206 protein-coding genes, 1 tRNA gene and 2 pseudogenes (2 of these 209 running past the window's edge) are annotated in these 230,686 nt (G+C 61.9%); 120 read left to right on the top strand and 89 right to left on the bottom strand.

The features are described from left to right. Together LDN82_RS22530 and LDN82_RS22525 are read left to right on the top strand one after the other, a co-directional pair. A protein-coding gene (locus tag LDN82_RS22530; protein ID WP_224165927.1) for a ParA family protein crosses the window boundary here: on the top strand, positions 1–1,010 show its 3' portion. Its footprint begins 46 nt before the window's first position; the window shows 1,010 of its 1,056 coding nt (coding positions 47–1,056); its start codon lies beyond the left edge, outside the window; the stop codon is at positions 1,008–1,010. Between the two features lie 67 nt (positions 1,011–1,077). Beyond that, positions 1,078–2,319 carry a ParB/RepB/Spo0J family partition protein gene (locus LDN82_RS22525; RefSeq protein ID WP_224165926.1) on the top strand — a complete coding sequence of 414 codons (1,242 nt, stop codon included), beginning with the start codon at positions 1,078–1,080 and terminating at the stop codon, positions 2,317–2,319. Between the two features lie 5,985 nt (positions 2,320–8,304). Here the strand turns inward: LDN82_RS22525 and trxA are convergent. The 5 genes from trxA to LDN82_RS22500 all read right to left on the bottom strand — a co-directional run bounded on the left by trxA (position 8,305) and on the right by LDN82_RS22500 (position 14,393). Then, positions 8,305–8,631, bottom strand: coding sequence for a thioredoxin (gene trxA / locus LDN82_RS22520; RefSeq protein ID WP_216924410.1), 327 nt, complete (start codon positions 8,629–8,631; stop codon positions 8,305–8,307). A 37-nt stretch (positions 8,632–8,668) separates the two neighbouring features. Further along, complete coding sequence (gene trxB, locus LDN82_RS22515; RefSeq protein WP_224165925.1) at positions 8,669–9,625, bottom strand: thioredoxin-disulfide reductase; 957 nt, start codon at positions 9,623–9,625, stop codon at positions 8,669–8,671. 288 nt (positions 9,626–9,913) lie between these two features. Further along, positions 9,914–11,659, bottom strand: a complete 1,746-nt coding sequence (locus tag LDN82_RS22510) for a discoidin domain-containing protein (RefSeq protein ID WP_224165924.1) — start codon at positions 11,657–11,659, stop codon at positions 9,914–9,916. A 140-nt stretch (positions 11,660–11,799) separates the two neighbouring features. Beyond that, the gene (gene murJ, locus LDN82_RS22505) at positions 11,800–13,863 is read right to left on the bottom strand and encodes a murein biosynthesis integral membrane protein MurJ (RefSeq protein ID WP_224165923.1); all 2,064 of its coding nucleotides are present in this window, start codon (positions 13,861–13,863) and stop codon (positions 11,800–11,802) included. Positions 13,864–13,889: 26 nt separating this feature from the next. Further along, complete coding sequence (locus tag LDN82_RS22500; protein WP_216924651.1) at positions 13,890–14,393, bottom strand: NUDIX hydrolase; 504 nt, start codon at positions 14,391–14,393, stop codon at positions 13,890–13,892. 196 nt (positions 14,394–14,589) lie between these two features. Between LDN82_RS22500 and LDN82_RS22495 the strand changes: the two genes are divergently transcribed. From LDN82_RS22495 to LDN82_RS22475, 5 genes are all read left to right on the top strand, one after another. Beyond that, positions 14,590–16,071 (top strand): CCA tRNA nucleotidyltransferase, encoded by a 1,482-nt coding sequence (locus LDN82_RS22495; protein WP_224165922.1) that lies wholly within the window; start codon positions 14,590–14,592, stop codon positions 16,069–16,071. Continuing rightward, positions 16,068–16,649 (top strand): histidine phosphatase family protein, encoded by a 582-nt coding sequence (locus LDN82_RS22490; RefSeq protein WP_216924419.1) that lies wholly within the window; start codon positions 16,068–16,070, stop codon positions 16,647–16,649. Before LDN82_RS22495 ends, LDN82_RS22490 begins: the two co-directional genes overlap by 4 nt. A gap of 611 nt (positions 16,650–17,260) precedes the next feature. Continuing rightward, positions 17,261–17,401, top strand: coding sequence for a hypothetical protein (locus tag LDN82_RS22485; protein ID WP_223935169.1), 141 nt, complete (start codon positions 17,261–17,263; stop codon positions 17,399–17,401). A 154-nt stretch (positions 17,402–17,555) separates the two neighbouring features. Next, positions 17,556–19,067: a glycosyltransferase 87 family protein gene (locus tag LDN82_RS22480; RefSeq protein ID WP_224165921.1), complete on the top strand. Its 1,512-nt coding sequence runs from the start codon at positions 17,556–17,558 to the stop codon at positions 19,065–19,067. Then, complete coding sequence (locus tag LDN82_RS22475; RefSeq protein ID WP_224165920.1) at positions 19,060–20,508, top strand: NAD(P)/FAD-dependent oxidoreductase; 1,449 nt, start codon at positions 19,060–19,062, stop codon at positions 20,506–20,508. The genes LDN82_RS22480 and LDN82_RS22475 overlap by 8 nt, the downstream gene beginning before the upstream one ends. 21 nt (positions 20,509–20,529) lie before the next feature. On the opposite strand, the gene LDN82_RS22470 is transcribed toward LDN82_RS22475, so the two are convergent. Further along, entirely contained in the window at positions 20,530–21,135 is a 606-nt protein-coding gene (locus tag LDN82_RS22470; RefSeq protein ID WP_224165919.1) for an NAD(P)H-binding protein, read from the bottom strand. An 83-nt stretch (positions 21,136–21,218) separates the two neighbouring features. On the opposite strand from LDN82_RS22470, the gene LDN82_RS22465 reads away from it, so the two are divergent. Next, positions 21,219–21,617: a helix-turn-helix domain-containing protein gene (locus LDN82_RS22465; RefSeq protein ID WP_224165918.1), complete on the top strand. Its 399-nt coding sequence runs from the start codon at positions 21,219–21,221 to the stop codon at positions 21,615–21,617. Between the two features lie 48 nt (positions 21,618–21,665). Here the strand turns inward: LDN82_RS22465 and LDN82_RS22460 are convergent, their stop codons facing one another. Then, entirely contained in the window at positions 21,666–22,367 is a 702-nt protein-coding gene (locus LDN82_RS22460) for an ABC transporter ATP-binding protein (RefSeq protein WP_224165917.1), read from the bottom strand. Between the two features lie 30 nt (positions 22,368–22,397). Beyond that, positions 22,398–23,477, bottom strand: coding sequence for an ABC transporter permease (locus LDN82_RS22455; RefSeq protein ID WP_224165916.1), 1,080 nt, complete (start codon positions 23,475–23,477; stop codon positions 22,398–22,400). A 196-nt stretch (positions 23,478–23,673) separates the two neighbouring features. Here LDN82_RS22455 and LDN82_RS22450 point away from each other — a divergent pair, with 196 nt between their 5' ends. The 8 genes from LDN82_RS22450 (at position 23,674) to LDN82_RS22415 (ending at position 36,928) form a co-directional block, all read left to right on the top strand. Then, entirely contained in the window at positions 23,674–24,951 is a 1,278-nt protein-coding gene (locus LDN82_RS22450) for a sensor histidine kinase (RefSeq protein WP_224165915.1), read from the top strand. Continuing rightward, positions 24,948–25,604: a response regulator transcription factor gene (locus tag LDN82_RS22445; RefSeq protein WP_224165914.1), complete on the top strand. Its 657-nt coding sequence runs from the start codon at positions 24,948–24,950 to the stop codon at positions 25,602–25,604. The genes LDN82_RS22450 and LDN82_RS22445 overlap by 4 nt, the downstream gene beginning before the upstream one ends. Positions 25,605–25,795: 191 nt before the next feature. Continuing rightward, positions 25,796–29,644 carry an NPCBM/NEW2 domain-containing protein gene (locus LDN82_RS22440; protein WP_224165913.1) on the top strand — a complete coding sequence of 1,283 codons (3,849 nt, stop codon included), beginning with the start codon at positions 25,796–25,798 and terminating at the stop codon, positions 29,642–29,644. Positions 29,645–29,747: 103 nt separating this feature from the next. Beyond that, positions 29,748–31,724, top strand: coding sequence for a penicillin-binding transpeptidase domain-containing protein (locus LDN82_RS22435; protein ID WP_224165912.1), 1,977 nt, complete (start codon positions 29,748–29,750; stop codon positions 31,722–31,724). Between the two features lie 13 nt (positions 31,725–31,737). After that, positions 31,738–33,000: an FAD-dependent oxidoreductase gene (locus LDN82_RS22430; protein WP_224165911.1), complete on the top strand. Its 1,263-nt coding sequence runs from the start codon at positions 31,738–31,740 to the stop codon at positions 32,998–33,000. 68 nt (positions 33,001–33,068) lie between these two features. Then, the gene (locus LDN82_RS22425; protein ID WP_224165910.1) at positions 33,069–34,751 is read left to right on the top strand and encodes an ATP-binding cassette domain-containing protein; all 1,683 of its coding nucleotides are present in this window, start codon (positions 33,069–33,071) and stop codon (positions 34,749–34,751) included. Positions 34,752–34,970: 219 nt separating this feature from the next. After that, complete coding sequence (locus LDN82_RS22420; RefSeq protein ID WP_224165909.1) at positions 34,971–35,738, top strand: DeoR/GlpR family DNA-binding transcription regulator; 768 nt, start codon at positions 34,971–34,973, stop codon at positions 35,736–35,738. Then, entirely contained in the window at positions 35,735–36,928 is a 1,194-nt protein-coding gene (locus LDN82_RS22415; RefSeq protein WP_224165908.1) for an MFS transporter, read from the top strand. The genes LDN82_RS22420 and LDN82_RS22415 overlap by 4 nt, the downstream gene beginning before the upstream one ends. Here LDN82_RS22415 and LDN82_RS22410 read toward each other — a convergent pair. Then, a complete protein-coding gene (locus LDN82_RS22410) occupies positions 36,873–37,577 on the bottom strand; it encodes a phosphatase PAP2 family protein (protein WP_224165907.1) in 705 nt (234 codons plus the stop codon). The two genes, LDN82_RS22415 and LDN82_RS22410, sit on opposite strands and share 56 nt — an antisense overlap. 91 nt (positions 37,578–37,668) lie before the next feature. On the opposite strand from LDN82_RS22410, the gene LDN82_RS22405 reads away from it, so the two are divergent. The 7 genes from LDN82_RS22405 to LDN82_RS22375 all read left to right on the top strand — a co-directional run bounded on the left by LDN82_RS22405 (position 37,669) and on the right by LDN82_RS22375 (position 45,705). Further along, complete coding sequence (locus LDN82_RS22405; RefSeq protein ID WP_224167598.1) at positions 37,669–39,180, top strand: bifunctional phosphatase PAP2/diacylglycerol kinase family protein; 1,512 nt, start codon at positions 37,669–37,671, stop codon at positions 39,178–39,180. Between the two features lie 157 nt (positions 39,181–39,337). Further along, a complete protein-coding gene (locus LDN82_RS22400; protein WP_224165906.1) occupies positions 39,338–40,282 on the top strand; it encodes an ATP-binding cassette domain-containing protein in 945 nt (314 codons plus the stop codon). Positions 40,283–40,284: 2 nt separating this feature from the next. Next, positions 40,285–41,136 carry an ABC transporter permease gene (locus tag LDN82_RS22395; protein ID WP_224165905.1) on the top strand — a complete coding sequence of 284 codons (852 nt, stop codon included), beginning with the start codon at positions 40,285–40,287 and terminating at the stop codon, positions 41,134–41,136. A gap of 18 nt (positions 41,137–41,154) precedes the next feature. After that, positions 41,155–42,438, top strand: a complete 1,284-nt coding sequence (locus LDN82_RS22390; protein ID WP_224165904.1) for a histidine kinase — start codon at positions 41,155–41,157, stop codon at positions 42,436–42,438. A 56-nt stretch (positions 42,439–42,494) separates the two neighbouring features. Beyond that, positions 42,495–43,133 carry a response regulator transcription factor gene (locus LDN82_RS22385; protein WP_263422317.1) on the top strand — a complete coding sequence of 213 codons (639 nt, stop codon included), beginning with the start codon at positions 42,495–42,497 and terminating at the stop codon, positions 43,131–43,133. A 164-nt stretch (positions 43,134–43,297) separates the two neighbouring features. After that, positions 43,298–44,800, top strand: coding sequence for an amino acid permease (locus tag LDN82_RS22380; RefSeq protein WP_224165902.1), 1,503 nt, complete (start codon positions 43,298–43,300; stop codon positions 44,798–44,800). Positions 44,801–44,946: 146 nt separating this feature from the next. Continuing rightward, positions 44,947–45,705, top strand: coding sequence for an IclR family transcriptional regulator C-terminal domain-containing protein (locus tag LDN82_RS22375; protein WP_224165901.1), 759 nt, complete (start codon positions 44,947–44,949; stop codon positions 45,703–45,705). Positions 45,706–45,716: 11 nt separating this feature from the next. On the opposite strand, the gene LDN82_RS22370 is transcribed toward LDN82_RS22375, so the two are convergent. From LDN82_RS22370 to LDN82_RS22360, 3 genes are all read right to left on the bottom strand, one after another. Next, positions 45,717–46,481 carry an IclR family transcriptional regulator gene (locus tag LDN82_RS22370; RefSeq protein WP_224165900.1) on the bottom strand — a complete coding sequence of 255 codons (765 nt, stop codon included), beginning with the start codon at positions 46,479–46,481 and terminating at the stop codon, positions 45,717–45,719. A 97-nt stretch (positions 46,482–46,578) separates the two neighbouring features. After that, positions 46,579–47,319, bottom strand: a complete 741-nt coding sequence (locus LDN82_RS22365) for a cyclase family protein (protein WP_224165899.1) — start codon at positions 47,317–47,319, stop codon at positions 46,579–46,581. Then, a complete protein-coding gene (locus tag LDN82_RS22360) occupies positions 47,319–47,765 on the bottom strand; it encodes a hypothetical protein (protein ID WP_224165898.1) in 447 nt (148 codons plus the stop codon). The genes LDN82_RS22365 and LDN82_RS22360 overlap by 1 nt, the downstream gene beginning before the upstream one ends. Positions 47,766–47,950: 185 nt before the next feature. Here LDN82_RS22360 and LDN82_RS22355 point away from each other — a divergent pair, with 185 nt between their 5' ends. From LDN82_RS22355 to LDN82_RS22345, 3 genes are all read left to right on the top strand, one after another. Beyond that, on the top strand, positions 47,951–48,838 hold the full coding sequence (locus LDN82_RS22355; RefSeq protein WP_224165897.1) for an intradiol ring-cleavage dioxygenase: 888 nt from the start codon (positions 47,951–47,953) through the stop codon (positions 48,836–48,838). 37 nt (positions 48,839–48,875) lie between these two features. After that, positions 48,876–50,183, top strand: a complete 1,308-nt coding sequence (locus tag LDN82_RS22350; protein WP_224165896.1) for a M18 family aminopeptidase — start codon at positions 48,876–48,878, stop codon at positions 50,181–50,183. A 242-nt stretch (positions 50,184–50,425) separates the two neighbouring features. Beyond that, positions 50,426–51,841, top strand: a complete 1,416-nt coding sequence (locus tag LDN82_RS22345; RefSeq protein ID WP_224165895.1) for an amino acid permease — start codon at positions 50,426–50,428, stop codon at positions 51,839–51,841. Positions 51,842–51,901: 60 nt separating this feature from the next. Here the strand turns inward: LDN82_RS22345 and LDN82_RS22340 are convergent, their stop codons facing one another. Both LDN82_RS22340 and LDN82_RS22335 read right to left on the bottom strand, forming a co-directional pair. Then, on the bottom strand, positions 51,902–52,324 hold the full coding sequence (locus tag LDN82_RS22340) for a hypothetical protein (RefSeq protein WP_224165894.1): 423 nt from the start codon (positions 52,322–52,324) through the stop codon (positions 51,902–51,904). Between the two features lie 66 nt (positions 52,325–52,390). Next, positions 52,391–53,050, bottom strand: coding sequence for a DUF1345 domain-containing protein (locus LDN82_RS22335; protein WP_224165893.1), 660 nt, complete (start codon positions 53,048–53,050; stop codon positions 52,391–52,393). Between the two features lie 135 nt (positions 53,051–53,185). Here LDN82_RS22335 and LDN82_RS22330 point away from each other — a divergent pair. Continuing rightward, positions 53,186–53,268, top strand: a tRNA-Leu gene (locus LDN82_RS22330). A 71-nt stretch (positions 53,269–53,339) separates the two neighbouring features. Here the strand turns inward: LDN82_RS22330 and LDN82_RS22325 are convergent. Next, complete coding sequence (locus LDN82_RS22325; RefSeq protein WP_224165892.1) at positions 53,340–53,678, bottom strand: YnfA family protein; 339 nt, start codon at positions 53,676–53,678, stop codon at positions 53,340–53,342. A gap of 231 nt (positions 53,679–53,909) precedes the next feature. On the opposite strand from LDN82_RS22325, the gene rpsF reads away from it, so the two are divergent. The 4 genes from rpsF to rplI all read left to right on the top strand — a co-directional run bounded on the left by rpsF (position 53,910) and on the right by rplI (position 55,694). Next, positions 53,910–54,215 carry a 30S ribosomal protein S6 gene (rpsF, locus tag LDN82_RS22320; RefSeq protein WP_021473324.1) on the top strand — a complete coding sequence of 102 codons (306 nt, stop codon included), beginning with the start codon at positions 53,910–53,912 and terminating at the stop codon, positions 54,213–54,215. A gap of 50 nt (positions 54,216–54,265) precedes the next feature. Beyond that, positions 54,266–54,856 carry a single-stranded DNA-binding protein gene (locus LDN82_RS22315; RefSeq protein WP_216924481.1) on the top strand — a complete coding sequence of 197 codons (591 nt, stop codon included), beginning with the start codon at positions 54,266–54,268 and terminating at the stop codon, positions 54,854–54,856. 127 nt (positions 54,857–54,983) lie between these two features. Further along, positions 54,984–55,223, top strand: coding sequence for a 30S ribosomal protein S18 (gene rpsR, locus LDN82_RS22310; RefSeq protein ID WP_003800144.1), 240 nt, complete (start codon positions 54,984–54,986; stop codon positions 55,221–55,223). 18 nt (positions 55,224–55,241) lie between these two features. Further along, the gene (gene rplI / locus LDN82_RS22305) at positions 55,242–55,694 is read left to right on the top strand and encodes a 50S ribosomal protein L9 (protein ID WP_223935139.1); all 453 of its coding nucleotides are present in this window, start codon (positions 55,242–55,244) and stop codon (positions 55,692–55,694) included. A 58-nt stretch (positions 55,695–55,752) separates the two neighbouring features. On the opposite strand, the gene LDN82_RS22300 is transcribed toward rplI, so the two are convergent. After that, complete coding sequence (locus tag LDN82_RS22300; RefSeq protein WP_224165891.1) at positions 55,753–56,181, bottom strand: DUF1801 domain-containing protein; 429 nt, start codon at positions 56,179–56,181, stop codon at positions 55,753–55,755. 55 nt (positions 56,182–56,236) lie between these two features. Between LDN82_RS22300 and LDN82_RS22295 the strand changes: the two genes are divergently transcribed. The 4 genes from LDN82_RS22295 to LDN82_RS22280 all read left to right on the top strand — a co-directional run bounded on the left by LDN82_RS22295 (position 56,237) and on the right by LDN82_RS22280 (position 60,368). Further along, on the top strand, positions 56,237–57,088 hold the full coding sequence (locus tag LDN82_RS22295) for a PhzF family phenazine biosynthesis protein (RefSeq protein WP_224092534.1): 852 nt from the start codon (positions 56,237–56,239) through the stop codon (positions 57,086–57,088). Between the two features lie 113 nt (positions 57,089–57,201). Beyond that, positions 57,202–57,993, top strand: coding sequence for an IclR family transcriptional regulator (locus LDN82_RS22290; protein ID WP_224092536.1), 792 nt, complete (start codon positions 57,202–57,204; stop codon positions 57,991–57,993). 57 nt (positions 57,994–58,050) lie between these two features. After that, the gene (locus LDN82_RS22285) at positions 58,051–58,950 is read left to right on the top strand and encodes a diacylglycerol kinase family protein (RefSeq protein ID WP_224165890.1); all 900 of its coding nucleotides are present in this window, start codon (positions 58,051–58,053) and stop codon (positions 58,948–58,950) included. A gap of 959 nt (positions 58,951–59,909) precedes the next feature. Then, positions 59,910–60,368 carry a hypothetical protein gene (locus LDN82_RS22280; protein ID WP_224165889.1) on the top strand — a complete coding sequence of 153 codons (459 nt, stop codon included), beginning with the start codon at positions 59,910–59,912 and terminating at the stop codon, positions 60,366–60,368. Positions 60,369–60,455: 87 nt separating this feature from the next. Here the strand turns inward: LDN82_RS22280 and LDN82_RS22275 are convergent, their stop codons facing one another. Further along, a complete protein-coding gene (locus tag LDN82_RS22275) occupies positions 60,456–61,340 on the bottom strand; it encodes a hypothetical protein (protein WP_224092537.1) in 885 nt (294 codons plus the stop codon). 92 nt (positions 61,341–61,432) lie between these two features. On the opposite strand from LDN82_RS22275, the gene LDN82_RS22270 reads away from it, so the two are divergent. Next, positions 61,433–61,882 carry an SRPBCC family protein gene (locus LDN82_RS22270; protein ID WP_224165888.1) on the top strand — a complete coding sequence of 150 codons (450 nt, stop codon included), beginning with the start codon at positions 61,433–61,435 and terminating at the stop codon, positions 61,880–61,882. Here the strand turns inward: LDN82_RS22270 and LDN82_RS22265 are convergent. The 5 genes from LDN82_RS22265 to LDN82_RS22245 are packed head-to-tail and all read right to left on the bottom strand — an operon-like array spanning position 61,879 to position 67,531. Beyond that, positions 61,879–62,850: a glycerate kinase gene (locus LDN82_RS22265; protein ID WP_224165887.1), complete on the bottom strand. Its 972-nt coding sequence runs from the start codon at positions 62,848–62,850 to the stop codon at positions 61,879–61,881. The genes LDN82_RS22270 and LDN82_RS22265 overlap by 4 nt on opposite strands. Further along, positions 62,847–63,836 carry a D-glycerate dehydrogenase gene (locus LDN82_RS22260; RefSeq protein ID WP_224165886.1) on the bottom strand — a complete coding sequence of 330 codons (990 nt, stop codon included), beginning with the start codon at positions 63,834–63,836 and terminating at the stop codon, positions 62,847–62,849. The genes LDN82_RS22265 and LDN82_RS22260 overlap by 4 nt, the downstream gene beginning before the upstream one ends. Positions 63,837–63,838: 2 nt before the next feature. Then, a complete protein-coding gene (locus LDN82_RS22255; RefSeq protein WP_224165885.1) occupies positions 63,839–64,804 on the bottom strand; it encodes a hydroxymethylglutaryl-CoA lyase in 966 nt (321 codons plus the stop codon). Continuing rightward, on the bottom strand, positions 64,801–66,051 hold the full coding sequence (locus LDN82_RS22250; RefSeq protein ID WP_224165884.1) for a CaiB/BaiF CoA-transferase family protein: 1,251 nt from the start codon (positions 66,049–66,051) through the stop codon (positions 64,801–64,803). The genes LDN82_RS22255 and LDN82_RS22250 overlap by 4 nt, the downstream gene beginning before the upstream one ends. A 46-nt stretch (positions 66,052–66,097) precedes the next feature. Further along, entirely contained in the window at positions 66,098–67,531 is a 1,434-nt protein-coding gene (locus LDN82_RS22245; RefSeq protein ID WP_224165883.1) for an SLC13 family permease, read from the bottom strand. A 214-nt stretch (positions 67,532–67,745) separates the two neighbouring features. Here LDN82_RS22245 and LDN82_RS22240 point away from each other — a divergent pair, with 214 nt between their 5' ends. Further along, complete coding sequence (locus LDN82_RS22240) at positions 67,746–68,861, top strand: alpha/beta hydrolase (protein WP_224165882.1); 1,116 nt, start codon at positions 67,746–67,748, stop codon at positions 68,859–68,861. 1 nt (position 68,862) lies between these two features. Here LDN82_RS22240 and LDN82_RS22235 read toward each other — a convergent pair whose 3' ends face one another. Further along, positions 68,863–69,039 carry a hypothetical protein gene (locus LDN82_RS22235; protein WP_224165881.1) on the bottom strand — a complete coding sequence of 59 codons (177 nt, stop codon included), beginning with the start codon at positions 69,037–69,039 and terminating at the stop codon, positions 68,863–68,865. A 178-nt stretch (positions 69,040–69,217) separates the two neighbouring features. Between LDN82_RS22235 and LDN82_RS22230 the strand changes: the two genes are divergently transcribed. After that, complete coding sequence (locus LDN82_RS22230) at positions 69,218–69,841, top strand: FMN reductase (protein ID WP_224167597.1); 624 nt, start codon at positions 69,218–69,220, stop codon at positions 69,839–69,841. 49 nt (positions 69,842–69,890) lie between these two features. Then, positions 69,891–70,235, top strand: coding sequence for a zf-TFIIB domain-containing protein (locus LDN82_RS22225; protein WP_263422276.1), 345 nt, complete (start codon positions 69,891–69,893; stop codon positions 70,233–70,235). A 6-nt stretch (positions 70,236–70,241) separates the two neighbouring features. On the opposite strand, the gene LDN82_RS22220 is transcribed toward LDN82_RS22225, so the two are convergent. Both LDN82_RS22220 and LDN82_RS22215 read right to left on the bottom strand, forming a co-directional pair. Then, positions 70,242–70,817: a hypothetical protein gene (locus LDN82_RS22220; RefSeq protein WP_224092578.1), complete on the bottom strand. Its 576-nt coding sequence runs from the start codon at positions 70,815–70,817 to the stop codon at positions 70,242–70,244. 7 nt (positions 70,818–70,824) lie between these two features. After that, positions 70,825–71,295 carry a hypothetical protein gene (locus LDN82_RS22215; RefSeq protein WP_224093934.1) on the bottom strand — a complete coding sequence of 157 codons (471 nt, stop codon included), beginning with the start codon at positions 71,293–71,295 and terminating at the stop codon, positions 70,825–70,827. Between the two features lie 630 nt (positions 71,296–71,925). Between LDN82_RS22215 and dnaB the strand changes: the two genes are divergently transcribed. Then, positions 71,926–73,311, top strand: coding sequence for a replicative DNA helicase (gene dnaB, locus LDN82_RS22210; RefSeq protein WP_224092586.1), 1,386 nt, complete (start codon positions 71,926–71,928; stop codon positions 73,309–73,311). 28 nt (positions 73,312–73,339) lie between these two features. On the opposite strand, the gene LDN82_RS22205 is transcribed toward dnaB, so the two are convergent. The 5 genes from LDN82_RS22205 to LDN82_RS22185 are packed head-to-tail and all read right to left on the bottom strand — an operon-like array spanning position 73,340 to position 78,137. Then, on the bottom strand, positions 73,340–74,197 hold the full coding sequence (locus tag LDN82_RS22205; RefSeq protein ID WP_224165879.1) for a hypothetical protein: 858 nt from the start codon (positions 74,195–74,197) through the stop codon (positions 73,340–73,342). A gap of 37 nt (positions 74,198–74,234) precedes the next feature. Next, the gene (locus LDN82_RS22200; RefSeq protein ID WP_224165878.1) at positions 74,235–74,693 is read right to left on the bottom strand and encodes a ribose-5-phosphate isomerase; all 459 of its coding nucleotides are present in this window, start codon (positions 74,691–74,693) and stop codon (positions 74,235–74,237) included. A 9-nt stretch (positions 74,694–74,702) separates the two neighbouring features. After that, complete coding sequence (locus LDN82_RS22195) at positions 74,703–76,454, bottom strand: dihydroxyacetone kinase family protein (RefSeq protein WP_224165877.1); 1,752 nt, start codon at positions 76,452–76,454, stop codon at positions 74,703–74,705. 33 nt (positions 76,455–76,487) lie between these two features. After that, a complete protein-coding gene (locus tag LDN82_RS22190; protein ID WP_224165876.1) occupies positions 76,488–77,261 on the bottom strand; it encodes an SDR family NAD(P)-dependent oxidoreductase in 774 nt (257 codons plus the stop codon). Between the two features lie 33 nt (positions 77,262–77,294). Beyond that, positions 77,295–78,137 carry a sugar phosphate isomerase/epimerase gene (locus LDN82_RS22185; protein ID WP_224165875.1) on the bottom strand — a complete coding sequence of 281 codons (843 nt, stop codon included), beginning with the start codon at positions 78,135–78,137 and terminating at the stop codon, positions 77,295–77,297. A 204-nt stretch (positions 78,138–78,341) separates the two neighbouring features. Here LDN82_RS22185 and LDN82_RS22180 point away from each other — a divergent pair, with 204 nt between their 5' ends. From LDN82_RS22180 to LDN82_RS22160, 5 genes are all read left to right on the top strand, one after another. Beyond that, positions 78,342–79,679 (top strand): MFS transporter, encoded by a 1,338-nt coding sequence (locus LDN82_RS22180; protein ID WP_224165874.1) that lies wholly within the window; start codon positions 78,342–78,344, stop codon positions 79,677–79,679. Positions 79,680–79,741: 62 nt separating this feature from the next. Next, entirely contained in the window at positions 79,742–80,632 is an 891-nt protein-coding gene (locus LDN82_RS22175) for a transketolase (protein ID WP_224165873.1), read from the top strand. A 101-nt stretch (positions 80,633–80,733) separates the two neighbouring features. Further along, positions 80,734–81,687 (top strand): transketolase C-terminal domain-containing protein, encoded by a 954-nt coding sequence (locus LDN82_RS22170; RefSeq protein WP_224167596.1) that lies wholly within the window; start codon positions 80,734–80,736, stop codon positions 81,685–81,687. 120 nt (positions 81,688–81,807) lie between these two features. Continuing rightward, positions 81,808–82,464, top strand: coding sequence for a GntR family transcriptional regulator (locus LDN82_RS22165; protein ID WP_224165872.1), 657 nt, complete (start codon positions 81,808–81,810; stop codon positions 82,462–82,464). Between the two features lie 543 nt (positions 82,465–83,007). Continuing rightward, positions 83,008–85,179, top strand: a complete 2,172-nt coding sequence (locus LDN82_RS22160; protein WP_224092613.1) for a glycogen debranching N-terminal domain-containing protein — start codon at positions 83,008–83,010, stop codon at positions 85,177–85,179. Between the two features lie 42 nt (positions 85,180–85,221). Here LDN82_RS22160 and pmfR read toward each other — a convergent pair whose 3' ends face one another. Continuing rightward, positions 85,222–86,658 (bottom strand): transcciptional activator PmfR, encoded by a 1,437-nt coding sequence (gene pmfR / locus LDN82_RS22155; RefSeq protein ID WP_224092615.1) that lies wholly within the window; start codon positions 86,656–86,658, stop codon positions 85,222–85,224. 226 nt (positions 86,659–86,884) lie between these two features. Between pmfR and LDN82_RS22150 the strand changes: the two genes are divergently transcribed. The 5 genes from LDN82_RS22150 to LDN82_RS22130 all read left to right on the top strand — a co-directional run bounded on the left by LDN82_RS22150 (position 86,885) and on the right by LDN82_RS22130 (position 91,963). After that, on the top strand, positions 86,885–88,156 hold the full coding sequence (locus tag LDN82_RS22150; RefSeq protein WP_275964888.1) for an NAD(P)/FAD-dependent oxidoreductase: 1,272 nt from the start codon (positions 86,885–86,887) through the stop codon (positions 88,154–88,156). Continuing rightward, a complete protein-coding gene (locus LDN82_RS22145; protein ID WP_224092618.1) occupies positions 88,153–88,503 on the top strand; it encodes a cupin domain-containing protein in 351 nt (116 codons plus the stop codon). Before LDN82_RS22150 ends, LDN82_RS22145 begins: the two co-directional genes overlap by 4 nt. Positions 88,504–88,565: 62 nt before the next feature. Then, positions 88,566–90,134 (top strand): aldehyde dehydrogenase family protein, encoded by a 1,569-nt coding sequence (locus tag LDN82_RS22140; protein WP_224092620.1) that lies wholly within the window; start codon positions 88,566–88,568, stop codon positions 90,132–90,134. Between the two features lie 225 nt (positions 90,135–90,359). Continuing rightward, positions 90,360–91,760 (top strand): NAD-dependent succinate-semialdehyde dehydrogenase, encoded by a 1,401-nt coding sequence (locus tag LDN82_RS22135; RefSeq protein WP_224092622.1) that lies wholly within the window; start codon positions 90,360–90,362, stop codon positions 91,758–91,760. After that, complete coding sequence (locus LDN82_RS22130; RefSeq protein ID WP_224092623.1) at positions 91,748–91,963, top strand: hypothetical protein; 216 nt, start codon at positions 91,748–91,750, stop codon at positions 91,961–91,963. The genes LDN82_RS22135 and LDN82_RS22130 overlap by 13 nt, the downstream gene beginning before the upstream one ends. Before the next feature lie 238 nt (positions 91,964–92,201). Here LDN82_RS22130 and LDN82_RS22125 read toward each other — a convergent pair whose 3' ends face one another. The 3 genes from LDN82_RS22125 to purU all read right to left on the bottom strand — a co-directional run bounded on the left by LDN82_RS22125 (position 92,202) and on the right by purU (position 96,629). After that, complete coding sequence (locus LDN82_RS22125) at positions 92,202–93,122, bottom strand: bifunctional methylenetetrahydrofolate dehydrogenase/methenyltetrahydrofolate cyclohydrolase (RefSeq protein ID WP_224093935.1); 921 nt, start codon at positions 93,120–93,122, stop codon at positions 92,202–92,204. A gap of 113 nt (positions 93,123–93,235) precedes the next feature. After that, on the bottom strand, positions 93,236–95,710 hold the full coding sequence (locus LDN82_RS22120; protein WP_224092633.1) for an FAD-dependent oxidoreductase: 2,475 nt from the start codon (positions 95,708–95,710) through the stop codon (positions 93,236–93,238). A gap of 55 nt (positions 95,711–95,765) precedes the next feature. Next, positions 95,766–96,629 (bottom strand): formyltetrahydrofolate deformylase, encoded by an 864-nt coding sequence (gene purU / locus LDN82_RS22115; RefSeq protein ID WP_224092635.1) that lies wholly within the window; start codon positions 96,627–96,629, stop codon positions 95,766–95,768. Between the two features lie 644 nt (positions 96,630–97,273). On the opposite strand from purU, the gene LDN82_RS22110 reads away from it, so the two are divergent. Then, positions 97,274–98,743: an APC family permease gene (locus LDN82_RS22110; protein ID WP_224165871.1), complete on the top strand. Its 1,470-nt coding sequence runs from the start codon at positions 97,274–97,276 to the stop codon at positions 98,741–98,743. 762 nt (positions 98,744–99,505) lie between these two features. Then, the gene (locus LDN82_RS22105) at positions 99,506–100,852 is read left to right on the top strand and encodes an NAD(P)/FAD-dependent oxidoreductase (RefSeq protein WP_224165870.1); all 1,347 of its coding nucleotides are present in this window, start codon (positions 99,506–99,508) and stop codon (positions 100,850–100,852) included. 494 nt (positions 100,853–101,346) lie between these two features. On the opposite strand, the gene LDN82_RS22100 is transcribed toward LDN82_RS22105, so the two are convergent. The 5 genes from LDN82_RS22100 to LDN82_RS22080 form a co-directional block, all read right to left on the bottom strand. Beyond that, positions 101,347–101,508: a hypothetical protein gene (locus LDN82_RS22100; RefSeq protein ID WP_224092664.1), complete on the bottom strand. Its 162-nt coding sequence runs from the start codon at positions 101,506–101,508 to the stop codon at positions 101,347–101,349. 737 nt (positions 101,509–102,245) lie between these two features. Then, entirely contained in the window at positions 102,246–103,439 is a 1,194-nt protein-coding gene (locus tag LDN82_RS22095; RefSeq protein WP_224165869.1) for an endo-1,4-beta-xylanase, read from the bottom strand. A 437-nt stretch (positions 103,440–103,876) separates the two neighbouring features. Further along, on the bottom strand, positions 103,877–104,113 hold the full coding sequence (locus LDN82_RS22090) for a hypothetical protein (RefSeq protein ID WP_223948826.1): 237 nt from the start codon (positions 104,111–104,113) through the stop codon (positions 103,877–103,879). 171 nt (positions 104,114–104,284) lie between these two features. Beyond that, complete coding sequence (locus tag LDN82_RS22085) at positions 104,285–106,129, bottom strand: glycoside hydrolase family 3 N-terminal domain-containing protein (protein ID WP_224165868.1); 1,845 nt, start codon at positions 106,127–106,129, stop codon at positions 104,285–104,287. A 404-nt stretch (positions 106,130–106,533) separates the two neighbouring features. Further along, positions 106,534–107,190: a TetR/AcrR family transcriptional regulator gene (locus LDN82_RS22080; protein WP_224092673.1), complete on the bottom strand. Its 657-nt coding sequence runs from the start codon at positions 107,188–107,190 to the stop codon at positions 106,534–106,536. Between the two features lie 159 nt (positions 107,191–107,349). Between LDN82_RS22080 and LDN82_RS22075 the strand changes: the two genes are divergently transcribed. From LDN82_RS22075 to LDN82_RS22025, 11 genes and pseudogenes are all read left to right on the top strand, one after another. Continuing rightward, entirely contained in the window at positions 107,350–108,687 is a 1,338-nt protein-coding gene (locus LDN82_RS22075) for a sugar ABC transporter substrate-binding protein (RefSeq protein WP_224165867.1), read from the top strand. Positions 108,688–108,692: 5 nt separating this feature from the next. Beyond that, positions 108,693–109,628: a sugar ABC transporter permease gene (locus tag LDN82_RS22070; protein WP_224092693.1), complete on the top strand. Its 936-nt coding sequence runs from the start codon at positions 108,693–108,695 to the stop codon at positions 109,626–109,628. Continuing rightward, positions 109,625–110,527, top strand: a complete 903-nt coding sequence (locus LDN82_RS22065) for a carbohydrate ABC transporter permease (protein ID WP_224092695.1) — start codon at positions 109,625–109,627, stop codon at positions 110,525–110,527. Before LDN82_RS22070 ends, LDN82_RS22065 begins: the two co-directional genes overlap by 4 nt. Before the next feature lie 173 nt (positions 110,528–110,700). Beyond that, on the top strand, positions 110,701–113,115 hold the full coding sequence (locus LDN82_RS22060) for a glycoside hydrolase family 3 N-terminal domain-containing protein (RefSeq protein ID WP_224165866.1): 2,415 nt from the start codon (positions 110,701–110,703) through the stop codon (positions 113,113–113,115). Positions 113,116–113,171: 56 nt separating this feature from the next. After that, the gene (locus LDN82_RS22055; RefSeq protein WP_224092697.1) at positions 113,172–114,686 is read left to right on the top strand and encodes a GH1 family beta-glucosidase; all 1,515 of its coding nucleotides are present in this window, start codon (positions 113,172–113,174) and stop codon (positions 114,684–114,686) included. 516 nt (positions 114,687–115,202) lie between these two features. Continuing rightward, positions 115,203–115,973 (top strand): sugar phosphate isomerase/epimerase, encoded by a 771-nt coding sequence (locus LDN82_RS22050; protein ID WP_224092699.1) that lies wholly within the window; start codon positions 115,203–115,205, stop codon positions 115,971–115,973. Positions 115,974–115,975: 2 nt separating this feature from the next. Then, a complete protein-coding gene (locus LDN82_RS22045; protein ID WP_224093936.1) occupies positions 115,976–117,112 on the top strand; it encodes a Gfo/Idh/MocA family oxidoreductase in 1,137 nt (378 codons plus the stop codon). Between the two features lie 21 nt (positions 117,113–117,133). Beyond that, the gene (locus LDN82_RS22040) at positions 117,134–118,345 is read left to right on the top strand and encodes a Gfo/Idh/MocA family oxidoreductase (RefSeq protein ID WP_224092701.1); all 1,212 of its coding nucleotides are present in this window, start codon (positions 117,134–117,136) and stop codon (positions 118,343–118,345) included. A gap of 1 nt (position 118,346) precedes the next feature. Then, positions 118,347–119,348 (top strand): annotated as a pseudogene (locus LDN82_RS22035) (sugar phosphate isomerase/epimerase family protein); the annotation flags it as partial. Between the two features lie 103 nt (positions 119,349–119,451). Then, a pseudogene (locus tag LDN82_RS22030) lies at positions 119,452–120,210 on the top strand (ROK family protein). A gap of 278 nt (positions 120,211–120,488) precedes the next feature. Then, complete coding sequence (locus LDN82_RS22025; RefSeq protein ID WP_224092703.1) at positions 120,489–120,767, top strand: hypothetical protein; 279 nt, start codon at positions 120,489–120,491, stop codon at positions 120,765–120,767. A gap of 36 nt (positions 120,768–120,803) precedes the next feature. On the opposite strand, the gene LDN82_RS22020 is transcribed toward LDN82_RS22025, so the two are convergent. The 3 genes from LDN82_RS22020 to LDN82_RS22010 form a co-directional block, all read right to left on the bottom strand. Next, positions 120,804–121,940: a Fis family transcriptional regulator gene (locus tag LDN82_RS22020; protein ID WP_224164432.1), complete on the bottom strand. Its 1,137-nt coding sequence runs from the start codon at positions 121,938–121,940 to the stop codon at positions 120,804–120,806. Positions 121,941–122,277: 337 nt separating this feature from the next. Further along, complete coding sequence (locus LDN82_RS22015; RefSeq protein ID WP_224092706.1) at positions 122,278–122,631, bottom strand: helix-turn-helix transcriptional regulator; 354 nt, start codon at positions 122,629–122,631, stop codon at positions 122,278–122,280. Then, the gene (locus LDN82_RS22010) at positions 122,624–123,748 is read right to left on the bottom strand and encodes a tyrosine-type recombinase/integrase (protein ID WP_224164433.1); all 1,125 of its coding nucleotides are present in this window, start codon (positions 123,746–123,748) and stop codon (positions 122,624–122,626) included. The genes LDN82_RS22015 and LDN82_RS22010 overlap by 8 nt, the downstream gene beginning before the upstream one ends. Positions 123,749–124,329: 581 nt before the next feature. Here LDN82_RS22010 and LDN82_RS22005 point away from each other — a divergent pair. Then, a complete protein-coding gene (locus LDN82_RS22005; protein ID WP_224093937.1) occupies positions 124,330–124,896 on the top strand; it encodes a recombinase family protein in 567 nt (188 codons plus the stop codon). A 435-nt stretch (positions 124,897–125,331) separates the two neighbouring features. Here the strand turns inward: LDN82_RS22005 and LDN82_RS22000 are convergent, their stop codons facing one another. After that, positions 125,332–125,802, bottom strand: a complete 471-nt coding sequence (locus LDN82_RS22000) for a nucleoside deaminase (RefSeq protein ID WP_224165865.1) — start codon at positions 125,800–125,802, stop codon at positions 125,332–125,334. Positions 125,803–125,953: 151 nt separating this feature from the next. Between LDN82_RS22000 and LDN82_RS21995 the strand changes: the two genes are divergently transcribed. Next, complete coding sequence (locus LDN82_RS21995) at positions 125,954–126,871, top strand: LysR family transcriptional regulator (protein WP_346347105.1); 918 nt, start codon at positions 125,954–125,956, stop codon at positions 126,869–126,871. Positions 126,872–126,877: 6 nt separating this feature from the next. On the opposite strand, the gene LDN82_RS21990 is transcribed toward LDN82_RS21995, so the two are convergent. Further along, positions 126,878–128,089 carry a LacI family DNA-binding transcriptional regulator gene (locus LDN82_RS21990; protein ID WP_346347104.1) on the bottom strand — a complete coding sequence of 404 codons (1,212 nt, stop codon included), beginning with the start codon at positions 128,087–128,089 and terminating at the stop codon, positions 126,878–126,880. A gap of 262 nt (positions 128,090–128,351) precedes the next feature. Here LDN82_RS21990 and LDN82_RS21985 point away from each other — a divergent pair, with 262 nt between their 5' ends. The 8 genes from LDN82_RS21985 (at position 128,352) to LDN82_RS21950 (ending at position 138,049) form a co-directional block, all read left to right on the top strand. Next, the gene (locus tag LDN82_RS21985; RefSeq protein WP_224165864.1) at positions 128,352–129,443 is read left to right on the top strand and encodes a substrate-binding domain-containing protein; all 1,092 of its coding nucleotides are present in this window, start codon (positions 128,352–128,354) and stop codon (positions 129,441–129,443) included. A 73-nt stretch (positions 129,444–129,516) separates the two neighbouring features. Then, positions 129,517–131,094 (top strand): sugar ABC transporter ATP-binding protein, encoded by a 1,578-nt coding sequence (locus LDN82_RS21980; RefSeq protein WP_224165863.1) that lies wholly within the window; start codon positions 129,517–129,519, stop codon positions 131,092–131,094. A gap of 39 nt (positions 131,095–131,133) precedes the next feature. Continuing rightward, entirely contained in the window at positions 131,134–132,192 is a 1,059-nt protein-coding gene (locus tag LDN82_RS21975; protein WP_224165862.1) for an ABC transporter permease, read from the top strand. A 42-nt stretch (positions 132,193–132,234) separates the two neighbouring features. Continuing rightward, positions 132,235–133,185, top strand: a complete 951-nt coding sequence (locus LDN82_RS21970; protein ID WP_224165861.1) for an aldo/keto reductase — start codon at positions 132,235–132,237, stop codon at positions 133,183–133,185. 44 nt (positions 133,186–133,229) lie between these two features. Next, positions 133,230–134,882 (top strand): GMC family oxidoreductase, encoded by a 1,653-nt coding sequence (locus LDN82_RS21965; protein ID WP_224165860.1) that lies wholly within the window; start codon positions 133,230–133,232, stop codon positions 134,880–134,882. A gap of 38 nt (positions 134,883–134,920) precedes the next feature. Continuing rightward, the gene (locus tag LDN82_RS21960; protein WP_224165859.1) at positions 134,921–135,634 is read left to right on the top strand and encodes a gluconate 2-dehydrogenase subunit 3 family protein; all 714 of its coding nucleotides are present in this window, start codon (positions 134,921–134,923) and stop codon (positions 135,632–135,634) included. Positions 135,635–135,783: 149 nt separating this feature from the next. Further along, positions 135,784–136,776, top strand: coding sequence for a substrate-binding domain-containing protein (locus LDN82_RS21955; protein WP_224093942.1), 993 nt, complete (start codon positions 135,784–135,786; stop codon positions 136,774–136,776). A 181-nt stretch (positions 136,777–136,957) separates the two neighbouring features. Further along, positions 136,958–138,049, top strand: a complete 1,092-nt coding sequence (locus tag LDN82_RS21950) for a nitrilase-related carbon-nitrogen hydrolase (protein WP_224165858.1) — start codon at positions 136,958–136,960, stop codon at positions 138,047–138,049. Between the two features lie 76 nt (positions 138,050–138,125). On the opposite strand, the gene LDN82_RS21945 is transcribed toward LDN82_RS21950, so the two are convergent. Next, entirely contained in the window at positions 138,126–139,109 is a 984-nt protein-coding gene (locus LDN82_RS21945) for an acyl-CoA thioesterase (RefSeq protein ID WP_224165857.1), read from the bottom strand. Between the two features lie 146 nt (positions 139,110–139,255). Here LDN82_RS21945 and aztD point away from each other — a divergent pair, with 146 nt between their 5' ends. Further along, the gene (gene aztD, locus LDN82_RS21940) at positions 139,256–140,569 is read left to right on the top strand and encodes a zinc metallochaperone AztD (RefSeq protein WP_224165856.1); all 1,314 of its coding nucleotides are present in this window, start codon (positions 139,256–139,258) and stop codon (positions 140,567–140,569) included. A 150-nt stretch (positions 140,570–140,719) separates the two neighbouring features. Here aztD and LDN82_RS21935 read toward each other — a convergent pair whose 3' ends face one another. Both LDN82_RS21935 and LDN82_RS21930 read right to left on the bottom strand, forming a co-directional pair. Next, positions 140,720–141,154, bottom strand: a complete 435-nt coding sequence (locus tag LDN82_RS21935; protein ID WP_224165855.1) for a DoxX family protein — start codon at positions 141,152–141,154, stop codon at positions 140,720–140,722. Between the two features lie 40 nt (positions 141,155–141,194). Further along, positions 141,195–141,779, bottom strand: coding sequence for an antibiotic biosynthesis monooxygenase (locus LDN82_RS21930; protein WP_224165854.1), 585 nt, complete (start codon positions 141,777–141,779; stop codon positions 141,195–141,197). A gap of 42 nt (positions 141,780–141,821) precedes the next feature. Here LDN82_RS21930 and LDN82_RS21925 point away from each other — a divergent pair, with 42 nt between their 5' ends. The 3 genes from LDN82_RS21925 (at position 141,822) to LDN82_RS21915 (ending at position 144,173) form a co-directional block, all read left to right on the top strand. Next, entirely contained in the window at positions 141,822–143,162 is a 1,341-nt protein-coding gene (locus LDN82_RS21925) for an MATE family efflux transporter (RefSeq protein ID WP_224165853.1), read from the top strand. Positions 143,163–143,171: 9 nt separating this feature from the next. Next, positions 143,172–143,744: a DUF308 domain-containing protein gene (locus LDN82_RS21920; RefSeq protein ID WP_224092746.1), complete on the top strand. Its 573-nt coding sequence runs from the start codon at positions 143,172–143,174 to the stop codon at positions 143,742–143,744. 75 nt (positions 143,745–143,819) lie between these two features. Then, positions 143,820–144,173: a hypothetical protein gene (locus LDN82_RS21915; RefSeq protein WP_224165852.1), complete on the top strand. Its 354-nt coding sequence runs from the start codon at positions 143,820–143,822 to the stop codon at positions 144,171–144,173. Between the two features lie 90 nt (positions 144,174–144,263). Here LDN82_RS21915 and LDN82_RS21910 read toward each other — a convergent pair whose 3' ends face one another. Further along, entirely contained in the window at positions 144,264–144,812 is a 549-nt protein-coding gene (locus LDN82_RS21910) for a CGNR zinc finger domain-containing protein (protein WP_224092762.1), read from the bottom strand. 71 nt (positions 144,813–144,883) lie between these two features. On the opposite strand from LDN82_RS21910, the gene LDN82_RS21905 reads away from it, so the two are divergent. Further along, positions 144,884–145,930, top strand: coding sequence for an EamA family transporter (locus tag LDN82_RS21905; protein ID WP_224165851.1), 1,047 nt, complete (start codon positions 144,884–144,886; stop codon positions 145,928–145,930). Positions 145,931–146,002: 72 nt separating this feature from the next. Here LDN82_RS21905 and LDN82_RS21900 read toward each other — a convergent pair whose 3' ends face one another. Beyond that, positions 146,003–146,266, bottom strand: coding sequence for a WXG100 family type VII secretion target (locus tag LDN82_RS21900; RefSeq protein ID WP_011776688.1), 264 nt, complete (start codon positions 146,264–146,266; stop codon positions 146,003–146,005). A 158-nt stretch (positions 146,267–146,424) separates the two neighbouring features. On the opposite strand from LDN82_RS21900, the gene LDN82_RS21895 reads away from it, so the two are divergent. Further along, positions 146,425–146,697 (top strand): DUF2277 domain-containing protein, encoded by a 273-nt coding sequence (locus LDN82_RS21895; RefSeq protein WP_011776687.1) that lies wholly within the window; start codon positions 146,425–146,427, stop codon positions 146,695–146,697. Between the two features lie 81 nt (positions 146,698–146,778). Here LDN82_RS21895 and LDN82_RS21890 read toward each other — a convergent pair whose 3' ends face one another. The 3 genes from LDN82_RS21890 to LDN82_RS21880 are packed head-to-tail and all read right to left on the bottom strand — an operon-like array spanning position 146,779 to position 150,024. Beyond that, on the bottom strand, positions 146,779–149,361 hold the full coding sequence (locus LDN82_RS21890; protein ID WP_224165850.1) for a heavy metal translocating P-type ATPase: 2,583 nt from the start codon (positions 149,359–149,361) through the stop codon (positions 146,779–146,781). A gap of 8 nt (positions 149,362–149,369) precedes the next feature. Continuing rightward, positions 149,370–149,603 (bottom strand): heavy-metal-associated domain-containing protein, encoded by a 234-nt coding sequence (locus LDN82_RS21885; RefSeq protein ID WP_224092768.1) that lies wholly within the window; start codon positions 149,601–149,603, stop codon positions 149,370–149,372. Between the two features lie 49 nt (positions 149,604–149,652). Continuing rightward, positions 149,653–150,024: a metal-sensitive transcriptional regulator gene (locus LDN82_RS21880; RefSeq protein WP_224165849.1), complete on the bottom strand. Its 372-nt coding sequence runs from the start codon at positions 150,022–150,024 to the stop codon at positions 149,653–149,655. A gap of 159 nt (positions 150,025–150,183) precedes the next feature. Here LDN82_RS21880 and LDN82_RS21875 point away from each other — a divergent pair, with 159 nt between their 5' ends. Further along, the gene (locus tag LDN82_RS21875; protein WP_346347103.1) at positions 150,184–150,609 is read left to right on the top strand and encodes a rhodanese-like domain-containing protein; all 426 of its coding nucleotides are present in this window, start codon (positions 150,184–150,186) and stop codon (positions 150,607–150,609) included. A gap of 13 nt (positions 150,610–150,622) precedes the next feature. Next, entirely contained in the window at positions 150,623–151,276 is a 654-nt protein-coding gene (locus tag LDN82_RS21870; RefSeq protein WP_224165848.1) for an alpha/beta hydrolase, read from the top strand. A gap of 9 nt (positions 151,277–151,285) precedes the next feature. Here LDN82_RS21870 and LDN82_RS21865 read toward each other — a convergent pair whose 3' ends face one another. Both LDN82_RS21865 and treS read right to left on the bottom strand, forming a co-directional pair. Next, complete coding sequence (locus LDN82_RS21865) at positions 151,286–151,726, bottom strand: VOC family protein (RefSeq protein WP_224165847.1); 441 nt, start codon at positions 151,724–151,726, stop codon at positions 151,286–151,288. Between the two features lie 101 nt (positions 151,727–151,827). After that, entirely contained in the window at positions 151,828–154,104 is a 2,277-nt protein-coding gene (gene treS / locus LDN82_RS21860; RefSeq protein WP_224165846.1) for a maltose alpha-D-glucosyltransferase, read from the bottom strand. 272 nt (positions 154,105–154,376) lie between these two features. Between treS and LDN82_RS21855 the strand changes: the two genes are divergently transcribed. After that, a complete protein-coding gene (locus LDN82_RS21855) occupies positions 154,377–155,354 on the top strand; it encodes an NAD(P)-dependent oxidoreductase (protein WP_224165845.1) in 978 nt (325 codons plus the stop codon). A 56-nt stretch (positions 155,355–155,410) separates the two neighbouring features. Here LDN82_RS21855 and LDN82_RS21850 read toward each other — a convergent pair whose 3' ends face one another. Genes LDN82_RS21850 through LDN82_RS21840 form a run of 3 tightly spaced genes read right to left on the bottom strand, consistent with a single transcriptional unit; the run spans position 155,411 to position 159,194 of the window. Then, complete coding sequence (locus LDN82_RS21850) at positions 155,411–156,769, bottom strand: MFS transporter (protein ID WP_224165844.1); 1,359 nt, start codon at positions 156,767–156,769, stop codon at positions 155,411–155,413. Positions 156,770–156,828: 59 nt separating this feature from the next. Next, complete coding sequence (locus LDN82_RS21845; RefSeq protein ID WP_224165843.1) at positions 156,829–158,595, bottom strand: sulfatase-like hydrolase/transferase; 1,767 nt, start codon at positions 158,593–158,595, stop codon at positions 156,829–156,831. After that, a complete protein-coding gene (locus tag LDN82_RS21840) occupies positions 158,592–159,194 on the bottom strand; it encodes a PadR family transcriptional regulator (RefSeq protein WP_224165842.1) in 603 nt (200 codons plus the stop codon). Before LDN82_RS21840 ends, LDN82_RS21845 begins: the two co-directional genes overlap by 4 nt. Before the next feature lie 221 nt (positions 159,195–159,415). Here LDN82_RS21840 and LDN82_RS21835 point away from each other — a divergent pair, with 221 nt between their 5' ends. Continuing rightward, on the top strand, positions 159,416–160,717 hold the full coding sequence (locus LDN82_RS21835; protein ID WP_224165841.1) for an LssY C-terminal domain-containing protein: 1,302 nt from the start codon (positions 159,416–159,418) through the stop codon (positions 160,715–160,717). Positions 160,718–160,815: 98 nt separating this feature from the next. Here the strand turns inward: LDN82_RS21835 and LDN82_RS21830 are convergent, their stop codons facing one another. Continuing rightward, complete coding sequence (locus LDN82_RS21830; RefSeq protein ID WP_224165840.1) at positions 160,816–161,472, bottom strand: hypothetical protein; 657 nt, start codon at positions 161,470–161,472, stop codon at positions 160,816–160,818. Positions 161,473–161,703: 231 nt separating this feature from the next. On the opposite strand from LDN82_RS21830, the gene LDN82_RS21825 reads away from it, so the two are divergent. Further along, positions 161,704–161,925, top strand: coding sequence for a hypothetical protein (locus tag LDN82_RS21825; protein ID WP_224165839.1), 222 nt, complete (start codon positions 161,704–161,706; stop codon positions 161,923–161,925). Positions 161,926–162,051: 126 nt separating this feature from the next. Here the strand turns inward: LDN82_RS21825 and LDN82_RS21820 are convergent, their stop codons facing one another. Genes LDN82_RS21820 through LDN82_RS21810 form a run of 3 tightly spaced genes read right to left on the bottom strand, consistent with a single transcriptional unit; the run spans position 162,052 to position 164,226 of the window. Further along, a complete protein-coding gene (locus LDN82_RS21820; protein WP_224165838.1) occupies positions 162,052–162,456 on the bottom strand; it encodes a Rid family hydrolase in 405 nt (134 codons plus the stop codon). Beyond that, positions 162,453–163,259 (bottom strand): IclR family transcriptional regulator, encoded by an 807-nt coding sequence (locus LDN82_RS21815; RefSeq protein ID WP_224092790.1) that lies wholly within the window; start codon positions 163,257–163,259, stop codon positions 162,453–162,455. Before LDN82_RS21815 ends, LDN82_RS21820 begins: the two co-directional genes overlap by 4 nt. After that, complete coding sequence (locus tag LDN82_RS21810) at positions 163,219–164,226, bottom strand: sugar kinase (protein ID WP_224165836.1); 1,008 nt, start codon at positions 164,224–164,226, stop codon at positions 163,219–163,221. The genes LDN82_RS21815 and LDN82_RS21810 overlap by 41 nt, the downstream gene beginning before the upstream one ends. A 180-nt stretch (positions 164,227–164,406) precedes the next feature. On the opposite strand from LDN82_RS21810, the gene LDN82_RS21805 reads away from it, so the two are divergent. From LDN82_RS21805 to LDN82_RS21790, 4 genes are read left to right on the top strand one after another with little or no spacing between them, the layout of a single operon-like run. Next, positions 164,407–165,714, top strand: coding sequence for an alanine racemase (locus tag LDN82_RS21805; protein WP_224165835.1), 1,308 nt, complete (start codon positions 164,407–164,409; stop codon positions 165,712–165,714). Positions 165,715–165,724: 10 nt separating this feature from the next. Next, positions 165,725–167,392 (top strand): D-aminoacylase, encoded by a 1,668-nt coding sequence (locus tag LDN82_RS21800; protein WP_224165834.1) that lies wholly within the window; start codon positions 165,725–165,727, stop codon positions 167,390–167,392. Continuing rightward, positions 167,389–168,024: a bifunctional 4-hydroxy-2-oxoglutarate aldolase/2-dehydro-3-deoxy-phosphogluconate aldolase gene (locus LDN82_RS21795; protein WP_224165833.1), complete on the top strand. Its 636-nt coding sequence runs from the start codon at positions 167,389–167,391 to the stop codon at positions 168,022–168,024. The genes LDN82_RS21800 and LDN82_RS21795 overlap by 4 nt, the downstream gene beginning before the upstream one ends. A gap of 23 nt (positions 168,025–168,047) precedes the next feature. Further along, positions 168,048–169,439 carry a gluconate:H+ symporter gene (locus LDN82_RS21790; protein WP_224092802.1) on the top strand — a complete coding sequence of 464 codons (1,392 nt, stop codon included), beginning with the start codon at positions 168,048–168,050 and terminating at the stop codon, positions 169,437–169,439. 192 nt (positions 169,440–169,631) lie between these two features. Here LDN82_RS21790 and LDN82_RS21785 read toward each other — a convergent pair whose 3' ends face one another. From LDN82_RS21785 to LDN82_RS21775, 3 genes are read right to left on the bottom strand one after another with little or no spacing between them, the layout of a single operon-like run. After that, on the bottom strand, positions 169,632–170,138 hold the full coding sequence (locus LDN82_RS21785) for a universal stress protein (RefSeq protein WP_224092804.1): 507 nt from the start codon (positions 170,136–170,138) through the stop codon (positions 169,632–169,634). A 52-nt stretch (positions 170,139–170,190) separates the two neighbouring features. Continuing rightward, positions 170,191–170,535: a CU044_2847 family protein gene (locus tag LDN82_RS21780; RefSeq protein ID WP_224092806.1), complete on the bottom strand. Its 345-nt coding sequence runs from the start codon at positions 170,533–170,535 to the stop codon at positions 170,191–170,193. Then, on the bottom strand, positions 170,532–173,111 hold the full coding sequence (locus LDN82_RS21775) for a CHAT domain-containing protein (RefSeq protein WP_224165832.1): 2,580 nt from the start codon (positions 173,109–173,111) through the stop codon (positions 170,532–170,534). Before LDN82_RS21775 ends, LDN82_RS21780 begins: the two co-directional genes overlap by 4 nt. Positions 173,112–173,311: 200 nt before the next feature. On the opposite strand from LDN82_RS21775, the gene LDN82_RS21770 reads away from it, so the two are divergent. Next, complete coding sequence (locus LDN82_RS21770) at positions 173,312–173,512, top strand: hypothetical protein (RefSeq protein ID WP_224092810.1); 201 nt, start codon at positions 173,312–173,314, stop codon at positions 173,510–173,512. Positions 173,513–173,555: 43 nt separating this feature from the next. Here the strand turns inward: LDN82_RS21770 and LDN82_RS21765 are convergent, their stop codons facing one another. The 9 genes from LDN82_RS21765 to LDN82_RS21730 form a co-directional block, all read right to left on the bottom strand. Then, the gene (locus tag LDN82_RS21765) at positions 173,556–174,218 is read right to left on the bottom strand and encodes a GntR family transcriptional regulator (protein ID WP_224092819.1); all 663 of its coding nucleotides are present in this window, start codon (positions 174,216–174,218) and stop codon (positions 173,556–173,558) included. A 36-nt stretch (positions 174,219–174,254) separates the two neighbouring features. Beyond that, complete coding sequence (locus tag LDN82_RS21760) at positions 174,255–175,388, bottom strand: FAD-dependent oxidoreductase (RefSeq protein WP_224165831.1); 1,134 nt, start codon at positions 175,386–175,388, stop codon at positions 174,255–174,257. A 3-nt stretch (positions 175,389–175,391) separates the two neighbouring features. Next, entirely contained in the window at positions 175,392–175,526 is a 135-nt protein-coding gene (locus LDN82_RS22615) for a hypothetical protein (protein ID WP_263422274.1), read from the bottom strand. Positions 175,527–175,542: 16 nt separating this feature from the next. Continuing rightward, positions 175,543–176,454, bottom strand: a complete 912-nt coding sequence (locus LDN82_RS21755) for an ABC transporter substrate-binding protein (protein ID WP_224165830.1) — start codon at positions 176,452–176,454, stop codon at positions 175,543–175,545. Positions 176,455–176,477: 23 nt separating this feature from the next. Continuing rightward, complete coding sequence (locus tag LDN82_RS21750; protein WP_224165829.1) at positions 176,478–177,884, bottom strand: FAD-dependent oxidoreductase; 1,407 nt, start codon at positions 177,882–177,884, stop codon at positions 176,478–176,480. A 51-nt stretch (positions 177,885–177,935) separates the two neighbouring features. Continuing rightward, positions 177,936–178,670, bottom strand: a complete 735-nt coding sequence (locus LDN82_RS21745; RefSeq protein ID WP_224165828.1) for an SDR family NAD(P)-dependent oxidoreductase — start codon at positions 178,668–178,670, stop codon at positions 177,936–177,938. Positions 178,671–178,736: 66 nt separating this feature from the next. Continuing rightward, a complete protein-coding gene (locus LDN82_RS21740) occupies positions 178,737–179,843 on the bottom strand; it encodes an alanine racemase (protein WP_224165827.1) in 1,107 nt (368 codons plus the stop codon). A 39-nt stretch (positions 179,844–179,882) separates the two neighbouring features. Then, a complete protein-coding gene (locus LDN82_RS21735; protein ID WP_224092830.1) occupies positions 179,883–180,353 on the bottom strand; it encodes a RidA family protein in 471 nt (156 codons plus the stop codon). Positions 180,354–180,370: 17 nt separating this feature from the next. Beyond that, on the bottom strand, positions 180,371–181,060 hold the full coding sequence (locus tag LDN82_RS21730; protein WP_224165826.1) for a haloacid dehalogenase type II: 690 nt from the start codon (positions 181,058–181,060) through the stop codon (positions 180,371–180,373). Positions 181,061–181,213: 153 nt separating this feature from the next. Between LDN82_RS21730 and LDN82_RS21725 the strand changes: the two genes are divergently transcribed. Then, positions 181,214–181,981 carry a glycoside hydrolase family 16 protein gene (locus LDN82_RS21725; protein WP_224165825.1) on the top strand — a complete coding sequence of 256 codons (768 nt, stop codon included), beginning with the start codon at positions 181,214–181,216 and terminating at the stop codon, positions 181,979–181,981. On the opposite strand, the gene LDN82_RS21720 is transcribed toward LDN82_RS21725, so the two are convergent. From LDN82_RS21720 to LDN82_RS21700, 5 genes are all read right to left on the bottom strand, one after another. Further along, on the bottom strand, positions 181,962–183,053 hold the full coding sequence (locus LDN82_RS21720) for an ROK family transcriptional regulator (protein ID WP_224165824.1): 1,092 nt from the start codon (positions 183,051–183,053) through the stop codon (positions 181,962–181,964). The two genes, LDN82_RS21725 and LDN82_RS21720, sit on opposite strands and share 20 nt — an antisense overlap. A gap of 53 nt (positions 183,054–183,106) precedes the next feature. Continuing rightward, positions 183,107–184,033, bottom strand: coding sequence for an ABC transporter substrate-binding protein (locus LDN82_RS21715; protein WP_224165823.1), 927 nt, complete (start codon positions 184,031–184,033; stop codon positions 183,107–183,109). Between the two features lie 131 nt (positions 184,034–184,164). Then, positions 184,165–185,520 carry an aspartate aminotransferase family protein gene (locus LDN82_RS21710; protein ID WP_224092855.1) on the bottom strand — a complete coding sequence of 452 codons (1,356 nt, stop codon included), beginning with the start codon at positions 185,518–185,520 and terminating at the stop codon, positions 184,165–184,167. Between the two features lie 15 nt (positions 185,521–185,535). Beyond that, complete coding sequence (locus tag LDN82_RS21705; protein WP_224165822.1) at positions 185,536–186,597, bottom strand: phosphotransferase; 1,062 nt, start codon at positions 186,595–186,597, stop codon at positions 185,536–185,538. Between the two features lie 35 nt (positions 186,598–186,632). Next, positions 186,633–187,307, bottom strand: coding sequence for a haloacid dehalogenase type II (locus LDN82_RS21700; RefSeq protein ID WP_224092889.1), 675 nt, complete (start codon positions 187,305–187,307; stop codon positions 186,633–186,635). A gap of 236 nt (positions 187,308–187,543) precedes the next feature. On the opposite strand from LDN82_RS21700, the gene LDN82_RS21695 reads away from it, so the two are divergent. Together LDN82_RS21695 and LDN82_RS21690 are read left to right on the top strand one after the other, a co-directional pair. Continuing rightward, complete coding sequence (locus LDN82_RS21695) at positions 187,544–188,098, top strand: hypothetical protein (RefSeq protein WP_224092891.1); 555 nt, start codon at positions 187,544–187,546, stop codon at positions 188,096–188,098. Further along, positions 188,095–191,073 (top strand): ATP-binding cassette domain-containing protein, encoded by a 2,979-nt coding sequence (locus LDN82_RS21690; protein ID WP_224165821.1) that lies wholly within the window; start codon positions 188,095–188,097, stop codon positions 191,071–191,073. Before LDN82_RS21695 ends, LDN82_RS21690 begins: the two co-directional genes overlap by 4 nt. Here the strand turns inward: LDN82_RS21690 and metH are convergent. The 3 genes from metH to LDN82_RS21675 all read right to left on the bottom strand — a co-directional run bounded on the left by metH (position 191,063) and on the right by LDN82_RS21675 (position 195,679). After that, positions 191,063–194,728: a methionine synthase gene (metH, locus tag LDN82_RS21685; RefSeq protein ID WP_224165820.1), complete on the bottom strand. Its 3,666-nt coding sequence runs from the start codon at positions 194,726–194,728 to the stop codon at positions 191,063–191,065. The genes LDN82_RS21690 and metH overlap by 11 nt on opposite strands. Positions 194,729–194,951: 223 nt before the next feature. Beyond that, positions 194,952–195,371: a hypothetical protein gene (locus tag LDN82_RS21680; RefSeq protein ID WP_224092893.1), complete on the bottom strand. Its 420-nt coding sequence runs from the start codon at positions 195,369–195,371 to the stop codon at positions 194,952–194,954. Positions 195,372–195,373: 2 nt separating this feature from the next. Continuing rightward, positions 195,374–195,679, bottom strand: a complete 306-nt coding sequence (locus LDN82_RS21675; RefSeq protein WP_224092895.1) for a hypothetical protein — start codon at positions 195,677–195,679, stop codon at positions 195,374–195,376. Positions 195,680–196,210: 531 nt separating this feature from the next. Here LDN82_RS21675 and LDN82_RS21670 point away from each other — a divergent pair. Continuing rightward, the gene (locus LDN82_RS21670; RefSeq protein ID WP_224093953.1) at positions 196,211–197,377 is read left to right on the top strand and encodes a sialidase family protein; all 1,167 of its coding nucleotides are present in this window, start codon (positions 196,211–196,213) and stop codon (positions 197,375–197,377) included. A 7-nt stretch (positions 197,378–197,384) separates the two neighbouring features. Then, complete coding sequence (locus LDN82_RS21665) at positions 197,385–197,672, top strand: MoaD/ThiS family protein (protein WP_216924633.1); 288 nt, start codon at positions 197,385–197,387, stop codon at positions 197,670–197,672. Between the two features lie 26 nt (positions 197,673–197,698). Here LDN82_RS21665 and LDN82_RS21660 read toward each other — a convergent pair whose 3' ends face one another. After that, positions 197,699–197,935 carry a hypothetical protein gene (locus LDN82_RS21660; RefSeq protein WP_224092898.1) on the bottom strand — a complete coding sequence of 79 codons (237 nt, stop codon included), beginning with the start codon at positions 197,933–197,935 and terminating at the stop codon, positions 197,699–197,701. 272 nt (positions 197,936–198,207) lie between these two features. Between LDN82_RS21660 and LDN82_RS21655 the strand changes: the two genes are divergently transcribed. Next, positions 198,208–200,949, top strand: coding sequence for a VCBS repeat-containing protein (locus LDN82_RS21655; RefSeq protein WP_224165819.1), 2,742 nt, complete (start codon positions 198,208–198,210; stop codon positions 200,947–200,949). A 120-nt stretch (positions 200,950–201,069) separates the two neighbouring features. On the opposite strand, the gene LDN82_RS21650 is transcribed toward LDN82_RS21655, so the two are convergent. Next, positions 201,070–202,392 (bottom strand): MFS transporter, encoded by a 1,323-nt coding sequence (locus tag LDN82_RS21650; protein ID WP_224165818.1) that lies wholly within the window; start codon positions 202,390–202,392, stop codon positions 201,070–201,072. Between the two features lie 201 nt (positions 202,393–202,593). Between LDN82_RS21650 and LDN82_RS21645 the strand changes: the two genes are divergently transcribed. The 12 genes from LDN82_RS21645 (at position 202,594) to LDN82_RS21590 (ending at position 214,141) form a co-directional block, all read left to right on the top strand. Further along, positions 202,594–203,364 (top strand): IclR family transcriptional regulator, encoded by a 771-nt coding sequence (locus tag LDN82_RS21645; protein ID WP_224165817.1) that lies wholly within the window; start codon positions 202,594–202,596, stop codon positions 203,362–203,364. Between the two features lie 203 nt (positions 203,365–203,567). Beyond that, the gene (locus LDN82_RS21640) at positions 203,568–204,485 is read left to right on the top strand and encodes a shikimate dehydrogenase (protein WP_224165816.1); all 918 of its coding nucleotides are present in this window, start codon (positions 203,568–203,570) and stop codon (positions 204,483–204,485) included. After that, a complete protein-coding gene (locus tag LDN82_RS21635; RefSeq protein WP_224165815.1) occupies positions 204,485–206,356 on the top strand; it encodes a sugar phosphate isomerase/epimerase and 4-hydroxyphenylpyruvate domain-containing protein in 1,872 nt (623 codons plus the stop codon). Before LDN82_RS21640 ends, LDN82_RS21635 begins: the two co-directional genes overlap by 1 nt. Before the next feature lie 40 nt (positions 206,357–206,396). Beyond that, positions 206,397–207,281: a protocatechuate 3,4-dioxygenase subunit beta gene (pcaH, locus tag LDN82_RS21630; RefSeq protein ID WP_224165814.1), complete on the top strand. Its 885-nt coding sequence runs from the start codon at positions 206,397–206,399 to the stop codon at positions 207,279–207,281. Between the two features lie 4 nt (positions 207,282–207,285). Further along, complete coding sequence (gene pcaG, locus LDN82_RS21625) at positions 207,286–207,885, top strand: protocatechuate 3,4-dioxygenase subunit alpha (protein WP_224165813.1); 600 nt, start codon at positions 207,286–207,288, stop codon at positions 207,883–207,885. Next, entirely contained in the window at positions 207,882–209,294 is a 1,413-nt protein-coding gene (locus tag LDN82_RS21620; RefSeq protein WP_224165812.1) for a lyase family protein, read from the top strand. The genes pcaG and LDN82_RS21620 overlap by 4 nt, the downstream gene beginning before the upstream one ends. After that, positions 209,287–210,090, top strand: a complete 804-nt coding sequence (locus LDN82_RS21615) for an alpha/beta fold hydrolase (protein WP_224165811.1) — start codon at positions 209,287–209,289, stop codon at positions 210,088–210,090. The genes LDN82_RS21620 and LDN82_RS21615 overlap by 8 nt, the downstream gene beginning before the upstream one ends. Continuing rightward, entirely contained in the window at positions 210,087–210,536 is a 450-nt protein-coding gene (pcaC, locus tag LDN82_RS21610; protein WP_224092914.1) for a 4-carboxymuconolactone decarboxylase, read from the top strand. Before LDN82_RS21615 ends, pcaC begins: the two co-directional genes overlap by 4 nt. A 76-nt stretch (positions 210,537–210,612) precedes the next feature. Further along, on the top strand, positions 210,613–211,827 hold the full coding sequence (locus LDN82_RS21605; protein ID WP_224165810.1) for a thiolase family protein: 1,215 nt from the start codon (positions 210,613–210,615) through the stop codon (positions 211,825–211,827). A gap of 7 nt (positions 211,828–211,834) precedes the next feature. Continuing rightward, positions 211,835–212,521, top strand: a complete 687-nt coding sequence (locus LDN82_RS21600) for a 3-oxoacid CoA-transferase subunit A (RefSeq protein WP_224092916.1) — start codon at positions 211,835–211,837, stop codon at positions 212,519–212,521. A gap of 2 nt (positions 212,522–212,523) precedes the next feature. Continuing rightward, positions 212,524–213,192, top strand: coding sequence for a 3-oxoacid CoA-transferase subunit B (locus LDN82_RS21595; RefSeq protein WP_224092918.1), 669 nt, complete (start codon positions 212,524–212,526; stop codon positions 213,190–213,192). A 145-nt stretch (positions 213,193–213,337) separates the two neighbouring features. After that, positions 213,338–214,141 carry an IclR family transcriptional regulator C-terminal domain-containing protein gene (locus LDN82_RS21590; RefSeq protein WP_224165809.1) on the top strand — a complete coding sequence of 268 codons (804 nt, stop codon included), beginning with the start codon at positions 213,338–213,340 and terminating at the stop codon, positions 214,139–214,141. A 22-nt stretch (positions 214,142–214,163) separates the two neighbouring features. Here the strand turns inward: LDN82_RS21590 and LDN82_RS21585 are convergent, their stop codons facing one another. After that, on the bottom strand, positions 214,164–214,508 hold the full coding sequence (locus LDN82_RS21585) for a DUF1801 domain-containing protein (protein ID WP_224165808.1): 345 nt from the start codon (positions 214,506–214,508) through the stop codon (positions 214,164–214,166). A gap of 40 nt (positions 214,509–214,548) precedes the next feature. Next, the gene (locus LDN82_RS21580; protein WP_224165807.1) at positions 214,549–214,947 is read right to left on the bottom strand and encodes a RidA family protein; all 399 of its coding nucleotides are present in this window, start codon (positions 214,945–214,947) and stop codon (positions 214,549–214,551) included. Between the two features lie 134 nt (positions 214,948–215,081). Between LDN82_RS21580 and LDN82_RS21575 the strand changes: the two genes are divergently transcribed. The 8 genes from LDN82_RS21575 (at position 215,082) to LDN82_RS21540 (ending at position 224,380) form a co-directional block, all read left to right on the top strand. Further along, positions 215,082–215,939, top strand: a complete 858-nt coding sequence (locus tag LDN82_RS21575) for a fumarylacetoacetate hydrolase family protein (protein WP_224165806.1) — start codon at positions 215,082–215,084, stop codon at positions 215,937–215,939. Between the two features lie 45 nt (positions 215,940–215,984). Beyond that, positions 215,985–216,467 carry a cupin domain-containing protein gene (locus tag LDN82_RS21570; RefSeq protein WP_224165805.1) on the top strand — a complete coding sequence of 161 codons (483 nt, stop codon included), beginning with the start codon at positions 215,985–215,987 and terminating at the stop codon, positions 216,465–216,467. Positions 216,468–216,472: 5 nt separating this feature from the next. Continuing rightward, entirely contained in the window at positions 216,473–217,339 is an 867-nt protein-coding gene (locus LDN82_RS21565) for an acyl-CoA thioesterase domain-containing protein (protein WP_224165804.1), read from the top strand. Positions 217,340–217,398: 59 nt separating this feature from the next. Beyond that, positions 217,399–219,078, top strand: coding sequence for an AMP-binding protein (locus LDN82_RS21560; RefSeq protein WP_224165803.1), 1,680 nt, complete (start codon positions 217,399–217,401; stop codon positions 219,076–219,078). 14 nt (positions 219,079–219,092) lie between these two features. Continuing rightward, positions 219,093–221,483, top strand: a complete 2,391-nt coding sequence (locus LDN82_RS21555) for a bifunctional salicylyl-CoA 5-hydroxylase/oxidoreductase (protein ID WP_224165802.1) — start codon at positions 219,093–219,095, stop codon at positions 221,481–221,483. Positions 221,484–221,485: 2 nt separating this feature from the next. Beyond that, a complete protein-coding gene (locus LDN82_RS21550; protein WP_224092937.1) occupies positions 221,486–222,865 on the top strand; it encodes an MFS transporter in 1,380 nt (459 codons plus the stop codon). Between the two features lie 7 nt (positions 222,866–222,872). Next, the gene (locus LDN82_RS21545; protein WP_224092939.1) at positions 222,873–223,364 is read left to right on the top strand and encodes an acyl-CoA thioesterase; all 492 of its coding nucleotides are present in this window, start codon (positions 222,873–222,875) and stop codon (positions 223,362–223,364) included. Positions 223,365–223,444: 80 nt separating this feature from the next. Further along, positions 223,445–224,380, top strand: coding sequence for a PaaX family transcriptional regulator C-terminal domain-containing protein (locus tag LDN82_RS21540; RefSeq protein ID WP_224165801.1), 936 nt, complete (start codon positions 223,445–223,447; stop codon positions 224,378–224,380). A 32-nt stretch (positions 224,381–224,412) separates the two neighbouring features. On the opposite strand, the gene LDN82_RS21535 is transcribed toward LDN82_RS21540, so the two are convergent. Beyond that, positions 224,413–225,195 (bottom strand): VOC family protein, encoded by a 783-nt coding sequence (locus LDN82_RS21535; RefSeq protein ID WP_224165800.1) that lies wholly within the window; start codon positions 225,193–225,195, stop codon positions 224,413–224,415. Positions 225,196–225,454: 259 nt separating this feature from the next. After that, entirely contained in the window at positions 225,455–226,096 is a 642-nt protein-coding gene (locus tag LDN82_RS21530; RefSeq protein ID WP_224165799.1) for an NAD(P)-binding domain-containing protein, read from the bottom strand. A 104-nt stretch (positions 226,097–226,200) separates the two neighbouring features. On the opposite strand from LDN82_RS21530, the gene LDN82_RS21525 reads away from it, so the two are divergent. Together LDN82_RS21525 and LDN82_RS21520 are read left to right on the top strand one after the other, a co-directional pair. Then, positions 226,201–226,908, top strand: coding sequence for an HAD family hydrolase (locus tag LDN82_RS21525; protein ID WP_224165798.1), 708 nt, complete (start codon positions 226,201–226,203; stop codon positions 226,906–226,908). 71 nt (positions 226,909–226,979) lie between these two features. Further along, positions 226,980–227,192 (top strand): DUF4177 domain-containing protein, encoded by a 213-nt coding sequence (locus LDN82_RS21520; protein ID WP_224165797.1) that lies wholly within the window; start codon positions 226,980–226,982, stop codon positions 227,190–227,192. A gap of 173 nt (positions 227,193–227,365) precedes the next feature. On the opposite strand, the gene LDN82_RS21515 is transcribed toward LDN82_RS21520, so the two are convergent. Beyond that, positions 227,366–227,758: a hypothetical protein gene (locus LDN82_RS21515; RefSeq protein WP_224165796.1), complete on the bottom strand. Its 393-nt coding sequence runs from the start codon at positions 227,756–227,758 to the stop codon at positions 227,366–227,368. Positions 227,759–227,826: 68 nt separating this feature from the next. Beyond that, positions 227,827–228,438: an NADPH-dependent FMN reductase gene (locus LDN82_RS21510; RefSeq protein ID WP_216927281.1), complete on the bottom strand. Its 612-nt coding sequence runs from the start codon at positions 228,436–228,438 to the stop codon at positions 227,827–227,829. A 184-nt stretch (positions 228,439–228,622) separates the two neighbouring features. Between LDN82_RS21510 and LDN82_RS21505 the strand changes: the two genes are divergently transcribed. The 3 genes in view from LDN82_RS21505 to LDN82_RS21495 are tightly spaced (each overlapping or abutting the next) and all read left to right on the top strand, a layout consistent with a single transcriptional unit that may run on beyond the window. Beyond that, entirely contained in the window at positions 228,623–229,831 is a 1,209-nt protein-coding gene (locus LDN82_RS21505; RefSeq protein ID WP_224165795.1) for a Re/Si-specific NAD(P)(+) transhydrogenase subunit alpha, read from the top strand. Then, on the top strand, positions 229,831–230,166 hold the full coding sequence (locus LDN82_RS21500) for an NAD(P) transhydrogenase subunit alpha (RefSeq protein ID WP_224092964.1): 336 nt from the start codon (positions 229,831–229,833) through the stop codon (positions 230,164–230,166). The genes LDN82_RS21505 and LDN82_RS21500 overlap by 1 nt, the downstream gene beginning before the upstream one ends. Then, positions 230,163–230,686, top strand: the beginning of a protein-coding gene (locus LDN82_RS21495; RefSeq protein WP_224165794.1) for an NAD(P)(+) transhydrogenase (Re/Si-specific) subunit beta. It continues 850 nt past the right edge of the window; 524 of the gene's 1,374 nt are visible here — the first part of the coding sequence; the start codon lies at positions 230,163–230,165; the stop codon falls past the right edge of the window. Before LDN82_RS21500 ends, LDN82_RS21495 begins: the two co-directional genes overlap by 4 nt.

Below are 230,686 nucleotides of genomic sequence, written 5' to 3'. Positions count from 1 at the left end.
CCTTGGGGTCCGCGCGGGCCATGGCCACACCTTCGGCATCACTTCAATCCGCCATTGTGCGACCGAATTCAGTTGATAATGCTGCAGTTTCACGTGAAACGCTGACGGATGAGGTTCACAACGTGATGGACTCCATCGATGATTCGAGCCCTATCGCTCGCCAACTGGCCAACGAGACGCGCCGGCGCGAGCGGCTGATTGGACGCGAACTCCCCAAACCTGATCGGACCCGGATTTTCACGGTCTCCAATCAGAAGGGTGGCGTTGGCAAGACGACCACCACCGTCAACATTGCCGCTGCACTGGCGTCTGCAGGACTCAACGTTCTGGTCATTGACATTGATCCCCAGGGAAATGCATCTACAGCCCTGGGCATTGAGCATCACGCAGATGTCGACAGCATCTACGACGTCCTGATCAACGACCTCCCGCTGAAAGATGTAGTGGCTCCGTGCCCTGACATTCCCAACCTCATCTGCGCCCCGGCGACGATCCACCTGGCAGGCGCGGAAATCGAGTTGGTTTCATTGGTGGCCCGCGAACAGAGGCTTCGCCGCGCCATAGATGTCTACTCCAAAGAGCGCGAGAAAAACGGTGAGGGACGTTTGGACTTCATCTTTATCGACTGCCCTCCGAGCCTGGGTCTGTTGACTGTCAATGCGTTCTGCGCCGCCAGCGAAGTCCTGATTCCCATCCAGTGCGAGTACTACGCCTTGGAGGGCTTGAGCCAGCTCCTGAAGAACATCGAGATGATCCAGAAGCACCTCAATGCTGACCTGGTGGTTTCGACGATTCTCCTGACCATGTACGACGGCCGAACCAACCTCGCGGCACAGGTTGCGTCCGAGGTCCGCCAACACTTCCCTCAACAGGTCCTGAGCGCTGTGGTTCCCCGCTCGGTACGCATCTCTGAAGCGCCGAGCTACCAGCAGACTGTCATGACCTATGATCCTTCATCGAGCGGCGCGCTGTCCTACATGGAAGCCGCTGCCGAAATCGCTGAACGCTAGAATTCTTGAAACACTGCAACAGCCTGGGCGGGTCCGCACCCGGCTATTCCATCGGAGGGATGAATCAATGAGCGAAAAGCGAAGGGGCCTCGGCAGGGGTCTTGGGGCTCTCATTCCTAGCTCACCTGCGGGTGCCCAGGGAAACGGCGCTGCGCCTTCACGCCCAGTGGACCTCTTCTTTCCGGAAGCCCGTAAGACAGCGGAGCCTCTGGAACCGCTCGAAGGTACAGCTCCTGCACCTGCTCCGGCGGCCGAATCCGCGACGCTGAGTGGAGCAGATGGTTCACGTGCCGGCGCTGTGAAGGAAGCATCGAAGTCTGCGGCCGAGGCACCTGCTGCAAGCAAGTCCAGCGAAGCCAAGGCCCCGGCTTCCAAGCCATCGGCTAAGCGCCCTTCATCTACCTCGGTGAAGACCTCAGGCGCAGGGACGAGTTCGACGCCGTCTTCGACCCCTGCTGCAGCTGCTCCGCCTGAGGTGGAGTTGGTTGAGGTTCCGGGAGCGAGATTCGCTGAGATACCGGTGACGGACATTCATCCGAACCGCAAGCAGCCTCGATCTGTCTTCGATGAAGACGACATGGCCGAACTGGTGCACTCCGTCAAGGAAATCGGAGTCCTCCAGCCAATTGTTGTACGTACTTCAACCGAAAAGGGTGGGGAACCGTACGAGTTGGTCATGGGTGAGCGCCGCTGGCGTGCCGTCCAAGCCGCCGGCCTGGAAACAATCCCCGCCATCGTACGTGACACCACTGACGATGATCTCCTTAGGGACGCGTTGCTGGAGAACCTGCACCGCAGCCAGCTGAACCCCTTGGAAGAGGCAGCCGCATACCAGCAGCTCTTGGAAGACTTCGGAACTACACATGAGCAGTTGGCCGATCGTATTGGTCGGTCCCGTCCCCAGGTATCCAATACACTGCGTCTTTTGAAGCTTCCGCCGTTGGTGCAGCGTCGTGTGGCAGCGAGCGTCTTGTCAGCAGGCCACGCCCGTGCACTCTTGGCGTTGCCGGATGCGGCCGCCATGGAGCGCCTTGCACAGAAGATTGTTGCTGAAGGTATGTCCGTCCGTGCCACTGAAGAAGCCGTAGCTTTGTATCAGGACCCAGCCGCGCCGGCCAAGAGTGCTATTCCCAAGCCCAATGCCCGGCATGAGCGACTGGACTACCTGGCTTCCTCGTTATCCGACCGCCTAGATACGAACGTGAAGATTACCTTGGGTGCTCGCAAGGGCCGCGTCAGCATTGAATTTGCCAGCGTGGAGGATCTCAACCGAATTATGGATGTTTTGGGACCAGGATCTGACGACTAGTTCTCCCGACCAACTAAATGGGGTTTGCCCTGCGGGCAGACCCCATTTTGTGTTCTAATGCGTGGCTTTTGTTTTCGAGGACAGGGCGTGGGCTTTCTGGGGTGGTGCCACCTGCTTCTTGTGGAGTTTCACGTGAAACATTGGGCTGGTGGTTCCAAGACGGCCAGGGATGTGCCTGCTTCGGGTGAAACCAGCGTCTACGTTGCGGCCAGCGGGTCTCTCTTCTCTATACTTCGGGCTACGCGTTTGGATACTTGGACGGTCGTTCGCTCGTAGCAGCTCCAGAGGAGTTCGCTATTGGCCCTTCTTCAGGCTATGTCGCTCTAGGGCTGCCTGAAGCTGCGACTTCGGGCACGGACTCGTGTTATTGGGGGCTCGATCCTGGAGCGCGCTCTGATGCCACTGTGCGGCCGTTCTGGGGCCCTGCGTAGCGCTCTTGAAGAAGACCACTCGCGGCTGGGAGCCATGGACGGGGCACTATTTGGATTCTATGTTTCACGTGAAACGCGCCGGTCGGGAAGCATTCGAATGCGCAGGCTCTATTGCCCTCCGTTCTACTCACGCTCTTGGCCTGTAAGGCGCAGATTTCTCATTCTGAACTCCGGTAAGTCGCGCTGGAATCAAAGAGATGTAAACGAAACGGAAGGCCCACCATCTACGATGTCCCGGGGCACCCTAGCTTGTTTCCTTGTTTCCGTGTCCCGTGTCCCGTGCCCCTGTGTCCCTGTGTCCCTGCGTCGCGTGGTTCGGTTGCCCGGTGGTGTATGCGTTGGCGCTGCCTCACTATTGCTGCTTCCCCTTCGCTGCCGTTACACAACGGCCTACATTAGAGTTCCCTTAGGTGTCGTGCGGCCCTGCCGCGCCGAATGGCAAACACTTCTCTGGAGTGCTCCCGTCAAATACCGCTTTGGCCGAGTCGACCGCCCCGGACAAATCAAGTCCTTCGATCATGCGATTTCCGCGGCGCTTTTGTTTCGTTGAGGCGCGCGCGTTGGAAGCATCATGTACCGCTGGCCTTGTTTCACGTGAAACCGTGCCGCGCCCCTGGGCTGGTTGGATGGACGATCCTCGTCGATGTAGTGAATACGCTATTCTCCTTTAGCAGAAACCGACAATGCGGAGACGAATCGAAAGGCTTGGCATCTGATCGTCGAGGAGATGAAGACTGCTACGTGTTTCACGTGAAACACCTATTTCCCTGGGGGTCTGGCGGCGTTAATTACAGCGGCCAAACGAAAGCGTTGCCACCGAGCGATTGGATCGAATTACACACATGTTATTCGGAAACACCTCCGGTCCTATCAGCGATCGGATGGAGGCTTCATCTACGACTTCCAACGTCTGGGCGCACCGTTATCAGCGAGCTCCTGGCACAGAAGATGTGCTTGCCCTATGTGGAGGATTCATCTGCGAGATAACTACCCCTTTTGGTGATCTATAGTTCAATGGGCAGACGGGCCATCCAATAGGTCCATGCCCCCACGGTTCCCGTGCGTTCTTGTAGCGGAAACGGAGCAATGGTTTCAGACAAAACGGCCTAGCGGCGGCGTAGCGATCGGATCCTGCCTTGACCTTCTGTCTATGCCAACGACGGGTGAAGTATCACAGCACAAATTCTCAAGGGAACGCACTGGCTGGCCAGGAGTTGGGGACTTCGGTTTTCGCGTGAGTTTAGGATCTTCTCCTGCCGTTGGACTTGCCGCCCAAATCTGAACTCATCTTTCGCCCACTGGGGGCCGTATCCCGGAGGCGCTGCCCGCTCTATATGGGCTGTGTACTGACTATACGGATGGATCGGCGAGACCCCGACATAGAACAGCGGAACGTACCTTGTTCCATATGGCTGGGACGACAATTGAGGCCCGGAGAGGTTCAGCGCCCTGCCACGAAGAGGTGTTCCAAGTTCGGTGGCCCTCTGGTCGACATCGATCTTCCTTGATTGGTGAGCGAGATGGCGCGGCGCCTCTCACGGCCGAACCAGCGGTCCCGGGGCGCCCATGTCCATCCTCGACAGCAGGAATGCCTATGCGGACGTTGGGGTGTGTCGAATGGTGCGCTTCCCTCCCGTGCCGGCTTCGGCTGTCGAACGTCTAAACATTCCCCGCGCGGCCCGAGACGCGCTGGGTTTTTTGGTGCCGGTTGGAGTGTCCCCCGGCATCGGCACTGGGCCGCCTGGGTGCGTGTTGGCGCATGGCGGAACCTAGCGTTGGAGTCTTTGATTGTCGTCGCGGGTTGATAGATCTGATGTTGTACGTTTGACCGAATGGGCGCCGTGCTGTTTGTCGCCTCAGCCACATTTCGAGGTGTGTGGGTCCGGTGCCACTACGTCTCTGACGCCAGCTTCAACGAACAAGGGCGGACCGTCATTTAGGCGCACCGGCAAGATTCTCTTGTTTCACGTGAAACGTATTCCAAGGTGTCTCATGATCATTCGAAGGCTGAAAGAGGCAGGAAGGGGCATGTGTATCGGCGGATTTAGGCAGTGGATAAGCCTGTGGATAACTTTGGGGATAACCCTGTCGCTGGTTCGGGTTTCCCTGGCTCCAATCACCAGCAACTTGCTTCCGAGCACCCGCCGCCGTGACGCGACTCTTTCCGCACCAAGTGCAGAATGTTCCACGTGAAACGATCCCCTACGGGACCGCGTGTATTTCATGTCACATGATCACAAAACCCTTTGATTTGCGGGAATTTGATGCACCGTGGTGCAGTCAAATGGAGCGGCAACATCAAAGCTTTCAAACTCGCAGGAGGGGGAAGGAAGTGACGGACCGCGGGGAGCTGTACCGGGAGCTCGGCAAATGACATTTGGATCGCCTGGTGGCCAGTGGAAAACCCTGTGGATAACTTTGTGAACAACTTGGTCGTTTGTCCTCTGCGACCTCGCTAGTGTCGTGACCTGACATGGTGCTCTTGGGAACCTCCTGTTGATTGGAAGGCATCCTGAGTCGATCTACGAAACGCTCCCACGCGGGCCTGTGGAGGCCGATGGAGTGCCAAACGAATCGCGTCACTCTTCAGACGGGATAGTCGGCACCATTCGAGGGTCGCAGCCTACGGGGCGTGATGCTGTAGAGCGTTCAGATCCAGGCATCGTCTCGAAGCAGGGGCACCTTTGATCCGACGTCTGCCTACAGGGGCTCCACGAAAGAATTGGCGTAGAGCGGTGGATTGGCAGGCATGCTGATCTGCCGAGGCCGGGCCAGGGAACTCCAGGTAGGGGTATGCCGGCTGCTACCCAGCCGCGCTAGTGGTTGAGACAAGAAGGGCTCGAGCGACGATCTTGTGAGTTGGCGACACTGGACGGAAGATCAGGAGCACGGATGGAAGGTAGGAAGGGAAGGTCTGCTTGCTGCTGTCCTCCGGATTAGGAATGCTGGCGTCCCAGGCGGCATTCTGCATCTGCAGCTTCTTAGGCGGTCGACTTATGAGTCTTAGTTCCGGCCATTATGCAGCAATACAGTCAGGTTCCTGACTAACTTCATTCGGATCCGTTCATGTTTCACGTGAAACAGCCCCTGCTCCACGTGGTTGTTGGTTGCCCCTAGATCAAATGGAATGCTCGGTTCCGGAGAATGAATCTTCAGTGCCGCCGAGCACCGTTTTGGCGCCAGTGAAGTTGCTCCCTGATTTGGATAGTGGATAAGGTCATCCGCCAGCAGCAAGACTCCATTAGAAGGGATCGTCTCGTGCCCATTCCCAGGTTATGTGGATGTGGAGTGGAAGCCGATGGCTGGATCGACCATCGGTAGTTGGCCTCCCCTAGGCTTCGAAAAGGAAGGGGGCGCTATAAGAAGCCCGTCAATCGCTAGGGTTGGAAACGGCCGGGGCTCCTGCTTGGCTGGGTGAGACGGTGTGGGCAGCGGTATTCGTGGACGTATATTCGTCTCGTGAAGGCGTCTTTCGCCGCTGTGTGCGTCTATTTGAGTTGCGGCGGTCCGCTCATCCGGGACACGTCCGTTCATATGTAGGGCCATATCTTGGGGCTCGCTAGCGGTGAGAAGTCGCCTAGGCTACAAAGGCGAGAGCGATGTGTGTTGGATGCAAATACCTAAAGTGACGTGATAGATGTCGGTGTTTCACGTGAAACAAATCTCCGGGGTCGGGAGAGTTTCTGGATCAATCAAAGTTAGACGGACCAGCCCATCCGCAGGTCGAAAGCGGCGTCGGCGGTGCAGTGCAGCGGGACTATATGTGGAATGACGGGAGTCCCGGGCATAGTTGGCAGCACGGGATCGAATGCCCATCGCGAACGCGGCCTCGACGAGAGTATTCACAGAGTGGACGCGGGACTTGAGATATTTCGTGCCTGAGACCACAATTTGCCCTCAAATTCATCGCCCAGTCCCCCGGGAGGGCAGGTATTGGAGGGCCCTCCGAGCACAGGCAGGGCGTAGCGAGCCTCGGGGAGTCATTGTCCTCAGGAGTGGTTCACATGTGGCTGGCCGAAGAGACTGGGCCATTTGTCCGCGAAGGCCGCTTCTGGGACCGGCGGCCCGTTCGCAGACGCATGCCCGGTCTATGGGGGTTTTCCGCGCGGGACGAGGGCAGCCTACTTGTCACTTGAGGATTGAGTAGACACACGAAGAACAGCACATACGATGTAAGCCTGAGGCTGGTGTCATATCCAACAAGCTTTTTCCGTTGATCCTGGACAACACAACCGCTCGCACACGAACTTTTGCACTGAGGTAATGCATCAGATTGGAGAGCAATTCTCTTACGCGGCACAAGGGTCGGACGCTCATCAGGTAGCGTAGATCGGAACCTCAGAGATGCGGCCATTCCGTCGGACTATTTGTGCTGCGGTGAAGAGACAGGCGTCAATTTACTACTGTGACAGATCCCCCTTTGGGCGATCTTTGCCGGTTCTGGATCCTCCGGAACTATCAACTTTCCTGACGTTACATGCCCATGTTTCACGTGAAACAAGACGGGGCAACCTTCACGATGATGATCCCAATGGTGGCGCGCTCGGAGCCCCAGTCGCTATGAGAAACGCAAGTGAGGGAGAAGGAATGCCGTTTCACGTGAAACATGTCCCGAGGAGCGGCCCACAAAGGAAGAGGGCAGCGATGAAAAGGTCGCCAGTTCGGGTCGAAGATGCTTCCAAGAGCGTCTGCGGGCATGAAAATCGTTGCCCTGAAATCCCAACTTCACCGTCGCGGAAACACAACTCCATCCGGACGGAGTGAATGATGCAATGAGTCATGGCGGAAGAAGTTGATAGAGCCCCAGGCGTCTGAGACTCGTGGGTGTTGCGTGACATGAGCGCAGGGTCCTCGAAGGCGTTGCGTTCAGAGTCGAGGCTGGGTGCTAGCGAATCCAGGACCGCTACGAAGAGTTGAAATTCAAATGATGCCGGTGATTCGCAAGGCTTTGCACGCGTGTCATCGGCATGCGGCCAACGGAAAAGTGCCCGGACTAGTTCGAAAATGTCCGAAATTCCCAGAAGTTCCGGCACCCCATGAAGCAGCCCAAGCACGACTGATTGGTTGCATGAGCGGAATCCTTCCCGTCGGACTATGAATAATCCGAAGCTTTCCGCCTGGAGTGGGAGTTGGCTTTGCCTCTTTGTTTACCCCGCGAGAAGTGTCCCGGGGGTCATCAGCGGACACGGACTACCCGATCCATGACTCAGTAGGTCGGGAAGCGAGAGAGGGATGCGCGGGGTGGGGTCGGGATGTGAGAGAGGGATGCGTCGGGTGGGGTGGGGATGTGAGAGAGGGATGCGCGGGGTGGAGTGGGGATGTGAGAGAGGGATGCGCGCGGTGGGGTGGGGATGTGAGAGAGGGGCCGTGTTTGCCTACCCGAGGTAAGGGGAACCCAAATCGTTGGCTTCAGCGGACGTTCAAGGGCTCTGGAGCAATCAAACGTCGAATAACAAACGCTATGGGATGCATTTGGCTTAAATACAAAAAACCGGCGACTCCCACTCCTTCAGGAGGGACAGCCGCCGGCTTTTCACTGACTAACTAAGGGAAGCTAGGACAAGACGTCCGCGAATTCCTTTTCGAAGAACTGCTTTGGCTTGGCGCCGATGACCGTGCTCTTCACTTCTCCCCCACTGAACAGGTAGACGGCGGGTATGGACGTGATGCCGTACTCGGCGGCGATGGCAGGGTTGTCGTCGACGTTGAGTTTCACGACGTCAACCTTCTCGCCGTATTCAACGGAGATCTCGTCGAGGATCGGGCCGAGCTTGCGGCAGGGTCCGCACCACTCTGCCCAGAAGTCCACGATGACCGGTTTCTCGGAAGCCAGGACGTCCGTGCTGAAGCTTGCGTCAGTTACGTCTTTAGCGTTGCTCATAACTTTTCCCTTCGTATGGTTGCTGGTCTGGTAAAGCTCAGGAATGCAGGTCTGCGAGGTAGTGCTCGACATCGAGGGCAGCCACACAACCGGAGCCCGAGGCCGTGATGGCCTGGCGGTAGGTGGGATCGATGACGTCGCCTGCGGCGAACACACCCTTGATGTTGGTACGGGAAGTCCGGCCCTCTACAGCAATGGTTCCTTCGGGGGTCAGATCAACTTTGCCCTTCACGAGTTCCGTGCGGGGATCGTTGCCGATGGCCACGAAGACGCCGGTAACGTCGAGTTCGGATTCGGTACCGTCCACCAGGTTCTTGAGCTTGAGGCCTGTGACCTTGTCACCGCCGAGGACATCCTCTACAGCCGTGTTCCAAATGAAGTTGATCTTCTCGTGTGCCTGGGCACGGTCGCCCATAATCTTGGAAGCCTTGAGGGTGTCGCGTCGGTGGACCACTGTAACGGACTTGGCGAACTTGGTAAGGAAGAGCGCTTCTTCCATGGCCGAGTCGCCGCCACCGATGACCGCAATGTCCTGATCCTTGAAGAAGAAACCGTCGCAGGTTGCACACCAGCTAACGCCGTGCCCGGACAAGCGCTTTTCGTTCTCAAGTCCAAGCTCACGGTAGGCCGAACCGGTGGACAGGATAATGGCCTTCGCCTGGAAGGTCTCCCCCGTGCCAATGGTGACCGACTTGATGTCGCCGTCGAGATCCAATTCGGTGACATCCTCGAAGAGAATCTCGGTACCGAAGCGGGCCGCCTGCTTTTCGAAGTTTTCCATGAGATCGGGACCCATGATGCCTTCGGGGAAGCCTGGGTAGTTTTCAACGTCCGTAGTGTTCATCAATTCGCCACCTGCAGTGACGGAACCGGCAATGAGCAGAGGCTTCATGTTGGCGCGGGCGGTGTAAACGGCGGCTGTGTAACCGGCGGGGCCTGAACCTACGATGATGACGTCACGCACCTGCGATGCGCTGTTTTCTGCAATGCTCACGTGGCGTGAACCTCTTCCTTAGTCGATGCTGCGGCTTTCGGGGCAGCCACCTGACTCAACCCCTGCAACGGTCCAAATATTCCGTTGGATTTGGAGGGCCTAAAACCCACCATCATTCAGGGTACCGTCTGGAGGCTCGGCCAATCGAAGCGGGGACGCCGGATGACTGGTGGCCACATCCAGTCACAATGCACCGCGCATGCGAAAGGAAGTAGCAGCTGATGCCCTTTTGAGCCCTCAAAAGGGCATCAGCTGCTACCTAGTTGGGTAAGCGGAGCGAAAACGGAACTACTGGACCGTGACCTCGGCCAAACGCAGACCAAATCCGAACTGGGTCTTGGGAGCAGCCAGTTTAGGCAGAGTCTTGATTACCACTATGACGTACTGGGTCTGCGTGGGCGCAGCCAGCGGCATTGTCAGTTCCGGGGACGTGAAGCTGTTGGTGCCCACGAGCTTGGCGCCATCCATGGCCGGGCGGTCATTGGTGTAGACGCTGATGCTTCCACCCGATCCGCCCAACTGGTTCAGCACCACTGACTTGACCTCTGTGGGCTCCTTGAGCTTCACGACCAAGGGCATCTCACCCGAGAGTCCACCCCAGTTGGCGGAAGCGAACTCCATGTCGGACCAGTAACTGGCCGGGTTCCCATCAAATGCTTTGGGAAGGTCTTTGTCGAACGATGCAGCGAACGGGAAATCGCCGAGGCGCGTAATGCCATCGATGGCCGGAGGCGTCGCGGGAGCAGCGGTCTCGCTGGGCGTCGGCTTTTCGGATTCGGTGCCTGCTGATGGCGATGACGCTGTTGTTTTATCCGAGGCCGCCGGAGCTCCGCTCGGCAGGAGGCTTCCCAGGTTGGTGACCGCCAGGACAAGGCCCACGATCAATACGGCAGCAAGCAGTCCGCCGACCAGCCAACGCATGGACCGCGGCTCGCGTTCCGGAGTTTCGTCCTCGTAGACTTCTTCATCTTCGTAATCTTCAGTGGCAGCGGCCGACGCCGGGAAGCTGGTAGGAGCGCGATCGTAACCAGGGCCGGAGCTTCCTCCAGCGGCTTGAGCTGCGCCACCGGCAGCGAGGCCGTAGTCCTCTTCAGACCAGAGGGAAACCTTTGGTTCCCCGGCAGGTTCGCGAGTCGGTGCGGGCTGCGGTTTCACAGGTTGTGAAGCCACGGGCTGCGAAGTGACGGCTTGCGTAGGCGGCTGAACCGGGGCAACGGGCGTGGTAGCAGGCGAAGCTCCGGACGACGGCGACTGTACAGCCTGCGTCCGAGGCTGGGTTCCCGTAGTAGAACCGACACCCGAAGCACCGGCAGCTCCGGCACCGGAAGCCCCGGCACCAGAAGCCCCCGCACCGGCAGCGCCATTAGCGGCAGCCCCGGCGTCGTGGTTCTTGGACCCGGCGTTCTTCAGCGCGGCAGCGGCAGCAACGCCCGCTGCACTGGCGCCAGCCGCAGCAGCAGCGAGCTTTCCGGCGAGACCACCCTTGGCCGATGACGGGCTGGAGGAAGGCATAGGCGGCAGGTTGCTGGCCTGCGTGGCTGGCGCCTCGTGGGCAGCATCCGATTCGGATTGGATCGGGTAGCCGTTTTCGTCGTACTGGATGTACTCGGCTTCGTGCTCATCGTCTTCGTAGAGGCCGTCATAGGTTTCGGGCTCATAGGTACGCGGTTGGCCGAAGATCTCGCTGCCGAGGGTTTCCGTGAAAAACGGTTCCACGTACGGCGGGTGGGTTGCGACTACCAAGTCCAGGAGGTCCGGCGCAGTGCTGTGGTTAGTAATCAGATACGTAGTGTTGTCGCTGACTCCGAGGTCCAGGATCTGGACATGGCCAGGGCGCTCCCCCGTGGCGACTTCGCGGGCGCTCTGTGCTACCTGCTCGGCATTTCCGGGACCGGCAACGAGGATGCTGACGGGGCGATTGAGGACCTGGTCCACGCCGTCGAGCACCAGATCTTGGTCATGCGAGGTCAATACGGTGGCCGTGACCTTATAGCGGCCGCCAAGCACTGATCCGACGTCGATCGGGTGGGACACGTGTTCCTCCTAGGCTGTCCGGGAGCTGCGGGTCCTGCACGCGGGCCGCCCGGCAAGCCGGTTGTACCGCTTTTGCAACTACCTGTATTCATTTCTAGCCTAGCCGATTGGCGCCCGCCGCCCACGTTGGCGGCACCGGTTCACTTCTTCCGCTTCTGCCTGGTGTGCTGTCCGGCGTCACCGTTGGCGGGAAAGTAGGGATTGTGGCCGGGGTCGCCCTGGTAGGTTCGCCTGCCTGGCAACGGGACCTGCGGGTGGAACCGTCCTCCCTTGGCCGTGCTCGGTACGTCCTCATCCGGCAGGTAGTTCGTGTGCGGTCCTTCAGAGCTGGAGGTGTCGGAAAAGTCTGAAGTTTTGGTTGGAGCCTCGGCGGCGGGCTCCGGTTCGAGTGCCGGGCCGGCCCTGAAGGACGCAGCATCGAACTCGCCCGAGATACGCGGAATCAATCCGGTATCATCCGAGACCGTGGCGCGTGCCGCCGTCGTGGGTTCAGCAGCCGCCCCCGCAACCGCAGGTACGCCGCGGCCAAAGCGGCCCATCAGCGGACGCATCAGATCACGCAACTCGGTGACATGGAAGAGGCGAAGCAGGAGTAGATAGGCCACCAGCATCACGGGCCCGACGACGACCACGGTCACCAAGGCTGCCGGCCGGCTGCTCCAGGCGAAACCGTCGGCACGGTAGCTGCCCAGAAGCCAGAGCGCCAGAGCACCGGCAATCGCCGAGCCGAGGCCGGCGTAGCCCATGCGGATGTACGAGTTGGCGATGCGCGGGCCGTCCAGATGTCCCAGCATCCTGCGGAGGAACCACACGCTGATGACCACGGAAAGTATGTTGCCCAAGGTATACAGGACGGCGATCGCGTAGATGATCTGGCCTACGGGAAGGAACTGGATGAAGAAGGCGCCCACCACATAAACGACGGCGAGCAAAAGCTGCACATAAAGGGGTGTGCGGGCGTCCTCGTTGGCGTAAAAGACACGCGACATCATGAAGTTTGCGCTCATGAACGGCGTGCTCAAAGCAAGGATGGTGAGCGTCTGGGCGAGCATGACGCCGTCTTGCGGCTTTCCACCGGAGAAGAACATGCCCAGAGGGCCTGCAAGCGCGAACAGCGCCAATGCTCCAAAAACTGTTGCGACGGCCATGGTTCGCAGTCCGTGGGAGAGCGCGTCGCGCAGTTCGGCCTTGTTGCCATCCTGGGACGCCCGCGTCATGCGGTTAAAGAGAACAGTGGCCAGGGACAGGGCGATGATCGAATGCGGCAGCAGGTAGAGCTGGCTCGCAACTTCAAGGACGGCGTTTCCTGGAAGAGTGGAGGCCGCTGTGGTTTGGCCTGAATTGTCCAGCCGGAGCCGTTCGGCACCGGGAATCGTGGCAATTTTCATGACGTACAGGAACGCCAACTGCCCGACGGCGGCAGTCAGAAGCGTCCACACGCTCAACTTTGCGGCCTGGCCAAGTCCAACCCCGCGCCATCCGAAACGGGGCCGCAGGCCCAGTTTCAGCCTCATGACGGGAATCAGCAGGATGGCCGTTTGGGCGATTACGCCGAACGTGGAGAATCCGGCAATCAGGAACGTCTGGGTGGGCCCCCAATTATCCAGTGTGTGCGGGTTGGTGTAGTTGGCACCCAGGATCCAGATGAACATGCCCAGGCCGGCGATGGCCACCACATTGTTCAAGATGGGAGCCCACATAGCAGGGCCAAAGGCGCCGTGCGCGTTCAGGACCTGTGTGAGAAGCGCGTACAGGCCGTAGAAGAAGATCTGTGGAAGGCACCAGAACGCGAAAGTGACCGCCAGGGCCTTCTGCTGGTCCGAGTAGCCCTGGGTGGTGAGATCGATAACGACGGGCGCGGCGAGGGTCACGAGGGCCGTCAGCGCCAGCAGCACCAACACAGCGAGGGTCAGGAGCCGGCTGATGTAATCGGCGCCGCTGTCCGCACCTTTGCTGGCCTTGATGATCTGCGGGACCAGGACAGCGTTGAACACGCCGCCAGCTACCAACAGGAAGATCAGGTTTGGAAGGTTGTTCGCGTTAATGAACGTGTCATTGACCGTTGAACCCAGGCCGAGTGCAGCGCCGAGCATCCACGTTTTGGCGAAGCCAAGGAACCGGGAAACCAGCGTTCCTGCCGCCATGATGGCGCTGGAACGTGCTTCTCCGGATTGAACGGACTGGGTGGTTTTGGCTTCAGACATCGCCTTTATCGTCCCACGTAGCCGGGTCAGAGGTGTTCTGGCAGCACTTCCCGTGCCAGGTCAGCGATGCGGCGTTCGTTCGGGAAGGACAGTTTGCGCGCCAATTCCTGGATCGGCACCCACGCGGCGTCCACGGCCTCCTGGTCCGGATCATTCTCGATGGTGAGCTCGCCGCCTGTGGCCCGGAGCAGGAAATGGTGGACGGTTTTGTGGACCCGGTGGCCGCTCACCGTGAACCAGTAGTCAATGCTTCCCAGGGGCGCAAGGATGTTGCCCTCGATGCCGGTTTCCTCGGCGATCTCGCGGACAGCAGCTTCCTCGTTGTTCTCCCGGCCTTCCGGATGGCCCTTGGGCAGGCACCATTCAAGCCGGCCACCCCTATTAAGGCGGGCGATAATCGCAACCCGGAGTTCGCCGTCGGACGTGTCTACTACGACACCGCCAGCCGAGACTTCCTCCACAGTGGGAAGCGAGGCCTGGACCGGGTGCTGCGGGGCAGGCGCGACGTGGGCGCCGATTGCCGACGGCAACGGTGCGTTCGTCCTCCTGCCAGGAGCGCTCGGGATCGGATTGGCCATGAAGTCCACTCTAACGACTCTTGCCCTCGAGTGATGACCGGGACATGGCCACAAGATGGACGGCAGGAGACACGCGTTACGGGTCCGCTGGTTTTCGGATGCAACTGTGGCCCAATGCTGCACAAAAATCTGCCAAGCTTAAGGAACTATGGCGCACGTATTGGACAGCTCTTCAGTTAACTTCACCATCGATCCGGTGGTGCTCGACCTCGGGCAGCGCTTTGTCGACGCCGGCTTCGAGCTGTCCTTGGTTGGTGGACCTGTGCGCGACCTTTTCCTGGGGCGGACGTCCCCGGACCTGGACTTCACCACGGATGCGACGCCCGACCAGACGATCTCCGTCATCAAGAAGTGGGCGGACAACTTCTGGGAAATCGGACGGGCTTTTGGCACGATCGGGATGAAGAAGAACGGCTTCCAGATCGAAGTCACCACGTACCGCGCCGAGGCGTACGATCCTGACTCCCGCAAGCCCGTGGTCGCCTTTGGCAACTCCTTGACGGAGGACTTGCTGCGCCGCGACTTCACCATCAACGCCATGGCCTTGCGCCTGCCGAGCCTGGAGCTGGTGGACCCTTTCGGTGGCGTCCGGGACCTCCACGCCTCCGAGCTCGCCACTCCCGGCGCGCCTGAGGCGTCCTTCTCCGATGACCCCCTGCGCATGATGCGGGCGGCCCGTTTCGCGTCCCAGCTCGGCGTGTCGGTTCACGACGACGTCCGGCTAGCCATGTCCCAGATGGCCGATCGCATCAAGATCATTGCCGCCGAGCGCGTCCGCGATGAACTGGTCAAGCTGATTAACGGCGCGCACCCGCGCGTGGGCATCGACCTCCTGGTGGATACCGGGCTGGCTGAGTTTGTCCTCCCCGAGGTATCCGCGCTCCGCCTGGAAGCCGATGAACACCACCGCCACAAGGACGTTTACCAGCACTCCCTGCAGGTACTCGAACAGGCCGCGGCGCTGGAAACCGGTGCGGACGGTCCCGTACCGGGCCCGGACTTTGTGCTTCGGTTCGCCGCGTTGATGCACGACGTCGGCAAGCCGGCTACGCGCCGGTTCGAACCGGGCGGCGCGGTGAGCTTCAGGCATCACGACGTTGTGGGTGCCAAGCTGACGGCCAAGCGAATGAAAGCCTTGCGTTTCGACAACGAGTCGATCAAAGCCGTGTCCCGGCTGGTCGAACTGCACATGCGGTTCTATGGCTATGGAGACGCCGGCTGGACGGATTCCGCCGTACGCCGGTACGTGACCGACGCCGGTCCGCTGCTGGAACGCCTGCACCGGCTCACACGATCCGACGTCACCACGCGTAACCAGCGCAAGGCCGACCGCTTGTCCTTCGCCTACGATGACCTTGAGCATCGAATCTCTGCGCTCCTGGAGCAGGAATCGCTGGCGGCTGTCCGGCCTGACCTCGATGGAGCGCAGATCATGGCGCTCCTGGGGCTAAAGCCGGGTCCTGTCGTCGGCAGGGCCTACAAGTTCCTCCTGGAAGAACGGATGGAACACGGACCGCTGTCCCCTGAGGAAGCCGAGAAGAAGCTCCTGGCGTGGTGGGAAGCGCAACCCGAGTCCGCCGTCGTCGAACCTTCAACCGAAACCGCCGCAGAAACCAAGGAGTCCTCATGAACGCCGCGATCTCCCCGCGTCCGCAACTTTGGATCCTCCGCCACGGCGAGACGGAATGGTCCAAGAGCGGCCAGTACACAGGCTTGACCGACCTTCCCTTGACGGTCGAGGGTGAGCAGCAGGCTGTCGAAGCGCGCAAAGTCCTTGAGGGCATCGACTTCGATCTCGTTCTGACCTCCCCACTGCGTCGCGCCCGCCGCACGGCTGAACTTGCAGGCTTTCCCGATGCTGTCCACGAACCGCTGGCTGTGGAATGGAACTACGGAGACTACGAGGGCGTCAGCTCCGACCTCATCCGCAAGGACAATCCGGACTACCTCATCTGGACGGACGGCGTGCCCAACGGCGAAACGCTGGACGAAGTGGCCGCCCGCGCCGACAAGATCATTGGACGTGTCCTGGAATCGGGCATGGACAATGTCCTGGTAGTGGCACACGGGCATTTCTCCCGTATTCTCACGGCGCGGTGGCTGGAAATGGACGCCAAGGAAGGTCGTCACTTCATTCTTGGAACTGCGAAAGTTTGCACGCTTGGATGGGATAAGCGGACGCCTGCGATTGTCCGTTGGGGTCTCTGAAACGCGAATTTAGAAAAACTTTGGCTAAATAGCGAATTGCACTGGCCAAGACTCCTATTCATGGGGTAGCTTATATCTTGTTCCCAGACCGACCCGCCGGGAACAAGGCGCGCATTACCCCGGTTAATCAGTCGGGACGTAATGCCACAGCGGAAAAGGAGGTTGGGAAAAATGATTACTTTGACTAGCGGATGGAATGTGACCGTCACTGCTACCCCGGCCTCCTGCGCTGATCGACGCCATTTTTCGAAGCATTTTTCGAACCACTGACCACTCCCTGAACCACCGGACCGGCTCCAACGCCGGCGGTCTTCATGGCCACCCCTCAAGGGTGGCATTCTGAGCGGTCAGTTGTAGGCGCAGACCCACGCAACAAGCCACGGGTGCGCAGTTTCCCCAAAGTTCGGAACCAGCTTCTTGTTGGGGACGACTGCAGGAAGCACACGCAATTGTGCACGGTCATTCGCTGCTCCCGCACAGGTCTGCTCACACCCCTTATTAGCGTCGGGCTATTTGTGCGCTCTTTTATGCCTTGATTTCCCTGAATTCAATTGGCTCTATTTGTTGTGCCCAATTCCGGCAATTTTCTGCAATGAAAGGAGGTGAACCACATGCCAAAGCGCCCTAAGGACCTGCGCTTCTACAAGAGCAGCGATGCTCCCAAGGAACGCACGCTGTTCAACGACCAGTTGCTCAAGCAAGGCCGTGAAGACGTCTTCGTCGTTCTGCACCAGATGGGACTCATCCGTTGATGCCCTTCAGCCCTTCCGAAGGAGTTTCCGGTGCCGCACATGCATGCTGAACCACAGGAAGCCCACGCGGCTACGCGTGGGCTTCCCCCTTTTAACGGTCGGCCAGAGCTGCTCCAGTGGCGTTACCCAAGCTGCCTGACGGTAAGCTCGATTTATGCAGGAGACGAAGCCGCACCGGCAGCGAAAACGTGCCCGCTTTGTGGTTCCAAGCCGCAGCGACTCCCTGCTTCGTAACTTCACGGAGGTTGTAGGCGGGCCCTTGGGCCGCCACTCTGCTCCAGGACAGATCTCCCCCGCGCCGTTCACGGTTGAACGCGTCCTCGTTGTCCTCACAGTGATCGCTGCCCTGCTTGCCGTCCTGGCGAAGGACTATTGCCGCGTCAATGGCTGGGAGACGCCCACACAGTTTTACGCCACGTGCTACTCCGACTTCCCTGAGCTCTTCCGCAACCGTGGCCTGGGCGATGGCGTGTTCCCCTTCTTCACGCAGGGCAGCTTGTTTGAGTACCCGGTCCTCATGGGGATCATCGCAGGCTTGACCGCGCTGCTCGTACCGGGACAAGGGCCGGGCACGGAACGCATTCTGGGCTACTTCGACGTCAACGCAATGCTGATTGTTGCCGTATGGATAATTACCGTCCTCCTGACCGCCCGGATGAACAAGCGTCGCCCCTGGGATGCCGCCATGGTGGCACTGGCCCCCGGAATTGTGCTTGCGGGGTTCATCAACTGGGACATGTGGGCTGTGGCCCTGCTCGCGTTGGCCATGTACTTCTTCTCCCGCGACAAGTTGATCCTGGCGGGAATCTGCATCGGGCTGGGAACGGCCACCAAGCTGTACCCCGTCCTCATTCTCGGTGCCATTTTGGTGTTGGCGCTGCGCACTGGTCGTCTTCGGACCTTCTGGATGACTGCCGCTGCAGCTGCCGCGGCATGGCTGGCCGTCAACCTGCCGATCGCCGCGATGAACCCATCAGGATGGCGCTACTTCTTTGAATTCACCCAGGAACGGCCCGCCGGATACAGCTCGCCGTGGTTCGCGTTCAACCTCGTGGCCGATCGGCTTCATTGGACCCAACTTGACGCCGCCACTATCAACTCGCTTGCGCTGAACCTCTTTGTCATTGCGTGCGCGTTGATCGGTGCACTGGCTTTGACGGCGCCCAGGCGCCCCCGCATCGCCCAGCTGGCCTTCCTGATTGTGGCGGCGTTCATCCTCACAAACAAGGTGTACTCCCCCCAGTTCGTCATCTGGCTCATTCCCCTCCTTGCCCTTGCGAGACCGCGCTGGCGGGACTTCCTGGTTTGGCAGGCGGCTGAAGGCCTGCACTGGGCTGCCATATGGATGTACCTGGGCATGGCCACCAGCGGTGGATCCGTGCAGCACAACATTGATATGTCCTACTACGTCCTGGCTGTGGCGCTGCACATGGTTGCAACGGCGTACCTGATGGCCAGGGTGGTGATGGATATCCTGGATCCATCGCAGGATCCCCTACGCGCTTTGGGCGAAGACGATCCCCATGGCGGGCCTTTCGAAGGCACCAGGGATTGGCTCAGGATTAACCTTCTTCATCCGTCCATGTCGGTTCTGCCCTGGCGTTCAATGGTTGAGCCTGCCGCACCCAAAGCACCCCAACAGTCGGAGGTGGGTAGCGATGGCTGATGTCGCCGTCGTTGGTTCTGGTCCCAATGGTCTGGCCGCGGCAGTGACCATGGCCCGCGCCGGGCTGGAGGTGCATCTGTACGAGGCCGCCGATGCCATCGGAGGCGGGACCCGGACAAGCGAGCTGATCGAACCGGGATATCTGTACGATGTATGCTCCGCGGTGCATCCAATGGCATTGGCGTCTCCTTTCTTCAAGGAATTCGACCTGTCTCAGCGCATTGAGCTGCGCGTGCCTGACGTCCAGCACGGCACGCCGTTGGACGTGGGAGGTGCCGCCCTCGCGTACCAGTCGCTGGAACGGACCACCATGGAGCTGGGGGCGGACGGCCCAGCGTATCGTCGCCTGATTGCGCCCCTCCTGTCACGCGTGAATGGCGTCGTGGACTTTACGTCGAACCAACTTCTCCGCGTGCCCAAGGATCCCCTTGCTGCTCTGTTGTTTGGTCTCGCGACCCTTGACCAAGGAACACCGTTCTGGGGCCGGCGCTTCCGTGAAGAAGCTGCTCCGGCTTTGTTGACCGGCGTAATGTCCCACGCGTTGGGTTCCCAGCCCGCGCTTAGTTCCACGGGTGCCGGACTCTTGCTCGCCGTCCTGGCCCACGCCGGCGGATGGGTGGTGCCTGTGGGCGGATCCGCGGCTATCGCAGGTGCAATGGCCGAGGACCTCATTGCCCACGGCGGCACCATCCACACCGGTGAGCGCGTGGATTCTTTCGACCAGGTCAGGCCGGCAAAAGCCATCCTCCTGGATGTTGCTCCTCCGACGCTCGCTCGTCTGGGTGGTGCTGAAATACCCGGCAACTATCGTCGGGCATTGGATGCATTCCGCTTCGGGAATGCAGCCTGCAAAGTCGACTACATCCTCTCCGAACCTGTTCCCTGGCTTGCCCCTGGCCTGAGGCGGGCGGGGACGGTTCACGTGGGCGGTTCGCGAATGGCCATGGCCGAATCCGAGAACCTCGTGGACATGGGCAAACACCCAACGGAGCCCTACGTGCTGGTTTCCCAGCCGTCCCTCGTGGACTCGTCGCGGGCACCGGCCGGGCGACACGTTCTGTGGACGTATTGCCATGTGCCGGCTGGCTCAGATGTGGACATGGCTGAGGCTGTCACTGCACGGATTGAGCGATACGCCCCAGGCTTCCGGGATGTGGTGGTTGCCTCGAAGACCACGACGGCGGCTGATCTGGCCGCGTACAACGAAAACTACGTGGGTGGCGACTTCAGCGCAGGTTTGTTGGATATGCGGGGTCTGGTGCAGAGGCCAGTAGTGTCCAATGTTCCGTGGCGTACACCGATGCCGGGCGTCTACTTGTGTTCTTCATCCACCCCGCCCGGGCCTGGTGTTACAGGGATGCCCGGGTACCATGCGGCGAAGCATGCCCTCAAGGACATATTTCAGATGCCGGTACCCGGGCTCGGCCTGACTATCGGTTAGCTTGTTTGCAGCCGCGAAGCGTTAGTTTGCAGCCGTGAAGCGTGCCCGGCGGTGGGCCGGGCTTTCGATTTCATCCAGCATGGCGACGGCGTAGTCCTGCGAGGAAATGGTGGTGCCGGCAGGAGTGTCCTTGGCCACGTTGTATTTGCCGGTACGCTCACCGGGCTGGATAACGGGAGCGGGGGCAAGGACCGTCCAGTCGACGTCCTCGGGAGTCTGCTTGACCGCTTCCAGTGCCTTCGCGGCGGTGGTGGCTTCCGCCTTGTATGCCTCGGGGAAGTCCGGGGAATCGAGAAGTCGGACGCCATCCACCTCGAGGGTGCCTGCACCGCCAACGATCATGAGGCGGGTTCCTTCGGCGTTGCTGTATGCAGTGGCCATGGCATCGAGCCACTCTCCATGGTCCCCGCCGGTGCGGCTGGGGCCCGTAGCCAGCACAACGACGTCGTGGTCCTTTGCAATGGAGGCGAAGACCTCCGCGTCGGCCAAATCGGCTGCCTGGGCCGTTGCGCCGGTGATCTCGGCGCCCTTGCGGGAGATTGCCGTGACTTCGTGGCCGCGGGTGATGGATTCATTGACGATTTCACTGCCGACCATGCCCGTTGCGCCGTAGACTGCGATTTTCATGACTCTCCTTTGGGTTGCTATCCTTGCGATAACACGAAGGTATCTATTGGATACTGATAGCTTCAAAGGAACTGAGTTACCTCATGGATACTAATGGCCTGCCAGGGAACATCCTGGATCCCAATTGCCCATCCCGCGTGATCTTCCAAAGAATTGGCGACAAGTGGGCGTCTTTGGTGATCCAAGTCCTCGGTGACGGGCCCGTGCGGTTCTCGGAGCTGCGCAAGATGGTCCACGTTGTCACGCCGAAGGTCCTGACGCAGACGCTGCGTGCCCTGGAACGCGATGGGCTCATTACCCGGACCGTCCACGCCCAGGTGCCGCCGCGGGTGGATTACGAACTAACGCCGATGGGTGAATCCCTCCTGCAGCCCCTCACCCTTCTACGTCAGTGGGCGGAGAGCCACGTCCCTACGATTCTCGAAGCCCGCGATACGTACGACGAGGCGCAGGACGATCTGTTGCTCGGCTCACCCAACTAAGTAGCAGTTAAGCGCGTTCTGAACGTCCAAAACGCGCTCTACTGCGACCTAGTTGGGCAGAACGGACGGGTGGATGGCGGGGCTGATTTGTCCGTCACGCATGGTGGCCACTGAGTCTGTGAGGGGCAGGAATTCGGTGTCGTGCGTGACCATCACAGTAGCGGTGGAGAACTCGTCCGTAATCCGCCGCAACAACCTGACGATCGATTCACTGCGTTCGTGATCCAAGGCTGCGGTAGGTTCGTCCACCAGCAACACGGTGGGGCGGCCCATGAGCGCCCTGGCGATGTTCACCCTCTGACGCTGCCCGCCCGATAGCTGGTGCGGCCTCTTGTTCGCCGATGCCGCCAAGCCCACGATCTCCAGTAGTTCATGCGCTTTGCCAAGGGCTCCGCGGACAGCCTTGCCGCGCAGGTGGTCCCGGATAAGCAGCTGCTCGACGGCGGTCAGGGACGGAAGAAGATTGGGCTGCTGGAAGATGATGCCCACCTTGTCGCGCCGCAGGGCTGTGCGTTCGGCATCCTTGAGCGCGGAAACGTCCTGGCCATCGATGACGACGAGTCCGGAGGTGGGCTTCACGAGCGTGGCCGCAACAGCCAACAGCGAGGATTTGCCGGAACCGGACGGACCCACCAAGGAGAGGAACTCGCCGCGCCCAACTGCAAGGTCTACAGCCTCCAGGGCCTTGAGCGTGGAATCGCCGTCGGGGTACTCCAGAGTGATGTTGATGAGGTTCAAAGCAGAGGTCACGATGTATGCCTTTCTGGGAATGTTCAAGATCTAGTTACCGCCGAGGGCAAACAGTGGGTCGACTTTGGTGACCTTGCGGACCGCGAGGACAGCGCCGCCCAGGCCCAGGACAACGACGCCGGCAACGGGCACCAAGGTGGTCAAAGGCGTGACGAGGAAAGGCGCTGCGCTGGCCGCGAAAAGTCCGCCCGCCAAGCCCAGCAAACCGCCACATGCTGCTCCGGTCAGCAGCACGATTGCGGCCTGGCCCAACGCATCACGGAGGACGTACCTGGAAGAGCCGCCGAGTGCTTTGAGGACCGCGATGTCACGAGTCCGCTGCACTGTCCACACGGTAAGGAAGGCCACGATCACCAAGGCAGAGATGCCGTAAAGAAATGCCTGCATGAGCATGAGCGAACCGTTCTCACTCTTGTACGAGGCCAGAGCCTGGAACGAGCCGACGGGATCCATGCTCACCGTGCCGGCCGCAGCGTTGGCGGCATCAACGCTGACTGAAGCACCGGCGTCGTAATTTACGGCCAGGACCGTGGCGGTGCCCTCAGGAGCGTGGGCGATCTTCCGCCAGGTATCGAGCGTCGTCCAGGCCACGCCGGTGTGCGAGTACCACTGGTCCTGCACAACTTCTGAAACAGTCAGCTCCGTCCCGCCGACGCGGACACGGCTGCCGACTTGGAGCCCCAGGTCCTTGGCCACGGTTTTGCCGATCACGACCGTCCCGTCCTGGACGGGGGCAGGAGCCGTCAAACCGCCAAAGACTGCGACATTTGCGGTCCCGTTCGGAGCACCACCGCCAGCCAAGGATTGGATGCGGGTTTGGCTGATGCCGACTGCGTGTGCTGATGAAACGCCGGGTTGCTCCCGCCAGGCCTCGAGCTGGGCATTGGAAACCTCAGACTCGGTGTAGGAGGCCTTCGGCTCCCCGCCCGCCGGTGTACCGAAGACGATCTGCTGTGCGGGCAGTGATTCAATAGCCGATGTCGACTGGTTTCCGAGTCCGGCTGTAAGCCCCGAAAGCATGACCAGCAGCAGGGTAATAAGGGCCACAACACTTCCCATGAGCGCGAAGCGGCCCCTGGCGAAGCGGATGTCGCGGATGGCTAGAAACATCAGAATCCTTTGCTTGGATGCGGGCTTGGTCCCGGCTGAATCCACTCTTCCGTCCAATGGATCCGGGCACATCGGGAACCTGATGGATTCGCCCACTTCAAGGGGTTGAACCGGCCATCATCCGATTGGTTGATTCCTGCCTCGGGACGCGGAATTTCGAGGGAGTGGAGTGACGGGCGGGGATAGGCTGGGACGCATGCAGGAGACTCCTACCGGCACCGCCACCATCCTCCGTGTGCTGCGGATAAGTCTCCATGTTGGCTTCGCCGTGCTGCTGCTGGTGGCAGTGGTGCGGCTCCTGGCAGGCACTGCGGGCAGTCCGTCGCCGTTGGCGGTCATTGCTGGACTGGCACTGTCAGCCGCCTTGGCCCTGGTGTACCTCGCGGGAACCGTCCTCGAGAAACGCCACGCGGGCAATGCCACCCGGTTCGATCCCACACCTTACTCAGGCTGGTGGCTTGGTGCCGTGATGGTCCTGTGGCTGTTGCTTCTGCTGGTCAGCGGCGATTTCACATGGGTTGCCTTCCCACTCTTCTTCCTCCAATTGCACATACTCCCCCGACGCCTCGCCTTGCCGGCAATCGTGGTGAGCACGGCTCTGCTGATTGGTGCCCTCTGGTTTCACAGCCGGGGCCCGGCCGACGGCGGTCTGCAGCTCGCGATGGTCCTGGGACCCATGTTCGGGGCTGGTTTTGCTGTGGTCACGGGACTGGCATACCGTGCCCTGTTCCTGGAGGCCGAGCACCAACGTATTGTTGCTGACGATCTCCGACGAACACGGGCAGAATTGGCCAAGACCCAGCACGACGCCGGGGTCCTGACAGAGCGCGAACGGCTGGCCCGGGAAATTCACGACACCTTGGCGCAGGGATTCTCCAGCATCATCCTGATGGGCAGGTCTGCGGGGAAAGCGTTGGACGAGGGGGACCTGAAGACCGCGAATGAACGGTTGAGGATCGTACAGGAGACCGCATCGGCCAACCTTGCCGAGGCCCGGAGTTTTGTCCGTGATCTTCGGCCGCCCGCTTTGGAAGAGTCTGGTCTGGTGGATACCTTGCGGAGGCTTTGCGAAAAGACCGAGACCGAAGCAGCCGCCCGGGGAACCGCACTGCGCTGCCGTTTCGAGCTCGTGGGCACGCCCTTGGACCTGCCCAATGCTTACCAGACCACCCTGCTCCGGGCCGCCCAGGCTTCCCTTGCAAACGTATGGGCGCACGCCCGCGCAAGTGCCGTCGTCGTGACTTTGTCCTTCCTCGGCTCGGAGGTAACCCTGGATGTTTTCGACGACGGCATCGGTTTTGAACCGTCGACGGCGGCCGGTACAGCGCGCGGCGACGGCACCGGCATCGGGCTTCAAAGCCTTCGCGAACGCCTGGCTGCGCTGGATGGCAGCCTGGATATCGAATCGGCGCCTGGCGAGGGAACAGTGGTTGCCCTTCGGGTGCCGCTGCCTGCCCGGGAGGGCGGGGCATGAGTGACATCCGCATCCTCCTGGTGGACGACCATCCTGTTGTGCGGGCCGGACTCCGGGCGATGCTCGCCGATTTTCCTGGTGTCAGCGTGGTGGCCGAGGCCGCGGACGGTGACGCGGCGCTGGCCGAACTGGGCAGGTTGAACACCCTGGGTGAGCCTGTGGACCTGGTGCTGATGGACCTGCAAATGGGTACCGGTATGGACGGCGTGACGGCCACAGGCAAGATCAAAGCAGGGCTGGCCGGGACTCCCCCGCCGCCCGTCCTTATCCTCACCACCTACGACACGGACGCTGACATCCTCGCCGCTGTTGAGGCCGGCGCCAGTGGCTACATGCTGAAGGACGCCCCGCCTGAACAGATCCAGCAGGCTGTGTTATCCGCGGCCGCCGGTCAAACCGCGCTGGCACCGGAAGTGGCGGCCCGGCTCATGGGCAGGATCCGGAATCCGTCACCTGCATTGAGCCCGAGGGAAGTCCAGTTGCTGGAACTCCTGGCCACCGGAATGGGCAACCGCGCCATGGCGAAGCAGTTGTTCATTTCCGAGGCAACAGTGAAGACGCACCTGGTGCATATCTACTCCAAGCTGGGCGTTGATAACCGAACGGCGGCGATAGCGGTGGCGGCGCAACGCAGGATCATTCGCGGCCACTGACGGCCACTGACGGCCAGGCGGCCTGAGGGACACTAGACGTCCCAATGAGGCCCCGACAAAGCAAGTGCCGTCCCCAGTGGCGAAGAAATTCTTTGTTAAACGATTGACCTTTTGCCTTTTTGAAGTGACGATTAGTGCACGTTTCGCCATGAGTTAGATCACAAAAAGTCACTCGTCGAAAGTTGGCCCCCATGTCCGCACCCCTCAAGGGCTTATCCAGTGCTGCGCCCAACAGCCCTGGATGCGTCCGCAATTCTTTCCTCAAGAAAGCAGCGTCCCTCGGATTGGCGTCGCTTCTGCTTGCTGGCGGCATCCCCGCCCTGACCTTCGCAACGGCAGTAAATGCCGCTCCGGGCGACCCCGCCGCCATCAAGGCAGTCACCCCGGAAGTACCTGTCGATGCAGCGGGAGTACCCCTCGGAGCGGTAACCGGATTCACCCAGTCCGGAAACGTCGTCGACCTCTCAACCGAGCGAGGCGCCATCCGCGTCACGTTCCTGGACGACGGCAACTTCCGCCTCGAAGCCGATCCCAGCGGCAAGTTCACCGACCCCGCCAACACCGATCAAGGGGACCCGGCACGGACTGCCAACATCGTGGTGGGGAAGGACAAGTTCCCCGGCAGCGCACCAACAGTCACGGACGGTGACTGGCTGGTCCTGAAGACTGCCAAGATCAGTGTCGAGATCAACAAGGCCACCACCCAACTCCGGCTGCTGAGGGCCGATGGAGCCCTGGTCTTCGAAGAGTCCGCCCCCATCACCTTTGGTGCGAACTCGGCAACACAGCACCTGGCTCCGCAGGACGGCGAGCAGTTCATCGGCGGCGGCATGCAAAACGGCCGCTCCGTCCACACCGGCGCGCTGATCAACATCGCCCGGAATTTCGACTGGGACGACGACGGCTATCCCAATGCGGTTCCGTACTATATGTCTTCCAAGGGATATGGCGTCCTGCGGGACACGTTCGCCCGCGGCTCCTACAATTTTGGTGGCCAACCCACCACCACCCATGAGGAAAAGCGCTTCGACGCCTACTACTTCGTGGGCGACTACAAGCAGTCCCTGAACGCTTACACCACGTTGACCGGCAAGCCGATGATGCCGCCGGTCTACGCCTTGGAATACGGCGACGCCGATTGCTACAACCGCTCCAACCCCGGCTATTCGTCGTCTGGATTCGGCGATCCCGACGGCGCCAAGCAGCGCACGCCCGACGCCATCAAAACGGCACGGAAGTTCGTTGAGAACGACATGCCCGCGGGCTGGATGCTGGTCAATGACGGCTACGGTTGCGAGTATCAGCAACTTCCCGAAACCGTGAGCAACATCGAGGACGAAACAGACCTCAAAGTGGGTCTCTGGACGCAGCGTTCCCTCACCAACCAAGAGTACGAAGTAGGCGAGGCCGGCGTCCGCCTTCGTAAGCTCGACGTCGCTTGGGTGGGCCAGGGCTACCGTCAGGCACTTACCGGCTGCGAAGCTGCGCATGGAGGGATCGAGCAGTACTCGAACGCCCGCGGCACGTCCTTGATGGTTGAAGGTTGGGCCGGCTCGCAGCGTTGCGGCATGCAGTGGACGGGTGACCATTCAGGAAACCTCGACGCCGTTCGCTGGCAGGTCCCGGCCCTCACCGGTGCCGGGAACTCGGGTCTGACGTTCACCACCGGCGACGTGGATGGCATCTTCGGCGGATCCCCGGAGTCTTACGTCCGGGACCTTCAGTGGAAGGCCTTCGCCCCGGCGCTCTACTCGATGTCCGGCTGGGCAGCGACGGACAAGCGTCCATGGCTTTACGGCGACAAGGCCACTGCCATCAACCGTCAATACCTTCAGCTTCGGCAGCAGCTCATGCCCTTCATCTACTCACTCGCGCACAACGCTTCTGACACAGGCGTCTCAATGATGCGTTCCATGGCCCTCGAATTCCCTGACCAACAGTGGTCTTACGGCGCCGAGGCGAATAACCAATTCATGCTCGGATCCGACTTCCTGGTGGCCCCGGTCTTTACCCAGACCGACGTCCGCAACGGCATCTTCCTTCCTGCCGGCGAGCAGTGGGTGGACTACTGGACAGGCAAGCTATACCAGGGTGGCCAGATCCTCAACGGCTACAACGCACCACTGGACAAGCTGCCGGTATTCGTCCGTGCAGGTGCGGTGATCCCACAAGGCATCGTGGCCCGCAACGCGTCCTTGGTTCCCGAAGATTCCATGATTACTTTGGATATCTACGCCAAGGGGCAAAACACTTTCACCCTGTACGAAGATGACAAAGTTACGCGGGAATTCAAGGACGGAAAGTCTTCCACCCAGCTCCTCGCCGTGGAGGCACCCGGCACGGGCAACGGCAGCGTCAAGGTAACTATCGGTGAGCGAAAGGGCGAGTACACGGGCAAAGCTGCCGCCCGCCCCTACCAGCTCAGGGTCCATGCAGGTGCGGCGCCCAAAGACGTCAAAATTGGAGGCACCACACTGGCCCGGCACGGCACCAGGGACGCCTACGATGCCGCTGCCGCCGGCTGGTTCTTCGATGAGGCCAACAACGGTACCGTCCTCGTGAAGACAGGTGTGATCGCCTCCAGCCAGTCAGCCACCATCCAGCTTCAGCAGGCCGGACCCCTGGGCGGCAAGAGCCAGGAAGATACGGCAGCCGAGGTGCGCGTAAGCACTGGCCAGCAAGTATTCCAGGACCAGGAAACCACCGTCACTGCAGCTTTCGTAAACACCGGGATCAAGGCCAAGACAAACGTTGTGCTGACGCCGGTGCTGCCCGACGGGTGGACCGTCATCTCTTCTTCGGGGGCAACTGCCGCGAAGGTTGAGGGCGGCGCGACAGCCACAGCGACATTCGTCATCAAGCCCGGCCCCACCGCGAAGGCGGGTCAGCAGACCGTGCGGGTCTCGGCGTCGTACGCTGCTTCTGACTCAAGCGAGCAGTCGGTGACTGGGGGCAACCAGATCTACGTCGCCTATGGCTCCTTGGCAGCTGCATATAACACCGTCTCCGTGACCACAGTGGCGGGGAAGGCGCTCGGAAACTTCGACGGCGGAGGGGCCACCTTCGCTGCCGAGCAGCTGGCTGCCGCTCCCATCCCGGCAGGCGGCGTACGGCCGGGCAGCACTGTGACAGTGGAAGCGGGCACGCCCAAGCAGGTGGACTACACGTGGCCAGCGGTGGGCCCCGATGTCCCCAACTCGGTTGCACTGTCCGGACAGACCATTGCGGTCAAGGGCAAGGGAACACACCTGGCTGTTCTCGGATCAGCGGCTGTTGGCAATGGAACAAGCCCTGAATTGACCCTGACATATGCCGATGGAAGCATGGAAAGGCAGTCGATCTTCTTTCCCAACTGGTTGCAGCCCTCGGTCCTGAATGGCGCCGTGGTTGCGGTGTCCGAACAAGGCCGCAACAACGCCAACGGACCGTCCCCGGAATACACGCAATACAAGTACCAGGCGTTCTCCAACACGGTCCGGCTCAACCCCACGAAGGAACTTGCCTCCGTCACGCTGCCCACAGACACGCGGGTGAAGTTCTTTGACTGGAAGGTTACTTCGCAGCCGCTGCCCGACGTGCCGCACGGATCGGTGTACGCGTCTGAAACTCCGTGGATCCAGGCCATCAACGGCTACGGCGTGATCGGCAAGAATGTGGCAAACAAGGATTCGGCGTCGTCACCGGACAAACCGCTCACCATCAACTACACCGATCCTGCAACAGGCCAGCAGCCTTCCTTCGCAAAGGGTCTGGGCGTTCACGCGGCCTCCAGGATCACGTATTACCTGGGCGGAAAATGCACGTCGTTCACCTCGCAAGTGGGCCTGGAAAGCGGCTTCGGTGGCAACATCATCTTCAAGGTCAATACCGACGGCGTGAACAAGTACCAGTCGCGAACGTACACGCCCGGGTTCGCTCCGGAAGCCGTTTCCGTAGACCTGACGGGTGCGGCATACGTGGAACTCGTGGTGGACCCCTCCGGATCCATCAACGGCGCGCACGGTGTCTGGGGTGATGCCAGGTTCACGTGTGCCCCGTAATCTGACTCTCCAGAGCCCGCCCCGCCCAGCTCCTTTGGGTGGGGCGGGTCCGGGTTGTGGTCGCGGAGAGAAACTGTCGGGGGAACGGGGCATAATGTCGCAAATGGGGAAAATGAGAACACGGAATCTTGTCTTTGGCTTGGTAGCGCTGGTGATGGTTGGTTCGCTGACGGCCTGCGATGACGGCCGCGCCGGTGCGGAAAGTGCAGCGAAGCAGCTCGCCTCCTCTCTGGCCGCGCTCGACGTCGGTTCACTCGCCGTAGAGGGCAAGGACGCTTCCGCGGCCAACGATCAACTCAAAGCGGTGTTTGAGGGACTCGATGCCAAGCCATCGGTTCAGTCAGGTGACGTGAAGCTCGACGGCGAGACCGCCACCTTCCCTTTGAACTACAGCTGGAACATTGGCTCAGCAAAATGGGAGTACAGCTCCGAGGCCACGTTGAAAAAGTCCGGCGATAAATGGGCTGTCCAATGGAATCCCCAGCTCCTTGCCCCGGAACTTTCGGACGGCGAGACGCTCTCCGTCAAGACGGTTCCTGCCCAGCGCGGACAGATCCTCGGCGCAGGGGATGCCCCCATTGTCCAAGACCGTCCGGTTTTCCGCGTTGGTATCGACAAAACCAAGCTTGCCGCTGATCAGGCGGATTCCGCCGCGCGGGCAATGGCTGCTTTGCTCGGCCTTGACGTTGAAGAGTATGCCAAGCAGGTGGGAGCCTCGGGTCCACAGGCTTTCGTGGAGGGCATCGTCCTCCGCGCTTACACCCCCGAAATTACCGAAGCAAAGATCACTGCCATTCCGGGCGGCGTGAGCATCCTGGACTCCATGGCGTTGGCACCAACACGCACCTTCGCCAGGGCACTCCTGGGAAGTGTGGGCCAGGCCAGTGCAGAGCAGATCGAAAAGTCCAACGGCGCCTTGCGGGCCGGGGACACCACAGGAACCGGTGGCCTTCAACAGAAATACGATTCTCTGCTCCGCGGGAAGGACGGCGTGGAGGTGGTCGCCAAGCAGGAAGCGAAGTCGGAAGGCGAGACCCCTGCAAGCAAAGTATTCTTCTCGTCCCTCCCTGTGCCCGGAACAACCCTCAAGACCACGCTTGACCTGAAGCTGCAGCAACTGGCCGAAGAGACGCTTGCCGGGGTGGGACCGGCGTCCGCCATCGTGGCGCTTAAGCCTTCTACCGGAGCTGTTCTGGCGGCCGCGTCCGGTCCGGGCAGCAACGGCTACAACACGGCGATGCTTGGCCAATACGCTCCGGGGTCCACGTTCAAGATCGTCGATTCCCTGGCGCTGTTCCGCGACGGCGCGACGCCTGATTCCAAGGTCGAATGCACCCCGACGCTGACAGTAGACGGCAGAACCTTCAAGAACTCCGAGGGCTACCCGGAAAGCTCCTTGGGTTCCGTAACGCTGCGGGACGCTTTTGCCCATTCCTGCAACACCGCTTTCATCAATGCCCGTGACACGGTCAGCCAGGACCAGCTCGAGTCTGCCGCCATGGCATTGGGCGTGGCCGTGGAAGCGCCCAAGCTGGGCGCCGACGCCTTCCTCGGTTCAGTCCCCGGCGCCGCAGAGGGAACCGAGCACGCGGCATCCATGATCGGCCAGGGGAAGGTGCTCTTCTCCCCACTGTCTGCGGCGATCATGGCAGCCTCCGTTGGCAACGGCGCTCCGGTGTCCCCTCAACTCGTGCTGAACCCTGAAACCGGGAACTCCAGCGCGGCAGCTACGCCCACGGAAAGTGGCAGCGCGCCGGCGTCGTCCGCTTCCGTTAGCGCAGCGCCCGCGTCACCGCCCTCAAGCAAGCCGATCACCAAGGAAGAAGCGGCCGCGCTATCCGACATGATGCGGGCGGTGGTTACCTCCGGGCATGCTGGATTCCTCGCCCAGGTGCCGGGAGCGCCCGTCGGGGCAAAAACGGGTACTGCTGAGTTCGGCAATGAGGACCCGCCCAAGACCCACGCGTGGATCGTTGCCGTTCACGGAGACCTGGCGGTTGCTGTGTTCGTGGAAGACGGCGGCCTGGGGGCAACCACCAGCGGACCGTTGTTGAAGTCGTTCCTCACCGCCGCCGGTTAAATCGGGAGAAGCTATGGAAAGCAGCACGCAGTGCGTTGTGGTTGGCGGAGGTCCGGCCGGGATTGTGCTGGGCTTGCTCCTTGCCCGGGCCGGAGTTGAAGTCACTGTGTTGGAGAAGCACGCCGACTTCCTGCGGGACTTCCGTGGCGATACTGTGCACGCCTCCACCATTCGCCTCCTCGACGAATTGGGGTTGGGCGAAGGGTTCCGGCAGCTACCGCAGAGCAAGCTGGGTAACTTCCAGCTGCCTGCAGGGACCGGGGATTCCGTGATCCTCGCTGATTTCGGGCTCCTCAAGGAGCCGTACAACTATGTGGCAATGGTGCCGCAATGGGACTTGCTGAACTTTCTGGTGGAGGCAGCCAAGCAGGAACCCACGTTCACGTTGCGGATGAACACTGAGGTCACAGAGCTGCTCCGCGACGGGTCCGGCGCAGTATCGGGTGTGGCGTACAGAACCCGGGACCCCCTCACCGGCGAAAACCTGGGGACGGGCGAACTGAAGGCTGCATTGACGGTGGCGTGCGACGGCCGTAGTTCGGTGCTTCGTGCACGGGCGGGTTTGGTCCCACGCGAATTTCCGGTGCCGTTCGACACGTGGTGGTTCCGGCTTCCGAGGAACGCCGATGAAAGGGATCCCGTGGCGTCGATTGCCCCGAGTTTCGGGACTTCGGACGTTCTGCTGAGTTTGACCCGCAAGGACTTTTATCAGATCGCCTACCTCGCGGCCAAGGGACTGGATCCGAAGTTGCGGGCAGAAGGCGTAGAAGCGTTTCGTGCACGCGTCGCAAGGTTGCGGCCAGACCTATCAGACCGTGTGGACAACATCCGCTCCGTGGATGATCTCCACCTGTTGGACGTGAAGCTCAACCGCTTGTCCGAGTGGCACAAGCCGGGCCTGCTGCTTATTGGCGATGCTGCCCATGCGATGTCCCCCGCCGGTGGGGTGGGGATCAACCTGGCCGTGCAGGACGCCGTCGCAGCGGCCCGGATCATTGCTTCGCCGCTGCTGAGTAAAACGCTGGACGACCACCACCTCGCCGCCGTTCAGAAGCGGCGCTGGCCTCCAACCGTGATTGTGCAGACGTTTCAGCGGGTGCTGCATCGCGTTATCTTCGCACAGGTCATGGCGGGCAAGCAGCCAAAGCCACCCAAGCTGTTGCTCATTGTGCTCCGTAATTTTCCCAGCTTCCGGAAGTTGCCCGCACGGATGATTGCCTTCGGCCCACGACCCGAACATGCACCGCAGTTTGCCCGGCGGAAGCCTGACGCTTAGCTCGTTCGGGGCACCCAGGCCAAGTTCCGCCGTCGGGCCTTAATACCTGGGCATGGGAAGATTGGGCGGTGGCCCATATTGACGTTTCCGGCATCGACTACTTCCTCTCCGACGGCACCCAGCTGCTCAACGGCGTGACCTTCAAGGTGCCTGATGGCACTAAGACGGCGTTGATTGGGCCCAACGGAACCGGCAAAACGACGCTGTTCAAGATCATTTCCGGCGACCTCACACCCGACGAAGGCGTCGTAGGCAAGTCCGGGAACATGGGCATCATGCGGCAGTTCGTGGGCCAGGTCCGGGATGAATCAACCGTCCGGGACCTGCTGGTCTCCACGGCCCAAGCCGGGCTGGCGGCAGCTGCCAAAGCGGTTGAAGAGGCCGAACTCGCCATGATGGAGCACGACGACGAACCCACCCAGATGAAGTACGCCCAGGCGATCGTGGATTGGGGAGACGCCGGCGGTTACGACGTCGAGACCGTCTGGGACGAGGTCTGCATGGCGGCTTTGGGAATTTCCTTCGACAAAGCACAGTTCCGACGTGCCTCCACGTTGTCCGGTGGCGAGCAGAAACGCCTCGTGCTGGAAGCCCTGTTCGCGGGCCCGGATGAACTCCTGCTCCTGGACGAACCGGATAACTACCTTGACGTCCCCGGCAAGCGCTGGCTGGAGTCAAAGCTCAACGAATCCAAGAAGACCGTGCTGTTCATTAGCCACGACCGCGAGCTGCTCAACAACGCCGCCGGACGAATAGTGACGCTTGAACCAGGCATAAACGGCGCCGGAGCCTGGATCCACGGTGGCGGTTTCGGCTCCTACGTGGAGGCGCGTGCCGACAGGAACGCCCGGTTCGAGGAACTCCGCAAACGCTGGGACGAGGAGCATGTGAAGCTCAAGGAACTCGTCAACATGTACAAGAACAAGGCTGCGTTCCGGTCCGACATGGCCAACAGGTACCAGGCGGCACAGACGCGTCTTGCCAAGTTCCTGGAAGCTGGGCCGCCCGAGGCGCTGCCAATCGAGCAGAACGTCAAGATGCGCCTCAAGGGCGGGCGAACAGCCAAACGCGCCGTCGTGGCGGAGAAGCTTGAACTAGCTGGGCTCATGAAGCCGTTCTCCACGGAAATCTGGTTCGGCGACCGTGTGGGCGTACTCGGTTCCAACGGTTCCGGAAAGAGCCACTTCCTGCGCTTGCTCGCCACCGGAGGCACCGACCCTGAGCGGGAGCATTTGCCGGTGTCGGACGTTGTCATTGCTGAAGTGCCGCACGAAGGAACAGTGAAGTTGGGCGCCCGTATCCGCCCGGGATTCTTCGCACAGACGCACGTTCGCCCGGATCTGCTGGGCCGGACCTTGTTGGAGATCCTGCACCGTGGCGATGAACACCGATCGGGCCTGCCCCGCGAAGCTGCCGCAGGTGCCCTGGACTCCTACGGTTTGGCCGGCCAATCAGAGCAAAAGTACGAGTCCCTGTCCGGTGGCCAGCAGGCGCGGTTCCAGATCCTCCTGCTGCAGCTGTCCGGAGCAACCCTCTTGCTCCTGGACGAGCCTACCGACAACCTGGATCTGCACTCCGGCGAGGCCCTGGAGAGAGCAATCGATGCTTTCGAGGGAACGGTCCTTGCTGTCACCCATGACCGCTGGTTCGCCAAGTCTTTCGACCGCTTCCTGATCTTCGGCTCCGACGGCAAGGTCTACGAGTCCGAGGAACCCGTCTGGGATGAGAAACGCGTGGAGCGCGCCCGCTAGTCCGCACGTTCTCTCACATCATTGCCCTTTTCGCCCGATGCTCTCTCAGTTGATGAGAGAGCATCGTGGTTTAAGGGGGGGATGTGAGAGGGCATCGGGGGTTAAGGGGGTGGGATGTGAGAGAGCATCGTGGGTTTAAGGGTGGGATGTGAGAGAGCATCGGTGATCAAATGATCACATTTTATGATTAAATGAGCGTCGGCCTGATACCGTTGAACTATGGGAACTCCTGACCGCCATCGGCTCATTGGCGAGCTGCTGCGCAAACGCGAAGAAGTATCAGTGGACGAATTGGTAGCAGCCACTGGAGCCTCGGGCGCCACGATCCGCCGCGACCTGGAAATTCTTGCGGCCAACGGAGTACTGAAGCGGGTGCACGGCGGCGCCCGCAGTTTGGTAGCGCGTGGTGACAACCCGGGCTATGGGCAGCGCGAACTGGAAGACCACGAGGCGAAGCTCAAGATCGCAGCAGCTGTTGACGCTCTGCTGAAGGACCGCGAGCACGTGTGGTTGGACAGCGGATCCACTGCCACGGAAATTGCTCGGCGGCTGAGCCAGCGTGAACTCACGGTGATGCCGATGTCCCTGCACGGCGTCGAGGCACTGACCCACGCAAAGGAGGGCCGCCGGCCGCAGCTCATTCTCCCCGGCGGAAGCCTCATTCCGGGCGAACAGTCTTTTCGCGGACCCATGACCGAGGCGAACATACGCTCGTTGCGATTCGACACCGCGGTGGTCACGCCGTGCGCCCTCAACCTCAAGGACGGACTGCTGGCCCATGACCTTGACGACGCCGCGGTGAAGCGCGCCGGCCTGGAATCGGCGTCGCGGGTCATCGTTGCATCCTCCGGCAGTAAGTGGAATGCCAGCGCGGTCGCCCTGGTTGCCGCGATAGAGGCCGTGGACGTCATCGTGACGGACCTGAAGCCATCCTCCGAAGATCTTGCCCGGCTCGACAAACTCTCTGTGGAAGTTGTGATTGCATGACCACCAGCACCAGAAGCACCACCAACGTCAACGCTGCGGCGGTGGCGACGTTCCTGATCTTCGCCATGAACGGCCTGGTGTTTGCAAGCTGGGCGGCACGTATCCCCGCCGTCACCGAAGCTCTCAGCCTGACGTCCGGCCAGATGGGCACCCTGCTGCTCTGCACCGCCGTCGGGTCCTTGATGGCTTTGCCGTCAGCAGGGTGGGTGGTGGGCCGAATCGGTACAGCCGGCACGGTTCGCCTCGCCGGGATCGTGGCGGGTGCCGCAGGTGCTGCGATTGCCTTCTCCCTCATGGCTGCATCGGTTCCGGCCACGGCCATCGCCCTCTTCTTCTTCGGTATTGGCATTGGGCTGTGGGACGTAGCCCAGAACATCGAGGGTGCCGACGTCGAACACCGGCTCAAGCGGACCATCATGCCGCAGTTTCACGCAGCGTTCAGCGGCGGGGCGTTTGTGGGCGCTTTGATCGGTGCGGGGCTCTCGCACCTTGGTGTTGGCCTCCCTGAGCACCTGCTTGTGATCGCCGGACTTGCTGTCCTCCTCGCACTAACCGTGCCGCGCTACTTCCTGCCGCACGAAGCGTCAGTGGCTGAAACGCTCGACGACGGTGCGCCGGCTCCCAAGGGACCCACGGCTTGGCGGGACGGCCGGACGCTGCTCATCGGTGTGGTGGTTTTGGGTGCGACCCTTACGGAAGGGGCCGGCAATGACTGGATTGCCAAGGCGGCCGTTGATGGACTCGGTACCTCCGAAGCGACCGGCGCCCTGCTCTTTGCGCTCTTCGTTGCTGCCATGACCGGGATGCGGTTCCTCGGCGGCAAGGTCATCGACAGGTTCGGCCGCGTGGCTGTACTCCGTGCCAGTATGGCAGCGGCCGCGCTGGGCTTGGCGTTGTTCGTCTTCGCCGGCAACGTGGTGCTGGCCGGCCTTGGTGCGGCACTTTGGGGCGTTGGTGCGGCGTTGGCCTTCCCCATGGGCATGTCCGCTGCGGCCGACGATCCCAAGCACGCAGCGGCACGCGTTTCCGTGGTCTCAACCATTGGCTACGTGGCTTTCTTGGCCGGCCCGCCGCTTCTGGGTTACCTCGGTGACCAAACCGGAATCCACATGGCACTGCTGGCGATCGGATTGCCTATTCTTGTTGCCCTGCTTCTTGCTGGCGTTGCACGGCCCTTGCGCGCCAAATAGCCGCCCGGCCAGCGGTTTCATTCTCCTGAATGCATATGTTGCAGAACGGCCACCACAACAGCAGGACGACACCGGCTGCTAGGCACGCACCGCCGAGGACATCACTTAACCAGTGAGCGGACAGGTAGGTTCGGCTGACCATCATCGCGAGTATGCCAAGAACTGCCACCACTTTCGCCCACTGCCGGCCGATGAGCAACGCCATCACGACGAGGAAGGCGGTGGTCGCGGAAACATGCCCCGAAGGGTATGAGCCTGTATCAGAGAGGACCCTGGCGCCTTGAGGCCGATCACGCCCAACAAGTGCCTTGGCCAGTTGAGTGAGGCCCAGGGCAGCAAGGCCGGCGAGTGCACAGAAGGCAGCAGCCCTGGGACGTCGCCAGAGGAGTAGCGCGGCCGCCAAAACACCATGCAGCACCAGCATGCCCACATACCCGCCCCAGTTGAGCGCCACGTTTACCGCGTCCCAGAACGGGGCGTGCAGGGTGAAGGAATAGGCCTGCCATGTTGTATCAATTCTATTGAAGGCGGGCTCCCCTTGACCGGCCACAATCATGCCTCCCGGTACCGCGAACGCGCACAGCAAAAGCAGGGCAGGCGTGACAATCTGCCAGCTGGGCCGCTGGCGTGGACGCAGGACGCGAATCATTCACTCATCGTAGTCACGGCCGTTGGGCAAGGTTGCTGGAGTTCTGGAATGCCGCCGGGTCCTGCCGCCGGGCTCGCGCTACTGTGGTGGAATGCGAGGTTTCCTGGGCAAAGGCCCCAAGCACGTGGCAAGGTTCGATCATTTCCTTGTCAGGGCGGTTTCGCGCCAGCCGCAAGGCGAACATGATGATCTCTTCCGGCGGCTCTCAGCAGCGGCCACCAAAGGAAAGCTCTGGTTTGGCATCGCGGGAATCATGGCCACGGTTCCAGGAAAACCGCGCAGAGCAGCCCTGCATGGACTGCTTGCCTTGGGCGTGGCCTCCGGGGTCACTAACCTCATCTTCAAAACGGCGCTCCCCCGGCGGCGGCCCTTGCCGGAACACCTGCCCGTTTTCAGGTTCGTACACCCGCAGCCGGTCAGTTCCTCCATGCCATCCGGACACTCAGCTTCGGCCGTGGCTTTTGTCGTGGGAGCAGGGATGGTTTCGCCCGTCCTGGGCGCCGTACTTGCGCCCATCGCCGCGGGCGTTGCGTATTCCCGTGTGCACACAGGTGCGCACTGGCCGTCAGACGTCGTGTTTGGTTCTGCACTTGGCGCGGGTGCTGCCCTGCTGACACGCACGTGGTGGCCAGCCAAGCCCGCCGAACCCAAACCCCGCCGGACGCCGGCAGGGGCCCCGGGAATTTCCGACGGCGAGGGGCTGAGCATCGCTGTTAATGTCCTGGGCGGTTCCTACTCCCCCGAAACCGGCGAACTGCTACAGGAGGTATTCCCCAAAGCGCATATTCATGAAATCGCTGAGGGCGAGGATGTCGCCGCTGAGATTGAAGCAGCCGCAGCCCGGCCAGGCACCGTAGCGCTTGGCGTGTGGGGTGGTGACGGGACGGTTGGCACCGCGGCCGCTATCGCCGTCGAGCATTCCCTGCCTCTTCTGGTATTGCCGGGTGGCACGCTCAACCACTTTGCCCGTGACCTCGGGACCAATTCCATTGACGCCGCAATCAAGGCAGTCACAGAGGGGCAGGCCGCGCTTGTGGATTTCGGGCATGTTGCCGTCCATCGAGGTTTGCCTGACAACCCTGAGTCCAGTGAGATCGCCATGCTGAATACGGCCAGCGTGGGTGTTTATCCGAACCTCGTTCGACGCCGGGAGCGACTGCAGCCTGCCATGGGTAAACCCCTGGCCAGTTTGGTGGCATCGCTGCGGACTTTCGGAGTGAACTCGCCCACGACGCTCACCGTTAACGGCGTGAAGCACAAGCTGTGGATTCTGTACCTGGGACGTGGGCGTTACTACCCCAGCGACCATGCCCCACTTCGACGCCCTGTGCTGGACGACGGCGTCTTCGATCTCCGCATGATCACTGCGGATGAACCATTTGCCCGTGCCCGGCTCCTTTGGGCCGTCATGACAGGCACCGTTGCTGCTTCCAAAGTCACGCATCTGACCGAGGCAACTACCGTCACCATTGAGGCGATCGGAGAACCGTTGGTCCTCGCCGTAGATGGTGAGCCCAAGCCAGGGGTGCGCAGTGCCGTGTTCACCGTCAAGAGCCACGAGCTACGCGTGTATTGTCCGCTGCCGGTGGACCCGGCTTCGTAGCGTCATCCGGCTTCGTAGCGTCATCCGGGAGGACTACCCTGACTGGACCCTGAATCATCCCTGAGACAGGCGATTTCCGCACCCTCTGTGACTAGCGTTGTCAGTACAGTCAACAACTCATCTGCACGTACACGTGCTCCGAGGAGGGAACGCTTCCATGATCGAAGCAACAGGCCTGACGAAGGTCTACGGCGAGAAGACCGCCGTCGGCGGTGTCAGTTTCACCGTCCAAGCCGGACGGGTAACGGGTTTCCTGGGCCCGAACGGTGCCGGCAAGTCAACCACGATGCGCATGATCATGGGACTGGACACTCCCACCGCGGGTTCCGTGACCGTGAACGGTGAACCGTTCGCCAAGCACGTTGCGCCGCTGCGTGAAATCGGTGCGCTGCTGGATGCCAAGGCGGTCCATACCAGCCGCACGGCGTACAACCACCTGCTCGCCATGGCCGCGACGCACAGCATCCCCAAGAGCCGGGTGCGGGAGGTCATCGAGATGACCGGGCTGGGAGAAGTCGCCAAGAAGAAGGTGAAAGGTTTCTCGCTCGGCATGGGCCAGCGCCTGGGCATTGCGGCAGCGCTGCTGGGTGATCCGCAGACCATCATCCTGGACGAGCCCGTGAACGGCCTGGATCCGGAAGGCGTGGTCTGGGTTCGCAACCTGGTCAAGTACCTCGCTTCCGAGGGCCGCACCGTGTTCCTGTCCAGCCACCTCATGAGTGAAATGGCATTGACTGCAGACTATCTGATCGTGATTGGCCGCGGCAAAATCATTGCGGATGCACCCATCGCAGAGATCATCACCGGCAAGGGCCACGCCCGCACACGAGTCCGCACGGACCAGCCGGAGCAGCTCATGCAACTGCTCGCAGGCACGGGTGTATCCGTGGAAGTCCACGAGCGTGAGCTGCTGGAAGTTTCGGGCCTGGATCCTCGCGGAATCGCCCGCACGGCCCTGGAGAACCAGATCATGGTCTACGAGCTGACCCCGCTCCAGGCAAGTCTCGAAGAGGCGTACATGGAGTTGACCAAGGACGAGGTGGAATACCACTCGCACATCACCGCCGGGACCTCTGTTCCCGTTCAGGCCGGAGGGAAATAGACATGAGCACCACCACTTTGGACCGCAAGTCCATGCGCAACTCCGTTGGGCCGGGACCGGCCTTCCACCGCGTACTGAACTCCGAGTTCATCAAGTTCCGCACGTTGTTGTCCACGCTGATTCTCCTGGCATCCACGGCGTTGGTCATGGTTGGCTTCGCAGCACTCTCGGCTTGGGGTACGGGACAGTTCGCCGAGCAAGCTGCGAGGGATCCCGAAGCCGCCGCAGCCATTGCTGCGCAGGGCGGCGACATCGCAGTCAGCATTCCCACCTCCGGCATCGCATTCGCCCAGTTGATCCTCGGTTCGTTGGGCGTCCTGCTCATGAGCTCGGAATTCACTACGGGAATGGCGCGCTCCACGTTCGCTGCGGTCCCCAAGAGGCTCTCGCCGTTCCTGGCCAAGCTGATAGTCGTGATGGTCAGTGCCTTCCTGTTGACGGCTGTGTCCACCTTCGTAGCCGGCCTCGTGTCACTCCCGATCGTGGACAACTACGATCTCAAGCTGGACCTCAGCAGCTCGCAATCGGTAAAGCTTTTGCTCGTCAACAGCATTTACGTGGCGGCCGTGGCAGCGATTGGCATGGCACTGGGAACCATCGTCCGCAACTCGGCAGGAGGCATCATGAGCCTCGTGGGCCTGTTCTTTGTGGCCCCGATTGCATTCCAGCTCATTCCCGGCGATTTCTTCGTGGAAGCCCGCAAGTATCTTCCGGGCAACACCATCAACCCGATGACCGCCGTCGAGCATGTTCCTGACACCCTGGAAGTCTGGCAGGCCGCCCTGGTTCTCGGCGCCTGGGTTGTGGTGCCTGTGGCCTTGGCCATGGTCCTGTTGAAAAAGCGGGATGTCTAGGCCGTTTAGGCTCAATCCATGACTGAAGCTTCCCAAGTGAAGGACGCGCCGGCTGTAACAGCTGACGCGTCCTTCGCTGAAATTGCCCAGCGCCGCAGGGGCCGGATCCGTCGCTATTTTTTCGAACGTCCCCGTGCGATGGATGCGGTGGTTGTCCTTTGCTACGTCCTTTTGGCCTTGCCCACCATCATTACTTCGATCATCGAGGGCAAGTGGCTCGTCGTCGGGCTCTTGCTGCTGATCGCGACGGTCCTGACATTCCGGCGGCGCTACCCGCTTCAGGTGGTTGCCGCCGTCGTGGTTCTGGAAGTCCTGGCCACTGTGCTGAATCCGTGGGGCTCGAACGTGTCCGCGGGGTTGTGGTTTGCCCTCTACGCGGTCGCCACAACCCGGAAGCGGCCAATTTCGCTGGTGGTGTTTGGCGCTGCGAGCCTGCCGCTCAGCCTGTTGTACCTTTTCATGTGGACAAGTCCCAGCAGTATGAACACCCTGCAGGACGTCCCCGAGAATTTCCACCTCATCAACAACATCGCCACCGCCGTGACCATCATGTTGTCCAACCTGCTGGCTACGGGCATTGGTATCTCGGTCCGCCAGAGGCGGGAGCATGAGGCCGAGATCGCCGCATGGGCGGCGCGGACAACGCAGCTGGGCAAGGTCACCGAGCGCAACAGGATTGCGCGGGAAATGCACGACGTCGTGGCTCACTCCCTGACGGTAATGATCAGTTTGTCGGACGGTGCGGCAGTGGTGGTCAAGAAGGACCCCGACCGCGCCGGCGACGTCCTGGGTGAGCTGTCCCGAACGGGCAGGGCAGCGCTTGCGGACATGCGGCGGGTGCTCGGAGTCCTGCGCGACGATTCCGGCCGCCCGGCGCCACTGACTCCGCTCGAGTCCGGGCTTAACCTCGCCAAGCTGCTGGATGGTTTCCGTACGGCCGGCCTGCCGCTGCACTACGCGCACACTGGCCCCGCGCTTCCGGCCGATCCTGCTTTCGAGCTCACCGTGTACCGGATTGTGCAGGAATCGCTGACCAATGTCCTCCGCTACGGACGCTCGCTCAGCCGCGTGGACGTGCAGGTAGCCCGCGACGGCGATCTGGTCACCATCGACGTGCACGACGACGGCCGTGGAACCCGGGAGGGTGGCGAGTCGATGGACAGCCTGGGAACACGGCAAGGCATTGCCGGAATGCGTGAACGGGCTGGAATCTATGCTGGAATCGTTACTGCCGGTCCGGGTAAAAGGGGAGGCTGGGCGGTCCACGCCGAGCTGCACTGGAACGGCGAAAAGGGGGAATAGTGGTAGATCAGGGCGTCATCAAGATCCTGCTGGTGGATGACCAGCCACTGCTTCGGATGGGCTTTCGACTCATTCTTGAAGGTGAAGTGAACTTCCATGTGGTGGGCGAGGCATCAGACGGGAACGAGGCCGTCCGGAAGGTTGAGGAGCTGCAGCCGGATGTGGTGCTCATGGACGTCCGAATGCCCACCATGGATGGCATAGAAGCGACGCGCCGCATTTCGGACGCCGGTTCCGATGCCCGGGTCATCATCCTCACCACCTTTGACCTGGATGAATACGCCTTTTCGGGACTGCAGGCGGGTGCTTCTGCATTTCTGCTTAAGGATGTGGCCCCGGTTGAACTCGTGCATGCTGTGCGGCTTGTGGCCAGCGGCGACGCCGTTGTGGCCCCCCGCGTAACGCAGAGGTTGTTGGAGACGTACGTACGCGGCGGCAGCGTGCCCGGCCAATCGCCCAGCCCACACCGCGATCCGTTATTGGACGATCTCACACCCCGCGAGACCGAGATCCTCACGACCATCGCCGAGGGGCTTTCCAATGCGGAGATAGCCCATAAGTTCTTCCTATCCGAGGCAACTGTTAAGACCCATGTCCGCCGCATCCTCAGCAAGCTGCAACTGAGGGACCGGGTGCAAGTGGTTGTGTACGCGTACGAGACCGGACTTGTTGTGCCGAGCAACCCGGACTACTAATGCGTTAGGCACTTAGCGTGCAACATATGCATTAACAAATGTTTTTAATGACCATATGTGGCGAAAATGTGTTATCTTCGTCACTACAGACGCCCTCTTTGGCACCTTAAGTCCGGATGTCCTCAGGCGTACCGTTCGCATCTGTCATTAACCGGAGACACCACATGGAACCTTCAGCACCCCTGCAACTGGACCATCTACCTGATGCTCCCGCTTCTCCCGGCGCTCCCGCCTCGTCCACCGCTCCCGCCTCGTCCACGGCTCCCGCCTCGTCCACCGCTCCTGCCGAAACCGGCCTCCGCCGAACGATGGGTCCGCGGCACCTCATCATGATCGCGATGGGAGGTGTTATCGGATCGGGCCTGTTCCTCAGTTCGGGCTACACGATTTCCCAGGCAGGCCCGCTCGGTGCTGTCATTGCCTACCTCGTGGGGGCATTCGTGGTCTATCTGGTGATGGCCTGCCTTGGAGAACTCGCGATCGCCTACCCGGTATCGGGCGCCTTCCACATTTACGCCGCACGATCCATCGGTCCGGCCACGGGCTTCACCACGGCCTGGCTCTATTGGCTTTGCTGGGCGGTCGCGATCGGCTCCGAATTCACGGCGTCAGGACTGCTCATGCAGCGGTGGTTCCCTGGCGTCGAAGTCTGGGTGTGGTGCGTTGTGTTCGCAGCAGTCCTCTTCGGATTCAATGCCATCTCCTCCCGGTTCTTCGGAGAATCTGAATTCTGGTTCTCCATCGTCAAAGTGGGGGCGATCATTGCCTTGATCGTCCTTGGCGGAGCCGCACTCCTTGGATTCCAGCCCCTCGCGGACTCCGGTAACCATCCGTTCCTCTTTGAGAACTTCAACACCTCAGGCGGACTCTTTCCCAACGGCTTCTCCGGAGTACTGGTTACTGCCCTGGCGGTCTTCTATGCCTTCTCCGGGTCTGAACTCATCGGGGTTGCTGCCGGAGAAACCACCGATCCTGCGCGGAACATCCCCAAGGCCATGCGTAGCACTGTCGTCCGCCTCCTGATCTTCTTCGTCGGTGCCATTGCCGTCATCGCAGCAACTGTTCCTTTCGATCAGGTGGGACTGGATGAGAGCCCGTTCGTCACAGTGTTCTCCTCTGTGGGTATCCCCTACGCGGCCGACATCATGAACTTCGTCATCATCACGGCACTGTTGTCCGCCGGAAACAGTGGCCTGTTCTCCTGTGCACGCATGCTGTACTCGTTGTCTGATGAAGGGCACGCACCAAAGGCCCTGAAGCGACTGACGCGGCGCGGTATCCCCCTCGTTGCCCTTTCTGTAAGCATGCTTGGCGGGCTGGCATCGCTGATCAGCAGCGTGGTTGCACCGGAAACGGTGTACCTGGCCCTTGTTTCCGTGGCCGGATTCGCTGTGGTGGGCGTATGGATGTCAATCACGGCATCGCACTTCTTCCATCGCCGGGCCTTCGTCCGAAAGGGTGGGCAGGTGGCCGAGCTTGCTTACAAGGCCCCGTTCTTCCCGCTGGTTCCCATCCTGGCATTCACTCTTTGCCTGATCTCACTGGTAGGCATCGCGTTCGATCCAAATCAGGTTGCTGCTCTCTACTTCGGTATTCCGTTCGTAGCCGCCTGCTACATTTACTTCCACTTCAGGCACGGGCGGCACGCGGTTAAGCAGGTCGCCTGACGAATCCAGCACAGGGCTTCGCGGCCGGACTTCAGAGAGAGTCCGGCCGCGAAGCCGTCCATCGTCCTGCCCATGAGGTCCTGATTCCTGCCGCTGACATGGGCGTGTGAGAATGGCGTGAGCGCTTGGCGGAAGGAGCGGGATTCTTGGAGGTGTCACCGGAGGCGTCGTCGTTGGCGCAGGGGCTTCGTCTCGTTCGGCTGGTTACTGACCGCGAAAAGCAGGGCCGTCAGTTACTTGGCGTATCCCAACTCGCGGCCGAGCTGGACATGGAGCAGAGCAGGGTTTCGCGCCTGGCCCAGGAACTGTGCGATTTGGGGCTGCTTGAGCGGCTGGAGCGCGGGCCTTTCCGTGCGGGACCTCGGTTCTTCAGCCTGGCCGCCTCCCTCAATGTTGGCTGGGTCCATGATTCGCGTGCGGAGCTGGAAGAGTTGGTCTCGTCCCTGGGACTTAGGTCCCGGCTGTCAGTGCGGGACGGTGTCAGGGTTCTGCTGCTGCGTTCCTCCACCAACAATTCAGTCCTGGGCGGGTTCGCAAAGCCGGGAATGGTCACGCCCGTGTGGTGTACGGGTTCCGGGCGGGCGTTGCTGTGGGACCACTCCCGGAACGAACTGGAAGCCCTGCTTAATGACGTCAATTTCATCGGCGTCGGCGGGCCTGCTGCAGCGCATTCCCAAGCGGAAGTCGACGCCCTCATGGAGCGCGACAGGTCCCGGGGTTTTGTGTTGGCTGCTGAGGAGTTCGAATACGGTGTATGGGAACTGGCCGTACCTGTCCGGGATCCTTCAGGCGGCATCCTTGCTGCGCTCAGTATCCTGGGTACCCGTTCCGATCTTGAGGGGGCCGCTACGGAGCTTGCCCCGCTGCTGCATTCGGCAGCGCACCGGCTCGGTTCCGGGACTTAAGCTCTTGGCGGCTATTGAAGCCGTCCGCCAACCATCGACTCAAGCCACTCCTGCCAAGCATGGAGGGCGACTGCGTAAGTTTCGCGGTGGGGCTCAATGCGGGACTTGGGGCCCACTATCTGTAGGGCTGCAGCAACCTCTCCTTTGAAGTCGCGTACGGGGGCGGCCAGTGAGTAAAGTCCCGGCTCAGCTTCTTCGTCCACGATTGAGTAGCCGCGCACGCGAGCTTCCTTGAGCCGCGCCAGGAAGTCCTCCACAGACGAAGGCGTATTGGGTCCATGCTTCACGAACTCAACAGATTCGAAGATCTTGCGGACTTCTTCGTCCGGGGCGTCCCACAGAAGTGCTTGGCCGGCGTCACTGCAATAGGCAGGATACGGACGTCCAAGCCACGATCCCACGAGGTTGGCGCTGGCTGGCACCTGTTCACCGATGGTGACCGTACTGTTGCCGCTGAGCACGCCAAGGAAGCACGCCTCGTTGGTTTCAGAAGCGAGACCCTCGAGCGCGGTCAGCCCGTCCGTCTTCAGCCGTTGTTCAGCGACCAGTTGGGCGTCCGTGAGGATAGTCCAACCCAAGCTGTACTTCCGCTGATCCCTCCGGGCCAGGAATCCCTCCTGCAAGGCACCCTTGAGGCTTCGCGATACTTGGCTGCGGTCCTTGTCCAGGTCGGCCGCGACGTCGGCGACCGTCCCGCCGTCGTATCCTTGCGCGTGACGGGCACCGACCGCAAGGATGGCCATCATGCCCCGGCCCATGCTTGAGGTCTTTGACATGGATTGATTCTAGCTTTTGGGCGGAAGGTTCTTCGGGACCGGCACCGGGGACAGGCCCCGGGGGACCGGCTCTGACGGTGGGCCGAACGGGCGCGTCCTAGTGGATGGCGAAAACCCTGGCCGGAAATCCACTGCCTTCCAAGGGCTTGGCCCATGTTGCCACCAGGACGCCGCCGGCCTCGGGCACGTTGTCCAGATTGGCAAGAAGTTCAATCTGCCACTTGTCCCGGGCCAGGACATAAGTTTCCAAGCTGAAGTCCTGCTGGGAGGTGGCGACGCCGGGATCAGTGTCCGTTTGTTCGTGGCCCACGGCCGCCACGGCACGGGTCTCGATCAGGAATTCCAGAACCTCCTGTGACCAGCCGGGAGTGTGGCTGATGCCGGCTTGGTCCTTGTTTGCCATTGCTTGGGCATCAGGCCAGCGATGGCTCCAACCAGTCCGGAGCGCCACAAATGAACCTGCCGGAATCTTCCCGTTCCGCTCCTCCCAGGACTGGACGTCGGCGAGTGTTGGAGTGGCATCTTCGTCGAGGCGAACACGGTCACTGATATCCAGGACAACCAAGGGCAAGAGCATTTGTTCCACGGGTATCTGGTCCAGTGTTCGGCCGCCCCGCACAAAGTGCGACGGCGGATCCACATGGGTTCCCCATTGGCCGACGATCGAGTACCGGTGGGCAGTAAAGCCGTCCCCCTTTTCCATGTCAAAGAGGGCTTCGCGGGACTCATCCGGGAAGGCAGCGAAGCGCGGCTGACCAGAATGGAACGCATGCGTCAGATCGGTGTACGTCCTGCCTTCGAGCAGGGGTGCGAGCTGCTGCCATAACTGGGAACCCATCAGGCCACCCGGCTTTCAATGGCAGGAGCGTGGGCACTGCTGGAGACACTCAGCGGCCCGGAGACTTCAATGACGGGAACTTCCCACGGGTGGATATCCACGATCCGCTGGACGAGTTCATGCACGGCCTGGTCCGGGAGCGAGTCGTCGAAGTATGTGGTGAAGACAAAAGTCGGCGAGATGGTCCTCTGCCCAACGCTTCCCAGAGTGGGATTGGCGCCTTCCGCGACTGTAAAGCCCTCGAACCCTGCCGAGGACTCGAAGACGTGGTGGTAATTGCCGAAGCCTCCCAGCTCCGGCGTTGCGGTGAGTGCTTGCAGCAGGGAAGCGATGCCGGCGTCGGATTCCAGGGCGCCCAGATCGCCACTGGCCAGTTGCGTCATCGTGTCCAGCGGGATGGGCCAGTGGATGCGCAGCTTTCGCACGGCTTTCAATTCAATGTTCATGGGGGCGATGCCTTCCGTGGATGTGCTTACTGGGAGCAATCGTGGCACAAGGTGACGAGCATTACAAGCATATGCAAATGTTTATATTGCACATAAGGCCCTTGGAGGCTGATAGTCGCCGCTTTCACAGCTCCACCACGGGTTTGGCATGTACAAGTCACAGCGCCCGTGGGTTTGATGGACGCATGACGTTCCCGCAGCCTCATCCAGACCACGATCGCGGCCTCGAATTCGATCTCTCCACGCTCCTGAGCCGTCGGCGAACGCTCGGGGTCCTGTTCGCCACCGGGACGGCAGCGGCCCTGGCTGCCTGTACGCCGGGTTCCGGAGGTGGCGGCGCATCGCCGTCGTCGTCTTCCAGTGCTGCCGCTACCGCAACACAAAGCACGACGGCGGCCGTATCACCTTCCGCTACCAGTACCGTGACGCGCGCACTCGCCGAATGCGGAGTCGAGATCCCGGAGGAAACCCTCGGCCCCTATCCCGGCGACGGTTCCAACGGGCCGAATGTGCTCGAGACATCGGGAGTAGTTCGAAAGGACATCACTTCAAGCTTCGGCAGCTCTACCACCAAGGCCGAAGGCGTCCCGCTGACTTTCACCCTCACCCTGCTGGACAACGCCAACGGTTGCTCACCGCTGGCAGGTGCGGCGGTCTATGCCTGGCACTGCGACCGGAACGGCAAGTATTCCCTTTACGATTCAGGGCTGAAGAACGAGAACTATTTGCGCGGCGTCCAGGAGGCCGACAGCAACGGCCAAGTCACTTTCACTACTGTCTACCCCGGCGCCTACAGCGGGCGGTGGCCTCATATTCACTTTGAGGTATTTGAATCCATGAGCAACACTTCCGCGGCGGGGCAGGTGTTGGCGGTTTCCCAGATCGCTCTGGCTGAGGCCGCGTGCAAGGACGTGTACGGTTCGCCGGGATACGAGTCGAGTGCCCGAAACTTTGCAAGAAGCACGCTGGCAGGGGACAACGTCTTTGGTGACGATGGAGGCATATATCAGCTGGCCACCATGTCCGGTTCGGTCCAAGGAGGCTACACAGCCGCGCTGAACGTCACGGTTTGATGCGAAGCGGTCAACAAGCGCAGCTAGACTCGGGGGCATGCCTTCGAATGCCCCCGCAGCAGCTGACCACATCCAGGACCTCGGCGCGTATGTTTCGGCTTCGCCGTCCAGCTTCCATGCAGTGCACGAGGCCGGCAGGCGGCTTGATGGCGCCGGCTTCACCGCGCTGGATGAACTGCAGTCCTGGGAAGGTGGCGCGGGTAAGTTCTATGTCATCCGCGACGGCGCCCTGATCGCGTGGGTCACTCCCGAAAGTGCCGGTCCCACCACGGGCTTCAATATCCTGGGTGCCCACACGGACTCCCCCTCCTTCAAGCTGAAGCCGAAGCCCACCACCGGGAAGTTCGGTTGGCTGCAGGCCGGCGTCGAGGTGTACGGAGGGCCGCTCCTTAACTCCTGGCTGGACCGTGAGCTGCAACTGGCCGGCCGCCTGGTGTTACGCGACGGCACGCAGCACCTGACCGCAACCGGCCCGCTCCTGCGCTTCCCGCAACTCGCCATCCACTTGGACCGTGCGGTTAATGACAACGGCCTGCTTCTGTCCAAGCAGCAGCACATGAATCCGGTCTTCGGGCTCGGTGATCCGGCCAACGAAGATCTTTTGGGCCTGCTTGCCGGGCGCGTCGAGGGCGCCACTGTTGATCCAGCAGATATCGGCGGTTACGACGTCGTCGTGGCGGACACGCAGGCACCTGCGGTTTTCGGCGCCAACGGTGAGTTCTTCGCCTCCGGCCGTTTGGACAACCTTTCCTCCACACACGCTGGCCTGGTGGCATTGATCGAACACGCGAAAGCCGGGCCGAAAGACGGCCCCATCGCTGTCCTCGCGGCGTTTGACCATGAAGAGATCGGTTCCAACTCGCGCTCCGGTGCCTGCGGGCCCATCCTTGAGGACATTTTGACCCGAATCTCTGACGGTCTTGGCGCCTCGGTGAGCCAACGGCGGCAGTCCTTGGCGGCGTCGTTCTGTGTTTCCGCTGACGCCGGCCACGCCGTCCACCCGAACTACGCCGAGAGGCACGATCCCGTCAACCGTCCGTTACTCAACGGTGGGCCGCTGTTGAAGATCAACGCAAACCAGCGTTATGCCACCGATGCCACGGGGGCTGCGCTTTGGGCGCGGGTGTGCGGGGAAACAAATGTGCCGTACCAGGAATATGTATCCAACAACGACCTTCCTTGTGGCTCCACCATTGGTCCACTGACTGCGACGCGGCTGGGGATAAGGACAGTGGATGTCGGCATCCCCCTGCTGTCCATGCACTCGGCTCGGGAATTGTGTGGTGTGGAGGACCCGTTCCGGCTGGCCTCCGTGGCGGAGCAGTTCTTCCGCACTGAGGTCTGATTTCCCGGGCGCGGCTCACAAAGCCTCAAAGAGTCATTTCAAGGGAGTTTCTAAAGTTTCCTATATGAAACTTTAGATGCTTATAGTCATACTTTTTGTGCATATTTCCTTTTTTGGGACCGCCAAAATGTACATGCGCACAGGATTTTGCCCTGCGCGGATGGCTACTGTGGGAAAGCCATGTGGCCCGCTGCACATCAACTCGGGCCCCTCTCCAAAGACACTAAGGACGGCGCCGACCCATGCACGCTGACCAACAACTTTCAAAGTCCCTGAAGCCACGACACCTCTCCATGATCGCCATCGCCGGCGTGATTGGTGCTGGGCTGTTTGTGGGTTCCGGAGCCGCTATCCAACAGGCTGGCCCGGGTATCCTCGTCGCCTACTTGGCTGCTGGCCTGGTGGTTATCCTCGTCATGCGAATGCTCGGCGAAATGGCTGCCGCCAACCCGGAAACCGGCTCCTTCTCCACATACGCGGATAAGGCCCTGGGCCGCTGGGCCGGGTTCAGCATTGGCTGGCTCTACGCCTGGTTCTGGATCATCGTGCTCGGCATCGAGGCCACCGCCGGCGCTGCCATCATGCATCGCTGGGTGCCGGGCGTCGACCAGTGGGTTTGGGCGCTGGTGCTCATGGTGCTCCTGACATTGACGAACCTTGGCTCCGTGAAGTCGTACGGCGAGTTCGAATTCTGGTTCGCGTCCATCAAGGTGGCCGCAATCGTCATATTCCTGCTCGCAGGCATCGCCGCAATCCTTGGCTTGATCCCTGGCGTTTCCGCGCCGGGCGTCGCCAACCTCCTGGACCAGGGAGGCTTCATGCCCAACGGTCCGGGTGCGGTCCTTGCCGGCATCCTCGTGGTGGTCTTCTCGTTCTTTGGTGCCGAGATTGCGACGATCGCCGCGGGTGAATCCGAAAACCCCGTAGACGCAGTCAAGAAGGCTGTGAAGTCCACAGTATGGCGCATCTTGATTTTCTACATCGGCTCCATTGCCATAGTGGTCACACTCCTGCCGTGGAACAGCGCTTCGGTCGCCAAGAGCCCGTATGTTGCCGTGATCGAGCTCTACGGAATCCCGGGTGCCGGGACCATCATGGACATCGTGGTCCTCACGTCGGTGCTCTCCTGCCTGAACTCGGGCCTGTACACGGCAAGCCGGATGCTCTTCTCGCTCTCGCAGCGTGGCGACGCCCCCAGGTCCTGGACGAAGATTTCCAAGCGCGGCGTGCCTGCGGCAGCAGTACTTGCCTCCACCGTGGTTGGGTTCATCACTGTCGGCCTGAACTACGTCGCTCCGGACACCGTGTTCCTGTTCCTAGTCAACACCTCCGGCGCCATCGCCTTGTTCGTGTGGCTGGTCATCGCCAGTTCGCAGCTCATCCTCCGCCGACGCATGGGCGCCGCCGCCAAGGATCTGGACCTCAAGATGTGGTTCTTCCCGTACCTCACATGGATCGCGATTGGAAGCATCGTCGCGCTCATCATCGGCATGGTGATACTTGAATCCACGCGGGAATCGCTCTTCCTCTCGTTGGCCCTTGCCGCGGTCGTCGTCGTCATTGGCGTGTTCCGATACCGCAAGGGCGGCACCCCTTCCGCCCCGGTGGATGACGGGGAAGCCGAGCGCGTCACGCTAGGTTCCGGACCGGCGTCGTAAGCGTCCTTTTCGTCCGGGGCAGCCGCCGTCAGCGTTCGACGGCGGCTGCCCCGTTCGTGTTTAAGGCACCTCAACGGGGAGGTACTGGATGGGTCCGGGGCATTGTGCGCCGGTGGTATCCGGAACACCCGGTATGGCAGGGATGTCGAAGACTGCGTCCCGCTGGCGTTTGCCTGTCTCCTTGACCACAACGCGGACCTTGGCCACCACGGCAGGCGGGGAGGCTGTTCGCCCGGCAGGTAGATACGGAGGCTCCTGAGGGACGAGCCAGCGGCCATCCGTCTGCTGTTGGACGGGCCGCGGTGTGCAGCCGTCTCCGAAACATGCTTGGACGCGGCTCGGCGTCGAGCCTATCTTCAGCTCGATGGGAGTGTCGTTTCCCATGGCAGGGCACACGCGCGACTTGTCCACCGCGAACCACACAACTACGCCGATCGCGGCCACCAAAATGATCGCCGCAACCCAAATCAGCCGGGGCTTCATGGCAAGTAGCCTACGCCTGGGCGCGCCCGGGAACCGGGCATTTCGGGCGCCGGGAACTTCTGTGGGCTACTGGGCCAAGCCGATGACCAGGTTGATGGTGACGGCCAGGATGACCGTGCCAAACAGGTAGGACAGAAGGCTGTGCTTCAGGGCCTCGAGCCGGATCCGGTGGTTGCCCAGATTGGTGTCTGAGACCTGGTACGTCATGCCAAGGCTGGTGGCGAGGTACGCGAAATCGGTGTACTGCGGCGGGCGATCCTGGTTGAAGCTGATGCCGCCCATTTCACCACCGGCATCGGCTTCAGGGCTGTAGTACAGCTCGGCATAACGCAGGGTGAAGAGGGTTTGGACAAGCATCCAGGACAGGGCTACGCACGCAAGGGAGAGCGCAGCCGAATAAAAGCGGGTGTCCGTACCTTCAGTGTGCGAGTTGACGATCACTGCGGCAGCGGCGGCGATACTGGCCAGGTTTGCGATGAGGATCAGTACATCGGTAACCCCGCGGGAAGGGTCCTCGGAGGTTGCGTGTTGCTGGGTTTCAGAGGGGTCCATCCGCGCTATCACCAGCCACACCCAGGCAACATAGATCAGCGCTGCCGTGGCCCAGCCGACCGCCGGGGCGTCGACCCAGCTGCCTGCGAGGCCCGTGACCACGAAGGCCGCGGCACCGGCAGCCACCATGACAACGAAACGCACCCGGCTGCGCCTCACTCTCAGTGCATCCATGCCCCCACCCTAGCCCGGGTTCCCCGTTCAATCCGGCGTATCGGGATGCAGGAATCCACGAAATGGGCATCCTCGTGTTAGTGTCTTTGTCGCTGTTACGGAGAAAAGCGAAACACTGTTTCTCCGAATCACCCTGCGCGGGTGGCGGAATGGCAGACGCGCTAGCTTGAGGTGCTAGTCCTCGAAAGGGGGTGGGGGTTCAAGTCCCCCTCCGCGCACAGGAAACCCCTGGAAGATCGCTGATCTTCCAGGGGTTTTGTCGTTTCCCGGCTTTGATTGGAGGCTCCGGTCAAGAGCCGGGCCGCGGCGCGAACATGATGATCCCGACGCCCACAATGCAGAGCACTGCGCCAACCACGTCCCAGCGGTCCGGCCGGAAACCATCGACGAGCATTCCCCATGCGAGGGAACCGACAATGAAGACCCCTCCGTACGCGGCGAGGACGCGGCCGAAGTGGGCGTCGGGTTGGAACGCCGCGACAAAGCCGTAGATGCCCAACACCACCACCCCGAGACCGGCCCACCACCAGGCCTTTCCCTCACGGACCGACTGCCAGATGAGCCAGGCGCCACCTATCTCTGCGACGGCGGCAAGAATGAAGAGGATGGTGGACTTCAGGACGGTCATGCTCCCAGTATTCACGGTCGCTGGACTCAGTTATCCACATACGTCGATTGGCAGGTTCCGGTCGTGGATTCCACCGAATAGCTTTGAGTGCAGGAGATGCACTAAGATATTGAAGTCTGTGTTGCGCCCTCCTTCCGAGTCTTCGGCGGGGGAGCGAGCCACAGCATCGCAAATGAACCTCCTGTTACGGAAATACCGTAACCGCTTAGCCCAAAGGAGGTGGGTTCACATATGCGTCCTTACGAATTGATGGTAATCATCGACCCCGAGGTCGAAGAGCGTACCGTAGAGCCGTCGCTTCAGAAGTTCCTCAATGTCATCACCACCGATGGTGGAACCATCGAAAAGGTTGACATCTGGGGCCGTCGCCGTCTGGCATACGACATCAAGAAGAAGTCCGAAGGTATCTACGCAGTGGTGAACTTCACCGCTGAGCCGGCTACCGCCAAGGAACTTGACCGCCAGCTGTCTCTTAACGAGACGATCATGCGCACCAAGATCATCCGCCCCGAAGACCAGAAGGTCGTTGCTGAGTAATCAGCCCCTTCCAGATCTTTACACCGCAGGAACGAACAAGGAGGCAGTAGATGGCAGGCGAAACGACTATTACGGTCATCGGTAATCTCACCAATGACCCGGAGCTGCGGTTCACCCCGTCTGGCTCAGCAGTAGCGAACTTCACCATCGCTTCTACTCCCCGGACCTTTGACCGTCAGTCGAATGAGTGGAAGGACGGGGAAACCCTGTTCCTCCGCGCTTCCGTCTGGCGCGAAGCTGCCGAGAACGTGGCCGAGTCCCTCACCAAGGGCATGCGCGTCATTGTTTCCGGCCGTTTGAAGAGCCGTTCCTACGAAACCAAGGAAGGCGAGAAGCGCACCGTTATCGAGCTTGAGGTCGATGAAATCGGCCCGAGCCTGCGTTACGCAAACGCCAAAGTCAACCGTACCCAGCGCTCCGGTGGCCAGTTCGGCGCCGGAAACGGTGGCCAGGGTGGCTTCGGTGGCGGTAACGCCGGTGGCTTTGGAGGAGGCGCTGCAGCTGGTGCAAGCCAGGGCGGCAACTCCGGTGGAAACTGGGGCGGCAACCAGCCCGCACAGCAGGATGACCCCTGGGCTACGCCCGGTGTCAGCAATGCAGGCGGCTGGGGCAACGGCCCGGATTCCGAACCTCCCTTCTAAACACCAAGAAAAAGTCCGACGCCGGAACCCGCCGGGACTGCCGCAAGGCACCCGGGCGACTACCGCCGTCGAACACCACCATCCCGTGGATCAATATCCACGGGCTCCATAGAAAAGGAGCTCCACGATGGCTAAGGCTGAACTCCGTAAGCCCAAACCAAAGTCCAACCCCTTGAAGGCCGCTGACATCACTGTCATCGACTACAAGGACGTAGCACTGCTGCGCAAGTTCATCTCCGACCGCGGAAAGATCCGCGCTCGTCGCGTTACTGGCGTTACCGTTCAGGAACAGCGCAAGATCGCCCAGGCAATCAAGAACGCCCGCGAAGTTGCTCTGCTGCCTTACTCCGGCGCTGGCCGCGGCTAAGGGAAGGGATTAACTAACATGGCAAAGCTCATTCTGACCCACGAAGTAACCGGTCTCGGTGCTGCTGGCGACGTTGTCGAGGTCAAGGACGGTTACGCACGTAACTTCCTGCTGCCCCGCGGCTTCGCTCTGACCTGGACCAAGGGTGGCGAGAAGCAGGTTGAGTCCATCAAGGCTGCCCGCGCTGCTCGTGCCCACGCTTCTGTTGAAGCTGCACAGGCACAGGCTCAGGCTCTGTCCTCCAAGAAGGTCAAGCTCGAGGTGAAGGCCGGCGAGTCCGGTCGTCTCTTCGGCACTGTCAAGCCTGCTGATGTCGCTGCTGCTGTTGAGGCCGCTGGCCTTGGCGCCATCGACAAGCGCAACGTTGAACTGCCGAACCACATCAAGTCTGTCGGTTCGTACCAGGCCAACGTTCGCCTGCACGAGGATGTTTCCGCTGTTATCGACCTCGAGGTCGTAGCAGGGAAGTAGTCTCTGACTGCTAAGAAGGACCCCCGTCACCGGTTTCCGGTGGTGGGGGTCCTTTTGCTTACGAGGTCGGCGTGTGGAGCTCCGACATGACGTGTTGGTAGCCCGTCCTGATCATTTCTGCGAGGACCTCACGGTCCACGTCGTCCAGCCGGTTGATGTACAAACATGCAGCCCCGGTCTTGTGCTTCCCCAACTCAGGAAGTAGTCGATCCGCGTCGGGACCGTACGTGAGGCCATAAAGTGCCAGGTTGGACTTGCGCGGTGAGAATCCGACGGCGGCGGAGTCACCTTCGCGTCCACTCTCGTATTTGTAGTGGTAGCTGCCGAATCCGACGATCGTCGGCCCCCACATGACGCCTTCCTTTCCAGTGATCTCCTGCATCATCCGCCGCAGCTCCAACCCGTCGGCGCGCCGGCCGGGGTGCTCCACCGCGGACAGGAATTCATCCACGGACATGCCCGTGGGCTGGGTCTTGTTCTCTGCCATGGTCGTAGTTTCGCAGACACGCGGTTGGCCGGCCACCCAGTGATAGCCTGCAGCGGTGACTTCAGAATCCTTGCGTATCCGCCCCTTCCACCAGGTCGACGTCTTCTCGGCCCAGCCGTATCGCGGTAATCCCCTCGCAGTTGTGGTTGATGCAGAGGGACTGAGCAGCGAGACAATGCAGCACTTCGCCAACTGGACCAACCTTTCCGAGACCACCTTCCTTCTTCCTCCCACGGATCCGCGTGCCGATTACCGTGTGCGCATCTTTACTGGCAGCGAGGAGTTCCCGTTCGCCGGGCACCCAACCCTCGGTTCCGCCCACACCTGGCTGCAGGCCGGTGGAGAGCCCAAGACGGATGGCGTGCTGGTGCAGGAATGCGGCGCAGGTTTGGTTCGAGTGAAGCACGACGCCGGAAGGCTGGCTTTCGCTGCACCACCACTGACCCGCTTCGAAGCAGTGGACGCTGCCGTTCGTTCCCAGCTGGCAGCCGGTCTGAGGCTTTCGGAGGACGCCTTGCTGGACGCATCATGGCTGGTAAATGGCCCGGAGTGGGTTGGTGTCCTGCTTGAGTCTGCAGAACAGGTCCTGGCGATCGAACCGGATCTCGTGGCAATGGGTGACCTCAAGGTCGGGGTGATCGGCCCACACGAGCCTGGGTCCGACGTCGACTTTGAAGTGCGCACGTTCATTCCGGGCGACGCCATGGTGGAAGATCCCGTGACCGGAAGTTTCAACGCCGGTGCAGCGCAGTGGCTGATCGGCACGGGGCGGGCACCTGATGAATACGTGGCGGCGCAGGGCACTGCCTTGGGCAGGGCGGGGCGCATCCATGTGAAGGCTGAGGACGGTGACATCTGGATCGGAGGGGCATCGGCTACGTGCATCCAGGGCACCGTGCTGCTCTAGCCCCCCAAGTGGGTAGCAGCTGATGCCCTTATGAACGCTCAAAACGGCATCATCTGCTACCTACTTGGGGGATGGATTGGCGTCCCCCCGGGCGAGCGTTTAGCGTGAGACTTATGTCAGCATCCGATGCTTCCGCGAAGGCCAACGGCAACCCTTTGCTTGTCCTTGGCAAGATCACGTCCATCCTGGACGCCTTCTCCCTGTCGAAGCCGGTGCTGCAGCTGAGCGACATTCGTGAGCACACGGGGATGCCGACCTCCACGGTGCAGCGTCTCGTCACCAACCTGACGTCCCAAGGATTCCTGGACCGGGAAGGCGACGCGTACCGCATTGGCATGCGGATGGCGTATTGGGCAGCTCCGGCCACCCGTGGCATGGAAGTGGTTGACATTCTAAGCCCGCTGCTCAAGACGTTGCGCGATACTACCGGTGAGACTGCGTGCTTCTTCAAAGCAGAACAGCACTACCGCGTTTGCGTCGCCATGGCAGATACCCGTCACGCGCTCCGGCGTGAGATGCACCTTGGCAAGATCATCCCGCTTCATGCGGGTTCGGCGGGAAGGGTCCTGCTTGCTTGGTCTCCTGAACTGATGGAGGCTGTCCTTCAGGACCCGTTGGAGCCGATCACGGACTACACCATCACCAGTTCCGAGGAATTGGAGACAGCAGTCAAGAAGACGCGGGCGGATGGCTTTGCTATTACCGTGGGGGAGCGGGAAGACGGTGCCTCCGGGCTATCGGCGCCTGTGTTCGATTCAGCTGCTGCCCTGGTGGGAGCAGTCACCATCAGCGGCCCGACGCTGCGGATGCCGCTGGAGACGTGCCAGGCGTGGGTGGAACCTTTGCTCGCAACAGCGGAACACATGACCAGACTCATCGGCGGGCGGTTCCCGGGGGAGTCGTAAGGGCTATTAAGAGCTAACGGGTAGTAACCAAACGGGCGTACACGCAAGGAGCACATTATGCATTCTGCACGGAATTTTGAATCGATCGCCATTATTTTCAATCCCAACAGCACAGGTGATGCACCCGAACTGGCTGAGCAATTACAGGTCAAGCTGAAGGACATGCTCTCCTACGCGCCAGAGATTACCCTGCAGCCTACTGAACACGCTGGACATGCCGTTGAGCTGGCCAGGACGGCGGCGGCAAAGGGAGGCGACGTCCTGGTTGTCTCCGTGAGTGGTGACGGTGGCTATAACGAGGTTGTCAACGGAGTAATGCAGGCCGGGAACCCGCAAGCCGTGTGTGCGGTCATGGCTGCGGGCAACGCCAACGATCACCGACGGATCACGGGAACCAAGCCACTGGAAGAAGCTATTGCTGAGGGCCACGTCCGGAAGATTGACCTCTTGAGCATTCACACAGGCCAAAAAGAAGGCCAGCCTTTGGAATATGCGCATTCCTATATCGGATTTGGTCTCACACCTGTTGTGGCCACTGAGCTCGAAAAGGGCAGCAAGGGAGCCCTGACTGAAATGGTCTCCGTCATTAAGACGTTTTCAAAATTCGAGCCATTCGCCATCCGCACATCCGATGGCAAACGCAGGAAATTCGACAGCCTGGTTTTCGCCAACATCCCCGAAATGGCCAAGTACGCCACACTCAGCGAGGCCGAAGATCACCCCTCTGACGGAAAATTCGAAGTCATCGTCTTTCCACACATGCCCAAATGGCGTGTGCTGCTGACAGCCCTCCGCGCAACCACCCAGGGCCTGGGTGATCAGCCGAGCGTGAGCAGCTACGAATTCACTACTCTCAAACCCCTGCCATACCAGATGGACGGTGAAGTGAAGACGGTGGAAGCCAATGTGAAAGTCAGGGTGGAATGCGCTCCGGCCGCCTTGGCTACGGTGGGCTAAGGCCAGCTTCACTGGGCTGCAAGATCGGCTACATGGATTCGGCGGTCTACTCGTTCATAGTGAGTCTCTGGAACGTGTTCTGCTCGTCCGGTTCTTAGGCAAGAATCGCCGTTCAATGCGTATGAAATTCTACGTGTTGCCATCGATCAAATCTCAACGCTGCGGCACTAACGGTCAAGCTGGCCCGACATGCCATTCGAGCGCATAGGCCGCACTTCCAGCGCGGCCTATGTCTGCCAGTTCTTGAGGGAAACTCCGGCTCGATGATGCCGCAAAAAAAATTCTCCTCGATCCTGGGTAATTAGAACTGCGTCACGTTTCCGTGTGCGCGCACACCTAGTAGGTGTCGGCACGTCAGTGTTGGCCTGGTGACGCGGGCGGAGTGAGGCAGTGACGGCCGTATTCTATTGTGCGAAAACGTATATAGGGAATTTAGGTAGTAGGGCGAGTTTTGAATTCGAGGCATTGGAGGATTTTATGCGTCTCTTACAAAAAACATTACTGGCAGGAAGCCTAGCGACAGCCCTGGCACTGTTGCCCACTGCTGCGCACGCGGGTAATGCGCCCGGAGATCGAGGTGTCTCCACGGTTAGCGGAATTCAATATTGGAATCAGGCCAACGTCATCGTGCAAAGTACTCAGGCTTGGGGAGAAACGAGAAGCGGACCGGACACGCATTGTGTCTCAGCAGGTTCGATCGCTGCTAAAGCGAAGCTCTTTGAGAGTTCGGCGAGCGGCACTGGCGCTGCTCTGAGGTCTGAAGGTCCTTGGTACTACACCGAGGTCACCCTCTGCCCTGGCGAGTGGCGGGGGTACACGGCTTACTACAACTTTGGTGGAGGAATGCGGTACTTCTACAGCCACGGTGAAACCATGGCTTGGAACACGTGGTCAAGCTCCTATAACCAGTACTCGACTATTCCAGGGAAAGTCCAGAACCCATGATTTCGGAGCGGCAAATGAAACGTCTGTTGAAAACCCGAACCACAACTGTCCTTTTAGGAGCAATTCTTCTCGGCGGTGCCGGAATCGGAGTTGCCAGCGCTACATCCCAGCCCACAGTCACTCCCGAAGTATCGCCCCAATCGCCCGCCGTCGTGTTGAGTGACGCCCCCTTCGAGAAAAATGCCGCTGGCCAAACGTATGGGCTTCCAACTGAGGTCGAGGGGGTTTCCGTTGAACCGGACCTGATTCGGGCCTATGCAACCAACGATCGAATTGGGTACGTCAAGAACAGCGAACGAAAAGTAGCAAGTGGCGATCCGTCGCTATTCAAGTCGCCAGAAGAAGCATTGCATTGGCAGGCAAACCGACCGAAGGGTCCGGTGAGTATCCCGGTCTACGACCTCGACGGCGTCACGGTCATAGGTGAGTTCGTCTTCTCAGAGGGGACCGTCACTTCGAGTACTGACAAATAGATAAGGCGGGATTGAACGGCTCACCCCGGAGCGCAGCCAGCTTCGGGGTGACGTCTGTCCTTCCGGCAATCGACATCAAGCGAACCCTCACTTTCCACCGCAGGCCGCCGTCACGAAGTCGTAGATACGCCCACGTAACTCATTCGGTGCTGCAACCTTCAGCACGCCTTCCCGTGCGCCCACCGAAATCCTCAGCGGCAACAGCGTTCCCACCTTATCCTCGGCCACTGCATGCGGGTCGCATCGCGCCGGACGGATCGTCACGGGTAACTCCCGCATGGCCGCGTCAGAGGCTATCGTGATGTCGCGGGGCCAGGGATCCGCAGGCGATTCGGCCAGCAGGGTGGTTCCGTCGATGGACTTGATCATGAGCTTTTGGGGCGACTGACCGGGGGTGCTCACAGGGGTGATGACAAGACGCACGACGGCGGTGCGGCCATCCGGGGCCACCTCAAGGGCGGGGTCCAAGACGATGGCGGCTACGGAGGCAGCATCGGCTCCCAAACACAGCTCGTCGCTGTTCCGGGGCAGGACGTTGAACGGATCCCGCGCCTCAACCGAGGTTTCCGTGGGTCCCTGAGTTGGTTCCGAATATTGAACGACGGCCTTGACGGGTTCAGAAGATAACTGCCTGCAATGCGGAGCAGGCAAATTGGCGGGAAGGCTCTTGGGCTGCCGGGGTGGTAGCTCCAGAACGCCCGTTGTTGGCTCCCAGATAATGTCTTTCTCAAACAACGGGGAGCTCAGCCGCGCACCACTCACGGTAAGGGGATTGTCTGTGGTGTTGGTGAGCTGTATGAGGATGGCTTGCTTGCCGTATTGGTCGCGGGACTGATTGACCTCCACGATGATGGGCTGATCCTTGGAGGTGGTCGGCGGTTCCTGGCGGCGGACACCGTCACATGACGCCAGAGGCAGCATGGACACCAGAGCTACGCATGCCGCCCAGTAACGCCACTCCCTGATGACCATGCCAACAGTGTAGGCGGGCTATGGCAGTCAATTTGTAAGCATGCTTAGCTTAGTCTCACCACAGATGCCGAAGGCACACAGAAGGGAAATCCATGTCCACCGTTACCCAGCTGTTCAACACAACTGCCGCCGACGTCTGGAATGTCATCGCCGATGGCTGGCTCTACTCCGGGTGGGTAGTTGGCGCCTCAAGGATTCGTGCGGTGGATGATCATTGGCCACAGGTCGGTTCAAAGCTGCATCACTCCGTGGGAGCCTGGCCGCTCCTTCTCAACGACAGCACCAGCGTCACCGCCGTGGAACCTGGACGGAGCCTGGAACTTTTAGCCCGTGGCTGGCCCGTAGGTGAGGCAAAAGTGCGCATTACCTTGAAGGATCTGGGTGGCAACCAGTGCCGCGTTTCCATGGCTGAGGACGCCACCCGGGGCCCGGGAAAGGTGGTGCCGAAGGTGCTCCGGGATCCCATCATCACCGTCCGCAACCGCGAGACACTAAAACGGCTGGAGTTGATGGCAGCCGGCGGAGCGGGGAAGCCAAGCTAGAGCCTTGCGACGGCCAGCCCGGCAGCCCGCATCGCCTCGGCATCAGTCGCTACCAACACCGAAGCAAAGTTCTCCGCATATCTGCCCAAGTCGTCTGCGACGCACCCCACTACGGCCACCACCGGGATCTCCCGCGGACTCTTCCGAACGCGTTTGAGGATGGCGGAGATGATCTTTCCCTCTCCGGTTTGCGAATCCAGCCGGCCTTCACCAACCACCACGGCCTCAGCCGATTCAAGGAGCCTGTCAAAACCGGAGGCGTCAAGCACCGCCTCCGCTCCGGATACGAGTTCTGCGCCGAAGTGCGCCCAGAGGCCGCCGGATAGCCCTCCGGCCGCGCCGGTGCGCGGCACGTTTGAAGGGTCTCGAGGAAGGGACGTGGCGAGCTGCCGCAATCGTTCTTCCAACAGCTGAACCGTGGCGGGATCGGCGCCTTTCTGCGGTCCGAAGATCCTTGGCGCATCCAGGAACGAGGTGGTCACGTCGGAAAGCACAGTGATCCTGGCGCGGCCAAGGCCCCCATTTTCCTTGATGGCTCGAACGGCTCCGAGGCCTCCATCTGTGGTCGCGGAGCCGCCCGCCGCCACCAGAACACTCGACGCTCCAAGGTCCACGGCAGCAGCAATCAGGAGCCCCGTCCCATAGGTGCTGGCGGACATACTGTCCTGGGGGCTGTTCCGCGCGGCAGATATCCCGCTCGCCTGCGCCACCTCGACGACGGCGGTCCCGTCGGGTGCCATCCCCAGAATCGCCCGGAGCGGCTCGCCCCAAGAATTGACGACGTCGACACTCACCGGCGAGGCGCGAAGGCTGCGGCAGAGTGCTTCGAAAGTCCCCTCACCGCCGTCGGCGACAGGTAGCTGAGTAGCCGAGCCGCCGCCGTCGTGAATTCCTGCTGCGATAGCAGACGCAACCTCAGCAGCCGTATACGTGCCCTTGAAACTGTCAGGGGCAACCAGAATGCTCATGCTCTGGCGAGAGGGTTGACGGCGTGCAGTGGCAGGTTGCCCTCGGCGATTGCGATCGCGTTGAGGGCGCTGAGCCTGGCCATTTCGGCGCGGACAGGGACGGTTGCGCTGCCGACGTGTGGCAGGAGAACCGTGTTTGGCAGGTCGGCGAGTCCGGGCGAGAGGCGGGGCTCGTCCTCGAACACGTCCAAACCAGCCCCGGCGATGACACCGGCGCGGAGGGCCTCCACGAGAGAGGCTTCGTCCACCACGGGACCTCGGGCAGTGTTGATGAGGATGGCATCGGGCTTCATCCGCGCCAGCACGTCGGCGTTTACCAGGTGTCGGGTCTGTTCGTTCAGCGGAACATGCAGTGAGAGGAAGTCGCTGCGCTTCACCAGCTCGAGCCAAGGCACTTGCCGGACCTTTCCTGCGAACTCACCGAGTTCCTGGTCGGAGACCGGACGGTCGCCGGGTGGCCGTGGGGCGAAGAGCACTTCCATGCCGAAACCCAGGGCCCGCCGAGCTACGGCGCGGGCGATCCTGCCGAAACCAGCCAGGCCCAGGACGGCGCCTGAGACGTCCCGCCCGAGCATGAACTCCGGTTCCCATCCGAGGAACTTTCCTTCGCGGACAACCCTGTCGGCTTCCACCACGCGGCGTGCAGTACCGAGGATGAGCAGCATGGTGATATCCGCCGTCGCGTCGGTCAGGACGCCGGGTGTATTGCCAACGAGGATGCCGTGCCGGGTGGCGGCTTCGACGTCGATGTTGTTGTAGCCTACGGCGTAGTTTGAAACGCCTTTCACCCGCGCCCCGGCCAGCAGTGGTTCGTCGATGACGTCGCGTAATTGGGTGAGGACAACGTCGTAGTCTCCCGAAGCGCACAAGCTTGAAAGTGTTGCGTAATCAGGTGGCTGGGGAAGGACCGTGACCTGGCCGGCGTCGGAGAGCAATTGCAGACCGGGCTCAGGGATGGCCGTAGTGACAAGGAAGTGGTTGCCCACGGTTAGTTGCTCCCTGTGGAGGACGGGATGACCCAGTCGAAAGCTGCAGCCCGGGAGCGCGCGCCTTGGGCAGCCTTTGAACGGTTGGGCTCGCCCAGCTCGGCAAGCAGCTTCTCTGACAGGACCACGAGTTCGCCAAACACGTCCGGCGTGAGCCATTCGGGACGTGTGGCGAACAGGATGTCCTCGCTGGAGGTGTTGCCGCTGGCGCCGGGCGCGAACGGGCAACCGCCCAGGCCGCCCAAAGCGCCGTCCACCATAGCGGCGCCCGCCTGGATTGCAGCGAGGGTGTTGGCCACGCCCAAGCCCCAGGTGTCGTGACCGTGATAGACGATCCGCCGGGCAGGGGATTCATCCCGTACCCGCGTGATCAGGCTGGACACCTGGGCGGGAACGGCCTGCCCCAAGGTGTCGCAAATGACGATGTCCGTGGTGCCCTCGGCCCGGGGATCGTTGGCGATCGAAAGGATCCGCTCCTCCGGCACGTAGCCCTCGAAAGGACAGGTGAAGGACGTTGCGATGCAGAGTTGTATCTGGCCTCCGGCTGCCCGGGCGTACTCAACCGCCTCGGGCAAAGCCCCCAGGCTTTCGTCCGTGGTGCGGCCAATGTTCGCCTTGTTATGTGAATCGGAAGCAGACAGGCAGTATTGGAAATTCCGTGCGCCCGCAGCAGATGCCTTGGCAACGTGGCCGGGTGTCGCTACCCAGATCCAGCACTTTTCCAGTTCCTCGGGAGTGAGCGCCTGGACTACTTCCAAGGTGTTCGCCATGGTGGGGACCAGGTCAGCCCGGGCCATGGATCCCAGCTCAATGGCCGGCACGCCCAGCCGCAGTAACTCACGCACCGTTTCGATCTTCTGCTCAGTGGGCAGGAGTTTGCCGGTGAGCTGAAGCCCGTCCCTCAGGGTGACGTCCCGCAGGATGGTGTTGCCCAGTGTTGTGGCAAGGGGGCTTTCAAAGCGGTTCATGGTCGGAGAGCCTCCTCGCGGCCCGAAGCCGCATCGATTTGCGCAGCATCCAAGTGAAGGAGCCCGCCAAGGATTTCTTCAGTGTTTTCGCCGAGATCCGGTCCCAGGTTGCGGATGGGCAGGGACTGGTCTCCGATCACGGGAACGATGCCCGGGAAACCTACCCCCGGAAGGATCTCCTCGCCAGTGGAAACGTCGAACTTCTGGATCATGTTGCGGGCCGCGTACTGGCTGTCCGTGCTGATGTCCGCGGCTGTGTAGATGGGACCAGCCGGAACCCCAACGGCGTCCAGGGCTGCCAAAGCTTCAGGAGCTGTCAGCTGCGCGGACCATTCGCCGATGGCTTGGTCCAGTTCCTCGCGGCGTGCCCAGCGTCCTGCATTGCTCTGCAGCTCGGGATCCTTGGCGAGGTCCGCCCGGCCGATGGTTTCCATGTACCGCTGGTAAATGGAGTCCCCGTTGCCGGCCACCACAATGCTGGCGCCGTCCTTGCAGACATAGGCGTTGGAGGGAGCGATCCCTTCCATGCGGCCGCCAACGCGCTGCCGGTCCACGCCATAGGCCTGGTAATCCGGAATGAGCGATTCCATCATGGAGAACATCGCCTCGTTCAGCGCGACGTCGATGATGCGCTCGGTGAGCGGCACAGCGCCAGCCGAGTCCCGGCGTCGTGCTTCACGCTGGTACAGGCTCATCATGGAGCCGAAGGCGGCGTAAAGGCCCGCGATCGAGTCTCCGATGGAGACGCCCACGCGGACGGGCGCGCGGTCCGGATCGCCCACCAGGTTGCGGAACCCGCTATACGCTTCGGCGACGGCGGCAAAACCGGGCCGCTCGGACAGTGGCCCCGTCTGCCCAAAGGCAGAGATGCGGGTGACGATGAGGTCCGGATTGGCCTGGTTGAGGACTTCGGGGCCGAGGCCCCACTTTTCCAGCGTTCCAGGACGGAAGTTCTCCAGCAGGATGTCGCATTTTGCAACGAGCGCCAACACGGCCTGCCGGCCCGCTTCCGTTCGGAGATCCAGGACCACTGACTTCTTGTTGCGGTTCAGCGTGCGGTAGAGCATCGACGTGTTGCCCTTGTGGAGGCGCCAATTGCGGAGCTCGTCTCCGGTGCCTGGACGCTCGACCTTGATGACTTCAGCACCGAAATCGGCGAGCAGCCTGCCAGCCGTGGGAGCGGCGATGTAATTGCCGAGTTCGAGGACTCGAACGCCGTCCAATGGGGCGATTGTTTGGTGTGTCATGGTCTTCTCTCGTGCGTGCTTCGTGATGGGACGGTTGGCGGGGCGATTAGAACAGCAGGCTCATGGGCAGGATCAGCAAGATCGCGACCACCGAGGCTACCGAAACTCCCACGGTGACCGATTTCAATGCACCCCTCACACTCTGGCCCAAAAGGGACTGCAGGAGCCAGAACGTGTTGCTGGTGACGTGAACCATGAAGAGCGATCCGGCGCCGGCTGCGAGGGCGAGCAGTACTGGATCCAGGCCGATCGCGGGAGCGATGGGTGCCAGCAGGCCGGCTGCCGTAATGGCGGACAGGGTGACAGACCCGACGGCGATGTGCAGCACTGCGGCGATGGCCCAGACCACCAGGAGCGGGGCGACGGTGCTCGCTGAGAAGAAGCCACCAAGGATATCGCCGAGGCCGGCGGCCTTTACCGTGGCCGCCAAGGATCCGCCCACACCGGTGAGGATCAGGATCTGGCCGCTTTCCTTGAAGCCGACAGTGATGGCCTCCTCAACCTTCTTCTGCCCGATGGATGCACGGGTGACAAGGCACGTACCAATGAGTCCGATGAGAAGGGCGATGACGGGTTCGCCAAGCAATTGGAGCCAGGGCAGATCAATCTTGAAAATCTGCAGGATGGCTCCGGCGCCGATGAGGATCAGGGAAGTCAGGAGCGGTGCAAAGAGCATGATCAGCGGCTTCTCTTTGCTCTCGCGTTCGGCAACAGCCACTGCAGCGCCGGTTGGCTTCGTGTTGGAGCCGACTGCGGACTTGCCGGCGGTATTTGTTGCGGGGAGGGGGCCGCTGGTGGGCTCCTCGCCCTCGCTGTCTTCCTCGGCCACGAAGGTGTGGTCCTCGTCCTTGGTTTCATTCCAGAAACCGCGGCGGAAGAGGAACGTCATGATGGCAATGGAAATGATGATGATCGGAATAACCAGCAACAGGCCGAAGAGCAGCATCTTGCCGAGTGGAACGTTGAGGAGGCCTGCCAAGGCCAGCGAGGCTACGCCCGGAACCGTAAAGACAATGCCGCATTCCAGGGCGATGGCCATGGCGGTTGCCATGCGGGCTGTACCCAGCTTTCCGATTTTCGGGGCGAGTTTGCGGGCCAGCGGGGCTGAGATGACGAGCAGGACGTCAAGGAAGATGGACTGGAGGAGTGTGCCTATTGCCAGGCCCATCGTGTAAGGCAGGCGTTTCGGGCCAAAAGTCTTGAGCAGATGCTCCACAAGGCGCCGGATGGCGCCACTCTGATTGAGGATGGAGCCCATTAAGACGCCGAAGGCGATGAGCAGGCCGACGTCCACCATGATCTCACCGAAGCCGGAGGTGATGGTTTTGACGGTCTTTTCGACGCCGAGGCCGACGGCCAGGCCCAGGTATACGGAGGCGATGACCAGGGAGATGACGGGGTTGACTCTGAAGCGGACGATCAGCACGACGGCGGCCAAGACCGCTACAGCTGTGTTGATCAGAACAGCAATGTCTGACATGGGGGAATCCGATCGTTGGGCCTTCCACTCTGAAGGCTTGGAATTGATGCGCGCCGTGAGACAGGCCACATCACTGATCCCATATTATGAGTTTAAACTCATATTGCAAGCCTCTTCGACAAATTAGACTGAGCCAATTGGGTGGCCGGTCCTTCATGATCCAGCCCCGCAGACTTAGCATGGTCCACAGGTGCACCAACTGGGGGAGTGTGTAATGGGGCCATTGGAATCGACTCAAGCCAACGTGACTGGCGCGGCAACAGCCCGGACGGATGAGGGAGGTGGTTCCCCTTTAGGTCCCGGTTCCAGGGCAGCTGTGCAGGCCAAACGACGGCGTCCTGCCCGAGTGAGGAAACTCGACCTCGCCATCATTCTGATCTTGGTCATCCTGCTTGCCCTGTCGGCCACTCCTTGGCCCTCCGCCATGTTGATTCGCAGTGTTTTTGAGCGCGGAGCGCAGTCCACCATTGACGAGATGGCGCCCTACGTCCCGGACACTCCGTTGGAGGAGCGGGCCGGTGTCGTTTATAAGCCCGGTTCTACTTTCGATGTTTTCAGTCCTGCCGGCACTACCGAGGCGCTCCCGACGATCGTCTGGATCCATGGCGGTGCGTGGATCTCGGGGGCTCAAGGCGATGTGGAACCCTATCTTCGGATTCTTGCTGCCGAGGGCTACACGACCATTGGGGTGAGCTACCCGATCGCGCCGGAGGCCGTCTACCCCACCGCGATACGGGACATCAACGATGCGCTCGGCTACATCAAAGCGCACGCCAGTGAATTGAACGTGGACACCACCCGGATTGTTCTGGCTGGCGATTCAGCAGGCGCGCAGTTGGCCAGCCAAATGACCACTCTCACTGTTAACCCCGAGTATGCCAACCTGATGGGGATCCAGCCCGCGCTCCAGAAATCGGACCTCGCGGCCACCATCCTGCATTGCGGTGTGTATGACCTGCGGGCCATGGCCGACCTCAATGGCCTGGTTGCGTGGGGCTTCAAAACCTCGCTGTGGGCCTACACCGGAACGAAGGACTGGTCCTCCACATATGCGGGCAGCACCATGTCCACCATTGATTTTGTAACCAAGGATTTCCCGCCGACCTTCATCAGCGGCGGCAACGGCGATGGTCTGACGTGGCTTCAGTCGGTTCCCTACAGCAATCGCCTGAAGGAAGCGGGTGTTCCGGTGACCGAATTGTTTTGGGCCGCGGACCACGATCCCGAACTGCCGCATGAGTACCAGTTCCACTTGAACTTCGCCGAGGCGCGCGATGCCAGGGACAAGACCTTCGACTTCCTGTCCACGCACGCCGCCAGGTCGAAGTGAGCTAAATGTGGGGAAGAGTGGAGTACGGCCGGCTTGGGAGGTGTCCCGCTGACCATGGCCGAACCGGGGGTTCCAGTGGAATCTCCCCGCGACCGTCGCGGATCACCAACGCCACCGTGCCTATCGCCGCGGCAAGGGAAGCCGCACCCAACAAGACCAGGACAACAACAAAAGCCATAGACATCGCCATGCACCTCTAGCCTTAATTTTACCGTCGTTCGTCGCTCGACGTCCGGATGGGACCTGGCTCTTCAGCTGTGACCGTACCTGCGGGAATAGTTCGTGATGCTCCCTCGTTCACTCATTTAGATGCATATGCATGTAAGCTGGGAATGAACGAGCAACAGGAGAATGCCATGGAAACCCGCCGCATCACCGTCCTTTCCGCCGGACTCGGCGTCCCGTCGTCGAGCCGCCTGCTGGCGGACCAACTGGCCGCCTCCGCCGAGCGGCAGTTGCGCGCGGCAGGATATGAGGTGAGGATTGACGTCGTCGAGCTGCGGGACCTGGCGGTGGACATCGCCAACAACTTCGTGACCGGCTATGCCGCGCCCCGCCTCGCAGAAGTGATCGCCGGCGTCGAGGATTCAGACGGAATCATCGCCGTCAGTCCCGTTTTCAGCGCGTCCTATAGCGGCCTCTTCAAGTCGTTCATCGACGTCCTGGACCCCAAGTCCCTCGACGGCAAAGCCGTACTGCTTGGCGCCACAGGCGGCACCGACCGCCACCAGATGGTCCTGGACTATGCCATGCGGCCGCTGTTCAGCTACCTCAGGACCCGCACGGCTGCCACCGGCGTCTTCGCCGGGCCCCAGGACTGGGGAAACGACGACGGCGGCTCGCCCCTCTCAGCGCGAGTGGACCGGGCGGCCGGCGAACTCGTGCAACTGCTCAGTGGCGCCCAGCCGGGCCGCAAGGCCCCGGCGCTGGAGTCACTGCCCTTCGAACAGCTGCTGGCCGGCATTTCAGCCGGCAGGTAGTCCGAACTTTTCACCGGGTCCGATCGTTGGGCCAAGCATGAAGTGTCCTGTGGATTCCATTGACCTGGTGATGAGCGAACGAAGCGGCGTGGAGATTGACTATTGCCCGCAATGCCGGGGTGTATGGCTGGACCGCGGTGAGCTGGACAAGATCATTGATCGCGTCGCTGCCGACTCCATGCCGGCCCCTGCGAGGCAGGCGCCGGCCCCGCCGCACCCTCCGATCGCACCGCCGCCCGTCTACAACCCCTTTGAATCGCGGCCCCAACAACCCCGCTACGATGACCGCGGCGATCGACGCGACTATGACCGCCGGGATTATGAGCGCAGGGGTGACTATGGCCGTAAACGCAAGAAGAAGGAAGGCTTCCTGGGAGACCTTTTCGATTTCTAGCCGCCGTTAGTCTTCCAGGAGCTCGATGAATTCACGGGCCTGTTTGATGGTGATGTCCGAGTGGCGTGTCAGTGCCAATGCTGCGCCCTCCACATCACCGCTTTTTGCCAAGGTACGGATCCGTCCGTAGATCTCGTCGTTGAGCATGTTGCTGCTCACTTCGCGCGTTACATCGCCCTTGCTGACTATTGCCCGGTACCGGTACGGGAAGCGCTCGGGCTCGTCGTCGTCGTCCGACAAGAGATCCTTGGGCTGCGCCTCCGGCGTGAAGGGCTGGGGGTGTGCGGCCAGAGCGCCCACGGCGTCGCGTGATGCCCGTAGACCCTCACCGGTGGCCTGCAGATACAGCTTGATCGCTGCCATGCCCTGGCCCTGGGCAATAAGCGAGTAGAGCCGCCTGTGCTGTTCCTCGTTCAGCTTCGCCGCCGATTCTTTCGCCAACTGCACTGGATCCTTGGGTGGGTTGGCCGCAGCGGCGCCGGCCTTGGTCTCGGCCGAACGCTTGCTGAAGGAACGCATAAGCAGCAATACGCCCGCAATGACCGCGATCAAAATTACGAGCGGGATAAACAAGGAATCCATGGCGTTGTCAGAGCCGATCTACGTAGTTCTTAGCAGTGAGTAAGTCTGAATGGGTTGCCTGGCGGAAGACTTTGATGGCTTCGATCTTGCGCCCGCTGCGGACCAGGTTCTGCAAGTCGAAGGCGAGCTGGGGATTGAGCTGGCCATTGGGAAGCACCGCTGGCTGGTGCCCGCTTTGGGCGCCGGCCGTCCTGGCTGCTTGAGCCTGATGAGCAGCGCGGCTTTGTTCCGTCTGCTGGGTGTGCTGGGCCTCGTTCTGGCTTGGCTTGGTGGAAGCCTCGATTTTGGCGCGGGCAGCAAGGGCCGCCTGAACCTGGGAGGCTTGGTGCGCTGCGGACCGGGCCGCAAGTTCGTGTTGATAGCGCTCGGCATCCGAAAGGCCTGTGTCGCGCGGTTTAAAAGCCGCTGAAAGCGCCCACAGCAGGCCCAGGAGGACAATTAGCGGAAGGGCAATCATCAGCACGTCACCAAAGTTCATCCCCATGCTTAGAGCTTATGCCAGAACTTGGTTATCCACAGCACATTCCATTCCCGGCATAGACTTCTGAGAGGACAGTGTCAAATTAGGGCCCTCTTTGTAAGACGCATCACATTTGCGGCATGTTTAGCATGGATTTTGGGCTACGACGACCAGCCGGCCGTGCCGGGTCTGTGGATGATTTTCCACCAAAACTTTCTTTGCTCCACAGGCTGTGATGAGTGTTTCCGCAGGTCAGAAGCTAGTTGCCGCAAAAAGAATTTCTCTATCCACAGGGTAACGCACAGACTGTGCACAACGCGGGGGCGGTATTCCACAGGTTATCCACATGTGGGCTTGACAGTGGACTTTGCGCCCGGACTGCGCACCGCTAACGTGGCTCGGGTACCTGTTTCAGTATGGAATTTGCCCTCTCAGTGACCTTCAGGCAGCCGCGCGCAAACGTGCTTGGGGAGACTTCTGTGGATAAGTTGTGGAAATTGGGGAAAGCCGAAAATTGTCGGACCCCCATGGATATAACAGGAGCACTCGGCTGGTCCGGAGGCTCGGGCAATCCATCCCAGGTACACCTGCGCTTTACGCACCACTGAGGACTAACTCTCTGCAGCGGTACACAAATGGAGGACGGCTTTGTCAGTTACGCACTTGGACTCAATCGAGGGCGCACGCGCTTCGGACTCGAGCCGGAAACCTCCGCAGGACATCCCCGCTGAGCAGTCAGTCCTTGGCGGCATGATGTTGTCCAAGGACGCAATCGCAGACGTCGTCGAAATTGTCCGTGGCCACGACTTCTACCGTCCCGCCCACGAGACCATTTACGAGTCGATCATTGACCTCTACGGCCGCGGCGAACCTGCCGACGCAGTTACGGTCTCCGATGAGCTGACCAAGCGCGGAGAGATCAACAGGATCGGCGGACCGGCCTACCTGCACGAGCTCATCCAAACCGTTCCCACAGCCGCCAACGCAGGCTATTACGCCGAGATCGTGGCAGAGCGCGCAGTGTTGCGCCGACTCGTGAACGCCGGCACCAAGATCGTCCAGATGGGCTACGGCCAGGACGGCGAAGTGGAAGACCTCGTCAACCAGGCACAGGCCGAGGTCTACGCGGTTGCTGAAAAGCGTACTGCCGAAGACTACGTGGCGTTGAAGGACGTCATGGAGTCCACCGTGGACGAGATCGAAGCTTCCGGGCATCGCGGCGAAGGCATGGTTGGCGTTCCCACCGGTTTCTATGAGCTCGACGAACTGACCCATGGACTCCACCCGGGCCAGATGATCGTTATCGCTGCCCGCCCTGCCGTCGGTAAGTCCACGTTCGCGTTGGACTTCGCCCGCTCCGCCGCTATCAAGAACAACCTGGCCACAGTCATGTTCTCCCTCGAAATGGGCAGGAACGAGATCGCGATGCGCCTGCTTTCCGCCGAAGCGACCATCGGACTGCAGGACCTTCGTAAGGGCACGATCAAGGACGAGCAGTGGTCCAAGATCGCCACCACCATGGGCCGAATGAACGATGCCCCGCTCTTCATTGACGACAGCCCCAATATGTCGCTCATGGAAATCAGGGCAAAGTGCCGCCGGCTGAAGCAGCAGCATGACCTCAAACTCGTGATCCTCGACTACCTCCAGCTCATGAGCTCGGGCAAGAAAGTGGAGTCCCGCCAGCAGGAAGTCTCCGAGTTCTCGCGTGCCCTCAAGCTGCTCGCCAAGGAACTTCAGGTCCCCGTCATTGCGCTGTCGCAGCTGAACCGTGGTTCCGAACAGCGCCAGGACAAGCGCCCCATGGTCTCCGACCTCCGTGAATCCGGCTCCATCGAGCAGGATGCCGACATGGTCATCCTCCTCCACAGGGAAGACGTCTACGACAAAGAATCGCCGCGTGCAGGCGAAGCCGACATCCTCATCGCCAAGCACCGTAACGGCCCCACCAAGGACATCGTCGTGGCGTTCCAGGGTCACTACTCGCGTTTCGCCAACATGGCTGGCGATGCCGGTGGTGGCGGCGGGTTCTAGCTGCAGTCGCGGGGCCCCGGCGGGCTGGTCAGGGCCGGGGAAGCACCAGCAGGTACCCGGCGGGGAGCGCACTGCTCCAGCGTCGCGGCTCCCGGACCACGAATTGTGTCGCCAGCTGATCCGGGGTAAGCAGGCTGTTGGGGGCCGGCGATGGCCCCCATTGTCCGCTGCCGTACGGGTACAGCGGATCCAGCACGCGTACTGCGGTCACCGGAATTTCCGGGAACTGGGCAGGATCGCCGAGTGACTCGAATCCGCTCATTACCCAGGCGTGGCGACCACTCCACATGACCAGCCCCACCGGGCGGCCCGTACTGGCCATGGCCCGCGCCGCTGTCTGGAGGGCATCGTCGTAGTCGGCAATGCTGACAACTTGGTAGGGGCCCATTCCCACCGCGGTCAGCACTGCTGCCCAACCGAACGGGTTGGCGCCGTTGAATGAATCGGAAGACCTCATTCGCGCCATGTCCCATAGCTCGTTCTGCTGGGCGCGGCCGGCCCAGGTACCGCCGCCGGTGTCATCGATGAGATTGTGCATCATCTGTATGCTCGCCGCTACGCACCAGTCGAACGTGTACTGCGGTACGAAGTCGCCCTGTTGGTAGAGGTTAAGGGAGTACGGCTGAGGCGTCGCGACTGGTGCCGGGAGAGGTGCCGGGACTGGTGCCGGCACCGAAGTCGGGCTGGGGGACGCCGGCGGGGGTGCTTGAGTGGCGAGGGCGACTTCCCCTCCGGCTGCCTGCGCGGAGTCGGCTGGTTGCGCCGACTCGACTGGTTGCGGCTGGTTGGAGGCGGCCTCGTCCACGCCGTTCGCGGACGAACAGCTTGAAAGGAGGACGGCCAGGGCGAAGAACCAAGCCAGGAGACGGGCACGGGCACCGGTCATGGTCAAGTTTAGCGCGAGGCAGGAGCGCCCCGAAGGCCTAGCAGCCCTCGAAGTCGCTCAGAACCCTGACCTTCGCGGCCGAGCTGGATTGGGGGTCGAACGCGTAGCCGATCCATTCCTTGGCGAGCCGACGCGCCAGCTCCACGCCCACAACGCGCTGGCCCATGGTGAGGACCTGGCAGTCGTTGGACAGGATGGATCGCTCCACGGAGAAGGAGTCGTGTGCAGCGGTAGCCCGGATGCCCGGAACCTTGTTGGCGGCGATGGCCACGCCGATTCCTGTGCCGCAGAACAGGATGGCCCGATCGGCCTTGCCGTCGCGGATCATTTCACCGGCCGCGATGCCCACGTACGGATAGGGCTTGCTGAAGTCCTCGTCCGCAGGGTTTACTCCGATGTCGATGACCTCTGTGACCCGGGAGTCAGCCTCAAGGTCGGCCAGGATCCGGTCTTTGTACTCAACGCCTGCTTCGTCGGCGCCCACAATGATGCGCATGTGATTCTCCTAGTTGCTTGCTGCGAAGTTGCCTGCAGTGGCGGGAACTGCGGTGAAATGCGGCCCGACGGCGGCAAACACCATGGCGAGCGACGTCGCCCCTGGATCCGGCGTGCCGATGCTCTTCTCGGCCAGCGGCCTGGCGCGGCCCTTCAACGGACGGAGTTCTGCCGCGGCCGCAGCTGCCTTGGAAGAGACGTCAGCCGCGGAAGACCAGGCCTCCTCGGCCATGGATCCGGCAGCAACGGACGCCGCGAACGTCGAAGCGAACGGCAGCAGGGCATCCACCATGGTCTTGTCGCCAAGGTCCGCCTTGCCGAGGCTCGTGATGCGGTCCGCGAAGGCGCGAACAGATTCGGCGAGGACTACCGGCGTCGGGGTTTCTGCGTCTCCCAGCCGCTCGCCAAAGGCACGCAGTCCGGCACCCCACAGGACTCCCGACGTACCGCCGGCCTTGTCGGCCCAGGCGTCTCCGGCAGCAATGAGCAAGGAGCCAGCGCCGGCTCCACGTGCATAAGCAACAGATGCCGCTGCGAGGGCTGCCGCGGATCCGCGGACCATGCCGCGTCCGTGGTCGCCGTCGCCAGCGATTGCGTCCATGTCGCCCAGTTTTGTTTCGGAGTCCCGCAACAGGGCGGCAGTAGCGTCCAGGGCGGAGAGGCATTGCCCAGCGTATTCGCGCGACTCGCTGGTGGAGGAGTAGTCAACAGCGTCAGTGGCAGAAGCGTCGACGCCCGGGTCTTCGAACGAAGCAGCCTCGAAGCCAACAGCCCCACGACGGTACGCCGGCGTCAACGCGGGAGCGGTCCAGTACTGCTCAAGTTCATCATCCAGCCACGTGAGCGTCAGCGAAGCGCCGGCCATGTCCAGGCTGGTCACCAGTTCGCCGACCTCCGGCATGACCAGCGTGTAGCCAGTCTCGCGGAGGAGGGGAGCCACAGTGCGCCAGAGAACGAACAGTTCCTCGTGCTTCGTTGAACCCAATCCATTGAGCATCACGGCCAGCCGCGTTGAACCGGACCCGGGCGTCTCAGCCAGCACGCGCTTCACCAGCTCCTGGCCAAGCTCGACGGCGGACGGCAGCTCGGTATCGAATAGTCCAGGCTCGCCGTGGATACCCAGGCCCAGGCCCATCTGTCCCTCGGGAAGCTTGAACAATGGCTGGTCGGCGCCAGGGAAGGTGCAGCCACTGAATGCAGTGCCGATGGTCCTGGTAAGGCTGTTGGCCTTGCGTCCCACGCGGACCACTGACTCGAGATTCAGCCCGGCCTCCGCGGCAGCACCCATGACCTTGAAGACCACGAAGTCCCCGGCAATGCCGCGGCGCTTTTCGATCTCCTCGGGGGAGGCGCTGGCGATGTCGTCCGTGACCAGCACGTTTTCCGCCGGGATGCCTTCGGTGTTCAAGCGTTCGCTGGCCATGCCGAAGTTCATGACATCCCCGGCGTAGTTGCCGTAAGTGAAGACGACGCCGGCGCCGGAGTTGGCAGCCTTGGCCACGGAGTAGGCCTGTTGGGTGGAGGGCGAAGTGAAGATGTTGCCCACCACGGCGCCGTCAGCGAAACCCGGTCCGATGATGCCTGCGAAGGCCGGGTAGTGTCCGGAGCCGCCGCCGGTAATGACGGCGACCTTCGGTGCTGCGGGGCGGCTGCGGCGGACTGCGCCGCCTTCTACCTGGCGGACGAGGTCCGAGTGGGCGTCACAGAAACCGGCGAGGGCTTCGTCAGCGAAGTCGGCGGGATCGTTGAAGATTCTGGTCATGGTGGGTCCTGGGTTTCCTTCGAGCAGCTCGAACTAGTGGATGTGGCTGCCGCCGTTGATGTCGATGGTGGTGCCCGTCAGGTACGCGGAGTCCTCGGAGGAGAGGAACGTGATGACGGCGGCAACTTCCTCGGTGGTGGCGTTGCGGCCCAAGGGGATGCCTGCGTTGATGGCAGCTTCCTGCTCTTCGGTGCTGCCGACGCGGATGTTGGTGTCCACGGCGCCGGGGGTGATGGCGTTGACGGTCACACCGGTCTCGCCGATTTCGCGGGCAAGTGCCTTGGTGAAGCCGAGGATGGCAGCCTTGGCCGCGGAGTAGGGAACCTTGCCGAACACGCCGCCGCCGCGCTGGGCGGAGACCGAGGACATGTTGACGATGCGGCCCCAGCCGTTGGCGATCATGTCCGGAAGGAATGCCTTGGTGACGAGGTATGTACCGGTCGCGTTGACGTCCATGACCTTGTGCCACAGCTCGAGGGTGGTCTCCAGGAACGGGATGGGCGAGGTGATGCCGGCGATGTTGGCAAGGGCGCCCACGGGCGGGAGGTTCCCGGCGGCAACTTCCGCGGCGACGGCTGCCTGGGCTGCGGTGACGGAGGCTTCGTTGGCCACGTCGATTTCGTAGCCGAACGCGGGGACGTTGAATTCGTTGGCTATATCGGCGGCAACCTTGGCGGACTTCTCGCCGTCGAGGTCCAGAATGACGATGCCCCAGCCTTGGTTGGCGTAGCGGCGGGCGGTGGTCAGGCCGATGCCGCGATCGGAGGTAGCTCCGGTGAGGACGGCGGTGCGCTGGATGGTGGTCATGGTGCTCCTTGAATGGTGGTTGGTGGAAAAAGTTCAGATGAGGTCTGTGATGTAATTGGCAGCTTTGGCTGCGGCTGCCGGGCGTTCATCATGGGTGACGTCCCTGGTTTCGAGCTCCAGGGAGAAGTGGCCGGTGTAGCCAACTTCCCGCAGGGCTGCGAGTCCGGCAGGGAAGTCGGCCTTGCCATTGCCGATGCTGAGGTTGATGTTCCCCGGTTCGTTTTCCGTGGCGGGCACAGCGTCCCGTAAGTGGACGTGTTTGATGCTGGCGGAGAAACGATTGACGAAGTCCAGGGGGTCGCCTCCGGAGGCGACGATGTGGCTGAAGTCCATGACGATTCCGACGTCGGAGCCCGCCAGGCGGTCGGCGAGCAGTTGGGCGCGCTCCGTGTTCCAGCACAACCGGTAGTAGTGCAGGGATTCGGTCCACAGCTCGACGCCGAACTCTTTGGCGCGGGCAGACGCGTGGATCAGTTGAGCTGCCACAGCGTCGATGTCCTCTTCCAAGCTCTTCACCGGGTCATGGTCGATCGCGCCGCACGGCAGGACCAGAGCCTTCGCGCCGGTCTTTGCCGCCAAGGCGAGCAGCATCTCCAGGTGCCGATCGCGCGCTTCCTGCGCACCGCCGTCGAGCAATGCGTTCAGGTCCCCGACGTCGCCGTTTACCGAGCGGACCCGCAGGCCCGCGTTATTGACGACGGCGGCGACCGTCTCGACTGCCTCAGCGTCCAGTACGTAGGGCACGTGGTCGCAAACGCCGGGCAGCGCGCCAAGGTCGATTTCTTCGAAGCCGAGGGCGCCCATGGCTTTCAGGGCAGTCGCCAAATCCTGGTGTCGGAAGCTGATGGAAGAACAGCCCAGTCGGTGATGGAACATCGTCGTTGATCCTCAAGTTAGGGCCCTCGCCGGAGAAGGCCTTAGTGATGGAGACCACGTTAGCCGGGTTGACTGTTGACAGTCAACCTTTGAAGTTGACTGTTGACATTGCTGGTGTCCTCCGTCACAGTTGACGTATTATGTTGACTGTCGACAGTGAAGTTGCCTAAGAAGCGCCTCACTCTTCGAAAGGGAAATACACAAATGAGCAATGAAGCTCTGACCATGCGTGGTCCGGTTCATGGAACCAAGGAAGCAAAGCGCGTTGCCGTCGGTTCGGGCGTTGGCGCAGTCATCGAAACCTACGATTTCATCGGTTTCGGCACCGCCGCTGCACTGTACTTCGGTACAGCGTTCTTCCCGGGCGCCGACCCGGTGACTGGCACCCTGGCCTCCTTCGCGACCCTCGGCGTCGGCTTCGCTGCCCGTCCGTTGGGTGGCATCATCGGTGGCCACCTCGGCGACAAGCTCGGCCGCAAGCCGGTCCTGGTGGCTTCGCTCATCCTGATGGGCCTGGCAACCTTCGCTATCGGCCTTCTGCCCACCTACCAGCAGGTGGGCCTCCTGGCTCCCGCGCTCCTGGTGATCGTACGGGTCATCCAAGGCCTGGCCTTCGGTGCCGAGTGGGGCGGCGCAATCCTCATGAGTTACGAGCACGCACCGTGGCGAAAGAAGGGCCAGTTCACGGGAATCGTGCAGGCCGGCTTCCCGGTTGGCCTGTTGCTCGCAAACCTCGTCTTCCTCAGCAGCGTGGGACTCGGCAGCGAATGGGCCTGGCGCGTACCGTTCCTCGCAAGCATCGTGCTGGTTGCCGTGGGCCTCATCATCCGCTCCAAGGTTCCCGAGTCCCCGGTCTTTGAGGACGTCAAATCCAAGGGCGACATCGTGAAGTCTCCCATCGTGGATGTCATCAAGACCGACTGGCGCAACATTGTCCGGGGCATCGGCCTCCGTATTGCCGAAACCGCCGGTTACGCAGTGTCCGTGACCTACATGATTTCCTACCTTCACACCAACAAGCTGGCGGACAAGACTGAAACCCTGGTGGCGCTCTGCGTGGCAGCCGGCATCGGTATCTTCGCCACCTACTTCTGGGGCAAACTGACGGACCGCGTTGGTCGCCGTCCTGTTTACATCTGGTCCACCGCGTTCGCCGTCGTCTTCGGAATCCCGATGTTCATGCTGGTCAACACGGGCCTGTTCCTGCTGATCATCGCGACAATCGTCGTCGCTTACGCCGTGTGCCAGAATTCCCTCGCCGGAGCCCAGGGAGCATGGTTCCCCGAACTCTTCCAGGCCAAGACCCGCTCATCCGGAGCTTCGCTGTCATACCAGATCTCCGCCATGGTCTCCGGCTTCACCCCCTTCATCACCACCCTGCTGTTCGTCAGCATGGGCTGGATGGGACCGGCGCTGCTGTTCAGCTTCTATGCAGCCATCGGCCTGTGGGCAGCACTCATCACCCGGGAAACCTGGGGCAAGCGTGAGCGTGCGCTCGCCGAAGAAGCCGCCAGCAAAACTCCCCAGACGGTAAACGCCTAAGCAGCCATCGACGTCGGGCGCGTACTCCCCATCGGCGCGCGCCCGGCTCCGAAAGGAAACCAGTGACTCTCTCATCAGTTGAAACAGCCACGGCCGCTCCCGCGGCCGAGCGGGTAGAGCGCATCCGTGCCGCCGCCTACCGCATCCGCCACCACGCCCTGACCATGGGCGAGGTCCAAGGCCAGGGTTACGTTGGCCAGGCCCTCGGCGCGGCTGACATGCTGGCTGCCGTCTACGCCGACCAGCTGACATACCGTGCCGACGACCCGCACTGGGAGGGACGCGACCGCTTCCTTCTCTCCACGGGTCACTACGCAATCGGCCACTACGCAGCATTGGCCGAAGCCGGAATCGTACCTGTCGCTGAGCTCGAAACGTACGGCTCCGACGATTCCCGCCTCCCAATGTCCGGGATGTCCACCTACACGCCCGGCATGGAGATCTCCGGCGGTTCGCTGGGACACGGCCTGACGATCGCCGTCGGAATGGCTTTGGGCCTGCGTCTTCAGGGCTCCGCGTCCCGCGTGATCAACTTCCTCTCCGATGGTGAGCTGGATGAGGGCTCCACGTGGGAGGCCGCCATGGGCGCGCACCACCACCAGCTCGGGAACCTCACCGCCATGGTGGACATCAACGCCCTGCAAGCCGACGGCGCCACGGATACCGTGCTGCGCACCGAGCCGGTCACCGAAAAGTGGGAAGCGTTCGGTTGGTACACGCAGCGGGTGGACGGGAACGACGTCGGTGCGCTGCTGGCAGCGTTCGACAACATCAGTTCGCAGTCAGCTGCTGTCGGGCGGCCATCAGTGATCCTCTGCGACACCAAAGTTGGGCGCGGCGTGCCGCTCTTGGAAACCCGCGAAAAGGCGCACTTCATGCGCATTGAAGAACACGAATGGCAGATCTGCCGCGAGCAGCTGACCGCAGGATACGAAGGGACGGCTTCCGTATGAGCACAGTTACGACGGCGGCGGGTGTGGCGGGTTCGGCCGGCCTGGCTGGTTCGGCGGGTTCGCCGGGTTCGCCGGCCAAGCCGAAGCTGAAGACCTCGGCCATGATCGCGTCCTTCGCGGACCCCGGCCAGAAGACGACTTCGGCGCCGTTTGGGCACGCGCTCGTCAAGGCAGCTGAGGCTGACTCCAGGATTGTTGGACTCACCGCCGATCTTGGCAAGTACACGGACATGCACATCTTCGCCAAGGCCTTTCCGGACCGGTTCTTCCAAATGGGCATGGCGGAGCAGCTACTCTTCGGAGCCGCAGCAGGCATGGCGGAGACGGGACTTATTCCGTTCGCGTCAACGTATTCGGTGTTCGCCGCCCGCCGCGCGTACGACTTCCTGTGCCTGGATATCGCCGAGCCGAACCTCAACGTCAACATTGTTGGTGGGCTTCCCGGTCTGACCACCGGCTACGGACCGAGCCACCAGGCAACCGAGGACATGGCGATCTTCCGCGGCATGCCCAACCTGACCATCGTGGATCCCTGCGACTCGGTGGACATTGAGCAGGCTGTCCCGCAGCTTGCGGCCTCGGACGGGCCAACGTACCTGCGCTTGCTGCGCGGCAACGTGCCCACCGTCCTGGATGAGTACGACTACACGTTCGAGCTCGGCAAGGCCAAAGTCCTGCGAGGAGGCAACGACGTGGTGTTCGTGTCCTCAGGCCTGATGACCATGCGTGCCCTGCAGGCTGCGGATGCGCTTGCTAAGCACAACGTGGATGTCGCCGTGGTGCACGCGCCCACCATCAAGCCGTTCGACTCCCACACTGTATTGGCCGAGCTGAACACCGACCGCCTGGCCGTCACGCTGGAAAACCACACGGTTGTTGGCGGTCTGTTCGAAACCGTTGCGTCCGCCGTCGTAACCGCCGGTCTCGGCAAGCGCGTGGTTCCCATCGCGCTTCCGGACCAATTCCTCGACGCCGGTGCGTTGCCAACGCTGCACGAACGTTACGGCTTGTCTGTTGACCGGATCGTAGCCAAGGTGCTGGCTGAACTGGGCTGATTCTTGCTCTGACAGCGGTGCGGGATCGGCAATTACTGCCGGTCCCGCACCGCTGCCCGTAGTATCAACAGTTAACACCGGACTGTTAGCAGTCGCCAATAGAATTTGAGGACACACACGATGGCCGTCACCGCATCCCTGCTGGGACTGGAGAAGAAGAGCCTGCGCGAACAGGCACTCGCCGCTCTGCGTAGTGCGATCACCAGCGGTGAGCTTGAGCCCGGCCGGCACCTCGTGGAAACCGAACTGTCTGAAATGCTGCAGATCAGCCGAGGCACACTCCGGGAAGCCCTGCGTCAATTGGAGCAGGAAGGCCTGGTCTCCGCCGGTGCCCGGGGTCGGCTTTCCGTGCGGCACCTCGACGTCAAGGAGATCCGCGACATCTTCGCTGTCCGCGGAGTCCTTGAATCACTCGCCGCCCGCACCCTTAGCGAGATGCCGGACAAGGAGACCGCGCTCGCGGAACTGCGTGCCGCAGTCGACAATATGGACAAGGCCGCGAAGGCATCCCTGGAGGAACGGATCGAATCCGACCTCGAATTCCACCGCACCCTCTGCCGCCTGTCCGGAAACGAGACACTGCTGCACTCGTGGGAATCCCTGGAGGGCTCCATCCGGATGTCCATCATGTTTGCCGGGTTGGAGCGCGCCACGCGGAACATGAGCGTAGGCCGCCATCACGACATTGTCGCTGCGATCGAAACCGGTAATGCCGCGAAGGCGCGGGAGACCATCATTTCCCACATGGATGGTGCGGCGGAGAATCTGGTGGGGTAGGGATAGTCACGGCTGGCGCCGGGTACGCCGTGGCGCTTCGGTGGGAAGGTGCCCGCCGATGGAAAGATGCCCGCCGTTCCTCCGCTGCCGGGTGTGCCGCTGCGCCTATTTTGAACAGGTGACTCTGATTAGGGTGTCAGGTTAGGGGCTAAGACACCGTTCGTGGGGTGTCAGAGAATTGCGGTTTGGATCCTTGCCTGACGTCCTATCGAGGCGTGGCCGACGTCAGGTTGGGGTGTAGCCAGTTCCCATGTATTACGGGTTTAGCCGTGGGACTTTACGGTCGTTCACCTCCCATGTGGGAACTTACCGCCCAGGACAACGAACCTCGTGCGGCGGCTGGCCCTCGTCGCTGGTCGGATGCCGCCATCAATGCCATCTTGTCTTGAGGGAAACTGCCAGCCTCAGTCGCACCTCATCGAGCTATGGTGCCGGGAGGAAGTCAGGCGTAGCGTCGATTTTAGCGACGAAGGACGAAGGCTTGAGCGGGACTCGAAGGTTCTCCGTTGGCACCCAACTGACCAGCCGTTGAAGGGACTGCACGTGGCTGGATGGAATGCCGATACATTGGCAGGTACGCCCGGATCCAGAGCCGTTACCTTGGTGGAGGGTTCGTCCTTCTGTATCTCTTCTCCGAATGGGGACATGGATCCGGCACTTCCGCACGGATTGTTTGTCCATGACACGCGGATCATCTCTTGCTGGAATCTCACGATCAACGGATTGGCTCTTGAGCCTTTGGCAGCGGGGGGAAAGGAACCCTATAGGGCCCAGTTTATTTGCCGTGTCCCTCGAACCGACGGCCATGCGGACAGCTCTCTGATTGTCGAACGACTGCGGGAGGTGAGTGAGGGAATGTTGGAGCAGATCACAGTGCGCAACTATTCGTCGGAGCCGTTCCATTGTGTCATTCGGTTTAGCGTAGAAGCGGATTTTGCTGATCTGTTCGAGGTTAAGGAGGCGAGGATTCAGCACCGCTGGGACAAAACCCACCAAGCGAACGAAAATTCACTACAAATTCGGGCGGCTTGGGAAGAGGTCCGCAGGGGCGTTGACATTAATACCGCCGGTGCTGTCGTCGAGCCTCGGAGTGTGACTTATCAGGCGGTCGTTTCACCGCGCGATTCCTGGACCACTGGACTGACCGTTGTCCCCGCAGTTGAGGGAAGGGAGGCACTACCGTTCAGGGGATCGGATGAAAAGGGCTTATCCCCCCAGGATCGCCGCCGACAGGAGTGGGTAGCCAAGATCCCGGCAATGCGTATGGGCAACAGTTCTGTTGAACGCACTTTACAGCGGAGCTATGACGATCTGGGCGCTCTGAGGATTGAAGATCCTGATCAACCGGAGCGGGTTGTTGTGGCGGCTGGCGCCCCTTGGTTCATGACTCTATTTGGACGTGACTCGTTGTGGGCTTCTGAGATGGCGCTTCCTGTGGACCCCTCTCTCGCCCTTGGCACTTTGCAGACCCTTGCCGACCGCCAGGGCAAGGCTGTAGACCCGCTGACGGAGGAAGAACCTGGAAAGATTCTTCACGAAGTCAGGCTCGGTGTCTCAAGTGGATTGTCATTGGGTGGTAAATCCGTTTACTACGGCAGTGTGGACGCCACGCCCCTCTTCGTGAACACCATAGGGGCGCTTAGTCGTTGGGGCTTTGCCTCCGATACGGTAGCTGCCCTGCTGCCGCATGCGGATCGCGCGCTGTCCTGGATTCGCGATTACGGTGACAAAGACGGTGACGGCTTTGTTGAATATGAGCGTCTTAACGAGCGGGGACTGATCAATCAGGGCTGGAAGGACTCGTGGGACGGCATCAACTTCGCCGATGGGACTCTCGCGGAACCTCCCATCGCACTGTGCGAAGTCCAAGCCTACGTCTATATCGCATATCTTTCGCGTGCTTGGATGGCTTACGACGCCGGCGATGACTCTCTGGGGTCCGAGTTGGCGGAAAAGGCTGCGCGACTCAAGAAGCAGTTCAACGAACAGTTCTGGATGCCGGAACGCGGCTATTACGCGATTGCGCTGGATGCAAAGAAACGGCAGGTTGACGCTTGCGCATCGAACATGGGCCACTGCCTGTGGATGGGGATCGTGGATGAGGATAAGGCGCCCCTCGTTGTCGACCGTCTGATGTCGCCAGAAATGTTCAGTGGCTGGGGGGTGCGGACTTTGGCGAGTGACATGGGGGCCTTCAACCCGGCGAGTTACCACAATGGTTCCGTGTGGCCGCACGACAACGCGATCATAGCCACCGGCCTCGTGCGATATGGATTCGTGGCCGAGGCACAGCGTATAGCCGTAGCTCTGTTTGAGGCGGCTGAGTATTCGGATGGCCGTCTTCCGGAGCTGTTCTGCGGATTCGGTCGGGATGAATTTCCGCAGCCCATACCTTATCCCGCCGCTTGTTCGCCCCAGGCGTGGGCTGCCACGACGCCGATACACCTGGTCATGAGCCTGCTGCGCTACGACGCCCATGTTTCCCGAGGGGGCTTGTGGATGGACCCGGCTATTCCGGAGTCATTTGGCGATCTGCACATCATCAACGCACCGACAGGCAGAGGTCCCATCACTATTGAAGTCATCGGCTCCCAGGCTACCGCTCAAGGCCTGCCCGAGGGTCTGACGTTTCGACAGGGCCATCGACCCTGGATGACGGAACTGGTCGAACAGGCCCGTCTTTTCGGGGAAGGTCAGCCACGAGGAGCAAGCTAGGGATTACGGGCAACTGGCTGGCGATCGCAGTAGCTGGGGCCTTTACCGGCGAAGCGCTGGTCGTTGTTGTGCAGCGCTTGGTGGGTAGGAAAGCCATGCTTGGTATGCCAGCCAGAGTGCGGCGAAGTCTGCAGAGGTAGAGGTGTCCCGCCCGGTTGTCTCTTTTATTTTGGCAAGCCTGTAAGACAGTGTCTGTCGATGGATGCCCAGCTCAGCGGCAGTTTCGTTCCAGCGGCGGTCATTCTTCAGGAAGCTAAAGAGGGTCTCCCTTAGGGCCGTCGTTTTCGGGTCCAGGTCTGCAAGGCTTCCGAGTACCTGCCGGACAATACTGTCTGCTTCTTTCCTGGATCTTGCCAGAAGCGATACAGGTACGCCGGTGAAGTCGACCCAGTTGTCGTTCGTCCCGCCGGAGGACAAGACTTTGTGTGCTTCCTCGGCTGCGACTTTTGCATCGCGGATATCCAGGTATGTCGAGGATGCTGCGGCGCGGATCCCGAGATCTTCGAGAAGTTTGCGTGTATCCGGAAGGGCCGGTTCCGGCACCATTAGGAAATAGGAGTGCCGCCCTGTTCCGGTGAGTACAGGCAGGGCAGCAATCGAGACTGCCCTCGCTGTTTTCGGACCGTCTTCGGTCTTGATGGCTATTAGTTTGTATCCCTCCGCCATCGCATTCGGTTTGAGGACGTCGTCGATATTCTCAGGTATCCGTCCTTCCAGAATCGCCTCAAGCATGACCTTAGAGCGATCGGCCCTTTCCCGGATTGTGGTCAAAAGTTGACTCACGGCTACGTCAACGACCTGCAGGATGTGAATGAGCAGGAAGCTGCTGACCTCTTCCCCGGGGAATTCTGCAACTACTAACTTCACGCCACGCTCACCAGGAAGTGTATAAGAGCGTTGCCGTGCCGTTGATGTCAGCGTGGGCAATGGCGGTCCTTGTATGATCGTCAATCCGGTCTGGGTGTCAAGTACGGTGAGCCTGGACCTAAAGAGTGCCTGCAGGTCGTCCATCAGGCGTGCTGGGTCCGCATGGGCATAGGTCGAGAGCTGGTAGAGCTTGCTCAGCTTGAGGACCTGGAGTGTTTGGGTGGTGGCCGTGGCGGCTGCAACCGTGCGCCCTATCGCGGCAAACGGTGTTTCCTCGTTTGTCAGCAGGACCGGGAATCCCAATCTGTCGGCCTCGTCGAGGAGTTCTTGTGTCAACGGGGGCAGGCTGGGGTGGTCACCTAGTGCGACGCCTGCCAGCCCGGCTTCATTGAGTCTTTGAATGAAGGTGCTCTGCTCCTTGGCACCATGCGGGACGCAGAGCCCGACGGTCATCAGCAATTCATGCGGACCGAGCCACCTTGCCGGGTCGTTAAGTTCGCAGCTATGCGCCCAGAGAACCTGGCGTTCCAAGCCGGCGGCTCCGGCCAGTACGCGGGTGCCCAAGCTTTGAGTGCTAACGAGATCGTTGACGGTCAACACTGACTGTTCCATGCAAAAACCTTACTGCAACACTAATAAGCATCAAATTTCTTACGTCTGTACCATACTTCTCTTGCGTTGCGGTTACTAGTGTGAGTCACACAACAAATAGAATCGTCAAAGGAGATGGCTCCGACATGTCACCAGATACTGCACCTTTCTCCATGCAGCGGACCGCAGTATGGCGAATCGGTGGCCAAGCGCGAACGGCTTTGGTCCACACGATGAACGTTGCATCATGAGCGCCCTTCGTCAGGGTTCCCGCATCGCGGTTTTGGGAGCTGGACTTGCAGGCTTGGCAGCTGCTACGCAGCTAAGAGCCGATGGCTTCGATGTGACCGTTCTTGAGGCCAGGGACAGGTCCGGGGGGCGCGTCTGGTCAGAATCAATCACGGCCGGGCGCGAAGAACCCTGCGTTATCGAACGGGGCGCCGAGTTCGTATTGCATGGTTACACGACGATGCGGCGCCTGCTTGATTTGACCGGCTTGTCCCTGGTTGACACCGGCATGAGCTACTACGTTCGTGCTCTGGCGGACACCCCCGACATCAGCACGCAAGACGTGGTAGAAGCAGGCCGAGCAGCTGCCGCCATCGCCCGAACCTACCCCTCACCACCGTCCGCAGAAAAGGTCCTGCAACGTTTGGACTGCGATGATCGGCTCGTGGATGCACTTCGCGCTCGTATCGAAATCTCCACCGCTGTCGCGGCAGATCAAGTCAGCGCTGACACTCTTGAGCACATTGCATCCTTCGAGCCGCGTCCGAGTTGGAGGATCAGCGGCGGAAACCAGGAGCTTCCTAAAGCCTTGGCTGCCCGTCTCGGCGACTCGGTGCACTACCGGGAAACCATTCACGCGGTTACAGACCTCGGCGAAGAAGTCCTCGTGGAAACATCGGCAGGCAGCGCGACTTTCGACGCCGCCGTCGTGGCGCTCCCATTGTCCATCGTGCGGGACCAAGCGACTCTTGCCCTGTCGGTTCCGGAATGGAAGACCAGCGCACTGAACCGGGTACTGCAAGGGGATGCGGCCAAGCTTCACCTCCCGCTGCGATCCGTCCCGGCAACGAGCGCGGTGATGTCAACGAACGGCCGCTTCTGGACATGGACTGCGCAGGACAATACCGGTTCGGTCACTCCTGTGCTCAATTCCTTTATGGGCTCTCCTGGCGCTTTGGACCGGGCACAAGGCGACGGGGATTTCAACGCGTGGATAACCCATGCCCGGCACATTCGCCCGGAACTGGACTTCAGTGAGAGTGACGCCGTCGCCACGGTTTGGCGCAACGATCCTCTCGCCCGCGGCGCTTATGCAGCTTTCGCCCCAGGCGGAGGAAGAACTGATGCGGAAGAACTGGAACGCCCGGTAGGCAACCTCCTCTTCGCCGGCGAGTACGCTGATCCTGACTTCACCGGCCTGATGGAAGGCGCACTCCGCAGCGGCGAACGAGCGGCGGTCAGGATCAGGAATGCTGTCCAGGGTCTCAAAGTTGAGGCGGCCAGCGCATGAACGCGGCCGTAGCAACTACAGACGATATCCAGTGGCCCGAGCAGGTGCCTATAAGCCCGGAGCGCGTCCTCTCCGGTGCCCCTTCGGCAAGCACTCTGGTCCTGTACGGCGATCCTGGCACGGAAGCCGGCCTTTGGAAGGTCACTCCTGGCGAATTCACCACCAAGCTGACTGGCTACAGGGAGTTCATTCACATCGTTGACGGCCAGGGCCAACTTATCGATGACCAAGGGCAGGAAACCAACCTGCGGGCGGGGACAATTGTGGCTCTCCCTGAGGGCTGGGCGGGCCGCTGGAGCGTGCAAACAGAGCTCGTCAAGTCCTACTCGATCGTCCGGGCACAGTAGAGCCGCCGGCAGCGCCCCAACCACTCTTTGCCTATACCAATGAACAACGTAAGGAACCACTCATGAATGCCAATCTCGAATTCGCTCGAGTTAGCAACACCTTCTTCCATAACGGAGAGTACATCCCCGTATCGCAGGGCCGCGATGTCGTGGACCCTTCCAACAATAGAGTCATCGGCCAAATGGCTGAGGTCGGCCACGACGACATTGAAGCCGTCGTTGCTACCGCCAACGCTGCGCAGAAGGCATGGTACGCCTATACGGCACTGGATCGTGCCGAGATGCTGCACAAAGTGGCAGCGGAGATGAAGAAGCTCGCACCCGAAATTGCTGAACTACTGACCCGTGAAACGGGCAAGCCGTATAAGGAAAGCTCTGACGAAATGGCTTGGTCAGGTTCTGCAGTGGACTATTACGCAGAACTCGGTCGGCACTCGATTGGTTCGGTTCTGGGCACCTCTGTTGTCGGCCAGACCCACTACACCTTGAAGGAGCCCATGGGCACGGTGGTCAGCATCCTTCCTGCGAACTTCCCCATTCTGTTGCTGATGTGGTCCGCGGCAGCTGCCCTGGCAGCGGGCAACTCTGTGATCGTCAAACCCTCGGAAAACGCCTCCCTGACGACTCTTTCCTTCATGCGGGTCTTCCGGAACCTGCCTACTGGGTTGGTCCAGTGTGTCTCCGGTGGTGCCGACACGGCGAAGCAGCTCGTCTCCCACAAGAACACCCACATGATTGCCTTCACCGGAAGTGTTGCGACCGGCCAGGCTGTTTCACGGGCCTGTGCTGAGCACTTCAAGCCGCATCTGATTGAAGCTTCGGGCAGTGATGCTTTCCTGGTTATGCCGTCTGCCCCTATTGACGTGGCAGCCCGCGCGGCTACCTTTGCGTCCTTCTTCAACGCCGGCCAGGTGTGCACCTCTGCCGAGAAGATCCTTGTCCATGAGGACGTTTACGACCAGTTCATGGAAACGTTTGTCGCTAACGTGAAGCGGTTGCGGATCGGCCACGGCCTCGACAAGGTCGATTTCGGCCCGATGGAAAACGCACGTGAGGTTGCCCGCGTAGAGCAGCTGGTCGCCCGGGCCGTTGAGCAAGGCGCCGCCGTCACCATCGGCGGACACAGGTTGAACCTCGGCGGGGAGCTGCAGGACGGGTTCTTCTACGCGCCCACAGTCCTGGAGGGCCTGCGCCCGGACATGGACATCTTCACCACCGAGGTGTTCGGACCCGTTGCTCCGGTCTATAAGGTCTCGAGCTTCGAAGAGGCCTTGAAGATCGCCAATGACTCGCCTTTCGGTCTCGGCGCTACCTTGTACTCCAAGGACATCGAAGAGATCACCCGAGCCACCAACGAAATCGTTAGCGGCATGGTGTGGGTCAACGCGCCGATCCTCGACAACGATGCAGGACCCTTCGGTGGCCGCAAAATGTCCGGCATTGGCCGCCAGCTGGGCGCCGAAGGGCTCGACACCTTCCGTCACACCAAACTCGTCATGATCGATCCGGCAGCTTCCAGCCACGACTTCTGGTGGTTCCCCTATAAGGACAAGGAAGCCTGGCGTGGTGCACAGGGCAGCGAAGAAGCTGCCGTCCAGAACTCCCACAGCTACGTAGCCGCTGGAGCCTGACCCCGCAACACATGAGGTCATCGGACCACAACAAGTTTTCAAACTTGTTGACAGGACTGGATGGATGACCTTCCAGGTGCAACGGTGCTGGTGAATCCAGCACCTCCTGCCGCCGTGTCTTGACTGGAATACCTATTCAGAACGCGGCGGCAGTACTTTCCCCACGGCTGCCCGGACTGGTTCAACACCGGGACGTTTATCCCCCTTTCCCAAAGGAAGAATCCCATGATCTCCACGATCAACCCGGCTACGGGCAAACAACTTCAAACGTTCGATACGCACTCATACTTCCAGATCGACGGGATCCTTACTGCCGCCGTTGACGCGCAGAAGGCCTGGCGGCTGGTATCCGTTGAGGATCGCGTACAGATCCTCCGGAACACAGCCAAGATCCTACGTGAAAACGTCAACGAATACGCGCACCTGATCACGTTGGAGATGGGCAAGCCTATTTCCGAGGCTCGGGCCGAGATTGAAAAGTCCGCCGTCGCCGCGGACTTCTACGCCCAAAACGCCGTCAGGTTCTTGGATTTCGAAAGCATAGACGCCGACGTCAAGGAAAGCGGTGTGGTCTACGAGCCGCTGGGCGTCGTGCTGGCCATCATGCCATGGAACTATCCTTTCTGGCAGTTCTTCCGCTTCGCGCTCCCGGCGCTAGTGGCCGGGAACGGCGCGATCCTCAAGCATGCGAACAACGTGCCCCGTTCAGCGTTGGCCGTACAGGACATTCTCGACAAGGCGGGTTTGGCCCCTGGTCTTTGTGCCACGGTCCTGATCGAACCAGAGAAGGTCGCTGCTATTATCGCTGACGACAGGATCGCCGCGGTCGCGCTCACCGGTTCCACTCAAGTCGGCGCCATCGTCGCTTCCCAGGCCGGAGCGGCCCTCAAGAAACAGGTCCTGGAGCTCGGTGGGTCCGACCCGTTCATCGTTTTATCCGATGCGGATATCAAGGACGCCGCACGGACCGCAGTTAGGGCCCGCTTCACCAACGCGGGACAGGCATGCATCAACGCCAAACGCTTCATCGTCGATGAAGAGATCGCCGACGAGTTCGTTGCCGAGTTCGTGATCCAGACTCGGGAACTTATCCTTGGCGATCCGTTTGACCCTGCCACCGACATGGGACCCATGGCCCGAGAAAACCTCCGCGCCACACTTCACGATCAGGTCCAGCGCACCCTGGAGGCAGGAGGACGGCTCCTGCTGGGTGGAGAACTGCCTGAGGGGCTCGGGTATTTTTACCCGCCAACGATCATCGACCGGGTCGTTCCGGGGCACGCCGCCTTTGACGAAGAGACCTTTGGCCCGGTAGCTGCTATCACCCGCGTCTCGTCCACCGAAGAAGCAATCGCACTGGCCAACCAGACCGAGTTCGGACTGGCCGCTTCCTTGTGGACCCGAGATACGGACAGAGCAAAGGCAGTCGTGCGCCGACTGGATGCCGGAGCGGTTTTCGTCAACGGAATGGTGGTCTCTGACCCGCGTCTTCCTTTTGGTGGCATCAAGAAATCGGGGTATGGACGCGAACTCGGCCGCCAAGGCATCCGCGAATTCACTAACATGAAGACCGTCTGGATCGGCCCTGACACGACCGGGACGAAGGGGAAGACATGGGCACAGTGAACCGCCCGTTGGTCAACGAGATCTCCGACTGGACGGACCTCAGCCCGGGTCAACCGGTTCAGGTGGATAACGGTGATGGCCAAGTCACCCGTGCACTCGTGGATACGCTTTTTGAGGATGGAAGCATTATCTGGCTCCGCAACGAACCGGGGTCCCGGTCGCTGCACCTGCGAGACGATCCCTTGACCCTCTACGCGATTTGAAAGTCCGAACCTGCAGCGCCGGCCTTGGAACGGCCGGCGCTGCAGCGGTTTAAACGCCTCCTGTCACAGCAGCAGGCTCGGGCAGAGACGAGAGATGCCCCGCTCCCTAAGGGGCGGGGCATCTGTTGCGATGACCTCAATTTTCTTGAGCCGTCGCTGTTCGTCGTGGGCTTGCGCAGGGTTTATGTGGGTGAGCTTTGTTGCGAGCTTCGCCTGCCGACGACGAATTCCTTCTGGTTTACTGTCCGTTCGGAGTTGTTCGTGCGGCTATGTCCACGACATTGACGAGGAGCATGGCCCGGGTCATGGGACCAACACCACCGGGATTCGGTGAGTACCAGCTGGCGACCGCTTCGGCGCCGGTCTCGACATCACCTTGCAGCCTGGACTTACCGGTGGCCTCGTCAACGCTCCGAGACACTCCCACGTCCAGAACAATCACTCCTGGCTTGAGCTGGGGGGTCTTGACGATAGCGGGCACGCCCGCTGCGGCAATGACTACATCCGCGCGGGCGATCAGCCTGCCAAGGTCAGTTGAGCCCGTATGTGCCAGGGTCACAGTGGCGTTGATGGCACGACGTGTCAGCAACAGGCCCAAGGGCCGTCCGACAGTTACGCCGCGCCCGATCACGAGCACTTCCATCCCGGTCAGGGCAATGTTGTGCCGTTCGAGCAGCTCGACAATGGCGCTCGGCGTGCAGGGGAGGGGCGAATCGATGGTTTCTCCGACGTTCAGCACGAGTCGGCCCAGGTTGGTTGGGTGCAGCCCGTCGGCGTCTTTGTTGGGGGCAATCTTTTCCAGGACGGCGTTCTGGTCGATGTGTGCCGGCAAGGGAAGCTGGACGATATACCCGGTGGTGGCAGGGTCCTCATTGAGCTCTAACAGGACTGCTTCGAGGTCTTCTTGTGAAATGTCGGCAGGAAGATCCCGGCGGATGGATTCGATCCCGACCTCAGCGCAATCGCGATGCTTTCCAGCTACGTAGGAGTGGCTTGCCGGGTCGTCTCCGACCAGAACGGTGCCCAGCCCGACAGCGATGCCGGCGTCTTTGAGCGCAGCGACGCGTCCGCCCAGTTCTGCCTTGATGCTTGCTGCGGTTGCTTTGCCGTCGAGAACGCGGCCCGTGCCGCGCAGGGCAACGGATGTTTCACGTTCCATCAGATTCTCTGACAATGGTCAGTCCTTTCGTGTGGCTCATAGGGCTCCGCTGTCCGGGCCCTTGACGGGGGAGTCCGCAGCTCCCTGAGGGGAACTGCGGACTGCCTCGGGTGTCAGCCGCGCAGACGTTCACCCTTGGGGTCATAGAACGGACGGCGCGAGACGGTGGCCGGGTACAGTCGGCCCTTGCATTGGACTTCGAATGAACCGGTAAGGTCCGTTTCGGGGTCGATTGCTGCAATGCCTACCGCACGGCCAAGTGTGTGGCCGTAGCTTCCGCTGGTCATCCGGCCGACGGGAATGTTGTTGCAATAGACGGTTTCGTCGTGAACAAAGACCGGTTCGGGATCGTCGATGGCAACATACACGGTGCGATGCTCGGGTGTGGCGGGATCGAGTTTCAGCAACGCCTCTTTGCCAACGAAGCCGCCGGGTTTATCCAGGGCAACGGTGAAGCGAAGACCGGCCGAGTAGGGATCGTCAATGGGGCCGATGTCGTGTCCAAGGTGCCTGAATCCCTTTTCGCTTCGGAGCGAATCGAGGGCGTGGTATCCGGCCAGACGGATGCCCAAGTCCTGGCCGGCGTCCCAGAGGGCATCGAAAATGTTCACTGCAAGATCAGCACTGGGGTACAGCTCGTAGCCGAGTTCACCTACGAAGCTGACCCGCAGGCTGTAGGCGTAGCCGTCGGCAATTTCAACGGTCCGGCCATGGGTGTATCCCTGGGCGTCGTCGGACCAGTCCTCCGGTGAAATCCGGGAAAGCAGTTCCCGGCTTTTCGGTCCCATGACTCCGATCGTGGCCAGGGCGGCTGTGCAGTCGAACACCGAGGCGGCCCGGCCCTTGGCCAGTCGCTTCAGATAGGCAAGGGTCTTTTGCTGTGTAAAGGAGGGAGTGACAACGAGAAAGCGTTCCTCTTCGAGGCGCGTGATGGTGCCGTCGAGCTCGATTCCTGCAGAGTCGTTGAGGAACAGGGTGTAGACCGCCTTGTTCACCTCAACGTCGACGTCGGCGGTAGAGGCTTGCTGGCAAACAGCCAGCGCGTCACGCCCGGCCACCTCGAATTTCGCGAAGGGGCTCAGGTCAAAGAGCACGACTCCTTCGCGGGCGGCTTTGTGTTCCTCCTCGACGCGGGAGAACCAGCCAGGGCGGCCGTAGCTATAGTCGTAGGCCGGATACGTGCCGGGGTCTCCGTACCAGTTGGCGCGTTCCCCACCGTTGACCTCGCCAAAGCATGCTCCGAGTTCGGCCAGCCTGGAGTGCAGGGGAGTGCGGCGTACGTTCCTAGCTGTGTCCATTTGAAGGTTTGGCCAGTGCATGGCATAGAGCCGACCAAGCCCTTCCTTGGTGCGGGCTTTGAGGTACCTACGGCTGTTCTGGTGCCGGGAAAACCGCTGCACGTCTACGCTGGATGAATCGAAACGGGGCGTCCCTGAGATAATCCACTCTGCGAGTTCCTTGCCTACGCCGGGGGCATAAATGATGCCTTGGGAATTGAAACCGGCTGCGACATACAGATTCGATACCTCAGCGGTCTCTCCGAGGGCGAAATTCGCATCAGGGGTGAAACTCTCGGGAGCGTTGAGAAAGCGGTCATATCCAGCTGTCGCCAGGGCGGGCACCGTGGTTTCAGCCTTCGCCCGGATGGGAGCGAAGTGGTTCCAGTTGGCGTCGAATTCGGCAAAGCCTGCTGTGGAGATATCCTCGACCGGGCGGGGTAGCCCGTCGGGTTCAAAAGCACCTACCAGCAGCCGGCCTTGTTCATGGCGCAAATAGTAGCTGCTGTCCAGGTCCCGGAATACCGGCAGCTGCGGCGCTGCTCCATCGATCTGCCCGGTCCTGACGTGCACATGCTCGGCTGCGTACAGCGGCACGTGAACGCCAGCTGTTGCGGCCAAATCCCGGGTCCACAAGCCACAGGCGAGGACCACACGATCACAGTGGACGGCGCCCTGGTCAGTGAGGACGCCAACGATCTTGTTGTTCTCACGCAGGATCTTCTCGACCGTGACACTCTCACGGATCTGGGCGCCCAACTGATGGGCAAGCTTGGCGAAGGCTATGGTGGCGTAGCCCGGGTTGATGTGTCCGTCATCCGGCAGCAGAAGCGCACCAAGGACGCCTGCGTGGCTGGCCAACGGCCACACCTCATGGAAACGGTCTTCTGTGAGCCACTCCGTGCGGACGCCTTGCTGATCAGCTACGTCCTTGGCGTAGAGGAGTTCATCGACGCGGCCGGGCGTGCGGGCGACGCTGAGGGAACCGGACCGTTGGAAGGACACGTCAATCCCGGACATCTGCTCCAACTGGGTGTAAAACTCCAAGCCGTACTTTGAGAGCTTGGTCATTGTGGATGATCCTCGGGCGCCGGTTACGAGGCCTGCCGCGTGCCAGGAGGTGCCGCTGCCGAGAACATTGCCTTCAAGTAAGAGAATGTCGCTCTCGCCCGCAGCAGCCAGGTGATAGGCGATGCTGCTTCCTACAATCCCACCTCCCACGATGACGGTCCGGACCCGGGGCGGAAGCGGATCGCGGGAGGTCTCGGTGAAGGCTTTGGCGCTGATGGAGCGGTCGACGAGGCGGTCCATAGGAATTCTCACTTCTGTTTGATCGGTGCACCGCGAGGGGCGCAAGGGTGATTCGTTAGTTGAAAACGACAGTGCGGTTGCCGTTCAGCAGGACCCGCTGTTCGGCATGCCATTGCACGGCACGTGCCAGGGCTAGCCGTTCAGCATCTTGTCCGGTGACTGCCAGTTGCGCCGGGCTGTAGTCATGTCCAACCCGAAGCACTTCCTGCTCGATGATGGGCCCTTCATCAAGCTCGGCGGTCACGTAATGAGCCGTGGCGCCGACCAGTTTCACGCCGCGGTCGAACGCCTGGTGATAGGGCTTGGCACCCTTGAAGCCGGGAAGAAAAGAGTGATGGATGTTGATGGCCTTGCCGGCAAGTTCGCTGCAGAGGTCATCGCTGAGGACCTGCATATAACGGGCCAGGACGGTCAGATCGACCTGGTGTTCGGCGATCAAGGCAAGAAGCTTTTCTTCTGCTGCCTCTTTGGTCTCGGGTGTCACAGGGATGTGGAAGAAGGGGATACCGTGCGCTTCGGCCACGGGTTGGAGTGTTTGGTGGTTGGATGCGATGAAAGGGAAATCGACTTTGAGTTGCCCGGACCGCCACCGGAACAGCAAGTCGTTCAGGCAATGTTCAGCCTTGGAGACAAGGAGTGCGACCCGGGGCCGGTCGGCTGCGTCGGACATGGTCCAGTTCATGCCGAACTTGTCCGCCGTCGTCTGGAAGGCTGCCTTCAGCTCACCAACGGCGACCTCGGAAGGGTAGGTAGCTTGGACGCGCATGAAGAACCGTTTGATCGACGAGTCATCGAACTGCTGGCTGGCGAGAATGTTGCAACCGTGTTCGACCAGGAAGCCTGAGACGGCGTGGACGATGCCCACGGTGTCTTGGCAGCTGAGGGAAAGAATCACTTCGCGGGTGGTGACGTGCTCCACAGTACTCCTAGAGGATTTCGGTGCGCGGCCTGGGCGGCCAGGAAGCGCCCTCGGGTAATTGACAAGAGAGCATCGGATAGACAAGCCATATCCGGTAGCTGAACAGACTCGAACTTACGCGAGCAAGACCACTGCAGCCATGCTGAAAATGCCACAAAAGATAATCCTTTTCATATCAATGCCGGATCCGTCGATTTTGTGGTGGGGGTGAGCCCGTGGCAAAGAAATGTTGGAGCCATCCAGCCTCGACACCCGAGCCCATCACTCTGGGATCGTTCCCATGTCCCAGCGCCGAAGTCCCAAACCCGTGGCCTGAACCAGGCCTGCCGCAACGCACGGCTAGCTTTAGACATCCGTATGAAAAAAATCAAAGATATGTAACTTGCCACTATTGGTCTGCTGTAGGTCAGGTGGTTTTCTTGATGTAAGAAATGAGACCCAGCGCACATTCGATCAGCCGGTACACCACTAACGGCGCCGGTGCCGACCTAGAGAACACGAGCATCAGCTGATCCTGAGGAGCGTACGGGTAGGCAGCGCACACAACATGTCGAGACGCAGCCCGGCCAGCCATGCCGGCATCGACTGCATTCCCTCCGCAGCAAGGCCCGGCTTACCCCGGCCATAATTTTTGGAGCATAGAAATGACAACTGTGAATGAACAGAAAGAAATCCCTGAATCGCCGCCTGAGGGAGTGGCGACGAAACGGCTTACCGGCAATCTGACAACATCGGGGATTGTCTTCACCGTCCTGGCCTTCAATGCGCCTCTTACTGTCTTCGTGGGCCTGATACCCTTCATCATCGGCTCCGGGAATCAACTCGGAACCCCCGTCACATACTTGGCGGCGTGCGCGTTAGTGCTTTGCTTCGCTGTCGGATTCACGAGCATGGGCAGGCGCCTGTCCAATCCAGGTGCGTTCTACGCATATATCACTGCAGGACTCGGCAAACCGCTCGGACTCGGCGCATCGTTCCTGGCCCTTCTGGCTTACTTCTTTTTCCTCGCAGGCGCGTTCGCATTTGGTGGCGTATCCCTGGAGTCGTTGGTCACAGACGTGTTCTCAGGACCTGACATCCAATGGTGGGTGTACACCTTCGTCTTGATCGCCATCGTCGGAGTGCTCGGTTACGTTGAAATCTCCCTCTCGGCCAAAATATTGACCGTCTTCATGATCTTCGAAGTTGTCATCATCGTTGCCTTCGACGTGGCTTCGTTCGTCAATGGCGGGCCCGAGGGTGTGAGCGCTGCGCCTTTCCTGCCGTCGAACATTTTCTCCGGAAACGTGGGCCTGGCTGCTCTGCTGGGCGTCATGTGTTACGCCGGTTTTGAGGCTACGGCAGTCTTCCGCGAAGAGGCGCGCAATCCAGAACGTACGATCCCGCGGGCAACTTACATCTCCATCTTGTCCATGGGATCCATGTATGCGATCAGTGCCTGGGCCCTTATCACCGGAGTGGGGGCAAGCAGCGTCGTTGCCGCATCTGCAGAAGACCCGAGCGGAACCGCCACCGGGGCCGTCGCACTTTACCTTGGCAAGATCGCCTTCGATGTCGTCCTGGCCCTGGTGTGCACCAGCATTTTCGCGGCCATGATTGCCACGCACAATATCAGTGCCAGGTACATGTACTCCCTGAGCATGGACCACGTGTTCCATGCATCTCTACGGAGGATCCACGTGAAGCATGGTTCCCCCCATGTGGCCTCACTTGCCACGAGTCTTGTCGCTCTGGTCTTCATCGCGGTACTGGCAATTGCCGGAGTAGATGGAACGTCCTTGTTCGGCATTCTCGAAGGGATCGCTGCTTATCCGCTGATCCTCCTGATGCTTCTCACCAGCGTTGCTGTCATCGTCTACTTCCGCCGGAATCCGCAGTATCAGGTGGGGGTATGGAGGAGCTTGCTGGCCCCAGGTCTGGCCGCTATCGGGTTTGCCGTGGTGGCCGTGATCGGTACGCAGAACATAGCCCTTTTGATCGGGGGCAATGAGGTCCTGGCCGGCATACTTCTGACGTTGTTCTATGGTTCGCTCATAGCAGGTATCGCTCTCGCTCTGATCTATCGCAGAAAGAACCCCGGGGTCTACGCCCGAATCGGCCGGCAGGGAGCCTAACCCGGCCAGCTGCCCCTCGAGGCCTCTCAAATCGACGAACACCTCCCGCTGAAGGGCCAGTGTCGACGCGCAAGCGTTTGCCTGGCCCTCAGTCATGCGCAGGTACAAGAAATCAGCCAACCAGACGTGCCCCAAAAGGCTCCTGTCACGGATGCAGCCCTCATAGAAGAGCATGTCGATACTCGTCCCGCGTTTCCACGTCGACAAGGGCCAAAGTTGTCACATCGTATGACCGCGCCTCACTGAGTACGGTGGATCAGAAAGCCACCGTGGACCCAACTGCGAATAACTTGTTACACATGCCGGATATGGCACTGAAATTCTTGCAAACGTACTATTCGGAGGGTCCTCGCTTAGGCGTAAGGTGAATCACATTAAGAGCTACTGAAGGAGATCACTGATGGATGGGTGTGGGCCACGCTGGTTCCTTGGCCCTGCCCCGCGAGAGATCGAAGTCGGCGTGCGGAAACACGTGAAGTTCGGTCATAGATAGTTCAGTCTATGTGTACCTGTTTCGCGAAGATGCAGCGAACTACTAGCCAGCACGCCGCTGCAGCAAGGCTGTCGCAGATCGGCCAAACGGCAGACGGACTTAACTATGAGTGTTTGCCAACTATGAACCCAAGAGTTGAGGCCATCTGTGGTCTCAAAACCATCAGCCGGGACCCCGCCAGCCTGCCACGTCCGATTAACAATCGCCGTGAACAGTCTGTTGACGGGCTGGCTCGTCGCTGAAGTAACAACAAAGAGGAGATGACCAAAATGGAGTCATTTGATGTCGTTGTCGTTGGATGTGGATTCGCTGGTGCAATCGCAGCCCGCGAATCAAGGGCTGACGGGAAGTCCGTGCTTGTGCTCGAAGGCCGCGAACGCCTCGGCGGACGCACCTGGTACAGGAAGTTCCAGGGAACAGACCAGGGAGTTGAAATCGGCGGCACCTGGATTGCCCCCGACCAGCAGAAGTTCGTACAGGCGGAGCTGGAACGCTATAAGGTCCAGACGTTCCAAAGCCCCGTGGCATCAAACTTTGGCTGGGGCCTCAACGGTGAGATGCTGAACACGGCCTTCCCCATCCCAGCCGACGAATGGGCCGCGCTCGAGCACGCCATCGTGCAGATCGACAAGGACGCAGACCGCATCCGCTTTTATGAAGCACCCCTTGGGCAACCAGGTTTGGAAGACCTGGACATACCGTTCTCGGCTTACGTTGATGCCCTCAACGTCCCGGCCAAGACACGCGACTTCCTTCTGGCCTGGCCCACCTTCTACTTCGGCGCCTACCCTCAAGAGCTCTCCGCCCTTCACGTCATCTCCTGGGTGAGCGGCTTCGGAAGCTCCGTGGGCTGGTACACCCTGCTGACTGACAAATTCGTCGGGGGAACGAAGAGTCTTATCGAACACATCCTCGCCGAAGCTGAAACCGAGGTGCGCTACGACACGGCTGTGGCATCGATCGCGGATGAGGGTGCGCAAGTACGAGTCGTTACCCGGGACGGCCAGACGATCCTCGCCAGGTCCATCATCGTAACCGCCCCCGTCAACACCTGGGAACGAATCAACTTCGTCCCCGAACTCCCCCACGCGCACCGTGCCATGGCCACCGAAAAGCAAGCAGGACAGTCCGTGAAAGTCTGGGCACTTGTGCCCAAGTTGGAAAACGACTTCTACGGCATCGGCATCGACACCACATTCAAATGGATTGCATCGGAATACACAACCGAAGACGGGACCTACCTTTGCTGCTTCGCCAGCGCCGAAGCTGACATTGATGCAACGGACCTGGACGCCGTTACCAATGCCGTACGCCAATTCCTCCCCGAAGCAACCGTCCTCGCGGTGGACTCGCACGACTGGAACAAAGACGAATTCTCTTTGGGAACGTGGATGGCGTACCGGCCAGGCCAAGTCATGAAGTACTCCAACCATCTTCAAGTACCCCACGGGCGCGTTCACTTCGCCAATTCAGACTTGGCCTCCGGCTGGGCCGGGTGGATTGACGGTGCAATAGAATCCGCATTCACGGCAGCAAATGCGTCGAACCTCATGCTGGCCTCCGAGCGCATGCACATTCCCAATCCTCCGAAGCAGGCGAAAGTATCAACCCTGTAGGGCAGACCAGTGACGGGAATGCCAGCACTAGCCCTCTTCCGCTGCGGCTCCCATTGGAAAGAGTACCCGGATCGTATCTCGACAGGTCCGGGCGATCTTCCCCGGCTGGCATCCTGCACTGCGAAGTCGTTAGCTCCCCAGCAAAGCCATGCGCAGGCTGAACTGAACCACTTACGGTTCCGTGGGGCGAGTGTTTCAAGCCAACATTCGCCCCACCAACCATCGCCAAGGCGCTCCACGCCGTAGCGACAATTAGCACTACTGACGGTCACCGAATGCAGGGATGACTTAGAGAGAACTCATCCCATTTTACGAACATTCTGCGATTCTTAGCCATTAGGCCGCACGAAGCTCCCGAGGAAGTCGATGTGGTCGACGTCGAGACCAGCCGGTCCAGCGCGGTCGAACGAGCGCGGCAACGATGGTGGTCCGGAAGGCTGAACAACCCGACCATTGGGCGGCAGGATCGTCCCGGACGCCGTCATCGACCACTGCTATCTGAGAGGGGCGGAGTCCGACTGCGCCGCCAACGCGCTGAAACTCGCCCAACTGGCCGCTGAGGCCGTCGGGCGCGGGACCTGCGACGGTTCGACGTCGATCAGGCCACCGGCGAAGTGCACTCCAGTACCGTCACCAACCTCGAATAGAACAGTCACGGTGCCGACGCTTGCGTCAGAATCGAACTGAATTCGGTTTCCCGGACGGCCGCTCATCATCTTCTTCCATCTCATCCCGACAGTCGAATGGTAAGAAAATGAGATGGAGCAGGGCCCGCGAACAGGGAAGTAGCCCAAAGAACACGGACTTGATGAGTCCACTTCGAGCCGTTCGGTAGGCATGCACACATCCTGACTGGTCGGACCCCTGATAAATATGAGAGTCTCGCCGCTAGCCAAGTCCGCCCCACGTCAGACCACCTTGACGTCAGTTTGGGGTGTAAATAACCAAGGCGGGGGCTTCTGGCCAAGACGCTTCCTCTGATACTTATGCTTTGGCCGCGGCACGGGACTGTGTGCATAGCGCGGGGCTGAAGCTCGGAGAGTCCGGAGAACCGTCGTCGCACCTCTCCAACCTGCGCGTTACCAGGGTGAGCCCGGCGTGAGTCCTACCCGGGCCGGAGAGCGTCATTGGGTGGCGGCGGACGGATTCCAATTTCCTGGCGACGGCGTGGGTTCCCAGCGTCGACTAGACCCTAGCTCCCATTTCGCTGCCGGCCGACTCGACTGAAGGCTTACTACTACGAGGGGATGAGATTTCCCGGGCGCCATCACCCCTTGGATGCTCTACCGCTGTGCAGGAAGGACACTCGTTGTGGTGCGTTAGTGCGACCACGCACCACAACGGGTGTCACCGGGCGGCCGGTGCACAATCAGCTGCCGCGTCCATTTTGGGACTACAGTTGCAAGTCGCTGGTGTTGGAGGGTTTGCTGACAGGCTGCTTGGGTAGTTTGCCGAGCGGGTACTTGAGTGGTTCCGTCTTCTCCACGTAGTTCCGCAGGGCATCACGAACGGCGAAGTACGCCGGCTTGGGGTTGTAGTTCTCGTCGAACAGGCACGGTTTCGCTCCCGGGAGCCATGTGTAGAGGTGCTTGTCCGTGAAGCCCCAGACGCTGATTTCCTTGATGCCGGCGTTGAGCGCCTCAGTGACGATGTTGCCGTAGATCTTTGCTTGGGAGACGGGGTCGTATGTGTGCACGTCCAGTTCCGCGATGGAGACTTCGAGTCGCAGGCCGTGGAAGAAGTTGGTCATCTCGGTGATGGCTCCGGGCGGAGGCCCCTGGAGTGTTTCGTGCATCTGCAAGGCCACGCCGTTGATCGGCACCCCGTCGGCAACGAGACCGGAAACGAGGTCGTACAGTTCCTGCCGCTTCCCTGGGAGTGATTCCACAAGGTTTTCGTTCAGGAACAGCTTGGCCTTCGGGTCCGCATCATGGGCGATCCGGAACGCGTCTGCGATGTAGCCTGGGCCGAGGGCGTTGTAGAAGTCGTTGTGCTGAAGGCCCCCACCCATCGTCTCCAGCGCCTCGGTTACGACGTCCCAGCGGTCCATCTTGTTCTTGTAGCGCTTCATGATCGTATTGAAGTGATTGACCATGGCGGCGCGGAACGCGACAGGGTCATTGACCTTAGATACAAGGTAATCGGGGTTGCAGCAACCCGAGATCAGGCCGTGGCCCTTGACCTGCATGTCGTTCGCTTTACCGAAGGCTGCCAGTCGGTCCAGGCCCTCGAAGTCGAAGATGCCCTCTTGCGGCTCAACGAATTGCCACTTCAGGTCGTTCTCGGGGGACAGGCTGTTGAACTGCTCGGCCAGCACCTCCGCGAACTGAGGTTCTGCCAGGTAGTTCGAGGGCCGGCCATCGGCCGTTGATGTCATGCCCTTGATTGAACCGGATCCGATGATGAGGCCAGCCTTCGCGGCCTCCTCCCGGAGCGAGCCGATGCCACCCTCGGCCCCCACTGCGGGAAGCGCGTCTGAGGTTGGGCTTGGCGTCGTCGTGGCGGTTGCAGCCTGGCTGGCGAATGCCGACATCGTCAGGCCAAGACTGACCGTGGCGAGCATGGCTAGAGTTTTTCGCGTCTTCATTGGGGCGACTTCCTTCGAGTAAGTGACTGCCAACAGCGCGTTCGGCCGCAAGGTGACTGCTCGAAATACGAGCCAGCTTCCGGTGCGCTGGGATGGTTTCTGACCCCGGGTGGGGGCAGCCGTGCCATTCCGCCGCGGCCGGGTAAGGCGGCGGCAGCGAGTTCTGCTTCGGTGGTGAAAAGGTAACCCGAAATTGTGACGGGTGCAACAATTTCTTTTGTTTGCTTGCCTGCGCACGTTGATTTGAAGCGCTGAAGACATGCGTGGGGTTCTTGCGCAGGGCGCGGGGGTCAGAGGCCCCGATCCGGAGGAAGAGGCCCCTGATCTGCCTCCCGAGGTTCAGCGCGGAACCTGTGAACCCGCCATTGTCTGTGTCGTCGGGGTCGGCGCAGTCGTGTTCCGGACGTGCTTTCCGGGTATGCCGATTGCCTTGGGGTCTATCTACTGGCGTCGTCGTGTCGCTGGCGGATCAACCCGAAGGGGACAGCGGGATGAGCACGCACGATATATCTGCCCGTCTCGATCCGTGTCACGAGGATCCCTATCCGGTGCTTGCGTGCGGCCTTCTGCACGACGGATATCGCCTCTTCCAGAGCGTTATCCACCTCAGAGGCGTCCTTGACCTGTACCTCCAGCATGCCGGGCTGTTCCAGCTCTCCGGTCGTGATTTCCATGTGTTCCTTTCACCGCACCGAGTGCGGCGGTGCGAGGCGAAGCGAGGGGCGCTACGGCGGACGCATGCCAAGCTCGATGCAGCATCCAGCAGTTGCAGGGGAGCCGGGGTCAAGAGCCCTTGGACTGGTGGGGCGTCGGGATGAACGGGTGGGTGGCCCCGAGGGAGCCGTTTACAGAAGTGCTTTGTGTCCGGCCGGGTAAAGACATTTATCGGCTGCGAGGCCAGTGTCCGGAGCGACGGTCCGGACGTCATTCATTGCCATTGGCAGTGCGATTGGCAGCCGTCCGACTGGTGTGATTTCGCCACTGAGGACCCGCGATAGTGCAGAATCGGATACTCCAAAACTGGCCGTGAGCGCGGATGTGATCGTTGAGATCGGGGTAAGGATGGCGCCACGGTCAAGGGCGACATCCACGATCAGGGGTATGCGGGAGGATATCGCGTTCAGTCGGTAGATGAGGCCGGGCCGGAATTCAAGCCCTCCCTGGTGAAAGAATGATTCGAGGAAAAGGTCGTCTCTGGCGTCGAATGGTGCGGCGATTCTGATAATTGCTAGATCTGCTTCCTCCGGCGTGGGGACGATGGTTCCGAGCGTGCCGGCTATGGCGGGATCGATTCCCTCTATGTAGAGACGTTGGCCCGGCGCAACGGGAAGGGTCGGTTCAGTTCCGTGGAGCTTGTTCTCGAGGACACAAACGGAGCGTGATTGCGCCAGCTCGCCCGCGGCACGGTGTTGCGGGCTGCCAACGACGCGGGCCGCTGTATCTTCGTCGACGAAGGGGTTGTCGAAAAGCCCAAGCCGGAACTTCACCAGCAGCAGTCGTCGAGCCGAAGCGTCGATCCGGGATTCCGCGACGAGACCTTCATCGACCAGGCTGCGGAGGATTTCGACGCATTCTTCGCCGCCGAACTGGTCCGCTCCTGCTTCAAGGATTTTCAACATGCGGCCCCGGGCGTCGAGGTGTTCTACTCCCCAGGCCCGGGCGGGTAGGACCTGGTCGCCAATAACGTTGTCGTTGACGAGTTCCCAGTCCGTCACAATGACACCTTCAAAGCCGAGGTCCTCGCGCAGGAGTTCCTGAAGTATCTGGCGGTTGTAGCCGAAACCTACTTCTTCCACCGGTTGTCCGTTTATTTCAAGACCCACCGGCATCCCGTAGTACGGCATGATGGCCGCGGTGTCATGCTCGATGGCAGTCCTAAAAGGTGCCAGATGGTCTTCGAATCGGCCGCCCGGGTACACCTGTTCGCGACCGTAGGGGAAGTGGGCGTCCTCGCCGTCCTTTTGCGGTCCCCCGCCCGGGAAGTGTTTAGTCGTGCAGGACACGCTGCCGGGACCGAGCGTGGCGCCTTGGAAGCCGTCCAGGTAGGCGGCCGTATGGGCTATGACCCGATCGAGGCGGGAACCGAAAGTTTGCAGTTGCCGCCCCCATCGGGGCTCGGTGGCTAAGTCGATTTGCGGGTGAAGCGCAGCACGGATTCCGACCGCAGTGTATTCGGCACGGGCGATCTCGGCGAAATGGCGGGTGGTTTCAGGTTCATCGATCGCGGCCAGGCCCAGCCCTTCCGGCCATTGCGAAAACGGGCCTGCGGAAAATCCGACGCCGACGTTTTCGGCGAATGCGTGGCGAGGGTCCGTGGAGATTGTGACGGGAATTCCGTGAGGCGTTTGAGCTGCGAGTTTTTGCAGGGCGTTGTTCCACCGGGCGGCTTCGCGTGCGTCGTCGAGTCCGTGGACATTGAAGTGGGTCATGTTCTTCGCCAGAACCACTACCGAGGTTGGTGATTTGCTGATGTGCCCGGCTGTCTCCAGCAAGGAGCCGCCTGGTCCTGATTCGATGACGGTCTGAAACATGAGGCCGATTTTTTCGTCTAACGAGAGCCGGTTGAGAAGGTCTTCGGTGCGCTCTTCGGGTGTTCTCCGCGGGTCCTCAAAGGGGTCCATGATCCCGTTCCCGTTCAGGTCGCGGTACTGGATTCCGTCAGGTGTTGTTGCCAGATTTAGGTGGGTCATGTGGATCCTCTCCTGGATGGGCGGTTTTATTTTTCGTTTCGGCGAAGACGCGCCGAACCCCGAGATCGGAGCGAGTTATTGTGCTTTTAGTGAGAAGGCGAGGGCACGTCCGGCAGTGTCTTTGCCGTAGCGATCGTGGAAATGGACTTCACTACCCGTCCCGCAGCGAACTCACCACTACCCCTGCGAGCCGTGCGGGCGATCCACACGCACGCTGCCCGGTTCCGGCCCGCTCATGGAAGGATCTCCTCGTTGAGGGGTCACGATGTCGTCGCGACAGCACAAGCGACAGCGCCCACCTTACGACGAAATTTGAACGACTGCTACATTTTTCGGAGTTATGGTTCCGCTAAGGCCGCACTAACCACGCGGCACTGGAGCGGGGGAAAGAAGGATCGGGCAGATTACCGGGCGGCAGATCGGTTCGGAACGCCAGGGAGATCCTTCACCGATTCCGGAAGGGCCCATTCAAAGAATGCCCTCATAGACCTGGTCATATCGGCGGTCGGGTCGATCAGCCATTGCAGCTGTATGCCGTCCCAGGTACCTATGAGCAGGCGGCTAAGGGTGTGGGGGTCTCGGGTTGGGCTGATTCGGCCTGCGGCCTGGTCGTAGGTGAAGGCGGCCGAAAGTTCTTCCGTTTTGCGCCGGTAGCGGGCGACGAACCAGTCATGCGCGGGATGCGTGGGGGTGGAGGATTCCGCTGCCAGGATGGCGAAGAGGCGCAGCAGTTCGGGCCGCTCGATGCTTGACTCCACCCGCTCCAGTGTGGCGGACGCGACCCCGCGTTCGGCGCAAGCGGCGTCGAAGTCGAACTCTTCGTTGCCGGGAGTGGTCCTGTCGGCCCGCTCGAGCACGGCCTCGAGAAGCTCGTACTTGGACCCGAAGTGGTGGACGATGCTGGTCAGGCTGAGGTCGAGGGAGCGCGCGATGTCCCGCAATGAGCCGCCGTGGTAGCCGTGTGTTGCGAACACAGTGGCGGCGGCATCGAGGATGTCACTCGATCGCTGCGCCGATTTTGCGTACGGACCCCGGGCGCCGGGGCTCTTCTGTTCACTCATGCTAGTGACCTTACTAACTATAGCCCGGCGCCTTGGGCAACACCGGCCCTTTGAAACTGCTTGAATAAAATTGTAGCAACTGTTTCGTTTTCGTGTAATGATGATCACGATCACCACGGCGACCCAGTTCCGGGCGCCCCATGTCACAAGGAGGTAGACATGCCTACACCAGCAGCAACACTCAAGCGGCGTACCTTTGTCGCGGGCTCGTTCATTGCAGCAACAGCCCTACTTGCCGGGTGCACCGCCGGCGGCGGTGGCGCCAGCAGCCCGTCGGGGGAGACCACTTTGACCGTCATGGTCGGAGCCAAGGATCTCAGCGCGGAACAGGTTGCCGAGTTCGAGAAGAACAACCCTGGCATCAAGATCAACCAGGTTCTGTTCGATGCGACCCGGCTGAACACCATGCTTGCTTCGGGCAACCCGCCCGACATTACTGTTGGCGCCGCCGTCGGCAGCGCCAACTTCAACGCGCGGGGATTGGCTACGGACCTCACCCCATACCTGAAGAAGAGTGATGTGCTGAAGGAAGACGACCTTCAGCCCGTCAACAACAGCTTCCGCTGGAACGGCACCAAGAGCGGCGAAGGTCCCCTATACGGCGTCGTCAAAGACTGGAGCCAGGACTCGACACTCTGGTACAACACCGCCCTTTTCGACAAAGCCGGCGTCCCCTACCTGAGTGACACCGAGGCAACCAGCTACGACAACCTCCTGGAAATCGCCAAAAAGCTCACTGTCACCGAGGGCACAACAACGAGGACCTTCGGACTGGGCGTCGAATGGGACTGGTCCCTCTCCCAGCCCATGTCGGCGATGGTAATGCAGCAAGGTGGGCAGCTGTACAACGAAGACCTGACCAAGATCGACTTCACCTCGGCCGCCGCCAAGCGCGCCTTCCAGTGGTACGTCGATTTCGGGAAATCAGGGGTGGGCCCGACGTCCCTGAACCCGCTTCCGGACGGCTCTGACTACTCGACCTTCGCCGCACAGCGCATGGCGATCAGTCAGGATGGCTATTGGTATGGCGGCAACTTCGCCGCCCCCGATGCGCTGAAGACTGTCCGAATGGCTCCTTCACCTGTAATGGGAGACACCCGTGTCGCGCCGACGTTCTCCGGGCAGGGTTGGTGGATCCCGGAGAAGGCGAAGAACAAGGATGCAGCTTTCAAGCTCATGGAGTATTACATGGCCGGCACGCCGGCCAAGGAGCGTGCCGCGAGTGGTTGGGGCCTTCCGGGGCTGAAGTCGCTGAGCGATAAGTTGCCGCAGGATCTTCCATTCCAGAAGCAGGCGTACCAGGTCGCGCAGAATGAACTGCAGTATGCGAAGCCCTTGCCCGACTCGCCTTACATCTCGACAGATCTCTTGAACGCCACGATCAAGACGTACCTTGAGAAATCAATCAAGGGTGAACTGAGCGTAGACCAGGCATGCTCGGCGCTCACTGATGACTTGAACAAAGCCCTCGCGCAGGGCAAGAAGCAGATCGGCTAACAGTTATGGCACGCAAGTGGTCCCGCTACCCCAAGAAAGCGTTCTACGCATTCGTCGGGCCTTGGGTAATAGGTTTCGTGCTGCTGACGGCGTTGCCCATGGTGTTCGGGCTGCTTGTGAGCCTTACCAACTTCGACGGCAGCTCTCCGCGCTTCAAGTGGGTTGGCCTGGATAACTACGTTGAACTGTTCAGTGACGGCGAGGCGTGGATGGCGCTGCTGAGGACGCTGCTGTTCACTGCCATCGTTGTCCCGCTGACCATCGGCGGATCTCTTGGCCTGGCGATGATCATCAACCGGCGGCTGAGGGCATTGGGACTGTGGAGGACTCTGTTCTTTCTGCCCTCAGTCGTCCCGGTTGTCGCCATGGCAATCATGTGGAAGCTTGTCTTCAACAGGGATTCAGGAATCCTCAACGCCATCCTGGGGGTCGTCGGCATCCAGCCGATCGCGTGGCTTCTGGACCCTACCGCCTTCTACGCTCTGGTGATCCTGATGCTCTGGGGTCTGGGCGCAGGCATGATCATCATGCTCGCCGCTCTTCAGGGCGTTCCGGCCGAGCTCGAGGAAGCGGCCACCATCGACGGCGCGGGACGATGGTCTGTCTTCCGGCACGTGACAGTACCGATGATTTCGCCCATCCTCTTCTTCCAGGTGATCACGGGCGTGATCGCGGCGTTGCAGGTCTTCATCCAGCCCCTGCTCCTGACCAGCTCGGCCGGTATCTCGAAGGTCAGTGGGGTGCCGGACAGCAACAACCTGTACATGGTGCAGGTCTACAAGGAGTTCTTCCTCAGCAACCGTTTCGGCTACGGATCGGCAATGCTGTGGGTGTTCTTCCTCATCATCCTCGGTCTGACGTTGCTCTTCCTGCGCTCGAGCCAGTCATGGGTGTACTACGAAGTCGACACGGAAGCCGAGAAAGAAGGAGCAACCCGATGACCACGACTGAGCGTGAAACACCCGCCGGGCTGGCACCCGAGGCCAAACATATCCGGAAAGCCGAAAAGGTCCGGAAGGACAAGCGGCCCCCGGCGATCCTCTACATTTTGATCCTGCTCCTGTCGGTGTTCTTTATCGGCCCATTCCTGTGGCTGATACTTGCGGCGCTGAAGACACCCGCTGAATGGGCCTCGTTTCCGATCCAGGTCCTGCCTGATAAGGCGCAATGGAACAACTTCGTCGAGGCCGTTACCCAAATGGACTTTGTGGCCTACACGGCCAACTCTTTATTCCTCGCGACAACGTATTCGGTGCTGATAACCATATCGAGCGCTACGGTCGGCTTCGGTTTCGCCCGGCTAAGGGCCCCCGGAAAAAAGGCCCTGTTCCTGGTTCTGCTCTCAACCATGATGATCCCGCAGATTCTGACGCTGCTGCCAACGTACGTTCTCTTCTCGCAAATCGGGCTGGTGAACACCTACTGGCCCTGGATTTTGTGGGGGCTGGCCGCATCACCGTATATGGTGTTCCTCTTCCGCCAGTTCTTCTCGTCGCTCCCGCGCGAACTCGAAGACGCGGCAATTATGGATGGTGCCGGCTGGCTGAGAATCTTCGTCCAGATCTTCCTTCCCCTCTCCCGCCCGGTGCTGATTACCTCGTTCCTTTTGTCGTTCACGTGGACCTGGGGCGATTACATTGGACCCGCACTGTTGTTGGACACGGACCACACGACCCTCGCGGTGGCCATTACCGCGTGGTACCAGGACCCTAACGGGAACACCATTCCCACCGTGCAGGCCGCTGCTGCCGTGCTGTACATCCTGCCCGTGCTGTCGATCTTCTTCTTCGCCCAGCGCTACTTCATCCGCTCCACCGTCTCCTCCGGAGTCAAGGGCTGAAGTCCGGGCCAAGTAGATACGTCGGCGGCCGGTAGCGACTCCTCCCCGACGTTGGCAACCGGCCCGGCCGCCACACCACACCACACCACACCAGTAGATGCCTCGGGCTGATCAACGTCCAAGCGAGAGGCCACCTCGGTGAGCCACACAGCAAGAAACTTTAGGAGCAATACGTGGAGGAAGCGCGCTTTCGGGCCGTTGATCTGATCAAACGAATGACAATCTCGGAGAAGGTTGCACAACTCACCTCTCTGGTGCCGACGATGCTGTTCGACGCAGATGGCATTCGCCCCGGAATCGCCGCCACCAAGCTCGGTGATGGGATCGGGTACGTGGAACCCCATATGGGGGGATTCCCGCGGACTGCTGCCGAGGTCGCGCGGCTCAATAATGAGGTTCAGCGATACCTGGTAGAGAATACCCGTCTGGGGATTCCCGCCATCATGCACGTCGAGGCACTGAATGGTGTCAACGCACCGTCATTTACCTCGTTCCCCACAGGGATCGGCCTTGCGGCGACGTGGGATCCAGAAGGGGTCGGTGAGATGGCCGCCCTGACACGCCGGCAGATGCGCTCGGTTGGTTTCCACCACGCGCTTTCGCCGGTCCTTGACGTTGCAAGAGATGCAAGGTGGGGGCGAGTACACGAGACGTATGGCGAGGATCCCTACCTCGTGAGCGCTTTTGGAGTCTCGTTCATCCGCAATCTGCGTGGAGCGTCGCTGAAGGATGGGGTGATTGCCACTGGCAAGCATTTCCTTGGTTACGCGATGAGTGACGCAGGGCTAAACATGGCGTCCGTGACCCTAGGCGAGCGAGAGCTCCGGGAGGTTTATGCGCGTCCGTTCGCTGCCGCCATCACACTGGCCGGCCTGGATTCGGTCATGAATTCCCTCTCCGATTGGGATGGCGTGCCCGCTGCCGCTGACTCGCGGATATTCCGCCACCTGTTGCGGGACGAACTGGGCTTCGACGGGACAGTGGTCTCCGACTGGGGATCAATCGAGAACCTGGTCGTCCACCACCGGGCCGCCAGCAATGCGCGCGAAGCAGCGGTGCTGGGACTTCGCGCTGGCATTGACGTAGAGTTACCGGCTCCCTTCGGGTACGGGGAAGCCCTTATCTCCGCCATCCAGGACGGGGAGATCAGTGAGGCACTTGTAGATGAGGCGGTCTTGCGGGTCCTCACTCACAAGTTCGAGCTCGGCTTGTTCGAGAATCCGTATGTGTCCACCGATCAGGTCACGGTGATGTCAATTGCCAAGGAGGGCCGCGAGCTCTCGTCGCGGCTGGCGCACGAGTCGGTCACGCTGTTAAAGAACGACGGTGTCCTGCCCCTCGGCAATGCACAACGCATAGCCATCATTGGTCCTCACGCCGATGCGGTGGGTACCGCATTTGCACCATATACGTTTCCCGCATTCATCGCCCTGACCCGCGCTCTGCGCAGTGGAGTGGCCAGCTCCATGGTCGGAGTGGATGAAGGTACGTTCCAGCCCGATAACTCCTACGTTGAAGGCGAGATCGGCGATCTCCTGTCAATGGGCGAGGACGAATACGCACGAGTCCAGTACGACGCCGCGTCGCTCAGCGAGGCCCTGCGGACCGCACTGCCGAATGCGACGGTAGTGGTTTCCGAAGGTTGCGACGTTGACGGCGGCATCGACAAAATCCCGGCCGCGGTTGACGCGGCGCGCGGCGCAGATGTCATTATCCTGGCGCTCGGCGGACTGGCCCGCTGGTTCTTCGCCGAGCGCACCGAAGGCGAAGGCGCAGACACCTCCGATCTGCGACTTCCTGAATCACAGCGCAAACTCGTCGATGCGCTCCATACCCTGGACACACCGATGGTGGGCGTACTCTTCTCAGGCAGGCCCCTCGCGCTGGGCGTCATCGAACCAAAACTGAACGCGCTCGTACTCGGATACTATGGCTCCGAATTCGGCCCCCGCGCCGTCACGGACGTTCTCACTGGCGCCAGCGAGCCGCAAGGACGACTCCCGTACACCATGCCCCGATCAAGCGGTCAGGTACCAATCCACTCCAGCCAACGATTCGGCAGCGGCTACCGCCGCCGCGAAGGCGACGACCATGGCGGATATGTCGATGAGGCCGCCACACCACTGTTTCCGTTCGGGCACGGTCTCACCTACACCCGCTTCACGTACTCAGCACTGGCCCTCAGCACGCCATCAGTCGCCACGGACGGAGAGGTCGAAGTGACGGTCACGGTGATCAACAGCGGCAGCCGCACCGGCACCGAAGTGGTCCAGCTGTACGTCGAGGACGAAGCACTCGGAATCTCACGACCTGCGCTTCAACTTGCCGGCTTCCAGCGCATCACGCTGGAGCCTAGCCAGGAAGCAACACTGGTCTTCACCCTGCAGCTGGCGCTCCTGGCCTACCTCTCGCTTGAAGGCAGGTGGATCGTTGAGCCAGGCCCAATGTCCATTTCAGTCGGCGCGTCTTCGGACGACCGCCCACTGCGCACTCTGCTGGACGTTACCGGCGGAACTGCGGACGTGACGGACAGCAGGGCATACCTGACTGAATCAAAGTCTCTGACCCTCACCGCGGATTTGCCATGAACCAGCCGCTGCCGCGGAACCAACGCGGTCACGCGACCGACGCGAAAGGACTGACCATGTACCACGGTCTCCTCGATAGCGGACACATCGATTTACCGCCCTCCTTCATTCTTGGCGCCGCGACCGCCGCCTACCAGATTGAGGGCGGCGCAACCGAAGGGGGACGGGGCCCCTCCATTTGGGATACCTTTAGCCACACTCCAGGGAAGACCGAAGGGGGCGCCACGGGAGACGTCGCCGCCGACCACTACCACCGTGTCGAGGAGGATCTCGGGTTGATGGAGGCCCTGAACCTAACCGCTTACCGGTTTTCGATCTCGTGGTCGCGCGTCATGCCGACCGGTGAGGGCGAGGTGAACGCTGAGGGCCTACAGTTCTATTCACGCCTCGTTGACAGTCTGCTGGCGCGCGGAATCCAACCGGTCGTAACGCTCAACCACTGGGACCTTCCACAAGCGCTGGAAGACAAGTACGGCGGCTGGCGCGGACGCAAGACCGCCTTCGCCTTCGAAAAGTACGCAGAGATCATGGGCGCTGCTCTCGGTGACCGCGTCTATATCTGGTCGACCCACAACGAGCCTTGGAACAACTCCTTCTCCGGATACGGCAGTGGAGCATTTGCACCCGGTGGAACAAGCCATGAAGATGCGCTCATCGCAGCGCACCACCTCAACCTTTCGCATGGACTTGCCGTCAAAGCGCTCCGGCGAACCATCACCCGGAACGACGCGCAAATCTCTGTGGCACTGAACATCTTCCGCGTAGCCGCTGAAACCCCGGAAGACGCAGAAGCTGCGCGCCAGTTCGACGCGGTGGCGAACCGCGTCTTCACCGGGCCCATGCTGAACGGGCAGTACCCTGCCGACCTTCTCGCCGACACACGGAAATTCACGGACTGGAGTTTCGTCCTTCCCGGGGATTTGGAAACCAGTCATCAACCGATCGATCTCCTGGGCGTGAACTATTACGAAGTCATGCATGTACGCCTGAACCCCGCCTATGACCCGGAAACCGAAAAAGACGGCGGCACCGCCTTCCCGGGCTCGGAAAGAATTGAGTTCCTTCGACGAGGAGACCTCGAGCGGACCGGGATGGACTGGGGGATTGAACCCCAAGGCCTCGAAGACCACCTCGTGGCACTTTCTGCTGAACATCCTGGTTTGCCGATCATGGTGATGGAAAACGGAGCAGCTTTTCCCGACACCGTCACCTCGTTGAACGGCAACAACGTTGTCCTAGATTTTGACCGTACCCGCTTCCTCATCGAACACGTCACGGCAACTGACCGCGCCCGCCACCGCGGGGCCAACGTTGTTGGCTACCTGGTCTGGTCACTCCTGGACAACTTCGAGTGGGCCGCCGGATACGGACCGCGATTCGGCATCATTCACGTCGATTACGACACCCTCCAGCGGACCCCGAAACTCAGCTCCCACTGGTTCTCTCAACTCTGCGCATCAAAAACCATCCCAACCCTGCGCGAGTTCTCACTCGACAGCAGGCCCGATCAGAGCCGGGCGCCTACTACTCACACAGAGGACGCCCTCGTGGCCAACCTGAGTAAGGATTAGAAACGACGTGATCGTCTAGCGCGGGGATTACACCCGCATGTGGCGTGTCTTCCTGGGCACAGATTCAACCGAAGCCGCGCGTTTGGGATTTCACCTGACGCGACACCGTGCTCGGCCAATTCAATGTTGACGGCGTCTGGATGCCCCTGGCCACAACCGCGAAATCCCCGCCGGCGGATGGAACCGCAAGCTCCGGGCGCCTCTTCCTGAAGTTGCTGGACCCCACCTGCTTAAAAGGAGAACAACATGCACGTTACCGACAAGGTCGTTCTTCAAAGACATCGCCCTCATCATGTTCGGCGTGCTCATCTCGGTCGTGCCGTTGCTGGTGCTGTTCTTCATCCGCGGCAAGCAACTCGTCGCTTGCGTTATGCAGGGAGCCGTCAAGGGATGAGGCAGCAATCCGCACATCAAAAGACTGAAATAACGCCCCGTAACAGCCGAAACAGGCTTCCGGGGTTCGCCGAAACAACAGCTAACCCCGATGTTTCAGAACCACCCGCAAAAGGAAGAACAATGTCCTATTCAATTCAGCTCTACACCCTCCGGGATGCCATCTCCGAAGACCTCCCCGCAACTCTCAGGAAGGTTGCGGAGATCGGTTTCACCCAGGTTGAGCCCTACAACTTCGTCGCTACGACCAAGGAGCTCGGCGCCGCGATGAAGGACAACGGCCTCACGGCGCCCTCCGGCCATGCGCCGCTGCTTTCCCAGGACCAGGATGAAATCTTTACCGCGGCGAAGGAACTGGGCATCAGCACCGTCATTGACCCCTACCAGCCAGCGGACCAATGGCAGAACGCCGAAACCATCCAGTCCACTGCGGCCAAGCTCAACGCCGCTGCGAAGAAAGGCGCCGAGTATGGCATTCGCGTGGGTTATCACAACCATGAGTGGGAACTCGAGTCCATTGTTGACGGGCGAACGGCGCTGGAATACCTCGCCGAGTACCTCGACCCCGCGGTAATCCTGGAGGTGGATACCTACTGGGTGGCCGTGGGCGGCCACGACCCCGTGGATATCCTCACAAAGCTCGGCGACAGGGTGAAGTTCATCCACATCAAAGACGGTCCCATAAACAAGGACAACAAGGCACAAAAAGCAGCAGGGCAGGGCAACGTCCCGGTCCTGGAGGTGATCGCCGCGGCACAATCCCTCGAAGTTGGCGTGGTGGAATTCGATGACTACTCCGGCGACATCTTCGACGGCATCGCGCAGAGCCTGGCCTTCCTGAACAGCAACGCGGCCAGCGCCGGTACGGGCGCTACCGAAGGAGCCAACGCGTGAGCATCCCCGCAGCATCCAGTCCGTCCACCTCGTCTTCCCTTCGGGGGCCGGTGGGCGTCGGCGTCATCGGAGCAGGCAACATCAGCAAGGCGTACCTGGACAACCTCACGGTTTTTCCGGACCTGAAGGTTCTGGTCATCGCCGACCTCTTCGAGGACGCCGCCGAGGCGCGCGCCAAGGAATGCGGCGTCCCCGAGTGGGGCGGCCCGGAAAAGGCGCTGAACCATCCCCACGTCGAAATCATCGTGAACCTGACCATCCCGGCAGCACACGTCGAGGTCGCCACGGCTGCGGTCAACGCCGGCAAGCACATCTGGACGGAGAAGCCTTTCTCCCTGGACCGCGAGTCCGGACTGGGGCTGCTCAAGGCAGCAGATACCGCCGGCATCCGCCTCGGAACGGCGCCGGACACGTTCCTGGGTGCGGGCCTGCAGACCGCCCGCCGCATCATCGAGTGCGGCGACATTGGAACTCCGCTGACGGGGATGACCACTTTCCAGACCCCCGGTCCGGAATCCTGGCACCCGAACCCGGCGTTCCTGTTCCAGCACGGCGCCGGCCCGTTGTTCGACATGGGCCCGTACTACCTCACTGCCCTGATCCAGACGTTCGGCTCGGTGCGCAGGGTTGCCGCCGTCGGCTCCTCCGCAAGGGCGACCCGGATCATCGGTTCCGGTCCGAAGGCCGGCGAGGAATTCGCCGTCGAAGTCCCCACCCATGTCTCCGCGATGGCGCAGTTCGAAAGCGGTGCGTCCTCCCACAGCGTGTTCTCCTTCGAGTCCCCCCGCCAGCGAATGGGGTTCGTGGAAATCACCGGCACCGAGGCCACGCTCTCGCTGCCGGACCCGAACTATTTCGACGGCGGCCTCAAGCTCTGGCGACCCGGCGCGGAAGAACCCGAAATCATCCCCGCCACCGGACCGGCCAACGGTCGCGGCCTGGGCGTGCTGGACATGGCCCGTGCCCTGCGCTCCGGCACTCCACACAGGGCCACCGGCGAACTGGCCTACCACGTGCTGGACACCATGGTCTCGATTTCCGAATCCGTGGAATCGGGCTCATTCGTGGACGTCACCAGCAACGCGCCCTCCTCCGAACCCGTCCCTGAGGACTGGGCGCCGGAAACCGCCACGCTCTAAGAATCAGCGAGGAACCACACCATGACCACCCCAGTCCGCCCATCCGACCAAACGCCTTCCCCGGCATACCGCCCAGCATCTGCCCCGCTGGGTGTGGCCGCCATTGGCTACGCGTTCATGGGGAAGGCCCACTCGAATGCGTGGCGGAACGTGGCCAGCTTCTTCGACGTCCCCGCCTTCGAGCAGAAAGTCCTCGTCGGCCGGGACGCCGAATCCGTTGCGGAGGCGGCCGCCAAGTACGGCTGGGCAGAGTCCGCCACCGACTGGCGGTCCGTCATTGCCCGGGACGACATCCACATCGTCGATATCTGCGCTCCGGGCTGGATGCACGCCGAAATCGCTGTTGCCGCCCTCGCTGCCGGGAAACACGTCCTCGTGGAAAAGCCGCTGGCGAACACGATCGCCGAGGCAGAAGCCATGACCGCAGCCGCGGCAACGGCCCGCGCGAACGGCGTGCAGTCGATGATCGGCTTCAACTACCGCCGCGTCCCCGCTCTTGCACTGGCCCGCGAACTGATCGCCGAAGGCCGGCTCGGCACCGTCCGCCACGTCCGGGCCGCCTACCTTCAGGACTGGCTCTCCGACGCCGAGTCCCCCATGACCTGGCGGCTCCGCAAGGAAACCGCCGGCTCCGGCGCCCACGGCGATATCGCCTCCCACGCCATCGACCAAATCCAACATCTCACCAATGAGACAGTTACCGAGGCCACCGGAACACTGCGGACATTCGTCGCAAGACGTCCCGGGCCCCACGGCCCCGAAGATGTCACGGTAGATGATGCTGTCTGGGCCACACTTGGACTGACGGGGGACGTCGGTGCGTCAGTTGAGGCGTCTCGAGTCGCGACCGGCCAAAAGAACAGCCTTCGCATAGAGATCTACGGCACTGCTGGTTCGCTCGCGTTTGACTTGGAAAACTTCAATGAGCTCCGTTTCCTGGACGCTACCGTTCCAGTCCGCGAACAGGGGTTTCGCCGGATTCTAGTCAACGAACCCGAGCACCCCTATCTGGCGGCGTGGTGGCCGCAGGGCCATATCATCGGTTGGGAACACACCTTCACCCACCAGATCCGGGATTTCCTCACCGCCATCCAGGAGCAGACCCCGCCCTCGCCGTCATTCGAAGACGGACTGCAGATCCAACGTGTCCTGACCGTCATCGAGGAATCGGCCGACAACCGCGGTGTTGTCACGCCTGTCCTACAACCAACCTTCGCTACGCAAGGAGCCTGACATGCCCCGCCCGTACACCCTGTTCACCGGCCAGTGGGCCGACCTCCCCTTCGAGGAAGTCGCCCGCCTTGCCTCAGGCTGGGGCTACGACGGCCTGGAAATCGCCATCTCCGGAGACCACCTGGACGCCTGGCGCTGGGACGAACCCGGCTACGTCGAATCCAAACTCGCCATACTGGAAAAGTACAACCTCAAGGTGTGGGCCATCTCCGGAGACCACCTCAAAGGCCAAGCCGTCTGCGATGACCCCATCGACTTCCGCCACGAAGCAATCGTCGGATCGCGCGTGTGGGGTGACGGCGAACCCGAAGGCGTCCGCCAACGCGCCGCCGAAGAAATGAAACACACCGCCCGCCTGGCACGCGCACTGGGAGTAGACACCGTCGTCGGGTTCACCGGCTCCTCCATCTGGCAATACGTCGCCATGTTCCCGCCCGTCCCCGAAAAGGTCATCGACGCCGGCTACCAGGACTTCGCCGACCGCTGGAACCCCATCCTGGACGTCTTCGATGAATGCGGTGTCCGCTTCGCCCACGAAGTCCACCCCTCCGAGATCGCCTACGACTACTGGACCACCGTCCGCACCCTCGAAGCCATCGGACACCGGCCCGCGTTCGGCCTGAACTGGGATCCCTCACACTTCATGTGGCAAGGCATTGACCCTGTCTCCTTTATCTGGGACTTCAAGGACCGGATCTACCATGTGGACTGCAAGGACACCAAGCTCCGGCCCACTGGCAGGAACACCGTGATCGGCTCGCACCTGCCGTGGGGCGATCCCCGCCGCGGCTGGGACTTCGTCTCCGCCGGACGCGGAGACGTGCCCTGGGAATCCTCCTTCCGGGCCCTCACCGCGATCGGCTACGACGGCCCCATTTCCGTGGAATGGGAAGACGCCGGCATGGACCGCCTGCATGGCGCCCCCGAAGCCCTCGCCGCCCTGAAGAAATTCGACTTCCCCGCCTCCCAAACCAGCTTCGACGCCGCCTTCAGCAGCAACGACTCGTGGGGGCTACCGATCTCGGCAGAAAGGTTGCCGGGGCGGCAACGGCAGTCCCCGGCGATACGCTAGTGCACGGTTTTCACACTTCTTCGGTACCAAGCGCATGGACATTGCATTTATCCGCGTTGACATTGGAGGCACGGGTATCAAAGGAGGGCTGGGAGACAAGAATCAAGGCAAAAACTCCTCGGTGACCGTACCGACTCCGCACCCGGCGACCCCCGAAGCAGTAGCCGCGGCAGTTTCCTTGGTGATCGAATGTATCTCAGTCCACCCGCAGGCTCCGGCTGCGTCTGCACCGGTAGGTGTGACATTTCCCGGCATAATCCGGCATGGCGTTGTGCACTCTGCGGCGAACATGGAGCAAAGCTGGCTGAACACTGACATCAACCAACTCCTAAGCGCCCGGCTGTGTCGGCCGGTACAGGCTGTAAACGGCGCTGATCCCGCAGGTAATGCCGAAATCAGTTACCGCGCTGGCATGTGCATAGACGGTTCGGTCCTAGCCATCACGCTGGGGACTGGCATTGTATCTGCGTTGTTCCTCAACGGTCAGCTCGTCCCCAATTCCGAGTTCGGACACCTGGAAGTAGATGGTGTTGCGGCCGAAAAGCGGGCTTCAGCAGTGGCACGCGAAAGGGACGGACTTTCCTGGAAGGAGTACAGCGACGTGCTGCAGCGATGCTTGTCACACCTGGAATTTTTTGTTCTCGCCCGAACTCGTTATCATCGGTGGAGGCATTCACAGCACGCCAACGATTACTTACCCAACCTCAAATTGGGAACCGCAGTACTTCCTGCCACGCTCCGCAATGATGCCGGCATAGTCGGTGCAGCACTTCAGGCCACCATCGCGCACTGAATCGGTTTGACGACCGCCATGATGAACTCGATTGGTAGCCACCGAAAGGATGTGCAGTGATTGCTGCTCCGACTTCGCGAAGGGCTCCCTCGCGGAGTTCGTAAGGCAGGTTCTCTCATCTACTTCTACTCGTCCTACTTAACTGGCATGCACGGGTATTCATGGGACGGGAGTAGCCGCCTCCGTGATTTGCCGACGGTGAACGGCACTCATACTGCTCGGTGGCGGGGCCGGTGTTAGCTCATGACAGAAAGCTCCTCCGGCTGTAGGCTCCGAATATGCCTGAGGGTCGGAAGCGCCTTGAGCCGCGTATGACGCGGGGCGGATTTCGCTGGCAGCTGGTCATGGTGTCCTTCATGGCCGTAAACGCAATCGTGCAAATTGCATTCCGGTGGAATCAAGCTTGGGGTCCCTTTCTTTACCTCATGCTGGCAATGCTGATTATCTGCGCGGTCTTCACCGCCTATCTGCTCTATGTGCGCCACTACGACGGTCATTTCTGGGACGAGGAAGAAGCCCGTCGCCAGGACTGGGATCGTCGGGGCCGGCAGCTTTAGGTATGTCCTCACGGACGCAAGCGAGACGGAGCCGTTCTAGTTTCTCGGGCTTTCGTGCAGGACGGACTCGTTTACTGCTGCGATGTACCGGGCATAGGCGGATGCCGAGTCGGTGGCGTGGCGTTCGATGGTAGTCGGGGAGTAGCCGAGGGTTTCGGCGATGATGGCCACGGGTGCGAGTTTGGTGAGTTCGTGGAGTGTTCCGAGTCGCGCGGCGCGGGTGTTGAAGAGCTTGCTGAGTCGGGTTGTGAGGTGCCCTGGGTGGATGTGGCGTCCGGGTGATGTTCCGCGGAATACCCACTTGGTGTTGGGGTGTGCTGCGGTCAGTTCGTGGCCTGGGTTTGCGGCGAGCTCCCGCCATGGCTGGGCTAACGGGTCCGGCAGCGCAATTTTGGTGGTTCCGAGTTGGATGGTGACTAAGTCTTCAGTGACTGTGACGTCGTCCCAGGTCAGCCGGGCGATGTTTTCGGCTTGTTGTCCGAAGACGAGGATGAGGATCGCGGCGGCCCGGTCACGGGTCTCCGGTCCGTTGGTGTGGATGATTTGTTGGAGCGCTTTGTCTTGCCCGATCTTGGGGAGTCTTGGGCTGGTGCCGCGGCGGTGCGGGACGATGGTGAGCCCCGCTGGGGCGGCCTTGGTTTTGATGGCCCATTTGAGGAAGCGCTCAGCGATGCGTCTCGTCGTGGGCCCCTCGGATTGCCATACATCAAGGTGGGACTGCTGCAGTTCCGGCAGTTTGATGTCATGACCGGTGAGCCAGTTCAGGAGGTCGATGGCGACGGTGACTTCCTGTTTGGCGCGCAGGAAAGTGCCGCGGGAGACTTCGTCCATGAGGTTCATGCGTCGCTGGTGATGCCATCGGATGTAGCGGCGGATCACGTCAAGGTTCTGTGGGTCGCTGACGCGTTCCATGGCTTGGGTGGCCCAGCTTTCGTAGCGAATCAGGAACGCATTTCGCTGGGGGAGCACCCCGTGCTCGATGAGGAGCCCTCGGACGTACTCGCGGGTGCGGGAGTCGGGCAGTTCATCGAAGGTGTCGTGACTGATTTTGGGTGCGGTAGCGAGGTTACGAAGGAAGGCCGTGACGTGCTTTTGCCGGATCCAGGTCATGCCGCTGTTGGCCCGTTTCATTGACTTCAGTGCCGCCGCCAGCGGGATCAGTTCCGTGGCCATGACTCCCGTAGCTGGGTCTGTAAGCAGGTCGTCTACGATGTCGCCGAGGACGCAGGTCCAGCAGCGTCCACCACTGTAAAGTTCGTCTTCGGCGCCGCAGCCCACACAGTCAACGTTGAGCCGAACGCCCGAGCAGCTGCGGCATGCCGGCTCCTCATCGATAATTCCCGGAAGAACACCTTCATGGCCGCAGGCGCAGACTCCACGGGTGCGCTTTGCCTGCTGATAGCAGTAGCCGCAAACGCCGCCGTCTGGCCAGCGCGCGACGGTTTGATGGTGCTGACCGCAGCGACTGCAGGGAACCGGCCAGCGGATCGGGTCCTCTGCTTTGCGTGGCCTACTCACCGTCCTCAGAAGCGACGAGGCGGACACGTCGTGCGATGGGGTTGCCTGGTTGGATGCCGAGGTCTTCACTGCGCTTCGGGGCATTGGCTGTCGCCGCGGCGCGCATCTCCACGAATGGTTCGAACAGGTCGTTGGGTGTGCAGTCCAGGATGTCGCAGAGCGCCGCGAATGTCTTGGCCGGAATGCGCTCCGGAGTCGATGTGACCAGCCTGTAGACCTGACTTTCGGAAAGGTTGATACCACGAGATTTCAGGAGCGGCATCAGTTCGGTGGTCTTCCACAGGTTCTGCTTTGCCATCAGGGCTCGCAAGTTCCAGCGGTAGCCAATCCGGCGCTGTTCAGGCATCTGGGTCCTCCAAGTTCGCGATGCGGCGTGCAATCATCTGCTGCACGGATTTCTGCTTGAAGTCCGACGATACCGACGTGTAGAGCCCGGTGGTCGAGGCGTAGGAGTGGCCAACCTGAGTCTGCACGAAGGCCGCGTCATAGCCGGCTTCGATCAGGTGGGTCACGTAGGAATGCCTGAGGCAATGCAGACCCAGCTCCTGGGGCAAGCCGACGGCATCCCGGGCAGCGGCGAACGCATCCCCGAAAGAGCCCAGGGACATCCGGGCACCCCGCTCGCTCGGCCAAAGAGCCGAGGACCGTTCAGCTGTCGGAAACTGCTGCCGCAGCCCTCCGGATGTCCAGGTCTTGAGCTGGTCCACGACCCAGTCGAACTCCGGAACGGTCAGCACGGTGCGCCGTCTGGGTCCTGAGCCTGCCGTTCCCTTGGCGAACCGTACCTGAACTGCTCCGAACCGGCCGTAGTCACTGACGTGCGGGTTCGGGCCGAAGTCTTCCAGGTCCAGCATGGTCATCTCACGTCGGCGAAGCCCATAGGCATAGCAGACCTTGAACGCCACAGAGTCGCGGAAAAGGGGCAGCCATCGTTTGCTGCCAGCGGCGTATTCCCGGTCGACAAGGTCATCGATGTAGTCGAATAGTCGCTGCAGTTCCGCCTTGGTGAACGACCGCTTCTTCGCCGGGACGGCATCATCGGTGGTGTGCCTTGGCATATTCCACTCGAAGCAGATCTGGCTCGGAATATCGCCGAAAGTCCGTTCGCAGAACTCGCCCCAGCCATAGCCAGGATGCGTCAGATAAGAGCAGAACATCGCCACGGCGTTGCTGTACGAGCGCAACGTTTTCAGGCTGATCGGTTTCTCGCCCGAGCGCAGATCGGCCAGGAAGTCATCGATGTCGGCGTGGCGCCATTGCCATGGGAATTCACCCGTGAAGCGTTGAAAACGCTCCAGCAGCTGGCCGCGCTGCTTGATGGTCTGAGTCGTGAGGCCACGTGCCAGCATCTGCGCGCGCCAGCCATCGAGCATGGCAGTGAAAACCCGTTCATCAGCCCGGAACAGCCCAATGTCCGGATCCACCAGCATCCGCGGGACGAAACCCGGAACGGTATTACCCACCACGACCCCTAAACCATGGAAACATGCATTAGATGCAGGAAACCTATAGCCATAAGCGATCCGAGGGCAAATTCAGTCGTTGGCGTGAGGAATGCGCGCGCCGGGCAAAGCCCGGCTGACCTGCGGAAACGCTGGATTCGTCATGGGGCGGGAGTTCTCGCAGCTGCTTCTACTCCCGTTGTTTGAACGCCGATAACCGACGTTATGTCGTGTTAATGCTTGAAGCTTCAACTAACTTTTATTTTTGAGAGTCTACCTCAGGCCCTCTCCCCCGCGATCGCCCTTGCTGTTTACGCCGTACGGCAAGGATTTCAGCCATTTGCGCAGCAACCCGCTGCGCAAAGGAAGCCGGCCCGAACGACGGCAACGCCAAGGCATAAAACGCCTGCCTGGCCGCCCAATTGTCCAAAGTTCTTTGGACAATTGGCCGAAGCGATTGGAACCCGGAACTATTCGAGCGCCGGCCGGGAACCCGGTGCTTCGTTGAAGCCTGTCCACTCTGACGCCGTTGGGACATGAATGTCTTGACGCTGCTTGCCAAGGACTCTCAAACTCAAAGGGACGGCGGCGGGAGGATTCCGGTGAATGGTCAACGAATCGGATACGTGCGAGTGAGCACTCTCGACCAAAACGAGAAACGCCAACTCGATGGCGAAGTCCTGGATCGCGTCTTCACGGATAAAGCCTCCGGCCGGGACACGGCAAGGCCGCAGCTTGCTGAACTTCTGCGGTTTGCCCGCGAAGGCGACACCGTGGTCGTGCACAGCATGGACCGGCTCGCCCGCAACCTGGACGATCTGCGCTCCTTGGTCCAGGGCCTCACCCGCAAAGGAGTACGCGTGCAGTTCGTCAAGGAACACCTCCTCTTCACCGGGGAGGACTCCCCCATGGCCAACCTCATGCTCTCGGTCATGGGTGCCTTCGCCGAGTTCGAACGCTCCCTCATCAAGGAACGCCAACGAGAAGGCATCGCCCTCGCCAAGCAACGCGGCGCCTACCACGGACGCAAAAGGAGCCTTAGCCCCGAACGCGCCGCCGAGCTCGTGCTAAGGGCGGACAGCGGAATACCAAAATCTGTCCTGGCCAACGATTACGGCATCAGCCGGGAAACTGTTTACCAGTACCTGCGCCAGGCAAAGCAGACGTGAGTACTTGATCGATGGACGGCCCCGATGGCTCGTCCATGCAGACCGCAATGCACGCTCGTCCGTGAGTCCGCAGAGGACGCAGTCGTGAGCTTCTGCCGCAGGAGCCCGCGGTCGTAGTTCATTCCCAGGCTGGACGGAACGTCGGTTATCGGCCCCCAAATAGGACGAGTAGACGTCCCTCGGCTGGGCCAAGAGGATTTACTCGGCAGCGCAGAGGGTTCCTAACGTCCGCGCTTGGCGCAGATACTGTGGGCCGTCTCCCTGGTGATCCGGAAGTCGGGGGCAAGGACGACTTTTGAATCACTACTGACGTCCCGCTGGAGCAGCTCGACAGCCCGCTCCGGAGTTAGGGTCTGTTTCGGCCCCAGACAGGCGCCTCATTGCTTGGCCAGGGCCATCCTTGCACGGCTCTGAGGGAAATGGTGCCTCGTTCTTTTAGTTCCAGAAGCCGGCATGTGGTTTCGCGGCTTCTTCTTCAATGTGCGGGCCCGAGACCTCGGTGGGGCGGCCTCCATCGGCGAATACAAGCCTGCAGGGGTGAGACAGAGTGGGGTTTTCCGGATGACTGCCGGTTATCGCCAGCAAACCCGTTTCTGCCAGGCCATAGACCACCCGGCCGATGCCAGCCCAGTAGATCGCGCCCGCACACATGGCGCAGGGCTCACAGGATGTGTACAGGGTGTGGCTGGGAAGCTCATTGTGGGGGATGGACCGAGATGCCAAACGCACCAGGTTGGTTTCGGCGTGGTTTGTGACGTCGTTCTCGGTTGTCACGGTGTTCTCAGCTTCCAGGACGATGTTGCCGTTGGCGTTTACGAGAATTGCGCCGAAGGGGTGGTTGCCGTTGTCCCGGGCGTTCCGGGAAACGATGATGGCGCGGCGGAGATATTCGAGGTCGTTGTTCATGCTGGTCCTTTCACCTCAACGGCGCCAGAGACATTGGCGGTGAGGTCTTTTCGTGGTTCCGACGGGCCTTTGTGCCCGGGTTCATGCAACGATATGCCGCCAAACGCTGCAGAAGAAGTGATTTACTATCGGAACAGACGATAGGTGAGTGATGATGCGGTACTCGTTGGAGCAGGTCGAGGCTTTCGTGATGAGCTGCAAGTGGGGTTCCTTCTCCGCTGCGGCCAGAGCATTAGGGCGCAGCCAGTCCACCATCAGTGCTGCCGTGGCCAACCTGGAGATAGCTCTTGGGCTGGAGTTGTTTGATCGGACGACACGTATTCCCACCCTGACCCCAGCCGGCGAAACGATGCTGGTCGAGGCATTAATTGTTTACGATCGATGCCAAGCATTGGAAAGCCACGCGGATGCCATGTCGGAAGGCGACCCGGCGAGCCTCACCATTGCGGCAGGCATCCCGTACCAGAACCTGGTGGCCATTCTGGTGGAATTCGCCGAGAACTTTCCCCACACGGACCTTGTTATCCGAAATCCTGAACACGGTGACGTCGCCGGCTTGGTCCAACGCGGTGAGGCCGCCCTGGGGATTGCTTTTGCCCAGCCCCGGTATCCCCGGGAAATTCAGTTTCATCAACTCGGGAAACTGATCCTCACCCACGTCGCCCATGCCCGGCATGCGTTGGCGGCGAAGACCACTGTGAGCTTTGACGACTTACGCGCGCACAGGCACATTGTTTACACCGCGCATGCTGCCAGCTTGCCGACCACTGAATACCTGCAGTCCGCACAGGTGTGGCGTGCCGATAACTATGAGGCTCTCATTTCGATGGCATCGGCGGGCTTGGGGTGGGCAACTTTGCCACGGCAGCTGATCGTGGACCAGATAAACGGCGGCCAACTGATCGAGCTACAACTGGAGGCTTACCCCTATACGGATTGGCTCGTATCGGTGGACCTGTTGTCTTTGAGGGGACGCCGGATAGGGAAGGCGGAAAGCTGGCTGCTTACCCGGCTCAGAAACCATAAGATTCAGGAGCTGGATAAGCACGGGAAGCTCACCACGTGGTAACGGGTTTCATGTCTCCTGTTCGATGATGGGGCCCTCCGGTGGATGTGTCGCGTCGCTTCGTAAATTCTGAACCGGGGGCGCTGCTTTGGGAGGCACAGCGGTACTTTGGCGGACAACGAGCTGGGTGGGGATGAGGGTGACGCCGTGTTTGGTGGTCTTGGTTCGGATCTGCTGTAGGACGTTGTCGACGCACTGGTTGCCGACGTCAGCGAAGTTCTGGTGCACCGTGGTGAGCGGGGGAGTGAACGAGGACGCTTCGGGGACGTCGTCGAAGCCGACCAGGCTGATGTCTCCTGGAACTGATTTCCCCTTTTCGCGGAAGGCCCGGAGCATGCCGAGCGCCATGTGGTCGTTCGCGGCAAATACCGCGGTGCAGCCGGGCTCGTCGGCGAGCCGCAGACCGACGGCGTAGCCGGAGTCCGCTGACCAGTCGCCTCGCAGCAGCGGCGGGACAGGCCTGCCGGCGTCGGTGAGCGCCGCGTGCCAGGCGGCCGCGCGGCGTTCGCTGGCGAAGGACGCTTCGGGGCCGGCGACGTGCCAGACGGTTTCGTGGCCGAGGTCCAGGAGGTGTTTGACGGCCTTGCGGGCGCCGCCGGCCTGGTCGGTGTCCACCACGCTGTACTGCTCACCGGCGTCGGGATCGACGACGACGACCCTCACTCCCGGGGGCAGAGTCGCTGTCGCTGCCTCGAGGAGGTGGACCTCCATGATGGCAATCACCGCGTCGACGGCGAGTTCGCCGATGCGTGAGAACGCACCCTGGATACCGGCTTGGGTGGGGGCCGTGACGGGGATCAGTGTGGTGGCGAAGTCCTGCCGGGCTGCGTGCAGCGCGATTGCCTCAAGCGTACGCATGGTCCCGAAGGACGACAGCGAGAACGTGATCACGCCGATGGTCCGGAAACTTCCGCGCCTCAGCGCCCGTGCCGCACTGTTGGGCCGATATCCCAATTCATTCATCGCAGCAGTGACGCGCCGCCTGGTGTCAGCTCGCACATCGCGGCTCCCGTTCGCCACCCGGGACACGGTCTGCGTCGAAACTCCGGCCCGTACGGCAACATCCACCATCGATACACGATCAATGACGGTTGCGGCAGGTTTGGCGAAGGTGGTCTTCGGTCCCGCGCCCGCGTGGAGCCGATCGCCTGGCCCCAAATCAGGATGCCGCAACTGTTCCCGTTGCTCCGGGGGCGGGTTCTCGTCAAGGTCCCAGCACATCTGTCCTACCTGGTTGGCCGCGGGCCGCTTCGATGCGTCCGCGGGAAGAAAGATACGTCTGAGTTAGCGATAAATCAGGATCCTTATCACTGACCTGATCAGCGGATACCTCTGACTTTCCCTTTATTTTGCAGGACTTATTCGGAAAACGCCAGCTTCATTAAATTTTCCTCCAGCCTCTTGATAGTGCGCTAACTCAGACTGTAACGTGACTCTCGTGCCCCAAAGTTGGGGTGATCACGAACACAAGGGAGTGTTGTTCATGCAGAGAACTACAACTGGAATTCGTCGAAACAAGAGACTTGGCAGAGCGGCACTGTGTGCTTCTGTCCTGACGGTCTCCATGCTTGGGCTGGCTGGCTGTAAGGGCGGCGCTGCCGCGGACGACGCGGGGGAGAAGGCAAGCGGCAAGGGGCTGGTCATCGGCTGGAGCCAGCGCGGCATCAGCGGCAGTGACTGGTGGAAGACTCTTGTTGAGGGCGGCCAGGCCGAGGCCGGCAAGGTCGGCGCGCGTGTGGAGCTGCTGGACGCCAACGGTGACACAGTCCGGCAGAACGCCGACGTGCAGACCCTGATCACCAAGGGTGTGGACGTGGTCGTTATGAACCCAAATGATCCGCTTGGCGTTGGTCCCTCGATTCAGGCCTTGAAGGACGCGGGCATACCCGTTGTGACGGTCAACTCGAGCGTGGACAAGTCCTTGGTTCCGGACATGTTCTGCTACGTTGCCGAGGATCAGGAGCACACCGGCTCGCTCGCCGGTGAGGTAGCTGCACAGCGCGCGCTGGAGAAGTACGGAGAGAAGGGCGAGATTAAGCTCGTCGGTATCGGCGGCTTCCCCGGAGATGTGCTGAGCGACCTTCGGTTCAACGGTTTCATGGCCGGATGGAACCGCATTATGGAGAAGCACCCCGGTGTCACCACCGTCAAGCTTGACACCAAGTACGGTGAGTGGAAACCGGACAAGGCCCTGGCCCCAATACGTGACGTCGCCACCGCCAACCCCGACCTCAAGGTCGTCTACAGCATGAGCGATGTCATGCACGGCGGCATCGTCCAGGGCCTGCAGCAGGCCGGCCTGTGGGGTGACGGGATCATCATGGCCAGCTACGACGGGGGCATGGGCGCCATCAAGGAGATGGTGGACAACCCGAAGGGACCGCTCCAGGCGGATGCATCCAACCAGCCTTGGGACCAGGGAGCCGCAGCCGTGCGCATGGCAGTTGCCGCCATCCAGGGTGACCAGGCCCAGTGCCCCGGCAAGACCAAGTACATCGATACAACCGTGGTGACGCCCGCTGACGCGGCCAAATACTACGTCCCCGGTGACACGTACGTCCGCGCCAAAGATTAAGAACCTGCCGGTCCGGACAGCAATCTTGCGCCGAAACCCTCCCGGCCCCGAAAGTCCTAGATAAGGAACGTCTATGTCCGCCAACAACCAGGCACCGGTGGCATCAGCCACCGGGACCGTGGGGAAATCCCATTTCAGCGCCCCAGAGCTCGAACTCGAGGGCATCACCAAGTCCTACCCCGGCGTGAAGGCGCTGAAGGGTGTCAGCTTCAGCGTCGGCCGAGGATCGATCCACGCGTTGGCCGGACAAAACGGGGCCGGCAAGTCCACGCTCGTCAAGATCCTTTCCGGCGCCGAATCACCGGACTCGGGGAGCATACGCCTTGGTGGCGAGCTCCAGCGCTTCCGGGATCCAATGGATGCCCAGCAGGCAGGTATTCACACCATCTACCAGGAGCTCTCGCTCGTTCCTTCCCTGTCCGTGGCCGAGAACATCTTCCTGGGCCAGCTGCCACTGCGCGGCGGCGCGGCCGTGGACTGGCAGCGGATGCAGGCCCAGGCGCGGGCCGCCCTGGACCGGGTGGGTTTCGACCTGGACGTTCGCCGCCCCGTAGCAAGTTACTCCACCGCGGAGCAGCAGGCCGTGGAGTTGGCCAAGGCCTTGCACAAGGACGCCCGGGTGCTGCTGCTGGACGAACCCACGTCCACGTTGCCGATGCCCGACGTCGAACGGCTCTTCACGGTCCTGAGGTCCCTGTCCGAGCAGGGTGTGACGCTGCTGTACATCTCGCACCGCATGGACGAGCTCTTCTCGCTCTGCGACGCCGTGACTGTGCTGCGCGATGGCGTGAACGCCGCGGATTTGAAGACTGCAGACTCCAAACCCGCCGATGTCGTCACGGCAATGGTCGGCAAGAGCCTTGAAGGCTCCATTGCCGAGGCGGCCCTGCGCGGGGAACGCTCACCCAGCCTCGGTGCAGGCCCCCGGGAGAGCGTCATCCTCTCAGCCCGCGACCTCTCCGAGGAGGGGTACGTGGACAAGGTGTCGTTCGAACTGCATGAAGGCGAGGTCCTCGGCATTTCCGGGCTCATCGGCAGTGGCCAGTCAGAACTCGCTGGCCTCATCGCGGGTGCGCGGCGCCGGACCTCAGGCGAGATCCGCGTCGACGGGAAAGCAGTGGACTTCCGTGCCCCGCGCGATGCGATCCGCCGAGGGATCGGGCTGCTGCCGCAGGACCGGAAAGCCGCAGGCTTCATCCCGGACATGGGCGTCGCCGGCAACATCACCTTGGCCAGCCTTCCGCAGTTCAGCCGGCTGAGCGTTATCCAGTCCCGGCGGGAGCGCGGCGTGGCCGGCGAGATGGTGGCACGACTCGGCATGAAGGTCTCCGGGGTGAACCAGCCGCTCAAGACGCTGAGTGGGGGAACCCAGCAGAAGGCCATCCTGGCCCGCTGGCTTGTCCGCCAGTCACGCATCCTCGTGTGCGACGAACCAACCCGCGGAGTAGACGTCGGCGCGAAGGAGGACATGTACGAACTCATCCGCGAGTTCGCGCAGGCCGGAGGAACCGTCGTAGTGGCGAGCTCGGAGATCACCGAGGCGATGATGTGCGACCGCGTCCTCGTCATGGCCCGCGGCCGGGTCGTCGCAGAACTCGCACACGATGACATCGACCCCTCCGGCAACGCCATTCTCGAACGCTTCGCCTGACGGCGCTATCCATCAGACTTTCTACACAGGAGAACAACCATGTCCCGGACCCTGTCGCCCCTGCCCCAGCGCAGTGACACCACGTCCCAATCCTCAAGCATCACCTCGCGGCTGCGGGGCAGCGCCCTGCGCGCCCTGCCCAAGAGTTATCTGATCCTGGTCCTCCTCGCGATCATCGCGGTGGGCTACTACGTCTCCGATGACTTCCTGACGTTCCGCAATGCCGAAAACGTGATCACGGCCGCATCGATCGTCGTCGTGCTGGCCATCGGACAATACTTCGTTATCCTGACAGGCGGCATTGACCTGTCTGTGGGGTCGATCCTGGCCATGTCCACGGTCCTTACCGCACTCACCTTGCAGGCCGGAATGCCCGCTGGCGCGTCCGTCGTGTTCGTACTGGCCTCTTGCGCTGTCGCAGGACTGATCAACGGCGTCCTCGTGGTTTGGCTGAACATTCCGCCCTTCATCGCAACGCTTGCCATGATGAGCGCCGTCAAGGGCTTCAGCTACATCATCCAGTCGACAAGCTTGATCGAGATCCGCGACCAGGGACTCATTCAGGCCTTCTCCCGCGGCAGCTTCCTCGGTATCCGCAACCCGGTCCTGATCTTCATCATCGTGGCCGTGGTGGCGGCGCTTGTGGCCAAATACACGACGTTCGGCCGCTCCCTCTACGCGATTGGCGGCAATCCTGAAGCCTCGCGGCTTTCGGGCCTGCCGGTCGCGCGGAACCTGATCATCACCTACACCATCTCCGGCGTTCTTGCCGGCTTGGCCGGACTTGTTGCGGCGGCCCAGCTACGGCAGGGCAGCTCACTCATCGGCGTAGGCTACGAACTCGACGCGATAGCAGCCGTCGTCGTGGGCGGCGCCTCCCTGATGGGCGGCAAGGGCGACCCCCTAAACGCAGTGATCGGCGTGTTCATCCTGACGACCATCATCAACATCATGAACCTCGTCGGAATCTCCTCCGAACCGCAGCTGCTCATAAAGGGTGCAGTGATCATCCTCGCCGTCTTCCTCTCCAGCGCGGGCGGCGTCCAGAGGATTTCCGGATTCTTCTCCAAACATTTCCGGCGCCCCCGGGTTGCTTAAGACCCAAACCGTCAACCCATTCAGCTCCAGAAAGCAGGAATTATGTCCATTCGTCCCCTGGGCCGCACCGGCCTGACTGTCTCCGATATCTGTGTAGGCACGAGCGCGCTGGGCAGCTTTCCCGCCCAGTACGGTTACGAAGTCGATGAAGGCACCGCCGTCGCCACGATTCACCGCGTCTTTGACGGGCCCTTCACTTTCATCGATACATCAAATGAGTACGGCGGGGGTGCCAGTGAAGAACGGATTGGCCGGGCGATCGCCGAGCGGGGCGGCATCCCCGAGGGATACGTAGTCGCCACGAAGGTCGACCCCGTTCCCGGCAGCACCGACTTCTCCGGTGACCGCGTCCGCCGGTCCGTCGAGGAAAGCCTCGAGCGCCTGGGCCTCGATAAGCTCCAGCTCGTCTACCTGCACGACCCCGAAAAGATCTCGTTCGAGGAGGGTGTGGCCAAGGGAGGCCCCCTTGAAGCCCTCATAGATCTTCGGGATCAGGGCGTTATCCAGAGCCTGGGCGTCGCCGGAGGCCCGATTGACCTGGAGCTGCAGTATCTTGAGACGGACGCGTTCGACGCCGTCATCAGCCACAACCGCTACACCCTCGTCGAACAGACCGCCGAGCCGCTCCTGGAGGACGCAGCCCGCCGCGGAGTCGCCTTCGTCAATGCCGCCCCCTTCGGCGGCGGCATGCTCGTCAAGGGCCCGCGGGCCGTCCCGCGATACTGCTACGCCCCTGTCGATCAGGCGACGATCGACAGGGTCCTGCGCATGGAGGCGATGTGCGGGCAGTACGGTGTCCCACTCGCAGCGGCTGCCCTGCAGTTCTCCGTGCGCGACGAGCGCGTGGCATCCACCATCGTTGGAATGTCCCGCCCGAACCGCGTCGAGGAGACCCTCCACCTGCTTAACCACGACATCCCCCAGGAACTCTGGGACAAGCTCCTGCCTCTTGCAAGCGTGGGCCGCAACGGCATTGAAGCCGTGACGGTCTGAACGCCAGTGCGCGAAGCAGGACTTTACGAAAGGAAACCAAAATAATGACCAGGAAGAAGCAGCCCGAGCCTGTCGACGTCGTCATCGTCGGCGCAGGCGCCGGCGGGGCCACAGCGGCAAAGGTGCTGTCCGAGGCTGGCCTGAAGGTGGTGGGCCTGGAGCGGGGGCCATGGCTGAAGCCTGAGCACGCCTCGGGAGACGAGCTGAAGTTCCTCAACCGGAATTTCATCTGGCAGGACCCGAAGGTGAAGCCGCGGACCTATCGTCCGAACGACAAGGTCGAGGCGGAAATCACCAACTTCTCGGCGACGCCGCAGGTTGTCGGCGGAGGTACCACCCACTGGGGCGGCATGGTGCCGCGCATGGCCGAGAGCGATTTCAAGCTGCGCAGCCTGCACGGCGACGTGCCGGGTGCGAGCTTGGTCGACTGGCCCATCTCCTATGACGAACTGGAGCCGTACTACACGCGCGTTGAGTGGGAGTTCGGCACGTCGGGCCTGGCGGGGGCGAACAAGTGGGAAGCGTGGCGCAGCCGGGGCTACCCGACCAAGCCATCACCGCTGAGCCAGATCGGGCGGACCTTCGCCACCGCGATGTCCAAGCTCGGCCACGGCACTTTCCCGATGCCGCAGGGCATGGTCACCGAACCTTACCGGGGGCGGCAACCCTTCAGCGAGAACGGCTTCTGGCAGCAGTACCCCGATCCGGGCACCGGCAAGTCATCGACCCTGATCAGCTTTATCCCGGACGCGATAGCGACCGGCCGCTACGACCTCCGCCCAGATTCTTACGTCAGCGAGATACTCGTTGGCAAGGACGGTCGCGCCACCGGTGTCCGCTACCAGGACGAGGACGGCGACGAATTCGTCCAACACGCCAAAGCCGTCATCGTCTGTGGCGGCGGCATCGAAACCCCGCGGCTGCTGCTCATGTCCAAGTCGGGGCTCTTCCCGGACGGCCTCGGCAACGGCAACGGCATGGTTGGCAAGAACGCGACCTTCCACCAATACTCTTTCTCGGTTGGCTTGTTTGACCGTGAGGTGAATGATCCGCTGTACGGGTGGGCGGGCCACTACATGAGCCTGTGTTCGTTCGACTTCTACGAAACGGACGAGAGCCGGGGCCATATTCTCGGGTCTCTGATCTTCCCCTCGATGATCGGGCACCCTGTGAACTGGAGCTTCCCCGGCAGGCCGACCTGGGGCCAGGCGGCGAAGGACGCGGACCGCGACTTTTTCAACCACAGCATGAAAATCGGGGTCCTGCTGCATGATTTGCCGGTTGAGGACAACCGCGTCGACCTTGACCCGAACGTCAAAGACGCCTGGGGGCTGCCCGTGGCGCGCATTACCCACACGCCCCACTCCAACGACTTTGCCCAGGAACGCTGGCAGGTTTCCAAGAACGGGGAAATCCTCGAGGCCGCAGGGGCGAAGAAGGTCATACCGGTCAACATGGAGCGGATCACGGGCAATACCTCGCACGAACTGGGCACCGCCCGCATGGGCAACGACCCGGCGACGTCCGTCGTCGACCGCTGGTGCCGCTCGCACGAGGTACCAAACCTCTATGTTTTCGACGCGAGCTTCTTCCCGACCGCGACCGGCATCAACCCGGCCCTGACGATCATGGCCAACGCTTGGCGGTGCTCGGACCGCATCCTCCAGGTCGACCGCCACGGCTGGTCAGAAAACTGATTTGCACCCCACACAGGATACGAAAGGACAGATCTCACATGGGACAGGCGGAATGGGCTACGGTACCGATCTCAACACGCGACGTCGAAGGGCCGGTCTTTTTCACCGAGCACGAGTGGAATACGATCGAGGCCGCAACGGCCCGGATCATCCCCACTGACCATCATCCGGGCGCGCGTGAGGCCAAGGTTGTGCGCTTCATTGACCGGATGCTGGCGGGAACGCAGTTCATCTTCCCGGCTGCTGACGGGAACGGGTTCCTCCGGATGGAGGGCCGCGACGAGGCCGCGTGGCAGGAGCGCATCAAGCAGCGCCGGGAGTTTTACCGTGAAGGCGTTGTGGAGTTGGACCGGCTGGCGAAGGAGCGTGCCGACGTCGGGTTCCTCGAACTTCCGGCGGATGACCAGGACGCGGTGTTGGAGACGTTATCGGGCGCGGAGAAGCCGAACGCTTTCTCACTGGAGCACTCCGAAGCTGGTCTTGGCGGCGCGCCGGCGGGCAACCAACCGGTCAACGAGGACTTTCTGGAGTTCTTCCCGCTGCTGGTGCTCAACACCCGTCAGGGGTTTTACGGCGACCCGGTTTACGGAGGCAACGAGAACCGGGTCGGTTGGGGTGTCATCGGCTTCGACGGACCCCCGTCGCTGGCCTCAACCATGGACGGCAGCTACACAACCCGAAAGTACATGGTGGAGGGGGCCGAGTGGCCGTACGACCAGCATCCCGAAGTCCTGCGGTACAGGCGCCCGTGACAGCCGGCGCAACGCCCGGCGTCGCGTTCAGGGGTTCGTCGAGGGTGACCGGGGATAATGGAGTGGTGTCCACGACCCCTGCACCTTCAGAAGCCCGGAACTCCAACGGGCGCGGGGAGCGGCTGGCCTCCAGGTCAAAGGCCCCCCGCATGTCCGATGTTGCCCGGCTCGCCGGGGTCTCCCAGCAGACGGTGTCACGGGTTGTCAGGGGAGCGACCAACGTGGACCCGGACATCCGTCAACGCGTTGAGCATGCCATCGCACAGCTGCGGTACCGCCGCAATCCAGCGGCAGCGGCTCTCGCCAGCAACCGGACCATGACAATCGGCGTTGTCAGCTTCGAACTGTCGGTCCTCGGACCAACGGTGGCCTTGTACGGTATTTCCGAGGAAGCCCGGCAACATGGCTATGCGACGCGTTTAGTCACGTTGGCCAGTCTTCGCCGGGAAGATATTAGGGCTGCCTTCGAATCCATCAATTCGGACACAGTTGACGGCGTGATCGTGCTCGCGCCCCTGTTGGATGCGATCACGGTGCTTGAGGGCCTCGACGTCGGTGTTCCCGTAGTGACCTTCCAGCAAGGATCGCAGCCCAGCCCGACAAGCGTTTCTGTTGACGAAGTGCGTGGTGCGCGGATGGTGGTGCGCCACCTGCTGGACCTTGGACACGAAACCGTGTGGCACGTCCAAGGCCCGCCGGGCTGGATGGCAACATCTGCCCGGGTCCAGGGATGGGCAGCCGAGCTCGGGGCTGCCGGACGAGTCGTTCCGACGCCGCTGCCAACTTCCGACTGGTCGGCCGCCGAGGGATACCGTGTCGGCCGTGAACTCGCCGCAAAGAAGGACGTCACGGCGGTCTTTGCCGCCAACGACCCCTTCGCGCTGGGAGTAATCAAGGCCATGGACGAGGCCGGGCGCGACGTTCCGGTCGATGTCAGCGTGGTGGGATTCGACGACGTCAAAGAAGCACCCTTCTTTCGCCCGGCACTAACCACCGTAAAGCTGGATTTCGAAGCAATCGGTCATATCGCTGTAAGCCGTATCCTCGCCATGATCAAAGAGGAAGCCGAGGGAGACATCCCCCTGCTGGAGCCGCGCCTCATACTCCGCGACACCACAGCACCGCCGCGAAGCAAGCGCTAACACAAAGCGCCGCCTGCCCCGCCATACCCGGGGCCTAACTCCTGACCAGGGCCATCAAAGGACCTCTGGTCCACCCCCTAAGAACCGGACCACCCCTAGTTCTTGCAATCCCTAACTAAACCGGAATACTGTGAGTTAGCGCTAACTCAGGTACTCAAAGAAGAGAAAAGAGAAAGAAACAATGGTCGATCCATTTGTCGTCGTCGCAGTCTCGCCGCGGACCATCAATGTGAAAAATCCCGGCGACGGCGTAGCGAACGTCAAACGCATCAACGAATTCATCGACACGGCAGTCATGGTCGGGTCCTGGGAAGGCTCTCCGGTCAAGCTGGTCGTCCTGCCCGAAATGGCAATCCAGGGCATGATCGCCAACACGCCAGGGAACCGCGAAAAGGAGCGTCACTTTGCCGTGACAATCCCCGGTCCGGAGACGGACGAACTCGCGAAAAAGGCCGTGGAACTCAACACCTACATCGCTGCTGAGTTGTACATGGTCAAGGACGAGGACTTCCCGGACCGCCACTTCAATGTCGCCTTCATCATCGATCCGCAGGGCGAAATTATCTACAAGCGCTACAAAGCCACCAGTGACGCCTACGAGGGCGGCATGCTTGGCAACATGAACCCGCACGACGTCTGGGACGAATGGATTGAAAAGAAGGGCGATGGCAATGCAATGGACGCCATTTTCCCTGTGGCCAGGACCGAGATCGGCAACATCGGGTACGCCATCTGCCACGAGGGTGTGTACCCCGAGGTGCCGCGTGGGCTGGCGATGAACGGTGCCGAGATCATTATCCGGGGCACCCTGATCGAGCCGGCCGTGCAGAACGGCATGTGGGAACTGCAGAACCGGGCCCACGCCATGTTCAACTCGGCGTACGTCGTCGCTCCGAACCTGGGGCCCGAAGTCCGTGACGACGGGTCAATGCAGGACCTGTTCGGCGGCCAGTCCATGATCGTCGGTCCACGCGGCCAGATCCTGACCAAGCAGCAGGGCTGGACCTCGGGCGACTCGTTCGTCTGCACCACGATCGACATCGAGGCGCTGCGCCGTGCCCGTCTCTCGAACGGCCTGTACAACCAGTTCAAGGACCTGCGCACGGAGCAGTACCGGGTCATTTACGACACCCCGATCTATCCGAAGAACCAGTACCTCGACGCGCCCCCGGCCGAGGGCTGGCTTGCCCGGGAAGACTCAACACGGGCCGCCAATATCGAGAAGCTCATCGAGCGCGGCGTTCTCACACCGCCGACGGGTTACAAGGCCTAGACCGAGGGTTGGCCGCGGGCGTGTTTCGCGCCCGCGGCCAACGCGGTCTATTCCATCGGGCCTAACGGAGCCGAAGTCATGCCTCCTGGTAGCCGCCTGCCTTCAGCAAGTGGTCGGGCAGCCGGTTTCCGGGGGCCCTGCCGCGGATCTCCAGCAATTCCCTGGCGTGCGCGTGCAGTTTCTTGTCTTCCTCGGACACCGGCACCCACGGCGGAATGGGTACGGCTGTTCCGGTTTCGTCACGGGCCACCATGACCGTCAGGCAATACGTGGTCAGGTTCATTTCGCGGGTTTTCGGATCGCCGGAGCGGACGTGCACGGCGATGTGCATTCCCTTTGCCCCGGTGTACACGAGCCGCGCTTCCACCTCCACTACGTGGCCGATCAGCAACGGCCGGTAGAAGCGCACGCCGCCCGAGAACACCGCCACAGTATCCCGGCCGCAGTACCTGGAGGCGCAAACGTAGGCGGCCTCATCGATCCATTTCATGACGATGCCACCGTGGACTTTGCCACCCCAGTTCACATCAGTGGGGGACGCCATGAAGCGCAACGTCACGCGTTCGGCGGTGCCGGCGTCGGTATATTCCTGGGCGTTCATCGCCTTGACGATTTGCTCGCGGACTTCAATGCGGGCAAGCGCGTGATCACGTTGCTCAATCTCCTCCGGAGTGGAGGGCTCGAACTGTGGCACAGGAATCGGCTTGCCGTCAGGTCCGACGGCCACGAAAATCACCATGCACTGGCTGTGCATTGTCTCCGGTCCACCCTTGGGATCGCGCGAGCTGACCACCGTGTGGATGTGCATGGAGGAACGGCCGGTGTAGACGATGGTGGACGTCACCTCCACCATGTCGCCGCTGTTCACCGGATCCGTGAAGTGAATGTTGCCCACGTAGGCCGTGACGCAATAGGACTTCGCCCAACCAACGGCCGCCGCGTACGCAGCCTTGTCCACCCACTCAAGGACGGTGCCGGCGTCGACGGATCCACTGTGGCCCACGTCCATGGGGGCGGCGAGGAAGCGGAGGGTTACGGAGTTGCTGGGGGACTCGCTCATGCTCGAAGTTTACTGTTGGCGGGTTTCTGTTACGTGTCCACGTCGTGCGCCCGCCGTCCGGCTGGCCAGACCTTCTGCCCGACCGATTCGAAACGGACGGCCCAGGCGAACTTGATACACAAATGAGAATCAATATCATTTAATCCATGACTCATCACCCGACCCCTACTTCGCCACGCCCAACCACCCGAACAAGGCGCCGCAGAAGCGCCCGGCCGCTTGCCGCCGTCGGGCTTTCTGCGCTTCTCCTCACCGCGTGCGCTGCCCCCGGGGCCAGCCCGGCTGAAGCGCCTACCGAATCCCATGCAGCAGCATCGAAGGAAAAGGAAGCGGGCGCTCCTTCGCCTCGGCTCGTTTACACGTACGACGGCGGCATCGCTGTGGTGGACGCGAAGACGCTCGAACCCGTGGGCGGCGAAGCGGAGCTCGACGGATTCAACCGCCTCAACCCTGCAGGTGACGGCCGGCATGTCCTGGTGTCCACGGGCGACGCGTTTCGCGTTTTCGACGCCGGCGCCTGGACCGAGCCGCACGGCGACCACAGCCATCACTACGTTGCCGAACCCAGGCTGACGGATCTGTCGTTCGAGGCGAGCAAGGCAGGTCACGTCGTGCGGCACGCGGATAAGACTGTGCTGTTCAGTGACGGCTCCGGCAAGGTGGAAACCTTCGAATCCAGCGCCCTGGGCGACGCTGTCGAGGCCGGCAAGCTGCCCGTCACGGACGTTTACACCACTGCCGAGACTCACCACGGCGTCGCGGTGGAGTTGGAAGATGGCAAGCTGCTGGTCACCCTGGGCAACGACGAGGGCCGCACCGGCATCGCTGTCCTGGAGGCCGGCAAGGGGCAGGACCGTAAAGAACTTGTGCGCAACGAAGACTGCCCTGGTGTGCACGGCGAGGCAGTTGCTGCAGGCGAAGCTGTGGTGGTTGGCTGCGAGAATGGCATGCTGATCCACAAGGACGGTGCCATCACCAAGGTCGCAAGCCCGGACGCATATGGGCGCATGGGCAACCAGGCGGGCTCGGAGAAGTCGCCGGTGATCCTGGGCGACTACAAAGTGGACAAAGCCGCTGAGCTGGAACGGCCCACGCGGATTTCCCTGGTCAACACTGAAACCGCAACCCTCCGGCTTGTGGATATTGGCACCAGCTACTCGTTCCGCTCGCTGGGCCGCGGACCGGCCGGCGAAGCGCTGGTGCTCGGAACTGACGGCGGCCTGCGCGTTATAGACCCGCTCTCGGGAGAAGTGACCTCGACGATCCCCGTAGTCGCCGCGTGGGAAGAATCCACCACGTGGCAGGACCCGCGCCCCACGCTTTTCGTTCAAGGCTCGACGGCGTTTGTCACCGAACCTGCGACGCAAACTATTCACGCGGTGGACTTGCAAACAGGCAAGGTGAAGAAGTCCGTGCAGCTTGAGCACGTCCCGAACGAGCTGACCGGCGTCGAAGGCTAGACGTTCTCTCACATCGTGACCCTTAAGCGCCGACGTTCTCTCACATCGTGACCCCTTAACGCCGATGCTCGCTCACTTTCTTGACGAAAGTGAGCGAGCGTTCCGCTATTCAGGCTCGGATGTGAGAGAACATCGGGGGTTGGGGGCAAACTACGCGAGGACGCGGAGCTTGCTGGCGGAGCGGCCGAAGAGGGCGTTGTCGGCGGAGATCTTGCCTGCTCCAGCCAGGGCGAGGGCCAAAGCGGCGCCGGCGAAGAGGAGGACCAGCTCGTATCCGCCGTTGGCGACGAAGACGCCGGCCGGAGCGTGAACCAGGAACAGTGCTCCGAGCATGTCGATGGCCAGGAGGGCCGCGAACACCCGGGTCAGGAGCCCGAGGATCAAGGCGATGCCGCCCACAAGCTCGAGGGTTGCAACAACCGGGGCTACTGCGGAAGCGCCCGGCACGCCCATCTGTGCAAAGGAGGCCTGGGTGCCGGCGATGGTGAATTCGTTGAACTTCTGCCAACCGTGCGCGGCGAAGAGAAAACCTGCAATAACGCGCAGGACGGTCAGGGCTGTAGTGCTCAAGCTGGACTTGTTCATGCCTTCAACCTTCCCGGAGATAAGTTGAAGAGTCAACTAATTAAGAAGTTCCGTGACTCAACCCACGTGGTTTTGCCTGCAGCCAAGGCTGGAGGAGGCGCGTCGTGATGGGCAGGAAGATGTACGTCATCAGCGGCGTCAGGATGACGATGTTGAGCAGCACCTGGAACACCAGCGGCCAGCCCAGCGTCAAAGGGTGCAGCAGGAAATTGGCCAACAGACTAAGAGGGAAGAACGGTAGGAAGATGCTGATCGCCTGTTTCCAACGCGGTGGCACCACAGTTTCCGGAACAACCACGGAGGCATCGCCGGGCTGCGAAAACCAGCCCTCGATGCCTGTACGCCGCTCAACCCGCGTGGTCTCCATCATTTCCCGCGCGCTGTCGATCCACCAGCGCCGCTCCTCGGACTGCTCCCATCCATGCAGCGTTTCAGCATCGGCGAACCGGTACAGCATGTGCCATTCGTTCGAGCCGGCCCCACTCCGGACCCATCCCGAGCCCAGATATCCGGGCCACTCGCGCGCCAGTTCCTGGCCAGCGTGTGCCCAGGCATTTGCTTGCCGGGTGTACCCCGGAAGGATGGTGCGGGCGACGGAAACTGTAACGGGATGCTTGTGTGACACGGCCCCAAATTTACCTGCCCCCAAGCGGACTAGGCTTGTTTAGTGCCTCAAACCACAACCATCACCACTCGTTCCAATGCCCGCGAGATCCTGCGCCTGGCAGTACCCGCGTTCGGCGCGCTCATAGCCGAGCCGCTGTTCCTCCTCGCTGACTCCGCCATTGTGGGCCACCTGGGCGTGGATCAGCTCGCCGGCGTTGGGCTGGCATCCACGCTGATGCACACTGCTGTTGGACTTATGGTCTTCCTGGCATATTCGACGACGCCGGCAGTCGCCCGGGCGATTGGCGACGGCAAGCTCGGCAAGGCTTTGGCGGCAGGGCGCGACGGCGTGTGGCTGGCTCTGATCCTCGGTGCGGGTCTCGCCGTCGCCGGCTTTGTCGCTGCTGAACCGCTCGTGGGCCTGATGGGCGCGACGGGCGAGGTTCGCGGGTTCGCAGTGGATTACCTGCGCTGGTCGATGCCCGGGCTGGCCGCGATGTTGCTCATCTTCGCAGGCACGGGCGTGCTCCGCGGCCTTCAGGACACGCGGACACCCTTGGTGGTTGCCACGGCAGGATTTGCGCTGAACATCGCGCTGAACTGGTTCCTCGTCTACGGATTGGATCTGTCCGTTACTGGTTCGGCCATCGGCACAAGCATTGCGCAATGGGCCATGGCGGCTGTGTATCTGGTGATGGTTGGCCGGAACGCCCGGCAGCATGGTGTCTCCCTCAAACCCCACTGGCATGGCATTCGGGCCATGACAAAGGTTGGTTCATGGCTGATGCTGCGTACCCTAAGCCTCCGCCTCGCCATCCTCTCCACAGTCCTGGTAGTCACTGCCCAAGGCGCCGTGAACCTCGCAGCCCATCAGCTGGCCATGACCATTTTCTCGTTCCTCGCCTTTGCCTTGGATGCGCTCGCCATCGCGGCGCAGGCCCTGATCGGCAAGGAACTGGGCGCCAGAAATGCTGTCCGCGTCCGGGTATTGACGCGAACCATGATCCGCTGGGGCCTGGGGTTCGGGGTGATAACCGGCGTGCTGCTCGCTGTGGCTGCGCCGTGGGCCGGCTACCTCTTCACGTCCGACGCCGGTGTGCGTGAGGCATTGACCGTCGCCCTGTGGGTCCTTGCAGTCGGACAGCCTTTGGCCGGCTACGTCTTCGTCCTGGACGGCGTCCTCATCGGTGCCGGTGACGCGCGCTATCTGGCGATTGCCGGCGTCGTGAATCTTGCGGTCTACTTGCCGCTCCTGACGGCCGTCCACCTGACCAGGCCCGACGGCGCGGCGGGGCTGGTGTGGCTGTGGGTCGTCTTTGCGCTGGGCTACATGCTGGCGCGCGGGGTCACTTTGGGACTGCGCGCGCGCACGGACAAATGGGTAGTGCTTGGTTCGCACTAAACTGGATGCGTGACTCTCCCCACGACTCCTTCCCAGACACCTCCTGCGTCCGTGCCCGGGCTCTGGAAACCAGTGCTGACCCGGGCAGTGGTTGCGTTGGTGTTCGGCCTGGTCACCATCTTCTGGGGATCGCCTTCGGTGCAGGTGCTGGCTTGGGCCGTTGGCTTGTACCTGCTCGCAACAGCGGGTTCGTTGTGGGTCTCGCGCGTTCTGCCTGCGGCAGTCCCGGTGGTTGTCGCGATCGGCGGTGTGGGGGCGTTGGTCACTCAGTCAGATGCCGGCGTCGCGCTTTCTACCGCCGCCGCGTTGCTGGTACTTGGCGTTCTTGAACTGGTCCACGCACTGCGGAATCGCGACTCGTTGACCCGTGATTGGCTGGTATCCGGTGTTATCGCTGTGGGCACTGCTGTGGCGTTGCCGTTCTTCATATCGCTCGGCGCGCACGCACTTCTGGGTGTTGCCGGTGGCGGAGCGATCCTTTCCGGTGTGCTGTGGATTCTCTCCGGGCTGACGCTCCGGCACGATGCTCACACGGGCAACCAGGCCACTGCGCCGGGTGCTTCCCCGGAGGCCGTAAACTAGTAGCTGGACGTTCTACTCGTTGTAGAACTTTTGCAGACCGGCGGGGAGCCGAACAGGCCCGCCATCATTGGAGGAATGATCGTGGCAGACCAGACACCAGGAGAGCCGCGCAAGATGCGGACCTCGGTCAAGGGACCCCTCATGTTCTCCGCGTTCTTCGCAGTACTGGCATTCGTTGCCGTGCTCATTTTCGCGTCTGGCGGCAGCGCACGCGCTCCGCGGTTCGACCTCGCCTTCACCGGCGCTGGTATCGCGTTTATCGTGAGCCTCGTGGTGGCTGCCATGCTCTCCATGAGCCACAAGGAAAACGCCGAGCACCTGGGTAAGGGCTCTGGCGTCAACCTCAGCTCCAAGCGGCCCGGGCATGGTGGTCCCGCCGCTCCCGGTTCCGTTGCAGACGAGGCTGAAACGCCCGACGGCGGCCACTAACCTTCCGGCGCTTCCTCACTACAGGTGGGGGAGCGCTTTTTCGCAGAGTGGGGCCGCAGTGGTGCCCTGCATTTTCCGCGGGGAGGAGATCTACTCGCCCACGGCCGCTTTCCGCGCCCGATACGCTGCGACGTGTGCACGGTTGGCGCAGTTGCCTGTGTCGCAATAGAGCTTGGAGCGGTTACGGCTGAGGTCCAGGACCACCGCATCGCAATCGTCTGCGGCGCAAATACGCATGCGATCCATTTCCTGGCTGCGGATGACGTCAATGATTGCCATGGCAGCTTCTGTGCCCATGCGGTCGGCCAATGGTGCTTCGGGTGTAGTGGCGTGGAGATGCCAGTCCCAGTGATCGTGCTTGACGAGTTGCGGGAGTGCCTGCGCGTCTATGAGCAGTTTGTTCACGGTCTTTGCGGCGGTGTCCTCATCGGCGGCCCAGAGTGATGCCAGCTCGCTACGCAGCCGCTTGACGCTGCGCAATTCTGCTTCGTCATGTGTCCTCGAACCCGAGAATTCTTCGGCCTCCAAAAAGGCGTCGAGGTCCTCTACTGATGCCAGCGAATCCTCGCCGTTGGCTGCTGTGTTGACGAGATTAACGACGGTGCGTAGTGCAATCTCGGTGTCAGGCGCAAAATGCACTTTGACTCCTTACATGTTTCGGGAGTACTGTCATGACCATAAGCCCACTTTACTCCTGACAGGAGGCTGCTGTGTCAGCTACAAAGACGAAGGCTGATGCAAAAGGTTTCCTGGCCTCAGGACTCGGCATCGCTTTATTCTCCTCCGCGGTTTTCGGTACCTCCGGTTCGTTCGCCAAGTCCATGCTCGAAACCGGCTGGTCACCTGGCGCTGCTGTTGCCGTGCGACTCACCGGTGCTGCGCTGATCCTGGCGATTCCCGGCGTCGTGGTTCTTCGCGGCCGCTGGCACCAGCTCAAGGACAACTGGCTGACTATCCTGCTGTTTGGGCTCATCGGAGTCGCAGGTTGCCAGCTGTTCTACTTCAATGCAGTAGCCCGGTTGTCCGTGGGGGTTGCCCTGCTGCTCGAATACCTTGCGCCGGTCATGATCGTGCTGTGGCTGTGGATCGCCAGCCGTCGCCGCCCTCGGGCCCTTACCGCCGCTGGCGCATTGCTTTCGTTGGGTGGACTAGTCCTTGTGCTCGACCTCACCGGCGCTGTGAAGGTGGACTTCATCGGCGTCCTCTGGGGCATGGCTGCCGCCGTGTGCCTGGTGATCTACTTCTTCATTACAGCCAAGGAAAACGACACCCTTCCTCCTCTCGTGCTTGCCTCGGGCGGTCTGCTGGTGGGCGCGCTGGTCATGTGGCTGGTGGGTGCTGTGGGGTTGATCCCCATGACTTTCAGTACCGCTGATACGGCCCTGGGCCCCTGGACCATACCCTGGTGGGTGTCAGCTGTGGGGCTTGTTATTCTCGCGACCGTCCTCGCCTACGTCTCCGGCATCATGGCAGCACGCAGTCTGGGGTCCAAAGTGGCGTCTTTCGTGTCCCTGACGGAAGTGCTGTTCGCCGTGATCTGGGCTTGGCTGCTGTTGGGTGAATTGCCGAGCACCATCCAGTTGCTGGGTGGGCTTCTGATTGTGGGCGGTGTGGTCTTGGTCCGCGTGGACGAATTGCGAGGTGACCGTAAGGCCGCCCGGACCGCTGAGGAGGCTGCCCGGGCCCGCGTCCTGGATCACGCGAACGACGTCGAACCCGTCCCGTCGGGGCGCGTCGCCAAGGTCCCGCGGGACTAAGGGCATCTTCGAGTTTGGATCTTAAGAAGCGAAAACCCCGGACGCCGTAGCGTCCGGGGTTTCCCAACGGTCCTAGTTGGAAGCCTGCTGCTGCTGCTCAGCGTTCTTCTGAGCGCGGTCGCCGGCTTCGCGAAGGGCGTCGGCAACCTTCTTCAGGTTGGAAGCGTGCTGGCTGTCCCACTCGCCGCGGAACTTGTCGGCGTCCGGGCCCTTCCAGTCGGTGCCGTCAAGGGCGCCCTTCAGCTGTGAGCGCTGCTGCTCGATGTTCTCGGCACCAGCCTTCAGCTTGTTACCGAGCTGACGAAGCTGATCAACATCTGCACCCCAAATAGCCATGAGATTCTCCTTCATTTGTTCGGACCCGAGCTCTTCGGCATCCCCAGCGGCCTCCGGCTCATCCGGAAGATCCAATAGCTAAAACCTATCGTGTGATTCGAAAAGGCGTCGATGGGCACCCCTCCCCATGGAGCGCTGCCCATAGTTAGCATGGGGTTATGTGCCGGAATATCAGGACTCTTCATAACTTCGAACCACACGCTACGTCGGCAGAGGTGGAGGCCGCCGCGCTGCAATACGTGCGCAAGATCAGCGGTTCCACCAAACCGTCCAAAGCCAACGAGGAAGCTTTCGCTGAGGCCGTCCACGAGATCGCCCACATCACGCAGCATTTGCTGGATTCGCTGGTGAGCCATGGCCCGGCGAAGAACCGTGACGAGGAAGCCGCCAAGGCAAAGGCCCGGGCTGCTGTCCGCTTCGGGACGGCTTAGCCCGGGCACAAGTCCTCAAACTGCGCAGCAGCACATGACGTTCTGAGAGCTCGGAGCGCCCTGTGCTGCTACGCGGATGGGTTACTTCCCGAATGAGCGGAGCCGCAGGGAGTTCGCGACGACAAGCACGGAGCTCGCCGCCATTGCTGCGCCTGCGATCATCGGATTGAGCAGTCCGATGGCTGCCACTGGGATGCCGATCGCGTTGTAGAAGAAGGCCCAGAACAGGTTGGTCTTGATGGTGGAGAGCGTCTTGCGGGAGAGCTCGATAGCCTGAACGAGCTGGCCCAGGTCGCTGCCCATCACGGTGAGGTCAGACGCTTCGATTGCAACGTCCGTGCCGGACCCCATCGCGATTCCCAGATCCGACTGGGCCAAGGCAGCGGCGTCATTCACGCCATCGCCTGCCATTGCCACCGTTGCGCCGGAGGCCTGAAGCTTCCGGACTGCGTCGACTTTGCCTTCCGGCAGGACGCCAGCGAACACGTCGTCAGCGGAAATCCCGACGGCGGCAGCTACTTGGGCGGCGACAGCGGCGTTATCACCCGTCAGGAGCATCGGACGGATACCGAGATCCTTCAGTCGCTGGATCGCAGCTGCGGAGCCTGGCTTGATGGTGTCGCTCAGGCTGACGATTCCGGCAGCTTGACCGTCCACAGCCACCCAAATTGCAGTTGCGCCGCTATTCTCCTGAGCTGCGAGCTCGTCCCGCTGGCTGGCATCGAGGGCGATGCCGTTCTTCTCAAGCCAGCCCGAGCGCCCAACCACAACCGTTTTTTTAGTCCCGTCCAACGCCACGGTTCCGCGGACTCCGCCGCCAGGAGCGGAACTGAAGCCATCCACACCGGGGAGAGCGCCGGCGTCGGGCATTGCTTCCTTGGCTGCTTCCGCAATCGCATGGGCGATGGGGTGCTCCGAGGCTGACTCGACCGCACCGGCAAGTGTCAGGACTGCTGCCCGGGAGTGGCCATTGAGGGCGACCGTATGGTCCACGGCAAGCCTTCCGCTGGTCACGGTGCCGGTCTTGTCCAGCAGGATGGTGTCCACATGCCGGGTGTCCTCCAGCACCTGCGGACCCTTGATGAGAATGCCCAGCTGAGCGCCGCGGCCCGTTCCGGTCAACAGCCCGACGGGAGTTGCGAGGCCAAGGGCGCAGGGGCAAGCGATCACCAGGACGGCAACTGCAGCGGTGAACGCCGCGTTGAGGTCGCCCGAGAAGAACAGCCACAGAACGAACGTCACCAACGCAAGCACCAGCACGATCGGCACGAACACCGCGCTGATCCTGTCCGCAAGCCGCGCGATTGGCGCCTTTCCGGTCTGCGCCTGACTGACCAAACGGCCCATCTGGGCGAGGGTCGTGTCAGAACCCACCCTCGTGGCCCGGACCAAAAGGCGGCCTGAGGTGTTGATGGTAGCGCCGGTAACAGGGCTCCCTGGACCGACCTCGACCGGAACAGATTCGCCAGTCACGAGAGAGGCATCGACGGCGGACGCGCCGTCAATCACCACACCATCGGTCGCGATCTTCTCACCAGGGCGGACCACGATGACGTCATCTACCAGGAGTTCTTCAGCAGGTATTTTCTGTTCCCGGCCGTCCACCAAAATCGTGGCATCCTTGGCGCCAAGATTCAGGAGGGCTTTCAAAGCGTCGCCGGCCTTGGCCTTCGCATTTGCTTCCAGGTACCGTCCCAACAGCAGAAATGTGGTGACAACGGCGGCGACTTCGAAATACAGCCCACCACCGGACATGCTTTCCATGCCCGGGTGCTCCGTCATCCTGGGATCCGCGAACAACTGCCACGCGGAGTAGAGGTAGGCCGCGATCACCCCGATGGAAACGAGCGTGTCCATGGTGGATGCGAGATGCCGGGCATTGATAGCGGCGGCCCTATGGAACGGCCACGCAGCCCAGCTGACCACAGGCAGCGCCAATGCACCCACAATCCAGCCCCAGTTGGTGAACTGCAGGGCAGGAACCATGGAAATCGCGAAGACGGGCACGGTCAGTACCGCCGCCGTGATCAGGCGTGGGCGGAGTGTTGACGCCGCTGGGCCGTGCGACATGTGATCTGTGTGATTCGCGTGCTCGGCATGCTCTGCTGGCGCGGAGCCGCCGGTGCCATGCTCTGCATGCTCGTGGTTGCCTTGCGTGACGCCCCCGGCGCCATGCTCTGCATGCTCGGTCGTTCCTCCCTTGGACGCATGCTGCCGCATGGCGCCGGACGCATCACTGTGGTCGTGTCCGGTTCCGGGTTCCGTGGCTTGGGGCGGTTCGGCCTGCGCCGCGTGTCCATTGTTGGTGGACGTTTTTGCGTGGTCCTTGTGATCTGGGAGGTCACTCGTGAGCTCGGTGACGGAGTTTGGTTGGTGACCCTGAACGCCACGATTGTGGTGTTCCCTGGTGTGGGGGGCTGGGGGTTGGCGGACTTTGGCTTTGTAGCCTGTGGCGTTGACCGTGTCCACGATTTGTTGGTCTGTCACCGTGGCTGGGACGGTGACGTGGGCTGATTCCAGGGGAAGGTTGACGCTGGCTTCGACGCCTTCGAGCTTGCCGAGCTTCCGTTCAACCCGATTGACGCACGAGGCGCAGGTCATGCCCTCTATGTCCAGTTCGATGACCCGGGTTTCGGGCTGATTGAAGGTCTCCTGGTTAGTCAAGAGGACTCCTAGGCTTCGTTGGCTACCACCAAGTAGCCGGCTTCTGCGACGGCCTCGCCTATTTCGGACGGCGAGAGCTGGCTGGTGGATGTGATGGTTACGGTGGACAGCCCGCCGGGGTTGAGGTCCACGGAGACGTCCTCCACGCCGTTAAGTGCTTCGAGTTCCTCGCTCACGCTTGAAACACAGTGGCCGCAGGTCATGCCGGAAACGTTGACGTTTGTCTGGATGGTCTGGCTCATGATGCGCTCCTTGGTGGTGAGTTGAATGGTGTGATGTGTGTTGGCGGAATTACCGCAGCAGGCGCCCGATGGCATCGGTGGCCTCCTTTACTTTGGCATCGATCTGTTCGGCGCGGGCTTCAGGATTGGGCTCGGAGGCGGCGCCAACCACGCAGTGGCCAATGTGCTCTTCAACGAGTCCCAGGCTGACGGCGTGCAGGGCTTTGGTGGCAGCAGCCACCTGCGTGAGGATGTCGATGCAGTATTTGTCCTCTTCCACCATGCGCGCGATACCGCGGACCTGCCCCTCGATGCGTTTCAGGCGGCGCAGGTAGGCGTCCTTGTTGCTGGTGTACCCGTGTGGTGCGGCGTGCTCAAGGTCGACTTCGATGGTCGGGAGGTCCGCGCTCAGGTGGTTGAAGCTAAGGTCTGCATTGCTCATACATCGAATGTATACCCCTTGGGGGTATAAGATCAAGTACCCCCTGGGGGTATTGGGCGTATGTCTTCGAGAAATGGGAACGCGCCCAGGCTTCGCGTAGTGTTTGCTCTGGGGCGGAAGGAGATCGTCCGCAGAATCGCTTTTCTCAACGGAGGATACGTGACAACCTCACCGACCGGCCTAACGCTCGATCCCGCCGCCTTTTTTCGCGCCAAGTTGCAGTGCGAAATCGACGTCATGGAAGTGGCTGAGTCGGAGCCGGGCTCGTTGCTTGTGGTGGATACGCGTAGGCAGTCCTCGTGGGATCACGGACATATTCCGGGAGCAGTACATATACCGACTGCCCAGATTCCAGCTTTGGCTGCTGGGCGGATCCCGGCGGGTTCGAAAGTCGTGGTCTACTCCTGGGGTCCCGGGTGCAACGGCAGCACCTTCGCGGCGCTCGCTTTCGCCGAACTGGGATATTCGGTGAAGGAAATGATTGGTGGCATCGAGTACTGGATCAGGAATGGCCTACCGGTCGAAACTGCTTCCGGCGTCAGCTTGCAGAAGCCCGATCCGCTGGTGACAGCACACACTGCGTGAGTTGAAACGAGGGATGATGGCGGTATTCGTGTTGATTCACGGTGGCGGTTCCACAGCGTGGGATTGGCATCTGGTTAAGCCCCTGCTTGAGGCATCCGGGCATGGCGTCATCGCTGTCGACTTGCCCATTGAAGATGCCGGCGCAGGGCTTGAGGACTACACGCGGGCAGTGACTGCAGCCGTAGGCGACGCTCAGAACACCATCGTTGTTGGGCACTCGTTGGGTGGCTTCACAGCGCCATTGGCCTGCCACGCCCTCCGCTCCGACGGACTTGTGTACCTCTCGGCAATGATTCCGATGCCGGGCGAGACGTTCGGGGACTGGTGGACCAATACGGGGCATGATCGGGAGTCCATCCCTGAAGAAGCATTCTTCAACCTGGTCCCCGAGGATTTGGCACAGCAGGCAATCGGCAAAGAGCGCGACCAGCAAGGTGCGTGGATGTCCGCGCCTTGGCCCGGCCGGCATCCGCATGTTCCTACCCTGGCGATTTTGTGCCGTGACGACCTGTTCTTTCCACCATCATTCATGAGGCGCCAAGTACGTGATCGGCTAGGAATCGAACCGGTGGAGATCCCGGGCGGTCACTATGCCAGCTTGAGCCATCCGGAAGCTGTAGCAGCGGCTCTCAACGAGTTCGCCAAGGAGATCAATGTGGGCCGCTAAATATGGTCCTCAGTCCTTCTTCTTCAATTCCTGGGCGAGCATCACCAGGATTCCGCTGGGTCCGCGCAGATACGTGAGCTTATAGATATCTCCATATGTGGCCACTCCGCGTAGCGGAGTGCATCCGTGCTTCGCCGCTATCTCAAGGGCTTGATCGATATCGTCAACGGAGAAGGCCACCCGGTGCATTCCGATGTCGTTCGGACGGGTGGGGTGCGTCTCGATCGCATCAGGGTGGATGTATTCGAAGAGTTCCAGCTGACCCTGACCATCGGGGGTTTGCAGCACCGCAATCTTCGCGTGGTTGCCATCAAGCCCGACGGCGGTATCGGCCCACTCGCCGCTGACGGTGTCACGGCCAACCACTGTCAGGCCGAGGTCGGTGAAAAAGGCGATGGTTTCTTCAATGTCACGTACCGCAATACCGACATTCTCAAGTTTGATGGCCATGGCTTCGAAGCTATCAAGGTGAAGCGATTGGCTCCAGTGGCGAGGCGGCAGGAAACCTAACCCCGACGTCGGCACTTACGCGAGTGCCGACGTCGGGGCTTCTATTCGGTGTCGGCTTCCTTCAGTACCAGAGCGGTCCCTTGGAACGCCCGCAGTTCGAGGAAGAAGCTGCCAAGGTCATCCACTTGCCCCACGTTTTCGCCGCTGAAGAGATCGTGGACGCTGGCGCCAGGGACAAGGTGCGAGGACTGGATGCTGCCTGCGATGTCCTGGTCGGAGAAGTTCAGGACGGTGACTTCAAGCTCGCCGCTGCCGAGTTGGTTGACCAGGACCAGCAGCCCGCGGTTGGAAACGTCGGGCACGTCCAGCAAGGTACTCGTTGCGATCCCTGATTCTTCCCGTACTTTCAGGATCTGCTGGAGGCGCCGGGCGTAGGAGGCTGGATCCTTGAGCTGTTCAGGCAGCGGACCGTAGAGGCTCCGGGCCCGCGCCATGCCGGCGAGGGAGGTCTTGGCGTCGGGGCTGGTGCCCATGAGGTCGTGGGCGCCGCGGTTAATCCAGCGGGTGTCGCCTTGCGAGGTGAGCTCCCGGACTGTTTCCCGATCCAACGCGGTGATGCCGGTGAGGTCCCATCCGGAAAGCGCGAAGACCCCAGGCTGCAGCGCGTTGTACATGGACAGGAGCACGTGGGCATCCAGGACCTGGGCCTCTTGCTCCTGCGTTATCGAGTCCGGGTCTTTGATTCCCAGCGCAGCCATGAGGAAGCTGACCGTGGTGCAGGCGATGCCGTTGGTGGTGAAGACCGCGTTGTAGGGCCCGTTCTCACCGGTGAGGCGTTCCCGCAGGGTGCTCTGGACCTTCTCGGCAACCTCGGCGCCTGTCAGTTCTTCGCCGCCAAGCTCGAAGATGTCTTCCCTGTGTCCAGCGGCAAAGTGGAGCAACTCGTAGGTCAGTTCATCGTGGTTCTGCAGTGCGTGCACCAGCGAGGCCTGGTCCACACCGATCTCCATGGCCAACCGAAGGGTCAGTCGGAGAAACTCGGTGTCACCGGTGACCAGCGCATAGTGGTAGGCGGGCCTGGTGATGAAGTCGTAGGAAAGATCCGGGCCCGACTCGGACTGCGCCTTGATGTCATCAATGGTGAGGTTGAGTTCCTGGAAGGAGAACCCGCCCACTTTGCGGATCATGGAGCCAATGAGCTGGTTCGCTGCCTCGGACAGGGGGTGGCCTTCCGACCAGCCCGGCTGTTCCTCCGCGCTCTTCTCCACGCCGAGGAAGCCGTTGGCATCCAGCCGCAGGGCACCGGTGCCCAGGTCCAGGAGGGAGTGCAACGCATCGCCCACCACCAACCGCATCCCGGCGAAGGTAGGGTCCAGCCAGTTAATGGATGGCTGCCCGGCCTTGAAGTAATGGAGATACACCCAGCGACGGGTTTTGCCGGTGGTATCCACGATCGGCCTGGTGGCGCTCCAGTTGGTCTCCTTGACCCCGGGTTCGTAGAAGATCACGCGTTGGAGCCTGCCGATGATGTACCCCGCTTTTTGGAGGGCCTGCTCGGTATCGGGACTGATATTCACTGAATCTTCGCCCTCGGGAACATCGGGCAGCAGGTGCCAGTCTTCCTCGGGGATATCCACCATGTGATAGATGCCCGGGTAGTCCCGGAAGTTCATCTCGGCAAGACGGAAGTCGGCGCCTTTGCCCGTATGGCCGGGCACGATGTCGTCGATGACCGTCCCGTCATGATCTGCGGCGACTTCGCACATCCGGCGGAATTCTTCCTCCGTACCGAACGCCGGATCGATCGCCATGCTGATGCGGTCAAAATGGCCATCCACGCTGGGCGTCTGGGACCAACCGCTGATGCCTCCGGCCAGCTTTACAGGGCCAGTGTGGAGTCCGCGGATGCCGATCTCCCGGAACGCCTTCCAGAGGCCCGGCTCTCCCAGCGCGGACAGAAATGACTGACCCTCGCGGGTAATGAAGGAGAGAGGGTAGGCCGTGAACCACACAGGCGCACGCTCCACTGCCGCCCGCGGGTTTGGTCGGGCGTAGGCGTTCTGCCACATGCTGGCCTGGCCAGAGAGTTGCCGGGCCATGGTGTTGGCATCGCCGAGCATCGACTGGTTGCGAAGCCAGTCCACATACGTCGGATTGCGCCCATCGAATTCCAAGGAGGGCCTGGCTGCGAAGAATTGCCGGCGTCGGGCGATCGGCCGGAGGGCTTTCGGGCGGGCGGGATAGAACTGTTCGTCAAACGTGATCTCGGGTGACTCTGTGGCGGTTTCCTCGGGTTGCGTTTCCTGCGGATCCTCCGTTGTTTCCTCTGGATTCCCGTTGGTTTCTGACAGGCTCTCGCTGACTACAGGCTCCCGCACAGCTTTCTCCTTTACGTGGTCGCCGCGTCAACGCCGACCGTCCGAGGGGGTCGTTCAAGAGGTCACGTACCCGGGCTTGCCCGGAGTATTCATGCTAGTCACGAGGGCATGGGGTTTGTCGAGCTTGGGAGAAGTGAGTCGTCAGGTTGCTGGCCAATCGTCGCTTGATGTCTCCGCAGTCCCCGCTTAAGTGAGGCCGCCCACGCCGCGCCTGCATAGAGGAACTACTCTGGAACTCCAACCCAAGCACGCCCAAAAAGCGAAGGTTACCCATGAAAATAGTTGTCATCGGCGGCAGTGGCCACATTGGTTCGTTCCTCGTGCCCAGGCTCGTCAACGCCGGCCATGAAGTGACCAACATCAGCCGCGGAATCCGGCAGGCCTACACCGATACACCAGAGTGGCAGCAGGTCCGCCAGGTCACAGCGGACCGGGAGCAGGAGGACCGGGACGGCATCTTTGGTGACCGGATCGTGGAACTGGGTGCCGACGTCGTGATTGACCTGGTCTGCTTTACGCTCGACTCCGCCACCGCGCTGGTGAACCGACTCCGCGGCGAGGTAGGCCACCTCCTGCATTGCGGTTCTATTTGGCGGTATGGCGCCAGCATGAAGCTGCCCATCGCGGAGGGCTCGGATACTGCTGCGGCCCCAACCGATGAGTACGGCATCCAGAAGCGAGCTATAGCCCGCATGTTGAAGGAAGAGACGGCTTCCGGCGGACTGGCTACTACGTCGTTGCACCCCGGTCACATCGTCGGACCTGGTTGGCAGCCGATCGGACCGCTTGGAAACCTCGACGCATCCGTGTGGGAGACGATCGCCGCAGGCCGGCCGCTAAAGGTTCCCGGAAGTGGCACCGAGCTGATGCATCACGTGCACGCCGACGACGTCGCGCAAGCCTTCGAGAAAGCCATCCAGCGACGTGAAGCGGCCGCCGCGGAGGACTTCAACATTGTTGCTCCCACCGCCCTGACAGTTCGCGGATACGTCGGGATCGCTGCGTCGTGGTTCGGGAAGGAACCTCGCTTCGAGCCAGTCAGTTGGGAGGAGTTCCGCAGAACCACCACACCTGGGCACGCGGATACGAGCTGGAGCCACCTGTCACGCAACCATTGCTTCAGCATTGAAAAAGCCAAGTCCCTGCTGGGTTATGCACCCCGGTATGAGCCGGAACAAGCGGTCCGCGAGTCCCTGGAGTGGCTCATCGACCACAAACAACTCAGCGTAGGAAACCTCGCCACAAGTTAAACCGCGACGTCGGCACTCACCTGAGTGCCGACGTCGAGCCCGAACGGTTGCCTAAGTCAGCCCTGGTGCAGTGCTTCCTGCCGGCGCTGCTCCAACGCATTCCGGACACGCTCCACGTCCCGTGGGTAGCAGAAGTAGAGGGCGGTGAGGACTGCTGCGTTGACCAGCATGAGGATCACCAGGGTCCAGAGGAACACGGCCTGGATTCCGAGGCTTGAGGCCAGGGCGCCCGCTCCGAGGGAGAAGACGGCCCACCCGATGGTCTCGAAAACGGTCAGGAAGATAGCGAAGGCCTGGCCACGAAGTTCCGGGAGGACGACGGCCGCGACGATCGGACGGTTGGCGGGCGGATTGGCTCCTTGGGCGAAGCCGATCAGGGCCCAGAACGCGCTGTAGATGCCGATGTTGTCGTAGTCGAATTGGGTTGCGAAGAATGCGACGGCGGCGAAGAGAACCTGGGCGCCCTGCAGGTAGGCAACCCGGCCCCTGTCGGGAAGGACCCGGTCCAGGAGCGCGACGAGCCAGCCGCCACCAGCGGTCCCGGCGAAGTAGCCGAGCCCAAACGGCACCAGGACGATGGCCGCCACCGCGTTCGTGAAGCCCCGCTCCACCACGAGGAACTGGATACCGAAGATCGCGATGAGGAGGTGCCCGGAGAGCAGGCGCGAGAGCATCATGATGGAGAAGCTGGGAATCCGGAACAGGGAGGCCACCGAGCGGACAGTGACTTTCGGGGTGAGGCGCTCGCGGCCGCTGAGGTCTGCGAGTTGCTTCTCCGACGCTCCCACTCCGGGGTCTTTCAGGAGCAGTGCCACCAGCAGGCCGGCCAGGATGCAAATGCCACCGATGGTCCACATGCCGAAGCGCCAGCCATCAGTAATACCCGTGAACAATGCGATGAGAGGGGCAATGAAGGAACTGATGAGGCTCATGAACCCGTAGAAGTAGCCCGCAGCCTTGCCGCGCTGGCTGTCATCGAAGGAGTCCGCGATGATGGCGTTGGCGATCGGGCTTCCACCGATGATCGACGCCGACATCAGCGTGTTGAGGATCAACAGTTGAACGAAGTCCTGGGAGAAACCTGCTGCTATGCCGAAGACTCCACCGGCCAGGGTGGTGGCGATCAGCGCTTTCCGTCGGCCGATCTTCCCGGCAAGCCAGGCCCACGCCGGACCGGCTGGGACGGCAATGATTTTGCCGAGTGCGGCCAGCAGGCCGAGGTGGCTGCTCTGCAGTTTCAGGGCCGCCGCAATGGTCGGGAACAGGGTGGCGCTGAGGCCGGCTTCCGTGTTGTCCACGACCGTAACGCCGGTGAGGACAGCGAGGTTTCGCCAGCGGTGGGGAACTTTGCTGGCTTGGGCTGCTCCTTCTGCTGGAGCTTCCGTGGCGAGGGCAGGGCTGGGTTGGGTGGTCATGGGCTGTAGGTCCTGTCTACATTGTCAGGCTGGGTTGGGGATGTGTCACTGGCTTGGAGTTACGCCGTGGGGACGGCAGCCAGTTCCTCGGCAATGGACCCGAGGGCGCTCGAGGAAACCGGGATGACGGCTGCGAGCTGGTAGAGGCTGAGCTGGGCGGGGATGTTAACCAGTTCAGTGCTGATGAGGTCGGGGAGGTGCTTCTCCAAGGCTTCGCGGCCGCGGACGTCCTGGAGCAGTTCCAGAAGGGGCAGTGTCAGGGCAGCTCCGCCGTCGGCGAAGCTGTCGATCGGAGGCAGGGGTTCCAAAGCGAGCCGCGCCCTGTCCGCTTGCCGGTCGGCGAGCAGGTGCTGGGCTGTGGGTTCGGAATCGAAAGGAATTCCGAGCCGCTGGAACTGGCTTTCCGGTGCATCGTTGGCGTGCATAAGTTTGGCCAGTGTTTTCAGTAGGCGCAGTTCCAGCTCGTCGTCGATGATGGGGTTCGTTTGGTGCGGGTCTTTTTCCAGGTCAAACAGGAGGGTTCCGTGGACCCATGAGTTCATCATGGAGGTGGTCTGGAGTTGCATTGTCCGCAGTCCCTTGGTGAAGCTGAACGCTTCCGCAGGTTCCCACTGCGCGAGTTCGGCTGTGGAGAACCGTGACCGCATGTGGGTGGGCATCAGCGTGTAATCCTCCAGTGGGGCGTTGGAAGGATCGACGGCGGCACGCATGTAGACGTAGCGGCCGTCAGTGACGTTGACGTGGCCACCATGGATACCGAACAGGGCCGCTTCACGTACTTCGTGGTCGTCCTGCAGGATGGCGGCCAGGTCCTGGCCCTGCATGTCCTCCGTAGGTTCGACGCCGAAGAAACGCAGCATGGTTGGTGCAATGTCGATGGTCTGGGCGAGGGCTCCACGCCGGGTGTCCTTGCCGCCGGTGCGAGGGTCCCACAGGAACATTGGCAGGTGCACGAGTTCGTTGAACCATGGTTGAACGGACTTGGCCCACCAGCCGTGTTCGCCCAGTAGGAAGCCGTGGTCTGTGTTCACCAAGAGGAGGGTGTCTTCCCACATGTTGTACTGGTCCATGGCATCCAGGACCCGTCCAAGCGATTTGTCGCACATCGAGACCAAAGCGGCATATTCGTAGCGGGCGTGCTCCACTTGATCCTGAGGTTCGGTGACCTTCTGGTATCCCGGCCAGTCGAATTCGGGGCCGTCGTAATCATGCTCGTACAAAGCCTTGTATTTGCTGTGGGTGAAGAAGGGCTCGTGCGGATCGAAAAGCTCGATCTGGAGCATCCACTTGTCTGCTTCATGGTTCGTATCGATGAAGTGCAGGCCGGCGTCCACGGTCTTGGTCTGGGAGTGGTCTGCCTCGGTGGGCATATAGCTGCGGTTGATGAGGTCCTGTCGCTTCATCCCCGCACGCCAGTCCTGGCTTCCGCCGGAAGGATTTACTACACCCTTCCACGGGTCGCCTTCCTGGCCACGGAAGAACTCCCAGGTGGTGTAGCGCGGGTGATAGGTGGCGCCTCCGTCCTCCCAATAGTGTGGGTGGTCTGATACGAGATGCGTGTGCACTCCTGCTTTTCCCAGCATCTCCGGCATGGAATCGTCGAAAGGTTCCAGCGGGCCCCAACTGCGGTGCAGGAAATTGTGGCGGCCGGTGTGCATCTCGCGGCGTGCCGGCATGCAGGGCATCGAACCGGCATAGAAGTTGTCGAACGTCGCCGTCTTTGCTGCCAGGCGGGCAAAGTTGGGGGCATCTACGAACGTGTCCGCCGCGTAAGGGGAGAGCATATGCCTGTTGAGGCTATCGAACATGAGGATGATGGCCTTCATGGTTGCAGCTCCGCCGGTACTGCGGTGAGCGAACGGGACGAGAGCTGTCCATCCAGAAGCTCTTTGCGCAGGCTGATCAGTCCGGCAACGTGTGCGTCGATGGCGCTCGCACCCATGAGGTGCAGGCGCTCTCCCACGGATTCGGCCAGCTCGGTGTCGAAGGCGATGGTGGGAGCCCACTGTTCCCTGCGGTCGCGGTTGCGGTACCTTGCGATTTCGTCCTGGCGGGTGTGGATTTCGACGTCGAGAATCCGGAGGAGTTGCTCAGCGCTCATGAAGCCGGCAAAGGACAACCGTGCAGCGAGTTCGGGGTCCTGGAAACGGCTGGCCGGGTGGTACGGGCCGGTGAGCCAATCGAGGAACACGGTGGCTCCTTCGTCAGTGACGCGGTAGGTCTTTGCGTCCTGCGCGCCGGGACGGGGGTCCACGCTGTGGGTCACCCAACCTTGGCTCTCCATGCTTCCGAGCGAGCGGTAAACCTGGCTCATCTGCGTATTGGAACGCAGGAAGCGGCCATGGGTGTCCAGGTACTTCTTGATGTCGTAGCCCGTGCTCGGATGCTCCAGCAGGACTCCAAGAAGGATGTGTTCGAGCTTCATTGTTCTCTCCATCAGCAGGTCATTGCGTGATGCCGGTCACGCTTTCTAAGAAAAGAATGACACAAGTGGAATGGTGAGTCAATGACACAAGTGGAATCCTTATAAGTTCGACGACGGCACCTGGCCAAGTTCCGGCGTCGAACCTTAATGCCCGGGACTGTGTACACGCGGAGGCCAGGAGGCGAAGCTTAAGGAGCACGTGCACCCAGGGGGAGTTCCGAATGTACAAAGCGCCGAACAAAGGAGTCACGGACAGCCGGCTCGACCACGCGTTCTTCGTCCTGGGTGGAGCAGCTGCGGTGTGGCTGGCATTCCTTCTGGTGGGGGAGAGCTTTCATCTGGGGTGGGGCCAGGTGTGGTTCTCCTTTGTGTTCTGGGCCTTCCTGGCCTACCTGCTGCTGCCTCGCCTCCACCGCATCCTGACCACCATTTACGTTCCCGGCTACTTCATCGGCCGGGCCCGGACCAGCGACGGACTGCTCGGTGACCCGGTGAACGTGGCCCTGATGGGCACCGAGCCGCAGATCCACGCGATCATGCGTGCCGCAGGGTGGACCATCGCGGACGACGTGACCTTTGCCAGCAGCCGGCGCATCGTGAGTTCTACGCTTTTGAGGCAGAGCTACACACAGGCTCCCGTGAGCCCCCTCTACCTCTTTGACCGCCAGCAGGACTTCGCCTACCAGCAGGAAGTGGACAGCAACCCCGGCAAACGCCACCACGTCCGCTTTTGGCGCTGCCCCGAGGGCTGGATGCTGCCCGGCGGGCACAAGGTGGATTGGCTCGCCGCCGGCACCTACGACCGCAGCGTTGGCTTCTCGCTGTTCACCCTGCAGATCACGCACAAGATCGAGCAGAATACCGACGTGGAGCGGGACCACATCGTACGAACGGTGTCCGCGGCTGAACCTGCCGTGACAGTGCGCGTCATCAAGGACTTTTCCACCGGATACCACTCGCGCAATGGAGGAGGGGACTCCATCTCCACAGACGGCGACCTGCCCATCATCGACGCCCGCCGCGTGCCCGTCCCCGCCGACCAGCCAGCCAGTCGGACGGACAGCCGCGACCGCCGCCCCGCACCCACCATGACGGGCGCATTCCTCGTGGTCATCCGGGCCCTTGCTGCACTTGCTTTGGCCGTCACTTTGCTGGGCTCGGGTGGCAACATCACCGTCGAGGACGCCAACCTTGATCCACAAACCACGACGGCGGCAATCGTCACCATAGCTATGATCGTCCTGGTTTTCGGGCTCGGCGAAGTGTTCCTTGCATGGCGGATATTCCTGGGAAGCAACGGCGCCCGCGTGATTGCGATGGCACTCAGCTCCATCTCGATCGTGGTCCAGGCCATCGACGCCTCCACGGGGACCACCAATCTCACGCTTGAGGCAGGCCTTTCCGGCTTGGCCACGGACATACTGGTGCTCCTGGCTCTATCCAGCCAACGAGCCAGGATCTACGCCAAGCGCCAGCGGGTTCCGGCGGTCCCGCCGTCGGTGGTTCGCCGTGTGGCATCCTGACCTTCTTTGACGCCGGGGGCCTCTCGACGCGCCGGGGAATGCGGTGTCTCGGCACGCACTGGGAGTCAAAGTGGGTCAAGGAAGCACCGCACCTCGCGCTAGAAATCCTCAGGAGCCACTGAGTAGCCTGCTCCCACTGGGTAGGCTTCAAGGTCCGCTTGGCTCAGGACGGCGCCGATGCACTCCGCCGAACCTCCCACGAATACCGATCTGGCGTAGATGTCGTTCCCCACAAACCATGCTCCATCGTCAGGCAACCACGTCATCGCGAGCCTGTTGGGCGGTGAGTCGATAGGGTCAAGGGCAAGACTGAGTGCCCCATGACGGACATGCATCACCCGGCCAAGGCCCGCTGTCACAGTTGGCGAACGGGCCACCTCATCTTTGAGACCGCTGTATCCCTCCCAGACAAGGAACGTGGCTTCCTGTGAGGACGTATGCCTTGAAAGAATTGCAAGCAGAGACTGCGCCACGTGCCCATTAATGGTCCCCATGTCGGGTTCAAGGTAGGGGCCCAGATCGGGCGACGCCGCGGCTACTACTTCATTCCATTGAGTTTCTGAGCCAATCGCTATGGCATCGCCTGTTAGATCGGACCAATGCAGTCTTCTGCCGCCGGGAACCAGGGCGGGGCTCAGTACACGGATCACGTGGGCGAAGCTTTGGGGTATCAGGGATGCGAGTGAGCCCAGCCGATGGCCCGAGACTTCCTGAAGATAAGTATGGAGGGCTTGGCTCATGCTCGGCGTCGTCACGAGCCCATCCTGTCATCATGCGACCCGCACCGCGCCCCCAGCCGTGTGCCTTCCTGACCTTCTTTCACGCCGCGGGCCTCTCGAGGCGCGGGGGAATGCGGCGTGTCGGCACGCACTGGGAGTCAAAGTGGGTCGGGAAGCGACACTCAAACAAGCCCCCAAGAAAACGCTCGACGGCGGCACTCGCCCAACGCTTGCGCCTCGCCCACCAGCCCACGTAGCCTCGCGTAGATGAGCCATGACGGAAAGCCAACCGTGGAACGGAACACCCGAGCTGACAAGTACGGGAGTTCGGCATTGCTTCCACTTGGAATCGTCTTCCTCATTGTCGCAGTGGCCATGGCGATCATAGTCAACCCTGCCTGGATCGCATTCCTGGGCATGGGCATCACTTTCCTCATCCTTGGGATCCAAAACCGCCGCAAGAACAAGAGCGACACCCCGGCTCCCTAGCCCAAGAGAACGCCGAGGCCGCGCAAAATCACTGGGGACACAGAAACGGGCTGGCGACGCCTGAATATGGGTGTCGCCAGCCCGAAACTGTGCCTCTAACGAAAGTGAGTGGCGCAGCCAGGCAGCCTACGCAGTAACTGCCAGGGCGTCGATCTCCACCAGCATGACCTCGTGGGGGAGGTCAACAAAGACAGTAGTGCGGCTCGGCAGCAGACCGCTGGGGACGTTCTCGCGGATGAACTCGCCGTAAACCTCATTCATGGCGGCGAAGTCATCGCGGGTGGTGAGGTAGACGCGGAACATGAGGACGTCTTCAACGGAGGACCCGCCGGCTTCGAGGATGGCCTTGACGTTCTCCAGCGTGCGACGGGTCTGGACGCGGACGTCGCCCTCACCGATGTACTGGTTGGCGGCGGGATCCATGGGGCCCTGGCCGGAGACCTGGAACATGCCGCCCTTCTTGATGCCCTGGGAGAATACGTGCGCCGGGGCGGGGGCGTTTTCGGTCAGTACTACGGTCTTTTCACTCATGCTGAGTTCCTTTCGTGGCTGATCCAGCCGAGGTCATTCGAGATGGCCTCGGTGCTGGCTTTGAGGTCGGGCAGCAGCTCAAGCAAGCCTTCATAGCTGAGCATTACTACCGGTACCGAACAAGAGGCTGCGGCAACAACGGCGCCGCTGGCGTCGCGGATGGGGGCCGCGATGCAGTGCACGAATGCTTCGTGCTCGGCGTTGTCGTGGGCCCAGCCCTGTTCCCTGACCTGCTCGAGTTCGGCCAGCAGGGCCTCCGGCGAGGTCAGGGTGTTCTCGGTAACTTTTACGTAGTCCAGCCCCGCGGCAATCTTTTCCTGCCGGCTGCGCGGCATGTCAGCGAGGAGGACTTTGGACACAGCGGCCGAGTGCAGCGATGCAGTCAGGCCGATGCGTGAGTACATGCGGACGGGGTGGTGCGACTCGAACTTGTCGATGTACACCACCTCATTCCCTTCGAATGCGGCCAAGTGCACGGTGTGCCCGGTTCGCCCGTTCAGTTCGGCCAGGTGCGGGTGCGCTACCTTGCGGATGTCCCGCTGCTCCAGGGCCAGCGATGACAGTTCGAACAGTTTGGAACCCAGCATGAACCGCTGCTCTTCGTCCCGCACCACGAACCGTTTCTCCTCCATGGCGTGCAGGAGCCGCATCACGGTGGTCTTGTGCACGGATGCTTTGGACGAGAGCTCGTCAAGGGTGGCGGGCTTCGCTGCGAGTTCTGCGAGCAGGTCGATGGCCCGCATGAGGCTCTGGCTCAAGATGTCACGCTCCGGTTCTGGTGTTGAAATGTCCCTCTTCAACATGGATAGCAGCCCAGTCCTCATCCGAAGAATCGAGGATGGCCGCGAGCTCCCCGGCGTCGGGTAGCGGACCGCGGTCGCCATGAACAGTCAAGGTGCAGGCGGCTGCGACGTGCCCCCTGCGCAGGCTCGCTTTCTGGCCGAGCCCAAACAGCATGCCGCTGAGGTAACCGGCGGCGAACGAGTCGCCGGCGCCAACAGGCTCGACGACGGCGACGGACAGTGCGGGAACCTCTTCCCGCGTGCCACTCCGGTCCAGGGAGATTGCGCTGATCGCCTCATTCTTGATGACCAGCACTTGAGGGTCCGGCATCAAACGGCGGAGTTCGGCTTCATCTGTGGTGCCGAAGGCGTGCTCGGCTTCGTCTTTTCCAACAAGCACGACGTCGGCCCGGTTCGCCAGGCGCTGCAGGACGGACCGGTCTTGGCCTGCCCAAAGGGCGGCTCGCCAGTTCACGTCGAAGCTGACGATGCGCCCGTTCCGCGGTTCGGCCAGCAAGGCTTCCAAGAGAGACAGGCACTCCGCGGACAGGGCAGCGGTGATACCACTCAGGTGGATGAGGGCGGCGTTCTTTAGTAGTGAGGAAACGGCGGGATTGGAAAGTGTGCCGGGTCCCATGGCCGACGCCGCGGAACCTTGCCGGTAGTACAAAACCGAACTGCCGCCGTCGGGATCTGATTCCTGGGCGGGGACCTTCACGTAGAGGCCGGTTGGCCGGGATTCGTCCACCTCGACGCCGGTGACTCCCACCCCGTGCGCCCGGAGGTCGTCCAGAATGCGAGTGCCGAAGCCATCGTGGCCCACCCGGCTGACCCAGTGCGTGTCCAGGCCCATGGCAGCCAATCCCATGGCAACGTTCGACTCTGCACCGCCGATCCCGTAGTGGAGCTCCGTGGCCTGGTGCAGGGGAACAGCTTGGGCTGGGGTGAGCATGGCCATCGTCTCGCCAACGCATACAGCTGACAGCATCGTTCTCCCACTAGTTGTGCGCTTCTCAGCGGTCTTGACTCTCCGTCCGCCACCATGTTAGACATATCACCAACAGGTTTGCAACCAGCGTTGCAAAATACGCAACGCAACTGAGAATCGCATACTGAACAGCCCCACACCGCAGCTTCAAAAACGCAGCCCCGCGAAGGGAATGAACCCGTGAACACTTCCGAAGCCATCTCGGCACACGCCGTGGCCGGCCTTGCAAACCGTCAGCTTGATTGGCGGCACAAGGCCGTTCCGGCAACCGCCAACGGGATCACGCACGCCGAATTCCTCGCCGCCAAGCACACCCTGGGCGATCTGCAGACGCCACTGCTGACACTTGATAACACGGCGATCCAGGCCAACGCCGATCGCCTGGCTGACTGGTGCAAGGAACACGGCGTGCTGCTTGCCCCGCACGGCAAGACCACCATGGCTCCGCAGCTCTGGACTGAACAGCTCAACCGCGGCGCCTGGGGCATCACCCTGGCCAACTTCGCGCAGCTTCGCGTAGCCCGCGAGTTCGGCGTCGCAAACCTTCAGCTCGCCAACAGCCTCACGGATCCGCACGCCATCGAGTGGGTCGCAGCCAACGCCACTGCCGAAGCTCCCATCCTGTCCTGGGTGGATTCCGTGGAAACCGTGGAAGTTCTTAACCGCGTGCTCACCGGGAGCGACGCCGTGCTGGATGTCCTCGTGGAGCTCGGGGCCCACGGCGGCCGGACAGGCGCCCGGGGCGTTGACGCTGCGATGCAGGTTGCCCGCGCGATCTCCGCTTCACCGAACCTGCGTTTGGTAGGCGTCAGCGGTTATGAAGGCTCGCTCGCGCACACCGCGGACGACGCCGGACTGGGCGCCGTCCGCGGATACCTCACCGACATGCGGCTGCTTCACGAGGAACTGCTGGCCGGCGGGCTGTACGGCTCCAGCGAAGTCATCATCACGGCAGGTGGCAGCGCCTACTTCGACGACGTCGTGACTATCTTGTCGCCCGCAATTAGCACGGGTGCCGAAACCGGAGGCCCCAGTGTGGACCTCATGATCCGCAGCGGCGCCTACATCATCCACGACGACGGCTTCTACCGCGGAATCTCGCCGTTTTCCCGAGAAGGCGATCAACCATTCCATGCCGCAATGCACGGCTGGGCACGCGTGGTTTCGCAGACAGAGCCGGGCCTTGCCATCCTCGACGCCGGCAAGAGGGACCTCCCGTTCGACGAAGGCCTGCCTGAGCCGCAGTTCATCGGACCGGTTCTCGGCGGAGCCATGGAGCCTTTGGTTGGGGCCGAAATCACCTCGGTCAACGATCAGCATTCCTTCATGACCTTCGATGCCAAAACCACCACCGTTCGTCCCGGCGACGTCATCCGGCTGGGCCTGTCACACCCGTGCACAGCCTTCGACAAATGGACCGTCATTCCGGTACTCGCAGACACCAACCGTGACCAGACCGTCGTCGACCTCATCCATACCTTCTTCTAGGACGAACGCAATGAAGACCCTCATCAGCAACGCCACCTTGGTGGACGGAACCGGAGCGGACCGCCGCCCGGCAGATGTCCTGCTGGACGGCGCGGTGATTGCCGCCGTCGTCGACGCCGGAACCCTCACCGCAGGCGAGACCGGGGCCGATCGCACCATCGACGCCACGGGCCTGGTCCTGAGCCCTGGTTTCATCGACATGCACGCCCATTCTGACCTGCAACTGCTTGTTAACCGGCAGCATTACGCCAAGCTCAGCCAAGGCGTCACCACGGAACTCTTGGGTCAGGACGGCCTGTCGTACGCACCCGTGGATGATGCCACGCTTGCAGGTGTGCGGGAGAAGATCGCTGGTTGGAACGACAACCCGGCGGACTTCGACTGGAATTGGCGGACCGTGCGTGAGTACCTGGATCGGTTGGATGACGAAAGCACCGACGACGATGGCACTACAGGCCGGATCGCAACCAACGCCGCTTACCTCGTCCCGCAGGGAACCGTCCGGGCCATGGTGATGGGTTTCGCCGAAGGTGATCCCACCCCGCAGCAACAGCAGCAGATGCAAGACGTGATCCGCACGGCGATGCAGGAAGGCGCCGTGGGAATGTCCTCCGGCCTGACCTACACGCCGGGCATGTACGCGCAGACCGAAGAACTCGCCGGCCTCTGCAGGACTGTCGGCGAGCTGGGCGGCTTCTATGCGCCGCACCACCGTTCCTACGGCAAGGGCGCACTGGATGCCTACGCCGAGATGATCGGCCTGAGCCGGGAGACAGGCTGCGCCCTGCACCTCTCCCACGCAACCATGAATTTCGCGGAGAACAAGGGCCGGGCAGGCGAACTCCTGGAGCTGATCGATAGCGCGCTTGATGACGGCGTGGACATCACCCTGGACACCTACCCCTACCTCCCCGGAGCCACGACGCTCTCCGCGATCCTCCCCAGCTGGGCATCGTCCGGGGGCACGGAAGCGACGCTTGTCCGTCTCAGCGACCCCGAAACCCGCGCACGCATCCGGGAAGCCGTGGAAATCTACGGCTCGGACGGCTGCCATGGCGTAGTTGCCGAATGGGACACCCTCGAAATCAGCGGAGTCCAGAACGCGGCGCTTGCAGGCTATGTCGGGAAAACCATCAAGGAGATCGCCGCCGAGACCAACGAGGAACCGTTCGATGTCTTCGTGCGGATCCTCACCGAAGACCGCCTGGGCACCGGAATCCTCCAGCACGTGGGTCACGAAGAAAACGTCCAGGCAATCATGAAGCACCGCACCCACACCGGCGGCAGCGACGGCCTCCTGGTCGGCGCCAAGCCACACCCCCGGGCATGGGGAACCTTCCCTCGCTACCTCGGCCACTACTCCCGCGATCTCGGATTGCTCAGCCTCGAGGAAACGGTCCACCACCTGACGGGCCGTCCCGCCGCACGACTCAAGCTCCACAACAGGGGCCTGGTCCGCGAAGGCTACGCGGCCGACGTCGTGCTCTTCGACCCGGAAACCATCCGCGACGAAGCCACTTTTGAGAATCCCCGCCAAGCCGCCAGCGGCATCCATTACGTCTTCGTCAACGGCGCAGCAGCGATCGACGGCGGCCGGCCCACCGGTGCCCGCGCCGGCCGTGCCCTGCGTCGAAGCCGTGACGGACTCACCCGAGAAGGAAGCAGTACCACCCAATGACTCCTGAAGAATTCATCCAGCAGCTCGAAGCCGACCGCACCCTCGCCGTGGTCCGCGCTCCGTCCATCACGGACGCCGCGGATCTCTGCCGGGCACTGGCCGACGGCGGCATCCGCAGCGTGGAACTGACGTTCACCACCCCGGATGCGCTCAAGCACGTCAAGCGCGCGGCAGAGACCGCGGCGGACCACGGTGCCGCCGTCGGAATCGGCACGGTCCTGACCGCAGACCAAGCCCGCGCAGCGATCGACGCTGGAGCCAGGTTCCTGGTAACACCAGGCATCCGGCCCGAGGTTGCAGCCGTCGCCGTGGCCGCCGGCATCCCGTTCAGCCTCGGAGCCATGACGCCCACCGAAGTGGCACAGGCACTTGACCTTGGGTCCGGCGTCGTCAAGATTTTCCCTGCCCGACAGCTTGGGCCGGCGTATCTGAAGGACCTGCAAGGCCCCTACCCGGGCATCCGCTTGTTGCCTTCAGGAGGCATCGACGCTTCCAACGCCAAGAGCTACCTCGACGCCGGTGCTGCCGCAGTCTGCTGCGGCACCAGCGTGGTCCCGCCCGCAGCAGTAGCTGCAGGCAACTGGGCAGACATCGCGGCCCGTGCCGCCGCGTTTACCGGCACCCTCAAGTAGGACTCACCCAGAAAGAAACCCCCATGAATGAATTCCTCGAATGGCTGCGGCACGACACCGCCGGCCTGCTCCTCCTGGCAGGCGCGGGCATTGCCCTCCTGCTGTTCCTGATCATCAAGGTCAAGCTCGAACCGTTCATCGCCCTGGTGGGAACCGGCGTGATCGTGGCGTTGGTGGGTGGGGTCTCAGTGGAAGCCTTGGTCGGCTCGGCCACCAAGAGCAGTGACGCCCTGATTGAGAAGGGCTTCGCTGGCATCCTCGGCCACATCACAGTGATCATCGGCCTTGGCACAGTGCTCGGTGCCATCCTCGAACGGTCCGGTGGCGCGGAAGTGCTGCTCGGCAGGCTCGTGAAGATCTTCGGCGAAAAGGGCACCCCGCTCGCGATGGGCATCACCGGCTTTGTGCTGGGTATCCCGGTGTTCTTCGATATCGGTATCTTCGTCCTGGCGCCGTTGGTTTACGTCGCTGCAATCCGCGGTGGCAAGTCGCTGGCACTCTACGCACTTCCATTGCTGGCCGGCCTCTCCGTGACACATGCCTTCCTGCCACCGCACCCCGGACCCGTCGCTGCCGCCGGCCTTTTCCATGTTGACCTTGGCTGGATCATCCTCATGGGCCTCATCTGCGGTATCCCGGCCTGGTTCGCTTCCGGTATTTTGTGGGGCACGTGGATCGGCAAGCGCGTCATGGTCAATGTTCCCGAGGACCGGATTGTCCCCGAGGCCGAGGAAGCCAAGGGCCACGAGCCGTCCATTGGACTGGTGTTGTTGGCCATCGGCCTCCCCATGATCCTCATCCTCGGCGGCACGTTCGGCAACATCTTCGCTCCTCCCGGTGTATTCCGGGACGTCCTGCAGTTCTTCGGCAACCCGGCCATCGCGCTGACCGTCGCAGTGCTGCTGGCCATGTGGCTCCTGGGCATCCGACGCGGCATGAGCTCCGCCGAACTCAGCGAAATCACCGGCTCCTCGCTGCGTCCAGTGGGCATGATCCTGCTGGTTGTTGGCGCCGGTGCCTTCTTCGGCGCAGTTCTCTCGGCTACCGGTGTAGGAAAGGCTGTGGCCGACTCGCTCGCCCAGGCTGGCCTGCCCATCATCCTCTCCGCCTTCGTGATCAGCGCGGGCATGCGCATTGCGCAGGGCTCGGCAACCGTGGCGATCGTAACCACCGGTGGCATCCTGGCCCCAAGCCTTGCCTCCGGTTACTCCCAGCCGCAGCTCGCCCTGATCGTGGTGGCCATCTCCTCCGGCTCCATCATTGCCAGCCACGTCAATGACGGCGGCTTCTGGATCATCTCCAAGTACTTCAACATGTCCGTCAAGGACACCCTGAAGACCTGGACGGTTCTCGAAACGGTGTTGTCCATCGTGGGCTTCGCTATGGCGGCGCTGCTGTACACGTTCGTGAGGTAGCTGCTTTATGAGGTAGCTGCTTCATGAGGTAGCTGCGGCCACCTCTGAGTGTTAAACAAAGAGCTCCGGAGTGCGTTATTGGGGGATACGCACTCCGGAGCGGTCTTTGAGCAGGTGCTTTCGCCGTCCTGCAGTAATCACTCTACGTTGGGCGCGACGGCATTGCCACCACCTCGAATAAGTACTTTCGCTTTAGTTTTTACGGCCAGCTTCCTGGGGCTTTCTCTGCGGCACAATCAGCACGGGCCGGCGTTGGTGGTGGCTCAGCCATGCCGCCACAGAGCCGTTCAAAGCCTCGGAAATGCGGTGGCCCAAGCCAGGTTCCGGCGTTCCAACAATGATCATCGAGGCATGGATATCCTCGGCGAGCCGGCCCAATGCGCGTGCGGGGTCTCCGGCGAGCAACCGCAAAGTCCAATCCGCTGAGCCGCCATCCATGGCCTCGCCGATGAGCTTGCCCAGGTCACTGCGAACAGCTGCGACGTCCTCGTCATCCTTCTCCGGATGAAGCGACATTCGGTGTGTCTCCCGCGCAGGGTCCCATTCCACGAGGTAGCTGGCCTCGTCCACGTACGCACAAACCAGCGGCACGCCGAGTTGTTCTGCCAGCGTCCGGGCCGTTTGCAGCACCTCCACATGCTGGTCGGGCAGGACGCCCACAACCAAAGGAATCCGTCCGCTGAAATTCTCCGCAGCCATACCTTATTGTTGCGCCGCGAGCAGTCCTTGAACAGGCTGTCTGCTCACCGACCTAGTTGGTTTGGGGCGGTTTGTTCCACGTCAGCCGCACCTTGAAATTGGATGCAGTGCTGGCGGACGCAATGAACGCCCCGGCCTCGGCGTGGAGGTCTATGCCGAACTCCACGCTGACCTCGTCAGGCCGGTTCTCCAGGCTCAAAAGCTCATCAATCACGCCCTGTACGGCGGGTCGGACATGCTCCAGGGCCCGCTGGAACGTCTGCTGCGCCCTCGCGAAAACCCCGGAATGATCCCCCGCATGATCGCCACCCCGGGTCACGATGCTCCCGGCCGTGCTCGCGACCTCCACAACTACCGTGCCGCCGTCGTCGGTGGTGAACTCAACCAGCCGGCTCACGGCGACGTTCCCGCCTTGGCAGCAGGCCCCGCTTCAGGTCCCGCTGCAGGTCCTGCTTCAGGGACGGTCCGCAGCCGCCGTGCCATCACGACGAACACCACGCCCACCGCGCAAAGAAGCATCAAATGCAGCAGCAACGGCAGCGCCTGCGACATGTACCAGCTCTCCATGAACACGCCTTTCCCTTGGATCCAGATGATCGGTTGCAACACAGTGGGCAGCAGGAGGAGCCACGCAAACGTCCGCCCGACCGGGTCCTTTAGGGCCAGGATGCCCGCCCAAAGTCCGAAGGTGGCAAGGATAAAACTGGCCACGACCGCGGTCACTTCCACCGTGTAGTTCAAGCCGGCGAGCCCAAAGATCGCAGCGGAAAGCACGACGCCGGTCATCGCAAGACGCGCTGGTACGGTCCGTCCAGGCAGCCCGGCGACCATGAGCAGCAGATAACCGAGTGGTGCCAGCAGGCCGTACAGGATCCGGAGCACGATGTCGCCGCCGTTGTCCTGCCAGTAAGCCTCGTCGAACCACATGAAGAACACCACGATGCACGTCCCCAAGCCACCAGCCACCGCTAAGGCGGCACCGGCCCACGCGAGCGGTGTCCAGGCGAGTGCTGGTTGCGGCGGTTTCGCGGATGGAATGCCCGACGCCGGGACCTGGGTGGGTGCCGGGATCCGCGTTGCGGGGGTCGCCATTGGCCGCTGAGGTTCTGGCCGCCGGGGCTCTGACCGCCGGGGTTCTGGAGGCAGGTCCGCAGCCGTATATGAACCTCTTTCCGGGGACGGCTGCTTTGCAGGCTCCGGTTCTGGTGGCTTCGACTTCTCGATCTCGGCCCTTGCAGCGCTCGCAAGTCCGTCGGGGTCGGCCGCGGCCGGATCGAGCGTCGCAAGTTCAGCTGATACATCCACCACGGCTCCCCACGAGCCCAAAGACGAGTGGTAGCGGAGTTCGCCCTGGAGATCGGAGATGCGCTGACGGCGCTCGCAGTCCTGACGACGCCTTGCTGCTTCGGGGAATTCCGGATCTTCCTGCACCAGGGCAAAGCCGTCCGCCGCGGCCAGCCAATCGCCTGCCTCTTCAGCGGCGAGTGCTTCACGGTATGTGCGGGACATGTCCAGCCGGTGCTGCGCGCTCTCCCTTAGCGCCGTGGCGTCACGGTAGCCGGGCTCCAAGGTCAGGAGATCATCAAACAATTCAACGGCTTGCTCGAAACGCCGTGCCCTTAACTCCGCGGAGGCCTGGACATAAAGGGCACGTAATTGGGCTCGCTTCATGGCCTGGTCGGCGTTGATTTGTGCCGCCTTCGCGGCAGCGCCGTCTCCCGCGCCCGAGCTTCCCGGGGCCTGCAGCGGGACTGACGCTTGCCCGCCCGAGGTGGGTGCCGGCGTCGGGACCCCAGCTTGGCCGGCCTGCCCGCCCGAGGTGGGTGCCGGCGTCGAACGTGCTTCCGAAACCGCTGAGCGTGGTGTGCCCCGCAGCGTAAAGAGTTGGGTGGAACCGCCGCGGACGTAGAGGGCAGGGGTGACCCATTCGAGTGTGCCGTCCGGGCTGGCCATGACCGAGATCCTGCCGACCCGTGCCGCCTCGTCCACAGTCCGGCCGTTGGCGATCGCAGCGTAGAAGCCATGGGCGAAGGCGATGGCCGCGGAGTCACTGATGGCGAATTGCATTGCCGCCACGGCGCCTATCCCGCTCCTGACCAACGAGGAAGCGGTGCCGGAAAAGAGGTCCGATTGGCCCATCTCGCCTGAGGAACACGAGTTCAACACAACCAGCCGCGGGCGCGGCGCAGCAACACTGAGCAAGGCCATGAGCCGCACCGCCCGGACCATCGCGGCCCTGCCATCCGGCCCCACCAAGGCGATCCTGCCTTCATCGGTCCGGGAATCGTAATCGCCGTGGCCCACAAAATGGACCACATGCCACGGGCCGGCAAGCAGCATGGACTGGACGTCGTCCCATGTTCCGCTCCTGGACCACACCAGCTCCACCCGTCCCTCGGCTACAGGACCGGCCAACGCCCTGCTCAGGTGGTCCTTCTCGGCATCGACATCGAGGGTAGGAAGGTCCCGTGGCGACGCGACGATGCCAAGGATCCGCAGCGGGGGAGCAACGTCCAAGGGATTCTGGTTGTAGTCAGGGGCAGGGATATGCCGCAACAGGGGTTCTGTTTGGCACAAGTACGTCTCGGTTTCGGGGTCGAAGAGGGTCTCCCACGGCATGGTAGCCAATTCCGGGGCGGCAAGCCGCAAGACCACCCTGAGTTGCTGCCCTGCGTGTTGGGCCGCGCCCAGGCTGGCCCGGTACGTGCCGTAGACCTCGCGGGTGAACAACGCCTGGAACAACTGCTGGCCAACTTCGCGGACTGCCATCTCGGCCACGGGCATGGTGCGGCGCGCAGCCACCGCGGAGGCAAGAACGGTCGCTTCAAGTTGGGGCAGCCGGTCCAGGATGCCCTCAACGTCCAAGGTGAACATCCCCGAAGCGTGGCCTCCCGCCGGAGCGCGGACCACGTGCACCGTGTATTCGCCGCGTGCAGAGCCGGTATCGATCTCCAGCTCGATGTCACAGTCCATCGCTGATCCCTTGTGCGAGCGGGCGTCGGCACGGACTCTTGAAACCTGTGCGCCAGCGTCCTAGGTACAGATTGGCCCTTCGCCGGATTCCCCACAAGACCCTGAAAGCCCTGCACTTATGCAGCGACACCTGCAGACGGGCAGCCCTTGTAGACAACCCGGCCCCGGCCTACGGTTAATCCGAAGGAAGGTGGTCTGTGATGGAAATCTTCATGTGGTGGCTGGACCTGCACTTGGACAGCAAGGAGTGGCTACGCGAAAACCTGCGTGCCGAGGAACTTCCGTTGCAGGTCCTGCAGCATATTGCCGAGGCCGGCGGCCCTCATCCGGACAAAGTCAGTGGGGTGCTGACGGTGCAGGATTGGGACTTCATTGAGACGCAGTCGGAGTTCGTGGACTAAGGCCGGGCCAGCGTCGCGGAAAGCCGGTTTACGTCTGCCCCGCTTACTTCTGCTGTAGGGGCTCTTCGTGGAGGGCATTCTGGAATTGACTGACCATTTCCTGGCGGAAGGCATCGAAGTCTCCGGCCAGCGCCAGTTCAGCCAATTTCTCATGCTCAACAGCGATTTCGTGGAGGTCGCTGTAGGTACGGTGATCGACCGCCAGGTACAGGCGCAGCTTGTTCTCCCACCCGTTCCACATGTTTTGCAGGGCGGTATTCCCCGAAAATTCGTAGAAGAGCCTGTGGAAACGAAGGTGGGCGTCAATGCTGCCGGGGATGTCATTGGTGTCGGTGGCCCGGTACAGTTCCTCGATGGTCTGCTTGAGCCGGAGCCGCTCGGGACCCCGCAGGGTGGGGGCTGAGAGCTCCGCAGCATAGGGCTCGACGAGTACCCGGATCGATGCAATTTCTGCGACGTCACGAGCGCTGACTTCTACGACGAAGGACCCCCGGAATGGGACCTTGACTACCAGCCCTTCTTCCTCGAGCTTTGTCAGCGCTTCACGGAGCGGGGATCGACTGATACCGAGGTCTGCGGCGATATGCGTCTCGCGCAGTTGTTCACCGGGCGGCACAGTTCCGTTCAGGATGGCGGTGCGGAGAACGCGGTAGACACCGTCCGGCGTCGTCATCCGCTGTTCCTGCCACGTGAACTTGCGGTCCATTTTCCGCCTCCCTTGTCGATTGTCGATTATACCGGCTTAGCTCGTCCTGAACCGTTCCGGGCGAACGAATTCCAGGCCGTCGAGCGACTGTTTACCGAGCGCCTCGTACGCGGCGATGTGGCCGAAGCCGGTGGCATTCTTGAAGCCGCCTCCGGAGAAGCCTGTGGCGCAGTAGATTCTGCTTGACCCACCTAGCCAGCCCACCAGTGGATTGCGGTCCTCGCTGTAGAGGTCCGGGAAGGCATCGGAGCGGACGATGCTGGGAACCAGGCCGGGCAGGAACTCGGTGACGGTTTCCAACGTGTCGGCAATTTCGGCTGTTGAGAGTTCCCTGGGGAAAGCATCGGGGTCCGTTGTCACCGTGCCCCGGCCGTCCAGGGTGGCTTTGACGGTAACGCCGTCAACGGCGGGTGCCCCGTACATGGAGCGGTCCTCGTACATCCGGCTGAAGGTGGGGAACTTCTCCGGGGTGAACTGCGCTGCGTCGCGGGCAACGAACCAGCTCAGGAAAACCCTGCGGGTTTCGGTGTGCGCCTTCAGGTCATCAGGCATGAGCCGCCGGGACCAACCCCCGGAGGCGACGATGACGTTCTCGAAGGTCCAGGAGGTGTCCCCGGAGGTGACCACAACGCCGTCGTTCGTTTCCCGGATGCTGGTTACAGGAGTGTTGGCAAGGACCGTTGCCCCGTTGGCCTGTGCAGCTGCAATCGCTGCCGTTACCGCCCGGTCAGTCCGCAGGACGCCGGCGTTCGGGTCGAACACCGCGGAGTCGTCAGCACGGAGGTTGTGCTGGGGGTAGCGTTCGGCCATTTCCTCACGGTTCAGGATCCGGTGGGCAGCCCCATTGATCCGGGTAGTCTCCAGAACGCTGCGGAGGTATGGCCCATCGGTGGTGCCGATGGAGAGCCCGCCACAGCGGGTGAGGATGTCCTGTCCCGTTTCTGCCTCGAGTTCCGCCCAGAGATCCCGTGAGCGCTCCAGGATGGGATAGAGCGCGGGGCTGCCGCGGTAGATCATGCGGAACAGCCGGGTGTCCCCGCCTACGGCGCTGCGTCCATGGGCGGGGGTGTGTGTTTCGAAGCCGGCCACGGAATCGGAAAGGCGCGAGGCCTGCCAGAGTGCCATGCTTCCGATGCTGCCCAGGCCGATGACGGCGAGTTTTCCGTCCATGGCTCAGAGCACCTCGAAATCTTCATGCATGAACAGCAGGGTGTCTGCTGTTTGACGGGTTTCGTGGGTTTGACGGGTTGCGCGGGTTTCGCGGGTTTCGGGGGCAAAGCCCATGCTTCTGTGGCTAATGGTTTGCATGAGGGGAGTACGTCTCCTAGTTGAGCTTGGCATCGGTGATAGCGCCGGATTCGAGGCCCCAATTCGAGAGGGACTTCTTGTATTCCGGGCTGTTCAGGACGGACTGGACGGCGGCCTGGAGGGCGGGGGTCAGGGGAGAGCCTTTCTTCAGGCCGATGGCCGTCAAGTCGCTGGAGCCGACGTTGACCTGGGGAGTCAGGATGGTGAACGATTTGGGCTGCTGCTTCTCGGCCCAGGCGAGGGAGGTTGTGTCGTAGAGGATGCCGTCGATCCGCTTGGACGCCAACTGTGTCAGGGCCTCCTGGACGTTGGGCAGGGTCACGGCGTTGATCGCGGGCTGTCCCTTGGAAGTGCAGGTCTGCTCCGAGAGGGCCGGGAGTCGCTTGAGTTGGCCTGTGGAGCCTGCTGTGACGGCAATATTCTTGCCACACAGGGTTTCGTTGGTGAGCTTCAAAGGATTTCCCGCGGCCACGGCCACTGAGTTGCCGGCTTTGAAGTAGTCGATCATGTCCAGGACCTTCAGTCGCTCCGGCGTTGGTGCCATGGTGGTGACGGTGAAGTCGTACCGGCCACCGTCAATGCCAGGAATGATGGTGTCGAAGACGGTGTTCTCGAACTTCAGCTTCAGGCCGAGCTTCTTTGCTACCAGGCGGGCGATATCCGGGTTCAGGCCGATCGGCGTCGAGTTGTCTTCAGCAAGAAACGTCGTCGGCGGGTAGTGCAAGTCCATGGCGACCGTCAGTTCGCCCTTGTCCTTATAGGACGCCGGCAGGAGGCTTACGGCCTTTTCGTCGGGCTGGACACCCACGGAGATATCGGCCGTTTTCGGATCTGTTGGGGACGTGCTTGTCGCCCCGCCACACCCGGTGAGGGCTAGCAGCAGTGCAAACCCTGCGGCTGCAGCCTGGATCTTGCTTATGGTCTTCATGGTGTGCCTCCGGGGGCGTTTCTCTATTCGTGTAGTCCGGCGAGCCTGCTGCCGAATCTGGCCAGGAGGGACGTCTTGGTGGAATCCTTGCGCTCTTCCCACTGATCAGCAAGACCGAAAAGCCGGTACATGCCGTGAACACCCATCCAGCGAATGGGTTCCGGTTCCCATTTCCGTGCGCGGTACCCAACCCAGGGGAGCGTGGTCCGTTCCGTTTGCCGTTCGAACGCCAATTCCGCGAGTGTCCGCCCGCCCACATAGGCGGCTGTAACGCCGTGTCCGGCATAGCCCGTGGACGAGCCAATTCCGGATGCCTGGTCCCATTGCACGCCGCCGTTCCAGTCGCGGGTGACGCCCAGGACTCCGGACCAGGCGTGGTCCACTTCGAGGTGGATGCCCGGGAAGAAGGACCGAAGCTTCGTGGAGATCAAGTCAACAGTTGACTGGGCTGTGGCACCGGCGGCGCCCGTTCCGGAGCCGTAGCGGTAGGGCCTTCCCCGGCCGCCAATGGCGATGCGTCCGTCCGCTGTCCGCTGCGAATAGATGAACGTGTGTGCGGAATCGCTGAGGCACTGAAGCCCGTTCCAGCCGATCTGCTGCCAGGCCTCGTCGGAGAGTGGCTTGGTCACGATCATCGAGGAGTTGATCGGTATCAAGGACCTGCTGCCCAGCAACTGACCGGAGTACCCTTCCGTGCAGATGAACGTTTTGGCCGCCGCGACCCGTCCATTGGCCAAGGTCAGGGTTTTGCCGTCGATGCTGTTTATCCGGCTGTTTTCGTAGATCGCCACCCCCATGGACGTCAGGGTGTCCGCCAGGCCGTAGACAAGTTTTGCCGGATGAATGCGGGCGCAGGGCTTGTAGAAGAGCCCGCCGTGGACGGTGGAGATGTTGATCCTGCTCTGGAATTCGTCCCGGTCGAGCAAGTGGACTTCGTCTTCGCTCAACCCGTACTTCCAGTCGGCGTCACGCCGGGCTACCAGCCGGCCCAGCCCCGCCTTGGTGTGGGCAGCGACGAGCGCACCGCCCTTGTGCTGGTCCGCGTCGATACCTTCGGCCTGAAGAATATTAAGGACAGAGTCGACGCCGGTCACGAACTCCTGCTGCAATGCCCGGCTTGCGTCCAGCCCTTGTCCGGATGCGCGGGCGAAGGTGGCCCGGTTTCCTGGGGGCATCGCCGAAAGCCAGCCGCCGTTTCGCCCGGAGGCTCCGTACCCGACCTGTTCCGCTTCAAAAACCGCCACCGAGAGTGAGGGCTCGAGCTTCTTGGCGAAGTATGCCGCCCAGAGGCCTGTGTAGCCACCGCCTATGATTGCCAGATCCACGGAGCCTTCGCCTTCGAAACGCGGGTACGTTGGCCGGTTTTCTGCGAGTCCGGCCATCCAGAAGCCGAGGTCTCCGTTTCGGGGTGTTGCTGTGAGGGCTTTCATCTTGTCCTACTTTGTGGGGAGTTGGTGAGCCAGTGGAAGGCGGTGCGATGCTTAGAAAGCGGTGTAACCGCCGTCGACGGGCAGTACAGCGCCCGTGATGTAGGACGATTCCGGGGACGCCATGAAAAGTATGGCGTCGGCAATTTCTTCCGGAGTGGCCAGGCGCCGGAGCGGGATCTGCCCCTCGCGTTCTGCCCGGTAGGCCTCGGGATCGGGCCTGCGCTGGAACGAGGCCTCGATGACGGGGGTGACGGTCAGTCCCGGCGCGACGACGTTGACGCGGATGTTGCGTGAGGCCCACTCGATTGCGGCTCCCTTGGCGAGCATGATGAGGCCGCCCTTGGCCGCGGAGTAAAGGACTTCATCGGGCTTGCCAACCATGCCCAGCCGTGAACTGACCAGGACGTACGAGCCTCCCGTAGCAGGCATCAACGGTGCGAAGTGCTTCATCATCAGGAAGGCGCTGAGGAGGTTGCTGTGGAGCACATTCCTGGCATCCTCATACGCCATCTCCGTCAGCGGGCCGCTTACCTGCAGGCCATGGTTAAGGACGACGACATCCACGGTGCCGAACGCTTCGGCGGCTTGGCGGGCGAGGCTTTCGACGAATGCCTCGTCATTGAGATCTCCAGGGACGTACACGTCATCGGTGTGGGCGCTGTCGAGTTGCTCCCTGCGGCCGGTGAGCAGCAGCCGGGCGCCTTCGCGGCGGAAGTGGGAACCCACTGCTTCCCCGATTCCGCTGCTGGCGCCGGTTATGACGGCAGTGGTCTTATCAAGTCTCATGATGGTCGTTCCTTGGTCGGTAAGTTGCTTGGTTGCGGGCTGGGGCGGACGTACGGTTCCCACGAATCAGCTCAGGAATCCGCGGGCATCCACCCGCCACCGTTCCAGCGATGTTCCCGTGCTGTCAGTGACGATGTACTCCTCGAAATTGACCACGACGGGGCAAACATGGTTCGGCACGATCGGGAGAACCTTGCCGACGCCGGGGTGGAAATCGCCGGCAGGCAGGGGGAGGAAGCCGTGGTATTCGTTGAGCTTGGAGAGAACGGCCGACGTCCCGGGGACAGCGCCATAGCCGATCTGGGGACTGCCTTCCCGGCCTAGTGCCTTGGTGCCTACATCGAGAATGACCTGATCGGGAACCCAGTCACTGACCACTGTGCCGGCGACAAACAGGGCGATCTGGTCTTCGGTGCAGGCCCCGAGCCGCATGTTGTTCAAGTCATTGAACACGTATTCGCCGGGCCTGATCTCGGTGATCACGTTGCTCGTGGCGTACTCGATGGTGGGTGTTGAGCCCGCGCTGACGACTTCTGCGCTGATGCCCACAGCGCTGAAGCTCCGCACCGCTGTGGTGAGCGCGGCTTCCTGGTCCACGGCGGCGCGCTGGCGGGCGTCCGGGCTGGCGCTTCCATGACCTGGATAGGTGAAGACGCCCACCGGCACCAGTCCCCGCCTCCGGGCGGCGGCGGCAAGTTCGCCGGCGAACTCGGGCGGCGCGCCGGAACGACGCGCACCGCAGTCCACCTCGATGACAACCTGCAGCCGTTCGGCCTCGGATCCCATCGCATCAGCAAGGGCATCGATCGCCGCGAAATTGTCGACGCCGACCCGCAGCCGGGTAGTTACCGCAAGTTTGCGGATGCGAAGGCCTTTCGTTCCCGAAGGCCAGATGGGGTAGGCGATAAAGATATTGTCGAAGCCGGCTGCGGCGAAGACTTCGGCCTCACCAACATTGCCTGCGGTGATTCCCACAGCTCCGGCCTTGACCTGGCGACGGCCGATTTCGACGCATTTGTGCGTTTTTACATGCGGTCTGACATCAAAGTCCTGCTGGGCAGCAAAGGCCTGCATGCGGTCGATATTGTCCTGCATAACGTCCACCAGCACGATCGGCGCCGGGGTGTCGACCCGCTCGACCAGAGCGTTGAGTGCTCCCTGGATACGGTTCACGCTGTTCTCCTCATGAATTTACCGCCAACATGTCCGTGCCTAAGCGGCTGTGCAGATCATCTGGATCTCTACAGGAGTGTTGGCCGGCAGCCCGGCGACGCCGATTGCTGTGCGGGCGTGCCGGCCGTTCTCTCCCAACACTTCGATGAGCAATTCGCTGGCCGCGTTGGCGACCCGCGATTGCAGGCCGAAGTCCGGCGTGCTGGCCACGAACACCAGCATCTGCACGATCCGGACCCGGTCCAGGTCTCCTACCGCCTGCACAGCCGCGGCAAGGCAATTGAGCGCGGCATGGCGGGCGAGCTCCCGCGCTGTCTCCAGCCCCACGTCCCGGCCGACGACGCCTTGGCCCAGCAGGACGCCGTCCTTGTATGGCAGTTGGCCAGCGATGTGGATGCTGGAACCCACCGCGCGGTGGTCCACGTAGTAAGGGCTATCAGCAAGGGTTGGAAGCTCCAGGCCCATGGCCCGGAGTCGATCCAAAGCCGAGCCCGCCGTAGTGACGCTCATCTGTAAACGAGTCCTTCTTAGGAAGCAGCAGGACGCGGAAGGCCGAAGAGGACGGGGAGCTCGGCAATGTCGGTGATCCGCTCGTAGCCGAGCCAGTGCTCGTCGTGTTCGAAGCCGCGATCTACATACACCTTGTTCTTGATGCCCAAGGTGGCTGCGGACCGCAGGTCGTACATCGGGCTCGCGGAGACGTGCACAATCTCGTCGGGCGTGACGCCAAGCTTGTCGAACATGTACTCAAACGCTCCGAGACGGGGTTTGTACATGCCCATCTGCTCGGCGCTGATGACGCTTGCGAACGGAGCTTGGAGGTTTTCCGAAAGCCGCTCAGCATGCGCGGTGTCGCTGTTGGTGATGATGACCAGGGGGATTGCCTCGGCCAGGCGGTTCAGGGCCTCGGTCACGCCCGGGTACGGGCCCCACGTGGGGACAATTTCGTAAACCGCCCTTGCGTCGGCCGCGCGGTATTCAAGGCCGAGCCTGCGTGAGGCGCGTTCCATGGAGTTGGCGATGATTTGGTGGAAGGGCTTGTAATCGCCCATGCACTCATCGATCCGATATGCCTTGGTGGCCTGCAGGTATTCATCGGCGAGCTCCGCCGGCAGGCGTTCGCCCAGGACCGCACGGGTCGCGTCGGCGATAGCGAACTTGATCAGTGTTCCGTTCATGTCGAACGTTGCGAACTTCGGCTTGATGTCGAATGCCATTTTTTCCTCCAGTTTGATTTTGTTTGATCTCGTCGATTGTCGACGAGAGCACGTTGAGAAGTACCGTCGATTGTCGACAATACTCGGGTTGGTTGTAGATTGTCAACGGATTGGTCCCGAAAAGTGCTGGGCCTATTCAACTAGGATTTGCTGATGACCGGAGAAATCATTGATGAGCGCTTTACCGATTCAGCACTGAACCCTGCCCTTTGGGTTGAGCACTACCTTCCCCAATGGACCGAGCCGGACCGGTCCCGGGCCCGCTACGATTTCGACGTTGACGGATTGCGGTTGCGTATTGATGCCGACCAGCCTGCCTGGCGTGAAGCCGACGGTCCCTTTCGGGTCAGTAATCTCCAAACGGGAACCTTCTCCGGGGGCCTCGGGACCACGCGGGGAACACACCGCCACCGACTCGATGGACTGCAGGTGGTGACTCCCCAGCCGACACGCCGGTTATGGACCCCAGTCACGGGAGAGGTCCAGGTAAGGGTGAGCGCAAGCGCGGACCCGACCTGCATGCTCGCAATATGGTTGGTGGGATTTGAAGAGTCCAGTCCGGCCGACTCCGGGGAGTTGTGCATCGCTGAACTTTTCGGTGACAAGATCGCGCCAGACAGCAGCACTGTTCGAGTCGGGATCAAGGCACACCACGATCCCCGGCTGACCACCGACGTCCGGAACATCCAGCTGCCCATTGATGCCACCACGCCGCACACATACGGTGTGCGCTGGTCCGGGACCGGGGCGGAGTTCTCCGTTGACGGACACGTCATCATGTCCAGCCCACAGGGTCTCGCCTACGAGCAGCAATTGATGATTGATCTCTTTGAATTCCCCGCTACGGAGCAGCGCGAAGCAGAAAACTATCCAAAGACCGCGCGGGTTCATTCCGTGGTTGCTACTGGGCTTCGAGCATAGATTCCCGGAGCCGGGACTGGACCAACGCCAGTCCCGCATAGGCCGCTCCCTGGGCCACCGAGAGTCCGACGACTTGCGGCACCACGGTGATCCCGGGGACTACCGGAAGGATTTGCGCCAGACGCCTGAGTGCCTCAGGAAGGATTTCGTCCACGAGCGGACTCAGGCGGCCCACGAAATATACGGACTCCGGGTCAAGCGTCACGGCAACGGCACCGACGGCGGCGACCACCGCCGTCGTAAATGCCTCAAGCACCTCCGCGCGGGACGCCGCATCCTTCGGTTGGGACCAGAGCGCTTGGATGTCGTCCAGGTCCAGTCCCCGACCACTTGCGAATTGGAGGAGTCCCTTTGTGCTTAACAGTCCCTCGAGTGTCTCGTTGCCAACACCGGCGAACAGAACCTCACCAAGGTGGCCGAAAGCCGAAGTCCGGCCCGGTGCGATTTCATGATCAGTGCAACTGGCGAAGCTCAGCTCCGTACTCAGCATGAAGAGAACGGCGTTTCCTATGGTCGCGTCACCCTTCAGGATCCCCCGGAGGGATGCGCTGGCATCGCTCTCAAGCACCACGGGAGCCTTCAATCGATCTTCAATCGTCTCTTGAAGAATTGCCGTACCCGTCCGGACACGGCCAGGCAGGGCGGCGACGATTTGGCGCAGTGGTCCCTCGGCGGAATCGCTGGTATCCACAACCAGGTCCAGCAACCACCCGGCGATGGCTTCTTCATCGCCGCCCTCCAAGCTGGGCACGATCACATGCCTGACCTCGCGGCCCCGCAGGTCCGTCACCAGGATGCAAGTGGTCCGTGCTCCGAACGAGATGCCCACAACATGCCCCGCCGTGCCGGGCACATCCAGATAGGTGGAGGGCCGGCCACGACGCGCAACCGCATTGACTCCCTGTTCGACGACGAGACCGTCGTAACGAAGCTCATCCACCTTCCGGGATACCGTGGCCTGGCTTAATCGTGTCAGCTCGATGAGCCTGGTACGCGTCAAGGGCGCCTCTGAAAGGACAGCATCAAGAACCCAAGCCTTGGTGTGGTCCCTTGCGGTGGGATTGGTACGCATAGCACAACCTTAATGAGATATCAGAGCGAAGCCGGGACGTGAGGGGGCCGGTACTAGCGGATCTTGGCCTCAGTAATAGCCGATTCTCCCAGGCCCCAGTAGTCCAGGGACTTCTTGTATTCGGGGGATTCCAGGACGGATTGGATTGCTTTCTGGAGTGCCGGGGTCAGGGGGGACCCCTTCTTCACGCCCATGGCGACATTGGTATCAGTGCGGGTATCCATGCGCGGCTGCAAGGTGGTGAAGTGGTTGGGCTGCTGATCGTTGGCCCACGCCAGGGCACTGGCATCGTAAAACACAGCGTCGATCCGCTTGGAGTCCAGTTGTGTCAGGGCTTCCTGGACGTTGGGCAGGGTGATCGCGTTGATGGCGGGCTTGCCCTGGGAGGTGCAAGTCCACTCCGAGACATTGGGCAGGTGCTTCAGTTGCTGCGTTGAGCCCTTGGTCACGCCAACGTTCTTGCCACAGAGCGTGTCATTGGTCAGGTTGAGCGGGTTGTCCTTCGCTACGGCTACGGCCGAGCCTCCCTTGAGATAGTTGATCATGTCCAGCACCTTCAGCCGCTCGGCTGTAGCGGACATGGTGGTGGCGGTGAAGTCGAAGCGGCCGCCGTCGATGCCGGGAATGATCGTGTCGAACGCCGTGTTCTCGAACTTCAGCTTCAGGCCCAGCTTCTTTGCTACCAGGCGGGCAAGATCCGGGTTCACGCCAATGGGGGTTTTGTTGTCTTCGGCGAGGAACGTCATCGGCGGGGAGCTTAGGTCCATCGCGACCGTCAGTTCGCCCTTGTCTTTGATGGCCTTCGGCAGCAACGCCACCGCGTCTGCGTCCGGCTGGACACCCTCTGAGATGTCACGGGTGTTCTGTGTCTTCGGAATCTCCGTCGCTTCAGTGCCTGTTGCGGCGCCACCGCATGCAGTCAGGGCCAACAGGACAGCGAGCCCCGCAGCAGCTGTTTGGATCTTGTGTGTCGTCTTCATGGTGCAACCTTTCAAGTGATTTCGGCTGGTGTAATACACAGAGTGCTTTCACGGTGGAAGGCACAATCCCCAAGCATTTGGTGGGAGCGCCAGGCTGGCCTGTTTGTTGCGCCCCTGTTTGTTGTTGCGACCTAGCGCAGAGCCTTGAAGGCACGGCCCATTCCTTCGAGCAGGCGATCGGCATCGTCACTGGAAAAGGGCATTGGCGGACGGATTTTCAGGACGTTGCCCTGGGCTCCGCAAGCCGAGATCAGGATCCGGTCCTGCCGGAGGGCATTGACTATGCCGGCGGCAGCCTCCCCATTGGGTGCGAGGGTGGATCGATCGGTCACGAGGTCGACGCCGATGAAGAAGCCGCTTCCACGTACCTCTGCCACCTGGTCCAGATTCCGGGTGAGGTCCTCCAGGCCAGTGAGGATCTTTCCGCCAACCTTCAAGGCGTTCTCCATGAGTGATTCGTCCCGGATGACGTCCAGGACGGCCTGGGCCGCCGCTATGGCTACTGAATTTCCGCCGAAGGTGTTGAAGTAGCGGATGTTCCTGCCGAACTCCTGCAGCAAGTCGGGCTTGAAGATTGCTGCCGCGACGGGAATGCCGTTACCCATGGGCTTGCCGATGGTCACGATGTCGGGGACGATTCCGTGGCGCTGGAAGCCCCACCATTCCTCACCGGTACGGCCGAATCCTGGCTGTACCTCGTCTGCAATGTACAGGCCGCCCACGGCATGGATCTCTTCGATGATGGGGCGGAGGAAGCCTGTCGGGCCAGCGAAGACGCCGTCGGAGGAGAAGATGCTGTCGGCGATGAAAGCAGCCACTCCGATGCCGTGCCGGTGAAGGTCTGCGATGGCTGCACGCACCTGGCTACGCAGGTGATCCTGCAGCGAGCCTTGATCGGATGAGTAGCGCAGGGCGTCGGGGGCGTCGATGACCCGCACGTTCGCACCCAGGGGCACACCCTTGCCCAATGAAGGTGAGAACGACGAGACCTCGGCAGTAAGGCCGTGGTATGCGCCGGCGGTGACGATGATGCCTTGCTGTCCGGTCACATATTTTGCGACGCGCATCGCGAGGTCGTTGGCTTCAGATCCAGTACAAGTGAACATGACATGGCCAAGCTCGGCGGGGAACGTTGAAAGCAGCTGTTCCGAGTAATCCAGGATGGATTCCTGGACGTAGCGGGTGTTGGTGTTCAGCGTCTGCATCTGCTGGTGGACAGCCTCAATGACACGCGGGTGGCCGTGACCTACAGAGGGAACGTTGTTGTAGACGTCGAGATATTCATTGCCGTCCCGGTCAAACAACGTGACACCCTTGCCCCGAACGATTTCCAGGGGCTCGTCGTAGAACAGTCTGTAGCCGGGCCCCAGACTCTTGTCCCGGCGTCGAATGCTCTTCTGTATCTGGTCCGGGAGCTCGTCCAGGCGGCTGGGATCGAAGCCATTGATCATGGCCCGGGAGGGCTTGCGGATTGGGGAAGTGCCCATGTTTTCTCCTGGAAGCTAAGGGGTCGGTTCAAGGTGTGAAGAAAGTTCTGGTGCCGGGGCCGCGGCGGTGGACGCGAGCCGGTCCCAGTCCGGCTTTGAGTGGGAGAGGAGATAGTCGCGCCTTTGCGGCAACTGGCTTGCGCGCCATTGGGTTATCAGGGCCCGCAGCAGCAGGCGCGCCTGGGCAGAGACGACCAGGGCTTCCAACTCCTGCCCCGGCAGGGGGCGGATGCTTCGATAACCGTTCATGACGTGGAGTGCTTGCTCCCAGGGGCTGGCCGGGTCGGCACCCAGGAGATTGGCCATGGTGACGCTGATGTCGAAGATGACAGGCGTTCGGACGACGTCCCCGAAGTCGATAATCCCGGTGACGTAATCAGGCCTGCCGGGATTGACGAGGACATTGAACGGACTGAAATCCCCGTGGACAACCTGGGACGCCAGCGTGCCGAGGAGCGGAACCACCTTTTCGTCGAACTGATCGAAAATGTCCTCCGCGAGAACGCGCTTTTCCTTCTCATCGACATAGTCAAGAAGGGGGCGCATCCGGTGGAAATGCTTAAGGTCCCAGAGCAGCAAACGGTCCGCGCGGGGATGTTCGAAATCCTGCAACGCAATCCCCAGGCGGGCCAGGCTTGAGCCCACCAATCGCAACTGGCCAGCGGACGCGTCCTGATTGGCCAGCAGGTCCCCGGGCAGGAACCGCATCACCCGCAATACCCGGTCGAAGGCTCCGGTAGGCGCCGAAATGAGGACCTGCGGCTCTCCGCCAAGGCTCCTGACAAGACGCTGGACTGGAAGTTCGGGGGCAGTCCGTTCCAAATGCTCCATGCAGGCCGTTTGAAGGTGGACGATCACTGGGTCCTCATCCGAGGGAGAGATCTTCACCAGATACGTTTCGTCCCCGTCCCGGAGCCGGAAAGTCTCGTCCTTCTCGGTGGGAATCCTAACCAGCGTTCCCTTCAGGCCGTAGAACTGTTCAAGCAGCTCCAGGACGGCGGGGTCAGCGAGCTGCGGATGTTCCGCCAGGAGTCCACTCTCTGATGCCACTGCTTGGATAAAAGCAGAATCGCTCATTTCACCCTTTCATCGACGGAGAGCCGGCAAGCGGTTTAGAGGCCGAGGTGCTTGTTGATCTCGTCCAGGGACTTAACGCTCTTGTAGTCGTAGCCGCCGGTGATGGGGTCGTAGCCGCGGTCCAGAACCCAAAGGTTGCGGAAGCCCATGTCGTGCATCGGGTGCATGTCGTACCGCGTGTGCGAGGCGATGTGAAGGAAATCTTCCGGCTTGGCGTTCAGGGTATCGAGCATGTACTCAAAGGCTTGGTACCGCGGCTTGTAGGCCTGGGCCTGTTCGGCGGTCAGCACGGCATGGAAGTCAGCACCGAGCTTGGGGATGCTGATCTCCAGGAAGCTGTCGTCGGCGTTGGATAGGGCAACCAGCTTGTAGTTGTCGCCCATGAGCTTAAGCGGCGCCGGCACGTCGTCGTGGGCGTCAAAACCGCGTACAGCGTCAGCGAACTCTGCCCCTGCGCCCGGGGTTGGGCCTATGCCAAAAAACTTGCAGACCCGGTCGAAGGAATTCTGAAGGATCTGCTCGTACGGCTTGTAGTCGCCAAGAACCTCGTCGAAGCGGTATCCGCGGAAAACCTTCTTGAACGCAGGCCACTGCTCTTCAGGCAAACGGCCCGCGAGCAGGCGGCGGGTAGTGGAGTCGGTATCCCAGTTGATCAGTGTGCCGTAGATGTCAAAGGAGATGTACTTCGGGCGGGAGTCTGTAGTGGCCATGGTGGGTCCTTTCAGTGGAGGTCCAGCGGGAGGGGCCGCTCGCTCGCTTCGGGCAATGGGCCTTCTGATGCGAGCGAGTGGAGGTTTTTCATTCACTATGAATCTAAATCGGCCACTGTCAATTGTCAACAATTTCTTCGAGATTTGTTGAGCGTCTCAGCGCCAGAGCATCGCCACTGAACGTCACACAACCCGGCACATCCAAATCCAGCCAAGCAACGTCCTACCCTTGGATCGTGACTTTTTCCAAGATCCGCACGGCCGCCGCGAACTCCCTCGCCGCCGCTGGTCTCCTGATTACCCTCGCTGCCTGTTCCACGCCGGCCGCCACCCAGCCAAGCGCCTCCGCCCCCGCCTCTGAAGCAAGCGCTTCAGCTACTGCTGCCGGGCCCTGCAGCGGCGTGAAGGTCATTGTCGATTCCGGCGCCCTGAAGCAACCCGCCGCCGAGAAGACCGTTTGCGTGGCAGTGGATGCGCCGACGACCGCTGCCAAAGTGCTCGATGAGGCCAAGGTGAAGACCGAAGGCACCACCCAGTACCCCACCGAACTGGTGTGCCGGGTCAACGGCGTGCCGGCTGCCGACTTCGACATCACCCACAAGGGCGGCACATACCGCGAAGAATGCAGCAAGATGCCCGCGGCCTTTGCCTACTGGTCCATTTGGGTCAAGCCCGCCTCCGGTGACTGGGCCTACGCCCAGGAAGGCCTCGCCACCCAACAGGTGAAGCCAGGTGAGAGCCTAGAACTGCTGTACACCATCGACGGCGCACCGGCCGCACCCAAGGCATGACCTTTCGACCCGCGCCGTTACGCGCTGCCGCGGCGCTTGCCGTCGTGTTCATAGCGGCGCGGGTCATCTACCGCATCCTTTTCAACGGCGCGGGCACCGTTGGGCCCGTGCTGCTGGAGTTGCCGTCAGTGCGGCTGCCCGCCCCATACGCCCACGTGGTCTTCCTCGGCCCAGTAACATCGCCTGGTCTGTGGGAGGCGGTTGCTTCAGCCCTGCCGATTGCCGGGATCATCTTCGCCTTCGGACTGCTCAACTCCTTCGTGGACGTGGCAGGGGGCTTCATGCGGCTGGCCCGCGGCGGTCCATTCCAGGGCATAGCCCGCACACTCGTGGTGGCTTGGGCTGCGCTCCCCGCGCTCGCCGACGCCGTTGCCTCCGTCCGCTTGGCCTTCCGGCTGCGGGGTGAACGCCTGGGCCCGCGAGCCCTTGTTCCCGTACTTGAGCGAACTCTTGAGCACGCGAGCCGCGTGGCCGCAGCCTTGGAATTGCGCGGCTTCGGGAGCAAGGCGGCTCATCAACCCGCCAGCGATCCCGGGTTGCCCCTTGAGATCAGGAATGCCCAATTCCGCATCGGTGATACGCGGCTGCAGGTCGAAAACTTCAAGCCAGACCGCGGGACAGTAACGATAATTACCGGACCCACCGGCTCCGGTAAGTCCACCATCCTGCGGGGTGTAGCGGGACTGCTTTCACACGTCGACGGCGGAGAACTCACTGGCACGGTCCGTGTCGCCGGAGTGGACCGTGCCGGAGCACCGCCGCGCGATACTGCCGGCGTCGTAGGCGTTGTCCTGCAAAACCCGCGCGCGGCCTTCGCCAGCACCCGCGTACGAGACGAAATCTCGCTTTCCCTTGAACTGCGCGGCGTTGCACCCGCCATCGCCAGGGCCCGCACGGTGGAGGTCGCGGAGTGGATTGGAGTGTCTGCGCTCCTGGACCGGAACCTCAACTCCCTCTCGGCTGGCGAGGCAACGCTCGTGGCAATCGCCGCCGCCGTGGTGGAGCGCCCGGCCCTGCTCCTGGTTGACGAGCCGCTTGCTGACCTCGACGCCACGGCCCGCGCCCGCGTCATCGCCGTACTCGACACCCTCGCCCGTGGATCCGGCATCTGCATCATTGTGGCTGAGCATCGGGCGGAGCCGCTGTTGCCGGTCGCCGATTCGTGGTGGAGGATTCACGACGGCGGCTTGGTAGCAGGCGCGGCGCCAGCACCTTCGCGTCCGCTTGGGATCCGCCCGGCGCCGGCAGTGACGCCGGGATTGGCGCAGTCAATGGCGTCCGCACCCGCACCGGAACACCCGCCGGTGCTGACTGCGGCCAAGCTGGCGGTGCACCGTAACGGCAAGCCGCTCGTCCGCGAAGCCTCCCTGGCCCTGGGCCGTGGGGAAGTGGTTGCCTTGGTCGGCCCCAACGGGGCTGGGAAGTCCTCGCTCCTGGTGGCCATCGCGCTCGGAGAAGGAACCAGCGGCACTGTCGACGGCGGCCGGGTCGCCTTGGTTCCGGACGCCTCTGACGACCTTTTCACGCGGGACACGGTGGCTGCCGAACTGCGGGCGGCAGATAGACGCGAAGCGCGCGCCCGGCGTAAATCCGGCGGGAATGGCTCGGACAGGACCGTGCCAGAACCGGCAGCGGCACGCTTGGCCCGATTGCGTGGTGACGTCCGGATTCCGATAGGAAACGAGCACCCGCGGGACCTGTCGGCCGGAGAGCGCCGTATCCTCGCCATCACCCTTCAGACCGCCGATGATCCCCAGGTCCTCCTTATTGATGAGCCCACCCGTGGGCTCGATCCGGAGGCCCGCGCAGGAGTCTCGGCCGCCTTGCTCGCGTTGGCGGACACCGGCGCGGCCGTCCTGATCGCCACGCATGACCTCGATTTCGCCCACGGCCTGGGCGCCCGGATCGTGCAGATGGACGACGGCGTGGCGCCTGCCCCCCAAACCGAAGCCGTACTCCCATCCGATAGCGACGCCGGCCCGGCGACCTCCACACCCACGGCAGCAGAGCAGCCCGGAGCCATCCAGAACCTTGAGGCCTCCCAGTTCATCGACGGGGCAAAAGACACCCGATCGGCAAATGCTGCTACCCCAAAGGGGGCTCACTACCTCCGTTTGCCACGGGCCTTGGAGATCGCGATTCTCGCGGCTGCCAACGTTTTGGCCCTGGGAGCGTTCTGCTGGCCATTGCTCGCGGCGGCCCTGCCCGAGGATGCGGCCGCGGCTGTGCCTTTCGCGGCCCTGGCGATTGCACCGCTTGCCGTTGTGGGCATTGTCGTGGCCCTCGACGGCTCGGTCCGTTCCGCACACACCGTGGCCCTGCTGGGCGTCCTGGCCGCCGTCGGTTCGGCAGTTCGCGTGGCGAGCACCGGCGTCGGGGGAGTCGAAGCAGTGTTCATCCTGCTGATCCTGGCTGGCCGCGCCTTCGGTGCCAGATTCGGAATGCTCCTTGGCGCGGCCACGATCGCGGTGTCCAGCGCACTGTGGAGCGGCATCGGCCCTTGGTCGCCGTTCCAGATCTTCGCCTGCGCATGGGTGGCGGCGGGGGCGGGCCTGTTGCCGCGCAGGGTTCGCGGACGGGCTGAACTATGGATGCTTTGCGGCTATGGCGTCGTGGCGTCCTACGTTTTCGGTCTGCTCACCAACCTGTGGTTCTGGCCGTTCGCCGTCGGTGCCGGAACCGGCATTTCGTACGTGCCCGGCGCCCCACTGGCCACCAACCTCAGCAGCTTCCTGCTCTACTCCCTTTTGACCTCGACGGCGGGATGGGACACCTTGCGCGCCATCACTACCATCATCGGAATCTTTGCGGTGGGACGGGCTATCCTCGCCGCTTTCAGGCGGGCGAAGCCGGTCTCCGGCCCGGGCGTTCGAACTACCCGGGCTGAGGACGCGGGGTCCAGGAAGACGGGCATGAAGAATGACCGCCGTCCCCAACACCCCCAAACCACAGACCCGCACCAACTCACACCTTGAAGTACTTGGCCTCCGGGTGGTGGAACACGAAAGCATCCGTTGACTGCTCCGGGTGGAGCATGAGTTCATCGCTGAGGATCACGCCCATCCGTTCGGGCTTCAGCAACTCCGTGACCTTGCGGCGGTCCTCCATGTCCGGGCAGGCCGGATATCCCAGGGAGAAGCGTGCACCGCGGTAGTCGAGCTTGAAGTAACCGGCTTTGTCCTTGGGCTCTTCGGCTGCGAAACCCAGCTCGGAACGGATCCGCGCGTGCCAGAATTCAGCCAGTGCCTCGGTGAGCTGCATGACCAGGCCATTGAGCTCGTAATAGTCGCGGTAGTGGTTTCCCGCGAAAAGCTTGGAAGTCACTTCTTCGATCTTCGAGCCGGCGGTGACCAGCTGGATCGGCAGGAGGTCGATCTGGCCCGATTCCCGGGAGCGCACGAAGTCGGCGAGGCACAAGTGCCGGTCCCGGCGCTGGCGTGGGAAGTCGAAGCGCAGGCGCTCGGTGCCGATGGGTCCGCCTGAACCACCATCGGGGGCGAGCAGACCGGGGATGCCGAGGACGCCGTCGTCGTCCTCACCGTGGTGCAGCACCACCACCTGTTCGCCCTCGGACACAACGGGGAAATAGCCGTAGGCGACCGAAGCGTCGAGCATTCCCTCGGCAAGGATCCGGTCCAGCCAGTACCGCAGACGGGGCCGGCCTTCAAGTTCCACCAGTTCGTCGTAGGAGGCGCCGTCGTCTCCCCGCCCAGGTTTGAGCCCCCACTGGCCCATGAAGGTTGCGCGCTCATCGAGCAAAGCAGCATAGTCGTGCAACGCGACGCCGCGCACAATCCGCGTGCCCCAGAATGGGGGAGCGGGGACAGGGTTTTCGGCGGTGACGTCGGACCGGCCGGGCATTGCCTCCGGTTCGGTCACCGTGAACTTCGGGCCACTCTTGTGGATCCGCTTCTTCAGCGGCGGGAGGCCCACCGCGTCCGGGTCAGCGCCGCGGGCCACCTGCACCAACGGTTCCATGAGGGAGAGGCCCTCAAAAGCGTCCTTGGCATACCTGACGGTGCCTTCGAACTGCTCTGCCAGGTCCTGCTCCACGTAGGCGCGCGTCAGTGCCGCACCGCCGAGGATGATCGGCCACTTTTTCGCCAAGCCCCGGGACTGGAGCTCGGCAAGGTTTTCCTTCATCACGACCGTGGACTTCACCAACAGGCCGGACATCCCGATCACGTCGGCGTCATGCTCCTCCGCGGCGGCCATGATCTCGGCGATTCCCTGTTTGATGCCGATGTTGACCACTTTGTAGCCGTTGTTGGTGAGGATGATGTCTACGAGGTTCTTACCAATATCGTGCACGTCGCCGCGAACGGTGGCGATCACCATGGTGCCCTTGCCCGATGAATCCGACTTCTCCATGTGCGGCTCGAGCAGTGCGACCGCGTTCTTCATCACCTCAGCGGATTGCAGCACAAACGGAAGCTGCATCTCGCCGGCGCCGAAGCGCTCACCAACAACCTTCATGCCCTCCAGCAGTTGGTCGTTGATGATGCCCAGCGGGGTCATGCCTTCGCTGCGGGCGAGGTCGAGGTCCTCCTCGAGGCCCTTGCCTTCACCGTCGATGATGCGCCGCTGCAGGCGTTCGCCGGTGGGCAGCGCGGCGAGTTCCGCGGCACGCTGGTCCTTGAGCGCGGCGCTGTCCACGCCCGCGAACAGGTCAAGCATGATGGCCAAGGGGTCATGGGTGACGTTGCCGTCGGCGTCGTACTCACGGCGGTCCCACACGAGGTCCAGGGCCACCTTGCGCTGTTCGTCCGGCAGCGATGCAAGCGGGACGATCTTCGCGGCGTCGATGATGCCGCTGGACAGGCCAGCCTGGACGGCCTCGTGCAGGAATACCGAGTTCAACACCATACGCGCGGCAGGGTTCAGGCCAAAGGACACGTTCGAGACGCCGAGGGTGGTCTGGATGCCGGGGTACTTCGTGGTGATCTGGCGGATGGCCTCAATGGTTTCTATGGCGTCCCGGCGGGTTTCTTCCTGGCCCGTGGCGATGGGGAACGTCAGGGCATCTACGATGATGTCCTCGACGCGCATTCCCCATTCGCCCACCAACGCGTCTACGAGGCGGGAAGCGATGGCCACCTTGCCTTCGGTGGTGCGGGCCTGGCCCTGTTCGTCGATTGTCAGGGCAATCACGGCCGTGCCGTGTTCCTTCACAAGCGGCATGATGCGCGCAAAGCGGCTGGTGGGGCCGTCGCCGTCTTCGTAGTTGACCGAGTTGACCACTGGGCGGCCGCCGATGTGCTCAAGTCCGGCCTGCAGCACAGGCGGCTCTGTGGAGTCGATGACCAACGGGAGGGTAGAGGCCGACGCGAAACGCGAGACGATCTCCTTGATGTCCGCAACGCCGTCGCGCCCCACATAATCGATGCAAACATCGAGCAGGTGCGCGCCGACCCGGACCTGCTCGCGGGCAATATCCACGCAGTCGTCCCAGCGCTCTTCCAGCATCGCTTGGCGGAACGCCTTGGAACCGTTGGCGTTGGTGCGCTCACCGATGGCAAGGTAAGCGGACTCCTGGTCGAACGGAACGTGGTGGTAGAGGGACGCGACGCCGGCCTCCCGCTCGGTGGGGACCCGGCCGCCGGCGCTTTTCGTGCTGCCGGTGACGGTCCCGGCGTCGGGCGTGTTGACGTTGCTGCGGAAGGGCTCAAGACGTTCGACGACGGCGGCCATGTGCTCCGGCGTCGTACCGCAACAGCCGCCCACCAAACCCAAGCCGAATTCACGCACGAACTGCTCGTGCGCAGTGGCGAGTTCCGAGGGGGAGAGCGGATAGTGCGCGCCCTCCGCGCCGAGAATCGGGAGCCCGGCGTTGGGCATGCAGGCGATAGCGACAGAGGACTGCTTGGAAAGGTGCCGCAGGTGCTCGCTCATCTCATCCGGACCCGTGGCACAGTTCAGGCCGATGGCATCGACGCCCAACGGCTCCAAGGCGGTGAGTGCAGCGCCGATTTCGGAACCCATCAACATGGTTCCCGTGGTCTCCACCGTCACCTCAACAAAGATAGGGAGGCGGACGCCGCGGGAAACGATCGCCTGCTTGCAACCGTTCACGGCGGCCTTCGTCTGCAGGAGGTCCTGGCTCGTTTCGATGAGGAATGCGTCGGCTCCGCCGTCGATGAGGCCCTCGGCCTGCAGGGCAAAGGTCTTCTTGAGGTAGTCGTAGCTTGTGTGGCCGAGGCTGGGGAGCTTGGTGCCCGGACCCATGGACCCCAGGACCCAGCGCTCGCGGCCGTCCGTCGCTTCAGCTGCCTCGGCGCGTTCGCGGGCGATTTTCGCGCCCTTGTACGCCAGCTCCGCGATGCGGTCATCGATGCCGTAGTCCGAGAGATTGGACCAGTTCGCGCCGAAAGTATTGGTTTCCACGGCGTCGATCCCCACGGCAAAGTAGGCGTCGTGAATGTCGGCGATGACGTCCGGGCGGGTGTCGTTGAGGATTTCGTTGCAGCCTTCAAGATTTTGGAAGTCCGTGTCCAGGGACAGTTCCCGGTCCTGCAGCATGGTGCCCATGGCGCCATCGGCGATGACGACGCGCTGGTTCACCGCATCAAGAAGGGACTGGGAACGGCCAGGGCGGGGGACGGAATCAATGTCAAGGGCAAAACGGGCCATATAGACAGAGTACGGGTGGGGTGTGACACAGCACGGAGTGTTTCCGTGTACTACGACGGCGGGTGGTTGCCTTTCTCGGCGGGCCGGTGCCCGAGCCTGGCGTCCACGCTAGCCACCAATGAACCCGATGCGTCAGACGCCAACTGCAGACAACACGAAGCAGCCACCCTGCCGCCGAAGGGTGGCTGCCTACGTCAAACGGATTCGTCTATCTGTACCTATCCTACGGTGCGGCTTTGCCGACTGTGCGTTGACTGATGACAGTCGTGCCGTCTTCAGCGTAGAGCTTCAAGACGCGGCCAGCGCCGTCCTTCCGAGCATTCTGCATCTGAATGGCTTCTTCCGGCGACTTAGGTGTTCCCTGATCCAGATCAGCCTTCTTTAGATAGCCGATCTTTCCGTCGTCCCCGACGGATCTGATGAGATCTGGTTCGTCGGCCGGTGTCCGCGCCTCCATTGCGGACCCGTAGGTCTCACCTCGCGCGTTCTTGGGGAAGTCCACCTTGTCTCCTTGTTCAATTTGGACAGTCGGTGCCCCGGCATTTGCCGTGGTGATGGCAAACCCGACAACACCGCCGATTGCAATAGCGATGGTAGTGGCCGCGACGCCAAAGGCCTTGCGATGCTGAGTAAATGATTTCATGCCTAGAGTCCCCCGTAGGCTGCCGGTGTCCAGTGAGTGTAGTAGTAGTTGTAGCCGTTGCCGTTCCAGGCACCGACGACTCCATAGGACTGGTAGGCCCCATAGCCGCATGAAAGCCACACACCGTTATCAAGCTGGTGGGCGACTATGTCGTTGTAAACATCCCACCCCTCATCGCAGAAGTTTCCACCAATAAAGGCACGGCCGCGTGCATAAATCCAGCCGACGGGGACGTCACCTCCTTGGGCGTAAATAAAGGATGCCGCCTTCCCGCGACCGCCGTCCCACGTGGTATCAAGCGCGGCCAACGTTTGGTATGTCCTCCCACCGGTCGAGAACTGGCCGATTAGACTCTGCGTATTCGTGGCGTATGCGGCGCCCGCACCGAATCCGAGCGTGCCCCCCAGCAGGACAGCTATCACAGAAGCTTTTGTGAAAGCCTTCAATCCGCGTTTTGGGCGCTGACCTACACCTTGAGATTTTCGTGCTGAATCAATAGTCATGTGTTACCCGTTCCCCCCGAACAGTCGAACTAGGGATTGCGCAAATATACTCACGAACTCACCAACTGATGGTGTAGCCATAGTTCTTAATGGAAGTGGCCCTATCGCTCATGCTGTCTAGCCTTTTCATCTGTTTCCCCAATCTAAAGTGACCCAGTTCAGTGGCGCGCTTGCCAGCGAACAGAAGGGTTGCCCGGTTGAAACACACCTTCACGAATATCTAGTGCGCGGAGCGCCGAAACGTGACGCGAGTCTCGTCTATGGTCGGCTTCAAACCAGGGCGGTTATCCACATGCTCCAAGGAACCCGTTGCCACCCATGCGCCCTGATGGTTCGATGGGGTTCATGGCTACCGCAGATACCGCAGAAAGTTATGTCCTGGCGATTGGGACCAAGAAGGGTTTGTGGCTGGCAACCAGCCCGGATCGCAAGGAGTGGTCCCTCTCCGGCCCGCACTTCCTGATGAGCGAGATCCCCAGCATCGGGATAGACACCAGGGACGGCAAGACCAGGATCATGGTGGGGGTGCGTTCGGAGCACTGGGGACCCACCGTCGCCCATTCCGATGACCTGGGCGCCACCTGGACCGAGCCCGAGCAGGGCGCCATCAAGTTCCCGGACGGTGCAGACGCTGCCTTGGAACGCATCTGGCAGATCTACCCGGACACCGAGTCCCGCCCTGGCGTGGTCTGGGCCGGGTGCGAACCGATTTCAGTGTGGAAATCAACCGACGGCGGCGAGCACTTTGAGTTGAACCGCGGGCTCTGGGACCACCCCCACCGCAGCGAGTGGGGTGCGGGGTACGGTGGCGCGGCGGCCCACTCGATCGTGGTGGATCCGTCCGGCGAGAAGGTCCATGTAGCTATGAGCACGGGCGGCGTTTACAGATCGCTCGACGGCGGGACCTCCTGGGAGCCCCGCAACAAGGGAATCTCGGCCTACTTCATGCCTGATCCCAATCCCGAGTTTGGCCAGTGCGTTCACAAGATTGCTGCGGATGCCGCCGTCGAGGGCCGTTTGTACGCGCAGAACCACCATGGCGTGTACCGCACGGACGATGACGGCGAGAACTGGAACTCCATCGCAGAGGGACTGCCCGCGGATTTTGGTTTCGTGATGCTGACCCATCCCCGGCGCGAGGGCACAGCCTGGGTCATCCCACTGAAGGCCGACGGCGAACGCATCCCACCGGACGGCAAGCTCAGCGTGCACCGCACCGAGGATGCCGGCGGAACGTGGAGAGAGCTTCACACCGGTCTGCCGGACCACGAATACAACGCTGTGCTTCGCGATGCCGCATCCGTGGACACTGCCGAACCGACTGGCGTGTACTTCGGAACCCGCGGCGGGGATGTCTACGCCAGCGCCGACGAGGGCGAGACCTTTACTGAAGTGGCCTCGCACTTGCCGGACGTACTGTGCGTGCGTGCCGCCGTCGTCGTGGTTGGAAGCCGCAGTGGCGGGGCGCGGGAAGAATCAGCCAGCGCTCCGGTGCCTGGTTAGGCCCGTTGTGGCTGACTTTACGGTGGTGTTGCCGGGTGTCCTGCAGCCACTCGTCGGCGGACAGTCCTATCTGACTGCGTCCGCCGACGGGGCTGTGACCGTTGGACAGTTGCTGGACTCGGTAACCGGAGAATATCCGGTTCTGGCCAGGCGTTTGCGTGATGAAACCGGTGCCCTCCGCCGTTTCGTGAATATTTACGTGAACGGCGATGAGGTCCGGCGTCTGAAAGGTCTTGATACGGAGGTTGCGGCCGGTCAGGAGGTCTTGATTATCCAGTCCGTGGCCGGCGGCTAAGCGGGTATTTGGGGTCAAGCCGGGGTTCAGGCGACGCGCCAAACACTGCATTCGTCGGTATTAATGGCTTTCCTCATCCCGGAGACGTGGTCCATGATCCAGACGACGCCGATTCCAGGCGCTGTTTCCTGGACCCGTCCGCGGCGGATGACCACGTCATCGTAAGCGGGACCAACGGACATGCGGGCCTCGATCTCGTCTCCGCGGTGGAGCTGGCTGATCGCGCGTATACGTTTTGTGTGAGTAGTGACTTCCTTCAGCATGGTGTCCTCCTGAACTGGAGCTGGTGCCTGCACTTGCCGGCTATTCCAGTGTGGCGGGGCATTGTTGCCGGAGTATTTCGGCGTGGTTAGGGTCCGGTTAGCATTCCGGGATGCTTGCGTTTCGGGTGACGTCCGACGGCGATAGGTGCAACCGGCGGCAGGACTCACCTTCGCTTTGTGGCTGCTTCCGCGGACCCGCGCGGGCGCGACGGTAACCTGAACACGGTTCTTGAGACTCACAGGAACCACAGACTCCGTCCCCGGGAGATTTGATGGGTTTTTTGCGACGTGCAATCGCGGTGTCCACAGGCTTGGTGGTTTTCGCCACCGGCCTGTTTTTCGTCCAGGCCCCTGCTTCGGCAGTGCCGGAACCCACACCGGATAATCCGAACGTACGGTTCTTTGAGGGGACACCGCATTCGGAGCACGTCTTTGAGACGCCACCCGGACAGGCGCCATCCAGCAGTGGCGAGATCACCGACGTCGAATCCCTTCTCGGCGAGGGGGCAGCAGCAACCAGCCCCAATGGCGATATCCGGGTTCGATTGGTCACGGCCAAACTTGCCGATAACACCAACCCGGTCTCCATGTCAGCGGCCGAGCAGACTGTTGGGGCCACCAGCAGCTACTGGAAAGCCATGACGGACAACAAGCTGTCCATGACAGTGGACAGCAAGGTCTCCGGATTCCAATCCAAAGCCAAGTCGACCGACAGCTACAGCACCATCATGTCCACCATCACCAGCGAGTTGAAATGGACGGCAAGCCCCTACACGGCGCTGGTGATCTTTATTCCGACGTCCACGCTTTCCGGGAATGCCCTGGGCGTCGGCTACAGCAGTGGCAGCTACAGCGGGCGGGTGCTGATGCCGCAAATCAGCAAGTTCTCCAACAACGTCATGAGCCACGAGTTCGGGCACGTGATCGGACTAATGCACGCCGATGCGTTGCAGTGCTATAGCGGCGCATCCGACGTCGGCGTGGATAGCACCGGGCGGTTCACAGACAGCTCCTGCTACATCCGTGAATACGGAGACACCACGGACCTCATGGGCGCGGCACAGTACGCCCAACCGGTGGTGAGCTCCAGCTTCTGGGACTACGCAGGGCTGGGCCGCGGCGACGAAATCCGCGATGTCGGGGTGGCCACCGGCGTCAAAAGCTACACGCTCAAGCCATGGGGTGGCGCGGACGCGCAGCGCGCCATCAAGTTCACGGACCCGGTCAGCAAAGAGGTGTACTACCTGGAACTCAGGCAGCCGGTGGGGTACGACAGCTACCTTGGGGACGAGGGCAGGCCAGCCGGCAACAGGGGAGTCAAGATCGTCCAGCGCGGCGGCGCTACCATCGCGTCTTCGCTGATCCTCATGCCATCCACCATCCCGTTCCAGGAGCAGTACTACGCCACGAATCACGCGTGGCAAGCCGGCAGCACCTTCACCACGTACACGGGCACCCAGGTCACCATCAACTCTGTCTCCACAACCTCGGCGACCGTAACCATCAACGCCGATCCCAAACTCAAGGCACGCATGCGTTTCTCTGCGGGCGACTTCGACGGCGACAAGCTGGCCGACGTCATCTCGCGCGAAGCCGACGGGTCCTTGCTCTTGTTCAGGGGCCTCCCTGGAAACCGGCTTGATGATTCCGTGCAGATCGGCTCGGGCTGGGGCATTTTCAACGCCGTGCTGGGGACCTCGGACTTCAACGGTGACGGCTTCGCGGACATCCTTGCCCGAACCAGCGACGGCGCATTGTGGCTTTATCCCGGCAACGGCAAGGGCGGATTCCTGTCCCGGAGCCAGATCGGATTTGGTTGGCAGGGCTTCACGCAGTTGGTCGCGGCGGGGGACTTCAACGCCGATGGCCGGAGCGACCTGATCGCCGCCGGTGGGGATGGGCGCCTGTGGTTGTATCCAGGCAATGGCACAGGTGGTTTCCTCGCCCAAACGCAGATCGGCCAGGGCTGGGATTCCTTCAGCAGCCTCGCAGCATCAGGTTCGTTCGGCGGCGGTGCCCCGGGTTTGCTGGCGCGGGCCAGCGACGGCACGCTCTACGTCTACCCCGGCGATGGTAAGGGCGGCTTCCTGCCGCGTGCCGCCGTCGGAACTGGCTGGAACGGGGTAGGTGACATCGTTGGCGGCCGGGACTTCACAGGTGACAAGCGGGTGGACGTCCTGACCGCTGCAGCGGGCGGGGGCATGACCCTCTATCCAGGTGACGGCATTGGCTTCGCGGATCGGCTTGCGATCGGGACCGGATGGAACCAGTTCCGTCAGGTTTGGGAAGCAGGCGATTTCGACGGCGATGCTGCCGCCGACATCCTGGCGCGCGGAACCGACGGCGCGTTGTGGCTTTACCCGGGCAACGGATCGGGCAGCTTCCTTCCGCGTGTTCAAGTCGGGTGGGGCTGGGGCCAGTTCACGTCCGTGCTGAGTGCGGGAGATTTCGACGGCGATTCGCACCCCGATCTTGTGGCCCGGGCTTCCGACGGGACACTGTGGCTTTACCCGACGGACGGCACGGGACAGTTCCTGGCACGTAAACAGATCGGCACCGGATGGCAAGGCTTCGAGCAGTTGCTGGCCCCGGGCGATTTCACGGGTGACGGAAAGCCGGACATCGTTGCCCAATCCGGCGACGGCGTGTTGTGGGTCTACCCCGGCAATGGCTCCGGAGGCTTCCTTGCCCGCAAGCAGATCGGCACCGGGTGGGACATGTTCAACCTGGTCCTGCAGGCCGGTGACTTCAACGGCGACGGCAGGGAAGATCTCCTTGGCCGAACCGGTGACGGCGGGCTTTGGCTCTATCCGGGCAACGGCTCTGGCGGCTTCCTTGCGCGCTCCAACCTCGGTTCAGGGTGGAACATGTTCTCCAGCATCGCTGCCCTCGGCAACGGATTTACGGGTACTGGGGACCCCTCCGTGGTGGGAGTTGCCGGGGACGGCACGTTGCTGATGTACTCCGGAACGGGTGCCGGGAAGTTCATGCCAGTAGTGCTGAATCCGCGGTAGGTCCTGCCGGCGTCGGCGACACCAGTTCGCTGGAAATGCGCGAAAATCGCCGGGAAACTTCCAGCGGAACTGGAGGTTTTCCGGCGATTTCAGCGCGGGCGCCCTTCCGCCAGGCGGGCCTTACTTGTGCAAGCCGAGTTCCGCCGTCGGGACCTTTGCTGACTCGCGGGCCGTCATGGCCGAGACCGCTGCGATCACGCAGATGACTGCCGTGAAGATGGAGATCTGGACCCAGCCACCAGGCTTGGTGCCGCCCAGGGCCGTGACGATGGTCGGAGCAAAGCCTGCCATGAGGAAGCCGAGCTGCGTGCCGATGGCCAGGCCGGAGAAGCGGACCTTGGTGCTGAACATTTCACCGTAGAAGGACGGCCATACGGCGTTGGCGGCTGCGTAGCCGAAGGAGAAGAACACAACGGAAACCAGGAACATCAGCGGGACGTTGCCGGATTCGAGGGTCAGCAGGAACACCGGAGTCATGATGGCGCTGGCTACGGCACCGTAGATGAAGACGGGCTTCCGGCCGATCTTGTCGGCGAGCATGCCGAAGAGCGGCTGGCTACCGAGGGCCACAATGTTGGCCACTACAACGAGCCACAGGGTGATGGTGCCGCTGACGTGGGCCACGTCCTGGGCGTACTTGATGGCCAGGGTTCCAAATACGGTACTTACCGCGGCGATGAAGGCACAGCACACAACCCGGAGGACGTCGCGCCAGTGCAGCTTGAGAAGGTCGGCGATGGGCAGCTTGGCGATCTGGTTGTTCTTCTTGGCCTCTGCGAATGCCGGCGGCTCGTGCAGGGTGCGTCGGATGAAGTAGGCCACGATGACAACTACTGCACTGAGCCAGAACGGGATGCGCCAGCCGATGCCGTACTTGACCTCGTCCGGGAGCGCGAGAACTGGAATGAACACCAGGGCTGCAAGGATCTGGCCACCCTGGGTGCCGGTCAACGTCCACGAGGTGAAGAATGAGCGGCGGTTGTCCGGAGCGTGCTCCAGCGTCATTGAGGAGGCACCGGCCTGCTCGCCGGCAGCCGAAAGACCCTGGGCGAGGCGGGCGAGTACCAGCAGGACGGGAGCCCACCAGCCAATGGTCTTGAAGTCCGGGAGGCAGCCGATCACGAAGGTGGCGGCGCCCATCAGGACCAGCGTGAACATGAGGACCTTCTGACGGCCGATCCTGTCGCCGAAGTGCCCCAGGATGACGGCACCTACAGGACGGGCAACATAAGCGAAGCCGAAGGTCGCGAAGGACATGATGGCTGCGTTGGTGTCCGCGTCCGGGAAGAACACGTGCGGAAAGATCAAGGCGGCGGCGGAGCCGAAGATGAAGAAGTCGTAGTACTCCACTGCGCTTCCAAGGAAGCTGGCGAGTGCCGCCTTCTTGGGGGTTCCTGCTGGCGTAACTGTGCCTGGCGTCGCTGACGGCATTGTGTGGCTCATGGTGTTCCTTCTGTGACGACGATGTCGCGGATCTAGCTTCTGCGGGAAGACCAGAGCGAGGTGAGGCCGGATCAATCCCAAAGTAACCACATGGTGAGAGCTACTTGTGCAATACAGCAATAGTGGCCGTGATTGGGGTCACTTGTCAAGACTTGTCCCCACTATCTAGAAATAGCTCTCACGATGTGAGAGCATCTAAGCATGAGTGTGAAAGAGGACACAAAGACCGACATGGTCGGCAAGGCCCTGGGCCTGTTGGTATTGCTGGGGAATGAGCCCAAGGGTGCGAGTGCCGCGGATCTGGCCAGGAGTGCGGGACTTCCGTTCAGTACGACGTACCGGCTGCTCGGTTCATTGACGCGCGACGGATTTGTGGATTACGAGCCCGACGGACGTCGGTATCATCTGGGATTGCGGGTCTTCCAGCTGGGCCAGCGGGTTTCCAACCACCACGGCTTCGCGGCAACGGCCCTTCCCGTACTCCAGCGCGTTACGGAGCGGACCGAGGAAGCAACCATCCTCTCGGTGCGCGACGGAAATCATCATCTAACCGTCAATAAGGTGGACGGCCCCAAGACCTTCCGCGTCACCAGCGATCCTGGCCATCTTGGTGCGCTGCACACGACGTCCGTGGGTAAGGCGATAGTCGCTTTTGAGAACGACGCCGAACGCGAACGACTGCTCGAAGAGTTGCCCCTGGAGCCTCTCACTGAGCGCTCCATTACCGATCGGGCTGCATTCCGGGCGGAGATCGAGCAAGTGCGCCGGCAGGGCTACGCGGTCATGGACGAAGAAAACGAGATCGGCATGCGCGCGGTCGCGGTACCGGTCCTCAACTCCCAAGGCCACGCCTTTGCGTCACTCGCCACGGCCGTTCCGGTATTTCGTCTCACCATGGATGAGCTCATCGCCCACGTCCCTACTTTGCAGGAAGCCGCGGCTGAACTCGCGGCCCGCCTGCCCCAGCGTTAGCCCAACTAGGTCGCACTTAAGCGCGTTTTGAGGCCGCTAAACGCGCACAACTGCGACTCAGTTGGGTCAGCACATCGCGTTTGTTCGCGATAAGAACAAGCGTGCGGAATATGAACACTTGTAGTAATCTGGAAGACACCCGGGCAGTTGGCGCCCCAGAAAGTGCCAAAAGCCAGGGGTGCTGAAGTCAAAGGAGCTTTAGGATGAGCAACCGAGCCGAGTCCGTTCTGGTGGGCCTGATTGGCGAAGGCGTCATGCCGTCGCTGACTCCGCCCATGCACGAACGCGAAGCCGATGTGCAGGGCCTTCGCTTGCTGTACCGCCCCATCGACCTGCTGGACCTGGCTTTGCCGGCCACCGCCGTCGGGGATCTCCTCACCGCGGCCCAGCGCATGGGCTTCAACGGACTGAACATCACGCACCCGTGCAAGCAGCTGGTCCTTGAGCACCTTGACGAAATTTCCGACGACGCCCGTCGCCTGGGTGCCGTCAATACAGTCCTCATTCAGGACGGCCGGTTCATCGGCCACAACACCGACTTTTCAGGTTTCGGCTCGGCTCTCGCCGACGGACTCCCCGGTGCGAAGCTGGAGCGCGTGGTCCAGCTGGGTGCGGGCGGTGCGGGTTCCGCCGTCGCCTACGCCCTGCTCACCGCCGGGGTCGGCACCCTGGACCTGGTGGACATGGACCCGGCGCGGGCGGCAGAGCGCGCCGCCGAACTTGGCGAACTCTTCCCGGCCGCCACGGTCACGCCGCGGAGCACGGACGAGCTCCCGCAGATCATGCCCCTCGCCGACGGTTTGGTTCACTGCACCCCGATCGGCATGGCCGCCCACCCCGGGCTGCCGCTGGACGTCGACCTCCTGGAACCGCGGCACTGGGTTGCGGACATCGTCTACCGCCCCATCGAGACGCAGCTGGTCCGCGAAGCGCGGGCCAAGGGCTGCAAGGTTCTCGACGGCGGACGCATGGCGGTCGGTCAGGCTGCCGACGCTTTCCGGCTCTTCACGGGCCACGACGCCGATCGCGACCGCATGCGGGCCCACTTCCTTGAGCTGATCGCCGTCGAGGATGCGCTCGCCGCCACCGAAGCCCCGGCTCTGGCAAAGGCGGGTCACTGATGCGCACCGGAATCGCGACGGTCTGCCTGTCCGGCACGCTGAAAGAAAAGATGCAGGCCTGCGCCATCGCGGGCTTTGACGGCATCGAAATCTTCGAGCAGGACCTCGTCACTTCGCCCCTGAGTCCCGAGGAAGTGCGGAAAATGGCCGCGGATCTTGGCCTCGGCTTGGATCTGTACCAGCCCTTCCGCGATTTCGACGGCGTCACTCCGGACCTGCTGAAGGCCAACCTCAAGCGGGCCGAGGCCAAGTTCAACCTGATGGAACGCCTGGGCATGGACACCATCCTGGTCTGCTCCAACGTCGCTACTGCAACGATTGACGACGATGAACTCCGCGCCTCCCAGCTAACGGAACTCGCCGAGCTGGCCGGGGATCACGGCGTCAAAGTTGCCTACGAAGCCCTGGCCTGGGGAAAGTACGTGAACGACTATGAGCACGCGTACCGTCTGGTCGAGATGGTGGACCACCCCAACCTCGGAACGTGCCTGGACTCGTTCCACATCCTTTCCCGCGACTGGGACACCGCGCCGATCGAGCAGATCAACGCGGACAAGATTTTCTTCGTCCAGGTTGCCGACGCCCCCAAGCTCTCCATGGACGTGCTCTCGTGGAGCCGCCATTACCGGGTGTTCCCGGGCGAGGGGCAGTTCGAGCTCGCCAAGTTTATGGGCCACGTAGTCCGCGCCGGCTACACGGGCCCGGTTTCCCTTGAGGTCTTCAACGACGTTTTCCGCCAGTCGGACACCGAGCGGACGGCCGTCGATGCCATGCGCTCCCTGATCTGGCTGGAGGAGCAGAGCGCCAACTGGCTGGCGGGCACCTCCGCGGACGGCGAGTCGGTCAACGGTGGCGCCTCCCGCCGTCGTTATCCCATGGAACTGGCAACGCTGCCCAAGGTGAACGAGCCCGCCGGCTTCAACTTCGCCGAGGTCAAAGCCGACGACACCGCGCAGCTCGAGAAGCTCCTGGGCCAGCTCGGCTTCGAATTCGAAGGGCGCCACCGCACCAAAGACGTCCAGCTGTGGACCATGGGCCAGGCCCGCGTAATCATCAACGAGCAAGCGGCTTCGCATTCGGAACCGGCTATCGCCGCTTTAGGGTTCGACGTCGACTCTCCAGTGATTGCCTCCGCTCGAGCCCAGCAACTCAAGGCGCCGGTGGTTGCCCGCAAAGTCCAGGCCGATGAGGAAGTCTTCCAAGGTATCTCCGCCCCGGACTCCACCGAAATCTTCCTCTGCCAGGGCAGCCCGGACGGGACCGCTGCGTGGACGCATGAGTTCGGCGAAGGGCTGGAGCACTCCGCAGCGCCGCAGAACGCTGTGATTGACCACGTGAACCTCGCCCAGCCCTGGCAGCACTTCGACGAAGCCGTCCTTTTCTACACCAGCGCCCTGGCATTGGAGCCACAGCCCTTCGCTGAGGTCCCAAGCCCCAGCGGCCTGGTGCGCTCGCAGGTCATGGAGACCTCGGACGGCTCAGTCAGGCTGGTCCTGAATCTCGCACCGGCGCAGCAGGCCCAGAGTGCACGCAAGACTTACCAGGAACATATCGCCTTCGCCGTGGGAGACCTCGTGGCAACGGCCCGTTCCGCACGCGATCGTGGCCTTGAGTTTCTGGAGATTCCGGCCAACTACTACGAGGACCTGGACGCCCGTTTCGATCTCGAACCCGGCTTCCTGGCAACCCTCAAGGAGCTCAACCTCCTTTACGACCGGGACGCCAACGGAGAATTCCTCCACTTCTACACCGCCACCGTTGGCAGCGTGTTCTTCGAAATGGTGGAACGTCGCGGCAACTACGACGGCTACGGAGCGCCCAATGCACCGGTTCGCCACGCCGTCCAATACGACTCGCTACACCGGTCATAAACCCTGAAGCAACAATCCAACCCATCGAAAGGAGCCGGCTGTGCCGCAAGAACAGACTGCACAAGTCAACTCTGCACAAGCGCTCGAATCCGAGGAGCTCGTGCCGCCCGCTGAGGCACATGCAGCGCATGATTCCAGGAAAGTGGAAACCCAGGCGGATCTCAGTGCTGAGATGAAGGGCATCGGGGACCGCTATGCGGAGGCCTTGAAGAACGGAAAGGCGCCGGAGACCATGCCGCGCCTGGACTACGCACCGTACCGCAGCAGCATCCTGCGGCACCCGACGAAGAACCTGCACCACGCGGACCCGGAAACCATCGAGCTCTACTCGCCCGCGTTCGGCCACCAGGATGTGCACGCGCTGGAATCGGACCTGACCATCCAGCACAACGGCGAGCCGCAGGGTGAGCGCATCATCGTCGCTGGCCGCGTCCTGGACGGCGACGGCCGCCCGGTCGCCGGTCAGCTCGTGGAGATCTGGCAGGCCAACGCAGCCGGCCGCTACATCCACAAGCGTGATCAGCACCCCGCCCCGCTGGACCCCAACTTCACCGGCGTCGGCCGTTGCATCACTGGCGATGACGGCTCGTACAGCTTCACCACGATCAAACCCGGCGCTTACCCGTGGAAGAACCACCTGAACGCCTGGCGCCCGGCCCACATCCACTTCTCCATGTTCGGCTCGGAGTTCACGCAACGCATCGTCACCCAGATGTACTTCCCGGGCGATCAGCTCTTCCCGCTGGATCCCATTTACCAGTCGATCGTGGACCAGGACGCCCGCGACCGCCTCGTGGCACAGTACGACCATGAGCTCACCAGTCCCGAATGGGCCCTCGGCTACAAGTGGGACATCATCCTGACCGGCTCCAAGCGGACCTGGACGGAAAACGAAGCATTCGGCGACGCCGGGGACGAGGAGTAAGCACATGAGCAAGCTGACACCCACACCGGGCCAGACGGTGGGACCCTTCTACGGTTACGCCCTTCCCTTTAACAAGGACAACGAACTCCTGGCTCCGGGCAGCCCCGGAAGCATCCGCTTGCAGGGAACCGTCTACGACGGCGCCGGCAACACCATCCCGGACGCCATCCTTGAGATCTGGCAGCCGGACTCCGACGGCAACATCGTCCAGCGCACGGGCTCCCTGGTCCGCGACGGCTACACGTTCACCGGATGGGGCCGCGGCTCGGTCGGTAACTCCGGCGTCTATACCTTCACCACGGTCAACCCCGGCCCCACGAAGCGGGGCGCTGCGGCGTTCATCTCCGTAGCCGTGTTCGCACGCGGCCTCATGAACCGCCTCTTCACCCGCGTCTACCTGCCGGAAAACGTGGAAGCACTGGCCAACGACCCGCTGCTGAGCTCCCTGGACCCGGAACGCCGCAAGACGCTCATCGCCCGCCGCGACCCCGACGGTGGGCTCACCTGGGACATCCGGCTCCAGGGCGGCGACGAGACCGTGTTCCTGGACTTCCAGCAGGACGGTTCACTCGAGACCAGCGTCAACGCGGACTCACAGCCATGACCGACGGCGACTTCGGCCTCCTTAGCCCCGTCTCGGCGTCGCCCGCTGTCGCGGCGCTGACGGGCGACCGTGCCGTGATCGCGGCAATCCTCGACGTCGAGGCCTCCTGGGCTGCCGTCCTTGAGGAAGCGGGGCTCGTCCCTGCAGGTTCCGCCGCAGTTGTGGCCGAAGCCGCCGATGCCGGTTCTTACGACGTCGCTTCTGTGGCGGAACGCGCCCAGGGCGGGGGCAACCCTGTGATTCCGCTGCTTGGTGACCTGCGCACCAAGGTGAAATCCATGGATTCGAGCGCGGCAACCGCCGTGCACACCTCCCTCACCAGCCAGGACGTCCTGGACTCCGCCCTCATGCTGCTCGCCAGCCGCGCCGTTTCTGCATTGCTCGTTGACGTTAAACGCACGACGACGGCGCTCGCCACCTTGGCGGAACAGCACGCGGAAACGCTGTGCGTCGGGAGGAGCCTGACGCAGCATGCGCTTCCGTACACGTTTGGGCTCAGGGCTGCGCAGTGGTTCCAAGGGGTTGCTGCGGCGGCCGCCCGGCTGGAGTCGCTTCGGTTGCCTGTTCAGTTCGGCGGTGCCGGAGGAACGCTGGCTTCGGGGACCAAGCTGACTGCTTCCTCGCAGACCACGCCTTTTGAATTGGCGGATTCTTTGGCCTCGAAGCTTGGCCTTGCAGCGGCTCCTGCTCCATGGCACACCAACCGACTGGCCGTCACATCCTTGGGCGATGGACTCGCGGCACTGGTTGATTCCTTCGGCAAGATCGCCGCGGACGTGCTGTTCCTGAGCAGGCCCGAAGTGGGCGAACTCGGCGAACCGCTCGCCGCCGGACGAGGGGTCTCCTCGGCCATGCCGCAGAAGCAGAACCCCGTACTGTCCGTGCTCGTCCGCAGTGCGGCGCTGCAGGCACCAGGCCTCGCATCGCAGCTCCATCTCGCCGCGGCAACCTTCAACGATGAGCGCCCGGACGGTGCCTGGCACAGCGAATGGCCAGCCCTGCGTCAGCTGCTCGCATTGGCCTTGGGGGCCGCAGGTCACGTCAGCGAACTCACCGAAGGCCTCCGCGCTTTCCCCGAGGCCATGCGCCGCAACCTGGAAATCTCGGGACCGCTGCTGCTCAGCGAAGGTGTGATGGCCGCCGTCGCGCCTCTCCTGGGTGCGGATGGAAAGCAGAAGCTGCAGGCCGTCGTCGACGAAACGCTCAAGGCTCCTGCCGCCGAGCAGTCCCGTATCTACACCAAGCTGCTGCGCGAAACCGTCCCCGCGGACAAGCTCTCCGACGCCCAACTCGAAGCGCTCCTGGACCCCGCGAGCTACCTCGGTGAAGCTGCCGAAATAAGCCGCCGGATTCTCGCCGCCTACCCGGACTTCACTGGATCTTCATCGAAAGGAGCCACCCGTGGCTAAGCCAACCGTCAAGGCCGTGCTGCTATCCCCGCAGCGCGAACTGGGAGCCAAACCGCTCCTCGTGGTCGGCCCATCGCTGGGCACCTCCACCGTGCTCTGGACCGAAACGGCAGCGCTGCTTGGTGATGAGTACGACGTCATCGGCTGGGACCTCCCCGGCCATGGCATCTCGCCAGCTGCCACGGAAGGTTTCGATGTCGCGGAACTGGCGGACGCCGTCGTCGATCTTGTTGACCTTGTGAGCCCGGGCGCAAGGTTCCACTACGCGGGCGTCTCGCTGGGCGGGGCCACCGGCCTGCAGCTCGGCATCAAGCATGGCGACCGCCTCCGCAGCCTGTCCGTCCAGTGCACCGGCGCTAAACTCGGCACACCCGAGGGCTGGCTGGAGCGCGCTGAAACCGTGCGCCGACTGGGGACGCCTGTGATGATCCAGGGCTCCGCCGAGCGTTGGTTCGCTGCCGGGTTCATGGACCGCCAGCCGGAAATCAGCAGCCGCCTCCTGCACTCACTCCGCGATGCCGACCGCTTCAGCTACTCGTTCTGCTGCGAAGCCCTCGCCGGGTTCGACGTCCGCGAGCAACTCGGCAGCATCACCGTCCCCACCCAGGCGATTGCCGGCGTCGAGGATTCGGTTGCGCCGCCGTCGTTCGCTGAAGCTGTTGTCGCCGGTATCACCGCTGGTGGCGGATTTGCTGTTGTTGAAACGCTCGACGGCGTCGGTCACCTCGCGCCAGCGGAGGCGCCTGCAGTTGTGGCCGGGCTGATGCGGACCTTCATGAAGGAGAACGGACGATGAGCTCTTCAACTGAGCAAAACGGTGCCGAGCGGAACGGTGCCGTGCAGCCGCAAGCGACTGCGCAGGACATTTACGACGCCGGCATGGTGGTCCGCCGCGAAGTGCTGGGAAATGAGCACGTAGACCGTGCGAACGCCAACAAGGATTCCTTTACCGAGGACTACCAGGACATGATCACCAGGATCGCCTGGGGCGGCATCTGGACGCGGCCCGGTCTTAGCCGGCAAATGCGCTCCGCCGTCACCCTCACGGCATTGGTGGCCCATGGTCACTGGGAGGAGCTCGCGATGCACGTCCGGGCGGCCCTCAACAACGGTCTGAGCAGGGACGAGATCAAGGAAATCCTGCTGCAGACCGCAATCTATTGCAGTGTGCCCTCGGCCAACTCGGCCTTCAAGACGGCGCAGAAAGTATTCGCCGAGATCGACGCCAACGAACCCAACTAGGTCGCACTTGTGCGCGTTTAGACCCCCCAAAACGCGCACTATTGCGACCTAGTTGGGCAAGCAGAAAGAGAAACCCATGAACCAGGCTTTTGTGTACGACGCCGTACGCACACCCTTTGGCAAGTTCGGCTCAGGACTTGCTGCTGTGCGTCCCGATGACCTCGCTGCCCATGTGGTCCGCGAGTCTGTCCGCCGGGCTCCAGGTTTGGATGTTGAACGGATCGACGAGGTGGTGTTCGGCAACGCCAACGGCGCCGGCGAAGAAAACCGCAACGTAGCCCGCATGGCAACCCTGCTGGCTGGACTCCCGGTATCCATCCCCGGGACCACGGTGAACCGTCTCTGTGGTTCGTCGTTGGACGCGGCAATCATTGCGTCCCGCCAGATCAATGCCGGCGATGCTGAGCTCATGCTCGTGGGCGGGGCAGAGTCCATGAGCCGGGCCCCGTGGGTGCTGCCGAAGACTTCCAAGCCGTACCCCGCCGGGGACATGACGCTGGCCTCCACCACGCTCGGCTGGCGTCTGGTGAACCCGGCCATGAACAAGGACTGGACCATCTCCCTGGGCGAGGCCACCGAACGGCTGCGCGAGAAGTACGGGATCACGCGTGAGCGTCAGGACCAGTTCGCTGCGGATTCGCACAATCTGGCCGATGCAGCGTGGAACGAAGGCTTCTACGATTCGTTGGTTTCCGCGGTGCCGGGAACGGACCTGGTGCGGGATGAAGGCATCCGGGCTGGTTCTTCGGCCGAGAAGCTTGCCGGTTTGAAGACGGTATTCCGGCCTGAGTCTTCAGGGCCCGACGGCGGCACCGTCACCGCCGGTAACGCCTCGCCGTTGTCCGATGGTGCTTCGGCTGCGTGGATTGGTTCGGAGGCTGCTTCGTCGATCCTTGGCATGGATCCCTTGGCCCGCATCGCGGGCAGGGGTGCCCATGGCAACGATCCCCAGTTCTTCGGGTTCGCGCCGGTGGAGGCCGCGAACAAGGCCCTCGCAAAGGCGGGCATCGGCTGGGACCAGGTTGGCGCCGTCGAACTTAACGAAGCGTTCGCCGCGCAGTCGCTGGCATGCGTTGACGCGTGGGGGATCGACCCGTCCATCGTGAACCGCCACGGCGGCGCGATCGCGATGGGCCACCCGCTTGGGGCCTCCGGCACCCGCATCCTGGGCACGCTGGCTCGGTCCCTGCAGACCTCCGGACAGCGCTGGGGTGTTGCGGCGATCTGCATCGGTGTTGGGCAGGGCCTGGCTGTGGTGCTGGAAAACGTTTCTGCGGGCGTATCGGAATAGGTGGATCATGCTGAAATTTATTGACACTGTTGGTGAAGCTGTCGCCGGCATCAAGGACGGTTCCACGGTGATGATCGGCGGCTTCGGCAACGCCGGCCAGCCGTTCGAACTGATCGACGCCCTGATGGACTGCGGCGCGAAGGACCTCACCGTGGTCAATAACAACGCCGGCCAGGGTGACCAAGGCCTGGCGTTGCTGATCAAGGAAGGCCGGGTCCGTAAGATGATCTGCTCCTTCCCGCGGCAGTCCGATTCCTGGCACTTCGATGCCAAGTTCCATGCCGGCGAGATTGAGCTGGAACTGGTCCCGCAGGGGAACCTGGCCGAGCGCATCCGTGCCGCGGGCGCTGGGATTGGCGGGTTCTTCACACCCACCGGCTACGGCACCACGTTGGCCGAGGGCAAGGAAACGCGACTGCTGAATGGAAAGTGGCAGGTGTTCGAAACGCCGATCCACGCCGACGTCGCACTGATCAAGGCACTCAAGGCGGACGGCAAGGGCAACCTCGTGTATCGCAAGACTGCCCGTAACTTCGGCCCCATCATGGCTGCCGCTGCCAAGCACACCATTGTGCAGGTCTCGGAGATTGTGCCGACCGGGTCTTTGGATCCGGAGAACGTGGTGACGCCGGGGATTTACGTCAACAGTGTGGTCCGCGTCGATTCTGCCGATTCAAACAAGAAGGTGGCCTGATCATGAGCACCCAAACAAGCATCCAGACGTCCGAGAAGCCGCTGGGACGTGACGAGCTCGCCCAGCTGGTGGCACGTGACATCGCGCCTGGTTCGTTCGTGAATCTTGGCATCGGCCAGCCGACGCTCGTGTCCAACTACCTCACCGAGGAACAGAACATCACCCTCCACACCGAGAACGGGATGCTCGGCATGGGTCCGGTCGCCGTTGGGGATGACGTCGATGGTGACTTGATCAACGCAGGCAAGATCCCCGTCACGGAGCTGCCCGGAGCCTCGTACTTCCATCACGCCGATTCGTTCGCGATCATGCGCGGCGGTCACTTGGACATCTGTGTCCTCGGCGCTTTCCAGGTATCCGCCACCGGCGACCTCGCCAACTGGCACACGGGCGCCCCGGACGCGATCCCCGCCGTGGGCGGGGCGATGGATCTGGCCACGGGCGCCAAGGACGTCTTCGTCATGATGACTTTGTTGACGCGCGAGGGCGTGTCCAAGCTCGTGGAACAGTGCACCTACCCGTTGACCGGCGTGGGCTGCGTGACCCGCGTGTACACCGACAAGGCCGTCTTCCTCACGGGGCCCGATGGTGTGACAGTCCGCGAGACGTTCGGGTGCACGTTCGAGGAAATCCAGGAATTGGTCCCGCTGCCCCTGAAGCCCGGCGCCTAAGACTCCCTCGGGTTGTGGGGCCCGCTCTGCTTGGTATTGCCCTGGCAGGGCCCACATCGCCCGGGTTCCTTGGCCGAGCTTGCGAGGTTAGGGAGGCGGTGGGGATGCAGAGTAGGCCCCACAACGCCCCCTAGGATTGGTAACCATGAGCGAATCGGCAGTAACCCCGCAGGCCAGCGACCAGTACGTTCAGTCGTTGGCCCGGGGTCTGTCCGTGATCCGGGCGTTCGATGCGAACAATCCGGTCATGACCCTCAGCGAAGTCGCAGCCCGGACCGACCTCACCAGGGCAACCGCGCGGCGCTTCCTGCACACCCTTGTGGAGCTCGGGTATGTCCGCACCGACGGCAAAACCTTCGCACTCACGGCCAAGGTGCTGCAGCTCGGCTATTCGTACCTTTCGGCGCTCTCTCTGCCCCAGTTGGCGCAGCCACACTTGGAGGAACTGTCCCTGAAGCTGGGGGAGTCCACCTCCGCGGCCGTGCTGGACGGGCAGGACATCTTTTACGTGGCTCGCGTAGCCACAAAGCGCATCATGAACGTCGGCATCACCGTGGGCACACGTTTCCCGGCCTACGCAACTTCCATGGGCCGTGTGCTGCTCGCTGGTCTCCCACAGGCCAAGCTCGAGGCATACCTGGCCAGGGTCGAACTCAAGCCCATCACACCGCGAACCGTGGCCAATGCGACAGACTTGAGGGCCGCCGTCGAGCATGTCCGTGCGCAAGGCTGGTGCCTGCTCGATCAAGAGCTGGAAATCGGCCTGATGTCCATCGCGGCGCCGGTGTGGAACCACAACAATGGCGACAATGTTGCCGCTATCAACGTGTCCCTCCAGGCCCAGGCTGTCGCGGCGGAGCCGGACCCGGACAAGTATCTCGAGTCCGTGCGGCAGGAAGTCGTCGCAACGGCGAACGCGATCTCACAGGACGTTTCCGCGAAGCACTGACTCGGCCAGCGGGTCCCTCCGCCTACTTCCTGATCGCAGCCAGCCGCGTCTCAAGAATCCGCCGAACCATGGAGTCGGGAACAGGGTTGTCCGCAGAGAACCGCAATGTCCCCGGCGACCACGAGTAGCCTCCCAACTCCTCCGACATCTCCGGCAGGATCTGGCCGCTAAAAGGGTACAGGGCCAGATGGTTCTTGGTTTCGAGCACGCTCACGAAGCCCTTGCCGTCCACAAGCAAGGCAGGCATGCCGTAGCTGGTGCCTTCCTCGGCGTCGGGCGCGAGTTCCCGGGCGATGTCAACGATCCGCTCCAGCATCTGCCGGTTGTCTTCGCTGACGCTGGCCAAGTATTCGGTGACGGTTCCCATGGTGACATCCTCCGTCACCGCAAGTGCAAGAGCCAGAGATTTAGCCCTCAGGAATAACTGCGATGCCCTGGATTTCGATCATGGCTTCTTTCTGCCACAGCCGGGTGACGCCGATGCCAGCCATCGCCGGGTACTGTGTGCCAGCCATTTCACGCCAGATCCGTCCGATCTCGCGGCCGTTCGCGATGTAGTCGTCTACATCGGTCAGGTAGATCGTCACGTTGACCAGGTCCTCGGGCTGTCCGCCAGCCTCGCGCAGCGTGGTGAGGACGTTGGAGAACGCCTGCGTGAACTGCTCCACGATGCCGCCCGGCACGATGTTCATGTTCTTGTCCAAGGCAGTCTGTCCACCCAGGAACACCGTGTTGCCGGCAAGTATGCCGTGCGCAAAGCCGGATGGCTTGGGAAGCGACTCCGGGTTGATTGTTTTGTGGCTCATGCTGTTCCTCCTTGTTGTGGCAACTGCAAAAACTTTTGAAATGCCTCTGTGCAGATCATTTCTGCCGTGCTACGTTGAGCATATGTGACGATCGTAAAAAAGTCGACACATTGAATCCCGAAGGAGCAGAACCCATGAAACTTGCCACCTTGCGCACCTCCGGCGGAAGTACGACGGCGGCACTCGCCGCGGGCGTCGACACGTACCTTGCGTTGCCGGCCATCGACGTCGGCGCGCTCCTGGCCCAGCCGGAATGGCGGTTGATCGCCGAGAAGGCAGCGGAAGCAGGGCAGCCCGTCATCGCAGCAACTGAAGCCGACTTTGCCCCGCTCCTGCCCCGTGCCGGAAAAGTCATCTGCTGCGGACTGAACTACGGGGACCACATCCAGGAAATGGGCCGCGAACTTCCTGAGTACCCCACCCTTTTCGCCAAATATGCTGACACCCTGATCGGAGCTGCGGACGTCGTAGAAGTCCACGGCAGCGGTCGCGTGGACTGGGAAGCCGAGCTCGCCGTCGTCGTGGGTTCTGAACTGTTCCGTGCTGACGAAGATCAGGCCCGGAAGGCGATTGCCGGTTACACGGTTGCCAACGACGTCTCCATGCGTGACTGGCAGAACCGCACGCTGCAGTGGTTCCAAGGCAAGGCCTTCGACGCAACCACACCAGTGGGGCCGGTGATGCTGACTGCGGACGAGGCCAGCGACAGCTTCGAAGTCCGCGGCTACGTCAATGGTGAACTCGTACAGCAGGGCAATACCAGCACCCTGGTGTTCGGCCCCGCGAAGCTCCTTTCGTACATTTCCCAGTTCACCACCCTGCGCCCCGGCGACCTCGTCCTCACAGGAACGCCCGGGGGAGTCGGGATGGGCATGACCCCGCCTCGCTTCCTGAACGACGGCGACGTCCTCGCAACCGAAATCGACGGCATCGGCCGCTTGGAAAACCAGTTCCGGATCCACGCGCCGGCGCCAGTCCCCGCCAACGCCTAAAACCCCCTGCCAACGCCTAAGACCCACCGCCAAAAGGAGAACCCCATGAGCCAGACCACCACCGAATACCGCCTTGAAGGCGACAACTCCATCTATGCCGGCGCTAACGGCAAGGTCGTCCCCGTAGTGACCCGCGCGGGTGAAGAAGACACCAACACCGCCCAGTCCGGGGATTGCATCCGCGTCTCCGGAGTAAGCATCCAGCACACTCCGGCAACCAAGATCTGGTTCGGCCAGGTTTCCAACACCCCCGGGTACCGCTCCCTGCCCCATCACCACGGCGAAGCCGAAACCGGCGGCTACGTGCTCCGCGGCCACGGCCGTATCTACTTCGGCGACAACTACTCAGAGTTCATCGACATGAAGGCCGGGGATTGGGTGTTCGTTCCGCCGTTCATGCCGCACGTCGAAGCAAACATGTCCGTCACCGAAGAGCTCGTGTGGCTGACCGCCCGCACCCCGGAGAACCTCGTGGTCAACCTCGAGGACGTCCCGGACGAAACCCTCGCTGACTACCGCCGGGCATAACCACCATGATCACTGGAACCTTGACCTCGGAGACCTTCCTCAGGGCTGTGGACCTCACCCCAACAGAGGCCCGGGTTTTCGACGAAGCCTATGAAGCGACCACCCAATACGTGCCGTGGCCCAAAGCCTACGGCGGCGACATGGTGGCCCAGGCGGCAGCGGCCATGATGCTTTCCGTGGATAGTGACAGGCAGCTCCACTCGATGCACAGCTACTTCATGAGACCCGTGGACATCGGTGCGCATGTTCGCTATGAAGTGGAACGTTTGCGTGACGGTCGCGGCTACTCCACCCGTAATGTCCGCGGTTTCCAGAATGGCAAGCCTGTATATGCCGCGATGGGTTCGTTCCAGGTTCCCGAAGATGGTCCGGACTTCCAGCCGGAGGCTCCTGCCGCCGTCGAGCCTGAATCGCTGCGCTCCGCAGCGGAAGCGCTGGACGGGACAGAAGGCCCAGCCGCAGACTATTGGTCTACAGGCCGTAGTTTTGACATGCGGCATATTCCGGGACCGGTATACATTGAGCTTGAGGGTGGATCCATGCCTCAGCAGGCAATTTGGGTCAAGGCTTTCGACAGCCTCCCCGACGACGCCAACCTGCACCGTACTGCCCTTGCCTACGTTTGCGACTACACGATCCTGGAGCCGCTACTCCGGATCAACGGACTTAACTGGTCCAGTCCCAGGCTCACCACCGCCAGCCTTGACCACTCCATGTGGTTCCACCGCGATGGCCGCGCCGACGACTGGGTCCTCTATGCACAAGAGGCCATATCAGGCCAAAGCAACAGGGGCCTGGCGATGGGCCGCTTCTTCGACCGGCAAGGAAGGCTCCTCGCCACAGTCGCCCAAGAAGGCATGATCCGCGCCTGAACAGTCTTACCCCCAACACCATCCCCAGCTTCACTGATGCACCACTGAAAGGAACGGCCATGAGCATGACGCCATCGGCCCACGTGGACACGTTCACCCGCGACCACCTGCCGCCCGCCGACACTTGGCCGGCGCTCGAATTTACCCTTCCCGAACTCCACTACCCGGAGCGGCTGAACGCAGCCGCCGTACTGATCGACAACGCCGTCGAGACGTACGGCCCGGACCGGCCAGCGCTCCGTACCCCGGATGGCACGGTTTGGACCTACGGCGAATTGCAAAAGCACTCCAACCAGGTTGCCCAGGTCCTTACCGAAGACCTCGGCGTGGAGCCCGGAAACCGTGTGCTGCTTCGCGGTCCGAATAATCCGTGGCTGGTTGCTGCCTGGCTGGGCGTTCTTAAGGCGGGCGCCGTGGTGGTCACCACGATGCCCATGCTGCGTTCCAGCGAAGTAGCCACGTTGATCCAGCTCACCAAGCCCGTGGTCGCAATTTCCGATCACCGCTTCGTGGATGAGCTCGCGACGGCGGCAGGAGAGGATGTGACCGTCCTCAGCTACGGAGGACCCGACGACGGCGACCTCACCGTCCGTTGCGAAGGCAAGAGCGGGGAGTTCACGGCTGTGGACACGGCTGCGGACGACGTAGCCCTGCTGGGGCCGACGTCCGGGACGACGGGTGTGCCCAAGGTGACCATGCATTTCCATCGGGACGTCCTGGCGAATGCGGACACTTTTGCCCGCCACATCCTGCAGCCCACCGCTGATGATGTCTTCGCCGGTTCCCCGCCGCTTGCTTTCACGTTCGGGCTTGGCGGATTGGTGATCTTCCCGCTGCGGTTTGGCGCGTCGTCGCTTTTGACGGAGAAAGCCGGGCCTGTGGAACTGGCCGAGCATGCTTCGGCTGCAGGGGCCACCATCCTTTTCACGGCTCCTACTGCCTACCGGGCGATCCTGAAGGAAAAGCGCGGAGACTTGCTCCGTGGCCTCCGCGTTGCCGTTTCGGCGGGCGAACACTTGTCCAAGGAGACCTGGCAAGCGGTCCGTGAAGCGACCGGCCTGAAGCTGGTCAATGGAATCGGCGCCACAGAGTTGCTTCATGTGTTCATTTCCGCTGCCGGGGACGATATTCGTCCAGGTACTACAGGCAAGGCCGTGCCGGGGTTCCGCGCCACCATTCTTGATCAAGACGGCGAGGAGCTCGGCCCTGGCCAGTCCGGCCGTCTGGCCGTGATTGGGCCGACGGGTTGCCGCTACCTGGACGACGCACGCCAAGCGAATTACGTCGTGAATGGCTGGAATGTCACGGGCGACACGTTCTCGATGGATGAGGACGGGTACTTCACGTACCAGGCCCGCTCCGACAACATGATCGTTTCCTCCGGCTACAACATCGGCGCGCCCGAGGTGGAAACGGCCATCGACCAGCACCCGGACGTGGTGGAGAACGCGGTGATCGGCCGCCCTGATCCTGAGCGCGGGAGCATTGTGTGCGCGTTTATCGTCCTGCGCGAGGGCGTCATTGGCGACGCCGCGAAGCGTAAGGAAATCCAGGACTTCGTAAAGCAGACCATCGCCCCGTACAAGTACCCGCGCGATATCCGCTTCGTCACCGAGCTGCCGAGGAATCCCAGCGGCAAACTCCAGCATTTCAAGCTCCGCGATGGCCTCCTCAACGAGAGCGCCACAGGCGAAGCACAAACCCAACAACTTACCCCCGCCGGCCAAAGCCAGGCTTGAGAAGGAGCATAAGCATGAAGATCGCAATTGTTGGAGGCGGCCCGGGTGGGTTGTACTTCGCAGCACTGATGAAGCAGCTGGATGCCTCGCACGAGATCACCTTGTGGGAGCGGAATGCTGCCAGTGACACGTTTGGTTTCGGTGTGGTGTTTTCCGATGAAACCCTCGGCGGGATCGGGAACGCGGACCCGGTAGTCGCGGAGTACATGAGCCGGCGGTTTGCGCGGTGGTCCGATATTGACATCCATTTCCGTGGCGAGGTGGTCACGGTGGGCGGGCAGGGCTTCGCGGCAATGAGCCGGAAGGAGTTGCTGGAGTTGCTGCAGCGCCGCTGCATCGAACTGGGCGTTGATGTCCGGTTCTCCACGCTGGCCCCGGCCATCGAGGACCTGGAGGCGAACTATGACCTGGTGCTCGCCGCTGATGGTGTGAATTCCCAAATCCGCGCCCAGTATGCGGACGCGTTCGGCCCGGACCTGGACCCGCGGACCAACAAGTTCATGTGGCTGGGCACGGACCAGGTGTTCGAGGCGTTCAAGTTCTTCGTCAAGGAAACCGAGTTCGGTGTCATGCAGATCCATGGCTACCCGTACTCCGATGAGGGTTCGACGTTCATCGTGGAAATGCACCAGGACGTATGGCAAGCGGCGGGGTTCGACGAGACCGCCAACGAGGTCTTCCCTCCCGGAGTTTCGGATGAGAAGGCGATCGCGAAGATCCGCGGGATTTTCGCCGAGGAACTGGACGGCTACGAGGTCCTGTCGAACAACTCCAAGTGGATCAACTTCACCACGGTGCGGAACCAGAGCTGGCGCAAGGGCAACGTGGTCCTGCTCGGCGACGCCGCGCACACCGCGCACTTCTCCATCGGCTCGGGCACGAAACTGGCCATGGAAGATTCCCTCGCCCTGGCCGCGTGCCTGCATGAACACCCGGATGTGGATTCCGCCCTGGCCGCGTACGAGGCCGAGCGCCGTCCCGTGGTCGCCTCAACGCAGCGCGCCGCGCAGGCTTCGCTGGAGTGGTTCGAACGGATCGGCCAGTACAAGGACCAGGACCCCACCCGGTTCGCGTTCAACCTGCTCACGCGCAGCCGCCGCATCACTCAGGAAAACCTGCGCCTGCGCGACCCCGAATTCGCCGACGCCGTGGACCGCAACTTCGCTGAATCCCAGGGCCTGTCCCAGGTAGCGCCGGCGATGTTCCAGCCCTTCCTCATCGGGGAACTGGAACTGAAGAACCGCATCGTCGTTTCGCCCATGGACATGTACTCCGCCACCGACGGGATCCCGGGGGACTTCCACAAAGTCCACCTCGGCTCCAAAGCCCTTGGCGGTGCGGGCCTGGTCATGACCGAGATGGTCTGCGTGTCCGAAACCGGGCGTATCACCCCCGGCTGCAGCGGCCTCTACACCGATGAGCAACGCGACAGCTGGAAGGAAATCGTGGACTTCGTCCACACCCGTTCCACCGCCAAGATCGGCGCGCAGCTGGGCCACTCCGGCCGAAAGGGCTCCACCAAGCTCATGTGGGAAGGCATCGACCAGCCCCTCGAGACCGGCAACTGGCAGGCCGTTGGTCCGTCCGCCGTGCCCTACGGCCCGGAAAACCAGACCCCGGCGGAGCTGGACCGCGCAGGCATGGACGCCATCCGGGATGAGTTCGTCGCCGCCACGATCCGCGCTCGTGAGGCAGGCTTTGACCTCCTGGAAATCCACGCCGCGCACGGCTACCTGCTCTCTTCCTTCCTCTCCCCGGTCTCGAACAAACGCACCGACGAGTACGGTGGCAGCCTTCAGAACCGGCTGCGGTTCCCATTGGAAGTATTCGACGCCGTCCGCGCGGCCTGGCCCGCCCACAAGCCGGTCACGGTGCGGATCTCCGCGACGGACTGGATCGAAGGCGGCAACACCTCCGACGATTCGGTCGAGATCGCCAAGGCCTTTGTGGAGCACGGCGCTGCCGGGCTGGACGTTTCCACCGGCCAGGTAGCCAAGGAAGAGAAGCCCGCGTTCGGGCGCAGCTACCAGACCCCGTTCGCGGACCGCATCCGCCAGGAAGTCGCCGCCCCTGCCGGGGTGGCCGTGATCGCCGTCGGAGCGATTTCCAGCTACGACGACGTGAACTCCATCCTCCTGGCAGGACGCGCGGACCTCATCGCCTTGGGCCGAACCCACCTGTACGACCCCCAATGGACCCTGCACGCCGCCGCTGAACAGGAATACCATGGCCCCGGTGCCGCATGGATCCCGCAATTCCGCGCCGGCCGCCGCAAGCCCCCCAGCACACGCACCGACGCCGTCCGCCCCCGGTTGTCCCTCCTCCGCGAACCCGACACCGAAGAAACAACCAACCACCTCCGCTGGACACCCGCGTCCGCTACTGCGTCTGCGCTGGTGAAGTAGCCATGGCCGCCGCACCGGTCAATGACTGGAACGTGCCCAAGCGCACCACCGGGTTGGTGCTGATTTGTTGCTGGCTCGCCATCCTCGCCGAGGGCTATGACGTCGGCGTTCTGGGGGCAGTGCTTCCGGCGCTGGCCGAGTACAAGGAATGGAACCTCAGCCCGCTGGCCCTCGGCGGCCTCGGATCATATGCCTTGATCGGCATGCTTATCGGAGCCCTGTTCATCGGGACCCTGAGCGACCTCGTAGGCCGCAAGAAGATGCTGTTGGCGTCCATGGTGATCTTCACCCTCACGCAGGCAGGTGCGGCCTGGGCTCCGACGCCCGAGCTGTTTGGATTCTTCAGGCTCATCGGCGGACTCGGTATGGGCGGTGTCATCCCCGTGGCCGCAGCCCTGACCATCGAGTACTCAGCTCCCAACAGGCGTTCCTACAACTATGGCCTCATGTATTCCGGCTACTCGCTGGGCATCGTTGCGGCCGCGCTTGCTGCAATGTTCGTGCTGCCGGTTGGTGGCTGGCGGGCCGTGATTGCTATTGGTGCCGCGCCGGTTGTCCTGCTGCCGATCATTTGGAAGTTCCTCCCGGAGTCCTTGGAGTACCTCGAGTCCAAGGGACGCAAGAAGGAAGCGAAGACCTTGGCTGCCAAGCTGGAGATCGTCGACTACCGGCCGGTTGCAACTGTCGCGCAGCCCGCTTCACACACCGCCGATCCGTGGTGGAAGACCATCACCACCATGTTCTCCAGGAAATACCTGCGGTCCACGGTGTTCTTCTGGGTTTCCCTGTTCTGCGGCCTGGTACTCGTCTACGGGCTCAACACCTGGCTGCCGAGCATCATGAAGAAGGCCGGCTACGATTTGGGTTCATCCCTGACATTCCTGTTGGTCTTCAGCCTGGCCTCGGCCATCGGCGGCCTGCTCCTGGGCCGCGCGGCAGACAAATACGGCAAGAAGCTCATCCTGGTGGTGTTCTACATCCTGGGCGGCCTGGGCATCATGCTCCTGGTCTTCCCCAACACCATGGTGGTAAACCTGCTGTTCGTAGCATTTGCCGGCGTTGGCTCGATCTCCACGTCCCTGGTCCTGACCGGTTACATCGCCGACTACTACCCGGCCAAAGTTCGCGGTACGGCTACGGGTTGGGCCCTCAGCTTTGCCCGCCTCGGCGCAATCTCCGGACCCTTGATCGGCGGCTGGATCGCAGGTTCCAAGCTTCCCTTCGAAGCCAACTTCGCCATCTTCGCCGGTATCGCAGTGGTGGCCGCGGCCGCCGTCGCAATGATTCCGAAGCCACAACCCGAGGTGACCGTTGTTACGTCCAAGGCGGGAGCCGGCGTCGCGGATCCGGACGACGAGACCGCAGCAGTCAGCCCCCGCTAGGAGAACCATGGACGCGTTTCCTGAAGCGAGCGTTGAGCGGATGGTCGAGTGGGTGGACACCGACGCCTCCGGCCACCAACACAATTCGGCCATCCTCCGATGGGTGGAAGCTGCCGAGGCGGAGCTGTTCCGCTCCTTGGAACTGCCCGACTACTTTCCCAACGCTCCTCGCGTCCAGCAGGTGATCAACTACAAGGCCAAGCTCTGGTTCGGCCAGCGCGTCACCGCCACGGTGAAAATCCACGCGCTCGGCCGGGCCTCGCTCACCATGGCCTTCGAGGTCCGGGGCCACCCGCTTGAAGATACGGCCAGCGGAATGCCCGACGGCGGAACCCACCAAGGTGCGTCGTCTCAGGTTGGGTCGCCTCAAGGTGCGTCGTCGGAGGGCAGCGAGGTGGCAGCCTTCGGGACGGTAACCACGGTGCACGTCCCCAACGGCACAACGGCGTCCCAGCCTTGGCCGGAACATTTCGTGCGGGCTGTGCGGTCTGCCGCATAGCATCCCGCCGGATGACTTTGAGGCCCATGTTGAAGCTCAACATGGGCCTTAAAGTCATCTGTGTTATCTATGGCGCACCTATGATGAACATGACTGGCGCCTCACCATGGCGCGGAAATGAGGGTCCTTCAATGTTCGCCGTCCCGGCACCCCCGGTGCGCCATCAGCAACTCCTGGTCACCATCTTCGGTCTTTATGGCCGGAATGCTGGTGATGCGTTGCCGGTCTCCGCGCTGGTTTCGATGCTCGGTACGCTCGGCTATGACGCGCCGGGTGTGAGATCGTCCGTTTCCAGGCTCAAGGCAAAAGGTGTCCTGAAGAGCGTCCGGGAGGGCGGCATTGCCAAGTACAAGATCGCCGAATCGGTGAGCGATGTTTTCCGTGAAGGTGATCGGCGGATCTTCGCCCCGGAACAGCCAGCTCCCGTGGATACGTGGGTGCTCGCCGTGTTCTCTGTGCCCGAGTCGATGCGGAACCGCCGGCACCAGCTGAGGTCCGCTTTGTCCAGCCTGGGATTTGGGTCCGTGGCGTCCGGGGTATGGATCGCTCCGGCGCACAAGCTGGAGCAGGCCCGCGAACGCCTGACTGCCGGCGGGCTGATCGAATTCGTAGACCTCTTCCGCAGCGACTACGTTTTCGATGGCCCCATGCGGCCCAAGATCTCCGAATGGTGGGATCTCAAGGAACTCGATGAACAATTCACGGAGTTCCTTGAGATCTACCGGGGCGCGGAGCAGCAGTGGGTTGACCTGGTGGGCACCGACCCTGCGGCGGCCCTGGCTGATTCCACGGCCGAGGTGCGACGCGACGCTTTCCGTTACTACATCCCGATGCTCACCTTGTGGCGCAAGTTCCCTTACCGGGACCCCAACCTCCCGGCGGACTACCTCCCGCCCGAATGGCATGGGCCGGAAGTCCGCCGGACCTTCCAGGCGGTGCACCGTCTCGCGGCGCCGCTCGCAGCGGCACACGCCCAAGAGGTCATCAGCGAAGCTTTGGACGCTGTCCTGACGTAGCCGTTGGGTTGGGCATAGTCCTTACTCCGGGCCTAGTCCTTGGTCCGGGGTGCGTCGATGATGCCAAAGATTTCTCCCTGCGGTGCCTGCAGGATAGCCATCCGCCCCATGGGGCTGTTCGTGAGGGGCATCAACGCCGAAGCGCCGAGTTCCAAGGCTGTTGCGGCAGTTCGATCGACGTGGTCGCTGGCAAACCACGCCAACCAGTGGTTCGGGACGCCCTCGGCAATTTCGGTGTCGTGATGAATGCCGCCCACTTCGCGGCCATCGGATGGGCGTTTGACGGTTGCGTAAATGAATCCGTCCTGGTCGATGTCCGGGTGGGTGTAGCCAAAGACATCTGCATAGAAGGAGCGGGCCAGCGCGTAGTCGCGGGTGTGGAGTTCGTTCCAGCACAATGTGCCGTGCTCGTTGACCCGCTCTGCCCCGATATGGCTGCCTGCCTGCCAGATGCCAAAGGCCGCGCCGACACTGTCCGCAGCAATTGCCATGCGGCCGGAATCCATCACATCGAAGGGGGGAGCAATGAGTTGGCCGCCAGCCGCTCCTACCTCTTTAGCCGTGGTGTCTACGTTGTCCGATGCAAGATAGGTGGTCCAGACGGTCGGCATGTTGGAATCCTGTTTAGGGCCAAGTCCAGCAACTGCCTTTCCGTCGAGTTGGGCCAGCAGGTAGCCCCCTGCTTCCTCGTCGCCGGAGAGGTAATTCCAACCGAACAGTTCGGTATAGAAGGACGTCGCGGCAGGGAGATCGTCGACGCCCAGATCCACCCATGCGGGTGTTCCTGCAGGCCATTTCTCAGTTCGGGTAGACATAGCAACTCCTCAGGTTCGGGGCTTAATAGGCGCGACTGCCTCCCGGAATGCCCTATGCGCGGGGCCTCCTGGGAGGCAGCCACTCATCATGTGCGTCCAGCAGCCAATTCGTGATGCAAATCCCGGCCCAAATCCCGGCCTCAAATCGTGGCCGCCCTCATGGAGTGGCAGCACCCAGGCACCCCAGTACAAAGGAAGCGGCAGGCGTAAGCCGCCTGCCGCCGTCGTGCGTGTTCTGTTATCAGATGGTCCGCGCCTATCAGAGGGTGCGCGTTGCCTTGGCGAGGTTGTCACGAAGTTCGTCCGCGTTCTGACGGATGACGTAGGCGGGGCGGTCGCGCTCGACGCGCCAGCTGTCTTCGAGGGGCCCGATGTTGACGGTGTCGAAACCGAACTCGTCGTACAGCCTGGTCACGAGTTCGGCGGCTTCCGGGAAGTCACTGGCCGTGGCCAATGCCCGGCGGTTGGGAGTGCCGGCAGGGGTGCCGTCGGTGGTGATGTCTTTGGCGAAGATGTGGTTGAAACCCTTGGCTACCTTGGATGTGGGCAGGTGCTTCTGGAGCAGGCCTGACGTGGTGGCCTCGCCGTTATCGAGCGCGGGAATGCGACCATCGCGCTCCCAGTAATAGTTGTTGGTGTCGATGACGATTTTGCCTTCGAGCGGTTCTGCCGGGATGTCCTGATAGTTCTTCAAGGGAACAGTCACGACGGCGAAATCACCCGCCGCTGCTGCCTCAGCTGCCGTCGCGGCCCGGGCGCGCGGCCCGAGTTCTGTGACCAGTTCCGCAAGGGTTTCCGGCCCCCGTGAATTGCTGATCACGACGTCGTAGCCAAGTTCCACTGCCTTGCGTGCCACCTGGCTGCCAATGTGTCCTGCACCGATGATTCCGATTGTTGTCATAATCAGGCCAACAAGATGTTGCAGACGCGTATTTCCGGCGTTACGCAATATGTCGAAGTCAGAGGTGAGTTTCCGTGGATGGTAGTCATAAGTAGACTTACTAAATGTCTACTCCAGCCAACTCCAGTTCCAAGAAACGCGGTGTCCTCTTTGACGTCGATGGGACGTTGATCGACTCCAGCTACTTCCACGCGTTCGCCTGGTGGCAGGCGTTCAGGCGGGAAGGAATGGACATCCAGATCTCCAGCATTCATCGCTGCGTCGGAATGGGTGGCGACAAGCTGGTCCAGCACCTGGTTCCGGACTGTCCGGAAGATCTACTAAAGGAACTCAAATCCGCGCACGGGGCTGTGTTTTCGACGTTCTGGCCGTCACTGCGCGCCTTCGATTCCGCACGGGACCTTCTTGCCGCTTGCTCCGACTCCGGGCTGGCGGTTGGGCTGGCATCGTCAGCCCAAGAGCGCGACCTTGATGTCAGCAGGCGGCTCCTCGACGCCGGCGGATCCATCGACGCGTGGACCAGCTCCAATGACGCGGATGAAAGCAAGCCGGCCCCGGATATCCTCCTGGCGTGTTTGAAGAAGCTGGAACTCGAGCCAGCCGACGTCGTATTTGTTGGCGATGCAGTCTGGGATGTGAAGGCTGCGGCGGCAATTGGCGTTCCCGCTATTGCCCTGACCTGTGGTGGTATCAGCGAGGCAGAACTCCGCGACGCAGGCGCCGCGGAGGTCTACGACAATCCGCGGCACCTGCTGGAGAATCTGGAAAGCAGCGCCATTGGCAGGCTAACGACGGAGACAGTCCGCGGTTAGACGGCACCACGGCCGCCGCCGCGTTGAGTAGCATTGCCTCCAATTGACCAGCAACGGAAGGGAGCGGTGTCATGCAGCAGTATGTCGTCCTGCAAGTGATCCTCAAGGAGAAACTGTGGGGAACCGGTTCGGGCAATTTGACGTCCTTGGAGAAGGCCATCAACGATCAGGCCGCGAAGGGCTACCGGCTGCACACGATTACCACGGCGAGCAGCGGGAGCAAGGGGATGATCGGCGGCGGGGACCGCATCCAGACAACGATGGTGTTTGAGCGCGTGGGCTAGCCGACGGTATCACCAGCCTATGCTTTGAGCGCGCCCGGTATCCCGTTGAGGCGAAGGGTCGTCCCCGTGCGCAGATGTGGTAAGTCATCAGGTATCCATAGGAACAGAGGCAGGCCGCACTTGCTTCCCGCGCTAGACAGCGCGCCGGGCGCCCGGTCCCGTCTAAGCTTCGCCTAGAGCGGCTCGTCCCTCACTTCCTCATTCCGGCCGCGTCCTCGAACCGCCCAGATGATCAGCGCAATGACGATGATCGCAGCAACGGCGGCCAGGATCCACGGTGTCACGTCTGTGCGGGTTTGTTCCTGCGGGTCCGACTCGCCAGTCCCTGGGTTGGCAGGTCCGCTGGTTGCCGGGTTGGACGTGGTTTGCCCACCCGACGAAGGAGCCGGGTTTGTGGGTGTTGCCGTTGACGGGCCGGACGGGTTGCTCGGCGAGGCCGACGGTGTGGGGGTGGTGGCAGCCACGTGGCCTTGCAGAGCGGCTGCGTTTGCTGCTGCAGTGACGGACAACAGGGACCCGGTGAAGAGGGTCAGTGCCAGGGTTGCCAGGGCTAATCTACGAAGCATCGTTTCTCCTCTGGGAAAGGGCGTGTTCGCGAATCCTCGTACTAGTAAGCATACTGACCAATGAGGGGCTAGCGCGTGAGCTTGGCCGAATCCGGTTCCTGATCGCCGATATGGCCCGGAGCGTTGGCTGCCAGGACACGCTGGACGAACGCGCTGTATTCCGCCATATAGTGGCGCAGCAACCCTGCCGTGCCCTCGTCCTTAACCGAGCCGTCGTCGTCGTACGCGTCCGCGACGAAGCGGATGTAAGCCTCCGGCGCGTTCAGCTGGGGTGCGTCGAGGAAGCTGAGCACGCTGCGCATGGAGGACTGCATCACCGCGGTTCCGATGCCGCCCGGCGACGCTCCGATGATGCCGGTGGGCTTCCGGGCGAAGGAGTTGGTGCCCCACGGCCGGGATCCCCAGTCGATGGCGTTCTTCAAAGCGCCTGGAATGGAACGGTTGTACTCGGGGGAGACGAACAGGATGCCGTCCGACGCGGCGATCGCATCCTTCAATTCCCTGCCGGCAGGCGGAAAGTCGGAGTCGTAGTCGGAGCTGTACAACGGGAGGTCCCGGATGGCGATCTCATGGAACTCCAGTTCCGGAGGCGCCACGCTGATGAGGGCTTTGGAGAGGACTCGGTTGATAGATGTACTGGAGAGGCTTCCGACGAAATAGCCGATTTTGAATGTGTCCATGGCGGCGTTCCTTCCCGACGGCACGGCCGGAACCGGCTCGTCGACGGTGTGGAGGCTGGGTGCCCCAGCTTCCACCGACCCTAATGGACTTGTCCACATAGCGCACCCCCTACTCCCGTCCGGACCCTTGCGGCCATAGACTCGTGCCAACTGGTTCTGGAGAGTTCCCGAAGAGGGGTGGCGGGTGAAAGCAGGCATAGCGCGCGAGGCACTCGACGGTGAGCGCAGAGTGGCAGCCACGCCCGAAACGGTCAAGCAATTGACCGGGTTGGGCCTTGATGTTGAGATCGAGTCCGGGGCGGGGATCGCCTCCGGACATAGCGACGACGAATACCGGCAGGCCGGCGCTTCCGTTGTGCAGTCCTTGGATCTCGGATCCCTGGACGTTTACTGCCACGTGCGTCCCATGGAACCGTCGACGGCGGGAGCCCTCCGCCCTGGTTCGGTCACCGTCGGGTTGGGGGCGCCGTCGTCGGAGTTACCAACGGTGCGGGCGCTCGCCGCCGGTGGCATCACATCCTTTGCGCTGGAACTGGTTCCCCGGATCTCGCGGGCACAGTCCATGGACGCCCTCACCTCACAGGCATTGGTGGCCGGATACCGCTGCGTCCTCGAGGCCGCGACGCGTCTGCCACGGTTCTTCCCCTTGTACATGACCGCGGCCGGGACCATTCCGCCGGCCCGTGTCCTGGTGCTGGGTGCAGGTGTGGCCGGGCTCCAAGCGATCGGCACCGCCAAGAGGCTGGGCGCGCGGGTTTCGGCCAATGACATCCGTCCGGCGTCGGCGGACGAAGTGGCTTCCATGGGCGGGACATTCATCAAGCTGGACCTTGAAACCGCTGAAGCTTCAGGAGGGTATGCGCGTGAACTCAGCGCAGACAGGGGTGCTTTGCAGCGTGCGCTCTTGACCCCGCATGTGGCGCAGGCAGATGTCCTCATCACAACGGCCGCCGTTCCCGGTCGGCGCGCACCGCTGCTGGTGAGCCGTGAAATGGTCCAAGGGATGCGCCCCGGATCCGTCGTAGTAGATCTGGCGGCTGAGTCAGGCGGCAACGTGGAAGGCAGCATCCCGGGGCAGGACATCCACATCCCCACCGCTGATGGGCAAGGTGAAGTGACCTTGGTGGGGCTCAAGGACCCAGCATCCGCGATGCCCGCAGATGCCTCCCGTTTGTTCGCCAAGAACGTGGCCAACCTGATCGCTTTGATGACCAGGGAGGGAGTGGTGGCCCCCGACTTTGAGGACGAGGTTGTGGCGGGAACCTGCCTCACCCACGACGGCGAGGTGCGGCACGGGCCAACAGCTGAAGCACTCGCGGCGCTCGCGGGTGAGACCGGCCCCTTTGGAAGTGCCCACACAGCGGCCAACCCTGGCAGTGAAGGAGTGCATTGATGGATGGCATGAGTCTGCTCACGATCACCGTACTGGCAGTTTTCGTGGGCTTCGAGGTCGTCTCCAAAGTCTCCAGTACCCTCCATACACCCCTGATGTCCGGGGCAAATGCGATCCACGGAATCATTCTGGTGGGTGCCATTATCGTTGCGGGCCAGGCCTCTGATCCGTGGGTACTGGCAGTCGCCCTGCTGGCTGTAGTCCTGGCCACGGCCAACCTTGTGGGCGGATTCGTGGTGACGGACCGCATGCTGGAGATGTTCCGTGGGAAGCAACGGCCGTCGTCGTCAGTTGTCTCCTCCGGGGAACATGCGGGCAAGGAGCGCGGCCGGTGACTCTTCTGGATCCCACGTGGACGGCTCTCCTTTACCTCGCAGCGGCTGCTTGTTTCATCCTTGCTTTGAAGGGACTGAATTCCCCTCGGACTGCACGGCGCGGAAACCTCATCGGGGCATTCGGTGCTTTGTTGGCCGTGGTTACTGCGTTCGTCTCGGTGAAACTGGACAACGTTCCGTGGATCGTTGGGGCAATAGCCGTGGGATCGGTGGTGGCCGCACCTGTGGCGCGCCGCGTTCAGATGACACAGATGCCGCAACTCGTGGCCCTGTTCAACGGCGTGGGTGGCGGTGCGGCTGCGCTCGTGGCATTGCTGGAGCTCTCGCATACAGGTGATGCGTGGGTTCGCTTGGCCATTGTGTTCACGCTGCTGGTCGGAGCGGTTTCCTTTGCGGGTTCTGGCGTCACTTTTGCCAAACTGCAAGGGCTGATGACCACCCGGCCGGTGACGTTCCCGGGCCTGCCCGTCCTGATGGCCGTGGTGCTGCTGGCCGCAGTGGGCGCAGGGGTGGTGGTGAT

This window comes from Arthrobacter sp. StoSoilA2, assembly GCF_019977195.1.
Taxonomy (GTDB): Bacteria; Actinomycetota; Actinomycetes; order Actinomycetales; family Micrococcaceae; genus Arthrobacter.
The sequence above is the reverse complement of the archived record's forward strand: the minus strand, read 5'-3'. Positions and strand labels throughout refer to the sequence as shown.

Coding starts and splice junctions, on each gene's coding strand:
- LDN82_RS22525 (WP_224165926.1), top strand. CDS start 1,078: ATGAGCGAAAAGCGAAGGGGCCTCGGCAGGGGTCTTGGGGCTCTCATT.
- trxA (WP_216924410.1), bottom strand. CDS start 8,631: ATGAGCAACGCTAAAGACGTAACTGACGCAAGCTTCAGCACGGACGTC.
- murJ (WP_224165923.1), bottom strand. CDS start 13,863: ATGTCTGAAGCCAAAACCACCCAGTCCGTTCAATCCGGAGAAGCACGT.
- LDN82_RS22495 (WP_224165922.1), top strand. CDS start 14,590: ATGGCGCACGTATTGGACAGCTCTTCAGTTAACTTCACCATCGATCCG.
- LDN82_RS22490 (WP_216924419.1), top strand. CDS start 16,068: ATGAACGCCGCGATCTCCCCGCGTCCGCAACTTTGGATCCTCCGCCAC.
- LDN82_RS22485 (WP_223935169.1), top strand. CDS start 17,261: ATGCCAAAGCGCCCTAAGGACCTGCGCTTCTACAAGAGCAGCGATGCT.
- LDN82_RS22480 (WP_224165921.1), top strand. CDS start 17,556: ATGCAGGAGACGAAGCCGCACCGGCAGCGAAAACGTGCCCGCTTTGTG.
- LDN82_RS22475 (WP_224165920.1), top strand. CDS start 19,060: ATGGCTGATGTCGCCGTCGTTGGTTCTGGTCCCAATGGTCTGGCCGCG.
- LDN82_RS22470 (WP_224165919.1), bottom strand. CDS start 21,135: ATGAAAATCGCAGTCTACGGCGCAACGGGCATGGTCGGCAGTGAAATC.
- LDN82_RS22465 (WP_224165918.1), top strand. CDS start 21,219: ATGGATACTAATGGCCTGCCAGGGAACATCCTGGATCCCAATTGCCCA.
- LDN82_RS22455 (WP_224165916.1), bottom strand. CDS start 23,477: ATGTTTCTAGCCATCCGCGACATCCGCTTCGCCAGGGGCCGCTTCGCG.
- LDN82_RS22450 (WP_224165915.1), top strand. CDS start 23,674: ATGCAGGAGACTCCTACCGGCACCGCCACCATCCTCCGTGTGCTGCGG.
- LDN82_RS22445 (WP_224165914.1), top strand. CDS start 24,948: ATGAGTGACATCCGCATCCTCCTGGTGGACGACCATCCTGTTGTGCGG.
- LDN82_RS22440 (WP_224165913.1), top strand. CDS start 25,796: ATGTCCGCACCCCTCAAGGGCTTATCCAGTGCTGCGCCCAACAGCCCT.
- LDN82_RS22435 (WP_224165912.1), top strand. CDS start 29,748: ATGGGGAAAATGAGAACACGGAATCTTGTCTTTGGCTTGGTAGCGCTG.
- LDN82_RS22430 (WP_224165911.1), top strand. CDS start 31,738: ATGGAAAGCAGCACGCAGTGCGTTGTGGTTGGCGGAGGTCCGGCCGGG.
- LDN82_RS22420 (WP_224165909.1), top strand. CDS start 34,971: ATGGGAACTCCTGACCGCCATCGGCTCATTGGCGAGCTGCTGCGCAAA.
- LDN82_RS22415 (WP_224165908.1), top strand. CDS start 35,735: ATGACCACCAGCACCAGAAGCACCACCAACGTCAACGCTGCGGCGGTG.
- LDN82_RS22410 (WP_224165907.1), bottom strand. CDS start 37,577: ATGATTCGCGTCCTGCGTCCACGCCAGCGGCCCAGCTGGCAGATTGTC.
- LDN82_RS22405 (WP_224167598.1), top strand. CDS start 37,669: ATGCGAGGTTTCCTGGGCAAAGGCCCCAAGCACGTGGCAAGGTTCGAT.
- LDN82_RS22400 (WP_224165906.1), top strand. CDS start 39,338: ATGATCGAAGCAACAGGCCTGACGAAGGTCTACGGCGAGAAGACCGCC.
- LDN82_RS22395 (WP_224165905.1), top strand. CDS start 40,285: ATGAGCACCACCACTTTGGACCGCAAGTCCATGCGCAACTCCGTTGGG.
- LDN82_RS22390 (WP_224165904.1), top strand. CDS start 41,155: ATGACTGAAGCTTCCCAAGTGAAGGACGCGCCGGCTGTAACAGCTGAC.
- LDN82_RS22385 (WP_263422317.1), top strand. CDS start 42,495: ATGGGCTTTCGACTCATTCTTGAAGGTGAAGTGAACTTCCATGTGGTG.
- LDN82_RS22380 (WP_224165902.1), top strand. CDS start 43,298: ATGGAACCTTCAGCACCCCTGCAACTGGACCATCTACCTGATGCTCCC.
- LDN82_RS22370 (WP_224165900.1), bottom strand. CDS start 46,481: ATGTCAAAGACCTCAAGCATGGGCCGGGGCATGATGGCCATCCTTGCG.
- LDN82_RS22365 (WP_224165899.1), bottom strand. CDS start 47,319: ATGGGTTCCCAGTTATGGCAGCAGCTCGCACCCCTGCTCGAAGGCAGG.
- LDN82_RS22360 (WP_224165898.1), bottom strand. CDS start 47,765: ATGAACATTGAATTGAAAGCCGTGCGAAAGCTGCGCATCCACTGGCCC.
- LDN82_RS22355 (WP_224165897.1), top strand. CDS start 47,951: ATGACGTTCCCGCAGCCTCATCCAGACCACGATCGCGGCCTCGAATTC.
- LDN82_RS22350 (WP_224165896.1), top strand. CDS start 48,876: ATGCCTTCGAATGCCCCCGCAGCAGCTGACCACATCCAGGACCTCGGC.
- LDN82_RS22345 (WP_224165895.1), top strand. CDS start 50,426: ATGCACGCTGACCAACAACTTTCAAAGTCCCTGAAGCCACGACACCTC.
- LDN82_RS22340 (WP_224165894.1), bottom strand. CDS start 52,324: ATGAAGCCCCGGCTGATTTGGGTTGCGGCGATCATTTTGGTGGCCGCG.
- LDN82_RS22335 (WP_224165893.1), bottom strand. CDS start 53,050: ATGGATGCACTGAGAGTGAGGCGCAGCCGGGTGCGTTTCGTTGTCATG.
- LDN82_RS22325 (WP_224165892.1), bottom strand. CDS start 53,678: ATGACCGTCCTGAAGTCCACCATCCTCTTCATTCTTGCCGCCGTCGCA.
- rpsF (WP_021473324.1), top strand. CDS start 53,910: ATGCGTCCTTACGAATTGATGGTAATCATCGACCCCGAGGTCGAAGAG.
- LDN82_RS22315 (WP_216924481.1), top strand. CDS start 54,266: ATGGCAGGCGAAACGACTATTACGGTCATCGGTAATCTCACCAATGAC.
- rpsR (WP_003800144.1), top strand. CDS start 54,984: ATGGCTAAGGCTGAACTCCGTAAGCCCAAACCAAAGTCCAACCCCTTG.
- rplI (WP_223935139.1), top strand. CDS start 55,242: ATGGCAAAGCTCATTCTGACCCACGAAGTAACCGGTCTCGGTGCTGCT.
- LDN82_RS22300 (WP_224165891.1), bottom strand. CDS start 56,181: ATGGCAGAGAACAAGACCCAGCCCACGGGCATGTCCGTGGATGAATTC.
- LDN82_RS22290 (WP_224092536.1), top strand. CDS start 57,202: ATGTCAGCATCCGATGCTTCCGCGAAGGCCAACGGCAACCCTTTGCTT.
- LDN82_RS22285 (WP_224165890.1), top strand. CDS start 58,051: ATGCATTCTGCACGGAATTTTGAATCGATCGCCATTATTTTCAATCCC.
- LDN82_RS22280 (WP_224165889.1), top strand. CDS start 59,910: ATGAAACGTCTGTTGAAAACCCGAACCACAACTGTCCTTTTAGGAGCA.
- LDN82_RS22275 (WP_224092537.1), bottom strand. CDS start 61,340: ATGGTCATCAGGGAGTGGCGTTACTGGGCGGCATGCGTAGCTCTGGTG.
- LDN82_RS22270 (WP_224165888.1), top strand. CDS start 61,433: ATGTCCACCGTTACCCAGCTGTTCAACACAACTGCCGCCGACGTCTGG.
- LDN82_RS22265 (WP_224165887.1), bottom strand. CDS start 62,850: ATGAGCATTCTGGTTGCCCCTGACAGTTTCAAGGGCACGTATACGGCT.
- LDN82_RS22255 (WP_224165885.1), bottom strand. CDS start 64,804: ATGAACCGCTTTGAAAGCCCCCTTGCCACAACACTGGGCAACACCATC.
- LDN82_RS22250 (WP_224165884.1), bottom strand. CDS start 66,051: ATGACACACCAAACAATCGCCCCATTGGACGGCGTTCGAGTCCTCGAA.
- LDN82_RS22245 (WP_224165883.1), bottom strand. CDS start 67,531: ATGTCAGACATTGCTGTTCTGATCAACACAGCTGTAGCGGTCTTGGCC.
- LDN82_RS22240 (WP_224165882.1), top strand. CDS start 67,746: ATGGGGCCATTGGAATCGACTCAAGCCAACGTGACTGGCGCGGCAACA.
- LDN82_RS22235 (WP_224165881.1), bottom strand. CDS start 69,039: ATGGCTTTTGTTGTTGTCCTGGTCTTGTTGGGTGCGGCTTCCCTTGCC.
- LDN82_RS22230 (WP_224167597.1), top strand. CDS start 69,218: ATGGAAACCCGCCGCATCACCGTCCTTTCCGCCGGACTCGGCGTCCCG.
- LDN82_RS22220 (WP_224092578.1), bottom strand. CDS start 70,817: ATGGATTCCTTGTTTATCCCGCTCGTAATTTTGATCGCGGTCATTGCG.
- LDN82_RS22215 (WP_224093934.1), bottom strand. CDS start 71,295: ATGAACTTTGGTGACGTGCTGATGATTGCCCTTCCGCTAATTGTCCTC.
- LDN82_RS22205 (WP_224165879.1), bottom strand. CDS start 74,197: ATGACCGGTGCCCGTGCCCGTCTCCTGGCTTGGTTCTTCGCCCTGGCC.
- LDN82_RS22200 (WP_224165878.1), bottom strand. CDS start 74,693: ATGCGCATCATTGTGGGCGCCGACGAAGCAGGCGTTGAGTACAAAGAC.
- LDN82_RS22195 (WP_224165877.1), bottom strand. CDS start 76,454: ATGACCAGAATCTTCAACGATCCCGCCGACTTCGCTGACGAAGCCCTC.
- LDN82_RS22190 (WP_224165876.1), bottom strand. CDS start 77,261: ATGACCACCATCCAGCGCACCGCCGTCCTCACCGGAGCTACCTCCGAT.
- LDN82_RS22185 (WP_224165875.1), bottom strand. CDS start 78,137: ATGTTCCATCACCGACTGGGCTGTTCTTCCATCAGCTTCCGACACCAG.
- LDN82_RS22180 (WP_224165874.1), top strand. CDS start 78,342: ATGAGCAATGAAGCTCTGACCATGCGTGGTCCGGTTCATGGAACCAAG.
- LDN82_RS22170 (WP_224167596.1), top strand. CDS start 80,734: ATGATCGCGTCCTTCGCGGACCCCGGCCAGAAGACGACTTCGGCGCCG.
- LDN82_RS22165 (WP_224165872.1), top strand. CDS start 81,808: ATGGCCGTCACCGCATCCCTGCTGGGACTGGAGAAGAAGAGCCTGCGC.
- pmfR (WP_224092615.1), bottom strand. CDS start 86,658: ATGGAACAGTCAGTGTTGACCGTCAACGATCTCGTTAGCACTCAAAGC.
- LDN82_RS22150 (WP_275964888.1), top strand. CDS start 86,885: ATGAGCGCCCTTCGTCAGGGTTCCCGCATCGCGGTTTTGGGAGCTGGA.
- LDN82_RS22145 (WP_224092618.1), top strand. CDS start 88,153: ATGAACGCGGCCGTAGCAACTACAGACGATATCCAGTGGCCCGAGCAG.
- LDN82_RS22140 (WP_224092620.1), top strand. CDS start 88,566: ATGAATGCCAATCTCGAATTCGCTCGAGTTAGCAACACCTTCTTCCAT.
- LDN82_RS22135 (WP_224092622.1), top strand. CDS start 90,360: ATGATCTCCACGATCAACCCGGCTACGGGCAAACAACTTCAAACGTTC.
- LDN82_RS22130 (WP_224092623.1), top strand. CDS start 91,748: ATGGGCACAGTGAACCGCCCGTTGGTCAACGAGATCTCCGACTGGACG.
- LDN82_RS22125 (WP_224093935.1), bottom strand. CDS start 93,122: ATGGAACGTGAAACATCCGTTGCCCTGCGCGGCACGGGCCGCGTTCTC.
- LDN82_RS22120 (WP_224092633.1), bottom strand. CDS start 95,710: ATGGACCGCCTCGTCGACCGCTCCATCAGCGCCAAAGCCTTCACCGAG.
- LDN82_RS22110 (WP_224165871.1), top strand. CDS start 97,274: ATGACAACTGTGAATGAACAGAAAGAAATCCCTGAATCGCCGCCTGAG.
- LDN82_RS22105 (WP_224165870.1), top strand. CDS start 99,506: ATGGAGTCATTTGATGTCGTTGTCGTTGGATGTGGATTCGCTGGTGCA.
- LDN82_RS22095 (WP_224165869.1), bottom strand. CDS start 103,439: ATGAAGACGCGAAAAACTCTAGCCATGCTCGCCACGGTCAGTCTTGGC.
- LDN82_RS22090 (WP_223948826.1), bottom strand. CDS start 104,113: ATGGAAATCACGACCGGAGAGCTGGAACAGCCCGGCATGCTGGAGGTA.
- LDN82_RS22085 (WP_224165868.1), bottom strand. CDS start 106,129: ATGACCCACCTAAATCTGGCAACAACACCTGACGGAATCCAGTACCGC.
- LDN82_RS22080 (WP_224092673.1), bottom strand. CDS start 107,190: ATGAGTGAACAGAAGAGCCCCGGCGCCCGGGGTCCGTACGCAAAATCG.
- LDN82_RS22075 (WP_224165867.1), top strand. CDS start 107,350: ATGCCTACACCAGCAGCAACACTCAAGCGGCGTACCTTTGTCGCGGGC.
- LDN82_RS22070 (WP_224092693.1), top strand. CDS start 108,693: ATGGCACGCAAGTGGTCCCGCTACCCCAAGAAAGCGTTCTACGCATTC.
- LDN82_RS22065 (WP_224092695.1), top strand. CDS start 109,625: ATGACCACGACTGAGCGTGAAACACCCGCCGGGCTGGCACCCGAGGCC.
- LDN82_RS22055 (WP_224092697.1), top strand. CDS start 113,172: ATGTACCACGGTCTCCTCGATAGCGGACACATCGATTTACCGCCCTCC.
- LDN82_RS22050 (WP_224092699.1), top strand. CDS start 115,203: ATGTCCTATTCAATTCAGCTCTACACCCTCCGGGATGCCATCTCCGAA.
- LDN82_RS22040 (WP_224092701.1), top strand. CDS start 117,134: ATGACCACCCCAGTCCGCCCATCCGACCAAACGCCTTCCCCGGCATAC.
- LDN82_RS22025 (WP_224092703.1), top strand. CDS start 120,489: ATGCCTGAGGGTCGGAAGCGCCTTGAGCCGCGTATGACGCGGGGCGGA.
- LDN82_RS22020 (WP_224164432.1), bottom strand. CDS start 121,940: ATGGCCACGGAACTGATCCCGCTGGCGGCGGCACTGAAGTCAATGAAA.
- LDN82_RS22015 (WP_224092706.1), bottom strand. CDS start 122,631: ATGCCTGAACAGCGCCGGATTGGCTACCGCTGGAACTTGCGAGCCCTG.
- LDN82_RS22000 (WP_224165865.1), bottom strand. CDS start 125,802: ATGAACAACGACCTCGAATATCTCCGCCGCGCCATCATCGTTTCCCGG.
- LDN82_RS21995 (WP_346347105.1), top strand. CDS start 125,954: ATGATGCGGTACTCGTTGGAGCAGGTCGAGGCTTTCGTGATGAGCTGC.
- LDN82_RS21990 (WP_346347104.1), bottom strand. CDS start 128,089: ATGTGCTGGGACCTTGACGAGAACCCGCCCCCGGAGCAACGGGAACAG.
- LDN82_RS21985 (WP_224165864.1), top strand. CDS start 128,352: ATGCAGAGAACTACAACTGGAATTCGTCGAAACAAGAGACTTGGCAGA.
- LDN82_RS21980 (WP_224165863.1), top strand. CDS start 129,517: ATGTCCGCCAACAACCAGGCACCGGTGGCATCAGCCACCGGGACCGTG.
- LDN82_RS21975 (WP_224165862.1), top strand. CDS start 131,134: ATGTCCCGGACCCTGTCGCCCCTGCCCCAGCGCAGTGACACCACGTCC.
- LDN82_RS21970 (WP_224165861.1), top strand. CDS start 132,235: ATGTCCATTCGTCCCCTGGGCCGCACCGGCCTGACTGTCTCCGATATC.
- LDN82_RS21965 (WP_224165860.1), top strand. CDS start 133,230: ATGACCAGGAAGAAGCAGCCCGAGCCTGTCGACGTCGTCATCGTCGGC.
- LDN82_RS21960 (WP_224165859.1), top strand. CDS start 134,921: ATGGGACAGGCGGAATGGGCTACGGTACCGATCTCAACACGCGACGTC.
- LDN82_RS21955 (WP_224093942.1), top strand. CDS start 135,784: ATGTCCGATGTTGCCCGGCTCGCCGGGGTCTCCCAGCAGACGGTGTCA.
- LDN82_RS21950 (WP_224165858.1), top strand. CDS start 136,958: ATGGTCGATCCATTTGTCGTCGTCGCAGTCTCGCCGCGGACCATCAAT.
- LDN82_RS21945 (WP_224165857.1), bottom strand. CDS start 139,109: ATGAGCGAGTCCCCCAGCAACTCCGTAACCCTCCGCTTCCTCGCCGCC.
- aztD (WP_224165856.1), top strand. CDS start 139,256: ATGACTCATCACCCGACCCCTACTTCGCCACGCCCAACCACCCGAACA.
- LDN82_RS21935 (WP_224165855.1), bottom strand. CDS start 141,154: ATGAACAAGTCCAGCTTGAGCACTACAGCCCTGACCGTCCTGCGCGTT.
- LDN82_RS21915 (WP_224165852.1), top strand. CDS start 143,820: ATGATCGTGGCAGACCAGACACCAGGAGAGCCGCGCAAGATGCGGACC.
- LDN82_RS21900 (WP_011776688.1), bottom strand. CDS start 146,266: ATGGCTATTTGGGGTGCAGATGTTGATCAGCTTCGTCAGCTCGGTAAC.
- LDN82_RS21895 (WP_011776687.1), top strand. CDS start 146,425: ATGTGCCGGAATATCAGGACTCTTCATAACTTCGAACCACACGCTACG.
- LDN82_RS21885 (WP_224092768.1), bottom strand. CDS start 149,603: ATGAGCCAGACCATCCAGACAAACGTCAACGTTTCCGGCATGACCTGC.
- LDN82_RS21880 (WP_224165849.1), bottom strand. CDS start 150,024: ATGAGCAATGCAGACCTTAGCTTCAACCACCTGAGCGCGGACCTCCCG.
- LDN82_RS21870 (WP_224165848.1), top strand. CDS start 150,623: ATGATGGCGGTATTCGTGTTGATTCACGGTGGCGGTTCCACAGCGTGG.
- LDN82_RS21865 (WP_224165847.1), bottom strand. CDS start 151,726: ATGGCCATCAAACTTGAGAATGTCGGTATTGCGGTACGTGACATTGAA.
- LDN82_RS21855 (WP_224165845.1), top strand. CDS start 154,377: ATGAAAATAGTTGTCATCGGCGGCAGTGGCCACATTGGTTCGTTCCTC.
- LDN82_RS21850 (WP_224165844.1), bottom strand. CDS start 156,769: ATGACCACCCAACCCAGCCCTGCCCTCGCCACGGAAGCTCCAGCAGAA.
- LDN82_RS21845 (WP_224165843.1), bottom strand. CDS start 158,595: ATGAAGGCCATCATCCTCATGTTCGATAGCCTCAACAGGCATATGCTC.
- LDN82_RS21840 (WP_224165842.1), bottom strand. CDS start 159,194: ATGAAGCTCGAACACATCCTTCTTGGAGTCCTGCTGGAGCATCCGAGC.
- LDN82_RS21835 (WP_224165841.1), top strand. CDS start 159,416: ATGTACAAAGCGCCGAACAAAGGAGTCACGGACAGCCGGCTCGACCAC.
- LDN82_RS21825 (WP_224165839.1), top strand. CDS start 161,704: ATGAGCCATGACGGAAAGCCAACCGTGGAACGGAACACCCGAGCTGAC.
- LDN82_RS21820 (WP_224165838.1), bottom strand. CDS start 162,456: ATGAGTGAAAAGACCGTAGTACTGACCGAAAACGCCCCCGCCCCGGCG.
- LDN82_RS21815 (WP_224092790.1), bottom strand. CDS start 163,259: ATGTTGAAGAGGGACATTTCAACACCAGAACCGGAGCGTGACATCTTG.
- LDN82_RS21810 (WP_224165836.1), bottom strand. CDS start 164,226: ATGCTGTCAGCTGTATGCGTTGGCGAGACGATGGCCATGCTCACCCCA.
- LDN82_RS21800 (WP_224165834.1), top strand. CDS start 165,725: ATGAAGACCCTCATCAGCAACGCCACCTTGGTGGACGGAACCGGAGCG.
- LDN82_RS21795 (WP_224165833.1), top strand. CDS start 167,389: ATGACTCCTGAAGAATTCATCCAGCAGCTCGAAGCCGACCGCACCCTC.
- LDN82_RS21790 (WP_224092802.1), top strand. CDS start 168,048: ATGAATGAATTCCTCGAATGGCTGCGGCACGACACCGCCGGCCTGCTC.
- LDN82_RS21785 (WP_224092804.1), bottom strand. CDS start 170,138: ATGGCTGCGGAGAATTTCAGCGGACGGATTCCTTTGGTTGTGGGCGTC.
- LDN82_RS21775 (WP_224165832.1), bottom strand. CDS start 173,111: ATGGACTGTGACATCGAGCTGGAGATCGATACCGGCTCTGCACGCGGC.
- LDN82_RS21770 (WP_224092810.1), top strand. CDS start 173,312: ATGGAAATCTTCATGTGGTGGCTGGACCTGCACTTGGACAGCAAGGAG.
- LDN82_RS21765 (WP_224092819.1), bottom strand. CDS start 174,218: ATGGACCGCAAGTTCACGTGGCAGGAACAGCGGATGACGACGCCGGAC.
- LDN82_RS21760 (WP_224165831.1), bottom strand. CDS start 175,388: ATGGACGGAAAACTCGCCGTCATCGGCCTGGGCAGCATCGGAAGCATG.
- LDN82_RS22615 (WP_263422274.1), bottom strand. CDS start 175,526: ATGCAAACCATTAGCCACAGAAGCATGGGCTTTGCCCCCGAAACCCGC.
- LDN82_RS21755 (WP_224165830.1), bottom strand. CDS start 176,454: ATGAAGACCATAAGCAAGATCCAGGCTGCAGCCGCAGGGTTTGCACTG.
- LDN82_RS21750 (WP_224165829.1), bottom strand. CDS start 177,884: ATGAAAGCCCTCACAGCAACACCCCGAAACGGAGACCTCGGCTTCTGG.
- LDN82_RS21745 (WP_224165828.1), bottom strand. CDS start 178,670: ATGAGACTTGATAAGACCACTGCCGTCATAACCGGCGCCAGCAGCGGA.
- LDN82_RS21735 (WP_224092830.1), bottom strand. CDS start 180,353: ATGAGCGTCACTACGGCGGGCTCGGCTTTGGATCGACTCCGGGCCATG.
- LDN82_RS21730 (WP_224165826.1), bottom strand. CDS start 181,060: ATGGCATTCGACATCAAGCCGAAGTTCGCAACGTTCGACATGAACGGA.
- LDN82_RS21725 (WP_224165825.1), top strand. CDS start 181,214: ATGACCGGAGAAATCATTGATGAGCGCTTTACCGATTCAGCACTGAAC.
- LDN82_RS21720 (WP_224165824.1), bottom strand. CDS start 183,053: ATGCGTACCAATCCCACCGCAAGGGACCACACCAAGGCTTGGGTTCTT.
- LDN82_RS21715 (WP_224165823.1), bottom strand. CDS start 184,033: ATGAAGACGACACACAAGATCCAAACAGCTGCTGCGGGGCTCGCTGTC.
- LDN82_RS21710 (WP_224092855.1), bottom strand. CDS start 185,520: ATGGGCACTTCCCCAATCCGCAAGCCCTCCCGGGCCATGATCAATGGC.
- LDN82_RS21705 (WP_224165822.1), bottom strand. CDS start 186,597: ATGAGCGATTCTGCTTTTATCCAAGCAGTGGCATCAGAGAGTGGACTC.
- LDN82_RS21700 (WP_224092889.1), bottom strand. CDS start 187,307: ATGGCCACTACAGACTCCCGCCCGAAGTACATCTCCTTTGACATCTAC.
- LDN82_RS21690 (WP_224165821.1), top strand. CDS start 188,095: ATGACCTTTCGACCCGCGCCGTTACGCGCTGCCGCGGCGCTTGCCGTC.
- metH (WP_224165820.1), bottom strand. CDS start 194,728: ATGGCCCGTTTTGCCCTTGACATTGATTCCGTCCCCCGCCCTGGCCGT.
- LDN82_RS21680 (WP_224092893.1), bottom strand. CDS start 195,371: ATGAAATCATTTACTCAGCATCGCAAGGCCTTTGGCGTCGCGGCCACT.
- LDN82_RS21670 (WP_224093953.1), top strand. CDS start 196,211: ATGGGGTTCATGGCTACCGCAGATACCGCAGAAAGTTATGTCCTGGCG.
- LDN82_RS21660 (WP_224092898.1), bottom strand. CDS start 197,935: ATGCTGAAGGAAGTCACTACTCACACAAAACGTATACGCGCGATCAGC.
- LDN82_RS21655 (WP_224165819.1), top strand. CDS start 198,208: ATGGGTTTTTTGCGACGTGCAATCGCGGTGTCCACAGGCTTGGTGGTT.
- LDN82_RS21650 (WP_224165818.1), bottom strand. CDS start 202,392: ATGAGCCACACAATGCCGTCAGCGACGCCAGGCACAGTTACGCCAGCA.
- LDN82_RS21645 (WP_224165817.1), top strand. CDS start 202,594: ATGAGTGTGAAAGAGGACACAAAGACCGACATGGTCGGCAAGGCCCTG.
- LDN82_RS21640 (WP_224165816.1), top strand. CDS start 203,568: ATGAGCAACCGAGCCGAGTCCGTTCTGGTGGGCCTGATTGGCGAAGGC.
- LDN82_RS21635 (WP_224165815.1), top strand. CDS start 204,485: ATGCGCACCGGAATCGCGACGGTCTGCCTGTCCGGCACGCTGAAAGAA.
- pcaG (WP_224165813.1), top strand. CDS start 207,286: ATGAGCAAGCTGACACCCACACCGGGCCAGACGGTGGGACCCTTCTAC.
- LDN82_RS21620 (WP_224165812.1), top strand. CDS start 207,882: ATGACCGACGGCGACTTCGGCCTCCTTAGCCCCGTCTCGGCGTCGCCC.
- pcaC (WP_224092914.1), top strand. CDS start 210,087: ATGAGCTCTTCAACTGAGCAAAACGGTGCCGAGCGGAACGGTGCCGTG.
- LDN82_RS21605 (WP_224165810.1), top strand. CDS start 210,613: ATGAACCAGGCTTTTGTGTACGACGCCGTACGCACACCCTTTGGCAAG.
- LDN82_RS21600 (WP_224092916.1), top strand. CDS start 211,835: ATGCTGAAATTTATTGACACTGTTGGTGAAGCTGTCGCCGGCATCAAG.
- LDN82_RS21595 (WP_224092918.1), top strand. CDS start 212,524: ATGAGCACCCAAACAAGCATCCAGACGTCCGAGAAGCCGCTGGGACGT.
- LDN82_RS21590 (WP_224165809.1), top strand. CDS start 213,338: ATGAGCGAATCGGCAGTAACCCCGCAGGCCAGCGACCAGTACGTTCAG.
- LDN82_RS21585 (WP_224165808.1), bottom strand. CDS start 214,508: ATGGGAACCGTCACCGAATACTTGGCCAGCGTCAGCGAAGACAACCGG.
- LDN82_RS21580 (WP_224165807.1), bottom strand. CDS start 214,947: ATGAGCCACAAAACAATCAACCCGGAGTCGCTTCCCAAGCCATCCGGC.
- LDN82_RS21575 (WP_224165806.1), top strand. CDS start 215,082: ATGAAACTTGCCACCTTGCGCACCTCCGGCGGAAGTACGACGGCGGCA.
- LDN82_RS21570 (WP_224165805.1), top strand. CDS start 215,985: ATGAGCCAGACCACCACCGAATACCGCCTTGAAGGCGACAACTCCATC.
- LDN82_RS21565 (WP_224165804.1), top strand. CDS start 216,473: ATGATCACTGGAACCTTGACCTCGGAGACCTTCCTCAGGGCTGTGGAC.
- LDN82_RS21560 (WP_224165803.1), top strand. CDS start 217,399: ATGAGCATGACGCCATCGGCCCACGTGGACACGTTCACCCGCGACCAC.
- LDN82_RS21555 (WP_224165802.1), top strand. CDS start 219,093: ATGAAGATCGCAATTGTTGGAGGCGGCCCGGGTGGGTTGTACTTCGCA.
- LDN82_RS21550 (WP_224092937.1), top strand. CDS start 221,486: ATGGCCGCCGCACCGGTCAATGACTGGAACGTGCCCAAGCGCACCACC.
- LDN82_RS21545 (WP_224092939.1), top strand. CDS start 222,873: ATGGACGCGTTTCCTGAAGCGAGCGTTGAGCGGATGGTCGAGTGGGTG.
- LDN82_RS21540 (WP_224165801.1), top strand. CDS start 223,445: ATGATGAACATGACTGGCGCCTCACCATGGCGCGGAAATGAGGGTCCT.
- LDN82_RS21535 (WP_224165800.1), bottom strand. CDS start 225,195: ATGTCTACCCGAACTGAGAAATGGCCTGCAGGAACACCCGCATGGGTG.
- LDN82_RS21530 (WP_224165799.1), bottom strand. CDS start 226,096: ATGACAACAATCGGAATCATCGGTGCAGGACACATTGGCAGCCAGGTG.
- LDN82_RS21525 (WP_224165798.1), top strand. CDS start 226,201: ATGTCTACTCCAGCCAACTCCAGTTCCAAGAAACGCGGTGTCCTCTTT.
- LDN82_RS21520 (WP_224165797.1), top strand. CDS start 226,980: ATGCAGCAGTATGTCGTCCTGCAAGTGATCCTCAAGGAGAAACTGTGG.
- LDN82_RS21515 (WP_224165796.1), bottom strand. CDS start 227,758: ATGCTTCGTAGATTAGCCCTGGCAACCCTGGCACTGACCCTCTTCACC.
- LDN82_RS21510 (WP_216927281.1), bottom strand. CDS start 228,438: ATGGACACATTCAAAATCGGCTATTTCGTCGGAAGCCTCTCCAGTACA.
- LDN82_RS21500 (WP_224092964.1), top strand. CDS start 229,831: ATGGATGGCATGAGTCTGCTCACGATCACCGTACTGGCAGTTTTCGTG.